This is a genomic window from Streptomyces sp. NPDC017936, from assembly GCF_044328485.1.
Lineage (GTDB): Bacteria > Actinomycetota > Actinomycetes > Streptomycetales > Streptomycetaceae > Streptomyces.
In genome coordinates this window covers 1-226,942 of the sequence record NZ_JBIRHK010000003.1, presented here as the reverse complement: position 1 = coordinate 226,942, position 226,942 = coordinate 1, and the positions used below count along the sequence as shown (strand labels likewise).

Below are 226,942 nucleotides of genomic sequence, written 5' to 3'. Positions count from 1 at the left end.
CTGGTCGTAGGAGTCCATTCCGACGATGTCGACCGTGCCGTCGCCCGGGTAGCACCGCGTCCAGGGAACGGCGTCCCGGCCGCGGCTCGGCGTGAAGTCGAACCGGAACGCCTGGCCCGGCACCGACCGCATCGTGGTGACGATGCGGTTCCAGTACGCCGTCCAGGCCCGCGGGTCGGGCCCGCAGCGATGGGTGTACGTGGTGCCGTTCATCTCCCAGCCGAGCACGATCACCGTGTCCGGCACCCGCAGCCCGACCAGCCGTTCGGCCAGCGCGCGGAAGTGGTGGTCGAACCGCCCGTCCGCGCCCTGCCGCAGCAGCTCGCGCACCTCGGCGTCGGGCACGCCCTCCTCGTTGCGCTCCAGCATCGGGACGTTGAGGACGAGCATCCGGTCGTCCTTCCCGGCCCGCCAGTCGGCCCACGCGTCGAGGAACCCGGAGCGGCCCTCGATGTTGCTCCACCGGTCGCCCGGCAGGTAGGTGTGCCCGACCCGCAGGTCGGCGCCGCCCAGCCACTCGCTGAGCAGGGCGATCCGGGCCACGCCCCGGGCACCGTAGTCGAGGTAGGCGCCGAAGGCGGGAGCGGTCGGCGCGGGAGCGGGAGGTCCGGGAGCGGGAGGTCCGGCGAGCCGCGCCGGTCCGGTGCCCGCGGCGATGTCGGGACCGGCCGCGAGCGCCGCCGACACCGCGAGCGCCGCCGCGACGGCGGCCAGCCGCCGTGGTCCGACGCGCCGTTGCTGTGGGACCATTCCTGCCCCTTTCCCCACTCTCGCGCTGCGCCGCCGGCGCACGGGGACACGGCCGTGCACGGGGCCGTGAACACGTCCACGCACATGACCCGGGACACGGATGTCCCGGCACACCCGGCTGACGCTCAGTCATACGAACGTCACACGCGAAGGGGGATCACGCCACCGCCGCTACGGCTTTCGCGTGCCCTGATCACCCGCACCGGTGAACCGACCGAAGGAAAATGCCGTGTCGCTGCTCGACACCCGCGTCCCCGCCGTACTGCTGCGGATCGACCGGAATCCCTTTCACCACGGAACGCTGGGCGCGGTGCGCTCGCTCGGCAGGGCCGGGGTCGACGTGCACGTGGTCGCCGATGTGACGGGCAGTCCGGTGCGCGCGTCCCGTTTCGTGGGCCGGCTGCACCCCCCGCCGCCGCAGGGCGCCGGCCCCGCCGACATCGTCGCCACGCTGCTGCGGGTGGCCGCCCGCCTCGAGCGGCCCGCCGTGCTGATCCCGATGGACGACGCGGGCGCGGTCGCGGTGAGCCGGCTGCGCGACGAGCTGGCGCCCGGCTACCTGCTGCCGGAGCAGCCCGGCACGCTGCCCGAGCGGGTCGCCGACAAGGCGGAGCTGGCCGCCCTGTGCGCGGCGGCGGACGTCCCGCACCCCGCCACGGTGGTCCCGGACAGCGCCGCGGAGGCCGCCTCCGCCGCCTGGCGGCTCGGCCTGCCGGTGGTGGCGAAGTGGAGCCGGCCCTGGCTGCTGCCGGCGGGCTCGGGCCTGCGCAGCACGGTCGTGCTGCGCTCGGGACGGGAGGCCCGCGACCTGTACCTGCGCTCCGAGGAGGCGGGCAGCCGGCTGCTGCTCCAGGAGTTCCTGCCCCCGGGCCCCGCCCGTGACTGGTTCTTCCACGGGTACGCCGACCGTTCGGGGGCGCTGCGCGGCGGCGGCCCCGGCCGCAAGCTGTCCTCCTGGCCGCGCGGCGCGGGCCTGACGGCGGTCGGCCGGTGGTCCCCGAACCCCGAGGTGCGGGCGCTGGCCGAGCGGCTCACCGCCGGGCTGGGCTACCGGGGCATCCTCGACCTCGACTTCCGGCGCTGCGGCGCCACCGGCCGCTACCACCTGCTCGACTTCAACCCGCGCCCCGGCGCCCAGTTCCGCCTCTTCACCGACAGCGCCGGACTGGACGTCGTACGGGCCCAGCACCTGGACCTGACGCGGCGGGCCCTGCCCGAGGGCGCGGCACGGCCCGGGCGGGCGTTCGTGGTGGAGAACTACGCGCCGCTGGCCGCCCTGCGCCCGGCACGGCACGGCCGCGAACTCGCCTGGCACGCCGGGGACGACACCGCTCCCGGCCGGGCGATGTGGAGGCTGTGGAGCGCCCACGTCGCCCGCCGGCTGGTGGGCCGCCTGCGCCGGCTGCGCCCCGCGGCCCGCTGTGCCGCGTCGGCGCGGATCGTGCGTCAGGCCGCGCCGCAGGAGCCACCGCCGGCTCCGCCACCGGCCCCGCCACCGGCCCCGCCACCGGCCGGGGTGCCGGCGGCGGCCGATCCCGCCGACGAGGGCCGGGCGGGCCGGTGCTGACGGGACGGGGTGCCGGACGCCGGGCGTCCGGCACCCGTGCGGTCACCGCCGGGAGGCCGCCCGGCCGCGCCGGTACAGCACGGCGCCCGCGGTGATCAGCACGGCGCTGGCCCCCGAGGCGGCCATCAGCGCCTCGCTGCCGGTGTGCGACAGCTCGGGCGGCCTGCTCCCGTGGCCGGACGGAGCCGCGTGGTCGCCGTCCTCGTCCGGCGGCGTCGCGTGATCGTCGTCGTCGCCGTCGTCGGGGCCCGAGTGGCCGCCTTCGTGCGGGGGCGGGGTGGTGTGGCCCCCGCCGTGGGACGGCGGGGTGCTGGGGTCCCCGTCGTGCGGGGGCGCGGTGGTGTGACCGCCGCTCGGAGACGGAGTGGACCCGTATCCCGAGTCGTCGTCGCCGTAACCCGAGTCGCCGTACCCGGAGTCGTCGTCGCCGGAGTCGCCGTACCCCGATTCGCCCTCGTCGGAGCCGTCGTGGCCCGAGTCCCCGGATCCCGAGTCCCCGGATCCCGAGTCGCCGTGACCCGAGTCCTCATGGCCCGAGTCGCCGTGGCCCGCGCCCTTGTCGCCCGAGTCCTTGTCACCCGAGTCCTCGTGACCCGGGTCGCCGTAGCCGGAGTCACCGTCGTCGGAGTCACCGTCGTCGGAATCACCGTGCCCCGAGTCGTCACCGCTCTCGGGGGGCGACCCGTACCGGCCGGAGGCCTGGTGCGCGTCCGAGAAGTCGGCGCAGGCGTCGGCGAAGGAGGGGTGGAGCGCGGCGATCAGGTCGATCTTGCCGGCGCAGGGGTTCACCGGGAAGGTCACCGGAGTCCGGCCCCCGTCACCCGAGGTTGCGCCGGGCGAGTCCTTCGTGGATCCGTACGGATGCGTGTCGGCGAGTGCGAAACCGCCGCACAGGGTCAGGATGCTCGTCGCGGCTGCCGCCGCGATCACTCCCTTGCTCAGGGTCTGTCGCAACTTCGTGGTCTTCCTGCTTGAAGAAGTGGGAAAAGCCGGCCCCGGGACGTCGAGCGGTTCTCCGGGGCCGGCCCGGACCGAGCACAGGCGGAACCGCTCGCACCGTGACCCGCGGGCTGCACACGAGAGATTGACGGCGGGAGAAAGGCGCGAACGCGCGCCACCGGGCAATTCACCCGAAAGCCCTCACGGAATCGGCACAACGGGCCTGTCGGTGAAGGACCGCCGACCGCGGGCGCGGGCGGTGCGCCGGGCCGTTCGGGGCACGGACCGCAACCGGCGGCCGGCTCCGGGCATGAGGAATCACGCGCCCCGTCCCCGGAGTTCCGCGCTCGCCGGCTCCCGCTCCTCCGAAGGGAAGACCATGAAGAAGCGGTGGGCGACCGGGGCTGTCGCCGTGTCCACCCTGGCCGGTTTCGCGTTCGCGTCCACGCCGCAGGCCCTGGCCGTCGGCGACCGCACCACCTCCGCCGGCGGCGACGGTGACGGTTCGAAGCTCGGCGACCCGGCCGCGTCCGGCGACCGCGGCCCGCGGCTCTCGCTGGTCCGGAAGGCCCTGGGCAAGCCCTGCGTCGGTCCGCCGGCGAGGATGAGCGCCGGTTCACTCGTCGGTGTGGTCCCGGTTCCGGCCCCGGAGGCCGGCGTCCTGCCCGCCCCGCGGGACCGGCGGTGCGCCGGGGACTCCCCCCGGGCCGGGGGTGTGGAGTCGCTGTCGCCCGTCCTGGACGACGTCCCGCTCCCGCCGAGCGCGTCCGCGGACGGCTGAGCCCCCGCCCCCGCCACGGCGGGCCACCCTCCTCGGGCGGCCCGCCGTTCCGCGCGTCACCGGCGGTACAGGTCCTCCACCTCCTGTGCGTACCTGGCCGTGACGGCGTGCCGCTTGACCTTCAGGGAGGGGGTGAGCAGACCGTTGTCCTCGGTGAACTCGCCCTCGACCAGCGTGAAGGCGCGGATCGACTCGGCCCGGGAGACCGCCTCGTTGGCGTAGTCGACGGCCCGCTGGACGTCGTCGCGCAGACGGGGGTCGCGGGCGAGGTCGGCGAACGGGGTGTCGGCGGGCAGCCTGCGCACGGCCAGCCAGTGGGCGACCGCGTCGGGGTCGAGGGTGATCAGGGCGGCGACGAAGGGGCGGTTGTCGCCGACGACCAGGCACTGGCCCACCGGGGTGCGGCTGCGCAGGCGGTCCTCGAGGACGGACGGGGAGACGTTCTTGCCGCCGGAGGTGACCAGGAGGTCCTTCTTGCGGCCGGTGATGGTGAGGTAGCCGTCCTCGTCGAGGGAGCCGAGGTCGCCGGTGGCGAACCAGCCGTCGGTGAGGACCGCGTCCGTGGCCGCCCGGTCGTTCCAGTAGGCGCCGAAGACGACTCCACCCTTGACGAGGACCTCGCCGTCGTCGGCGATGCGGACGGCGGTGCCGGGGACCGGCCGGCCGACCGTGCCGGGGCGGGGCCTCAGCGGCGGGACGAGGGTGGCGGCGGCGGTGGTCTCGGTGAGGCCGTAGCCCTCGTAGACCATGACGCCGGCCGCGTAGAAGAAGAGGTTCAGGGTGCGGTCCAGGGGGGAGCCGCCGCTGATGGCGTAGCGCAGGCGGCCGCCGAGTTCCTGGCGGATGCGGCGGTAGACCAGCAGGTCGTACAGGGCCCAGGCGGCGTAGAGGCCGGGGGTGGGGCCCTTGCCGGTGCCGAGGAACCGGCTCAGGTACGCCTCCGCGAAGCGGACGGCGACGCGTTCGGCGCGGTCGAAGGAGGCGGCGCGGCCCATCTTCTCGGCGGTGGCGCGGCCGGTGTCGTGGATGCGCTCGAAGAGGTAGGGGACGCCGACGACGAAGGTGGGGCGGAACCGCTTGAGGGCGGGGCGCAGTTCGTCGGGCCGGACGCTCGGGAAGTGGCCGGTCTCGATGCGGGCCATCAGGCAGGCGATCTGGAGGGTGCGGCCCATGATGTGGGCGAGGGGCAGGAAGAGGAGCGTGGACGCGGTCTGGCCGGTGACCTCCTTGAAGACCGGGTGGAGGAGTTCGAGGACATTGGCGGCCTCGGCGTGCAGGTTGCCGTGGGTGAGGACGCAGCCCTTGGGCCGGCCGGTGGTGCCGGACGTGTAGCACACGGTCGCGGGGGTGCCGGGGGTGAGCGAGGTGCGGCGCTCGGTGACCTCCTCGTCGGGGAGGTCGCGGCCGAGGTCGGTGAGCTCGGTGATCGCCTGTGCGTCCAGTTCCCAGACGCGGGGGCGGTCCCGGTGACCGGCCGTGCCCGCGGTGACCGTGGCGGTGTTCCCGGGGGTCTCGGTGATGACGAAGCGGGCGCCGGAGTCGCGGACGATCCACTCCACCTGGTCGGCGGAGGAGGTGGCGTAGACGGGGACGGTCTGGCCGCCGGCCGCCCAGATCGCGAAGTCCAGGACCGTCCACTCGTAGCGGGTGCGGGACATCACCGCGACGCGGCCGCCCGGTTCGAGGCCGGCGGCGATCAACCCGCGGGCGACGGCGGTGACTTCGTCGGCGAAGGCGGCCGCCGTGACGGGTTTCCAGGTGCCGTCCGGGGCCTGGCGGCGCAGGACGACGGCGTCGGGGGCCTCGGCCGCGTTGGTGTGGGGCAGGTCGGCGATGCTGCCGGCGGTCAGGGGCGGGGCGAGGGGCGCGGTGCGGGCCTCCCGTACGGTGCCGGAGGCGTCCCTGACGACCTCCACCGTGGTGCGGGCGGCGAGGTCGGTGCGGCGTCCGGCGCGTTTCAGGTCCTTGCGCATGCCCATGACGGCTCCCGGCGACGAGTGAGACTGGCGTGCGGTGAACGCAACTTACTCACGCGTAAGGAAGTGCGCCAGGCCTCGGGACGGCTTGCCCGCCCGGGGCTCTCCGTCATGGCGCCGAGGACTTCCCGGGCGAGGCCGGGCCCCCTGTCCTCCGTCGGTGTCCGTGACCGTGACGGGACAGGGGGCCGGAACGTGCGGCACGGGGAGTCGCGGGCCCGTCCCGGACGGGCGCGGAGGGCGGCCGCCGGGACCGGTGGTGGACTCCCGTCGGCCTACGACACCACGTCCTTGCGGGCGAAACCGCGGAAGGCCAGCGCGAACAGCACCAGCGCGTACGTCACGGAGACGGCGGTGCCCTGGATCATGCCGGACCACTCCGGGGTGGGCTGGACGGCGTCGGCCCAGGCGAACTGCCAGTGCGCGGGCAGGAAGTCGCGCCAGTCGCCGAGCGCGGTGACGGCGTCGAGGACGTTGCCCACGATGGTCAGGCCGACCGCGCCGCCGACCGCGCCGAGCGGGGCGTCCGTCTTCGTCGACAGCCAGAACGCGAGGCCCGCGGTGACCAGTTGGGAGACGAAGAGGTACGCCACGACCACGACGAGCCGCTGGGCGGCCGTGCCCGGGTCGAGCGCGCCGCCCGTGGGCAGTTCGAGCGGGCCCCAGCCGTAGGCGGCGGTGCCGACGGCGAGGGCGACGACGGGCAGCAGCACCATCGCGGCCAGGCTGAGGCCGAGCCCGACGACGAGCTTGGACCACAGCAGGCGGGCCCGGGGCACGGGCGCGGCGAGGAGGTAGCGCAGCGAGGACCAGCCGGCCTCCGAGGCCACCGTGTCCCCGCAGAACAGGGCGACCGGGATCACCAGCAGGAAGCCGGCGGAGACGAACAGGTTGACCGCGGCGAAGTTGGCGCCCGAGGCGGTCGCGGTGTCCATCAGCGTCAGCCGGTCGCTGCGGCCGCCCGGTTCGCCGCCGATCGCGAACGCGACGAGCAGGACGAACGGCAGCGCGGCGAGGATGCCGCCCATGACCAGCGTGCGGCGGCGCTTGAGCTGGCGGACCAGTTCGACGCGCGGGGGCAGGGTGCGGGAGGCCCGGTAGCCGGAGGCGGTCGCGAGGGGCTCGCCCGCCCCGGGGCGCTCGGGTCGCTCGGTGAGCGTGCTCATGCGGAGCCTCCGATCAGGGTGAGGAAGGCGTCTTCCAGGCGGCGGTGCGGGCCCACCGACCGCACGGGCACGTCGAGCCGGACGAGGTCGGCGACCAGGCGCTCGGCGGTGCCGTCCGCGTCGAGCCGGACCAGCAGGCCCGGTCCGTCGTCGAGGCGGGCGACCGAGGCGACGCCGGGCAGCGCGGTCACCTTCTCGACGACCGGCCCCTCCACGGGCACGGTGGTGCCGACGAGGAGGCTGTCGCCGGAGCCGACGATCTCCCCGACCGGGCCCGCCTGCACCAGCCGGCCGCGGTCCATGACGACGAGGTGGGTGCAGGACTGCTCGACCTCCGCCAGCAGGTGGCTGGAGACGATCACCGTGCGCCCGGCGGCCGCGTACCGGATCATCACCTCGCGCATCTCGCGGATCTGCGGCGGGTCGAGGCCGTTGGTGGGCTCGTCCAGGATGAGCAGGTCGGGCAGGCCGAGCATGGCCTGGGCGATGGCCAGGCGCTGGCGCATGCCCTGGGAGTAGGTGCGCACCGCGCGGGCGAGGGCGTCGCCGAGGCCGGCGATCTCCAGCGCCTCGTCGAGGTGGGCGTCCTCGGCGGGGCGGCCGGTGGCCCGCCAGTACAGTTCCAGGTTCTCCCGGCCGGAGAGGTGCGGCAGGAAGCCCGCGCCCTCGACGAAGGCGCCGACCCGGGAGAGGACGGGCGCGCCGGGACGGACGGCCCGGCCGAAGACGCGGATCTCGCCGCCGTCCGGGGTGATCAGGCCCATCAGCATGCGCAGCGTGGTCGTCTTGCCCGCGCCGTTGGGGCCGAGGAGGCCCAGCACCTGGCCCCTCTCCACCCGGAAGGACAGCTCGCGCACCGCGTACCGGTCGGCCGACTTCGCGTACCGCTTGCTCAGGCCGGTGATCTGGAGGGGCACGTCGGCCAGCTCCGGGTCGGGGGCCGGGGTGGCGGTGCGGCGGCGGCCCGCGACCAGCAGGGCCAGCGCGATCAGCGCGCCCGCGAGGGGCAGCCACCACACCCAGGACGGCAGCGGGGCGGCCGCGGTGCTCACGCCGGGGGCGGTGGGCACCTTCAGGTCGCCCTTCAGGGAGACGGTGTACGTCGCCGGGGCGGCCGGGGAGGCGTAGCCGAGGTCGGTGGAGGCGAGGACCAGCCGCAGCCGGTGGCCCCGGTCGACCTCGTGGTCGATCGCCGGGAGGGTGATCGTGACGTCCTTGCCGGCCTCGGCTCCCTCGACCCGGACCGGGGCGACGAGCTGGGAGGGCAGCACCTGCCGGGTGCCGTCCGGGCCGACGTCGTAGACCTTGCCGAAGAGGACGGCGTCCCCGCCGGTCGACTTCACGTGGACGGTGACCGTCGGGGAGCCGGTGATCCGCAGGTCGTCCGGGACCGGCGCCGACCGGAAGGCGGCGAACTGGCCGGGGAAGTCGAGGGAGACGCCGACGCCGAGGGAGGAGAGCTGGGCGAGGCCGCCGGAGCCGCCGAGGCCGGGCAGGGCGGAGACGGCGGGCGGGGTGGCGCCGGGCGGGTTGGTGACGGTCTGTTCGCGGCCGGTCAGGGCGATCGAGCGGTCGCCGCTGCTCAGCCCCGGGTAGGTGTCGTCGCTCGCGCCGCGCAGCAGGGCGGCGCCGTCGGTGGAGTCGACTCCTCCGGTGCGGGTGACCCGGAAGGCCGGGCCGGTGCCGGCGGACTCGTCGCCCTTGAGGTAGCGGTCGAACCAGGAGGTCACCCGGGCCCGCACCCGGCTGTTCTCCATGTCGCCGCCGTCGTGGCCGCCCGCGATCCAGTCGACGGCGACGGGGGCGCCGCCCGCCCGGATCGCCTTCTCGGCCGCGTCGGACTGGGCGAGCGTGAAGAGGGAGTCGGTCTGCCCCTGGATCAGGAGGGTGGGGACCTTGATGCGGTCGCCGACGGCGGACGGCGAGCGCTGCTCCAGCAGGGCGCGGGCGGCGGTGTCGGGGGTGCCGGACTCGGCGACCCGCTCGTACATCGCGCACAGCGCGGGCTCGAACTTCGCGCAGCCGCCGCCGGTGTTGAAGAAGATGCCGGTCCACAGCTTCTTGAAGACGCCGTCGGGGAAGAGGGCGTCCGCGAGGTTCCAGTACGTGACGGCCGGGGCGATGGCGTCGACCCGGTCGTCGTGGCCCGCGCCGAGCAGGGAGACCGCGCCGCCGTAGGAGGCTCCGGCCATGCCCACGCGCGGGTCGCCCGCCTCGTCGAGCCGGACCTCGGGCTGCTTCGCCAGCCAGTCGATCAGCTTCGAGACGTCGGCGACCTCGCCCTTCGGGTCGTTCAGCCCGATCCGGCCGGTGGAGCGGCCGAAGCCGCGCGCCGACCAGGTCAGGACCGCGTACCCGTCGCGGGCCAGGTCCTCGGCCTGCTCCCGGACGTCGTCCTTGGAGCCGCCGAAGCCGTGCGCGAGGAGGACGGCGGGCCGGCGGCCGGCCGGGCCGGAGGTGAAGTACGAGGTGTCCAGGCGCACCCCGTCCACGGCCATGACGCGGTCGGCGCGGTGCACCGGGGGCGGGTCGTCGGAGGCGACGGCCGTCCAGGTACCGGCGCCGGCGAGCACGACGACGGCGGCCGCGGCGGCCAGGAGCCGTCGCGGCCGCCGCAGTCCTGGCAGCCGGGGCAGTCGAAGATCCATGCGTCAACGGTACGGGCTCCACCTGTCGGGAGGATGTCGACCGGAGAGCGAACCGGCACCACTCCCGGGGGCGTACGCGCGTGCCCCCGCGTACCGCGGACGCGGTACGTCAGGCCCGTGCGTCCTCCGGGATCGACACCAGCCAGCGGGTGTCGCGGCGGGGGCGGAGGTAGAGGAGCCAGTAGAGGGTGGCGGCGGCGGTGATGCCGCCGGTCCACAGGAGGTAGGCGGTCTCCTGCTGGGTGAGGATGTAGGCGAGGACGACGATCAGCAGGACCGGCACGGCGGGCCAGAGCGGCATGCGCCAGGCGGGGGTGTGCCGGTGGTGGCCGCGCCGGGCGAGCAGGGCGGCCACCGCGACCAGCAGGTACATGCCGGTCACGGAGACTCCGGTGACGCCGTACAGGGTGTCGAGGTTGACGAAGCAGAGGGCCGCGCCGGGGACGCCGACGACGAGGGTGGCGACCCAGGGGGAGCCGAAGCGGCCGAGCCGGGAGAAGACCTCGTTGACCGGCGCGGGCCACGCCTTGTCGCGGGCGGAGGCGAACAGGACGCGGGAGTTCTGGATGACCATCACGATGCCGGCGTTGATGATCGCCAGGGCCACGCAGAGGCTGACGAAGGTGCCGACGGCCGAGTCGGACCAGGCGGTGACCATGGAGCCGATGTCGCCGCCGGTGAGTTCGGCGAGGTCGGAGGCGCCGAAGGTGATGGCGACGACCGGGACCAGGATGATCACGGAGGAGATGGCGAGGGTGGCGAGGACCGTGCGGGCGACGTTGCGGCGCGGGTGCTCCAGCTCCTCGGAGAGGTAGACGGCGGTCGAGAAGCCCTGGGTGACGAAGAGGGCGATGGCGAGGCCGGAGACGACCAGCGCGGCGGTGACCGTGTCGGCGTGGCCGTCGCCGCCCGCGACCTGCATCGAGACCAGGCTGCCGGGGCCGCGGTGGCCGTGGGCGAAGCCGAGGACGGCCACGACGGCGGCCGCGATGACCTCCAGGACCAGGAAGACGCCCGTGATCCAGGCGTTGGCGCGCAGGTCCAGCAGACCGGCGAGGGTGGCCAGCAGCATGACGCCGGCGCCCGCCACGGAGGGGTCGAGGTGGACGATCGGGGCGAGGTAGTCCGCCGTGCCCATCGCGATCACCGGCGGGACGATCACCACGACCAGCAGGGAGAGGACGAAGACCAGCCAGCCCGCGAGGCGTCCGGCCATCGTCGAGACCATGGCGTACTCGCCGCCCGCGCTGGGGATGAGGGTGCCCAGCTCCGAGTAGCAGAACGCCACGGCGATACAGAGCAGCGAGCCGATCGCGATCGTGAGGGCGGTCGCGGTGCCGAGCGAGCCGAACAGGTCGGGGACGACCACGAAGAGGGTGGAGGCGGGGGTGACGCACGAGAGGGTGAGGAGGGTGCCGCCGACGACACCGATGGAGCGCTTCAGCTTCTGGGGGCTGTCGGGCGCCTGAGGGAGGGCGGTCTCGACGGGGCGGAGCGTGTCGGTCATGCGGCGGTTTCCGATCGACTCAACGGCAAAGGGGTGGGTCGGGAGCGCTATCGCCTCCGGCGCATCGCGTTCTGGGTCTCTTCGTCCGCTCCCGGCGCTGCATGGAAACCCGACGAAAAGCGGTGCGTCAATAGGTGTTCATCTACGGAATCCGTAGCCCGATGGGGCTTCCGATTGCGTTTACAGCAGGATCTGCCCTGCCGTTCCGCCGTGTCGGGGCGTACGGGAACCGCAGGGCGGGGCCCGGAAAAACACGGGGGCGTTCGCCATCCGGACGCGTCGGCGGGTGTCGCCGGGGTCGTGGGGCACGGACGGCTCACCGCACGACGGCAAGGGGCGGGGACGGGGGAGGACGAGGGGGAGCGGCGCGACCGGGCGATCGGCCGGTGACGCGACGGTGCCCTGCCACCCCCGGAGAGGGGTGGCAGGGCACCGTACGGGCCGTGGTTCAGTGGTTGCGCGGGAAGCCCAGGTCCACGCCCGCCGGGGCCTCGGACGGATCCGGCCAGCGGGTGGTGACGACCTTGCCGCGGGTGTAGAAGTGCGTGCCGTCGTTGCCGTAGACGTGGTGGTCGCCGAAGAGCGAGTCCTTCCAGCCGCCGAAGCTGTGGTAGCCGACGGGGACCGGGATCGGGACGTTCACGCCGACCATGCCGGCCTCGACCTCCAGCTGGAAGCGGCGGGCCGCGCCGCCGTCCCGGGTGAAGATCGCGGTGCCGTTGCCGAAGGGGGAGGCGTTGATCAGCGCCAGGCCCTCCTCGTACGTGTCCGCGCGCAGCACGCACAGGACCGGGCCGAAGATCTCGTCCTGGTAGGCCTTCGCCGAGGTCGGGACCTTGTCGAGGAGCGAGATGCCGATCCAGTGGCCGTCCTCGAAGCCGGCGCCGTCATAGGTGTACGCCGTACCGTCGAGGACCACCTCGGCGCCCTCGGCCGCCGCGCCCTCGACGTAGGAGGCCACCTTGTCGCGGTGGGCCCTGGTGATCAGCGGGCCCATCTCGGAGGCCGGGTCGTCGCCGGGGCCGATCTTGATCTTCTCGGCGCGCTCGCGGATCTTGTCGACCAGCTCGTCGCCGATGGAGCCGACGGCGACGACCGCCGAGATCGCCATGCAGCGCTCGCCCGCCGAGCCGTAGGCCGCCGAGACCGCCGCGTCCGCGGCCGCGTCCAGGTCGGCGTCCGGCAGGACCAGCATGTGGTTCTTGGCGCCGCCCAGGGCCTGGACGCGCTTGCCGTGGGCGGAGGCGGTGGTGTGGATGTGGCGGGCGATCGGCGTCGAGCCGACGAAGGAGACGGCCTTGACGTCCGGGTGCTCCAGGAGGCGGTCGACGGCCGCCTTGTCGCCGTGGACGACGTTGAAGACGCCGTCCGGCAGACCGGCCTCGGCCAGCAGCTCGGCGAGCTTGACGGACGCCGACGGGTCCTTCTCGGACGGCTTCAGCACGAAGGTGTTGCCGCACGCGATCGCGATCGGGAACATCCACATCGGGACCATGGCCGGGAAGTTGAACGGCGTGATGCCCGCGACGACGCCGAGCGGCTGACGGATCGAGGAGACGTCCACCCGGCTGGCGACCTGCGTGGACAGCTCGCCCTTCAGCTGCACGGTGATGCCGCAGGCGAGGTCCACGATCTCCAGGCCGCGGGCCACCTCGCCCAGGGCGTCGGAGTGCACCTTGCCGTGCTCGGCGGTGATCAGCTCGGCGAGGGCGTCCCGGTTGGCGTCCAGCAGCGCGCGGAACCTGAAGAGGATGGACGTGCGCTGGGCGAGCGAGGACTGGCTCCACGTCGTGAAGGCCTCCTTCGCCGCCGCCACCGCCGCGTCGACCTCGTCGGCCGTCGCGAACGCGACCCGCGTGGTGACCGCGCCGGTCGCCGGGTCCGTGACCGGCCCGAACGCACCCGACGCCCCTTCGGCGGTCCTGCCGCCGATCCAGTGGTTGACGATCTTCGTCATGCCCAGGTTCTCCTTCACAGATGGCGGCGTCGGGTCGAGACGTGCCGTTCGTACAGCTCACGGGCCTTCACCGCGGACGGTCGGGTCGCGGTCTCGGCCACGGGTACATCCCACCAGGCCTGCGCCGCGGGCGCGCCCGACACTGTGTCTGCCGTTCGGGTCTCGACGTAGACACATGTGGGAGTGTCGGCGGCGCGGGCCTCGGCGAGGGCCTCGCGCAGCTCGCGGACGGTCCTCGCGCGCAGGACGCGCATGCCGAGGCTGGCCGCGTTGGCGGCCAGGTCCACGGGGAGCGGGTCGCCCGTGAACGTGCCGTCCGCGGACCGGTGGCGGTAGGCCGTGCCGTACCGCTCGCCGCCGGTCTCCTCCGACAGTCCGCCGATGGACGCGTACCCGTGGTTCTGCACGAGCAGGAGCTTGATCGCGACGCCCTCCTGCACGGCCGTGACGATCTCCGTCGGCATCATCAGGTACGTGCCGTCGCCGACCAGCGCCCACACGGGGCGGTCGGGCGCGGCCAGCTTCACGCCGAGCGCGGCCGGGATCTCGTAGCCCATGCAGGAGTAGCCGTACTCCAGGTGGTACTGGTCGCGGGAGCGGGTTCGCCACAGCTTGTGCAGGTCGCCGGGGAGCGAGCCGGCCGCGTTGACGATCACGTCCGTCTCGTCGACGATCGCGTCCAGCGCGCCCAGCACCTGCGGCTGGGTGGGGCGTGCGTCGGGCTCGTCGGCCTCGTAGCAGGCGTCGACCCGCTGCTCCCAGCGCTCCTTGTCGTCGGTGTACTCGGTGACGTACGCGTCCGCGACCCGGTGGCCGTGCAGGACCAGGGCCTCGGTCAGCTCCGTCAGGCCGCTGCGGGCGTCCGCGACGAGCGGGAGGCCGGCGAGCTTGTGGCCGTCGTGGGCGGCGATGTTGAGGTTGAGGAACCGGACGCCGTCGCCCGCGAACAGGGTGTGGGAGGCGGTGGTGAAGTCGGTGTACCGCGTGCCCACGCCGATCACCAGGTCGGCGGTGCGGGCGAGTTCGTCGGCCGTCGCCGTGCCGGTGTGGCCGACGCCGCCGACGTCCTGGGGGTGGTCGTGGCGCAGGGAGCCCTTGCCGGCCTGGGTGGAGGCGACCGGGATGCCGGTGGCGCCGGCGAACTCGGCGAGGGCGTCCTCGGCGCGGCTGTGGTGGACGCCGCCGCCCGCGACGACCAGCGGCCGCCCGGCCGACCGGATCGCGCGGACCGCCTCGGCGAGCTCGGCCGGGTCGGCGCCGGGGCGGCGCACGGCCCAGGTGCGCTCGGCGAAGAACGCGTCCGGCCAGTCGTGGGCCTCGGCCTGCACGTCCTGCGGGAGGGCCAGCGTCACCGCGCCCGTCTCCACCGGGTCCGTCAGCACGCGCATCGCCTGCAGCGCGGCCGGGACGAGGGCCTCCGGGCGGGTGATGCGGTCGAAGTACTTCGAGACCGGGCGCAGGGTGTCGTTGACCGACACGTCGCCCGCGTGGGGCACTTCGAGCTGCTGGAGGACCGGGTCCGCCGGGCGGGTCGCGAAGACGTCGCCGGGCAGGAGCAGGACCGGGAGGTGGTTGACGGTGGCGAGGGCGGCGCCGGTGACCAGGTTCGTCGCGCCGGGGCCGATCGACGTCGTCACCGCGTGGGTGGACAGGCGGTTCGACTGGCGGGCGTAGCCGACGGCCGCGTGCACCATCGACTGCTCGTTGCGGCCCTGGTGGAAGGGCATCACGTCGGCGTGTTCGACGAGCGCCTGGCCGAGGCCGGCGACGTTGCCGTGGCCGAAGATGCCCCAGGTCGCGCCGATCAGCCGCTGCCGTACGCCGTCGCGTTCGGTGTACTGGGCGGCGAGGAAGCGGACCAGTGCCTGTGCGACCGTCAGCCTCGTCGTCGAGGTCATCGGTACCCCTCCGTGTGCTCTGGGTGGAAGCGGATCCGCCATTCCCGCGTCTCGCCGGGGCCGGCCATGACGTTCAGGTAGTACATGGCGTGGCCGGGCTGGGCGATCGACGGGCCGTGCCATCCGTCGGGGACCAGGACGGCGTCGCCGGAGCGGACCTCGGCGAGGACGTCGGACCCGCCCTCGCGCGACGGGGACACGCGCTGGTACCCGAACCCGTCCGGTCCGTCGATCTCGAAGTAGTAGATCTCCTCGAGCTCCGACTCCTCGCCGGGCCGGTGCTCGTCGTGCTTGTGCGGCGGGTACGAGGACCAGTGGCCGCCGGGGGTGACCACCTCCACGGCGATCAGCTTGTCGCAGTCGAAGGCGTCGGCGGAGGCGAAGTTGCGCACCAGGCGGGCGCAGGCGCCGCTGCCGCGTTCCTCGACGGGGACCTCCGGCGCGGGGCCGTAGCGGGCGGGGAGTCGTCGCTCGCACTTCGCTCCTGCCAGGGCGAAGCGGCCTCCCGCGCCGGAGGCGATCTGGACCCGGGCGTCACGGGGAACGTAGGCGAAGTCGCTGACCGACGCGAAAACGCTGTCCCTGCCCAGGAGTTGGAACTTCTCATCCGCTGTTCGCACGGTACATCCGCCTTCCAGCGGAAGCACGATCCATTCACTGTCCCCGGTGGTGAAGGTGTGCGTGCCGCCGGGCGCCAGGTCGACGACGCGCAGACTGCTGTGGGTCCAGCCGGCCCGCTCGGGGCCGATGGCGAGGACGTGGGTCCCGTCGGCGGTCGTCCCCCTGGGGACGTACAGGTCGCGGTGTGCCGCGGTGTGCGGCTCGGTGTGCGTCACGCGGTCCCTCACAGCAGTCCTACGGCGGTGTCGACGGCGGCGGCCACGTCCCCGTCCGCCGGGTACAGCAGCGAGCGGCCGACCACCAGGCCGCGCACGGTGGGCAGGCGCAGCGCGCCGCGCCACTTCTCGTACGCGCCGGCCTGCTCCTCGACGGAGCCCCCCACCTCGCCGCCCAGCAGGACCGCGGGGAGCGTCGAGGTCTCCATCACCCGCTCCATGTCGTCGGGGTCGTCGGTGACCGGCACCTTCAGCCAGGTGTAGGCCGAACTGCCGCCGAGGCCCGAGGCGATGGCGATGGACCTGGTGACGGCCTCGGCGGACAGGTCGTTCCTGAGCCGTCCGTCCCCGGTGCGGCGGGAGATGAACGGCTCGACGAACACCGGGAGCCGGCGGGCGGCCATGTCGTCGATCGCGCGGGCCGTGGACTCCAGGGTGTTGAGGGAGCCGGGGTCGTCGTAGTCGATGCGCAGGAGCAGCTTGCCGGCGTCGAAGCCGAGGCGCTGGATGTCCTCGGCGCGGTGGCCGGTGAAGCGGTCGTCGAGTTCGAAGGCGGCGCCCTGGAGGCCGCCGCGGTTCATCGAGCCCATGACGACCTTGCCGTCGAGGGCGCCGAGGAGGAGCAGGTCGTCGAGGATGTCGGCGGTCGCGAGGACGCCGTCGACGCCCGGCCGGGACAGCGCCAGGCAGAGGCGGGCGAGCAGGTCGCCGCGGTTGGCCATGGCCAGCCTGCGGTCGCCGACGCCGAGCGCGCCGCGGGCCGGGTGGTCGGCGGCGACGATCATCAGCCGGCCGCTCGCGCCCAGCAGGGGGCGGCGGACGCGGCGGGCGGCGGCCTCGGCGACCGCCTCGGGGTGGTGGGTGCGGGTGTGCACGAGTCCCGCGACGTCGACGGTCACCGGACGGCTCCCGCCGTGAGCGCCGCCTCGATCTCGGCCGCGGTCGGCATGGCCGAGGAGCATTCCAGACGGGAGGCGACGATGGCGCCGGCGGCGTTGGCGTGACGCATGGTCCTCTCCAGGTCCCAGCCCGCGAGCAGGCCGTGGCAGAGGGAGCCCCCGAAGGCGTCCCCGGCGCCCAGACCGTTGAGCACGTCCACCGGGAGGGGCGGCACCTCGGCGGAGTCACCGCCCGCGTGCACGGCCAGGACGCCCTTCGGTCCCTGCTTGACGACGGCGAGCTCGACCCCGGCGTCGAGGAGGGCGCGGGCGGCGGCGTGCGGCTCGCGCACCCCGGTGGCGACCTCCACCTCGTCGAGGTTGCCGACGGCGACGGTGGTGTGCTTGAGGGCCTCGGCGTAGAAGGGGCGGGCCGCGTCCGGGTCGGACCAGAACATGGGGCGCCAGTCGAGGTCGAAGACGGTGGGGCCGGCCTTGGCCCGGTGGGCGAGGGCCGCCAGCGTCGCCGTGCGGCTCGGTTCCTCGCTCAGGCCGGTGCCGGTGACCCAGAAGACGCGGGCCTCGCGGAGGGCGTCGAGGTCGAGTTCGTGGGCGTCGATCTCCAGGTCGGGCGCCTTGGGCTGCCGGTAGAAGTACAGCGGGAAGTCGTCCGGCGGGAAGATCTCGCAGAAGGTGACCGGGGTGGGCAGGCCGGGGACCGGGGTGACCCAGCGGTCGTCGACGCCGAAGCCGCGCAGGGCCTCGTGCAGGTAGGCGCCGAAGGGGTCGTCACCGGTACGGGTGATCACCGCGGTGTTGCGGCCGAGGCGGGCCGCGGCGACGGCGACGTTGCTCGCGGACCCGCCCAGGAACTTCCCGAAGGACGTCACCTGCGGGAGCGGCACGCCCGTCTGCAGCGGATAGAGGTCCACTCCGATCCGCCCCATGGTGATCAGGTCGTACGCCATCGAGTTCCCTTCGTGTCGGCCTGCCCGCGTCCCGGCGTGCCGCCGTATCGGCTCTCCAGGGCTTTGTAGTCCCGCACGGCGGGCCCTGTCAACATTTTGTCCGGACATTCGGACCAGCCCTTGACACCTCTCCGGGGAGACCGCACGCTGACGCCCATGACGTCGTTGTCACCTCAGCCTTCCCCGTCCTCCCCGTCCTCCTCCTCCCGGCCCGCGCTGTCCCGGATCCGGATCGGCTCGGCCCCGGACAGCTGGGGTGTGTGGTTCCCGGACGACCCGCGGCAGGTGCCGTGGCAGCGCTTCCTCGACGAGGTCGCGCTCTGCGGATACGAGTGGATCGAGCTGGGCCCCTACGGGTACCTGCCGACCGACCCGGCCGTCCTCACCGAGGAAACGGCGCGGCGCGGCCTGAAGGTGTCGGCGGGCACGGTCTTCACCGGGCTGCACCACGGCGAGGCCGTCTGGGAGAGGACCTGGGCCCACGTCGCCGACAACGCGGCCCTCGCCCAGGCGATGGGCGCCCGGCACCTCGTCGTCATCCCCTCCTTCTGGCGGGACGACAAGACCGGCGAGGTGCTGGAGCCGGACACGCTCACGCCCGGGCAGTGGCGCGACCTCACCTCGCTGACCGAGCGGCTCGGGCGTCAGGTGCGGGAGCGGTACGGCCTGCGGATCGTCGTCCACCCGCACGCCGACACCCACATCGACAGCGAGGAGAACGTCGTCCGCTTCCTCGACGGCACGGACTCCGACCTGGTGTCGCTGTGCCTGGACACCGGGCACTACGCCTACTGCGGCGGCGACAGCGTCAAGCTGATCGAGACCTACGGCGAGCGCATCGGGTACCTGCACCTCAAGCAGGTGGACCCGGAGGTCCTGGCGGACGTGCGGGCGAACGGGACACCGTTCGGGCCGGCCGTGGCCCGGGGCGTGATGTGCGAGCCGCCGTCCGGCGTGCCGGCGCTGGGGCCCGTCCTGGAGGCCGCGCAGAAGCTGGACGTCGACCTGTTCGCGATCGTGGAGCAGGACATGTACCCCTGCGAGCCGGACGAGCCGCTGCCCATCGCCCGGCGGACGCGGGCGTTCCTGCGGTCCTGCGGGGCGTAGCCCTCCGGGGCGGGCGGGGCGCGGCCCTCCGGGGGCGGACCGGTCCGCCCGAGCGGGCGCCGTGACGCCGCGGGGCGGGTGTCGTGGCGGTCCTGAGGCGGGCGCCGTGACGCCGCGGGGCGGGTGTCGTGGCGGTCCCGGGGCGGGCGCCGTGACGCCGCGGGGCGGGTGTCGTGGCGGTCCCGGGGCGGGCGCCGTGACGCCCCGGGGCGGGTGTCGTGGCGGTCCCGGGGCGGGCGCCGTGACGCCGCGGGGCCCGTTGTCAACGCGCCCCGCGCATCCGGTCCCTGCCCGCGTGTGTGTCACCTGTGTCACGAACAACACCGTTCTGTCACGCGTGTCGCGTGTACGCGGTCCCCGTGTCACACGCGGTCGACAGCCGCGTCCGCACGGTCACCGCGGGTCGTTGACCGGGCAATGAGGTGGTGATCACCGGCGCGGCGCCGGGCTCCCCACGGCGGCCTCCCGGCCGCCGCCCGCGCGCGCAGGGAGGTGGACTCGTGACCGACCGAAGGCTCTGGTCCTACAAGGAGATCGCGGCACACATCAAGGTGCAGCCGGACACCGTGCGGTCCTACCGCAAGCACGGGCATCTGCCCCCGCCCGACCGCGTCGAGGGCGGCAAGCCCTACTGGTACGCCGAGACCGTCCGCGCCTGGGTCGCCTCCCGGCCGGGCAACCGCGGCCGCAGACCGGACTGACCCGGACCGGCCCGGACGGCGGGGGCGGGGCGAGGGCGGACGGCGGGGCGGGCCGGCGTCACCGCCACGGGTCGATGACCGTCACCCCCGCCCCGGGGGCCGTCCCCATCGCCGCCAGCGCGTCCGGTACGGCGTCCAGGGTGATCGTCGACGTCACGAGCCGGTCCGGCCGCAGCGCGCCCGCGCGGACCAGTTCCAGCATCTCCGGGTAGGTGTGGGCGGCCATGCCGTGGCTGCCGAGGAGTTCGAGTTCCAGGGCGATGGCGCGGGCCAGCGGGACGGGGGTGGTGCCGTCCGCCGAGGGCAGCAGGCCGACCTGGACGTGCCGGCCGCGGCGGCGCAGGCCGTCGACCGAGGCGGCGCAGGTGGCGGGCGAGCCGAGGGCGTCCAGGGAGAGGTGGGCGCCGCCCCCGGTCAGGTCGCGGACCGCCGCCGCCGTGTCGGGCGTGTTGCGGGCGTCGACGCACTGCGCCGCGCCGAAGGCCCGCGCCAGCTCCAGGGCGCGCGGCGACACGTCGACGGCGACGACGCGCGCTCCCGAAGCGGCCGCGATCATCACCGCCGACAGGCCCACCCCGCCGCAGCCGTGCACCGCCACCCACTCCCCCGCCGCGACCCGGCCCTGCTGCACGACCGCGCGGAACGCCGTGGCGAACCGGCAGCCGAGGGAGGCGGCGGTGGCGCCGGAGAGGTCGTCGGGGACCGCGACCAGGTTCACGTCGGCGTGGTCCAGCGCCACGTACTGGGCGAAGGAGCCCCAGTGGGTGAAGCCGGGCTGGGTCTGCCGCTCGCACACCTGGTGGTCGCCCGCCGCGCAGGACGGGCAGCTTCCGCAGCCGCACACGAACGGCACGGTCACCCGGTCGCCCGGCTTCCACCGGGTGACCCCGGCGCCCGCCTCCTCGATCACTCCGGCGAGTTCGTGGCCGGGAACGTGCGGCAGGGCGACGTCCGGGTCGTGGCCCATCCAGCCGTGCCAGTCGCTGCGGCACAGGCCGGTGGCCTCGACGCGCACCACCACTCCGTGCTCCGCGGGCCGCGGATCGGCCACCTCCCGCACCTCGGCCGGCTCGCCGTACCGCTCGAACACCACAGCCCGCATGCGTCTTCGCCCTCGCCTTCGTCCACCGGGGACCGCCCGTGGCCGGTGGGCCGGCCGCGCGGGGCGACGCCGGGAGACCACGGAGATCACCGCGAACGCTAGCCGCGCGCCCCGACCTTGTCGCGCTCGGGTTCGGACTCGGCGGCCGGGGCCGGCTCTCCCTCCCGCAGCCCGAAGCGGGCGTGGAACCCGCGCAGGGGCGCCGGCGCCCACCAGGTGGCCCGTCCGGTGAGCCGCATGATCGCCGGGACCAGGAGGCTGCGGACGACCATCGCGTCCATCAGGACCGCGAGCGCGATGCCGAGGCCGAGCATCTTGGTGTTGGTCACCCGGGAGGTGCCTATCGCGACCATCACCACGGCCAGGATGACGGCCGCCGCGGTGATCAGACCGCCCGTGCGCTGCAGGCCCAGCCGGACCGCCCGCTCGTGGTCCCCGGTCCGGTCGTACTCCTCCTTGATGCGGGAGAGCAGGAACACGCCGTAGTCCATGGAGAGGCCGAAGGCCACGCAGAACATCAGGACCGGCAGGGTCGTCTCGATGGAGCCGGTGCTGGTGAAGCCGAGCAGGCCGGAGAGGTGGCCGTCCTGGAAGACCCAGACGACCGCGCCGAACATCGCCGTCAGGCTGAGTGCGTTGAGCAGGACCGCCTGGAGGGGGATGAGCACGCTGCCGGTGAGCAGGAAGACCAGCAGCAGGGTCACCACCGCGATGAAGGCGGCCGCCTTCGGCAGCTGTCCGGCGATCGCGTCCTTGGAGTCGACGAGGACGGCCGCCGTGCCGGTCACCTTGGTGTCGAACGGCGCCTCGGTGGCGCGCAGATCGCCGACCAGGCGCTGGGCGGCCTCGTCGACGGCCTCGCCCTTCGGCAGCACGGTGAAGTACGCCGAGTCGCCCTTGACCAGCGGGCCGTCCACCCGGTCCACCTCGGGCAGGGCCGCGACGCGTTCCTTGTAGGCCGCGTACTGCGCCGGGGTGGCCCTGCCCTCGGCGAGGACCTCCAGGCCACCGCCGGGGCTGCCGGGGAAGCCGTCCCTGAGGTGCTGCTGCACGACGTGGGACTCGGCCGAGGAGGGCAGCTGGCGGTCGTCGGCGGTACCGAACCGCACGCCCAGGAAGGGCAGTCCGAGGAGGACCAGGACGGCCGTCGTCGCGAGGGCGAAGAAGGGGGCGCGGCGCATGACCAGGGTCGCGGTGCGCGCCCAGGCCGTGCCCGCCTCCTCGCCAAAGGCCCGGTCCGCGGAGACCGTCTCCCCGGCCTCCTCGGCCGGCCGGCCGCGGCGGAACAGGCGGCGCACGTCGAGGGCGTCGACCCGGTGGCCGAGCAGGACGAGGGCCGCCGGGAGGAGGATCAGCGCGGCCGCGGCGGCCAGCAGCACCACCGCCATGCCGGCGTAGGCGAAGGACCGCAGGAAGTACTGGGGGAAGACCAGCATCGCCGCCAGGGAGACCGCCACCGTGAGCGCGGAGAACAGCACCGTGCGGCCCGCCGTGCGCAGGGTGGTGGCGATGGCGGCCGGCGGCGCGGCGCCGCCGGCCAGTTCCTCGCGGAAGCGGCGGACGATGAACAGGGCGTAGTCGATGGCGAGGCCGAGGCCCAGGGCCGTGGTGAGGTTCATCGCGAAGATCGAGACGTCGGTGAACTCCGCGAGGCCGCTGAGGACCGCGTTCGTGCCGAGGATCGCGACGATGCCGATGCCGAGCGGCAGCAGGGCGGCGACCGCGCTGCCGAAGACCGTCACCAGCAGCACCAGGGTGATCGGCAGCGCGATGATCTCGGCGCGGGTGAGGTCCTCCTGGATGATCGTCTGCATCTCGTGGCGCACGGCGACCATGCCGCCGATCTCGACCTCCACCGGGCCGTGGGAGCCCCGGTAGGAGGGGGCGATGCGGTCCAGGGTCTCGCCCGCCGTCTTCTCGTCGCCGGTGATCCGGGCGGCGATCAGCGCCTCGTGGCCGTCCCGTGCGCGCAGGGCGGTGGCCGCCGAGGGGTCCGCCTGCCAGTAGGACCCGACGCCGGCGACGCCCTTCTCCGCGGCCAGCCGTGCGACGAGCCGGGAGGCCTCGGCGGCGACCTCCGGGTCGTCGACGGAGCGGCGGCCGGAGTCGACGAGCAGCAGCAGGTTGGGCTGGGAGTCGGGGAACTCGCGCTCCAGGGCCTTCGTCGCGTACGTGGACTGCGCGTCCGGATCCTCCCAGCCCCCACTGCCGAGCCGGTCGGCGACGCCGCTGCCGGCCAGCACCGCCAGCACGGTGAGCACCAGGGCGGCGAGCAGTGTCGACCGCGGGCGGGCGGTCACGAACCTGGTCCAGCCCCCGACACGCGGCGGGCCGTCGACTTCGGTCATCGTGCGGTGTCCCCTTCACCATGATTCACCGTGACCCGTGCCGACGTCACAGGCAGCATGGGTCTGCCATTGCCATAGACTGGCAAACACGAGAGATCGCTCGCGTTTCACAAGAATGCGAGCGCGCACTCGCGTTTGTCAATCGCGTTCGGAGAACTGGGGATAACGCGTGCCCGACACCGTCCAGAACCAGGAGAAGGACCCGGAGAAGGGCCCGGAGAAGGACCAGCCGCGCCGCCGCCAGGCCCGCGGCGAGCGCCGCATCGCCCAGCTCCTCGAAGCCGCCGCGTCGGTGTTCTGCACCACCGGCTACACCGCCGCCAGCACCAACGCCATCGCCCGCGCGGCCGGCGTGTCCCCGGGCACGCTCTACCAGTTCTTCCCGAACAAGGAGGCGATCGCGATCGAGCTGGGCGGCCGCCTCATGCACGAGATGCGCGAGACCTACGGCGAGGCGCTCGCGCCGGTCGGCCCCGCGACGTCGGTGGAGGAGGCGGTGGGCTCCGCCGTCGACCGGTTCATCGCCTTCAACTGCGAGCACCCGGTGTTCTTCGCCCTGATGCACGGACCCGACATCCCCGGCCGCATCGCCGAGGAGCACGACGCGCTGCACGCCACGCTGCTCACCCGGATCGAGGGCCTGCTGTCCTCGTTCCTGCCCGGGGCGCCGCCCGCCGACCTGACCCGCACGGCGCACATGTGCCTCGGCATGTACAAGGCGGGCCTGGAACTGGTCCTGGCCCACGAGGGCGCCGAGCGCGACGCGTACGTCCAGGAGCTGAAGAACGCCCTCGTCCGCTACCTGGAGCCCCTCGTGGACGACCGCCCCGGCCAGGGCGCGGCTTCTTGGAGAAATACCCCCTAGGGGTATAATCTGAGGTCAGTGGAGGCCCCTCCTGGACCCCCTCAGCCCCACCCGCCTCGACGAGGAGCAACGAGATGACCGTCCACACCGAAACCTCCGGTTCCGTCACCACCGTCTACAAGGTGAGCGGCATGAGCTGCGGCCACTGCGAGGGCGCCGTCTCCGGTGAGCTCTCCGAACTGCCCGGCGTCAGCTCGGTGAAGGCCGTCGCGTCCACCGGCGAGGTCACCGTCGTCTCCGCCGCCGCCCTCGACGAGGAGGCCGTGCGCGCCGCCGTCGACGAGGCCGGCTTCGAACTGGTCGGCCGCGCCTGACCCGAGCCGCCGCCCCCTTTCGGCCGCGGGCCGCACCGACCGGTCGCCCCGGGCCGGATGCGGCCCGTCCCGCTCCCTGGAGTACGGACATGCCCAGCCCCACCACCACGGCGCCCATGACCGCCGAGGCCTCCCGCACCTCCGAGGTCGAGCTGCTCATCGGCGGGATGACCTGCGCCTCCTGCGCGGCCCGCGTGGAGAAGAAGCTCAACCGCATGGACGGCGTCTCCGCGACCGTCAACTACGCGACGGAGAGGGCGCGCGTCACCTACCCCGCCGGGACCGAGGTCGCGGACCTGATCGCGACCGTCGTGAAGACCGGCTACACGGCCGCGGAACCCGCGCCCGAGGTGCGGCCGGAGGAGACCGCGTCCGACGCCGACGCCGACCCCGAACTGTCGGCGCTCCGGCACCGGCTGGTCGTCTCCGCCCTGCTCGCGGCGCCGGTCGTGCTGTTCGCGATGGTCCCGGCCCTGCAGTTCGACAACTGGCAGTGGCTGTCGCTGACCCTCGCCGCGCCCGTGGTGGTCTGGGGCGCCCTGCCCTTCCACCGCTCGGCCTGGACGAACCTGCGGCACGGCGCCTCCACCATGGACACGCTCGTCTCGGTCGGCACGCTCGCCGCGTTCGGCTGGTCGCTGTGGGCGCTCTTCCTCGGCGACGCCGGCATGCCCGGCATGCGCCACCCCTTCGAGCTGACGGTCTCCCGCACGGACGGCGCGTCCACGATCTACCTGGAGGTCGCCGCGGGCGTCACCGCCTTCCTCCTGCTCGGCCGTTACCTGGAGGCCCGTTCCAAGCGGCGCGCGGGGGCCGCGCTGCGGGCGCTGATGGAGCTGGGCGCGAAGGACGTGGCCGTGCTGCGGGACGGCCGTGAGGTGCGGCTCCCGGTGGACCGGCTGGCGGTCGGGGACCGGTTCGTCGTCCGGCCCGGGGAGAAGGTCGCCACCGACGGGACGGTGGTCGAGGGCGTCTCCGCCGTGGACGTCTCGATGCTGACCGGCGAGTCGGTGCCGGTGGACGTCGGCCCGGGCGACCCCGTCACCGGCGCGACGGTGAACGCCGGCGGCCGGCTCGTCGTCGAGGCCGCCCGGATCGGCGCCGACACCCGCCTCGCCCGCATGGCGCGGCTGGTGGAGGACGCGCAGAACGGCAAGGCCGAGGTGCAGCGGCTGGCCGACCGGGTCGCCGGGATCTTCGTGCCCGTGGTGCTGCTGATCGCGTCCGCCGCCTTCGGCGGCTGGCTCGGCCTCACCGGCGACACCGTCGCCGCGTTCACGGCGGCCGTCGCGGTCCTGATCATCGCCTGCCCGTGCGCCCTGGGCCTGGCCACCCCGACCGCCCTGCTGGTCGGCACCGGCCGGGGCGCGCAGCTCGGCATCCTCATCAAGGGCCCCGAGGTGCTGGAGAGCACCCGCCGCGTCGACACCGTCGTCCTCGACAAGACGGGAACCGTCACCACCGGCCGCATGACCCTCCAGGGGGTGTACGCCGTCGAGGGCACCGACGAGAAGCAGCTGCTGCGGCTCGCGGGCGCCCTGGAGCACGCCTCCGAGCACCCGGTCGCCCGCGCGGTGGCCGCCGGCGCCGAGGAGCGGGCCGGGGAGCTGCCGGCCGTGGAGCGGTTCGAGAACGTGCCCGGGCGGGGTGTGCGCGGACGCGTGGAGGGGCGGGAGGTGGCCGTCGGGCGCCTCTTCGACTCGCTTCCCGAGGAGGCGGCCCGCGCCAAGGAGGACGCCGAGCGGGACGGCCGCACGGCGGTCGTCGTGGGCTGGGACGGCGCGGTGCGCGGGGTGCTGGCCGTCGCCGACGCGGTCAAGGAGACCAGCGCCGAGGCGGTGCGCGAACTGCGCGCGCTGGGGCTCACGCCGGTGCTGCTGACCGGGGACAACCGGGTGGTGGCCGAGGCGGTGGCCGCACGGGTCGGCGTCGACGAGGTGATCGCCGAGGTGCTGCCCGAGGACAAGGTCGACGTCGTCAGGCGCCTCCAGGGCGAGGGACGGGTCGTCGCGATGGTCGGCGACGGCGTCAACGACGCGGCCGCGCTCGCCACCGCCGACCTGGGCCTGGCCATGGGCACGGGGACCGACGCGGCGATCGAGGCGGGCGACCTGACCCTGGTGCGCGGGGACCTGCGGGTCGCCGCGGACGCCATCCGGCTCTCCCGGCGGACCCTGGCGACGATCAAGGGCAACCTCGTGTGGGCCTTCGGGTACAACGTGGCCGCGCTGCCGCTGGCCGCCGCCGGGCTGCTGAACCCGATGCTCGCGGGGGCGGCGATGGCCTTCTCGTCGGTCTTCGTGGTGACGAACAGTCTGCGGTTGCGGACGTTCCGCTGACGCAAGGTGAACGCGCGCGAGGTTACCGCCGGTTAGGCGAAGCCGAAACCACAACGCCCCTGGAGTCCGGCGCACGCAGCACATAAGCTCTTCACGAGGCTCGCGCATCATCCTTACGCCGGGGCCTCGATCACCGTGTCCGGGACCTTGCGCATCGAACGGGACATACGCAAGAGACACAGATCACAGTGATGTGAACGTAACCATCGAAGGGGTTCGACGGTCTAAGTTGGCGATGTCGGCAAGCGTCTTGGGGGGCGCGAACCGGCATCTGGGGATGTCTTGGGGGACTTCCTCAGAGATGCGTTGCCGGGGCACGTACACCGGGAAGCTTTGAGCGGCCCTCCCGGCGTGCGTTGTCCCGGCAGACCGCACCCGGCGGGGGTGCGGCGAGTTCCGCTCGCGCCGCTCGATCCCGCCGGCCCGACAACCGCATATGGCACCAGCGATTCAGGAGCTGTGTCCTCACAAACGCCCGGCCGGATCCCGTGGGGGGAATCCGCACCGGGACATGGGAAGGCGCCCTGGTCGTCGGCCCGTGGGGGGACCGGCGCACCAGGGCGCCTTCTGCTGCCTGTGACGCCGTACGCGCTCCCGCACCGCCCCGGCCCCGTCCGACGACGGCCTTCCGTACCGACGGCGGCCGTCCGTACGAGGACCGGCCGGGCGGCGGACCACCCGTCACGGCCGAGGGCCGCCCGGCGGGGACGGCCCTCGGTCTTCAGCCGTCACGGCGCTCCTCGGCCCGCGCGGTGGGGCACCACGGACGCGGCGCCCCCGGCGGCAGGTGTCAGCGCTCCTCGACCGGCACGAAGTCGCGCTCGACGACGCCCGTGTAGATCTGGCGCGGGCGGCCGATGCGGGAGCCCGGCTCCTTGATCATCTCGTGCCACTGGGCGATCCAGCCCGGCAGGCGGCCGAGGGCGAACAGGACCGTGAACATCTCGGTCGGGAAGCCCATGGCCCGGTAGATCAGGCCGGTGTAGAAGTCGACGTTCGGGTAGAGGCTGCGCGAGACGAAGTAGTCGTCGGAGAGCGCGTGCTCCTCCAGCTTGAGCGCGATGTCCAGCAGCTCGTCGGACTTGCCGAGCGCGGAGAGGACGTCGTGCGCGGCGGCCTTGATGATCTTGGCGCGCGGGTCGAAGTTCTTGTAGACCCGGTGGCCGAAGCCCATCAGGCGGACGCCGTCCTCCTTGTTCTTCACCTTGCGGATGAAGGTGTCCACGTCGCCGCCCGCGTCGCGGATGCCCTCGAGCATCTCCAGGACGGACTGGTTGGCGCCGCCGTGCAGCGGGCCCCACAGGGCGTTGATGCCGGCGGAGATCGAGGCGAACATGTTCGCCTGCGAGGAGCCCACCAGGCGGACGGTGGAGGTCGAACAGTTCTGCTCGTGGTCGGCGTGCAGGATGAGCAGCTTGTCCAGGGCGGCGACCACGATCGGGTCGAGCTCGTACTCCTGGGCGGGCACCGAGAAGGTCATGCGCAGGAAGTTCTCGACGTAGCCGAGGTCGTTGCGCGGGTAGACGAACGGGTGGCCGATCGACTTCTTGTAGGCGTACGCCGCGATCGTCGGGAGCTTGGCGAGCAGCCGGATCGTGGAGAGGTTGCGCTGCTTCTCGTCGAACGGGTTGTGGCTGTCCTGGTAGAAGGTGGACAGCGCGGAGACGACCGACGACAGCATGGCCATCGGGTGGGCGTCGCGCGGGAAGCCCTTGTAGAAGTTCTTGACGTCCTCGTGCAGCAGGGTGTGCTGCGTGATCTCGTTCTTGAAGGACGAGAGCTCGTCGACGGTGGGCAGTTCGCCGTTGATGAGCAGGTAGGCGACCTCCAGGAAGGTGGAGCGCTCGGCCAGCTGCTCGATGGGGTAGCCGCGGTACCGCAGGATCCCCGCCTCACCGTCGAGGTAGGTGATGGCGGATTTATAGGCGGCGGTGTTGCCGTATCCGCTGTCCAGGGTCACGAGACCGGTCTGGGCGCGGAGCTTCCCGATGTCGAAGCCCTTGTCGCCGACGGTGCTGTCGATCACCGGGTAGGTGTACTCGCCGTCGCCGTACCGCAGTACTACAGAGTTGTCGCTCACGTCATCCCTCACCGACGTTGTGCCTCTTCTTCGAGGTGCCCTGACTGTCTCTACCATCCCCCATTTGGCGCAGGAGAGTGCACTCGGGGTCGACCATTGGGCTTATCGACGGCACTCAGTGCCGTCAACTTGCTCATACTGCCGCCTCCGTTCCGCTTCCGGAAGTGCTCTGTGACCTTCACGACTCATTTGATCGATCATTTTTTGCGATCACCTCGGGCCGGAGGACCGGACGGGAGGTCAGGAGCCCGCGAGGCGGAAGTCGAGGGCCGTGCAGCGCCGCCCCGCCGACACCGTGCGCACCGCCTGTCCGATCGCCTTGCGCGAGCCGACGAGGACGACCAGCCTCTTCGCCCGGGTGACCGCCGTGTACAGGAGGTTCCGCTGGAGCATCATCCATGCCCCCGTCGTGACGGGGATCACCACGGCGGGATATTCACTTCCCTGTGAGCGGTGGATGGTCACCGCGTACGCGTGGGCCAGTTCGTCCAGTTCGTCGAACTCGTACGGCACCTCCTCGTCCTCGTCCGTCAGCACCGTGAGGCGCTGGTCGACCGGGTCGAGCGAGGTGACCACGCCCACGGTGCCGTTGAAGACACCGTTCTCCCCCTTCTCGTAATTGTTGCGGATCTGGGTGACCTTGTCGCCGACGCGGAAGACGCGGCCGCCGAACCGCTTCTCGGGCAGGTCGGGACGGCCCGGGGTGATGGCCTGCTGGAGCAGTCCGTTGAGGGTGCCGGCGCCGGCGGGGCCGCGGTGCATGGGGGCGAGGACCTGGACGTCCCGGCGCGGGTCGAGACCGAACTTCGCCGGGATCCGGCGGGCGGCCACGTCGACGGTGAGCCGGCCGGCCTGCTCCGTGTCGTCCTCGACGAAGAGGAAGAAGTCCTTCATGCCGTCGGTGACGGGGTGCTGCCCGGCGTTGATCCGGTGCGCGTTGGTCACCACGCCGGACTGCTGGGCCTGGCGGAACACGCGCGTGAGACGGACCGCCGGGACGGGGCCGCCGTCGGCCAGCAGATCGCGCAGGACCTCGCCCGCGCCGACGCTGGGCAGCTGGTCCACGTCCCCGACGAAGAGCAGGTGGGCGCCGGGCGGGACGGCCTTCACCAGCTTGTTGGCGAGCAGCAGGTCCAGCATCGACGCCTCGTCCACGACGACCAGGTCGGCGTCGAGCGGGCGGTCGCGGTCGTAGGCCGCGTCACCGCCCGGCTTGAGCTCCAGCAGGCGGTGCACGGTGGAGGCCTCGGCGCCGGTCAGCTCGGCCAGGCGCTTGGCCGCGCGGCCCGTGGGGGCGGCCAGCACGACCTTGGCCTTCTTGGCGCGGGCCAGCTCCACGATCGAGCGGACCGTGAAGGACTTGCCGCAGCCGGGGCCGCCGGTGAGCACGGCGACCTTCTCGGTGAGCGCCAGCCTGACCGCGGCCTCCTGCTCGGGCGCGAGGTCGGCCCCGGTACGGCCCTTCAGCCACGTCAGCGCCTTGTCCCAGGCCACCGTGCGGAAGCCGGGCATCCGGTCCTCACCGGTGCGCAGGAGGCGCAGCAGCTGGGCCGAGAGGGAGAGTTCGGCGCGGTGGAAGGGGACCAGGTAGACGGCCGTGACCGGGTCGCCGCCGTCCGGACCCGGCACCTTCTCCCGCACGACACCGGGGTCCTCGCCCTCCTCCGGGACCTGCGCCAGCTCGGCGAGGCACTCGATGACGAGGCCGGTGTCGACCTGGAGGAGCTTGACCGCGTCGGCGATCAGCCGCTCCTCGGGGAGGTAGCAGTGGCCCTGGTCGGCGGACTGGGACAGGGCGTACTGGAGGCCCGCCTTCACGCGGTCCGGGCTGTCGTGCGGGATGCCGACCGACTGGGCGATCTTGTCGGCGGTGAGGAAGCCGATGCCCCAGACGTCGGCGGCCAGCCGGTACGGCTGGTTCTTCACGACGGAGATCGAGGCGTCGCCGTACTTCTTGTAGATGCGGACCGCGATGGACGTGGAGACCTCGACGGTCTGGAGGAAGAGCATGACCTCCTTGATCGCCTTCTGCTCCTCCCAGGCCTCGGCGATCTTCTTGGTGCGCTTGGGGCCGAGCCCCGGCACCTCGATCAGGCGCTTCGGCTCCTCCTCGATGATCCTCAGGGTGTCGGTGCCGAAGTGCCGGGTGATGCGGTCGGCGAAGACCGGGCCGATGCCCTTGACCAGGCCGGAGCCGAGGTAGCGGCGGATGCCCTGGACGGTGGCGGGCAGGACGGTGGTGTAGTTCTCCACGAGGAACTGCTTGCCGTACTGCGGGTGCGAGCCCCAGCGGCCCTCCATGCGCAGCGACTCGCCGACCTGGGCGCCGAGCAGCGCGCCGACGACCGTGAGGAGGTCGCCGGCGCCGCGGCCGGTGTCGACGCGCGCGACCGTGTAGCCGTTCTCCTCGTTGGCGTACGTGATGCGTTCGAGCACGCCCTCGAGCGTGGCCGGTCGCCGCTCTCCCGTCGGGGTGGCCCCCGCCTGATCGGACATGCTGCGACGGTACCGCCCGGCACCGACAGGGCGGGCCGCCCGCCGGCGCCGGGCGCCCGGGTCGGTTCCCCGTGATCGTCACACCGGTGCCGGCCACGTGGCCGGTGACCCCCGCCGCGCGTGCCCTTCACCCGGGCTTGCCGACGATGTCGCACTTGTCGTGCGAGGAGCTGCCGCAGCGCATCGTGCGGGACGCCGGCGCGCTCCGGCCCTTGCCGGGCTGGGCGAGGGCCGTGCCGCCGGTGCTGGTCGCGGACCGGACGACCACGGTCTCCGGGGCCTTCGCCGTACCCCCGGTCGCGGCCGCCGGACCGGCGACGACGAACGAGGTCCCGACCAGGGCGGCGGCCCCCACGGTCACGCCGAGCGTCCGAGCCGCCCGCACGGCTGCCTCTCCCCCGGCGATCGGCGCGGGCATGCCGCCCGCGGCGGTCGGAGGCGGCCCGGATCCCCGCCGACGGAGGGCCGGAGGGATTTCCCGCGGGCACCCGCGGCCGTGCTCAGGTGAGCGCACTTCATCACGGTTCGGTTTCGGCCGCGCGAGAGGCTTGATTCCACCCCGTGTAATCGATTCCAATCCTCCGTACACGTCGATGTAATCGATTCCACGAGTTGCTCGAGTTCCACAAGGAGGTGGACCGGCGATGGCGAGCATCAAGGACGTCGCCGCCGAGGCGGGGGTCTCCGTCGCCACGGTGTCGCGCGTCCTGAACGACCACCCGTCGGTGAGCGCCGACGCCCGCACGCGCGTGCGGGCCGCCGTCGAGACGCTGGGCTACCGTCCGAACGCCGTCGCCCGGTCGCTGCGCACCGACCAGACCCGCACCCTCGGCCTGGTCATCAGCGACGTGCTGAACCCGTACTTCACCGAACTGGCCCGCTCCGTCGAGGAGGAGGCCCGCGCGCTCGGCTACAGCGTCATCATCGGCAACGCCGACGAGCGGCCCGACCTCCAGGACCACCACGTCCGCACCCTGCTGGACCGCCGCATCGACGGCCTCCTCGTCTCCCCCGCCGACGGCGGCTCCCCGCTGATGCTGGACGCCGCGCGCGGGGGGACGCCGATGGTGTTCGTCGACCGGTGGATCCCGGGCGTGGACGTGCCGGTGGTCCGGGCGGACGGGCGGGCCGCCGTCCGGGACCTGGTCGCGCACCTGCACGGGCTGGGGCACCGCAGGCTCGCCATCATCGCGGGGCCCGCCGCCACCACCACCGGCAGCGAGCGCGTCGAGGCCTTCCGGGCCGCCATGGCCGAGTACGGACTCCCCCTGCCCGACGCCTACACGGGGCAGGGCGACTTCCAGGCCGAGAGCGGGCGCCGGGTCACCGAGGGCTTCCTCGACCTGCCCGAGCCGCCCGAGGTGCTGTTCGCCGCCGACAACCTGATGGCGCTGGGCGCGCTGGACGCGATACGCGCGCGTGGGCTGCGCGTCCCCGACGACATCGCGCTGGCCGCGTTCGACGACATCCGCTGGTTCGTGCACACCGACCCGCCGGTCACCGCGATCGCCCAGCCGACGGGCGAGCTGGGACGCGCCGCCGTGCGCGCGCTCGTCGACCGCATCGAGGGACGGCCCCCGCAGTCCGTCACCCTCCCCGCCCGTCTCGTCGTACGCCGCTCGTGCGGCGAGCCGGCCCTCCCAGAGCCGTCCCTCCCAGAGCCGTCCCCCGCAAGGAACAGGAGCCAGTCGTGAGCGACCCGGACGAGTTGCTGCGCATCGAAGGCATACGCAAGACCTTCCCCGGTGTGGTCGCCCTCGACGGCGTCGACTTCGACCTGCGCCGGGGCGAGGTGCACGTCCTGCTCGGCGAGAACGGCGCCGGCAAGAGCACCCTCATCAAGATGCTCTCCGGCGCCTACCGCCCCGATGCCGGGCGCATCCTGGCCGGCGGCGAGGAGGTGCGCATCCACGGTGCGCAGGACTCCGAGCGCCTCGGGATCGCCACCATCTACCAGGAGTTCAACCTCGTACCCGACCTGACGGTCGCCGAGAACATCTTCCTGGGGCGGCAGCCGCGCCGCTTCGGGATGATCGACCGCAAGCGGATGGAGGCCGAGGCCGCCGTCCTGCTGGAGCGGGTCGGCGTGTCCGTCTCGCCCCGCGCGCGCGTGCGGGAACTCGGCATCGCGCGCCTGCAGATGGTCGAGATCGCGAAGGCGCTGAGCCTGGACGCGCGCGTGCTGATCATGGACGAGCCGACCGCCGTGCTCACCTCGGAGGAGGTCGAGAAGCTCTTCGCGATCGTGCGCAGGCTGCGCGCGGACGGCGTCGGGATCGTCTTCATCACGCACCACCTGGAGGAGATCGCCGCCCTCGGCGACCGCGTCACCGTCATCCGCGACGGGAAGAGCGTCGGCCAGGTGCCCGCCGGCACGCCCGAGGACGAGCTCGTCCGGCTCATGGTGGGCCGCTCGATCGAGCAGCAGTACCCGCGCGAGCGCGCCGACCGGGGCCCCGCCCTGCTGTCCGTCGAGGGGCTCACCCGGGACGGCGTCTTCCACGACGTCGGCTTCCAGGTGCACGCCGGTGAGGTCGTCGGCATCGCGGGACTGGTCGGCGCGGGCCGTACCGAGGTCGTCCGGGCGGTCTTCGGGGCGGACCCGTACGACCGCGGAGCCGTGCGGGTCGAGGGCGCGCGGCTGCCCCGGCACGACGTGAACGCGGCCATGGCGGCCGGGATCGGGCTGGTCCCGGAGGACCGCAAGGGCCAGGGCCTGGTGCTCGACGCCTCCGTCGAGGAGAACCTCGGGCTGGTGACCATGCGGTCGGCGACCCGGGCCGGGCTGGTCGACCTCAAGGGGCAGCACGAGGCCGCCGACCGGATCGCGAAGCAGCTGGGGGTGCGGATGGCGGGCCTCGGCCAGCACGTGCGCACGCTCTCCGGCGGCAACCAGCAGAAGGTCGTCATCGGCAAGTGGCTGCTCGCGAACACCAAGGTGCTGATCCTCGACGAGCCGACGCGCGGCATCGACGTCGGCGCCAAGGTCGAGATCTACCAGCTGATCAACGAGCTGACGGCCGCCGGCGCCGCCGTCCTGATGATCTCCAGCGACCTGCCCGAGGTGCTCGGCATGAGCGACCGGGTGCTGGTGATGGCCCAGGGCCGGGTCGCCGGCGAACTGCCCGCCGACGAGGCGACGCAGGACGCGGTGATGGCCCTCGCCGTCAGCACGCCCACCGCCCCCACGGCGCCCGCGACCCCCATGACCCCTACGACACCCACCCCTACCACTGACGACTTGGAGGCCGGCCGTGGCCGCTGACACGCTCAAGAGCACGACGGGCGCCGGTGGCGCCGCGGCGGTGCGCCGACTGCTGCTCGACAACGGGGCGCTCACCGCGCTCATCGTCCTCGTCATCGCCATGTCGGCGCTGTCGGGCGACTTCCTGACCACCGACAACCTGCTCAACGTGGGCGTGCAGGCCGCCGTGACGGCCGTCCTCGCCTTCGGCGTCACGTTCGTCATCGTCTCGGCGGGCATCGACCTGTCGGTCGGCTCGGTGGCGGCCCTGTCGGCCACCGTGCTGGCCTGGAGCGCCACCCAGCAGGGCGTGCCCGTCGCGATCGCGGTCGTCCTGGCGCTCGCCACCGGCATCGCGTGCGGCCTGGTGAACGGTTTCCTCATCGCGTACGGCAAGCTGCCGCCGTTCATCGCGACGCTCGCCATGCTGTCGGTGGGCCGCGGTCTGTCGCTGGTGATCTCCGAGGGCTCCCCGATCGCCTTCCCCGACTCCGTCTCGCACCTCGGCGACACGCTCGGCGGCTGGCTGCCCGTCCCCGTGCTGGTCATGATCGTCATGGGGCTGATCGCGGCGTTCGTGCTCGGCCGGACGTACATCGGCCGCTCGATGTACGCCATCGGCGGCAACGAGGAGGCCGCGCGCCTGTCCGGCCTGCGGGTGAAGAAGCAGAAGCTCGCCATCTACGCCCTGTCCGGTGTGTTCGCGGCCGCCGCGGGCGTCGTGCTCGCCGCCCGGCTGTCCTCCGCGCAGCCGCAGGCCGCCGACGGCTACGAGCTCGACGCGATCGCCGCGGTCGTGATCGGCGGCGCCTCGCTCGCCGGCGGCACCGGCAAGGCGTCCGGCACGCTGATCGGCGCGCTGATCCTGGCGGTGCTGCGCAACGGCCTCAACCTCCTGTCGGTGTCCGCGTTCTGGCAGCAGGTCGTCATCGGCGTGGTCATCGCGCTGGCGGTGCTGCTGGACACCGTGCGCCGCAAGGCCGGGGCGACCCCGGTCGCGGCCGGCACCGGCGGCGACAAGGGCCGGCAGGCGGCGACGTACGCGCTCGCGGCCGTGGTCACCGTGGCGATCGTCGGCGCGACCTCCTTCCTGCACGGCGGTTCCCCCGCGGCCTCGAAGCCGAAGGTCGGGCTGGCGCTGTCCACCCTCAACAACCCGTTCTTCGTGCAGATCCAGTCCGGCGCGAAGGCCGAGGCGAAGAAGCTGGGCGTGGACCTGACCGTCACCGACGCGCAGAACGACGCCTCCCAGCAGGCCAACCAGCTGCAGAACTTCACCAGTTCCGGGCTCGACGCGATCGTCGTCAACCCGGTGGACTCCGACGCGGCCGGTCCGGCCGTGCGCGCCGCCGGCAAGGCGGAGATCCCCGTCATCGCGGTCGACCGCGGCGTCAACAAGGCGACCGCTCAGGCGCTCGTGGCCTCCGACAACGTCGCCGGCGGCGAGCTGGCCGCGAAGACGGTCGCCGAGAAGCTCGGCGGCACCGGCAAGATCGTGATCCTCCAGGGCCAGGCGGGCACGTCCGCCGCCCGGGAGCGCGCCGAGGGCTTCGCCAAGGGGCTGAAGGCCTACCCGGGCATCCAGGTCCTGGCCCAGCAGCCGGCCGACTTCGACCGCACCAAGGGCCTCGACGTGATGTCGAACCTGCTCCAGGCCCACCCGGACGTCCAGGGCGTCATCGCCGCCAACGACGAGATGGCGCTCGGCGCGATCAAGGCGCTGGGCGCCAAGGCGGGCACGTCCGTCCAGGTCGTCGGCTTCGACGGCACCCCGGACGGCCTGACCGCGGTCGAGGGCGGCACGCTGTACGCCTCCGTCGCGCAGCAGCCGTCGGAGCTGGGCAGGATCGCCGTGGACAACGCGCTGAAGGCGATCGAGGGCGAGAAGGTCGAGCAGACGGTGAAGGTGCCGGTGAAGGTGGTCACGAAGGAGAACGTGGCCGGCTTCAGCGGCTGACATCGGCAACGCCGGCAGGCTCGGGCGGGCGGTCACGGCGACCGCCCGCCCGGCCCGCGTGAATGGGGAGTCAACTCATGTACGACTACGACCTGCTGGTCGTGGGGTCGGCCAACGCCGACCTGGTGATCGACGTCGAGCGGCGGCCGGGGGCCGGGGAGACGGTCCTCGGTTCCGACCTGGCCGTCCACCCCGGCGGCAAGGGCGCCAACCAGGCCGTCGCGGCGGCCCGTCTCGGGGCCCGCACGGCCCTGCTGGCCAGGGTCGGCGACGACCCGTACGGCCGGCTGCTCCTCGACTCGCAGCGGACGGCGGGGGTCGACACGACGGGCGTGCTGGTGGGCGGGGCGCCGACCGGGGTCGCGCTGATCACGGTGGACCCGTCGGGCGACAACAGCATCGTCGTGTCCCCGGGCGCGAACGGGCGTCTGACGCCGCAGGACGTCCTGGCCGCCGCCCCCCTCTTCCGGACCTCCCGGGTGGTCTCCGCGCAGCTGGAGATCCCGATGGAGACGGTGGTGGCGGTCGCGGCGAGCCTGGCGCCCGGCAGCCGCTTCGTCCTGAACCCCTCCCCGCCGCGTCCGCTGCCCGCGGTGGTGCTCGCCGCCTGCGACCCGCTGATCGTCAACGAGCACGAGGCGAAGGTCATCCTGGGCGGATCGGCGACGGGCGGGGAGCCCGAGGACTGGGCGCGGGCCCTGCTCGCGAAGGGCCCGAAGTCGGTGGTCGTGACGCTGGGCGCGGAGGGTGCGCTGGTGGCGTCGGCCGAGGGGGTCACGCGGGTGGCGTCGGTCCGGGTCGACGCCGTGGACACGACGGGCGCGGGCGACTCCTTCACGGCGGCGCTGGCCTGGAGGCTGGGCACGGGTTCGTCCCTGGCCGAGGCGGCGGCGTACGCGGCGCGGGTCGGGGCGGTCGCCGTGACCCGGCGGGGCGCGCAGGAGTCGTTCCCGACGGCGGAGGAGGTCGACGCCCTGTGCTGTGCTCATCCGGGGGACGCCCCCCGGACCCCCGGCCGGGAAACCGGCGGCACGCCCGGAAACGAGCAGCGGGGTGAGCTCCTGTGAAGAAGGCCGGGATCCTCAATCGTCATCTCGCGGGTGCCCTGGCCGAGCTGGGGCACGGCGACGGGGTGCTGGTGTGCGACGTCGGCATGCCGATACCGGACGGGCCGCGGGTCGTGGACCTCGCGTTCCGGGCCGGGGTGCCGTCCTTCGCCGAGGTCCTGGAGGGCCTGCTCGCGGAGCTGGTCGTGGAGGGCGCGACGGCGGCGACGGAGGTGCGGGAGGCGAATCCGGAGGCCGCCGCGCTGCTGGACGAGCACTTCGCGGAGCCGGCCTGGGTCCCGCACGAGAGGCTGAAGGAGCTGTCGGCGGGCGCGCGGCTGATCGTACGGACCGGGGAGGCGCGGCCGTACGCGAACGTGCTGCTGCGGTGCGGGGTGTTCTTCTAGGCCACCTTCCCCGGCCTGCCCGAACACCACGAGGGGCCCGGTCCGTCGACCGGGCCCCTCGGCTCGCCCCCTCCGATCAGAACCCCCCGCGATCCCCCCGGATCCCCCTCCAAGAAGTCCTGACGCGATGTACGACAGCCGTCACCGGGGAAGGGTTGCACGGTCCCCGGATGATTTTTTTCGCCGGGCGCCGACCAGGCGGAGGAACGCGTCGGCGTCATGACGGCGGGCGGGCGGCGGTGACGTGACGGAGCCGTCGGCCGCCCTGGGCGGGCCGGTGTGCCGGGGGTCCGGTGGCGGGGCGGTGCGGCGCCGCACCGCCGCACCTCGCGGAGCCGGGCCGCACCGCCGGCTCCGTCTCCCGCCGCCGGGCCCCCGGGGTCTTCTCCCGCGGCGTGCCGGCCCTCGGCCCGGCACACCGCGGGTCGGTCAGTCCGCCGCGTGCGTGACGAAGCGTTCCGCGGTCTCGGCGAGCACCTCCCGCCCGTCGCGGGCCCACAGCTCCTCGTTGAAGAGTTCGACCTCGATGGGCCCGGTGTAGCCGGCCGCCTCGACGTAGCCCTTCCACTCCCGCATGTCGATCGCGCCGTCGCCGATCTGGCCGCGGCCGTTGAGGACGCCCTCGGGGAGGGGGGTGGTCCAGTCGGCCAGCTGGAAGGTGTGGATGCGGCCGCCCGCGCCCGCCCGGGCGATCTGCGCCGGGGCGTCGTCGTCCCACCAGATGTGGTACGTGTCGACGGTGACGCCGACCTGGTGGGCCGGGAAGCGCTCCGCGAGGTCCAGGGCCTGGGCGAGGGTGGAGACCACGCAGCGGTCGGAGGCGAACATCGGGTGGAGGGGCTCGATGGCCAGCTTCACGCCGTGCTCCTCGGCGTACGGGCCGAGTTCGGCCAGCGCGTCGGCGATGCGTTCGCGGGCGGCGCGCAGGTCCTTGGACCCGGCGGGCAGGCCGCCGGAGACCAGGACCAGGGTGTCCGTGCCGAGGGTGGCGGCCTCGTCGACCGCGCGGCGGTTGTCGGCCAGGGCCGCCGCCCGCTCGTCCGGGTCGGTCGCCGTGAGGAAGCCGCCCCGGCACAGGGTGGTGACCGTCAGGCCGGCGTCGCGCACCAGCTTCGCGGCGTCCTCCACCCCGTACGCCTGGACGGGCTCGCGCCACAGGCCGACGTTGCCGACGCCCAGGTCGCGGCAGGCGTCGACGAGTTCGGGCAGCGACAGCTGCTTCACCGTCATCTGGTTGACGGAGAAGCGGGACAGGTCCGGGTTGCTCACTGGGTCACTCCGTACAGGGCGAGCAGGTTCCTCATCCGCTCCTCGGCCAGCTTCGGGTCGGGGAACAGGCCCAGGCCGTCGGCGAGTTCGTAGGCGCGGGCGAAGTGCGGCAGGGAACGGGCCGACTGCAGGCCGCCGACCATCGTGAAGTGCTCCTGGTGGCCCGCCAGCCAGGCCAGGAAGACCACGCCCGTCTTGTAGAAGCGGGTGGGCGCCTGGAAGAGGTGGCGGGACAGCTCGACGGTGGGGTCGAGGAGGGCGCGGAAACCGGCCGTGTCCCCCGTGTCCAGGACGCGGACGGCCTCGGCCGCCAGCGGGCCCAGCGGGTCGAAGATGCCGAGCAGCGCGTGGCTGAAGCCCCTCTCGTCGCCCGCGATCAGCTCGGGGTAGTTGAAGTCGTCGCCGGTGTAGCAGCGGACGCCCTGCGGCAGCCTCCGCCTCAGGTCGATCTCGCGCTGGGCGTCCAGGAGGGAGACCTTGATGCCGTCGACCTTGTCGGGGTGCGCGGCGATGACCTCCAGGAAGGTGTCCGTGGCCGCGTCCAGGTCGGACGAACCCCAGTAGCCCTCCAGCGCCGGGTCGAACATCGGGCCCAGCCAGTGCAGGACCACCGGCTCGGCGGCCTGGCGCAGGAGGTGGCCGTAGACCTCCAGGTAGTCCTCGGGGCCCTTCGCCGCCGCGGCCAGCGCGCGGGAGGCCATGAGGATCGCCTGGGCGCCCGCCTCCTCCACGACCGCGAGCTGCTCCTCGTAGGCCGCGCGGACCTCGTCGAGGGTGCCGGCGGTGAGCTGGTCGGTGCCCACGCCGCAGGCGATGCGGCCGCCGACCGCCTTCGCCTCGGCGGCGGAGCGGCGGATCAGTTCGGCCGCGCCCGCCCAGTCGAGGCCCATGCCGCGCTGGGCGGTGTCCATCGCCTCGGCGACGCCGAGGCCGTGCGACCACAGGTGGCGGCGGAAGGCGAGGGTGGCGTCCCAGTCGACGGCGGCGGGCGAGTCGGGGGACACGTCCGCGTACGGGTCGGCGACGACGTGCGCGGCCGAGAAGACCGTGCGGGAGGTGAGGGGGGCGCCCGGGGTGGGGGCGAGGGGTTCGGTGCGGGGCTCGTACGTCCGCAGGGACCCGGTGCTGTCGGGGAGGCGGATGCTCACGGGGCGATCTCCGGGACGTCGAGGCGGCGGCCCTCGGCCGAGGACTTCAGGCCGAGTTCGGCGAGCTGGACGCCGCGGGCGCCGGCCAGCAGGTCCCAGTGGTAGGGGGCGCCGGCGTAGACGTGCTTGAGGAACAGCTCCCACTGGGCCTTGAAGCCGTTGTCGAACTCGCCGTTGTCGGGGACCTCCTGCCACTGGTCGCGGAAGACCTCGGTGGCGGGGATGTCCGGGTTCCAGACCGGCTTGGGGGTGGCGGAGCGGTGCTGGACGCGGCAGTTGCGCAGGCCGGCCACGGCCGAGCCCTCGGTGCCGTCGACCTGGAACTCGACGAGTTCGTCGCGGTTGACGCGGACGGCCCAGGAGGAGTTGATCTGGGCGATGGCGCCGCCCTCGAGCTCGAAGATGCCGTAGGCGGCGTCGTCGGCGGTGGCGTCGTAGGGCTTGCCGTTCTCGTCCCAGCGTTGCGGGACGTGGGTGGTGGCGATGGCCTGCACGGACTTCACGCGGCCGAACAGCTCGTGGAGCACGTACTCCCAGTGCGGGAACATGTCGACGACGATGCCGCCGCCGTCCTCGGCGCGGTAGTTCCAGGAGGGGCGCTGCGCGTCCTGCCAGTCGCCCTCGAAGACCCAGTAGCCGAACTCGCCGCGGACGGACAGGATCCGGCCGAAGAAGCCGCCGTCGATGAGGCGCTTCAGCTTGAGCAGGCCGGGGAGGAAGAGCTTGTCCTGGACGACGCCGTGCTTGACGCCGGCCGCGTCGGCCAGCCGGGCGAGCTCGAGGGCGCCCTCCAGGCCGGTGGCCGTCGGCTTCTCGGTGTAGATGTGCTTGCCGGCCGCGATCGCCTTCTTGATCGCCTCCTCGCGGGCGGAGGTCACCTGGGCGTCGAAGTAGAGGTCGACGGCCGGGTCGGCGAGGACGGCGTCCACGTCGGTCGAGATGTTCTCCGGGTCCAGCCCGTGCTTCTCGGCGAGCGCCCGCAGCGCGTGCTCGCGGCGGCCGACCAGGACCGGTTCCGGCCACAGCACGGTGCCGTCGCCGAGGTCGAGCCCGCCCTGTTCGCGGATGGCCAGGATGGAGCGGACCAGGTGCTGGCGGTAGCCCATGCGCCCGGTCACGCCGTTCATGGCGATACGCACCGTCTTGCGTGTCACGTCGGTCCCTTCGTAGGCGTCGTACGCAGCGTTCGCGCGCGTCTCGTACGCGGGTGTGTGCGCCGCGTACGCCTCGTCCTGATCAGCGTCACAGCAAGCGCTTTCTATCTACGGAGAAGCTAGCCTCTGACCAGCGGTCCGGACAAGACCGTGTCCGTCCCGAGTTGTTCGAGGGGGCGAACAACCGGACTCCTTGGCCGTAAGGTCTGCTCGCACGCCCGGAACCGTGCCCCTGGCACGGCTGTCTACATGGGCGTACGACGACGCACGACAAGAGGCGCGACCGGAGGACGACGAGATGACGGTGACCCTGGCGGACGTGGCGGCCCGCGCGCAGGTCTCCCCCGCGACGGTGTCGCGCGTACTGAACGGGAACTACCCCGTGGCCGCGTCCACCCGGGAGCGGGTGCTGCGGGCGGTGGACGAGCTGGACTACGTGCTGAACGGCCCCGCGAGCGCGCTGGCGGCGTCGACCTCCGACCTCGTGGGCATCCTGGTCAACGACATCGCCGACCCCTTCTTCGGGATCATGGCGAGCGCGATCCAGTCGGAGATCGGCGGGCCGGGCGGAAGAGCCGGCGGCGAGCGGCTCGCGGTGGTGTGCAACACCGGGGGTTCCCCGGAGCGCGAGCTGACGTACCTGACGCTGCTGCAGCGGCAGCGGGCCGCGGCCGTGGTGCTGACCGGCGGCGCCGTGGAGGACGAGCCGCACGCGGCGGCGGTCGCCTCGAAGCTGCGCAAGCTGGGCGCGGCCGGGACGCGGGTGGTGCTGTGCGGGCGGCCGCCCGCGCCGGACACCGGGGCGATCGCGCTCACCTTCGACAACCGCGGCGGCGGCCGGGAGCTGACCGAGCACCTCATCGGCTTGGGGCACCGGCGTCTCGGGTACATCGCGGGCCCGGAGGAGCGCACGACCACCCGGCACCGCCTGGAGGGCCACCGGGAGGCGCTGGCGGCGGCCGGCATCGAGGAGGACCCGCGCTGGACGGTCCACGGACGGTACGACCGGCGGGCCGGCTACGAGGCGACGCTGGAGCTGTTGCGCCGGGACCCGTCCCTGACGGCCGTGGTCGCCGCCAACGACTCGGTGGCCCTGGGCGCGTGCGCGGCACTGCGGGACTCGGGGCTGCGCATCCCGGAGGACGTGTCGGTGGCCGGCTTCGACGACCTGCCGTTCAGCGTCGACGCGGTGCCCGCGCTGACGACGGTGCGGCTGCCGCTGGCGGAGGCCGGCGCGCGGGCCGGACGGATCGCGATGGGCCGGGAGGAACCGCCGCCCGGCGGGATCGCCACGGCGCGGGGGGAGCTGATGGTGCGGGGGTCGTCCGGGGTGCCCCGGGGGTAGGGCTCGGCCGGACCGCCGGGACGGGAGCGGGGCGGGCGTACGCCTGGGGCGGCTGGCCGGCGTGCGGACGGGCGGCCGGCCGGCCGGGGCAGGCGTGCGGGCGGGCCGGGGCGGGCGTGCGGACGGGCGGCCGGGGCAGGCGTGCGGGCGGGCCGGGGCAGGCGTGCGGCCGGCGTGCGGGCGGGGTGGGGGAAGCGGCGGCGCCGGGTGGGCGACGGGTGGACTTCGAGGCCGCCCCGGAGTGCGCTCCGGGGCGGCGGGTAGGGGGCGGATATGAAGCTTGCCTTCTCCACCCTCGGTGTCCCCGGTCTGCCGCTCGCCGACGTGCTGCGGCTCGCCACCACGCACGGCTACCACGGCGTCGAACTGCGCGCCCATCCGGAGGAGCCGGTGCACCCCGGCCTGGACGCGGCCCGACGGGCCGAGGTCGCGGCGCAGTTCAAGGCGGCGGGCGTCGACGTGCTCGGACTCGCGGGGTACACGCGCGTGGCCGCGCCGGGCGAGGACGAGCCCGTCATCGAGGAGATCCGCGGGCTCCTCGGCCTCGCCCGTGACCTCGGCGCGCCCTTCGTCCGCGTCTTCCCCGGCGGTTCCGGCGGGCAGTCCGCCGAGGAGGCGGACGCCGTCGCGGCCCGCCGGCTCGGGACCGCCGCCGAGCACGCCGCCGACCTCGGCGTCCGCATCCTGCTGGAGACCCACGACTCCCACCCCACCGGCGCCGACGCGACCCGTGTCATCGGACTCGTCGGGCACCGGCAGGTGGGCGCGCTGTGGGACGTGATGCACACCTGGCTGGGCGGCGAGCAGCCCCTCGACACCTACGCCGCGCTCTCGCCGTACCTCGGATACGTCCAGGTCAAGGACATCGCCTCGGCCGAGGACACCACCCCGCTGGCGCTCGGCGCGGGCGCCCTGCCGCTCGCCGAGTGCGTGGAGGTCCTCGCACGGCACGGGTGGGACGGCTGGCTGTGCTGGGAGTACGAGAAGCGGTGGTACGAGACGGCCGAGCCGCTGGAGGGGCTGCTGGCGGCGGGGCGTGAGCATCTCGTGCGGCTGCTGAACGAGTCGGCCTGAGCGGCGGGATGGGGCGCGGGGCGCCGACGTCGGCGCGGCCGTCGGCTTCGGTCGGGGGCACGGGCGCGTAGGGCGGCCGGGGTGGGGCGCGGGCGTCGTAGGGCGGCTGCGGTGAGGACACGACCAGGGCGGGTGCGGGCGTGGCGGGTGCGGCTGTGGCGGGGTGCGGCCGCCCGACGCCGCAGACCGGTCCGACGGAGCAGGCCGGCCCGACGGCGCGAGCCGGTCCGACGGCGCGGGTAATCGACTGGCGGGCCGGCGCGGCCGCGGGTTAGCCTCCGCGCCGTGCATCAGCCCCCCGCGCGTCCCGCGCCGCCCGTCGCGCCTCCGGCGTCATGAGGCTCCGCCACGGTCTCCTCGACGTCCGTCCCCTCCGTACCTCCCCCGTCTTCCGGCGGCTGCTGATCGGGCGCACGGTGTCCACGCTCGGCGGCTTCATGACCATGGTCACCGTCATGTACCAGGTGTGGGACACGACCCACAGCGCGGTCTGGAGCGGGGCGGTCGGCCTGGCGCAGGCGCTGCCGATGATCGGCTTCGGGCTGGTCGCGGGCGCCTGGGTGGACCGGGCGGACCGGCGTCGCGTCTACCTCCTCGCCACGGTCGGGCAGGCGGCCTGCTCACTGCTGCTGGCCGCCCAGGGCTTCACCGGGCACGTCCCGGTGGCCGTCGTGCTGGCGCTGGTGGCGGTGCAGGCCTCGTTCGGCGCGCTCGGCGCTCCGGCGGCGGGGGTGTTCGTGCCGCGGCTGCTGCCCAAGGACCAGGTGGCCGCGGGCCTCGCCCTGAACCAGGTCACCGGGCAGGCGATGATGCTGCTCGGCCCGGCCGTCGCGGGCGTGGTGCTCGGCTGGTGGGGCATCGGCGTCTGCTACCTGCTGGACGCGGTCAGCTTCGGCCTGTCCTTCTACGGCGCCTTCGGGCTGCCCGCGCTGCCGCCCGAGGGCGGGAAGTCCCGTCCCGGTGTGCACGGCGTCCTGGACGGCCTGCGCTTCCTGACCGGGCACCGGGTGGTGCGCGGTGCGCTGCTGACGGACCTGGCCGCGACCGTGCTGGCGATGCCGACCAGCCTCTTCCCGCTGGTCAACGCCGAACGCTTCGGCGGTGACCCGCACACGCTGGGCCTGTTCCTGTCGGCGCTGGCGGTGGGCGGGGTGGCCGCGTCCGCGTTCTCCGGGCCGGTGACCCGGCTGGCCCGGCCGGGGCCGGTGATGCTGTGCGCCTCCGGCACCTGGGGTGTGGGGCTCGCGCTGTTCGGCGTGACGACCAACGCGTGGGCGGGACTCGGCATGCTGGTGCTGGCCGGCGCGGCGGACGCGGTGGCCGTCCTGTCCCGGACGACGATCGTCCAGACCCGTACCCCGGACGCCCTGCTGGGCCGGGTCACGGCGGCCGAGACCATCGTCGGCCAGGCCGGCCCGCACCTCGGCAACCTCCGCGCCGGCATGGTGGCCGGCTGGTCCTCGGGCGCCGCCGCGCTCGTCACGGGCGGCCTGCTGTGCCTGCTCGCGGTGACGGGGGTGGCGGCCACGACACCGGAGCTCCGCGGCCGGGCGGGTACGGAGGATCCGGCGCCGGCGACCGGGGAGGGGGACCCGGGGGAGCCGTCCCCGGCGACCGGAGCGGCGGGGCCGGAGGAGGCGCCGGCGGCCTAGGGCCCGTCCCGAGCCGCGGTCCCGCAGGGGGAGGCTCCGGAACCGGACGACCGCGCCGCCCAGCCGGGGAGCGGCGAGGCGGCTCTCCCGCGTCCTGCCACGGTCCGCGGCGGACATCGCCGCAGGCCGGACCGCTCCGCCGGGAGGTGGGCCACGTGGTGACCGTATGCGCGGAAACGGTCCCGCCCTCAGCCGCGGGCGTAGGTGAGGAACGCCGCCCCGCTCTCCAGGACGACGTGGTCCGTCAGGTTCCAGACGCGCGGATCGAACGCGGCCGTGCGGCCGAAGAGGGGGATTCCGGCGCCGATGGTCAACGGGCCCAGTTTGACGATCAGCCGGTCGATCTCGGAGTACAGGACGCCCGCCAGTTCGCCCCCGCCGATCAGCCAGAGGTCCTTGCCGTCCTCCTGCTTCAGCTCCTGCACCTTCGCCACCGGGTCGCTCGCGACCAGTTCCACGGCCGGGTCGGGGCTCTCGGTCAAGGTGGTGGAGAACACCAGGTGCCTCAGGTGCGGGTAGGCGTCGGCGATACCGGCTTCGAGGCCGATCTCGTACGTCCTGCGCCCCTCGAGGACGGTGTCGAAGTGCGTGCCTTCCGCGGTGACGGACAGGGCCTTCCTGGCCGGGGCGGGCAGGGTCTCGGGGTACTGCGCGGCCAGGTACTGCACATAGTCGCCGGGGACCGGCCAGAAGCCGTCGGGGCCGGTGGGATCGGCGCCGTCGGGGCCGGCGATGAAGCCGTCGAGGGTGGCGGCGACGTAGTACACGAGCTTGCGCACGGAAGTTTCCTTGTCGGTCGGTCGGTCGGCGGGCAGCGGGTGGCGGACGGGGCGGATCGAGCGGCGGGCCCGGGATCCTCCGCGCCGGGACGGGGTCAGCCGTTCCCGGGAGCGGCCCACTCGACGAACTGGACGATCACTCCGTTGGGATCGGTGACCTGGAACAGGCGCTCGCCCCAGGGTTCCTGACGCAACGGCATGGTGATCCGGACTCCGGCCTCGCGCAGCCGCTCTTCCTGCTCCCGCAGGCCGGAGGCGACGGTGAAGGCCAGGATCAGACCGCCGACGCGCTGCTCACGCTGCTCGGGCGGCAGCACCTCGATACCGCGGGCGAGCAGGACGACGTCGACCGCGTCGTCGTGCGACAGGGACACGAAGCCGTCGGCGGCCTGCCGGACGGCGTAGCCCAGGTGGGCGGTGAAGAACTCCTGCGAACGGGTGACGTCGTCGACGGTCAGCGAGACGGCGGAGGCGGTGAACTGCACGGGGCTCCCTGGATGCGGCGGGGACGGGCTCGGCGGCTACGGCGGCGGGGGCGCGCACGGCCGCGCTCCTCCGTCGCGTGGGTCAACATAAACTTACAACGGTCGTAAACTTACTCCGGTCAGAATCTAGTGTCAACATAAAAATGCTACGAGGGTAAGATTCCGTCATGGCTACTCAGATGCCGGCCCTCGGGGCCGGGCTTCGCGAGACGAAGAAGCAGGAGACCCGGCAGCTCATCTCCGACCACGCGACACGGCTCTTCATCGGCCAGGGCTTCGAGCGGACGACCATCGCCGAGATCGCCGCCGCCGCCCGCGTCGCCAAGAAGACCGTCACCAACTACTTCCCCCACAAGGAAGACCTGGCGCTGGACCACCAGGAGCAGTTCGCCACCTCGCTGGCCCGGGCCGTGGACGCTCGGCGCCCCGGGGAATCGGCGCTGGCCGCGCTGCGCCGCGCCTTCGCCGACTCCGTCGCCTCCCAGGACCCGGTCGCCGGGTTCTCCGGCCAGGAGTTCGCCCGCATGATCGCCGACAGTCCCACCTTGAGCACCTGTGTGCGCGGCCTCCACGACCGGCGCGCGCACCACCTCGCCCAGGCGCTCGCCGAGGCCACCGGCGCTCGACCCGACGACATCACCGTCCGGACCGTCGCCGAACTGCTGGGCACCGTTCACCGCGTGCTGTTCCACCGCATCCAGGAGCTCACCCTCGCCGGACACCCCGACGACCGGATCGCCCGGACCGTCACCGCCGAAGCCGCTCGGGCCTTCGACCTGCTGGAACCCGCCCTGTCCGACTACGCCACCGCCTAGGTGCGCTGTCCCGGACGGGACCTCGCCCGCCGCGCGCCCCGGCCGCCCCGGGCGACGAGGAGGAGCAGGGCGGCGCCGCGGCTCACCGGCGCCGCGGTTCACCGGCCGCCGGGCATCGGCCGAACGGTGGACTCTCCCACGGTGGGAGAGTCCACCATGAGGACGTGCAAGACGAACTGCTCACCATCGGGCGCTTCGCCCGCCTGTGCCGGCTCAGCGTCAAGCAGCTGCGGCACTACGACGAGACGGGGCTGCTGGCGCCGGCCCGCGTGGACGCCGACTCCGGTTACCGCTACTACGCGCCCGGACAGGCACGCGAGGCCCTGACGATCGCCCTGCTGCGCGAGATGGACCTTCCGCTGGCCGTGATCGCCCGGGTGCTGTCCGCCGAGCCCGGGTCCATGGCACGCGTCCTGCGCGCCGAGCGGGACCGGCTGGCCGAGCGCATCAGCCGGGACCGGGCACGGCTGGAGATGCTGGAGCGGCTGGTGGAGGACGGTCTGCCCGGCTACGAGGTGACGACGGGCACCGAGCCGGAGCGACGTCTGTCAGTGGTGCGAGCGGTCTGCGCCCCCGCGGGGATCGGGAAGCGGGTCGAGGAGTGCGCGGGCCGGCTGCTGCCCGCGCTCGGCAGGGCGGGAATCGCGTGGGAGCCGCCGCTGTGGGCGCTGTACCCGCTGGACCTGGAGGAGGAGATGGAGATCGCCGTCGGAGTGCGGGCCGCGCAGGAGCGGGAGGTACCCGGCCTGGAGCGTGCGGCGCTGTCCGGCGGTCCTGTCGTCGAGACCGTGCACATCGGGCCCTACGCCCAGCTGCCCCTGGCCTACAACGCCCTCTTCGCCGCCGTCCACGAGCGGGGACTGCGCCCGCGAGCGCCCGTGCGCGAAGCCTATCTCGTCGGACCGGCGCAGGCGCCGCAGGAGGAACTGACGACCCGGCTGACCGTCCCCGTCCACGAGGGCCCGGCATGACCACGGTGGCGGGCGTCGACACCCGCGGTTCACAGCACTGCGAGACGTCGACGCTGGGAGTGCTGCTGCGGCACCAGGGGCTCCGCCTGTCCGAGCCCATGCTCTTCGGCCTCGGATCCGGGCTGTCCTTCCTCTACTGGGACGCCAGGAACCTCGACTTCCCCTTCCTCGGAGGACGGGTCAGGCCCTTCCGGCTCACCAGGAACCTGGCCGCCGGACTCGGACTGGACCTCCTGGTCCAGGAGACCGCCTCCCCCCGCAGGGCGTGGGAGAACGTGACGGCCGCCGTCGACGCCGGCCACCCCGTCGGACTGCAGCTCGACGGCTACCACCTGGACTACTTCACGCCGAAGGTGCACTTCGGCGGTCATGTCGTCGCCCTGTACGGCTACGACGACCACGACGCCCACCTGGTGGACACCGAACAGCAGGGCGGAGCGGTGTCCACCGGCCTGGCCGGCCTCGCCCGGGCCAGGGCCGCGCGCGGCCCGATGACCGCCAGGCACCGGTCCTTCACCCTCACCGTCCCGGGGGACCCGCCCTCCCCACGGGACCGGATCGTCCCCGCGATCACCGCCTGCGCCGACGCCTTCCTCCACCCGCCCATCGCCAACCTCGGTCACCGGGGCATCGAGAAGGCCGCCGAGCTGGTGCCCACCTGGCTCCGGCGCACCGACGACCCGCGGCGGGACCTGCCGCGGGCCGCCCTCCTGATGGAGGAGGCCGGCACCGGCGGCGCCCTGTTCCGCAACCTCTACCGCGACTTCCTCGCCGAATGCGCCCGACTGATCGACAGCGGCCGCCTGCGCACCGGCCACAGGCTGTACGCCGAGGCAGCCGCCCTGTGGACGGAAGTCGCGGCGCTGATCGCCGGGGCCGGCGCATCGGCCGACGCACGGTGCCTCGCCCGGGCGGGCGCCGTCCTGCGCGACCTCTCGCGCATGGAGCGCGAGGCCATGCGGGCGCTGAGCCGCCTGGCGGACGACGTCCCCGCCCGGCCGGGCCCGGGACGGTCGCGCCGAACCGCCGGTCGCACGGCGGGCGCCGCCGCCCGGGTCCCGCCGGGCCGGCACGGTGGCCCGGCGGTCACGTCGTACGGGCCCGGAACCGCGCCACCCGCTCCTCCAGCCGCACGCGGCACTCCGGCCACTCCCGATCGGTGATCGAGAAGACCGCGGAGTCGCGGAGCCGGCCCTCCTCGCCCGGCGCCCAGGAACGGGACCAGTTGCGCAGGACGCCCTCGAAGCGGGCGCCGACGCTCTCGATGGCCGCGCGGGAGCGGCTGTTGCGGGCGTCCGTCTTCAGGTCCACCCGGGACACGCCCCACTGCTCGAAGGCGTGCCGGAAGAGGAGGTACTTGGCCTCGGCGTTCACGCCCGTGCCCTGGGCCGACCCGGCCAGCCAGGTGAAGCCGACCTCCACGGCGTCCAGCCGGTCCTCGTTCCACCAGGAACGCGGATCCAAGTACGCCGTGGCGCCGACCGCACGGCCGGAGACGAGGGACACCTGCGCGTAGGGCGCGACCCGGCCCGTGGCCGCGCGGGCGAGCTGGGCGTCGACGTAATCGCCGGCCTCGTGGGCCCGCGGCACCCAGGTGTACGCGTACGTCCCCCGGTGCTCCTCCGCCGCGACCGCCAGTTCGGCCGCGTGCCGGTGCTCCAGCGGCTCCAGACGCACCAGTCTGCCCTCGAGAACGGGCCCCTCCAGCTCGAAGCTCACCCGACGACGTCCTTCCGCAGCCGCCCGAACGCCTCGTGGAAACCGGGGAAGGTCTTGCGGACGCATCCGGGGTCGTCGAACGACATGCCGGGTGCGCGCAGGCCGGTGACGGCGAAGGACATGACGATGCGGTGGTCGCCGTAGGACGTGATGCGGGTGTCGGGCGCGACCGGGCCGGGCTGGATCTCGATCCAGTCGGGGCCCGTGGCCGCGTCCACGCCCAGCCGCCGGAGGTTCTCCGCGCAGGCCTCCAGCCGGTCGCACTCCTTCACCCGCGTGTTCGCCACGTCCTCGATGCGCACCGGCCCCGAGGCGAACGGGGCGACGGCGGCGAGGGTCGGCATGGTGTCGGAGATGTCGCGCATGGCGACGGTGACGCCCCGCAGTTCGCCGGTGCCCCGCACCGTCGTGCGGTCGGCGCCGACCGTGACCTGCGCGCCCATCCGGCGCAGGACGTCCACGAAGCCCAGGTCGCCCTGGAGCGCTCCCTCGCCCAGACCGGGCACGGTGACCTCGCCGCCCGGGGTCACGGCGGCCGCGGCGAAGAAGTAGCTCGCCGTCGAGGCGTCGGGCTCGATCGCGTACGTCGTCGCCCGGTAACCGCCCGGCGGGACGACGAAGACGTCGCCGTCCCGGACCACCTCCACGCCGAACGCCCGCATCATCGCGATCGTGATCTCGACGTACGGCGCCGAGACCAGGTCGGTGACCGTGATGCGCAGGCCGGTGCGGGTCAGCGGGCCGAGCAGGAGCAGGGCGGTCAGGTACTGGGAGGACTGGCCGGCGTCCAGCACCACGTCCCCGCCCTCGACGCCGGCCGCCCTGACGGTCAGCGGGTGGTGGCCCTCGGCCTCCTCGTGCCGCAGGTCGACGCCCAGGTCGCGCAGGGCGCGGGTCAGGGGCAGCAGGGGCCTGCGGCGCATCTGGGCGGAGGCGTCGAAGCGGTAGGTGCCGTGGCCGGCGGCGGCGAGGGCGGGCAGGAAGCGGGCGGTGGTGGCGCCGTCCCGGCAGTAGACGTCGGCCTCGGCGACCGCCGGCCCCTCGGGGCGGCCGTCGACCTGCCACGCGTCCGGGGTCCGTCCGACGCGGTAGCCGAGCCGGGTCAGTCCCTCGGCGAAGCCCTCGGTGTCGTCGGAGCGCAGGGGCCGCTGGAGGGTGGTGACGCCGTCGGCGGCGGCCGCGAGGAAGAGGGCGCGGGCGGTGATGGACTTGGAACCGGGGATGTCGACGAGGGCCATGCCGCTCATGATTCCGCGCCGCCCTGCGCTGACGTGGACGCGTCCACGGGGTGGACGGCCGGTCTCACGCCCGCGGCGGGGGCCGACCGGGGGCCGGGGGCCGACCGGGGGCCGGGGGCCGACCGGGGGCCGAGGGCCGGGGGCCGACCCAGGCGCCGGCCGGGGATCGCGCGCCACCCGGGCCACCGGCCGGTCGGTGCCGCCTCGCCCGCGCAGACGGGCCGTCCTGGCCCGGCGCCGAGTGGCGAGCCCTCGGCCGGCGTCCCGCCGGCATCACCGCCGGGGTGCCCTCGTCGTCGCGTCCCCGCCGTCGCCTCCGCGGACGGCCCCCTCCGGCCCGCCCCCGGGCGGCGAGCCCGCCCGCTCAGCGCCCCGTCGCCTCCGCCGCGGGAGCCCCCGCCTCCGTGGCCGCTGTCGACACCGCCGGAGCCGTCTCCGCGTTCGCCCCCGGCACCGCCGCCGCCCGTCCTCCCGACGCCACCGGGACCGGGTGGGGCGTGGCGCCTCCCGGCGCGGCCGGGTGAGACGTGATCCCTCCCGGCGGGGCCGGACGGGGCACGGCCCCTGTCGGCTCGGTCGGGGCAGCCGTGCTCCGTCCCGCCGTGGCCGGGGCAGTCGTGGCCCGTCCCGCCGTGGCCGGGGCAGTCGTGGCGCCTCCCGCCGTGGCCGGGGCAGTCGTGGCGCCTCCCACCGCGGCCGGGGCAGCCGTGGCGCCTCCCGCCGCGGCCGGGGCAGTCGTGGCGCCTCCCGCCGTGGCCGGGGCAGTCGTGGCGCCTCCCGGCGCGGCCGCCGGGGCAGCCGTGGGCCGTGCCGCCGGGGACAGGGACGTCAGCGCCACTCCGCCCACCAGCAGCGCGGCCGCGCACCAGCGCGGTCCGCTCACCGACTCGCCCAGGAACAGGGCGGCCGAGGACATGCCGAAGACGGGCACGAGGAGGGAGAACGGGGCCACCGTGGAGGCCGGGTGGCGGCGCAGCAGCCAGCCCCAGGCGCCGAACCCGAAGACGGTGGTGACCCAGGCGACGTACACGACCGTGCCGGCCCCCTGCCAGTCCAGCGCGCGCAGCGCGGCCAGGTCCCTCGACGGACCCTCCGTCAGGAGGGACAGGATCAGCAGCGGCAGGACCGGGACCGTGCTGACCCAGACCATGAAGTTCAGGGCGTCCGGCGGGGACGCCTTGCGGGTGAGGACGTTCGACGCGCCCCAGCAGGCCGCCGCCGCGACGCACAGGGCGAAGGCGCCGAGCGGACCGGACGCGCCCTCGTCGACGGCCGCGACCCCGATGCCGGCCAGGGCGACGATCATGCCCAGGACCCTGACCCGGGACGGCCGTTCACCGAGCACGACGCCGGCGACGACCGCCGTGAACACCGCCTGGATCTGCAGGACGAGCGACGACAGGCCCGCCGGCATGCCGGTGTCCATCGCGATGAAGAGCAGCCCGAACTTCGCCACGCCCAGTACCAGCCCCACCGCCACGATCCACTTCCACGCCACCTTCGGGCGGCCCACCAGGAACACCGCGGGCAGGGCGGCCGCCAGGAAGCGCAGGGCCGAGAAGAGCAGGGGCGGGAAGTGGCCGAGGCCGATCTCGATGACGGTGAAGTTGACGCCCCAGACGGCGGCGACGAGGACGGCGAGGACGAGGTGGGCGGGTCGCATGCGTCGAGGATCACCCGCGCCGACCGTGAAGCACCAGCGATGATTGCTGCACGGTGGGATGTAGCAGAACTGTGCGATGAAGTGCGCGACGGAGGTTCCCGTGCTCGACCTGCAACGCCTGCGCGCCCTGCACGCGGTCTCCGTCCACGGCACCGTCGGCGCGGCCGCCGCCGCGCTCGGCTACACGCCCTCCGCCGTCTCGCAGCAGATCGCCAAGCTGGAGCGGGAGACCAGGACCGTCCTGCTGGAGCGGGAGGGGCGGGGCGTGCGGCTCACCGCGGAGGCACTGCGGCTCGTCGAGACCGCGCAGGAGCTGCTCGCGATCGTGGAGCGGGCGGAGACCGAGCTGGAGGAGCGGCGCGGGACGCCGGCGGGGCGGCTGACGGTGGGTGCGTTCCCGTCGGCGGCGCGCGGTCTGATGCCCGCCGTGCTGGCCGGTCTCGCCCGGCGGCACCCGGCGCTGGACACCCGGCTCTCCGAGGTGGATCCGCACCTGTCCGTCGGCCTGGTCGCCAAGGGCGCGCTCGACATGGCCGTGGTGCACGACTGGGACATCGCCCCGCTGCCCGTGCCGCCCGGGGTCGAGCAGGCCGTCATCGGGGACGACCCGTGCACGCTGCTCGTCCCGCGGGGGCACGCCTTCGACGGGCGGACGTCGGTACGGCGCGAGGACCTCGGCGGCGAGCGGTGGGTGAGCCAGCCCCCGGGGCGGGTCTGCCACGAGTGGCTCGTACGGACCCTGCGCACGGCCGGGCACGAGCCGGAGATCGTCCACCACGCCGACGAGAACCCGACCCTGATCGCCCTGGTCGCCGCCGGACTCGGCATCTGCCTCGTCCCGCGCCTGGGCCGCGGCCCGCTGCCCCCGGACGTGGTCGAGGTGGCCCTCGACCCGACGCCCGTACGACGGCTGTACGCTCTGTGGCGCGCCGGCGCGGCCCGCCGCCCGGCGATCGCGGAGACGGTACGAGCACTCCAGGAACAGTGGACGAGGACGTCGGCCCACCGGTGGTGACGAACGGTCGGCTCGCGGCCGCGAGGGGCAGGCCGGGCCACCGGCAGTGGCGGAGAGCCGGCCTCGGCCGTGAGGGGGAGTCGACCAGGGCGGGGCGACGCGCCTGACGGTCCCACGCGCCGCGCGGCGACCGTCCCACGCGCCGCGCGGCGACCGTCCCACGCGCCGCGCGGCGACCGGCCCGGCGACCGGCCCGGGGATCACCCCGCCACCCCCTCCCGCCCCTCCCGCACCGACTTCGGCGAATCCCCCTCCGGGCGGGAACCCGGCCCGCCCGTCGCTCGTCCCACTCCCGAGCTGTCGGAGAGTCACCTCGGTGCGGTGTCGGCCCTCGCTGCCGGCTGCGATCGCTGACCACCCTCTCCGCCGTACCGCGGCCGGCAGCATGCCGCCATCGGCGCGCCCCCCTCCAATGCGCCGATGGCGGCCCCCCGGGAGGTACCGTGCGCATCCCCCTGACCGAAGGAGCGCACATGCCCTCCAGACGGAGCGTCCTCGCCGCGACCGCCGGCCTGACCACCGGTCTCGGCCTCACCGGGACGGCCCACGCGGACGACCGCCGCCTGCGTGCACTGATCGCCCGCATGACCCTGGAGGAGAAGGTCGGCCAGGTCTTCGTCAGCCGGGTGTACGGCCACTCGGCGACCGACCCCGACCAGGCCGACGTCGACGCCAACCTCGAGGAGCTGGGCGTGCGGACGGCCGCCGAGCTGATCGCCCGTTACCGCGTCGGCGGGATCGTCTACTTCACCTGGGCCCACAACACGCGCGACCCCCGCCAGATCGCCGACCTCTCCAACGGCCTCCAGCGGGCCGCGCTGCGGCAGCCGCGCGGGCTGCCGGTGCTGATCTCCACCGACCAGGAGCACGGGATCGTGTGCCGGGTCGGCAGGCCCGCCACGCTGTTCCCCGGCGCCATGGCCGTCGGGGCGGGCGGTTCGCGGACCGACGCCCACACCCTCGGCCGCATCGCGGGCCGCGAGCTGCGCGCGATGGGCATCCGGCAGGACTACTCCCCCGTCGCCGACGTGAACGTCGACCCGGCCAACCCGGTCATCGGCGTCCGCTCCTTCGGCGCCGACCCGGAGGCGGTGGCCGCCCTGGCCGCGGCGGAGATCCACGGCTACCGGGCGGCCGGGGTCGCGGCGACCGCCAAGCACTTCCCCGGGCACGGCGACACCGCCGTCGACAGCCACCACGGCTTCCCCGTCATCACCCACACCCGCGAGGTGTGGGAGGAGCTGGACGCGGTGCCGTTCCGGGCGGCGATCGCGGCCGGCGTCGACGCGATCATGACCGCGCACATCCTGGTCCCGTCCCTCGACGTCCCCTCCTCCCGGCTCCGTTCGAGCGGGGGGACCCCCACCGGTGATCCCGCCACCCTCTCCCACCCCGTCGTCACCGGCCTGCTGCGCGAACACCTCGGCTACGACGGGGTCGTGGTCACCGACGCCCTCGACATGGCGGGCGTCCGCACCCGGTACGGCGACGACCGGGTGCCGGTGCTCGCGCTCAAGGCGGGCGTCGACCAGCTCCTCAACCCGCCGAGGCTGGACGTGGCCTGGAACGCGGTCCTCGCCGCCGTCCGCGACGGCGAGCTGACCGAGGAGCGCCTGGAGGAGTCGGTCCTGCGGATCCTGCGCCTCAAGGCCAGGCTCGGCCTGCTCACCGACCCGTACACCGACCGGGCCGGCGTGGGACGCGCGGTCGGCACCCGCGACCACCTGGCGACGGCCGACCGGATCGCCGAGCGGACGACGACCCTGCTGGCCAACGAGGGCCGCCTGCTGCCCCTCGCCCCGCGCGCCCACCACCGGATCCTGGTCGCCGGCGCCGACCCGGCCTCGCCCTCGGGCACCACGGGCCCGCCCACCGCCGTCCTCGCCGCCGCCCTCACCGAGCTGGGCTTCACCGCGACCGCCCTGCCCACGGGCACGGCCCCGTCCGACGCGGAGGTCGCCCGGGCCGTGACGGCGGCGGGCGAGGCCGACGCCGTCGTGGTGGCCACGTACGACGTCACCGCCACGAGCCCGCAGCGGACCCTGGTGGCACGCCTGCTGGCCACGGGACGGCCCGTGGTCGCGGTGGCGATCCGCAACCCGTACGACGCGGCCCACCTCCCCGACGTACGCGCCCACCTGGCGACGTACTCGTGGACCGACGTCGAACTGCGCGCCGCCGCCCGGGTGATCGCGGGAACGGTGCGGCCGCGCGGGACGCTGCCCGTACCGGTGCGGCGGGCGGACGATCCGACGCGGGTGCTGTATTCGATCGGCCACGGCCTGACGTACTAGCCCTGCGCGGCCCGGCGGGGCCCGCTCCGCCCGGAAGCGCAACGCTCCTCGTGCGGCCGGCGTGCGCGGCCTCCGGCCGCCCCACCCCGGCGACCCGGGCGCCGCGGTACGAGGTGGTGAAGGCGGCCCGGACCCGCGCGGCCTGCCCGCCGTCGACCGCCCTGTACGTCCGGCTCGGCGGCCCCGTCCCGGTGGGCCGCGCCCGCCGCCTGTGACCGCGGGGGCGTCCCGCCCTCTCATGCGGACGGCTCACCCCGGGATGCGGCACGTACCCGGCTCCGGGAATGCTGACGGAGTCCCTGGAGAGCGTGCGTGAGCTGCGGAGGAGACGTCGTGGCACCTCTGACCCGGATTCCGTTGGAGGGCGGCGGCAGCGTTCTGGTCGAGCAGCCGGCGGCCCTGGGGGACGGGCCGGTGAAGGCCGGACGCATCGGCGACGCCATCCACGACGTGCCGGTGACGTTGCAGGAGGCCCTGGAGCCGGTCACGGCGGCGGCCCGGGCCGCGCTCGACCAGCTCCGCAAGGCGCGGCCCGACGACATCACGGTCGAGTTCGGGGTGGACCTCGCGTTCGAGGCCGGAGCCGTCATCACCAGGAGCCAGGCCGGCTGCCACCTGCGGGTGACCGTGTCGTGGAAGAACGACGGTTCCGCGCACACGGGCGAGAGCACGGGCCGGTCGTGATGACCGGCGCGGGCGGAGAGCAGGGGGACGACGGCACCGCCGCGGACCTGCCTCCCGCCGTGGCCCGGATCCTCGGCCCGGACGGGGCCGTGGCCGGGGCGGGGTTCCTGGTGGCCGAGGGAATCCTGGTCACCTGTGCGCACGTCGTCGAAGCGGCCGGAGGCGGCCCCGGAAGGACGGTCCTGCTGTCCTTCTCCCACGCGGGCGGGGCGGACCGGACGGAGGGACGGGTCCCGGCCGAGCTGTGGCGTGCGGTCGAGGACGAGGACGTGGCCTTCGTCCGGGTGGACGGCGGCACGCCGGTGGGCGCGGGTGTCCTGCCGTTGGGGTCGGCGGAGGGCTGCCGGGGCCACCAGGTGCGCTCGTACGGATTCCCCGCCCAGGCCCGGCCCGAGGGACATTACGGCTACGGCCGGGCCGGCAACGTGCTGCCGAGCGCGGACCGCACCCGTACGCACCTCCAGCTGACCGGCGCCAACGACCTCACCACCGGCTTCAGCGGCGGGCCCGTCCAGGACGAGGTGACCGGCCTGGTCATCGGCATGCTCACCGAGATCACCGCGCCCGACGCGTACGAACGGGGGCAGGGGATCGCGTACGTCACCCCGACGCGGACGCTGCGGGAGATCCTGCCGGAGCTGGCCGAGCGGGAGGTGTGTCCCTACCCGGGCCTCGAGCCCTTCACCGCGGAGCACGCCCGCTGGTTCCAGGGACGGCAGGAGGCCGTCGGGCAGGTGCTGGCCAACCTGGCCCAGCAGCGCAGGCTGACGCTGCTGCTCGGCCCGTCGGGGTCGGGCAAGTCGTCGTTGATCCAGGCGGGGGTGCTGCGGGCGCTGGCGGAGGGAGAACTGCCGGGCAGCGACCAGTGGCTGACCGTCCTCGCCCGGCCGAGGCAGGACATGCTCGCCGAGATCGAGCGGGCCGGGCTGCCGGGGGCGAGCGAGGACGGGATCGTCGCGGCGGTCAACCGGAGGCTCGCGGCCGATCCCGGCTGCCGGCGGGTCCTGCTGGTCATCGACCAGTTCGAGGAGCTCCTGGTCCAGTCGGCCGACGGCCGTCTGCGGGACCTGCTGGCCGTCGTCGACGAGGTCACGACGGCGGCGGACGCGTACACCAAGATCACCGTCATCCTGATCATGCGGGACGACTTCTATCCCCAGCTGGCCGCCCTGGCGCCCAAGCTGCTGGAAGCCGCGACGCCGGGACTGCTGAACGTGCCGGGCACGCTGAGCCAGCGGGACCTGCACGACATCATCGTCCTGCCGGCCGAGGACGTGGGACTCCGCTTCCAGCCGGGCCTGCCCGAGCGGATCATCGGCGACGTCATGGAGATCACCCCCGAGGCGGTCATCACCCGCCTGGCGCCGGTCACCGTGCTGCCGTTGCTGTCGATGACGCTCAACCAGCTGTGGCACCGGCGGCAGGACGGCCACCTCACCCATGAGGCGTACCGGCGCATCGGGAAGGTCAGCGGAAGCGTGACCACCTGGTGCGAGGGCACCCTCGACGAGCTGTCCGAGGAACAGCGGATCATCGCCCGGCGGGCGCTGACCTCCCTGGTGCACCCCTCCGACCCCAGCCACCACGTCACGGCCGTCCGCAGCCAGGTCCCGCTCCACGAACTGCGCGACCTCGCGGCCGACCCGAGCGACAGGCCCGACGACGAGAAAGCCGCCGTCGACGCGGTCATCGCCACCCTCACCCGCCGCCGCATCATCACCACCCAGGCGATGCAGGACCCGCGGCACCCCGGCGCGGCACCGGGCGAGCCGGTGGCCGAGCTGATCCACGAGGCGCTGATCCGGGACTGGGGGGCGCTGCGGGAGTGGGTGGACCAGGATCACCGCTTCCAGGAATGGCTGGTGCGCACACGGGAACGGCGTGACCGCTGGGCCGAGGACAAGGACCCGGGGGACCTCCTGGGCGGGACGGCCCTCGGGGAGGCGTCGGAGTGGTCACGGCGCCGGCATCTGCCGGCGGACATCGCGGAATTCCTCCACGCCAGCAAGCAGCGCCAGCGGGCCGCCGCCCGGCGGAGCCGACGCGTCATCGCGGTCCTCGCCGGCCTGCTGGCGCTCGCGATCGTCGCCTGGGCGGGCGCGGTGTGGCAGTGGCGCTCGACGATCGCGGAGCGGCAGGAGGCGTTGTCGCGGCAGCTCGCCGCCCACTCCTACACGCTCCTCAGACTGAATCCGGAACTCGCCTCTCTGCTGGCGGTCCATGCGTACCGGACCAGCCCCACCCCCGAATCCCTGGCGATCCTGCGAGCGGCAGCGGCCCTCCCTGCCCATCGGCGCCTGACCGGGCATGACCAGCCACTGCAATCGGTGGCGTTCAGCCCTGACGGCCGTACCCTCGCCACCGCCAGCGACGACCACTCCGTACGACTGTGGAACGTGGCCACCGGCAAGCCCGGCCGCACCTTGAGCGGACACACCGCCCCAGTCTATTCAGTGGCTTTCAGCCCCGACGGACGCACCCTCGCCACCGGAAGCTGGGACCACACCGCACGCCTGTGGAACGTCGCCACGGGCGAGGTGCAGGCAACTCTCAAAAAGCACACCAACAAGGTGCATTCGGTGGCTTTCAGCCCCGACGGACGCACCCTCGCCACCGGAAGCTGGGACCACACCGCACGCCTGTGGGACGTCGCCGGCGGCAAGGCCCTCGCCACACTGAAGGAGCACACCGGCCAGGTGAGGTCCGTGGCCTTCAGCCGCGACGGCCGCAGCCTGGCTACGGGCAGTGCCGACACCACCGCGCGCATCTGGGACGTCCCCACCGGCAAGAGCCGGATCACTCTCGAAGGGCACAGCACCTGGGTCAATTCGGTGAACTTCAGCCCCGACGGCAAGACCCTCGCAACTGCCAGTGCCGACGGCACCGCGCTGTTGTGGGACACCACCACCGGTGAGACTCGCGCAACGCTGATCGGACACATCGGCACAGTGGAGTCAGTGGCGTTCAGTCCCGACGGCCGCACCCTGGCCACCGCCAGCACCGACAAGACCGCCGTGCTGTGGGACACCACCACCGGTACAACGCTCAGGACGCTGCTCGGGCACGCGGACTGGGTGATGTCGGTGGCGTTCAGCCCCGACGGCCGCACCCTCGCCACCGCCAGCACGGACCACACCGCGCGCCTGTGGGACGTCACCTCCACCGGCCGGCGACGCACCACCCTGACCGGACACACCGACTGGGTATGGTCGGTGGCTTTCAGCCCCGACGGCCGTACGCTCGCCAGCGCCAGCGGGGACCACACCGCGCGCCTGTGGGACGCCACCACCGGCGAACTCCGCACGGTCCTGGAAGGACATGAGGACGAGGTGTACTCGGTGGCGTTCAGCCCCGACGGCCGTACCCTCGCAACCGGCGGCGCCGACCACTCCGTACGACTGTGGGACGTCGCCACCGGCAAGAGCCGCACTCCCTTGAAACACGAGGACGAGGTGTACTCGGTGGCGTTCAGCCCCGACGGCCGTACCCTCGCCACCGGCGGCGCCGACCACTCCGTACGACTGTGGGACGTCGCCACCGGCAAGCGCCGCGCCTCGCTGGCCGGACACTACGGCCCGGTGAACGCGGTGGCGTTCAGCCCGGACGGCCGCACCTTCGCCACCGGCAGCGACGACGGGACCGTGGGACTGTGGGACGTCGCCACCAGTTCACTGCGCACCCTTCTGACGGGGCACACCGACGAGGTGATGTCAGTGGACTTCAGCCGTGACGGAAAATCTCTCGCCAGCGGCAGTCGGGACTACACCGCCCGGCTGTGGGACGTCGCCACCGGTAAGACGCGCACCGTGGTGGTCGGGCAAAGCGAGTCGGTCGATGAGGTGGCGTTCACTCGCGACGGCCACACCCTTGCCACTGTGGGCGCCGACTCGACCGTACGCCTCTGGGATTCCGCCACCGGGGCACCACGGGCGACCATGGTGGGGCACACCTTCTGGGTGGCATCGGTGGCCATCAGCCCCGACGGGAACACCTTTGCCACTGGTAGCGGCGACCTGACCGTCCGGTTGTGGACTGCCCGCCTGCCGCAACCAGGCGAGGCGATCCAGCAGGTATGCCGTCGCGTCGGCCACGATCTCACCCCGGACGAACGAACCGCCTACCTCCCGGGCCGCCCGGTGGACAGGGTGTGCCCGTCGAACTGACGGCGGGCCGTCCCCCGACCCGCCGTCAGTCGTCCCTCGAGGAAACTCAACGAACCTCGACGCGCCTCACGGCCGCAGCGCGGGCTCCCGCTCCACGTCCCGCACGTCCAGCTTCGCGTCGAACTTCGCCAGCGGCTTCGCCGCGGACGCGTCCGCCCGGACCGCGGCCGGGGCGACGCCCGCCCACTCCAGGATCCGGGCCGTCGCCAGGGCCTTCTCGTCGGCGACCAGGCCGGCCACGTTCGCCCCGTGGTTCATGCCGGGCGCGGTGAAGACGTAGGAGTCCTTCGCGCCCTTGCCGAGGTGGAACGGCTCCGCGCCCCACGGGTCGTTCTGGCCGTAGACGAAGAGCATGTGCCGGGCGTTGTGCCTGACCCAGGTGTCGACGTCGCGCATGGCCCACGGCTGGAACCTCATGGGGATGTCGCGCGGGACGAAGTTCCGCGGGGGCTGGTAGCCGTAGCGGATGTACTTCTTCTCGATGTGGGGGAAGTGGATCGTCGGCGCGCCCAGCTGCGTGCCCGCCTGGTAGTAGTACGGGGTGTAGGTGGACAGGCCCTGGTCGGTGTAGGCGGAGAAGCCGGAGATCGTGTCGATCGAGGTCCAGATCTCGTCGTCGGTGGCGGTCGCCGCGTTCGCCGGGATCTCGTCGCAGTCCGACAGCAGGCTGTACTGCCAGAAGCCCCAGACGTAGTCGAGGACGACGGCCTCGTAGGCGCGGTCGAGGCTGCCGATGGTGGTGAAGGTGAGGCCCTCGGCCGCCGCGTACGCCGCGTACTTCTCCTCCAGCGGCGCGCGGCGCACGAGCGCCTCGCGCTGGACGGCGTTCAGGCGGTCGCGGCACTCCTTGGTGCCGACGCCGGCGAAGAAGCGGTCGTAGGCCGAGTCCTCGTGGTTGACGACGTCGTTGGGGGCCACGTAGGCCACCACGCCGTCCATGTCCTTCGGGTAGAAGCGCTCGTAGTAGGTGGCGGTCATACCGCCCTTCGAGCCGCCCGTGGAGATCCAGTTCTTCGGGTAGATCTCCTTCAGCGCCGTGAAGATGCGGTGCTGGTCGCTCGCGGCCTGCCAGATGTCCAGCTTGGACCAGTCGGCGGGGGCGGGGCGGGACGGGGTGAAGAAGCGGTACTCCATGGAGACCTGGTTGCCGTCCACGATCTGGGTGGGCTCGCGGCGGCCGGGGTTGGTGGAGACGTTGTAGCCGCCGGTGTAGAAGACCGTCGGGCGGCTGACGTCCTTGTGCAGCACGGTGATCCGCTGCTGGAACGTGCCCTTGGACGGGTGCCGGTGGTCGACCGGCTGGGTGTAGTTCAGGACGAAGTAGCGGTAGCCGGGGTACGGCTTCTCCTCGGTCAGGCTCATGCCGGGGATCGCGAGAAGCCGGTCCTTGATGTCCGTGGCCTCCGGCTCCGCGGCGGTCGCCGCCCCGGCCGTGCTCAGCGTGCCTATGAGCACGGTGAACGCCAGCAGCCATCTGAGCGCCTTGCGCATGCGCGTGCACCCTCCCTGTGAGACAGATGTGCGCCGGAAGCTATCGGAGCAACATCCTTCACACCAGAGGGTGCTGACGGAACGGCAGGTCGGCCGGTCAGGTCCGGAACCAGCCCGAGCTGCCCGAGCCGCGGCCGACCGATCCCTTGACCAGCACCCATCGGTGGCCGGCGTACACGTCGATCGGTCCGATGCGGCGGGTGCGGCTGCCCGTGAGTTCCCTGGCCCGGTGGCCGCGCGCCTGCACGCTGACGGACATCCGCTTGCGGGTGCCGGGGTTCCGCTGGAGGGTGTAGGCGCAGATCGTGCCGTTGTTCTTGTAGACGTGCACCGCGCCGGTGGAGAACACCACCGTGCGCACCTTGCGGCCCGGGCAGGGCGGGGACGCGGCCTCGGCGCTGCCCGGCGCCGTGAGGGGGAGCAGGGCGGACGCGATCAGCACGGCCAGGACGGCCGCCGGCCGCCGGCGTGTCGCACCACTGTGCACAGTCGGTCCCCTCCCACTGCCGTTCGCCGTACTGGTGTACGGACGCACGGCGTGGGGCGAACGGTTGCGCGAACGCCGGCCGGCGGGGTCCCCCGCGCGTCAGATCGAGGTGCCGACCGGCTCCCCCACGAAGGTGCTCCACAGCTCGGCGTACCGCCCGCCGCGGGCCAGCAGTTCCTCGTGCGTGCCGTCCTCGGCGACCCGGCCGTGGTCCATCACCACGACCCGGTCGGCACGGGCCGCGGTCGTCAGGCGGTGGGCGACGACGAGCGTCGTCCGGCGGCCCGCGAGCCGGTCGGTGGCCTGGTTGACCTGGGCCTCGGTGGCCAGGTCGAGGGCGGCCGTGGCCTCGTCGAGGAGCAGGACGTCCGGGTCCACCAGTTCCGCGCGGGCCAGCGCGATCAGCTGGCGCTGCCCGGCGGAGAGGTTGCGGCCCCGCTCGGCGACCTCGTGGAGGTAACCGCCCTCCAGCGTGGCGATCATCTCGTGGGCGCCGACCGCGCGGGCGGCCGCCTCCACCTCGGCGTCGGTGGCGTCGGGGCGGCCGTAGGCGATGGCGTCGCGGACGGTGCCGGGGAAGAGGTACGCCTCCTGCGGGACGACGCCCAGGCGGTGCCGGTACGAGGTGAGGTCGAGGGAGCGCAGGTCCGTGCCGTCGACCAGGACCCGGCCGGACGTCGGGTCGTAGAACCGGGCCACCAGCTTCACCAGGGTCGACTTGCCCGCGCCGGTCTCGCCGACGAACGCGACGGTCTGGCCGGCGGGGATGCGCAGGTCGATCCCGGTCAGGGCCTCCTCGGGCTCGTCGGCGGAGCCGTACCGGAAGCCCACGTCCTCGAAGGCGATCTCGCCGCGCAGGGAGAGGACCTCCCGCGGCGCCTCGGCGGACTTCGTGGACGCCGGCTCGCGCAGCAGTTCCTGGATGCGGCCCAGGGAGACCGTGGCCTGCTGGTAGCCGTCGAAGACCTGGGAGAGCTGCTGGACGGGCGCGAAGAACAGGTCGATGTACAGCAGGTACGCCACCAGCGCGCCGGTCGTCAGGGTCGCGTCGTCGACCCGGCCGGCGCCCGCGATCAGGACGGCCGCGGCGGCCACCGACGACAGGAACTGCACGAACGGGAAGTAGACCGAGATCAGCCGCTGGCCCCGGACGCGGGCCGTGCGGTAGCCGTCGCTGCGCTCGGCGAACCGGCGCCGGCCGTCCCGCTCGCGGCGGAAGGCCTGCACGATCCGCAGGCCGGCCACCGACTCCTGGAGGTCGGCGTTGACCGCCGACACCCGCTCGCGGGCGAGTTCGTACGCCTTCACGCTGGCCCGGCGGAAGAAGAAGGTGGCGACGATCAGCGGGGGCAGGGTCGCGAAGACGACGAGGGCGAGCCGGAGGTCGATCACCAGCAGCGCGACCATGATCCCGAAGAAGGTGACGACCGAGACGAACGCGGTCACCAGGCCCGTCTGGAGGAAGGTCGACAGGGCGTCGACGTCCGTGGTCATCCGCGTCATGATCCGCCCGGTCAGCTCCCGCTCGTAGTAGTCGAGTCCGAGCCGCTGGAGCTGGGCGAAGATCTTCAGACGGAGCGTGTACAGGACGCGTTCGCCGGTGCGGCCGGTCATCCGGGTCTCACCGGTCTGCGCGGCCCACTGCACCAGGACGGCGAGCAGGGCGAGCAGGGAGGCCGTCCAGACGGCGCCGAGCGCCGTGCGGGTGACGCCGTCGTCGATGCCGTGCCGGATCATCACGGGCAGCAGCAGGCCCATGCCCGCGTCGACGGCGACGAGGCCCAGGCTGACCAGGAGGGGCAGGCCGAAGCCGTGCAGGAGGCGGCGCAGGCCGTAGGACTCCTCGGGCAGGACCGCGCGGGACTCGTCGACGTCCGGGGTGTCGGTGGCGGGCGGCAGCGCCTCGACCTGGGCGAGCAGCTCCGGGGTGGCCGGCGTCCCGGACAGGGCGGTGTCCTTGGGTTCGCGGTCGCCGGTCCACAGGCGCGGGGTCACCCCGCGCTCGGCGTCGAACTCGGCGTCCAGCTCGTCGCGGACGGTCGTGTCCTCGCGGGGCGCGGCGGGCGCGGCGTGGCCGGGCGAGACGCCGCCCAGTTCGTCGGGGTCGGTGAGGAGGCGGCGGTAGAGCGCCGACCGCTCCTGGAGCTCCTCGTGGGTGCCGAGGTCGGCGAGGCGTCCGCCGTCGAGGACGGCGATGCGGTCGGCGAGGTTGAGGGTGGACCGGCGGTGGGCGATCAGGAGGGTCGTACGGCCCTCCATCACGTGCCTGAGGGCCTCGTGGATCTCGTGCTCCACCCGGGCGTCCACCGCGGAGGTCGCGTCGTCGAGGACGAGCAGGCGCGGGTCGGTGAGGAGCGCGCGGGCGAGCGCGATGCGCTGGCGCTGGCCGCCGGAGAGGGTCAGTCCCTGCTCGCCGACCTTGGTGGCGTAGCCCTCGGGCAGCTCGGCGATGAAACGGTCCGCCTGGGCGGCGCGGGCGGCCGCCTCGATCTCCTCGTCGCCGGCGTCGGGACGGCCGTACGCGATGTTGGCGCGGACCGTGTCCGAGAAGAGGAACGAGTCCTCGGGGACGAGGCCGATCGCGGCCCGCAGGGAGTCCAGGGTGAGCTCGCGGACGTCGTGGCCGCCGATGAGGACGGCGCCGCGGGTCACGTCGTAGAAGCGGGGCAGCAGCAGGGAGACCGTCGACTTGCCGGAGCCGGAGGAGCCGACGACGGCGAGGGTCTCGCCGGGGCGGATCTCGAAGGACAGTCCCCGGAGCACGGGGCGGTCGTCGGCGTAGCCGAAGGAGACGTCGTCGAACTCGACCGTGGCGGGGGCGTCGGCCGGGAGCTCCTTGGCGCCGTCCTTCAGGGCCGGCTCGGTGTCGATCAGCTCCAGGACGCGCTCGGTGCCCGCGCGGGCCTGCTGGCCGACGGTGAGGACCATGGCGAGCATGCGGACCGGGCCGACGAGCTGCGCGAGGTAGGTGGAGAACGCGACGAACGTGCCGAGCGTGATGTGCCCGCGCACGGCGAGCCAGCCGCCGAGCGCGAGCATCGCCACCTGGCCGAGCGCGGGGACGGCCTGGAGGGCGGGGGTGTACCGGGAGTTCAGCCGGATCGTGCGCAGCCGGCCCGCGAAGAGCCGGCGGCCGACCTCCCGCAGCTTCCCGGTCTCCTGCTCCTCCTGTCCGAAGCCCTTCACCACGCGGACCCCGCTGACGGCGCCGTCGACCACGCCGGCCACGGCGGCGGCCTGGGCCTGGGCGTACCAGGTGGCGGGGTGCAGCCTCGTGCGGCTGCGCCGGGCGATCCACCACAGGGCGGGGGCGACGGCGAGTGCGACCAGGGTGAGCGGCGGAGACAGCCACGCCATGATCACCAGGGAGATCAGGAAGAGCAGGACGTTCCCGATGGTCATCGGGAGCATGAAGAGCAGGCCCTGGATGAGCTGGAGGTCGCTGGTGGCGCGGCCGACGACCTGGCCGGTGGACAGCTCGTCCTGGCGGCGGCCGTCGAGCCGGGTGATCGTGCCGTACATCTCGGTCCGCAGGTCGTGCTGGACGTCGAGGGCGAGCCGGCCGCCGTAGTAGCGGCGGATGTAGGTGAGCACGTAGACGAGCAGGGCCGCGCCGATCAGGGCGCCGGCCCAGGGGGCCATGGCGCGGCTGTGGCCGCCGATCACGTCGTCGATGATCACCTTGGTGATCAGCGGGACCGCCGCCATCACGGCCATGCCCGCCAGGGAGGATCCCAGTGCCAGGACGACGTCCCCGGGATGGCGCCAGGCGTATCCGGCGAGTCTGCGCGCCCAGCCCCGCCCCGCCCCCGTCCCGCCCTTCTCCCCCTGCTGCGCTGCCACGCGGTGCCCTCCGATCGTCCTGATCTACCGGAAGGCACCAACGCGGACAGAAGCGGATTTCATCCCTCCGCAACAATCGGTGAACGGCCGGACGCGGACGCGGGGTGTCAGACGCGGACCCGCAGGAAGTACAGGCGCGTCGTCTGGGCGGCGTTCTGGTTGTCGTCGCTGACCAGGAGGACCTTCAGACCGCCCCGGTCACGGCCCGTGACCGCCATGCCCTCGATGTTGTCGAGCAGCGGGTTCGGCTGCGGCTGCTTCGCCGTCGCGCCCAGGGACGGGCAGTTCACGAGGTCCGCCAGGAGGGTCTTGCGGACCAGGCGTACGCCGTCCTGGCCCGTGAGGTTCTCGACGCCGCCGGTGTCGGTCGCCCGGCGCGGGTCGGCCAGGTACAGGCGGACCGTGTTGCCGACGCCCGCGGTGAAGCCGCGCTCCAGGACGAGGAGGCGGCCGTCGGGGATCGCCTGGACCTCGGGGACGCCGAGGCCGGCGTCGGCGCGGTAGGCGTACTGGGCGGCGAGCCGGAAGCGGCCGTGCCGGCGCTCCCAGGTCTGGAGGCGGACGATGCCCGCGCTGTCACCGGCGAGCGCGTACTCCATGGAGGCCAGCAGGGTACGGCCGCCGGGCAGCAGCGTCAGGCCCTCGAAGGTGCCGTTGGGGACGGCACGGCCGGCCGGGGCGACCCGGAGGGAGTCCGGCACGGGCAGCCGGTCGAGGAGCGCGCCGGAGCGGCCGTACCGGCGGACGGACGGCTCGGTCTCCGAGGTGACCAGACGGGTGCCGTCGCGGTCGACGACGAGTCCCTCCGCGTCGAGGGCGGCGCCGCTCTCGTCGGCGAGCGGGACGGCCGACGTGGGCGCGAGCGTCCCGGCGTCGAGGCCGAGGAGCGCGGAGCGGTCGGAGAGGGCGGCCGGTGAGCCGTCCCCGTCCACCGCGAGCGCGGAGAGGTTGCCGACGAAGGTGCCCTGGTGGGTCGTCTTGTCGAGGGCGTCGGAGAAACGGTCGAGGGAGACGGCGGGCGAGCAGGCGTGGGGCGTGGCCGTGGCGTGCGGGCCCGTGGGGCGGGCGTGCGCGGGCCCGGCGGCGGAGAGGCAGGTGGCCGCCGCCAGGCCGGCGGTGAGGGTCGCGAGGACGGTTCGCAGGCGCATGGCGGTCACCGTAGGGCGGGCGGGTGACGGCCGGTGGGACGTCTGGTGAAAGGTCCTCGCGGGGCCGGAGGGCGCGGGCGCGCGGGGAGACGGAGGGGCGGGGACCGGGAACGGCGAGGAAGCCGGCCCCAGGAGGGCGCAGGCGCGGGGAGACGGAGGGGCGGGGGCCGGGGGAAGGCGTGGACGCCGGGGACTCAGGAGGCCGCGAGGTCGCGGTGGACGACCCGGGCGACGCCCTGGACGGTGGCGATGCCGTAGTCCATGGTGGCGTTGCCGTGGGTGAGCACGGTGAGGTGGTAGTCGTGGCCGCCGCCCTTGAACGTGCCGACGCTGTGCACCCGCCAGGCGTTCGTGGCCCGCGGCAGCCAGCCGTTCTTGACGTGCCAGGAGACGCCCGCGGGCCTGCCGTACGGGGTGCCCCAGCGCTGGGCGGCGACGACCCGGCCCATCAGCGTGAGGACGTAGGAGCGGGAGCCGTCGGCGAGGACCGCGTTCCTGGCCGTGAGCAGCCGGAGGAGCTTCTGCTCGTCGGTGACGGTGATCCGGGTCAGGCCCCAGTGGCCGTTCGCGCCCGGCTCGGTCCGCGTCATCGCGGCGGCGGCGAGGAAGCCCTTGATCCTCGTCGGGCCGAGCTGCTTCCACAGGGTGGAGGTGGAGGCGTTGTCCGACTTGGTGATCATGGCCGTGGCGAGGCTCTTCTCACGGCTCGTCAGGACCCGGCCGTGCTTCTGCGCGTCCCACAGGAGCGCGGCGAGCACGGTGACCTTGACCACGCTGGCCGAGTCGTAGGCCGTGGTCGGGCGCAGCGTGCAGGTGGTGCCGGTGGCGCGGTCGTGGAGGCCGACGGCGACGGTGCCCTTGCGGTTCGCGAGCGCGGCCGTGATGTCCTTCTTCAGCTCGGCGGCGAGCCCGGCCCTGGCCGAGGTGCAGCTGACGGCGGGCGCGACGGCCGCGGCGGGGGCGGCCGCGGCCACCCCGAGGAGGACGCCGGCGCCGAGGACCGCGACGACGGCCCTCCTCGCGCGTCCGGGGGTGCGGTGGGTCATGCCCGAGTCGACCCGCGGGCCCGGGTGAAAGGTTGTACGGCTCGCCGGAATCGCCGGGGAACGCCCTGACGAGGCGTCACCGGGGCCTGGGCGACTTCACAGGCGGCGGCCAGCTTCGGCACAGCGGCCTGACACACCGGACGACCAGCATGCGCAGGGTGACATCAGCCACCGATCCCCTCCCCCACCCGACCGCGCCGACCGGGTCCGCCGCGCCGCCGGCCCCCGCCGCGTCCGACGACCGGCCGCCGCCGGCCCCCGCCGCGTCCACGCCGGGCCGGGCCCCGCGCTGGTCGCTGCCCGCGCTGCTCGCGATCCTGGTCCTGGCGGCGGTGCTCTACTCCTGGAACCTCTCCGGCTCCGGCCTCAACAGCTTCTACAGCGCCGCCGTCCTGAGCGGCACGCAGAGCTGGAAGGCCTGGTTCTTCGGCTCGCTGGACGCGGGCAACTTCCTGACCGTCGACAAGCCGCCCCTCGCCCTGATGGTGATGGGCCTGTCCTGCCGCGTGTTCGGCTTCGGGACCTGGCAGATGATGCTGCCGATGGTCCTGGTCGCCCTCGCGACGATCTGGATCCTGCACGCGTCCGTGAAGCGGGTGTGGGGCCACGGCGCGGCGGCGGTCGCCGCGCTGGTGCTCGCGCTGACCCCGATCACGGTGGCCATCAACCGGGACAACAACCCCGACACGCTGCTGGTGTTCCTCATGGTGGCGGGCGCGGCGCTCGCGCTGCGGGCGGTGCGGGACGGCAGGCTGCTGCCGCTGCTGGGCTCGGCGGCCTGCTTCGGCCTCGCCTTCAACACCAAGATGCTCCAGGGCTACATCCCGCTGCCGGCCGTCTTCGTGGTCTACCTGTACGCGGCCCGGCCGGCCTGGGTGAAGCGGATCGTCGACCTGCTGCTCGCGGGCGTGGTGCTGGCGGTCAGCAGCTTCTGGTGGGCGGCGGCGGTCTCGCTCGTGCCGGCCTCCGAGCGGCCCTACATCGGCGGCTCGACCGACGGCACCGCCTGGAACCTGATCATGGGCTACAACGGCCTCGGCCGGGTCTTCGGCGGCGAGGGCAACGGTGGGGGCGGCGGAGGCGGGGGCGGCGGCTTCTCCGGGACCGCCGGCATCGGCCGGATGTTCAACGACGTCCTCGGCGGCCAGATCTCCTGGCTGCTGCCCTTCGCGGGCATCGCCCTGGTGGCCGGCCTGGTCCTGCGCGGCCGCCGGGCCCCGCGCACCGACCCCGCCCGCGCCGCGCTGGTGCTGTGGGGCGGCTGGACGGTGCTGCACTACCTGACCTTCAGCATGGCCGAGGGCACCATGCACCCCTACTACACGACCGCGCTCGCGCCGGGCATCGCGGCCCTGTGCGCGGGCGGCGGCCTGATGCTGCTGCGCGCGTTCCGCGCCGACCGGCGGTGGGCGTGGGTGCTGCCGCTCGCCCTCGGCGTCACCGCCCTCTGGGCGATCGTGCTGCTGCGCCGGGCGTCGGGCTGGAACACCTGGCTGTGGCCGGCGATCGGCGCGGTGATGGCGCTCGCCGTCGTGGGCCTGTTCGTCTTTCGCTCCGGCGACAAGGCCCGGCTGCTGGCCGCCTCGGTGGCGGCGGCGATCGTCGCGGCGGTGGCGGGTCCGGCGGCCTACGCCTGGTCGGTGCCGTCCGGCTCCGGCGGCGGCATGGGCGGGACGAACCCGACGGCCGGGCCCACGACGGGCAGCGGCGGCTTCGGGGGCGGTCCCGGCGGCGCCGGCGGCCGGGGCGGGTTCCCGGGCGGCGACAGCGACGGCCCCGGCGGCAGCACGCAGGACGGCGGGAACGGCCAGGCCGGTGGCCAGGCCGGGGGCGGCTTCCCCGGCGGCAGCGCGCAGGACGGCGGCCGGATGCCGCCGGGCGGTGGCACCGGCGAGCTGCCGGACGGGCAGGCGCCGGACGGCACGGGCCAGGCGGGCGGTACGCCGCCCGGCGAGAACGGCGGTACCGGTGAGAGCGGCGGTACGGCCGCGCAGGACGGCGGCACCGCGCCCGGCGGCGCCGGCGGTGGCGGCACGGGCGGGGGCACGGGCGGCGCGAGCAGCGAGCTCATCGCCTACCTGAAGAAGCACCAGGACGGCGCCACGTGGCTGCTGGCGGTGTCCAGTTCGCAGAGCGCCGCACAGCTCATCCTCAGCAGCGGCGAGCCGGTCATCTCCATGTGGGGCTGGTCCGGCAGCGACAACGCCATGACCCTGGCCCGGCTCAAGGAGCTGGTGAGGAAGGGCGAGCTGCACTACCTCCAGATCGGTGGCGGCGGCATGGGCGGCGGGTCCGGCGTCAGCTCCGAGGTGACGGAGTGGGTGCAGGAGAACGGGACGGCGGTGCGGGAGAGCGACTACAGCTCGACGTCGGCCTCTTCGACGGACACGTCGGCGGACGCCTCGGCGGACCCGTCGTCCGAGGCGTCCTCCTCCGACGCGGACGCCTCGTCGCGGAGCGGGCAGTCGACGTCGACGGTCTACCGGCTGGACCCGTCGGACGTCAGCTGACGCGGGCGCGTCCGTACGGCCCGGAACGGCCCCCGACCCTGCGGTCGGGGGCCGTTCCGGCCTTCCGGTCCGTCAACTCGCGTGGACAAGGAGTGATTTGCCGTTTGCCGTCATCCGATGGACACGCGCCATCCATTTACAAGGCCTCATGTCCATGTCACTCTCACCGGTGCCGCCTCCAATCAACCCGCGTAGATCGGAACCCCACATGTTGGCGACACGCATACGCCGATGGAAGTCGGTGGCGCTCACCACCGCCGCCGTCCTGGTCGGCCTCACCGCCCCCGCCCTCACCGCGACCCCCGCCGCGGCGACCACGACGGCCTACGACTCGACGTACTACAAGAACGCGGTCGGCAAGACGGGCGCGAGCCTGAAGTCCTCCCTGCACACGATCATCAGCAGCCAGTCGAAGATCTCGTACTCCGCGGTCTGGGAGGCCCTGAAGGTCACCGACCAGGACCCGAACAACAGCAGCAACGTGCTCCTGCTGTACAGCGGCGTCTCGCGCAGCAAGTCCCTCAACGGCGGTGACGTCGGCGACTGGAACCGGGAGCACACCTGGGCCAAGTCCCACGGCGACTTCGGCGAGGTGACCGGCCCCGGCACGGACCTGCACCACCTGCGCGCCTGCGACGTCCAGGTCAACAGCACCCGCGGCAACCTGGACTTCGACAACGGCGGCAGCGCGGTCACCAACGGCGGCGGCAGCACCGTCGACTCCGACTCCTTCGCGCCGCGCGCCGCGGACCGGGGCGACGTGGCCCGCATGATCCTCTACATGGCCGTGCGCTACGACGGCGGCGACGGCTTCGCCGACCTGGAGCCCAACGAGAAGGTCAACAACGGCAGCAACCCGTACATCGGCAAGCTGTCCATCCTCAAGGCGTGGAACGAGGCGGACCCGCCGAGCGCCTTCGAGGAGCGCCGCAACCAGGTCATCTACGACACCTACCAGCACAACCGCAACCCGTTCATCGACCACCCGGAGTGGGTCGAGGCGATCTGGTAGGCGTTACTGCGGCTGGACTCCCCCTTTCGCAGAGGGAGTCCAGCCCAGCCTACCGGACATCGCCCATCCAGAGCCGCCGCCCCAGCTCGTCGAGGTCCGCCCGCCGCTCCTCGTACTCGGGCAGCGCGGTCCGCAGCAGCCGCCAGAAGTCCTCCCGGTGCCCGGACACCTTCACGTGGGCCAGTTCGTGGGCGATGACGTAGTCGATCAGGTGCATGGGCAGCTGGAAGAGCGGCCACCCCAGACTCATCAGACCCTTGGCGCCCGCCCCGGCCTGCGGTGGCCGGTACGAACCCCATCGGTCCCCCAGGTCCCGCACGTCGAGTTCAGGCTCGGTCACGCCCAGGCGGGCGGCCCAGGGTTGAAGCCGGTGTCCCGTCCAGTTCCGGCCGGCCCGGCAGTACCAGTCGACCAGCGCCGCCCGGCCCGCCTGCGGCTCCGCCGCCAGATCCGGGCCCATGACGAGGCGCCCCGCGATCAGCCGGACTTCTCCGCCCGCCCCCTCCTCACCGGACACGGCCAGCCGGTACGTCCTCCCCAGGTAGCGGAAGACCTCTCCGTCGGCGAGCCGCTTGACGGGGCTGAGCGGGCGTGTGCGCTCCCGCTCTCGCCGCTTGGTCAGCAGCCAGTCCCGGTGCGCGCGGACGAACTGCTCCGCCTCGGCCGTCGAGCGCCCGGCCGGGGTGTGCAGGGTGAGGGTCGCGTCGGTCTCGACGGTCAGTGCGAACCGTTTCCTGCGGGCACTGGCACGCACCCGCAGGGACAGCCCGTCCACGGTGAGGAGTTCTTCGGGGGCGGGGTACGTCGAGGGATCGGCCGGCGCGGTCACCCGCCTATTCTCCCCTCGCCCTGCTCCGGAACTGTCCCAGGTTGTTCTGCGCGAAGGTCGCCAGGCGCTGGGCCGCGTTCTCCAACGACTCCCAGTCCCCCTTCACGGGCCGGACGTGACCACTGAGCAGGACGTCCTGAAGGTCTCCGGCCAGCGCGTTGATGTCCTGGTGCTGCCCCTGGTACGACGCCCGGGCCATGACGCTGGTGGCCACGTCACACACCTTGCCCGTGAGCCGCCTGATGTCGCCGCCGTCGGCGAGGCTGATCCCGGGTGTGTCCTCCAGGATCTGTTCCACGAGTCGGTACGCCCGCTGTTCGAGCGGCGTGAGACCGGCGAGTTCCGGCGACTCCTCCTGCTCCTGCCTGGCCTCCTCGATCAGCGGGCCGAACTCCTCGATCTGCTCCTCGAAGCGACCCGGCATCGTGCGCAGGATCTCCTCCAGGCGCTTGGAGAGCCGCTCGTACTTCGCGGGGTCCTCCCGCTTCGTCCGCTCCTCCAGGTGGAAGCGGAGCGCGTGGCCCATCTCCGCCGCCGCCTCCTGCGGCGGCAGCCGCCGCACGGCGTCGTCGAAGGTGAGGGCGGTGAGCGAGACCGGCGGGATGACCTGGTCGATCTCCGGCCCTTCGAGGTGGTCGGCGATCATCGCCCGGACCTTGCGCCCGTACCGGCGCAGCGTGAAGGTGCCGCCCTCGGCGTCCCGGCACAGCCGCCGCACTCGCTTCTGGAGCAGGCTCCAGCGCCGGGCGTCCGCCACATAGTCGAGGGCGTCCTCGTGCGGGAGGACGCGTTCGAGGGTGGCGAGGAACGCGTGCAGCACCTCGTCGAAGCCGAACCGCAGGTCTTCGGGTTGCAGGGCGAGGGCCGCGGGCCCCAGCTTGGCGAGCTGGTCGAGCTGCGCGTCGTCGATGCCGTTGCGCCGCAGGAAGTCACGGACCTCCTGGGCGGCGGGCCCGAGCTTGCCCACCTCGTAGGACAGATCGCGCATGGTGTCGGTGACATCGGCGTTCCGGTACCCGGCGAGTGCACTGGAGAGGTGCTCGAAGACGCCGTAGTAGTCGACGACGTAACCGACTTCCTTGCCGGGCGAGGTGCGGTTGACCCGCGCGACGGCCTGGAGCAGCTCGGCGTCCCGGATCGGCCGGTCCAGGTAGAGCACCTGTTCACGCGGGGCGTCGAATCCCGTGAGCAGCATGGACTTCACGATCAGGAACGCGATGGGGCTGTCGGGGTGCACGGGGTCGGGCACCGAGGTGGGGAGCGGCGGCGGCCCGCTGTTCGCGGCCTCGGACCACGGGGTGTTCATACCGCCGGAGGGATCGGTGGGAGGGGGCGGAGTCTGCGGTGGGTTGAAGGGGGTCACCGCGACCCACTCCGGATCGGGCGCCAGCTCGGGGAAGGCCTTCTGGAAGCGCTCGGTGTACGCCTCCTGGCGGCCGGCGTCGGTCCACTCCCGCCATTCCCCGCGCTTGTGGCCGGCACCCGGGGAGATGACGGGCACGAAGTCGATCCGCCGCAGCAGCGCCCGGAACCGGTAGGCCTGGTGGAGGTAACGCTGTCTGGCGGACAGCTTCTCCAGCGGTGTCCCCGTCACCGACTCAGGGGCGAACTCGGCCAGTTCCGCCAGCAGTTCGTCACGGGCTTTGCGCAGGGCGTGGTGGTACTGCACGGCCGCCTTCCGGCTGACGGCCGCGACCTGTGCCTTGAAGCCGCCGGGCAGCACGGTGGTCACCCAGTGCTCCAGCATGTCCTCGGCCTTCGCCTCGATCATGGGAACGGACTCGGCGACGTCCCGTTCGGTGGGCCACCGCTTGAGCAGCGCGGCCCGCTCCTCGGGGGTGCGGTCCCGGACGAGGTCGTCGAACCCCCTGTCGAGGACCTCCCCGTCACGGACCTCGCCCTCCCCGGTCCGTCCCTCGTAGCGGATGCGGACGACGACGCCGTCACGCTCGGCGTCCTCCATCCGGTACTCGTCGAGGAAGCCCCGCGGGGAGTCTCCCCGCCCGAAGATCCGGCGTGTGTCCTCCTCGCGCCCGGTGATGATCGGCGTGCCCGTGAACCCGATCTTGGCGGCGTTCGGGATCGCCTTGCGCAGGGCGGCGTGCAGGACGCTGGTGTGGGAGCGGTGTGCCTCGTCGACGAGGACGAGGATGTCCGGTGAGGTGTTGCACTCGGGGAAGTCCGGGACCGGGCCGGGGCTTTCTTCCTCACTCCGGCCCGCTCCCTCTCCCGTCAGATCCCGGTCGTCCCCGCTGCCTTCCGCGTCCCCGGCGAAGGTGAAGCCCGTCCCGTACTTCTGGATCATGCCGAAGACGACGCGCCGCCCGCCGTCACGCAGCAGCCCCTCCATCTGCGTCCGGGTCTTCGCCGTCTCGACGTCGGACTCGCTGAGCTTCAGCGTCCGCGACAGCTGGGTCTGCAACTGGGTGCGGTCGGTGACCACCACCACCATGAACTCACTGAGCCGAGGGTGCAGGTGCACGCGCCGCACCAGGAACGTCATGGTCAGAGATTTGCCGGAACCCTGCGTGTGCCAGATGACACCGCCGCGCTCGTCCTCGGTGTCCCGCCCGGCACGGGCCCGTCCGGTCAGCAGTCTGCGTACGGCCTTCTCGGCGGCCCGGTACTGCTGGTGCCGGGCGACGGCCTTCACGGTCCGCACGGCCCCGCCGTCCGCCCCCGACTCGACGGCCATCGGGATCACGTAGTGCCGTACGACGTTGAGCAGGGCGGCCGGCCGCAGAACCACACCGACGAGCTTCTGCTGCTCGCCGAGCGGCGCGGGCGCGGCCGGGTCGGCGCCGTCCGCGAGCAGCCCGGCGGTGCGCAGCTCCCGCCGCAGCGTGCTCTCTTCCTCCGGTTCGACGCTGCGCCACGGGTGGAAGTGCTCGGGCTCGGAGGTGACGGTACCCAGGTGGGCGGCCTCTCCGGTCGCGGCCACGAGGAGCTGCACGGTCCGGAACAGCTCCGGCACACCGGCGGGGACCGGAGCACCGGTGGCGTCGAGGTCCAGAACGGGATTCCCGGCGTAGTGCCGGAGATCGAGCACGGCACTGCGGACGGGCTCGGCGAGATCGGGGCTCTTGCACTCGACGGCGACGAGCGGGATGCCGTTCACGAAGAGGACGAGGTCGAGTATCGACAGCTCGCCGGAGCGGCTGCGCACGCGGAGCTGGTCGACGACGGTGAAGGTGTTGCGCGTGACGAGGTCCGGATGCCACTCGACGTACTGGACGGTGGCGGACGGACCGCCGTGCGCGACGGAGGGCGAGGGCAGCGTCCAGCCGTGGAGCAGCATGTCGGTGGCGGCGAGGTTCGCCTCCACGACGCCCTTGCCGAGCGAGAGGGAGGCGAGCTCGCCGACCGCCCGCCGGATGTCGTCCTCGCCCATCCAGGGCCGACCGTCACCGCCCCGGAGGTTGATCCGTCGCAGCGCGGGCCCGAGCTGGTCGACGAGTAACGGGACCGTCGCGTCCAGCGTGTCCAACTCCACGCCCGGGATGTGCGTCCACCCCATGGCCTCCAACTGCGCGACGAACGGCCGCTCCACCTCGTCCCGCTCGACGTGCACCACCACGGCCCGCGCCTCCCCATGCGTCCCTCTGTGCCCTGGAGATCCATTCTGCGCCCAGGGGGTGGGGTGAGGGGAAGACAGCCGGACGGAGGACATGGCTGAACATGCGGACGTACGAAACTCTGTGGCCGGTAAGTCCGCACGCTCGGCGGGGCGCGGATCAGGTGCCGGGGTCCTCCCCGCGAACCTCGTAGTCATCGGGGACGGAGAGGCGGTCGCCCCTGCTGCGCGCGATGCGGTGCACGTCGCGCAGCGATTCGGTCAATCGGGCGGCGAGGAATCGGAGCTGAGGCGCGGTGGCCTTGTCGTCACCGAGGAGATCGGCGGCGTGGTCGAGGAGGTCGTCGGCCATGTCGAGCTGGACGGTTTCGACGTTGTCGGCGATGCGGGAGAGATGACCGGTGCCGGTGGCGCCGGTGATGAGGTAGCAGGGGTTGCCTTCGAGGTTGGACCAGGGGAGGAGGCGCGGTCGGCTGACCGTGGCGGCGGCGTCGTGGCTCTCGTAGATCACGCGGCGGCCACCTCGGTGCCGCGAGGCCGGCGCGAGCCCACGTCGACGCCGTGGATGCGCCGTGGTCCTACGTCGACGCCGTGCACGGCGAGCCAGAGAGTCCGCCGACGAGCGCGCTGCTGCCTGGCCTGCGCGCGTTGTTCGTGGGCGAGGAGGTAGGGGCGGACGAGTCGGGAGTCCTCGCCGCGGAGGAGGGCCGCGTGCGGGGAGGGGCGGCGACCGGGTGTGACGAGGGCGGCCGACACGGGGGTGAGCCGTGCCCCTTCCCCGGCGCGGTGCCGGTTCCGGTTCCGGTGCCGGTGCCGTCCGGAGGCGGGCCACAGGAGCCGCAGCAGCGGCTCAAGGAGGCAGGCGATACGGTTCAACACGTCTTCAACTCCGATGCGGTTGAGGGCCATGCCCCCGGGCCGTCGGTAGCGGTCGCGGGGGTCTTCCGTGCCCGAGGGCAGGTCGACGTGCATGGACGTCGCTGTGTAGCGATCCACTCACAGAGTGAGACCGGCAGGGCTAGGCTCGCCAGAGGGTCGGATGTGACAACGCATCTGTCACACGGGAGCTGACGATGAGCAACATCTATGGGGAGTGGTTGAAGGCGCAGCGCGAGGCGGCCGGGCTGACGCAACAGGAGCTGGCGACGGCCGCCGTCATGACGCGTTCGCACATCGCGCACATCGAGGCGGGCCGGCGCACCCCGTCCAAGGAGGACGCGAGGCGCCTCGACAGGGCGCTGAACACGGGCGATGTGCTGAGCAGCTTCCTGCCGGACGAGGACACCGCTGTCGCGGGGTACTTCGAGGCTGCCCTTCAGCTCGAACAGCAGGCGACGATGATCCGGGAGTTCGCCCTGTCGTTCATCCCCGGCATCCTCCAGACGGAGAGGTACGCACGTGCGGTTCTGAGCACGTCGTTCCCTCCGGTGGGTGAAACGGAATGTGACAGGCTCGTTGTCACACGCCTTGAGCGGGCGAAGATCCTGGAGGACCCGGTGACGCCCGTAGTGTGGGCTCTGCTGGATGAGGCGGTGCTGCGGCGGGTAGTGGGCGGGCCGGAGGTCATGGCGGAACAGGTCATGCACATGGTTCAGCTGACTGACGCTCGGAGGATCCGCCTGCACGTGTTGCCGTTCGGCCTGGGCTTCCATCCCCTGATGGACGGCATGCTGTCTCTGCTCTGGTTCGAGGACCAACCCCCTGTGGCGTATGGCGAAGGTCTGCGGATGGGACGGATTTACGACTCCCCGTCCATGGTCCAGGAACTTCAGGGTCTATACGATCTCGCACTGAGCGACGCACTGCCGCTGAAGGAGTCGCTGGCTCTACTGAGAGCAATCACAAAGGACTACGGACACCATGACTAACCACAATATCCCGGACTCCGCACAGTTTGCAGGCTGGCGCAAGTCCTCATACAGCAACAGCGAAGGTGGCAGTTGCGTAGAGGTACTGGACAGCTACCCGTCGGGGGTCCCCATACGGGACTCCAAGAATGCGCACGGTCCCGCGTTGGTCTTTCCGACGAGTGGCTGGGCATCGTTCGTCGCAGCGGTCAAGAACGGAAGCCTCTCCGCCTGACCGCGCCCCACTACGATTCGTCTGGCCCGCACCACGTGGCGCGGGCCAGACGTCGTTCACTCAGGCCGCCACGGCAGGCACCGCGACCCGCCCCGACAACAGGTCATCGACAAGCCCCCGTTTGAGCTCGCGGAGCTTTGCCAACTCTGCGCGATCAGCCTGCACCTTGCCATCAAATGCCTCAAGCGAGATAACAAGTTCCCGCTGCTCTTCCACCGACGGCAGAGGGATTTCTATAGCCCCCACCAAAGCGCCATTCAAATTTGACCTATTCGACCCTTGGCCGATATTGCGGATCTCCGTGTACTGCGTTTCAAGAAAGTAGTACAGGTAGCGGTGATCGACCTGAAGGGGATCGCAAACAATCGCTGCTGCCGCCTGATTGATTGTAGCTTCGACACCAAGAGAGCCAACGCGCCCGCGAGTCGCGCCATCTCCGTACATCGCCAGCAACACGGTTCCCTGTGGATAGACACGCAGACCGGCCTCGCGGACCGCCTTCCGCGTAACGTGCTCGCCGGTTTCAGTGATCACATTGAAGTCGATCTCCCCCGTCCTTACCCACGGCACGTCACCCCCCTCCCAAAAATCCCGTCGCGCTCGGGAAGGAGTGTTACCGGAGGAGACCGTGCCCACGTCCTTGATTTTCCGAAGGGGCCGGTTACCTCCTAGCAGAACGCGGCGGGCAACCTCCTTACGGACCAGGCGAGTCTTGGCGATCGACGTCTCGATTCCGCGCTCTAGCTCAGCGACGCTGTAGATCACGTCAACAATCCGTCGCTGCTCTTCAATCGGCGGCACCGGCAATCTCAGTCGCTCGATCGCCTTCTGCCCGATATTCTGCATGCTGCGACTACTGCCGGAAGCAGCGTTGACGATCTGGCGCCGCACCCCAGGACTCGCCAAGCAGGCATTTACATACTCAGCTAGGGCGCGAGCCGGATTAACTTTCAAGCGCAGCGTCTTGTCCGACAGCAGCAGCCTAGCCGACAACTCAGGAACGATACATGCCAAGCCAACCAGTTCAGGAGTATTAGCACGCGAGATGAGCAGATCGCCAGAGTTGACCTGGTAGCGCGGATCGACGATACTGGGGGTTTCGACTCGCTTATTCTCTTCAGCCCGAAATCCTGAATGATGGACAGCGCTAACCTTGAGAACTCCCCATTCCCCAAAACCTGCGGGCGAATCAGGCAAGTCAGGACTCTTACCTGCCTCAATCCCATCCAGCAGGTAGCTCAGCGACTCGATCGGCCACCCATCACCTGTCATAGCCGAGCCCTCTCAAAAAACCATCAAGCCTTTTGGCCACCGATTCCCGCCCCGCCCGAATCTCCGCCAACGAAACGGCGTACTTCTGCTCCCACGTCTCGTAAGACGCCACCAGCTCCCGCTGCCACCGCACCACATGCCCATCCAACTTCGCCGCCAAGTCGTCCCGCAGCAGGTCCAACACCACCCGGCGCTCCCCCTCCGCGTCCAACTCCTCACGCGCCCTGAACAACCGCGGCGGCTCCTCCCCCAGCGTCGGCGGGTCGCTCGGGTACGGATACCGGTGGAAGTCAGCCTCAAGGCGTTTGATGTCCGCGCCCGCCTTCGTGCGGGCCTTCTTCACCCGCGCCAGCTCAGCCGTGAGCTCGGCCAACTCCTCCACACTCAGAGCGGCTTCCTCCGAATCGGCCTCACCGTCGACCGGCTCACCGTCAGCCTCCGGCTCCTCCCCGCCCCCGGAAAGCCGCGCGTTCAGCTCCTTGAACCGCGCGTCCGCCTCCGCCTTGCGCGCGTCCGCCTCCGCCAGTTCCTCCAGGAACCCGGGAGCAATCGCGGCGACCACCTTGTGGTCGTACGCCTGTCGCCGCTCCGCCGCCGACCGCGTCCGCAGCTTCTTCGTCCGTGCGTCCTGTTCAGGCGAGAGCATCGTGTCGACGTTCTCGACCCACCCGTCGACGACACCCCCGAACCCGTTCTCCGACAGCGCAAGCAGGTCGTACTTCGCCTCGTACCACCAACCTGCGACCGCCCCTGTCAGCGCATACCGGTCCAGCAACCCGACCCGGCCAAGCCGCTCCCCGAACGACTTCATCAGCTGCCCCCGCACCGCCATCAACGCGGCCTTGCGCTCGGAGGACGTGGACGAAGCGAGAGCTTCGGGCGTGGCCGCCACCGCCTCCAGTCGACGGGCGGCCTCCTCCTCCCACCACTTGCCGAACTCCGCCCGCAGCGCCTCCTCCCGGGGCCGGGCCAGCTCGCCCAGCTCGGGACGGCCGCCCGCCGCCTCGTCCCGGAAGTCGACGTACGCCGGGTCCGCAGGCTCCCGCTCCACGAACAGGTCGGTCACCCCGATCCCGTACGAGTCGAGCAGCGGCTGCTTCGCCTCGATCTCCGTACGCGGCACCCCGCCCACCAGGTGTGCCCGCACGTCCTGCGGCTCGGGCGGCGGTGTGTTGTCGACGTACCGGCGGATGTTGAGGTTGTCGTCGTTGGCGGCGAGTTCCTCGCGGGTCACGATCCGCGAGAAGCCGGGCACCTCCTCGTACGCGTGGAACGTCGAGACGATCTTCTCGGCGTGCTCGGGGAGCAGAATGTTCTGCGCCCGCTCCGCGTGGAACTCGCGGTCGGCGTTGATGAACAGCACCTTGCCCTCCCGCGCCCGGTCCTTCCGGCCCGGCGGGCGGAGCACCAGGATGCAGGCGGGGATGCCGGTCCCGTAGAAGAGGTTCGGGGCGAGGCCGATGACCGCCTCGACGGCGTCCTTCTCCAGCAGCTCCGTACGGATCGTCTTCTCACCGCCGCCGCGGAACAGCACCCCGTGCGGCATGACCGTGATCACCATGCCGCCGCGGGAGCCCTCCCGCTTGGCCTCCCACAGCATGTGCTGGAGGAACATCAGGTCGGCCTTGCCGCGCTCGCTCGTCGCCCCGTACTTGGCGCGCTCCGCCGGGTGCGCCAGGTCCGCGAGGCTGTAGTCCAGGGAGAACGGGGGATTGCTGAGCACCCCGTCGAACCGGTCCTCGTCCGAGCGCGGCACGTGCGCCGGCTGCGAGAGCGTGTCCCCGGTGGCCAGGTCGAAGCGGCGCACCCCGTGCAGGACCATGTTCATCGTCGACATGATCCAGGAGCCGGAGTTGGCGTCCTGGCCGGCGAAGAACATCGACGACGTGTCGCCGCCGTGCTCCTCCACGTACTCCGCCGCGTGGATGAGCATGCCGCCCGAGCCGACGCACGGGTCGTAGATCCTCATGTTCTCGGTGGGGGCGAGGAGCTCGACCATCATGCGGACCACGGCGCGCGGGGTGTAGAACTCGCCGCCCTTGCGTCCGGCCGAGTCCGCGAACTCCTTGATCAGGTACTCGTAGGCGGCGCCGATCAGGTCGGGGAACTCGAAGTCCTCCGTGCGCAGCCGGATCCGCCCGAAGTGCGCGATGAGGAGCTTCAGGCGCTGGTCGGCGAGCTTGGCCGCACCCGACGCGGCACCCGATCCGCCGATGCGGTTGAAGTCGAGGTGGTCGAAGAGGCCCTTGAGCTTGCTGTTCTGCCCCTCGAGCGCTTGCAGCGCGGGACGCAGGGTCATCTCGTTGATGTTGTGGGTGGCGGCGGAGACCTTGGTCCAACGAGCCTCCTCCGGCACGTACAGCACATCGCGCTTGCGGTAGGGGCCCGGCTGCTCCAGGTAACCGGGAACGTCCTCCTCGGCGAGCTTCAGTTCCTCGACGGCGTACCGCCTGATGCGTTCCCTGGCCGCCTCGAACTCGTCGTTGGCCCGCTTCAGGAAGAGCAGCCCGAAGATGTAGTCCTTGTACTCGGAGGCGTCCATCGTGCCGCGCAGGATGTCCGCGGCGGCCCACAGATGCCGTTCCAGCTGGGCGAGCGTGAGCTTGGCCACGTACGACTCCCTATGACCCGACCTGAGATGACGGAGAGACCCTATGACCCCGCTCGGGTCCTGCCGAAATCGGCGCATGTGACCATGGCCGAGAGGGGTCAGTAGCTGTCGATGTGCAGCGCCTTCTCCACGAACTCGTGCACGTCCGTGTAAGGGTCCCTGTCCCACTTGTCCACATGCGCCGCGTGCTGGCCGTTCATCCGCTCGGCGTTCTTCCGCGCCGTCTTGTAGCGGCCCAGGATCTGGTGCGGCAGGACGACCTTGGGAGTCGCGGCGTCCTGGGAGCCCCGCTGGAACGGGAGCCGCTCGGCCGCCCCGTCGCACACCCCGGCGAACGAGCCGCTGACCGGCTTGTAGTGCGCGAGACGCCACACCTCGAAGCACGGATGCGAGAAGGCGACGCCGATGCCCGCCTTCTCCGCCTGCTTCAGCGCGTCACGGACGTACTTGTAGTTGTCGTGGTCGAAGAGACACCAGACCTGAGGCAGGTACTTTGACTCCAGCTTGGCCCGCTTCGCCTTGCGGTCCTCTTCGCGCTTCAGTCTGATCGCCTGCTCGACTAAGTCGAGCGGCTTGCGCCCGCTGTCGGCCCTGCGGTTGGCGATGTGCATCTCCACCGGGACCTCGTCGGCCAGCGGGACGCCCTGGTCCTTGAGGATGTCGAGGTACGAGGGCTCGGTCACCTTGCCCTCGGTGAAGACGAAGACTTGGCGCTTGCGCTGTCCGCCCTGCCGGACCGGACGCTCCCACGAGTCCTTGCCCTTCTGCGCCCGCCCCATCAGTCGCGCTCCACCCGGTCTGCTCGCTCGCCTGTCCCGTCGTACGTGCCCGCCTCACGCGCCACGAGCAGCCGCCGCGCGATCTGCCCCTCCAGAAGGGCCGGAACCCCGCCGAAGGCCCCCGCGAGATAGGACTGCGTGAGATCCTCGTCCTCGCCCGGCTCCGCGTCGGTGAGCGGATACAGCTCGGTCGCCCCGTCCTTGTCCTTCTCCGTCAGCCACACCTGCGCCGGATCGAGGAGCCGCTCGCCGCTCGGGGTGGTGAGCACCGTCGCGTCGTGCGACGTGAAGACCAGCTGGGCACCCTTGGGATTCGCGTACGGGTCGTGGAAGAGCCGGACGACTTCGGCCGCGAAGCGGGAGTGCAGGCTGGCGTCGAGTTCGTCGACGAGGAGGACCGCACCTTCGTCGAGGGCGAGGAGCAGTGGGCCCAGGAGGGCGAACCAGGACCGGGTGCCGTAGGACTCTTCCTGCCAGTCGAAGGACACGTCCCCGGCAGCCGAGTGGTGCGTCAGCTTCACCGTGTCCTGGCCCGGGCCGTCCTGGACGACCGTCGCTCCGGTGATACCGAGGTCGGCGACCCTCAACAGCTCCTGGATCCTGGTGGCTCTCGGGCCGGACAGTTCCTTCGTGGTGTACCGCGCGCGCTCGTCCCGCTCGACCTCCGGGCTGATCATCCAGAAGTTGCGGCGGAACCAGTGGAAGAGGGGAGAGAGCTGCGGGTGGTTGTCCGTGCCGGCCGTGGAGAGCAGCAGTGCGTTCGGCCGCGTGCGCCGTACGAGCTGGGCCCGGTCCTTGACGCGTCCGCCGGGCCACTTGAAGACGTCCGGCCGGGAGGCGTCGCGGTCGAGCCATTCCTGACGGCGACCGCGCGGGTAGCTGTGCAGCCACTCGGACTCGACGCGCTTGGCGCCGAGCTCGAAGCCGTACGTCCAGCGGACCCCGTCGATGACGACGTCGACCTCGAAGAAGGAGGGTTCGCTCTCGCTCTTGGGGTCCAGGGAGAAGACCTGGCGCGGGATGCCGTCGTAGGAGGCCCAGTGCGCATAGGAGTTGAGGACCGCGTTGCGCATGTCCGTCATCGCGGTCAGCACGTTTGACTTACCGGAGGCGTTGGCCCCGAAAATGCCGATCAGCGGGAAGACGGAGACGGATCCGCCGCCCGCGAGATCCACCGGGTTCGCCGACCCGCCCTGCTCGTCGCCGGGCGCGACGAAGGACAGCTCCTGCTCGTCTCGCAGGGACCGTACGTTCGCGACGCGGAACCTCAGCAGCACGCTGTCCTCCTCTCCGGCTCAGGGTAGTGGCCGCATCTGACACCGGCCCGGCCGTGACGCCTGCGACCTCACGGAACATATCCCGTGGAGGTCGCCGCGAACAGTCGATCGGGTGATCAGTCCGAGCCCAGGTGGGTCGGGGCGAACATCCGCAACCTCGCCGGGAGGACCACCACCGAGGGGCCGGGGGACGCCAGCGCCTTCGCCAGGTCGGCCTCCAGGGTCTCCGTGGACGTCCGCACGCCCGGGACGCCGAAGGACTCGGCCAGGGCCACGAAATCCGGGCCGGCCAGTTCCGTGCCCGTCGCCCGGCCGAAGGCGTCCGTCATGTACTCGCGCAGGATGCCGTAGCCGCCGTCGTCGACGATGAGCCAGGTGACGTTCAGGTCGTACTGGCGGGCCGTGGCCAGTTCGGCGATCGAGTAGAGGGCGCCGCCGTCGCCGGAGACCGCCAGGACCGGGCGGGTGGGGTCCGCGGCCGCCGCGCCCAGCGCCGCCGGGAAGGCGTAGCCGAGGCCGCCGGCGCCCTGCGCGGAGTGCATGGTGTTCGGCGCCTTCGCGTCGAAGGCGGACCAGGCCCAGTAGGCCAGGATCGTCATGTCCCAGAAGGAGGGGGAGCCCGCCGGGAGCGCCCTGCGGACCGACGCCAGCAGGTCCTGTTCCAGGGTCAGGTCCTGGGCGGCGATGCGCGCGCGGACGCGGTCGAGGAGGTCGCGGACGCGGTCCGGCGCCGTCTCGTCCTGCCGCGGTTCCACGGTCTCCAGCAGCGCCTGGAGGGCGAGGCGGGCGTCCGCGTGGATGCCCAGGGCCGGGTGGTTCGACTCCAGCTTGCCGAGGTCCGCCTCGATCTGCACGACCCGGCCCCGCGGCGTGAACGTGTGGTAGTTCGAGGAGAGTTCGCCCAGCCCGGAGCCGACGACCAGCAGGACGTCGGCGTCCTCCAGGAAGTCCGTCGTGTGGCGGTCCTCCAGCCAGGACTGGAGCGAGAGCGGGTGGTTCCACGGGAACGCGCCCTTGCCGCCGAAGGTCGTCACGACGGGGGCCCGGAGCAGCTCCGCCAGCCGGCGGAGCTTCTTCGACGCGTCGGCGCGGACCACTCCCCCGCCCGCGATGATCGCCGGCCGGGCCGCCCGGGACAGCAGGTCCGCGGCCACCGCCGTCAGTTCGGGGCGCGGGGGCAGTTCCTCCGGGGTGGCGTCCGGCGCCGTCACCACCGGGATCGCCGTCGGCGCGAGCAGCACGTCCTGCGGGATCTCCACCCAGACCGGCCCGGGCGGGGCCGTCAGCGCCGACTTCCAGGCCTCGGCGAGCGCGGAGGGGATCTGGGACTGGGTGCGGACCGTGTGGACGGACTTGACGACGCCCCGGAAGGAGGCCGCCTGGTCGGGGAGTTCGTGCAGGTAGCCGTGGCGTCCGCCGCCCAGCCCGGCCGTCGGGACCTGGCTGCCGATCGCCAGGACCGGCGCGCTGGCCGCGGCCGCCTCCTGCAGGGCGGCGAGCGACGTCAGCGCTCCCGGGCCCGTGGACAGCAGCAGCGGCGCCGCCTCGCCCGTGACACGGCCGTAGGCGTCGGCCGCGAAGCCCGCGTTGTTCTCCACCCGCAGGCCGATGTAGCGCAGGTCCGAGCGGCGCAGCGCGTCGAACACGCCGAGGGCGTGCTGGCCGGGCAGGCCGAAGACGGTCGTCGCGCCGAGCCCGGCCAGGGTCTCCACGACCAGGTCCCCGCCGGTGCGGCCGGGAGGAGGGTTCAGGGCGGCCTCCGTCTGCGCGGCGGTGGGGCGGAGCACCAGGTCGTGGTCGTGGGTCACTTGCCCTCGTTCTCCTCCCGCGCCGCGGCGATCCGCCGGGACATGATCGTGGTCAGTTCGTACGCCGTGTGCGAGGCCGCCACCGACGTGATCTCCGCGTGATCGTACGCGGGGGCCACCTCGACGACGTCGGCCGAGACCAGGTTGCAGGAGGCGAGGCCGCGCAGGATCTCCAGCAGCTCGCGGGAGGTCATGCCGCCGGCCTCGGGGGTGCCGGTGCCGGGGGCGTGCGCCGGGTCCAGGCAGTCGATGTCGATGGAGATGTAGAGCGGGCGGTCGCCGATGCGCTGGCGCAGCTGGTCGGCGACCTCGTCGGCGCCGCGGCGGTAGACGTCCGCGGAGGTGACGATGCCGAAGCCCATCTTCTCGTCGTCGGTGAGGTCCTGCTTGCCGTAGAGCGGGCCGCGGGTGCCGACGTGCGAGAGCGCCTCCGTGTCGAGGATGCCCTCCTCCACCGCCCGGCGGAACGGCGTGCCGTGCGTGTACTCGGCGCCGAAGTAGGTGTCCCAGGTGTCGAGGTGGGCGTCGAAGTGGAGCAGGGCCACCGGGCCGTGCTTCTTCGCGACCGAGCGCAGCAGCGGGAGGGCGATGGTGTGGTCGCCGCCCAGGGTCATCAGGCGGGCGCCCGTGCCGAGCAGGTCGTCGGCGGCCGCCTCGATCGTCTCGACCGCCTCGTTGATGTCGAAGGGGTTCACGGCGATGTCGCCGCCGTCCGCGACCTGGGCGAGGGCGAAGGGGGAGGCGTCCTGCGCGGGGTTGTACGGGCGCAGCAGCCGGGACGCCTCGCGGATCGCGTTGCCGCCGAAGCGGGCGCCCGGCCGGTACGAGACGCCCGAGTCGAACGGCACGCCCACCACGGCGACGTCGGCGCGCGGGACCTCGTCCAGGCGGGGCAGCCGGGCGAAGGTCGCCGGGCCGGCGTAGCGCGGGATCCGCGAGGAGTCGACCGGGCCGCGGGGCGTCTCGTTGCTGCTCATGAACTGCCTTCTTTCCTACGCGTCGTCGCGTATGTACTGCTCTGTACCGCCGGAACGACTCTACTGGGGAGCCGGGGCGGGGTCGGACACGAGTTCGGGGCCCTGCGGGTCCCGCCCGGCGAGGCGCTCGCGCCGGGCGGCGATCACGGTGCGGTCGGCGGCCGTGCGGAGCCTCCTTCGCGTGCTTCCCGGTGGCGCGCCGTGCGGACACCGGGATGCCTCGGGGCCGGGAGGCCGGCGGCTCGCGGGGACGTCCGCCCTCCCCATGCCCGGACGCGCTCCCGCGGGTCCCCGCGCGGCTGCCGGTCCGCACCGACCCTAGGTGGCCGGAGAGCGACTGCGAAGTGTACGTTTCCTCCACTGGAGCCGTACGGAACGGAAGGAACGCACACCGTGCCGGATCCCGCCGTTCCGCCCACGCCGGCGGTGCCGCTCGCCGCGCTGCTGGCCCGCGAGGACCTGGCCCTGCGCCGGCTCGCCGGGCCGTCCGACCCCGGTCGGGTCGTCCACGGGGCGCTCGCCTCGGAGATGGCCGACCCGTACCCGTACCTGCTGGGCGGCGAGCTGCTGCTGACCGCGGGGGTGCACATCCCCGGGACGGCGGGGCCGCAGGAGGGTGCCTCCGGTCGGGAGGAGCCGGGACCGGGGGGCTACTTCGACGCCTACGTGTCCCGGATCGTCGCCGCGGGCGGCGCCGCGCTCGGGTTCGGGGTGGCGCCGGTGCACGACACCGTGCCGCCGGCGCTGGTCGCGGCCTGCGAGGCCCACGGGCTGCCCCTGCTGGAGGTGCCGCCGCGGACCACCTTCGCGGCCGTGGCCCGCGCGGTCTGGCAGCTCATGGCGCAGGCCCGGCACGCGGAGCTGCGCCGGGTGACGGAGGCCCAGCAGAGCCTCGCCTCCGCCGCCTCCCGCCCGGACCCGGTGCCCTCGGTCCTGCGCCGGCTGGCCCGGCACCTCGACGGACGGGCCGTGCTGTACGGGCCGGAGGGCGCGGCGATCGCGGAGGCGGGCCGGCAGCCCGGCGAGCCGGTGGACGGACCGCTGTCGGCGCTGGCCCGGCTCCTCGGCGCCCGCGGCTCCGCCACCGCCAGCGACACCACCCCCGCGGGCGTCCACCTCGCCGCCTACGCCCTGGGCGCCGGGCACGGGTTCGTGCTCGGCGTGGCCGCCCCGCGGCGGGACCCGGGGGACCACACCATCGCCTCCGTCGCCGCCGTCCTGCTCTCCCTCCTCACCGGCGAGCACCACGGCGGCACGGAGGCGGCCCGCTCGTCCGCCCTCGTCCGGCTGCTGCTGGGCGCCGCTCCGGAGGCGGTGGCCCCGCTGCTGGGCGGGGAGCGGTGGCGGGTGGTGCACGGGCGGCCGGAGCCGCAGGGGACACCGGACGCGATGGCCGCCTCCGCGCTGGGCGCCGCCCTCGGGTCACCGCTGGTCGACCTCGCCGAGGGGGTCGTCCGGGTCCTCGTCCCGGCCGACCGGGAGCCGGCCGCGCAGGCCGGGTGGACGCTGGGGGTCAGCGCCGCCGCGGGGCCCGCCGACTGGCCGGCCGCCGACACCCGGGCGGCCCGCGCCCTGGCCCGCGCCCGCGCGACCCGCGTGCCCCTGGTCCGCGACGGCGACCGCCCGGCGCTCGCCGACCTCCTGCCGTCCGACGAGGCCGAGGCCCACGCCCGTGCGCTGCTCGCCCCCCTCGGGGGGAACCAGGCCCTCGCCGACACCCTGCGCACCTGGCTCTCGCTGCACGGCAGCTGGGACCGGACGGCGGTGGCGCTGGGCGTGCACCGCAACACCGTGCGCCAGCGGATCACGCGCTGCGCCGCGCTGCTGGGAGCCGAACTGGACGATCCGGACGTGCGGATGGAGCTGTGGTTCGCCCTGCGACGACGGTGAGTTCGGCGCGCCGGCCGGCCGGGTGACCCCCGTCCCAGCGACCGGGACACCGGGGACGGCCACAGGCGGCTGCCCCACAATGGACACCATGCCGATACCCGGGACACCCAGCCGCGCCGAGCTCGTCGACCACCTCGTCAGGACCCGCATCGCGGGTGACGTCGCCACCCCGCGCGAGAACAACCTCTCCCACTACCGCCAGCTGGCGAACGGTGTCCGCAACTTCTGGCTCGGCCTGGAACTCGGCGACCGCTGGACCGACGAGCAGGACGTGCTCGCGGTGATGGCGGAGCGCGTCGGCGTCAGCGACGACCCCGGGCACCGCTACGGTCAGGACACCATCGACCCCGAGCTGACCGTCGACGCGCTGGACCGCCTCGCGGGACGGCTGCGCAAGGCGGCCGAGGACCGGCAGCGGGTGCTGTTCGCCACCGGCCACCCGGGCGGCCTGCTCGACGTCCACCGCGCCACCGCCGCCGCCCTGCGCGCGGCCGGCTGCGAGATCGTCGTCATCCCGGACGGGCTCCAGACCGACGAGGGGTACGTCATGCAGTTCGCGGACGTGGCGGTGCTGGAGCACGGCGCCAGCCTCTGGCACACCCACTCGGGCGAACCGATGAAGGCGATCCTGACCGCCCTGGAGCGCGCGGGCCGGCCGCTGCCCGACCTGGTCGTCGCCGACCACGGCTGGGCGGGCTACGCCGGTCAGCACGGCGTCGACTCCGTCGGGTACGCCGACTGCAACGACCCGGCGCTGTTCCTCGCCGAGGCGGAGGGCACCGTGCAGGTGACGGTCCCCCTCGACGACCACGTGGTCAGCCCGCGCCACTACGACCCGATGACGGCGTACCTGCTGGCGGGGGCGGGGCTGGCGTAGGACGGTCCCCCCGGCCCGGTGGGCCGGGGGGACGCGGGGTGGGGGGGGGCCCCCCCCGCCCCCCCCCCCCCGCGGGGGGCGCCCGGCCCCCGCCCCGCCGCAGCGGGGGCCCCCCCCCCCCCGCCCCCCCCCCCCCCCCCCGAGGCCGGGGTCCCGGGGGGGGGGGGGGGGGGGGGGGTCGGCGGGCCCCCCCGGCGGGGGGGGGGGGGGGGCGGGGGGGGGGGCCCCCCCCCGGGGGCCCCCACACCGCGTACGGGTCGCAGTCGCATCAGTCCCTGTCTCAGTGGCCGCCACCGCCGTGGCCGCCACCGCCGCCACCGTGGTCACCGCCGCCACCGCCGTGGTCACCGCCGCCGCCACCGTGGTCGCCGTAACCGCCGTTGTCGTGGTCGCCGTAGCCGCCGTTGTCGTGGTCGCCGTAGCCACCGTTGTCGTGGTCGCCGTAGCCACCGTTGTCGTGGTCGCCGTAGCCACCGTTGTCGTGGTCGCCGTAGTCGTCGTCGTGGTCCCCGTAGTCGCCACGGCCGTGGTCGCCGTAGTCGTTGCAGTCGCCCCACCAGGAGTCGTCGTCACAGTAATAACTGTGGCTGTAGTCCCGGTCGTGGGTGTTCGCCGAGGCGGTGCCCGCGGTGCCGGCCGCGATGCCACCGGCCATCATGAGCCCGGCGGCGGACACGGCGGCGAGACGCTTGGCGCGTTGTGCTCGCATGGGAAATACCTCTCACTCCATCGTCTCCCGCGCTGTCCGTGAGGAGGCGCGGGAATGGATGGCCGCAGCCGCAAGCGGAGATTGCGACAGGGTCTTCGAGTGTCACCGCATGTTCATCTGGGAAGCACGGCCTCGACCGCCGGCGCCTCCAGGCCGCCCGCCGCGATGTGCGGGCGATCGCCGGGGCCGTGGTCCACTCGGTGCGGGAGCCGGCCGGCCGGGCATGCCGTGCGTGCGGCATTCAGTGAACGAGCCTAGTCGCGCGAGAGCACATCGGCATCCCGGGGAACGCCCGGCTCACCCGCACCCGCACGGCGCACCCGGCGCGGGCCCGTCACCGGGGGACGCGCACCACGCCCTCCTGGATCACCGAGACCGCGAGCCGCCCGTCCCGGGTGTAGATGCGCCCCTGGCCGAGGCCCCGGCCGCCGGACGACGACGGCGACTCCTGGTCGTACAGCAGCCACTCGTCGGCGCGGAACGGGCGGTGGAACCACATGGCGTGGTCCAGGGACGCGCCGACGACGTCCCCGACCGCCCAGCCGCCGCGGCCGTGCGCGAGGAGGACCGAGTCCAGGAGCGTCATGTCGGAGACGTACGTGGCGAGGACGACGTGCAGATGGGGGTCCGCCGGGACGGAGTCCGGGGAGGCGTCGTCCGCGAGCTTGCCGTTGGTGCGGAACCACACCTGCGAGCGCGGCTCCCGCGGCTCGCCGAACCTCCCGTACGGCGGCTCGTCGACGTGGCGCAGGTCGATCGCCTGACGGGCCTCCAGGAACCGCTCGACGACGGCCGGGTCCAGGTGGCCGTAGCCGCGCAGACGGTCCTCGGAGGTGGGCAGGGTCGCCGGATCCGGCGCCGGCGGCATGACGACCTGGTGGTCGAGCCCCTCCTCGAACGCCTGGAAGGACGCCGACAGCGAGAAGATCGGCCTGCCGTGCTGCACCGCGACCACCCGGCGGGTGGTGAACGAGCGGCCGTCGCGGATGCGCTCGACGTTGTAGACGATGGGCGCGCCCGGATCGCCGGTGCGCAGGAAGTACGCGTGCAGGGAGTGGGCGGGCCGGTCCGGGGGGACGGTCCGCCCGGCGGCGACCAGCGCCTGCGCCGCGACCTGGCCGCCGAACACGCGCGGGACGACGGCGGAGCGGGACCGGCCGCGGAAGATGTTCTCCTCGATCTGCTCGAGGTCGAGCAGATCGAGGAGATCGTGGAGTGCCTGGCTCATGGGACTGTTGTACCGGCCAGTTATTGCCGTGGTCCTACAGGCCCATGTCCTTCGCGATGATCGACTTCATGATCTCGCTGGTGCCGCCGTAGATGCGGTTGACGCGGTTGTCCGCGTACAGGCGGGCGATCGGGTACTCGTTCATGTAGCCGTAGCCGCCGTGCAGCTGGAGGCAGCGGTCGATGACGCGGTGGGCGACCTCGGTGCAGAACAGCTTGGCGGAGGCGGCCTCGGCGGGGGTCAGCTCACCGGCGTCGAGGGCCTCGGTCGCGCGGTCGGCGACGGCCTCGGCCGCGTCCACCTCGGCCTGGCAGGCGGCCAGCTCGAACTTGGTGTTCTGGAAGTGGGCGACGGGCTTGCCGAAGACCGTGCGCTCCTGCACGTACTGCTTGGCGAACCGGACGGCGGCCTTGGCCTGCGCGTAGGCGCCGAAGGCGATGCCCCAGCGCTCGGAGGCCAGGTTGTGGCCGAGGTAGTAGAAGCCCTTGTTCTCCTCGCCGAGCAGGTCCTCGACGGGCACCTTGACGTCGACGAAGGCCAGCTCGGCGGTGTCGGAGGTCTTCAGGCCCAGCTTGTCCAGCTTGCGGCCGACGGAGTAGCCCTCGGACTTGGTGTCGACGGCGAACAGGGAGATGCCGTGGCGGCGGTCCTCGGCGGTCGGCGCGGCGGTGCGGGCGCACACGATCACGCGGTCGGCGTGGACGCCGCCGGTGATGAAGGTCTTGGCGCCGTTGAGGACGTAGTGCGTGCCGTCCTCGGAGAGCTTGGCGGTGGACTTCATGCCCGCGAGGTCGGAACCGGTGCCCGGCTCCGTCATCGCGATGGCCCACATCTCCTCGCCGGTGACGAACTTCGGCAGGTAGCGCTTCTTCTGCTCGTCGGTGGCGAGCATCTTGATGTACGGCAGGGCGAGCAGCACGTGCACGCCGGAGCCGCCGAACTGCACGCCGGCGCGGGCGGTCTCCTCGTAGAGGACGGCCTCGAACTTGTGGCTGTCCAGGCCGGCGCCACCGAACTCCTCGGGCACGTTGATGCCGAAGATGCCCAGCTCGCCGAGCTTGTAGTAGAACTCGCGGGGGGCCTGGCCGGCGGCGAACCACTCGTCGTACACCGGCACGACCTCGGCCTCGATGAAGGCGCGGAGGGTCTCCCGGAACGCCTCGTGATCCTCGTTGAACACCGTACGGCGCACGCCGCCACCTCCACGACCTCGACCTGTCTAAGCGCTTGCTCACAGCACCGTACCGGTGAGTACGAAGTGCGTCCAGGGTGGTTCCGTGGTAACGCTCGTCACGTGCGGGGGCTCCGCCGGGCGGGGGCCCGGCGCGCGCCGGACGGGGCGGGCCTACGCCGCGCCGGCCGAGCCGAAGGCGCCGCGCGCCATGCGGTGCAGGAGTGCCGCCGTGGCGGCCCGGCCGGGCAGGGAGCCCGCCCTGCCGAGATGCGGGGTGGAGTTGAGCAGGCCGAACACGGAGTGGACCGCCGAGCGGGCGGTCGGTTCCGTCAGGCCGGGGTACACCCGCCGGACCACCTCGACCCACAGCTCGACGTACTGCCGCTGGAGCTGGCGGACCAGCTTGCGGTCGCTGTCGCGGAGGCGGTCCAGCTCGCGGTCGTGCAGGGTGATGAGGGGACGGTCGTCGAGCGCGAAGTCGATGTGGCCCTCGATGAGGGAGTCGAGGACCGCCTCGGGGACGGCCCCGCCGGCCTCCTGGACGCGGCGCTCGGCGCCGGTCAGGAGCTGGCCGCTGATGCCGACCAGGAGCTCCGCCAGCATCGCGTCCTTGCCGGGGAAGTGCCGGTAGAGACCGGGGCCGCTGATGCCGACGGCGGCGCCTATCTCGTCCACCCCGACGCCGTGGAACCCGCGCTCGGCGAAGAGCCGCGCGGCCTCCTTGAGGATCTGCTCGCGGCGGGTGGGGGCGTCGGTTCTCGTGGCCATGAAAACAATTCTAGACATCGAGGTTAGCGGTCGTTAACCTGAAGGAAATGGTTAACGCTCATTAACAGGCGATCACTGGGTGAGGGGAACCGCAGGATGGAGCAGGCACCGGAGCTGACGAGCGCGGCGGATCCCGCGTCGGAGGCCTGGCGGGCCAATGAACAAGCCCACCTCGCACTCGTGGAGGAGCTGCGCGGCAAGCTCGCCGCCGCCCGGCTCGGAGGCGGGGAGAAGGCGCGGGCGCGGCACACCGCGCGCGGGAAGCTGCTGCCGCGGGACCGGGTCGACGCCCTCCTCGACCCCGGGTCCCCGTTCCTCGAACTGGCGCCGCTCGCCGCCGACGGGATGTACGAGGGGCAGGCCCCGGCCGCCGGCGTGATCGCCGGGATCGGGCGGGTCAGCGGGCGGGAGTGCGTCGTCGTCGCCAACGACGCCACCGTCAAGGGCGGGACGTACTACCCGATGACGGTGAAGAAGCACCTGCGGGCGCAGGAGGTCGCGCTCGAGAACCGCCTGCCCTGCCTGTACCTGGTGGACTCCGGCGGCGCCTTCCTCCCCCTGCAGGACGAGGTGTTCCCGGACCGGGAGCACTTCGGGCGGATCTTCTACAACCAGGCGCGGATGTCGGGCGCCGGGATCCCGCAGATCGCGGCCGTGCTCGGCTCCTGCACCGCGGGCGGGGCGTACGTCCCGGCGATGAGCGACGAGGCCGTCATCGTCCGCGGCCAGGGGACGATCTTCCTCGGCGGGCCCCCGCTGGTGAAGGCGGCCACGGGCGAGGTCGTCACCGCCGAGGAGCTCGGCGGCGGCGAGGTGCACGCGCGCGTGTCGGGCGTCACCGACCACCTCGCCGAGGACGACGCGCACGCGCTGCGCATCGTGCGGACCATCGTCTCCACCCTCCCCGCGCGCGGGGAGCTGCCCTGGCACGTGCGGCCCGCCGTGGAGCCGAAGGTCGATCCCCACGGGCTGTACGGCGCCGTCCCGGTCGACTCCCGCACCCCCTACGACGTGCGGGAGATCATCGCCCGCGTCGCCGACGGCTCCCGGTTCGCGGAGTTCAAGGCGGAGTTCGGGCAGACCCTCGTCACCGGCTTCGCCCGGATCCACGGCCACCCGGTGGGCATCGTCGCCAACAACGGCATCCTGTTCTCCGAGTCCGCCCAGAAGGGCGCCCACTTCATCGAGCTGTGCGACCAGCGCGGCATCCCGCTGGTGTTCCTGCAGAACATCTCGGGCTTCATGGTCGGCCGGGACTACGAGGCCGGCGGCATCGCCAAGCACGGCGCCAAGATGGTGACCGCCGTGGCGTGCACGCGCGTGCCGAAGCTGACCGTCGTGGTCGGCGGGTCGTACGGCGCCGGGAACTACTCCATGTGCGGCCGGGCCTACTCCCCCCGCTTCCTGTGGATGTGGCCGAACGCCAAGATCTCCGTCATGGGCGGCGAGCAGGCCGCCTCCGTCCTCGCCACCGTCAAGCGGGACCAGCTCGAGGCGCACGGCCAGGAGTGGTCCGTGGACGAGGAGGAGGCCTTCAAGGACCCGATCCGGGCGCAGTACGAGCGCCAGGGCAACGCCTACTACGCCACGGCCCGGCTCTGGGACGACGGCGTGATCGACCCGCTGGAGACCCGCCAGGTGCTGGGTCTCGCGCTGACCGCCTGTGCCAACGCGCCTCTGGGCCAAGAAGATCAGACGCAGCCCCAGTTCGGCGTCTTCCGGATGTGAGGAGGGGACCCTTGTTCGACACCGTGCTCGTGGCCAACCGGGGCGAGATCGCCGTACGCGTCATCCGCACCCTGCGGTCGCTGGGCGTGCGCTCGGTGGCCGTCTTCTCCGACGCGGACGCCGACGCCCGGCACGTCCGCGAGGCCGACACGGCCGTGCGGATCGGCCCGGCGCCCGCCGCCGAGAGCTACCTGTCCGTCGAGCGGCTGCTGGAGGCGGCCGCCCGCACCGGCGCCCGGGCCGTCCACCCGGGCTACGGCTTCCTCGCGGAGAACGCGCGCTTCGCGCGGGCGTGCGCCGACGCCGGGCTCGTCTTCATCGGGCCGCCGGCGGAGGCGATCTCCCTGATGGGCGACAAGATCCGCGCCAAGGAGACCGTGCAGGCGGCGGGCGTGCCGGTGGTGCCCGGCTCGAGCGGCAGCGGGCTCGGCGACGCCGAGCTCGTGGACGCGGCCCGGGAGATCGGCGTGCCGGTGCTCCTCAAGCCGAGCGCCGGCGGCGGCGGGAAGGGCATGCGGCTGGTCCGCGACCCGGCGGCGCTGCACGACGAGATCGCGGCCGCCCGCCGCGAGGCCCGCGCCTCCTTCGGCGACGACACGCTCCTCGTCGAGCGGTGGATCGACCGGCCCCGGCACATCGAGATCCAGGTCCTGGCCGACGGCCACGGCCACGTCGTCCACCTCGGCGAGCGCGAGTGCTCCCTCCAGCGCCGCCACCAGAAGATCATCGAGGAGGCGCCCAGCGTGCTCCTCGACGAGGCCACCCGGGCCGCGATGGGCGAGGCCGCGGTGCAGGCGGCCCGCTCCTGCGGGTACCGGGGCGCGGGCACGGTGGAGTTCATCGTCCCCGGCGACGATCCGACGTCGTACTACTTCATGGAGATGAACACCCGGCTCCAGGTGGAGCACCCGGTCACCGAGCTGGTCACGGGACTGGACCTGGTGGAGTGGCAGCTGCGGGTGGCGGCCGGCGAGCGCCTGCCGTACGCGCAGGACGACATCGTCCTCACCGGGCACGCCGTGGAGGCCCGCGTCTGCGCCGAGGACCCCGCGCGGGGCTTCCTGCCCTCCGGGGGCACGGTGCTCAGGCTGCGCGAGCCCCAGGGCGACGGCGTGCGCACCGACTCGGGCCTGACCGAGGGCGACGAGGTCGGCAGCCTGTACGACCCGATGCTGTCGAAGGTGATCGCGTACGGCCCGGACCGCGCGACGGCGCTCAGGAAGCTGCGGGCCGCCCTGGCGGAGACGGTCACGCTGGGGGTGCAGACCAACGCCGGGTTCCTGCGCCGGCTGCTGGCCCACCCGGCGGTCGTGGCGGGCGAGCTGGACACCGGGCTGGTCGAGCGGGTGGTGGACGAGCTGGTCCCGGCCGAGGTGCCGGAGGAGGTCTACGAGGCCGCGGCGGCCGTCCGGCTGGACGCGCTGACGCCCCGCGGGCAGGGGTGGACGGATCCGTTCTCCGTGCCGAGCGGGTGGCGGCTGGGCGGCACGCACCGGCCGGTCGCCTTCCCGCTGCGGGTCACCGAACCCGTCGAGCACACCCCGCGCGGCACCCACACCGTCACCGACGACCGGGTCGACGTCACCCTCGACGGCGTCCGCCACACCTTCCACCGGGCCGGCGACTGGCTGGGCCGCGAGGGCGACGCCTGGCAGGTGCGCGACCACGACCCGGTCGCCGCGTCCCTGACCGGGGCCGGGCACGCCGGCGCCGACTCGCTGACCGCGCCCATGCCGGGCACGGTGACGGTGGTGAAGGTCGCCGTCGGCGACGAGGTGGCCGCGGGCCAGAGCCTGCTGGTGGTGGAGGCGATGAAGATGGAGCACGTCGTCTCCGCCCCGCACGCCGGCACGGTCGCCGAGCTGGACGTCGCCCCGGGCACGGCGGTCGCCATGGACCAGGTGCTCGCGGTGATCGCACCCCACGAGGAGGAGGAGTGACCGTGCAGGCACTGCCCATGGTCGTACCGGACCGGGGTCTTCCCGCGCGGGTGCGGATCCACGAGGTGGGCGCGCGCGACGGCCTGCAGAACGAGAAGTCGACCGTGCCGACCGAGGTCAAGGCGGAGTTCGTCCGCCGGCTGGCCGACGCGGGCCTGACGACGATCGAGGCCACCAGTTTCGTCCGCCCCGAGTGGGTGCCCCAGCTCGCCGACGCCGAGCGGCTGTACCCGCTGGTGCGGGACCTGGAGGGGGTCCACCTGCCCGTCCTCGTCCCCAACGGCCGGGGGCTCGACCGGGCGCTGGCCCTGGGGGCCACCCGGGTCGCCGTCTTCGCCAGCGCCACCGAGTCGTTCGCGAAGGCCAACCTGAACCGGACGCTGGACGATTCCCTGGCCGTGTTCGAGCCGGTGGTGGCCCGGGCGAAGGCCGAGCGTCTCCACGTCCGCGGCTACGTCTCCATGTGCTTCGGCGATCCCTGGGAGGGCGCCGTCCCGATCCGCCAGGTCGTCCGCGTCTGCGGGGCGCTGCGCGACATGGGCTGCGACGAGCTGAGCCTCGGCGACACCATCGGCGTCGCGACCCCGGCCCACGTGCGCGCCCTCCTGTCCGCGCTGGGCGAGGAGGGCGTGCCGGCCGACGTCATCGGTGTCCACTTCCACGACACCTACGGCCAGGCGCTGGCCAACACCTATGCCGCCCTCCAGCACGGCGTCACCACCGTCGACGCCTCGGCGGGCGGTCTCGGCGGCTGCCCGTACGCCAAGTCCGCCACCGGCAACCTCGCCACGGAAGACCTCCTGTGGATGCTTCAGGGTCTCGGCATCGACACCGGAGTCGACCTCGGCCGTCTCGTCGCCACCAGCGCGTGGATGGCCTCCCGACTGGGCCGACCCAGCCCGTCCCGCACCGTCCGAGCCCTGTCCCACGAGGAGCAGTGATCACGATGGACCACCGACTCTCCCCCGAGCTGGAAGAACTGCGCCGCACGGTCGAGGAGTTCGCGCACGACGTGGTGGCGCCGAAGATCGGCGACTTCTACGAGCGGCACGAGTTCCCGTACGAGATCGTCCGCGAGATGGGCCGCATGGGCCTGTTCGGGCTGCCGTTCCCGGAGGAGTACGGCGGCATGGGCGGCGACTACCTCGCCCTCGGCATCGCGCTGGAGGAGCTGGCGCGGGTCGACTCGTCCGTGGCGATCACCCTGGAGGCGGGCGTCTCCTTGGGCGCCATGCCCTTCCACCTGTTCGGCACGGAGGAGCAGAAGCGCACCTGGCTGCCCCGGCTCTGCTCGGGCGAGGTCCTGGGCGCCTTCGGGCTCACCGAACCGGACGGCGGTTCGGACGCGGGCGCGACGCGCACCACGGCCCGGCTGGACGAGACGACGGACGAGTGGGTGATCAACGGCACCAAGTGCTTCATCACCAACTCGGGCACCGACATCACCGGTCCGGTCACGGTCACCGCGGTGACCGGCCGCAAGCCGGACGGCAAGCCGCTGATCTCGGCGATCGTCGTCCCGTCCGGCACCCCCGGCTTCACCGTCGCGGCCCCCTACTCCAAGGTCGGCTGGAACGCCTCCGACACCCGTGAGCTGTCCTTCGCGGACGTCCGGGTCCCGGCGGCCAACCTGCTGGGCGAGGAGGGCCGCGGGTACGCCCAGTTCCTGCGCATCCTCGACGAGGGCCGCATCGCCATCGCCGCGCTCGCCACCGGGCTCGCCCAGGGCTGCGTGGACGAGTCGGTGAAGTACGCCCGCGAACGCCACGCCTTCGGCCGCCCGATCGGCGCCAACCAGGCCATCCAGTTCAAGATCGCCGACATGGAGATGAAGGCCCACACCGCCCGCCTGGCCTGGCGGGACGCGGCCTCCCGGCTGGTGGCCGGGGAGCCCTTCAAGAAGGAGGCGGCGCTGGCGAAGCTGTACTCGTCGACGGTCGCCGTCGACAACGCCCGCGACGCCACCCAGATCCACGGCGGCTACGGCTTCATGAACGAGTACCCGGTGGCCCGCATGTGGCGCGACTCCAAGATCCTGGAGATCGGCGAGGGCACGAGCGAGGTGCAGCGCATGCTGATCGCCCGGGAGTTGGGCCTGGTGAGCTGAGGGCCGGGGCGGGTCGCCTCCCGCCCGGCAGCGCATCGGCGACGCGTACCGCGGGCGCCCGGTCGGCGGCCTCGCCCCCGACCGGGCGCCCGTCGCGTCCCGGGGCGGCCGACTCTCCCGTGACACCGCGGAACTGACGGTCAGGAACCCGGCACAGGCGCTCCGCGGGAGGGGATTCACCGCCCCCGCCCCTCGACAAAGGCTGAGGTTAGGCTAACCTATCTTCGAATTGTCCGGCGGTGATCCGCACGTTCGAAAGCAGCCACTCCCATGCCCAACGCCAGAGCCAACCACCTCACCCGCCGCGGCATCCTCGCCGCCGGTGGCGCCCTCGGCCTCGGTGCCGTGCTCGCGGCCTGCGGGGACGACGACGCGAAGAGCAGTGGTTCGGATTCGACGTCGAGCGCCTCCGCCAAGTCCGGTCCCTGGACCTTCAAGGACGACCGCGGCACCACGGTGAAGCTCGACAAGACCCCCGCGAACATCGTCGCGTTCACCGGTGCCGCCGCCGCCCTCCACGACTACGGCATCCAGGTCAAGGGCGTGTTCGGCCCGACGAAGACCGCCGACGGCAAGGCCGACGTCCAGGCCGGCGACATGGACATCACCAAGGTCGAGATCATCGGCAACGTCTGGGACGAGTTCAACGTCGAGAAGTACGCGGCGCTCGCCCCCGACGTCCTCGTCTCCACGATGTTCGACGGCGCCGGCACCCTCTGGTACGTCCCCGAGGCGTCCAAGGACAAGATCGCCAAGCTCGCCCCGAGCGTCGGCATCTCCGTCTACGACCGCCAGCTCACCGCGTCGCTGGAGCGCATGTGGGAGCTCGCCGAGTCGCTGGGCGCCGACCTGACAGCGGCCGCGGTCACCGACGCCAAGAAGCGCTTCGAGACGGCCGCCACCCGGCTGCGCGCGGCCGCCAAGGCCAAGCCCGACATCAAGGTGCTGGCCGGTTCCGCGAGCGACCAGCTCTTCTACGTCTCCGGCACCAACCTCTCCATCGACCTGGAGTACTTCAAGGCCCTCGGCGTGAACTTCGTCGAGCCGCCGGAGAGCGCGAAGAAGGTGGGCGGCGGCTGGTACGAGTCGCTGAGCTGGGAGAACGTCGACAAGTACCAGGCCGACATCATCATGATGGACGACCGCTCCTCGACCATCCAGCCGGCCGACATCACCAAGGCCACCTGGAAGCAGCTGCCCGCCGTCAAGGCCGGCCAGGTCATCCCGCGTTCGCCCGAGCCGATCCTGTCGTACGACAAGTGCGTGCCGCTGCTCGAGAACCTCGCGGAGGCCCTCGAGAACGCGAAGAAGGTCGCCTGACCCCCAGGGTGGTCGAGGGGTGCGGACGGCCGCGGGCCGCCGTGGCCGGCCGCGCCCACGCGGCGCGGCCGCCGCGCACCGGCACCGCACCGCACCCCTGAAGGCCGGTCGCCCTCCCCCCTGACCCAGGAGCACCCATGACCACGGCCGTCGCCGCCCCCTTCCGGTTCTTCTCCCTCCAGGTCGCACGGACCCGGCGGCTCGGGCCGTCCCTGGTGCGGGTGAGTTTCGCCGGGGAGGACCTGCGGCACTTCTTCTCCGACGGGTACGACCAGTCCCTGTCGCTCTTCCTGCCGCACCCGGGGCAGAGCGAGCCGCGGGTCTGCCACGAGCTCGGCGACGGCTGGTGGCAGGCGTGGCGCGAACTGCCGGACGACGTCCGGGCGGTGATGCGGTCGTACACGCTCCGGTCGGTGCGCCGGGACGCCCTCGGCCGCACCACCGGGATCGACGTCGACTTCGTGCTGCACGGTGTCGGGCCGGGCGCCTGCGCCCCGGCCGGGCCCGCCTCCCGCTGGGCGTCCCGGGCGACGCCCGGGGACCGGGTGGTGCTGCTGGGGCCGGCGATCGCCGACAACCGGGCGATCCGGTTCCGCGCGCCTCAGGACACCGACCTGGTACTGCTCTGGGGCGACGAGACGGCCCTGCCGGCGATCTCGTCGATCCTGGAGTCGCTGCCGGCCGGCCTGCCGGTGCGCGCCTGGCTGGAGGTGCACGACGCCGGGACCGTCCAGGACCTGGCGACCCCGGCGGACGCCGAGATCACCTGGCTCGTGCGCGGCGAGCGCGCCGCGGACGGCGCGGACGGCGCCGAGTGCTCCCCCATGGCCCTCGGCGCCCTGCGCGACGCCCGGCTCCCGCTCGCGCGGCGGCCGTACGTCTGGATCGCGGGCGAGTCGGGGTGCGTGAAGCACCTGCGCCGGCACTTCGTCGGCGAGCGGGGGATCGACCGGCGCCGGGTCACCTTCGTCGGCTACTGGCGCCAGGGCCTGACCGAGGAGCAGTTGCGCGAGCGCGCGTAATAACTCCCTTGCGCATTGGGTAGGTTGCCCGCGAGCAGCGACGTGAGGACCGTCACGACGGGGGGTTGAACCCGGGTAGGGAACTTAGGTTAGGCTAACCTAAGTTGAACCTGAGGTTCTGCCCCTGCGTCCGTTCCGCAGCGGACCGCCCCCATCGGAGGACCCCCACCATGCGCTCGCACCTGCTCAATGACACGACCGCGGAGCAGTACCGCCGCTCCGTGACCGAAGGAGTCGAGCGGGTGGCCGCAAAACTAGCCACCACCGACCGTCCGTTCACCGGCGTCACGGTCGACGCCCTGGCTCCCCGCATCGACTCCATCGACCTGGACCGGCCGCTGCACGACACCACGGCGGTCCTGGACGAACTGGAGGACATCTACCTCCGCGACGCCGTCTACTTCCACCACCCCCGCTACCTCGCCCACCTCAACTGCCCGGTCGTCATCCCCGCCGTGCTGGGCGAGGCGGTCCTCTCCGCCGTCAACTCCTCCCTCGACACCTGGGACCAGTCGGCCGGCGGCACCCTCATCGAGCGCAAACTGATCGACTGGACGGCCGCCCGCATCGGGCTCGGCCCCGCCGCCGACGGCGTGTTCACCTCGGGCGGCTCGCAGTCCAACCTCCAGGCGCTGCTGCTGGCCCGCGAGGAGGCCAAGAGCGACTCCCTCGCCAAACTGCGCATCTTCGCCTCCGAGGTCAGTCACTTCAGCGTGCAGAAGTCGGCGAAACTACTGGGCCTCGGCCCGGACGCGGTGATCTGCCTCCCCGTCGACCACGACAAGCGCCTGCAGACCGTCGCGCTCGCCCGTGAGCTGGAGCGCTGCACCGGCAACGGCCTGATCCCCATGGCCGTGGTCGCCACCGCCGGCACCACCGACTTCGGCTCCATCGACCCGCTGCCCGAGATCGCCGGGCTGTGCGAGCAGTACGGCGTGTGGATGCACGTCGACGCGGCCTACGGCTGCGGCCTGCTCGCCTCCGTGAAGTACCGCGACCGCATCGCCGGCATCGAGCGCGCCGACTCCGTCACCGTCGACTACCACAAGTCCTTCTTCCAGCCGGTGAGTTCGTCCGCCGTGCTGGTCAGGGACGCGGCCACGCTGCGCCACGCCACCTACCACGCCGAGTACCTGAACCCGCGCCGGATGGTGCGGGAACGCATCCCCAACCAGGTGGACAAGTCCCTGCAGACCACCCGCCGCTTCGACGCGCTCAAACTGTGGATGACCCTGCGGGTGATGGGCGCCGACGGCATCGGGCAGCTCTTCGACGAGGTCTGCGACCTCGCCGTCGAGGGCTGGCGGCTGCTGGCCGCCGACCCCCGCTTCGACGTGGTCGTCGAGCCGTCCCTCTCCACCCTCGTCTTCCGCTACGTCCCCTCCGCCGTCACCGACCCGGCCGAGATCGACCGCGCCAACCTCCACGCCCGCAAGGCCCTGTTCGCCTCCGGCGACGCGGTGGTCGCCGGCACCAAGGTGGGCGGCCGCCAGTACCTGAAGTTCACCCTGCTCAACCCCGAGACCACGACGGCCGACATGGCGGCCGTCCTCGACCTGATCGCCGGCCACGCCGAGCAGTACCTGGGAGAGTCCCTTGACCGCGCTTCCTGACACCACGGACAAGACCCACGACTTCGTGGGCATCGGGCTCGGCCCGTTCAACCTGGGGCTGGCCTGCCTGACCGAACCCATCGACGAGCTCGACGGCGTCTTCCTGGAGTCCAAGCCCGGCTTCGAGTGGCACGCCGGGATGTTCCTCGACGGCGCCCACCTCCAGACGCCGTTCATGTCGGACCTGGTCACCCTGGCCGACCCGACCTCGCCGTACTCCTTCCTCAACTACCTGAAGGAGAAGGGCCGGCTGTACTCGTTCTACATCCGCGAGAACTTCTACCCCCTGCGGGTCGAGTACGACGACTACTGCCGCTGGGCCGCGAACCGGCTGAGCAGCGTCCGCTTCGGCACGACGGTCACCGAGGTGACGTACGACGAGGCGGCCGGGCTGTACGCCGTGCGCACCGGGGCCGGCGAGGTCTTCCGCGCCCGCCACCTGGTCCTCGGCACCGGCACCCAGCCGCACCACCCGGAGGCCGTCAGGGGCCTGGGCGGCGACTTCTTCCACAACTCCCGCTACGTGCAGAACAAGGCGGAGCTCCAGAAGAAGCGGTCGATCACGATCGTCGGCTCCGGCCAGTCCGCCGCCGAGATCTACCACGACCTGCTCGCCGAGATCGACGTCCACGGCTACCAGCTGAACTGGGTGACCCGCTCCCCGCGCTTCTTCCCGCTGGAGTACACCAAGCTCACGCTGGAGATGACCTCCCCGGAGTACATCGACTACTTCCGCGAGCTGCCCGAGGCCACCCGCTACCGCCTCACCGAACAGCAGAAGGGCCTGTTCAAGGGCATCGACGGCGAACTGATCAACGCGATCTTCGACCTGCTCTACCAGAAGAACCTCGGCGGTCCCGTCCCCACCCGGCTGCTCACCAACTCCTCGCTGCGGGGCGCGACGTACGAGGACGGCGCGTACACCCTCTCCTTCCGCCAGGAGGAGCAGGAGAAGGACTTCGAGCTGACCTCCGAGGGCCTGGTCCTGGCCACCGGCTACCGGTACACCGAGCCGGAGTTCCTCGCGCCCGTCCGGGACAGACTGCGCTACGACGCGCAGGGCAACTTCGACGTCGCCCGCAACTACGCCATCGACACCACGGGCCGGGGCGTCTTCCTCCAGAACGCCGGCGTGCACACCCACAGCATCACCAGCCCGGACCTCGGCATGGGCGCGTACCGGAACGCGTACATCATCCGCGAGTTGCTCGGCCGCGAGTACTACCCGGTCGAGAAGACCATCGCCTTCCAGGAGTTCGCCGTATGACACCCGCCACGGCCATAGGCCCCCTCACCCTGCGCCCCCTCGACCCGCTGGAGGACGGCGAACTGCTGCACCGCTGGGTGACCCATCCCAAGGCCGCCTTCTGGATGATGCAGGACGCGAGGCCCGAGGACGTCGAGCGCGCCTACATGGAGATCGCCGCCGACGAGCACCACCACGCCCTGCTCGGTCTGCACGACGGCGAGCCGGCCTTCCTGATGGAGTACTACGACCCGCGCCACCGCGAGCTGGTCGGCCTGTACGAGCCGCGCCCCGGCGACGTCGGCATGCACTTCCTGGTCGCCCCCACCGACCGTCCCGTGCACGGCTTCACCCGCGCCGTCATCACCGCCGTGATGGCGCACCTCTTCGCCGACCCGGCCACCGCCCGCGTGGTCGTCGAGCCGGACGTCTCCAACAAGGCCGTGCACGCCCTGAACGAGGCCGTCGGCTTCGTGCCCGAGCGGGAGATCCAGAAGCCGGAGAAGAAGGCGCTGCTGAGCTTCTGCACGCGCGAGCAGTTCGCCGCCGCGACGGGGGTGGCGGTATGAGCCTCGCCGACGCCGTGGCCCACCTCTCCCCCGAGCGCTGGGAGGAGGCCAACCGCCTGCTGGTCCGCAAGGCCCTCGCCGAGTTCGCGCACGAGCGGCTGATCACGCCCGAGGCCGGCGAGGACGGCCGGTACGTCGTCCGCAGCGACGACGGTCTGACGTCCTACCGCTTCACCGCGGTCCGCCGCGCCCTCGACCACTGGCAGGTGGACGCCGGCTCGATCACCCGCACCCGGGACGGCGCCGAACTCCCGATCGCCGCGCTGGACTTCTTCATCGAGCTCAGGCAGGCCCTCGGGCTGAGCGACGAGATCCTGCCGGTCTACCTGGAGGAGATCTCCTCCACCCTCTCCGGCACCTGCTACAAGCTCGCCAAACCGCGGATCACCTCGGCGGAGCTGGCCGGCGCCGGGTTCCAGGCGATCGAGACCGGGATGACCGAGGGCCATCCCTGCTTCGTCGCCAACAACGGGCGGCTCGGCTTCGGCGTCCACGAGTACCTGTCGTACGCGCCGGAGACCGCGAGCCCGGTCCGCCTGGTGTGGCTGGCCGCGCACAGGTCGCGGGCCGCGTTCACGGCCGGCGTCGGCGTCGAGTACGAGTCCTTCGTGCGGCAGGAGCTGGGCGAGGAGACCGTGGAGCGCTTCCACGGCGTCCTGCGCGGCCAGGGCCTGGACCCCGCCGACTACCTCCTCGTCCCCGTCCACCCCTGGCAGTGGTGGAACAAGCTCGCCGTCACCTTCGCCGCCGAGGTCGCCCGCAGGAACCTGGTGTGCCTGGGCGAGGGCGACGACGAGTACCTCGCCCAGCAGTCCATCCGGACCTTCTTCAACACCTCGCACCCCGAGAAGCACTACGTGAAGACGGCCCTGTCCGTCCTCAACATGGGCTTCATGCGCGGCCTGTCGGCGGCGTACATGGAGGCGACCCCGGCCATCAACGACTGGCTGGCCCAGCTGATCGACAACGACCCGGTGCTGAAGTCGACCGGCCTGTCGATCATCCGGGAGCGGGCGGCCGTGGGCTACCGGCACCTGGAGTACGAGGCGGCCACGGACCGCCACTCGCCGTACCGCAAGATGCTGGCCGCGCTGTGGCGGGAGAGCCCGGTGTCCTCCCTCGAGGACGGCGAGTCGCTCGCCACGATGGCCTCCCTGGTCCACGTGGACCACGAGGGCAGGTCGGTGGCGGGCGCCCTGATCGAACGGTCCGCCCTCGCCCCCGCGGACTGGCTGCGCGCCTACCTGCGGGCGTACTACACGCCCCTGCTGCACAGCTTCTACGCCTACGACCTGGTCTTCATGCCGCACGGCGAGAACACGATCCTGGTGCTGAGGGACGGGGTCGTGCAGCGCGCGGTCTACAAGGACATCGCCGAGGAGATCGCGGTCATGGACCCGGACGCGGTGCTCCCGCCCGAGGTCCGGCGCATCCGGGTCGAGGTGCCCGAGGACCAGAAGCTGCTGTCGGTCTTCACGGACGTCTTCGACTGCTTCTTCCGCTTCCTCGCGGCGAACCTGGCCACCGAGGGGGTCATGGAGGAGGACGACTTCTGGCGCACGGTCGCCGAGGTCACCCGCGAGTACCAGGAGGCGAACCCCGCACTCGCCGACAGGTTCCGGCAGTACGACGTGTTCGCCCCCGAGTTCGCGCTGTCCTGCCTCAACCGGCTCCAGCTGCGCAACAACCGGCAGATGGTGGACCTGGCGGACCCGTCGGGCGCCCTCCAGCTGGTCGGCACCCTGAAGAACCCCCTCGCCGGGTTCTGACCGGGACGGACGGGCGCCCCCGAGTACGGTCCTCGGGGGCGCCCGTCGCCGTGTTCGGTGATGGAACAATCGCCCCATGGCGGAAATCATCCAGAGGGACGGCACCTGGATCTTCGACGGGGACGCCCTGCGGCTGACACCGGGCCGGGACAAGAACGTCGGCCTGCTGCGCAAGACGCTCGGCGAACTCGTCGTCCCGCTGGCCGCGTTGGCGGGGATCTCGTTCGAGCAGGGCAGGAAGGCGGGGCGGCTCAGGCTGCGGCTGCGGGACGGCGCCGACCCGCTGCTGCACGCGACCGGGGGCCGGCTGACCGAACCCCACGACCCCTACCAACTGCTGGTCGACGCCGACCGCTACGGCGTCGCCGAGTACGTCACCGACGAGGTGCGCAACGCGCTGCTGCTGGACCGGGTCCCCTCCGGACCGGTGGACGCCTACCTGCTGCCCGGCCCGTCCGTGCCCCTGTCGGTGTCCGCGGGCGACGGCACCGCGAGCTTCGACGGCGAGCACGTCCGCCTGGAGTGGAACTGGAAGACGGAGGACGCCAAGGCCGCCGCCGGCGCCCGCAGCATCCCCCTGAGCGAGATCACGGCCGTGGAGTGGCAGCCGTCCGCCGGACTGGAGAACGGCCACCTGCGCTTCACCGTGCGCGGCGCGCCGACCAAGGCCCCGCCGAAGTACGACCCCAACGCCGTGGAGCTGTGGGGCTTCAAGAAGGACCCGCTGATGGCGCTGGTGGCGGCCGCCGTCCAGGCCCGGCTCCCGCACCCGGCCGCGCTCCCCCGGGACGCCGGACGGCCACCGGAGGACGCCCCCGGCCCGCCCGCCGCCGCACCCGCCGGGGACGACCACGACGCGCTCCTGCGGCGGCTGCGCGAACTGGGCGAGCTGCACCGGGACGGGGTGCTCACGACGGAGGAGTTCACGCTGGCCAAGCAGGCGATCCTGAAGCGCATGTGAGGGCCGCCCGCCGGGGACGGCACAGGACCGGCACTCATGCGTCCTTCCTTGCACATCCAAAGATCCTTGACAGGCCGTTGCCCGAAATCGGGCAGGAATCTTGCGAAAGCCGCTCCGGTACCTCAGGATCTACCGGGTGCACGAGGAACTTGTCGATCATCTGACGCGCTCCACGCCCCTGAACAGGGGCGAGGCGCTGCGGGTGATCCAGGACGTGCTCGCCTTCTTCGACGAGACGACCGAGGAATACGTCCGTCGCCGCCACCGCGAGCTCCAGGCACAGGGCCTGGTCAACGCGGAGATCTTCGAACGGATCGAGGCGGACCTGAAATACCGTGCGGTCGCCCCGCCGGAGCTCACGCTCCGGCAACTGCGGCGGATCGTCTACGGCTGAGCCGAAGCTTGAGGTTACCTGTATATGTGCGGAATTGTCGGATACATCGGGAAGCGTGACGTCGCCCCGCTGCTCCTGGAGGGCCTGCAGCGCCTGGAGTACCGCGGCTACGACTCCGCGGGCATCGTCGTCACCTCCCCGAAGACCGCCGGCCTGAAGATGGTCAAGGCCAAGGGCCGCGTCCGCGACCTGGAGGCCAAGGTCCCGGCCCGCTTCAAGGGCACCACCGGTATCGCCCACACCCGCTGGGCCACCCACGGCGCCCCCTCCGACGTGAACGCCCACCCGCACATGTCGGCCGACCAGAAGGTCGCCGTCGTCCACAACGGCATCATCGACAACGCCGCCGACCTGCGCCGCAAGCTCGAGGCGGACGGGGTCGAGTTCCTCTCCGAGACCGACACCGAGGTCCTCGTCCACCTCATCGCCCGCTCCGAGGCCGAGAAGCTCGAGGACAAGGTCCGCGAGGCGCTGCGCGTCGTCGAGGGCACCTACGGCATCGCCGTGATGCACGCCGACTTCTCCGACCGCATCGTCGTCGCCCGCAACGGCTCCCCGGTCGTCCTCGGCATCGGCGAGAAGGAGATGTTCGTCGCCTCGGACATCGCCGCCCTGGTCGCCCACACCCGCCAGATCGTCACGCTGGACGACGGCGAGATGGCGACCCTCAAGGCCGACGACTTCCGCACCTACACCACCGAGGGCACCCGCACCACCGCCGAGCCCACCACCGTGGAGTGGGAGGCCGCCTCCTACGACATGGGCGGCCACGACACCTACATGCACAAGGAGATCCACGAGCAGGCCGACGCCGTGGACCGCGTGCTGCGCGGCCGCATCGACGACCGCTTCTCCACCGTGCACCTCGGCGGCCTCAACCTGGACGCCCGCGAGGCGCGCCAGATCCGCCGCGTGAAGATCCTCGGCTGCGGCACCTCGTACCACGCGGGCATGATCGGCGCCCAGATGATCGAGGAGCTGGCCCGCATCCCCGCCGACGCCGAGCCCGCCTCCGAGTTCCGCTACCGCAACGCGGTCGTCGACCCCGACACCCTCTACATCGCCGTCTCCCAGTCCGGTGAGACCTACGACGTGCTGGCAGCCGTCCAGGAGCTGAAGCGCAAGGGCGCCCGGGTCCTGGGCGTGGTCAACGTGGTCGGCTCGGCGATCGCCCGCGAGGCCGACGGCGGCATCTACGTGCACGCCGGCCCCGAGGTCTGCGTCGTCTCGACGAAGTGCTTCACCAACACCACGGTCGCCTTCGCGCTGCTCGCGCTGCACCTGGGCCGCACCCGCGACCTCTCGGTGCGCGACGGCAAGCGGATCATCGAGGGCCTGCGCAGGCTGCCCGCCCAGATCGCCGAGATCCTGAAGGGCGAGGAGGACATCAAGAAGCTGGCCGAGCAGTTCGCCGAGGCCCGCTCGATGCTCTTCATCGGCCGCGTCCGGGGCTACCCGGTGGCCCGTGAGGCCTCCCTGAAGCTCAAGGAGGTCTCCTACATCCACGCCGAGGCCTACCCGGCCTCCGAGCTCAAGCACGGCCCGCTGGCCCTGATCGAGCCGGCCCTGCCGACGGTCGCGATCGTGCCCGACGACGACCTGCTGGAGAAGAACCGCGCCGCCCTGGAGGAGATCAAGGCCCGCAGCGGCCAGATCCTCGCGGTCGCCCACCAGGAGCAGGAGAAGGCCGACCGGACGATCGTCGTCCCGAAGAACGAGGACGAGCTGGACCCGATCCTCATGGGCATCCCGCTCCAGCTGCTCGCCTACTACACGGCGAAGGCCCTCGGCCGGGACATCGACAAGCCGAGGAACCTCGCCAAGTCGGTGACGGTGGAGTAGTCCCCCGTCTCCCCCGCCCGTCGGGCGTGAACGACCCCCTGTGCGCCACCGGCACAGGGGGTCGTTCCCCCAGGGGCCGGGGCCGCCCGATCACCCCGGCCCGCCGCTGCGTCAGCCGGTGGCCGTCACCCCCCGGCCGGCAGCGCGTCGGGGAAGGGCCGTGGGCCAGTGGGCGAGGGCCGCGGTCGCCGCGTACCAGGCCACCGCGCCCGCGGCGACGGCGAACCAGCCGCCCGCCTTCGCGAGCGCGCCGCTGTCGGCGAGGCGGCCGACGGCGAGCAGGACGAGCCCGACGGTGAACAGCCCGTGGGCGCCCTGGTCGAGCCGGTCGCCCCCGGCGAGCGTCAGGGAGAGCGCCACGAGGGCGAACAGGAGCAGGAAGAGCCCGGCGGCGTTGTCGGAGACCTGGGACCCGGCGGAGACCGCCCAGGTGAACCAGAGGGCGCCGAGGGCCGTGTGGGCGGTTCCGGTGACCGTGTCGCGGTCCCGGAGGGCGAGGAGGCCGGCGACGAACAGCGCGACGCCGCCGACGTAGTGGGCGATGGACACGGCATCCGCCGCCGTCACGCCGTCGATCAGGTCGGTGTACCCGAGTCCGAACGCCAACAGGGTGACACCCAGGGCGAGTCGGCCGACGATCGTGGTGGTGCTTCCCGCAGAGACGTCGTTGTCCACGGCGGGCTCCCTTCGTGCACGGTGCAGGTGTGCGGTGAGCCTTATATGCCCTTCACAAGGGCACAAACACCTCTACGCACGGGTAGCTTCAACCGGCGCACGCAAGGGGGAGAGGGGTTCCCGGAACTCATCTCACCGGGGAGAAGGGCGAGTCAGGGAATGACGACGACGGGCCGCTTCGCCCGCTTGGCGAGCCGCCCGGCGACCGACCCGAAGATCCGGCCGACGAGGCCGTGCGTCGAGCCGACGACGATCGCGTCGGCCTCGTACTCCCGCCCCACCTCTTCGAGTTCGTGGCAGATGTCACCGCCGCGCTCGACCAGGATCCAGGGCACCTCGGCGAGGTAGTCCGCGCAGGCCAGCTCCAGACCGAGCACCTCGGTGCGGTGGTCCGGCACGTCGACGAAGACCGGCGGCTCGCAGCCCGCCCACACCGTGGTGGGCAGCCGGTTGGCCACGTGCACGATGATCAGACCCGCACGGGAGCGGTGGGCCATGCCGATGGCGTACGCGAGGGCGCGCTCACTGGAGGTGGAGCCGTCGAAGCCGACGACGACGCCGTGCTTGAAGGCGGGATCGCAGCCGCGGCGTGCGTCTTCCTCCGCCAGGGGGTCGGCCGCCGTGGGGTCGGCGACCGGCCGCTTGCGGTCCGCTGGTTCGAAGAATTCGTGACCGGCCATGGCTGTCTCGGCGTATCGATCCTTATACGGGTGGGACGAGCTGGAGCGGCGGAGCTGTGTCCGGGAATCGTCTTCCCGACCCCATACCCCCAAGGGTACGGCGGCACGCCCCGTCCGCCCAGATCCCGCGCGTGGTCCGTGGGGGTTCCAGGGAGCATGCACGAGGGTGCGCCCGTAACGCAATGGTTGCTGCCCCGTACAGGCGGTTTGCGCAGGGTTCGTTCGTTCCCGGCCCTCCGGGCGGGTGACCGACCCGCCGGACGGGCGTTGATCCCCGTGAACCCCGCCCAGGAGGAGCCCGCCCCATGTCCTCGCCCCGCCCGACCCCCGAGGCGCACGCCGGTGACGACGGGACCGCGCACCTGATCCGCTGGGCGGCCTTCAGCTGCGTCCTGGTCCCGGTGGTCCTCCTCTGGTACGGCGCCTCCCTGGCCGGCGCCGCCGGCACCGCCCTCGGCCTCGCCGCCGTCACGGCCGTCTGCCGGCTGCTGCTGCGCCGGTCCGAGCGGTGCGCGGCGCGGCAGTCCGCCGAGGACCGGGGGGCGGGGCCGGGCGCCCCGCGCGTCCCGCACGCCCCGCGTCCGGGGCACCGTCAGCGCCCCGGGACCGGGTCGCACCGTGGCGGTCGTCACAGCGGCGGAAGCGCACCGGTCGGTTGACCGGTTTTCACGCACGTAACCGCATGTTTTCAGCCAACTTCCGGATCCTGCGCGTCCCTTGCCGTAACCACCCCCCACCCCCCGTTCGACCTGCACGGAAAGGGCCCCGGGGGCCCCGGGCACCCTATGGAGATTGGCCACTGCCACAAGGCGCACTTCCCTGCACGACCCACGAGTGCAACGCTTCGTGATCGAATGCTTCACGCCAAGTTGCCATGTCGACAATCTGCCGGGTGGTGAACTGGCCACTCCGGCATCACACGACACAGTAGATTCGATCTTGACTGTCTACGGCGGGGGACTCGTGCAGGACCGAGGGGAAACGTGCAGGAGCGACACAACCGAGGAGCCGCGACCACCGAGGGGGGCTTAGCAGGATGAGCCACGACTCCACTGCCGCGCCGGAAACCGCGGCCCGGAAGCTGTCCGGGCGACGCCGCAAGGAGATCGTCGCGGTGCTGCTGTTCAGCGGCGGCCCCATTTTCGAGAGTTCCATTCCGCTGTCGGTGTTCGGGATTGACCGCCAGGACGCCGGCGTGCCGCGCTACCGCCTTCTGGTGTGCGCCGGCGAGGACGGCCCGCTGCGGACCACAGGGGGCCTGGAACTCACCGCACCACACGGCCTGGAGGCGATCTCCCGGGCGGGCACGGTCGTCGTGCCGGCCTGGCGTTCGATCACCTCCCCGCCGCCGGCGGAGGCGCTCGACGCGCTGCGCCGGGCGCACGAGGAGGGCGCCCGCATCGTGGGCCTGTGCACCGGCGCGTTCGTGCTGGCCGCGGCGGGTCTGCTGGACGGCCGTCCGGCCACCACGCACTGGATGTACGCACCGACGCTGGCCAAGCGCTACCCGTCGGTGCACGTCGATCCACGGGAGCTGTTCGTCGACGACGGCGACGTGCTGACGTCGGCGGGCACGGCGGCCGGGATCGACCTGTGTCTGCACATCGTGCGGACGGACCACGGCAACGAGGCGGCCGGCGCGCTGGCCCGGCGTCTCGTGGTCCCGCCACGCCGGTCGGGAGGGCAGGAGCGCTACCTCGACCGGTCTTTACCGGAGGAGATCGGCGCCGACCCGCTCGCCGAGGTCGTCGCCTGGGCGCTGGAGCACCTCCACGAGCAGTTCGACGTGGAGACGCTGGCGGCCCGCGCGTACATGAGCCGGCGGACGTTCGACCGCCGTTTCCGCTCGCTCACCGGCAGTGCGCCGCTGCAGTGGCTGATCACGCAGCGGGTGCTGCAGGCGCAGCGTCTGCTGGAGACGTCGGACTACTCCGTCGACGAGGTCGCCGGGCGCTGCGGGTTCCGTTCGCCGGTGGCGCTGCGCGGGCACTTCCGGCGTCAGCTGGGCTCGTCGCCGGCCGCCTACCGGGCGGCGTACCGGGCCCGCCGGCCGCAGGGCGAGCGCCCGCCGGCCGACAGCGAGCCGGTGGCGCCGGTCGCCGCGCCGGCCGCGGGGGCGCAGGTGGGTTCCGCGCTGCACCCGGAGACCGGGGTGCCGCCGCAGGTGCGGCGGACGGCCGGGGCCGGAGCGGTGGGTTCGGCCGCGTCCGCCGCGCCGGCGGCGGCCGCCCTTGCGGCGGAGCACGCGCGGGACGCGTACGCCGCTTCCTCCCGGGCGGGGCTGCCGGGACCGCGCAGCGGGATGTGAGGCCGGGGCGGCGGAGGCGGGGTTCTCCTCGCCTCCGCCGCCCCGGCCCGTTCCCTCCCCCAGGGGCTCCGCCCCTTCGGCCCCGCCGGCGCCCCCGGCCACGGCGGGCGGCCCGGGCCCGGGACCCAGGGGCGGGGCCCCGGGAGTCCCGGCTGTCGGGGGGCATCCCCTCGGGGGACGTCAGCCTTAGGGTGGTCGCATGAACGATCGCATGGTGTGGATCGACTGCGAGATGACCGGCCTCTCGCTGTCCGACGACGCGCTCATCGAGGTTGCCGCCCTCGTCACCGACTCCGAGCTGAACGTACTCGGCGAGGGTGTGGACATCGTCATCCGGCCGCCGGACCGGGCGCTGGAGACGATGCCGGAGGTGGTGCGTCAGATGCACACCGCGTCCGGCCTGCTGGACGAGCTCGCCGGCGGCACGACGCTGGCCGACGCCGAGGAGCAGGTGCTGGCGTACGTGCGGGAGCACGTGAAGGAGCCCGGCAAGGCCCCGCTGTGCGGGAACTCCGTCGGCACCGACCGCGGATTCCTGCTGCGGGACATGCCGACCCTGGAGGACTACCTGCACTACCGGATCGTCGACGTGTCCAGCGTCAAGGAGCTGGCCCGGCGCTGGTACCCCAGGGCCTACTTCAACAGTCCCGAGAAGAACGGCAACCACCGCGCCCTCGCCGACATCCGCGAGTCCATCGCCGAGCTGCGCTACTACCGCGAGGCCGTCTTCGTGCCGCAGCCCGGACCGGACTCCGAGACCGCGAAGGCGATCGCCGCGAAGCACGTCCTGCCCGCCCGGTGAACGGCTCCCGGTAAAGGCGGGCGCGAGCACCCCTTCGGACCCTGTACACTTTTTCTCGGCCGGTCGGTGAACCACCCAGTGAACCGCCGGTCATGGTGGGTGTAGCTCAGCTGGTAGAGCACCTGGTTGTGGTCCAGGATGCCGCGGGTTCGAGTCCCGTCACTCACCCTGAGTCATCAGCCGGTGGCCTTCGGAGAAGGCCACCGGCTGATGCGTTGTCAGGGAGGCCGCCGTCCCCGCACCGCTGCGCGCCGCGCCGATCCGCACCCCCCGCCCGGACCTGCTCCCCCTCCGCGTCGACCACGCCGAGGAGACGGCCGCCGTCCTGTCCGACCCGGTCCCGCACACGTACACCGGCGGCTCCCCCCCTCGCCCCGCGGCCCTGCGCGACCGCTACGGACGGCTCGTCGCCGTCTCCCCCGACCCCGCCGTCTCCCCCGACCCCGCCGTCTCCTGGTGCAACCGGGTGCTCCGGCTGCGCGCGGCCCCCGGCCCGCTCACCGGCACCGTGCGGGCCACGGTCGCGGACCGGGGCGCCACCGCCGAGATCGCCTGGGTCGTCGGCACCCCGTGGCAGGGACGGGGACTCGCCTCCGAGGCGGCCCGGGGGCTCGCCTCCCGGCTGCGCGAGCGGGGCGTCCGCACGCTCGTCGCCCACGTCCACCCCGCCCACCGGGCCTCCGCCGGGGTCGCCGCGGCGGCCGGGCTGAGCCCGACCGGCGAGGTGCGGGACGGCGAGGTGCGGTGGGAGGTCAGGCCGACGCCCGCGCCACCAGCTCCGTCGCCAGCACGACCTGCCGGCGCTCCAGGCCCCGCGACACCGCCGGACGGCGATCCGCGATCTCGGTGAGGAGGAGGTCCAGCATCCTGCGGCCCATCTCCTCGATGGGCTGGCGGACGCTGGTCAGGGGCGGGTCCATGTGACGGGCGATGGCGGAGTCGTCGTAGCCGATCAGCGCCACGTCCTGCGGGATGCGGCGGCCCGCCTCGCGCAGGGCCTGCCGGGCGCCGGCCGCCATGACGTCGGAGCCGGCGAAGACCGCGTCCAGGGACGGCGTACGGGCGAGCAGGTCGGTCATCGCGCGGCGACCGCCCTCCTCGGTGAAGTCGCCCGGCTCGATGAGGCCCTCGTCCACCTCGTACCCGGCGTCGCGCAGGGCGTCCCGGTAGCCGTCGACGCGGCGCTGGGCGCCGTAGACGTCGAGGCGGCCGGTGATGTGGGCGATGCGGTGGCGGCCCCCGGCCAGCAGGTGCTCCACGGCGGAGCGGGCGCCGCCGTAGTTGTCGGAGTCGACCGAGGGCAGCGTCTCCGCCGCCGAGCGGGGGCCGCTGATCACGGCCGGGATCTCCAACTGGGCGATGAGGTCGGGCAGCGGGTCGTCCGCGTGCACGGAGACCAGCAGGACGCCGTCCACCCGGTGCGCCGCCAGGTACTGGGCCAGCCGCCGCCGCTCGCGGTCGCTGCCCGCGAAGATCAGGAGCAGCTGCATCTCCGTGTCCGCGAGTTCCGCGCCCACGCCGCGCAGTATGTCGGAGAAGTACGGCTCGGCGAAGAAGCGGGTCTCCGGCTCGGGGACGACGAGGGCGATCGCGTCCGTGCGGTTGGCGGCGAGGGCGCGGGCGGCGGTGTTGGGGACGTAACCGAGTTCGGCCACCGCGGCCTCGACGGCGGCGCGGGTGGCGTCACTGACCCGGGGAGAGCCGTTGATCACCCGGGAGACCGTGCCCCGGCCCACACCGGCGCGTGCGGCCACCTCCTCGAGGGTCGGCCGGCCACCGCTCCGGCCCCGCGCTCCGTGGCTTGCCATGGGCTCCGCCTTCCACCGATCGTCATCACCCTGACCTGGAATCTAACAGTCCCGTCCCTTTACATGGCTGTGCACCGGAGGTCACCGCCCCCGGCCGAAATCGATCGCCCCCAGGAGTTAGTTAACAGCCGGATAACTGAACGCATCTCTCCGCGCTCCCGCCCTTGACACCCCCGCCCGAACCGACGACTCTTCAACACATCACTTGTGGGAGCGCTCCCACGGTACCTGGCACATACACAACCCGCACGTTCCCCGCCCGAGCCGCAGCGAGAAACTAACGGGCCCAACAATGCAGTTGGCCGGGGGGTCGGCACGTCAGGGCAACAGGAGGACGCAATGCGAGCACGTACCCGAACCGCCCGCAGGGCGGCGGTCCTGGCCACCGTCGCAACGCTGGGCGCCGGGCTGCTGGCCGGCTGTGCCGACGACGGCGGCGACAAGGACTCCGACGGTTCGTCGTCCGGCGGTGGCAAGGGCAAGACCACGATCACCCTGGGACTTTTCGGCACGATGGGCTTCAAGGAAGCCGGTCTCTACGCCGAGTACGAGAAGCTCAACCCGAACATCAAGATCGCCGAGAACGTCATCGAGCGGAACGAGAACTACTACCCGGCGCTCGTCAACCACCTCACCACCAACAGCGGCCTGCAGGACGTCCAGGCCGTCGAGGTCGCCAACATCGCCGAGGTCACGGCCACCCAGAACGCCAAGCTCCAGGACCTGTCCAAGGTTTCGGGCGTGAACAAGAGCAACTGGCTGGACTGGAAGTGGGCGCAGGCCACGACGAAGGACGGCAAGACGATCGGTCTCGGCACCGACGTGGGCCCGATGGCCCTCTGCTACCGCACCGACCTCTTCCAGCAGGCCGGTCTGCCCACCGACCCGACGGAGGTCGGCAAGCTGTGGGCGGGCGACTGGAACAAGTTCGTCTCGGTCGGCGAGCAGTTCAAGAAGAAGGCCCCCGAGGGCACCTACTTCATGGACTCCCCCGGCGGTCTGCTGAACGCGATCCTCGGCAGTGAGGAGGAGAAGTTCTACGACTCCTCCGGCGAGGTCATCTACAAGAAGAACCGCGCCGTCAAGGCCGCCTTCGACCTGACCGCGAAGGCCGCCGAGGAGGGCCTGGTCCAGGCGCAGACACAGTTCCAGGCGACCTGGGACCAGACGATCGCCAACAACAAGTTCGCCACCATCGCCTGCCCGCCGTGGATGCTCGGCACCCTGAAGGGCAAGTCGAAGCCCGAGGCGTTCGGCAAGTGGGCCGTCGCGGTGGCGCCGAAGTCCGCCAACTGGGGCGGTTCCTTCCTCACCGTGCCCTCCAGCGGCAAGAACGTGAAGGAGGCCGAGAAGCTGGTCGCCTGGCTGACCGCGCCCGAGCAGCAGGTGAAGCTGTTCAAGGTGCAGGGCTCCTTCCCGAGCGCGCCGAGCACGTACACGTCGCCGGACGTCACCGGCGCGAAGAACGAGATGACCGGCGACCAGAACATCGGCGCGATCTTCGCGGAGGCCGCGAAGTCCGCCCCCGTCCAGGTGATCGGTCCGAAGGACCAGATCATCCAGCAGGGTCTGACCGACAACGGCGTCATCCTCGTGACGAAGGGCAAGTCGGCCAAGGAAGCCTGGGAGTCGGCGACCAAGACCATCGACAACAACCTGGACAAGTGACCCGTATGGCCACCCGCCACGACACCGCCGCGCCCCCCGTCGAGGGGGGCGCGGCCCCGGGCCGCCCGGCCACCGTGCCCACGGAGGCGGAGCGCAGGCACCGGGCCCGGCTGTCCCGCCGCTGGCAGCGGGACATCCGCTGGAGCCCGTACGCCTTCGTCTCGCCGTTCTTCCTGCTGTTCCTCGCCTTCGGCCTGTTCCCGCTGCTCTACACGGGCTGGGCGTCGCTGCACCAGGTCGAGATGACCGCGCCCACCGACATGACCTGGGTCGGCCTGCGCAACTACACCCGGATCTTCGACGACGACTTCTTCTGGAACGCGGCGAAGAACACGCTCACGATCGGGATCATCTCGACCGTGCCGCAGCTGCTGATGGCGATGGGGCTCGCCCACATCCTCAACTACAAGCTGCGGGCCTCGACCTTCTACCGGGTCGCGATGCTCGCGCCGTACGCGACCTCGATCGCGGCCGCCTCGCTCGTCTTCGTGCTGCTCTTCGGGCGCGACTACGGCATGATCAACTGGATTCTGGACTCGGTCGGGATCGACCCGGTCGACTGGCAGAACGACAAGTGGCCGTCGCAGATCGCGGTGTCCTCGATCATCATCTGGCGGTGGACCGGCTACAACGCGCTGATCTACCTGGCGGCGATGCAGGCGATCCCGCAGGACCTGTACGAGTCGGCGGCGCTGGACGGCGCCAGCCGCTGGCAGCAGTTCTTCCACGTGACGCTGCCGTCGCTGCGGCCGACGATCCTGTTCACGGTCGTCGTCTCGACGATCGGCGCGAGCCAGGTGTTCGGCGAGCCGCTGCTGTTCGACGCGAACAAGGGCGCCTCCGGCGGTGCGGAGCACCAGTTCCAGACGCTGGGCCTGTACCTGTACGAGCAGGGCTGGGTGAACCAGCACCTGGGCCGGGCCTCCGCGATCGCCTGGACGATGTTCCTCATCCTGATCGTGATCGGCATCGTCAACTCCGTCATCTCGCGCCGGCTGCGCGCCAGCAGTTAAGGAGGAGCAGCCGTGACGACGACGACTGTGACCAAGCTCGAGCCCCAGGACGCGGTGCCGACGGCCCGCCGGGCACGCCGCCCGAAGTCCGCGCGGGCGGGCGGCCAGATGCACGCCGGACCGATCTCGTACGTGATCCTGGCGCTGTTCACCTTCGGCTCGCTGTTCCCGCTGGTGTGGACGGCGATCGCCGCCTCGCGCGACAACAACCGGCTGGCGCAGACGCCCCCGCCGTTCTGGTTCGGCTCGAACCTCTTCGACAACCTGGACATCGCCTGGAACGACGCCAATCTGGGCAAGGCGTTCGTCAACACGACGATCGTGGCCGGGACGTCGGCCGCGACGGTCGTGTTCCTGTCCACCATCGCCGGGTTCGCCTTCGCCAAGCTGCGGTTCAAGGGCCGGGGCGCGATGATGCTGATCGTCATCGGCACGATGATGGTGCCGCCGCAGCTCAGCGTGATCCCGCTGTACATGATGGTCGCCAAGCTGGAGTGGACCGACCAGCTCCAGGCGGTGATCCTGCCGTCGCTGGTGAGCGCCTTCGGCGTGTTCTTCATGCGGCAGTACCTGATCCAGGCGCTGCCGGACGAGATCATCGAGGCGGCCCGGGTGGACGGCGCGAGCAGCTGGCGCGTGGTGTGGCACGTGGTGTTCCCCGCCGCCCGCCCCGCCATGGCGGTGCTCGGCATGCTGATGTTCGTCCAGACGTGGAACGACTTCCTGTGGCCGTTCCTGGTGCTGAGCCAGACCGGCAACCCGACCGTGCAGGTGGCGGTCGCGGGACTCGGCCGCGGGTACACGCCCGACCAGTCCCTGATCATGGCGGGCGCGCTGCTGGGCACGCTGCCGCTGCTGCTGGTCTTCGCCGTCTTCGGCAAGCAGATCGTGGGCGGCATCATGCAGGGCGCGGTGAAGGGCTGATGCCCGCGCCCCGCGGGGCCGCCGGCGCCCCGCACCGCCCGGGGCGCCCGCCCCGCCGCGCGGGGCGCTGACGGCCCCGCGTTCAGCGGCCCCGACTTCCGGGGCCGGGTCACCGCCGCCCCGGCCCCTTCTCATCCCCGCACCTCATCCCCCCGTCCTTCGTCGGTCCCGACGACCTCGACGACCATCCATGGGAGCGCTTCCATGTCCGAGTCCGCACAGCCGGTGAATCCGGTGACCTTTCCTCCCGCCTTCCTCTGGGGCGCCGCGACGTCCGCGTACCAGATCGAGGGGGCGGTGCGGGAGGACGGCCGCACCCCGTCGATCTGGGACACCTTCAGCCACACCCCGGGCAAGACCGCCGGTGGCGAGACCGGTGACATCGCTGTCGACCACTACCACCGCTACCGCGAGGACGTGGCGCTGATGGCGGATCTGGGCCTGTCGGCGTACCGCTTCTCCGTCTCCTGGTCGCGGGTCCAGCCGACCGGCCGCGGTCCGGCGGTCCAGGTGGGCCTGGACTTCTACCGCCGTCTCGTCGACGAACTGCTGGCCAAGGGCATCAAGCCGGCCGTCACCCTCTACCACTGGGACCTCCCGCAGGAGCTGGAGGACGCGGGCGGCTGGCCGGAGCGCGACACGGCGTACCGGTTCGCCGAGTACGCGCAGATCGTCGGGGAGGCGCTCGGCGACCGCGTGGAGCACTGGATCACGCTCAACGAGCCGTGGTGCAGCGCGTTCCTGGGGTACGCGTCCGGCGTCCACGCGCCGGGGCGCACGGACCCGGTGGCGTCCCTGCGCGCGGCGCACCACCTGAACCTGGCGCACGGTCTGGGCGCTCAGGCGCTCCGCTCGGTGATGCCGGCCCGCAACTCGGTGGCGCTCAGCCTCAACTCCTCCGTCGTGCGGCCGCTGTCCCGGACGGCGGCGGACCTGGCGGCCGCCCAGAAGATCGACGACCTGGCCAACGGCGTCTTCCACGGCCCGATCCTGCGCGGCGCGTACCCCGAGACACTGCTCGCCTCGACCGCCCCGCTGACGGACTGGTCGTACGTCCTCGACGGCGATCTGAGCGCGATCAACCAGCCGTTGGACGCGCTGGGCCTCAACTACTACACGCCCACCCTGGTGTCGGCGGCGGACGCCGACCCGAAGGGACCGCGGGCCGACGGCCACGGCTCCAGCGCCCACTCCCCGTGGCCGGGCGCGGACGACGTCGCCTTCCACCAGACGCCGGGCGACCGCACGGAGATGGGCTGGACGATCGACCCGACGGGTCTGCACGAGCTGATCATGCGCTACACGAAGGAGGCGCCGGGCCTTCCGCTGTACATCACGGAGAACGGCGCGGCCTACGACGACAAGCCCGACTCCGACGGCCGGGTCCACGACCCGGAGCGGATCTCCTACCTCCACGGCCACCTCCGGGCCGTCCGCCGCGCCATCGCCGAGGGCGCGGACGTACGCGGCTACTTCCTGTGGTCCCTGCTCGACAACTTCGAGTGGGCGTACGGCTACGAGAAGCGGTTCGGCGCGGTGTACGTGGACTACGCGACGCTCACGCGCACGCCGAAGTCGAGCGCGCTGTGGTACGGCAAGGCGGCCCGGACGGGCACCCTGCCGGCACTCGAGACCGCCTGACCCTCCCGGGGGGAGCGGGGGAAGGGGCGCGGGCCCCCCGGGGGGGGGGCCCCCCCCCCGGGGCCCCCCGGCGGGGCCCGGGGGGGGGGCCGCCCCCCCCCCCCCCGGGGGGGGGGGGGGGGGGGGGGGGGGCCGCCCGCGGGGGGGGGGGCCCCCGCCCCTCTGCTCCGCTCGGCGGCCCGTGGGGTGCGCCGCACCCCACGGGCCGCACGGAGGCCGGCCGCGCGCCGGTCCGGTCACCCGAGGGCGGCGAACGCCTTCGAGAACGCGTGCGCGTCCTGCACGACCGAGCTGCACGTGGGGTCCGCGGCGGGCTTGGCGCCGCCCGGGCACTGCTTGTCGCGGGTCGCGGACCACATCGACAGCCAGCCGAGCCCCTTGGCCTTCGCGAACGCCACGAGCTGGCCGGCGTCCTCCACCGTGAAGATCTCCGAGGCGACGTCGTTCACCCCGATCATCGGCGTGACCGCGACGGTCTTCCAGGCGGCGGAGTCGCTCAGGCCGAGCACGCTCTTGACCTGGGCCTGGGTGGCGGTCGCCGCCTGCTCGGCGTAGGTGCCCATGTCGCCGCTGTACGCCGGGCCGTAGTCCATCGCCATGATGTTGACCGCGGTGAGCTTCACGCCGTTGGCCTTGGCGTCGGCCAGCAGGTTCACGCCGTCCTGGGTCAGGCCCTCCGGCATCACCGGCAGCGTGAACGAGACGTCCAGGCCCGGGTGCTGCTGCTGGAGCTTCGCGACGGCCTGCGCGCGCCGGGTGTTCGCGGCCGTGTTCGGCAGGGCGCCGCCCTCGACGTCGAAGTCGACCTTGGTGAGCCGGTACGCGTCCACCACCTTGCCGTACGCCGCCGCCAGCGCGTCCGCCGAGGAGCAGGTCGTGGCCAGCTCGGAGCCGGCCGCGCCGCCGAAGGAGACCCGGACGTCGCCGCCCCGGGCGCGCAGGGCGCCGATCTGGGACGCCACGCCGTCGGTGGCGAGGTCGGTGGCCCCGCCCCACTTGGGCGTGCAGCCGCCGCCGTCGGTGACGAAGGCGAGGTTGTAGTTCTTCACCCCGGTCGCGGACGCGCTCGCGAGGAGGTCGAAGGCGGGGTAGAGGGAGGTGTCGACGTAGGGGGCGAAGGCCGCGGAGGCGGTCGTGCCGGTGCCGGTGCTCGCCGAGGGCGAGGCGGTGGCCGACGGGGCGGACGTGCCCGACGGGGTGGGGGACGCGGTCGGGGTGGCCGACGGGGACGGTGTCCGCGTCGGGCGGCCGCTCGGCTCGGGCGTCGCGCCGCCGTCCGCCGAGCACCGGGCGCCGTCGACCCGGCAGCCGGACGGATCGCCGGCGCCGTTGACCACGAAGCCGACGGTGACCGACTCCCCGGCGGCGAGGCCGTCGGTGTCCCACTTCGGGGGCGTCACGGTGACGTGCTGTCCGCTGACGCTCGACTCGGCGTTCCAGAGGGAGCTGAGCCGGGCCCCGGCGGGCAGGTCGAACTCCAGCGTCCAGTCCGCCTTCTTCTGCCCGCTGTCGTTCGTGACGACGTACTGGGCGGTGTACCCGGTCGACCAGTCGCTGGTCCGGGTGTACGCGGCGCCCACGCCGGCCGCCTGCGCGGTACCGGTGAGCAGGACGGCTCCGCCGCCGACCACGGCCGCGGCGACCACACCGCCGATCGCCTTGTTCCTGCCGCTGACCTTGCGCCGGTGTGTGCTCATGGCGTGCCTGCCTTCGTGGTTCATGGGGGTGCACGGAAGGTCCCTCGACCTGGGACGCGGCAGCACGCTAGCGATCCCGAACCGGGCAAATCGCCTGATCGGGACGGGGGTCGGCGATCTTAGGGCGCGCTTAAGGAAGGGATCGGGACCGGTTAAAGGTCACCGCCCGCCGGCCCTGCCGGCGTCTGCGCACCGACCCGCGGTGCCCCCTGCGCCCGGGCTCCCGCCCCGCGCGCCCGGCCTGCCGGTCGACCTGTATCCATATCCGCACCTCGGTCCCGCCCAGCACCGACGACCCGATCCGCACGTCCCCGCCGGTCGACTCCGCGAGCCGGCGCACGATGTCCAGTCCGAGCCCGGTCGATCCGGTGTTCCCGGACCCCTGGCCGCGCGCCATCGCGGCCTCGGGGTCGGGTATGCCGGGACCCGCGTCCGACACCAGGACGATCACCGCGTCCTCGCCGTTGTGGACGTCGACCGCGAAGGCCGTGCCCTCGGGGGTGTGCCGGAAGACGTTGCCCAGCAGGGCGTCCAGCGCGGCCGCCAGGTCGGCGCGGGCCACGGGGATGCGCACCGGCCGGTCGGCTCCGGCCACCCGCACCTTGCGGCCCTCGTCCTCCGCGAGCGCCGACCAGAACGCCATCCGCTCCCGGACGACCTCGGCCGCGTCGCATCCGGCGCCCGGACCGGCCGCCGCGGTCTGCGGCTTGGCCTCCCGGGCCGTGCGGATGATGGTGTCGACCTCGCGCTCGAGCTGGGCGACGGCGGCCCGGGTCTGCTCGGCGGCCGGGGAGTCGCCGAGGGAGGCCGCGTTGAGCCGCAGCACGGTCAGCGGGGTGCGCAGCCGGTGCGAGAGGTCGGCGGCCAGTTCCCGTTCGTTCGCCAGGAGTTGGACGACCTGGTCGGCCATGGAGTTGAACGCGACCGCCGCCAGCCGCAGTTCGTTCGGCCCCTCCTCCGGGACGCGGGCGCCCAGCCGGCCCTCCCCCAGTTCGTGCGCGCCCTCGGCCAGCCGCTGGGCCGGCCGCACCATCCGTACGCCCAGCCGGTCGGCGACGGCGACCGACCCGACGACCAGCGCGGCGCCGACCGCCGCGAGCACCGCCCAGGCCGTGCCCACGCCGTTGCTCACCTCGGACTCGGGGACGTACACCTCGATCACCGCCGTCCCGAAGCTGAGCGCGACGGGCTGGAGCAGGGCGGATCCGCCGGGCACCTCGGCGGTCGAGACGCGGCCCAGCTCGCGCACGGCGGCGATGTCGGCGTCCGCGGCGCGCCGCGGACCGAGGTCGACGGCGGCCCGGCCGTCGCTCGCCGGAAGGTGCACCGCCATCCCGTCGTCGGAGCCGGCGGAGGCGACGACCCGCTCCAGCTGGTCGCGGTCGGTGGTGATGGACAGCGCGGGGACCACGACGGCGGCCTCCCGCTCGGCGTTGGAGAAGGCGCGGTCGCGGGCCATCTCCTTGATGACCAGTCCGAGCGGGACCGCGAAGGCGACCACGACCATCGTGGTGACCGCGAGGCAGACCTTGACCAGTGCCCATCTCATCGCGGCGGCTCCTGGGGGGACTCCGTGACGGGCGGCTCCAGCTTCACGCCGACGCCCCGCAGGGTGTGCAGGTAGCGCGGGCGGGCCGCCGTCTCGCCCAGCTTGCGGCGCAGCCAGGACAGGTGGACGTCGATGGTCTGGTCGTCGCCGTAGGACTGCTGCCAGACCTCGGCGAGCAGCTCCCGGCGCGGCACGACGACCCCCGGCCGGCCGGCGAGGAAGGCGAGCAGGTCGAACTCGCGCCGGGTGAGGTCGAGTCGGGCGCCGTCCAGCTCCGCCTGACGGCGCAACGGGTCGACGGTGAGGCCGCCGACGCGCAGGACGCTGGACGGCGGGGCCTCCCCCGCGCCGGCCCGGGAGCGGCGCAGGACGGCGGCCATGCGCGCCGACAGGTGCTCCACCGAGAAGGGCTTGGTGAGGTAGTCGTCCGCGCCCGCGTTCAACAGCCGGACGATCTCCGTCTCGTCGTCGCGGGCGGTGGCGATGATGACGGGCACGTCCGTGATGCCGCGCAGCATCTTCAGGGCCTCCGAGCCGTCCAGGTCCGGCAGTCCGAGGTCCAGGACGACCACGTCGAAGCGGAAATGGGCGACCTCGCGCAGCGCCTCCAGCGCCGTCCCGACGCTGCGCACGGTGTGCGAGGCGTCGGTCAGGTGCCGGATGAGCGCCGAACGCACGAACTGGTCGTCCTCGACCACGAGCACACTTGCCATGCGCCGCACCGTACGCCATGCCGGCGAGGGGCATTCGGCCCTGTGGACAACTCGCCCCCTGTGGACGGCCGGTGCACCGTCCGTGCGACACCCGTGGGGCGCGTGGGGCAAGATGGCCGCGATGCGCAGAGGACTCGTACACGTACTGGCCTGGTCGCTCGCCACGGGCGCGGCGGTCACGCTGTCGTGGTGGGGCGTGCACACGGTCATGGCGGGCACCGCGTACGACCCGCCGCGCGCCCTGCCGCTGACGGCGGGCGACGTGACCGCACGGGAGTCGGAGCCGCCGGCCTCCGCGTCCGCGTCCGCCCGGCCCGTCCCGTCCGCGAGCCCCTCGAACTCCCCCTCCTCGAAGCCGAGTCGGACGCCCCGCTCCCCCTCTCCCTCCCCCTCGGCCCCCGCACCGGTGACCTCCGCTCCGCCGAGCCCCTCCGGGCAGGTCAAGAGCTACGACACCGACGGCGGGCGGGTGGTGTTCGACCTCGGGAAGACGTCCGCGACGCTCGTCTCGGCCACGCCGGGCACGGGCTGGTCGATGCAGGTGTGGACGACGCAGACGTGGATCCGGGTGGAGTTCACCTCGGGCGCGGACCGGGTGTCGGTGTTCTGCACCTGGCACGACGGCCCGCCGCGGGTGGAGGTCGGCACCTACTGAGGCCGCGGGCTCAGTGGAACACCGACGGCGGCGGGGCCGGTGACGCCACCGCCGACGCGTCCACCACCGGCGCGGCCCCGCCGGTGAAGTCGGTGAGCGTCCTGCCGTGCTCGACCCGGCCGGGGTGCGGGTCGGAGGCGGCCCGGCGGGTCAGCTCGGCGACCGGCAGGGGCAGGTCGCAGGCGACGAGCACGGCGTTGCCGAACCGCTTGCCGCGCAGCACGGCCGGGTCGGCGACGAGGGCGAGTTCCGCGAACCGGGCGGCGGCGGTGGCGATCTGGCCGCGCAGGTGGGCCAGCGGCGGACCGTCGGCGAGGTTGGCGGCGTAGAGCCCGCCGGGCCTGAGCGCCCTGCGGACCTCGTCGAGGAACTCGGTCGAGGTCAGGTGCGCGGGCGTCCGGGCCCCGCCGAACACGTCGGCGACGACCAGGTCGGCCCACCCGTCGGGCACCTTGGCGAGCCCTTCGCGGGCGTCGGCGGACCTGACCCGGATCCGCGCCCCCGGGTCCAGCGGCAGCTCACGGCGGACCAGGCCGACGAGGCTCGCGTCGCGCTCGACGACCTGCTGGGTCGAGCGGGGCCGGGTGGCGGCGACGTACCGGGCGAGGGTGAAGGCGCCGCCGCCGAGGTGCACGGCGCGCAGGGGCCTGCCGGGCGGCGCGGCGAGGTCGACGACGTGCCCGAGGCGCCGCTGGTACTCGAAGGAGAGGAACGCCGGGTCGTCGAGGTCCACGTGCGACTGCGGCGCGCCGTCGACGAGCAGGGTCCAGGCGCGCGCCCGGTCCGGGTCGGGTATCAGCTGCGCCAGCCCGCCGTCGACGCGCTCGACGACGGTGGTCTCGGCGTCCCGCTCACGGCGGTTGCGCCGGGTGCTCCTCGACTTCCCCATGCGGACATTTTCGCAGCAGGGCACGGCGGCGCCGACGGCCGGCTACCGGCAGCCGTCGGCCGCCTCGATCGTCCGCGCCGCCTCCCCCAGCGCCCGCCGCAGCACCGCCGGGTCCGTCGCGAGGTCCGCCTCGCCGGGCGGGACCAGCCAGTCCGAGCCCGCCACCGGGGGCTCGGGGTCGAGTCTCAGCCCCCGTCCGTCGGTCTCCGTGCAGGTGCTCCCGGGGACGTCCCAGGCGGCCGCGGTTCCCGGCGGCACGAGGAAGGCGAGGGTGCCGCCCCCGTCGTCGTGCAGCACGGGTCCCACCGCGTCCCCGGCCCCCCTGCGGAGGATGTCGACCACCTCCAGCCCGTGCCGGGTCGGCACCGTCACGAGGTCGCAGGCCGTCACCGACGGCGCACAAGGATCGTTGCTCTGGCTGGTCTCCATGCCGGCCTCCACCACACAGCCTTCTTGCAGTCCACAGAGCACAACGCGGCACGCCGTCAACGGCTACGGCGGAAGTCCGCCGCAAAGGATGGCAGTTCATGGCAGATCACGGAGGAGATATCCGGTTTGTGGCCAAACGCAGCGTGGCGGACCTGTCACAACGGGTACGTTCTTGCCCGCTGGAGACCGGGGCGGGCGCCCCGAACGACACGGTCACCCCCTCGGACTCCGGCATGGTTCGACGGTTCGCACGAGAGGACCCGGCCATGGCGTCGTCAACGGTGACCCCACCCCGGCCCAACCGGCCATCACGGCCCAACCTCGCCTTCCGGCACCTGCGCGGACAGCGCTCGCCGGCCGAGTTCGCGGCCCTGGTGCGGCGGGCCGCACGCGAGATCGGCGAGCGGGTGAGCTGCGACGCGCGCTACATCGGCCGGGTCGAGGCAGGGGAGATCCGCTGCCCCAACTACGCGTACGAGCGGGTGTTCCTGCACATGTTCCCCGGCCGCACGCTCACGGATCTGGGGTTCGCGCCCCGCTCGTCCGTACGCGGGCGCGGGTCGCGCGCCGCCGAGGACGCCCCGGACGTGGATGAGACGCCCGGGGCGCACGAGCCGTATGACACGCAGGACCCGTACGACACGCACCACGACCACGAGGAGAGCGACGTGCTGCGTCGCGCATTCATGACCGGCGGAGGCGCCACGGTGGCCGCCGCCTCGCTGGGCCCCCTCGGGCTCCGCCTGGACGCACCGGCGGCGGCGGAACGCCCCGCGCGCCGCGTCGGGTCGGGCCACGCGAGCGCCCTCGAAGAAGCGGTCCGCAGGATCCGGCTGCTGGACGACCGGCACGGCGCCGACGGGCTCTACCGGCGCGCGGCGACCCCGCTGCGCGCCGCGTACGCGCTGCTGGACGCCGGTGCGACCCGGCAGGCGACCGCCGACCGGCTCCACTCGGGCGCGGGTGAGCTCGCCATCTCGGTGGGCTGGCTGGCGCACGACTCGGGCCGCTTCGACGACGCGCGCTCGCACTACGCGGAGGCCCTCGCGACCGCCCGGACGGCCGGGGACCCGGCCCTCGAGGCGCACGCCTTCTGCAACACGGCGTTCCTCGCCCGCGACGCGGGCCGGCCGCGCGAGGCCGTGCGCGCGGCCCAGGCCGCCCAGCGCGTCGCACGCCCCCTCGGCTCGCCCCGGCTGATGTCGCTGCTCGCGCTGCGCGAGGCGGGCGGCTGGGCCGGCCTCGCCGACCGCACCGGCTGCGAGCAGGCGCTCGCGCGGGCCCAGGCCCTCTACGAGCGGGGCGCCTCGGACGCCGACCCCGAGTGGATGAGCTTCTACGGCGAGGCCGAGCTGGAGGGGCTGGAGGCGCAGTGCTGGTCCACCCTGGGCGACTGGCCGCGCGCGGCCCGGCACGCGAGGCGGGCGGCACAGCTCCAGGACCCGCACTTCACCCGGAACATCGCGCTGTACACCGCGGAGCTGGCGGACGACCTCGCGCGCGGCGGCCGGCCCGACGAGGCCGCCGCGGCGGGCATGCGGGTGCTGGACCTGCTGGGCCAGGTGCAGTCGTCGCGGATCCAGACGATGCTGGCCGGGACGGCGCGGGTGCTGCTGCCGCACCGGCGGGCCTCGGGGGTGTCGGAGTTCCTGGAGCGGCACGCCTCGGCGCCCCGGGCGGTGTGACGGGCCCGCACGGCAGCCGTCCGCGCCGCCGGGCGGCTCTCCCGCGCCGGGCGGTCCGCGGGCGCGCGAGGGGCGGAACCGCCTCCGGGCGGCGGCCGCCCCCGGTCCGCTACCCCGCCAGGTGGCCCAGGTCGTTCCAGCTCTCGATCGCCGGCTCGCCGTAGGCCCAGCCCAGGACCGACAGGGACGTCGGGTTCAGGCGTATCCGGGCCGCGAAGTCCAGCGGCAGGCCCAGCCACCGCGCGCCGATCGACCGGAGGATGTGCCCGTGGGCGAAGACCAGCACGTCCCGGTCCTCGGCCCGGGCCCACGCGACCACCTCGTCCGCGCGCGCGGTGACCTCGGCGAGGCTCTCGCCGCCGGGCACGCCGTCGCGCCAGATGAACCACCCGGGACGGACGGCCCGGATGTCGTCGGGGGTCATGCCCTCGTAGGCGCCGTAGTCCCACTCCATGAGCGTGTCCCAGGGGGTGGCCCGCTCGCCGAAGCCGGCGAGTTCGCACGTCTCACGCGCGCGGGCCAGCGGGCTGGTGCGGACCTCGACGCCGGGGAGGCCGTCGAACGGCCCCCGGTGCAGCCGCTCGCCGAGCAGTTCGGCGCCGCGGCGGCCCTCCTCCAGCAGCGGCATGTCGGTCCTGCCGGTGTGCTTGCCGGACAGCGACCACTCCGTCTGTCCGTGCCGGGCCAGCAGGATGCGCGGTGCCATGGGGGACCTTTCCGGGGAAACCCTGGGAGGGCCCAGGGACAAATCAGAGGCGGAACCCCTCCATCATCGCTCACCCTGAAAAGGGGCAACCCGAGGGGCGATCCCCGCGTCTTTGAGGGCCGGGGGCGTCCGGAGCGGGCGCGCGCACACGCCGTAAAGTGGCACCTCCGTGCCACAGGCGCGGCAGCGACGAGAAGGGGGAGGCGATCGGATGCCGCACACCGAGACACCGGGCACCGAGGCGGCCCCGGCGAGCCGGCTGCGCTGGTGGACCGAACTGCCCCTGATCCTGCTGGTGTACGCCTGCTACTCGGCGGGCCGGCTGCTCGCCCGGGGCGACGTCGGCACCGCCGTCGACCACGGCCTGGCGATCCTGCGGATCGAGAAGTTCCTCCACCTCAACGCCGAACACCCGCTGAACCGCCTCTTCCGCACCGAGGCGTGGATCGGCGTCCCGGCGGACTTCTGGTACGCGTCGCTGCACTACCTGGTGACACCGGTGGTCCTCGTCTGGCTGTTCCGCTCGCGTGCCGTGCACTACCGGGCGGCCCGCACCTGGCTGATGACGTCGACCTTCATCGGCCTGATCGGCTTCACCCTGCTGCCCACCTGCCCGCCCCGCCTGCTGTCGGCGGAACACGGCTTCGTGGACACGATGGCCCAGTACAGCTCGTACGGCTGGTGGGGCGGCGAGGCGAGCGCCCCGCGCGGACTGGGCGGCATGACCAACCAGTACGCGGCCATGCCGAGCCTGCACGTCGGCTGGGCGCTGTGGTGCGGGGTGATGCTGTGGCGCCACGGCGGCACGCGCCTGGCGAAGGCGGCGGGCGTCGTCTACCCGCTGGTGACCACGCTCGTGGTGATGGGCACCGCGAACCACTACTTCCTCGACGCGGCCGCGGGCGCGGCGGTGATGGGAGCCGGTCTGCTGCTGGCGCCGCTGGTGATGCGCCGGGCGGACCGCGTCCGGCCCTGGCTCGCGGCCCGCGCCCCGCTGTTCGCGACGCGCGTCCCGTCCGTCCCGGTGGCCTCCGCGGGCGCGGAGACCTCAATTGTCGGTGGCGGATGCCACACTTCCCCGGGTGAGCGAATTCCACGGCAGCGCGAGTCACGGTTCGGGTCCGGAGCCGAGCCGGGTGCCTCCCCCTCGGACGCGGGGGACGGCGCTCCGGCAGCGGCTCGCTGACCTGCGCGGCCCCGACGTACCCGCCAAGGCGCTGGACGCCCGGGCGCTCGCGGCACTCGCCGCGAACCCGGGGTGCAGCCGGCGCGCCATCCTGGACGGCGCCGGGGTGAACAAGGCGACGCTGGCGAGCGCGTTGGGCTCGCCGTCGGCCTTCGGGCAGTCCCAGTTCGCCCTCACCCGGGGGAACGCGTTCGAGGCGAAGGTGAAGGCGGACGGCGGCGCGGAACTGCTGCGCCTGGTCCACGAGAAGCTCGACCCGCGCGCCGCACCGCCCGCCGGGGCGAGCGTCCCCGACCTGTCGGCCGTCGGCCCCGAGGGCCGCACCGCGCGGACGGCGCTCGCGCTGCGCGAGGCCACCGAGGCCCCGGGCACCTGGACGCTGCTCGACCACCCGATGCTGGCGCTGGACGTCGCCGGCTCCCCCGCCTTCCTGGAGCCGGACGCCGTCGTGGTGCACCCGGACGGCAGTTGGACGGTCGTGGAGATCAAGTCGTTCCCGATGCTGGACGGGTCGGCGGACCCGGCGAAGGTCGGCGCGGCCGCCCGCCAGGCCGCGGTGTACGTGCTGGCGCTGGAGGACGTGGCCGCGCGCCTCGCCGCCCCGCCGGCCGTCCGCCACCGCGTCCTGCTCGTCTGCCCGAAGGACTTCTCCAACCTGCCCACCGCGTCCGCCGTGGACGTCCGCAAGCAGCGCGCGGTCACCCGCCGGCAACTCGCCCGGCTCACCCGCGTCCAGGACATCGCCGACGCCCTCCCGGAGGGCACGTGCTTCTCCCCCGAACTGCCCGCCGAGCAGCTGACGGCGGCCGTCGAGTCGGTCCCGGCGGCCTACGCGCCCGAGTGCCTGGCCGCGTGCGAGCTGGCGTTCCACTGCCGGGACCGCTCCCGGACGGCCGGCGCGGTGACCGCCCTGGGCCGCCCGGTCCGCGCCGAGCTGGGCGGACTGACGACGGTCGGGGACGTGCTGGCGGCCGCGCGCGGCGAGGCCGGCGATCCGGACGACCCGGCGGTGGCGGCCCTGCGCAGGGCGGCGCGGCTGCGGAGCGAGGCACTGGAGGCGACGTGTCGCTGATCACCACCCTCGCCCGCCTCGAGGCCGTCGCCACCGGCCGGGCCCAGGCCGCCGCCACCGTCCGGCACCGTCACCTGTCCGAGCGGCCGCTGGTGTTCGTGCCGCTGACCACCGCCGGTGAGGCCGGCGCCCCGCTGGGCGCGCTGGTCGGCACCGACCGGGACGCGCCCCGGCTGCTGGCCGTCCCGCAGCCGCGCGACCGCGACCTGAGGTTCGCGTTCCTCGCCGAACTGGCCGACGTCGTCCTGCCGTACATCGATTCCTGTGCCGACGTCGTCGAGGCCGCCGAGCGCAACGAGACGGACCCGCAGACCGGCAAGCGCGTCAAGGTCGAGGTCGAGCTGTGCGCCGACGCGCCCCAGCTGATCGTGCCGAGCCGCGCGGGCGTCGACCTGGTCCGCCTGCTGGGCCGCTCCATGCGCTTTCGCCGCACGGCGGAGCAGGACCCCGAGACGCCGTACCCGGCGCCGCCGCGCGTGCCGCTGCTCGGGCGGTGGCTGACGCACTACGGGGAGCGGGCCCGGGTGCCCGGTTCCTCGCTGCTGCTCGCGCTGACGGAGGTGCTGGGCCGGCACTGGGCGACCGGGCAGTCCAGCCTGGAGGACCAGCACCTGGGGGCGCTGCTCGCCTGGATCGACCCGCCCGAGGGCGAGACGGGCGCCGAGGCCGCGCTGCGGGCCGAGCTGGCCCGGGACGCCGAGGGCCAACTGCTGTGCCCGCCCGCCGGTCCGGCCACCGACCCGGCGTTCGACAACAAGCTGCTCGCCCCGGCCATCGAGCGCTACGACCGCGCGCGCGGCGCGCTGGCCGCCGCCGAGGACGGCCTGGAGGCCGACGACCGGCTCGGTGAGCTGACCGCCGCCGAGCGGGTGATCCGCGACCTGGTGCGCAGCCGGACGCTGCCCACCTGGCACGCGGTGTGGCGCGGGCTGGACCTGCTGCGCGCGCTGCCCGAGGGGGCGCACGTCGAGGAGCGGTGGACGCGCGACCGCTGGTCGTTCACCGGTCACCGCGACCGGGTGGTGGCGGGCGAGCCCCCGCAGCCGCGCCGCGACGACGCGGTCACCGCCGCGAACAAGCTGGCCACGCGCGAGCGCGAACAGGCCCGTCTGGAGGCGCAGGAGGCCCTCGACGACCCGCTGGTGATGGCGGGGCGGCGGCTGGCCGGAGAGGCGTTCGCGGGCGAGGTCGTCGACGTCGTCATGGCGTACGGCGAGGGCAAGCGGCCCAGTCCCCGTCCGCTGGTCACCGTCCGCACGGACGACCGGCCGTACCTCGGGGAGCGGGCGAAGGTGTACCGGTCGCTGGGCGGGAAGCCGCAGGCGGCGCAGTTCGTGGGCCAGGAGGACGAGGGCGTCCTGGTGCTGCGGATCGTCGACAGGATGGGCCGCGGCAAGGAGCCGGAGGAGGGGTCGGTGCCGGAGAAGGGCGACCTGGTGTGCTTCACGCTCTTCGAGCACGAGCAGCGCGGCGGCGCGAAGCTGCCCGACCCGGAGGAGACGCCGTGGACGCACGGCGGCCCGCCCGGGGAGCAGGTGCCCGAGGCCGCCGATCCCGTCACCGAGGAGGACGTCCTGTGACCACCAGGGCCGCTTTCGACCCCGGTACCGCCGCCGCCCGCGCCACCGACGCGATCCTCCACGACACCCTGCACGGCACGGCGCGCGGTGTGGTCGTGGACTCCCCGCCCGGCGCCGGCAAGTCCACGCTGGTCGTCCGCGCGGCGCTGGAGCTCGCCGACGCGGGCCGCCCGCTGATGGTGGTCGCGCAGACCAACGCCCAGGTCGACGACCTGGTCCTGCGGCTCGCCGAGAAGAACCCCGAGCTGCCGGTGGGCCGCCTGCACAGCAGTGACGCCGACGCGTACGACAAGGCGCTGGACGGCCTGCCGAACGTACGGAAGTCGGCGAAGGCGGGCGACCTCACCGGGCTGCCCGTCGTCATCTCCACGGCGGCGAAGTGGGCGCACGTGAAGACCGACGAACCGTGGCGGCACGCGATCGTGGACGAGGCGTACCAGATGCGCTCGGACGGTCTGCTGGCCGTGGCCGGGCTGTTCGAGCGGGCGCTGTTCGTGGGCGACCCGGGGCAGCTGGACCCGTTCGCGATCGTGGGCAGCGAGCAGTGGGCGGGGCTGTCGTACGACCCGTCGGCCTCGGCGGTGACGACGCTGCTGGCCCACAACCCGGGCCTGCCGCAGCACCGGCTGCCGGTGTCGTGGCGGCTGCCGGCGTCGGCGGCGCCCCTGGTGTCGGACGCGTTCTACCCGTACACGCCGTTCCGCAGCGGCACGGACCACGGCGACCGGCGGCTGTCCTTCGCGGTCCCCTCGGACGGTTCCGGTCCCGACCGGGTGATCGACGAGGCGGCGGAGTCGGGCTGGGGCCTGCTGGAGCTGCCCGCCCGGCACACGCCGCGCACGGACCCGGAGGCGGTACGGGCGGTCGCGGCGGTCGTCCGCCGCCTGCTGGACCGCGGCGGCGCGGCCACCTCGGAGCGGTCCTCCGACCCCGCGCCCCTGACCGCCGACCGGGTCGCCGTGGGCACGGCGCACCGCGACCAGGCGGCCGCGGTCCGGGCGGCCCTCGCCGAGCTGGGCGTCGCGGACGTCACCGTGGACACGGCGAACCGGCTCCAGGGCCGGGAGTTCGACGTCACCGTCGTCCTCCACCCCCTGTCCGGCCGTCCCGACGCCACCGCCTTCCACCTCGAGACGGGCCGCCTCTGCGTCCTCGCCTCCCGCCACCGCCACGCCTGCGTCGTGGTCTGCCGCGCGGGCGTGGGCGACCTGCTCGACGACTACCCGTCGACGGAGCCGGTCCAGCTGGGAACGCTCGTGAAGTTCCCGGACGGCTGGGAGGCGAACCACGCGGTCCTGGCGCACCTGGCGGAACACCGGGTGACGTGGCGACCGTGAGGGCCGGGGTCACGGCCGGCCCGGGCCCTCGGCCGTTCCCGCGAGCGGGTCTCCCCCGTCCCCGGGAACACCGGGGCGTTCCGGAGCCTTGAGCAGGGGGGCCCGGGAAAACCGGCCCAAGGCCCTCTTGCGCCCCGGGGGGACAATGGAAGGTGGTCCGCTCACCAGTGGCGCCATCCCGACCGTACGAGAAGGAGAAGACATGGCGGAGCCCACGCCGCGTCGGAACGAACCGCGGCTACGCCCCGCGCCCCTGCTCTTCGAGCCGGCGGAGGCGGCCGGCGACCCTGAGCACTTCTTCGACCTGGAGTCGATAGACGACCCCGGTGCGCTGCTGACGCGGGCGACGGAGCTGGCGCTCGCCTTCCGCGCGGCGGCCGACCGGGCGGTGGAGTTCCAGGCGGTGGCGGCCGCCCAGCTCGCCGACCCGCGCCGGTTCGACCGGCTGACGCCCGCCGACATCGCCGAGCGGGCCGAGTGGACCGAGGACTACGCGAAGCGGATGGTCGAGTTCGGCCAGGACCTGCTGCGGGGCGGCGGCGAGGGACCGGCGTTCGCGGACCCCGTGTAGGGGGCGCGCATCACCCGCGCGGCCCACACCGCCCGAGCGGAGGACGCACCCGCCCGACCGCCTTCCGGCCCGGACACGGGTCCCGCTCGGACACCCCCGGCACCACCCGGGCGGAGCATCGGGCTCGTCCCGGCGGCCCGGGCCGCGTCCCGTCACCCGGCGTCGCCTCCGGCATATGCCGACCGGGCAAGATACCCCCTCCCGCCCCTCCCCGTCCCGGTTTTCCGCGACTCGGTGAGATCGCCTGTTCACGCCCGGTAGACCTGGACGCATGAGCAGCGCATGGGACGCCCCCCTCACCGAACGCTCCGGCGCCGTCGGAGTCACCGCGGACGGCGCCGCCTGGCTGGCCTCCGCCGGCCCCTACCCGCGCAGCACGCTCGCCCTGTGGGAGGAGCGGCCGCACGCCCCGGTGGTCCTGCCCTGCGGCACCGTCTTCGACGTGGTGAGCGCGCCCGCGATGTTCGGACGGCTGATGCTCGACCGGCTGTGGGGCGAGGGGCCGGGCTCCGGCCCGGTGGCCGCGTTCCGCGGGCGGACGCTGCTGTTCGCCGCGCCGGGGGCGGCCCAGCGGCTGCCCTCGCTGCTGGAGTGGGAGGAGTGGGGCTCCGACGGCCGCCCGGACGGCCGTACGAGCACGGTCCCGCCGCTGCTCTGCCACGGCACCGGCGACGCGGTGACCGTGCCGCCGCCGCTCACCTCCCCGCAGGACGCGGCCACCCGCTGGATGGTCGCCCCCGACACCCGGCATCCCTGGCTGCCGGGCCCCGAGATCCTGCTCTGGGCGGCCGTCCGGGCCGCCCGGGCCGCCGTGCGGATATCGATTTCTCACCCCGCCGACCAGGGTGCTAAGGTCTACGACGTCAGCAGGCGCCGCTAGCTCAGTTGGTTAGAGCAGCTGACTCTTAATCAGCGGGTCCGGGGTTCGAGTCCCTGGCGGCGCACGATGACGATGGCGGCTCGTGTTCGCGTAAAGCGACCACGAGCCGCCATCGTCGTGTTCGCGCGCCCTCACCGCGTGCCGCGAGGGCTCCGCGCCCCGTACCCCGACCGGTCCGCCGCCGCCGTCGTCCCCGCGCCGGGAGGTCACCCGGCGGTGATCCTCACCGTCCACGTGCCCGTCGTGCTCCTCCCCTCCACCTCCAGCCGCACGTCCTCCCCCGGCACCGTGAAGCTCTCGCCGGCGTCGACCGGCGCGTCCGCGAGGGGCGGGTAGACGGAGTTCTCCCAGCAGGCCTCGCTGCCGGGGTGGGCGTCGATCACCTCGACCGGGCCCCGGCCGGACTCCGCGCCGCTGTGGACGCGGTAGACGAGGACGCCGGAGCGGCAGGCGGAGCGGTCGTTGCCGACCGGGCCGCGCGCCTCGAAGGCGAGGGCGCTGCCGGTGCCGGTCCGGACGACCGCGAGTTTCGCGCCGCGGCCGAGCCCGAACACCGGCGAGCCGACGGCCCCCGCGACCGGCACGCCCGGTCCGGCGCCCAGCGGCTCCAGCGTCAGCCGCGCCGTCGTCCCGGCGGCCACGCACACCACCTGGCGCCGGTCCAGCCAGCCCAGCTTCCACTTGTGCCAGGCGAAGAGGTCCGGTGCCAGGCCGAACTGGCTGCCCATCAGGTCCCAGTCGCCGACGTGCGTGTCCCAGTCGCCCTTGCCGTCCGTCGGGCGGTGGTAGAGGTCCGGCAGGTCGAAGACGTGGCCTGTCTCGTGCGCGAGGACGAGCCGGTCCGGCGGATGCCGCTCGAAGACCGTGACGACCCGGCGGATGTCCGTGCCGTCGGCCCGCAGCGGCCGGTCCATGTTGACGACCTTGGTGGCGTCGGAGTCCACGCCGGGCGCGTCCGGGTCGGCGACGAAGTAGACGACGTCGTAGCGGGAGAAGTCGACCTGGGCGTCGGCGGCGGCGAGCGCGTCGCGCAGGTAGGCGGCGCGGTGCGCGGCGTTCCAGTCGCGCTGTATGGCGTACGCGGTGGACGGCTTCGGCATGCGGATCCACCGCTGCAGCGGGTGGGCGCGCAGGGTGAACCTGCCGTAGGAGGCCTGCCGGAAGTACTCGCCGGTGGCCGGGAAGTGGTCCGCGGCCAGGTCGGCGGGGGAGGTCATCGGCGTCCAGTCCGGGAAGGACAGGAAGACCATCACCGCGTCGAGGGCCCGCGCCGGCTGCGGATAGGCGGCGTTCCAGGTGTCCAGGCCCTCCGAGTGGTGGGCGTCGGTGCGCTTGAGGGCGCAGGGGAGGACCGAGAAGGGGTGGGCGGCCGAGGGCGCGGCGACGAGGGAGGTCGCGGCGAGCGCCGAGAGGGTGGTGAACACGGCCGCGGTGCTGCGCAGTCGGGGACGCGGGCGCTGTCGCGGCACGGAAGACCTCCGGGAACGGTTCACGGACACCGCACCCAGCATGTGTAGGTTTGTCGTATTACGCCTCTTTTGTCTACGCCGGATGAGTGAGAAGGCGCAAAACGGGCATCACTGCCGACATCCCCGGAATACTCACGGAACGTCACAAGGGGTCGCGCGTCCACGGAACCGGCCCGCCCGGGGCAGAAACGATCTGTCAGAAAGGCGGGATGTTCCGGGACACTGGGCAGTGGCTGCGCGAGTCCGGGCCAGCCTCTATGATCGGCACACTTTGCTGCGCGGACAGAGATCGAGTGCACTGCGGGAGCTAGCGGTGAGCGGAACGTCCGAAGGGTCGACGCCCGCGGCAGACCTCGACCGGTCCGCCGTCACAGAGAGTGACACCGGTGCATCGTCCGGTGGGAACGAACCCGACCGGCCGCCCGGCCCGACGGACGCGACGGTCACCCCGGGCACGCGGGACGCGCCGCTCCCGGAACGCGCCGACGACGACTCGCCCGCCTACCGCCGCGTCTTCGCCGCGGCCCCCCTCGCCATGGCGGTCGTCGACCGGGAAGGCCTGGTCACCGACGCCAACGAGGCGTTCGGCGCCCTGCTCGGCGGCGGGTCCGCGGGCCTGGTCGGGCGGGTGGCCGCCGACCTGCTGGACCTGGCCTCGGACGCCCGCGCCTGGCACGACTACCGCGAGGTGCTCCGCGGCCGTCAGGCCCGGCTGCGCTGCACCCGGCGGCTGAAGCAGCCCGACGGACGATCGCTCTGGGCCCAGGTCACCGTGGCCCCGTTGGACGGCGAGCCCTGCGGGATCCTGCTCTCCGTCACCGACGTCAGCGCCCACCGCGAGCTCCAGGCCCGGCTGCGCCACCTCCAGATGCACGACCCGGTGACCCGGCTGCCCAACCGCACCCTGTTCTTCGAACGGGTGTCGGCCGCGCTGGAGGCGGAGGCGTACGAGGAGAGCGGAACCGGCCGGATCGGGCTGTGCTACCTGGACATCGACGGGTTCAAGGCGGTCAACGACACCCTCGGGCACCGGGTCGGCGACCGGCTGCTCGCCGCCGTGGCCGAACGGCTGTCGGAGTGCGCGCAGGAGGCCGGGCGCAACCGGCCGGGCGTGCCGCTGGTGGCACGGCTCGGCGGTGACGAGTTCGCGCTGCTGGTGGAGGACTCCACCGGCACCGAACAGCTCGCGGACCTCGCCGAGTCGGTGCTCAAGGCGCTCCAGGCGCCGTTCGACCTGGCCGGTCAGCGGCTGAACGTCTCCGCGTCGATCGGGGTCGTCGAACGGCACGCGGCCGGCACCACCGCCACCGGACTGATGCAGGCCGCCGACACCACGCTGTACTGGGCGAAGGTGGACGGCAAGGACCGCTGGACGCTGTTCGACCCGGAGCGCAACGCCCACCTGATGACCCGCCAGGCCCTGGCCTCCACGCTGCGGCCCGCCATCGACCGGGGCGAGTTCCGGCTGGAGTACCAGCCGCTGGTGGGCATGGCCGACGGGCGGCTGCGCGGGGTGGAGGCGCTGGTGCGCTGGAACCACCCGCGCTTCGGGCTGCTGCCGCCGAATCGGTTCGTCGCACTGGCGGAGGAGGACGGCTCGATCGTGCCCCTCGGCCGCTGGGTGCTGGCCACCGCCTGCCGGCAGGCGCGCACCTGGCAGCGGGAGCACCCGGACGACCCGCCGCTGTTCGTGAGCGTCAACGTGGCGGTCCGTCAGGTGTGGGACTCCGACCTGGTGGCGGACGTGGCGCGGATCCTCGCCGAGACCGGGCTCCCCCCGCACCTGCTCCAGCTGGAGCTGACGGAGTCCGCGGTGATGGGCTCGGCCGGGCGGCCGTTGCAGGTGTTGCAGGCGCTCAGCGACATGGGCGTGAACATCGCCATCGACGACTTCGGCACCGGCTACTCCAACCTCGCCTACCTCAGCCGGCTCCCGGTGTCGGTGCTGAAGCTGGACGGGTCGTTCGTACGGGGCTTCCAGTACGAGGGGGCCGGGGCGCCGCCCAACCCGGCCGACCAGGTCGTCGTCGAGGCGATGATCGACCTCGCGCACCGGCTCGGGCTGACCGTCACCGCCGAGTGCGTGGAGACGTCCGCGCAGGCCAGCCGGTTGCGCAGCATCGGCTGCGACACCGGGCAGGGCTGGCTCTACTCCCGCCCGGTGACACCGGACCGCATCTCCGAGCTGCTGGGCTCGGCGTCCTACGCGGTGGGCAACCCGTAGGCGTCCGCGACGAGTTCGTAGGAGCGCAGGCGCAGTTCGCCGCTGTGGGCGTGGCTGGTGAGCATCAGCTCGTCGGCCCCGGTGCGCTTGTGGAGGTCGTCGAGGCCGGAGCGGACCTCGTCCGCCGTGCCGTGGACGATGTTCGCGGCCCAGGAGTCGACGAACTCCCGCTCCAGCGGGCTGAACTCGTGGGCCTCCGTCTCCTCGGGGGAGGGGAACAGGCCGGGCCGGCCGGAGCGCAGGCGGATCATGTTGAGGCCGGTGGCCAGGACCTGGCGGCGGGCCTCGCGCTCGTCGTCGGCGGCGAGCACGGAGACGCCGATGAGCGCGTACGGCTCGGCGAGGACCGCGGACGGCCGGAAGTGCTCCCGGTACAGGTCGAGCGCCGGGATCGTGTTCTGCGCGGAGAAGTGGTGCGCGAAGGCGAAGGGCAGGCCGAGCAGGGCCGCCAGCCGCGCGCTGAAGCCGGAGGAGCCCAGCAGCCAGATCGGCGGGCGGTGGCGGGACTGGACGCCGCCGGGCGACGTGGCCTGGACGGGACCGGGGACGGCGTGGATGCGGCGGTAGGGGTGGCCGTCGGGGAAGTCGTCGTCCAGGAAGCGGGTCAGCTCGGCGAGCTGCTCGGGGAAGTCGTCGGCGCCCTCGTTCAGCCGGTCGGTGCGGCGCAGGGCGGCGGCGGTGGCGCCGTCGGTGCCGGGGGCGCGGCCGAGACCGAGGTCGACGCGGCCGGGGGCGAGGGCCTCCAGGGTGCCGAACTGCTCGGCGATCACCAGCGGGGCGTGGTTGGGCAGCATGACTCCGCCGGAGCCGAGCCGGATGCGCTCGGTGTGGGCGGCGAGGTGGGCGAGGATCACCGCGGGCGAGGAGGAGGCGACGCCGGGCATGGAGTGGTGCTCGGCGACCCAGTACCGGTGGAAGCCGCGGGCCTCGGCGAACCGGGCGAGGTCCACGCTCGTGCGCAGGGCGTCGCCGGCGGTGCGGCCGGACCCGACGGTGACCAGGTCCAGCACGGAGAGGGGGACGGGGGCGGTGCCGTGCGCCGCGCCGCGGATCCCGTCCGCGTCCCTGTCGTCCACGCCCTTGTCGTCCGTCGCCTTCTCGACTCCGGCCACGGGGATCCTCCTGTCTTCGGCCGTGCGCTTCCTCGCACGGCCAACAGGAGACTGTCTCCGCTTATTCCCCGCCTCTCCCGCGCCGGCGGCCGCCGCCGGGCCGGTCACACCTGCACGATCGGCTCCCGGGTGAACAGCGTCCCCAGCCCGGGCGCGTTCACCCGGCGGTCCGTCAGCCGCAGCGCCTCCCAGACCGTGACCTGGTTGGCGGTGAGGACCGGCTTGCCCAGCTCCTTCTCCAGGAGCGGGAGGTGGGCGACCGTGTGCAGGGCGGTGTCGGGCAGCAGGACGGCGTCCGCGCCGGGGTCGTCGGCGGCGCGGGCCAGCGCGAGGACCTCCGCCTCGCCCCAGGCGCCGGCCCCGGCGGCCGTGACGGTCGCGGAGCTGTGGACACCGGTCACCTCCAGGCCGCCGGCCCGCAGGAACTCCGCGAAGAGCCCCGCCACGTCCTGCGGGTAGGGGGCGCCGACGGCGACCCGGGCCGCGCCGACCTCCTGCGCGGCGTGCACGAAGGCGAAGGAGGTCGAGGAGGCCGGCATCCCCGCGGTGCGGGCCAGGGTGCGCACCTGCTCCTGGGCGCCCTCCCAGCCGTGCACGAAGCCGCCGCTGGTGCAGGCCCACACGATCGCCTCCGCGCCGGAGAGCCGCAGCTGCTCGATGCCCGCCGCGAGCCGCTCGGGCGCGCCCATCTGCCGCAGCGCGTCGACGCGGTGCGCGTCCTCGCCGATGTCCGTGTGGACCAGGTCCACCCGGATGTCACTGCCCAGGAGCTGCTCGATGCGGGGGTAGTCGTCCTCGGCCGAGTGGCCCGGGTAGAGGAATCCGAGTGCGGTCATGTCCAGCCTTCCTGCTCTTCTCCGTGCGGTACGGGGCCGCTGCCGCGCCCCCTCGTCCGGCGGGGCCCGGTACGGCCCCACGGTGCGGGTACCCATCCGGCGCAGTGCCGCCCACATCGTCCACCTGGTTGGCCGAGACGGCCGGTATGAGCGTTTTCCTCCCCCCTCCGGGCGACGGCCTCCGGGCGGGACGGCGGCCAGGTGCGGACGGTGGCCGGGTACGGACGGTGGCCGGGTACGGACGGCGGTGCCGGGAAGGGCGACACCGGGAAAGGCGACGCCGGTGGCGGGCGCCCGCCCTCCCCGGCAGGCGGGCGCGGCAACGCGCCGTGGCGACGGCCGTGTTGACGACGGTGGTCCCGGGTGCGAACGTGGACGATCCGCGCACGTCAGGCCCTTGGTCATCACCGGCCGGGTCTTGGTCACCGCAGGCCGCGCCCGAGGAAGGGCTTTTTGGATGTCCGCCGTCCCCACGCTCCTCGTCCTGGACGCCGACCCCCCGCCCCGCCTCGGCCGGCTCACCGGGCGGGTCCGGGTCGTGCACACCGACGAGGCCGGTCTCGCCGCACGGCTGCCGGAGGCGGACGTCCTGCTGGTGTGGGACTTCGCCTCGCACGCGGTGCGGTCCGCCTGGCCGGGCGAGGGGCCGCGGCCGCGCTGGGTGCACACCGCGAGCGCGGGCGTGGACCACGTGATGAGCCCGGAGCTGACCGCGTCGGACACGGTGGTGACGAACGCCCGCGGGATCTTCGACGAGCCGATCGCCGAGTACGTCGCCGCGCTGGTCCTGGCGATGGCGAAGGACCTGCCGCGCACCTGGGAGCTCCAGCGGCGGCACGAGTGGCGGCACCGCGAGGGCCGGCGGGTCGCGGGCACGCACGCCGTGGTCGTCGGCTCGGGGCCGATCGGCCGGGCGGTGGCCCGCACGCTGAAGGCGCTCGGCGTGACCACGGCGGTCGTCGGCCGCGTCCCGCGCACCGGCATCCACGGCCCCCAGGACCTGGACCGCCTCCTCGCCCGCGCCGACTGGGTGGTCGCGGCGGCCCCGCTGACCGAGCGGACGAGGGGCATGTTCGACCTCCGGCGGTTCGGCGTGATGCAGCCCTCGGCCCGGTTCGTGAACGTCGGCCGGGGGCAGCTCGTCGTCGAGGACGCGCTGGTCCACGCGCTGGAACGGCGGTGGATCGCGGGGGCCGCACTGGACGTGTTCGCGACCGAACCCCTCCCCGCCGACAGCCCGTTGTGGCAGGTGCCGGGGCTGCTGGTGTCCCCGCACATGAGCGGCGACACGGTCGGCTGGCGGGACGAACTCGGGGCGCAGTTCGTGGAGTTGTTCGAGCGCTGGGCGGCGGGCCGGCCGCTGCGGAACGTGGTCGACAAGCAGCGCGGGTACGTGCCCGGACACTGACGTCCCCCGTGGGTGCGGGACGGGCCCCACCGCCGTGACCGCGCCCGGGCTCCTCGACGGCTGCCGCACGGGCGGGTTCGGCCCGGCGGAAGCGGTCCGGGCGGTCTAGGACCTGTCCAGCTCGGCCCGCCACACCGGGCTCTCGACATAGTGGTTGTCGTACAGCTCGGAGCTGTCGCGGATCTCCCGCACGCTCGCCTCGCCGCGGTGGACGCGCTCCAGCAGGCGGTAGTAGTCGAAGCGGCGCAGGCCCGGGGTGAAGAGCACGAGCAGTTCGGCGGTGCTGTCGGCCGCCGGCGCGAAGGCGTGCGGGACGGTCGGGGGGACGGTGAGGAAGTCGCCCCGGCTCAGGTGGTGGATCTCGTCGCCGACCAGGACGCGCACCCGGCCGTCGAGGACGAGGAAGACCTCGGTGGCCTTGGTGTGGAAGTGGGCGGGCGCGCCGGGCGACCCCTTGGACAGGGTCGCCCTGTTGGCGGTGAGGGCCCCGCCGGTGGCGCCCGCGTCGGCGAGCAGGGTGATGAGGCTGAGGGCGCCGTCCTGGAGGGTCTCGGCCTCGTCGGCGCGGACGAGGACGGGGGCGGCGGGGCGGGGGTCGGTGCTCATGACGGACTCCCGAGGGGTGGTGGCGTCGGCGCCGGCGGATCGGTGCGTCCGCCGGTGACAATGAATCTAGGAGCTCGAAAGACCCACTGAAGGGTTCACTTCGGCGTCGTTCCCGTGGGTCAATCGCACGGGTCGCGCCCGAGCGGGCGCCGCCCCGCGCCGGAGCCGCGGCGTCCTCCCGACGCTCCCGTCCGTCACGGGCCGTCGCGGGCCCGCGCCCTCTCCTCGCGGTCGTGGCCGTGGGCACGGGTGCCCGACTCGCTTCCGGCGAAGGCGAACCAGCGGGGACGTCCGGCGACTCGGGGTGGCCGTCGGGTTTTCCCTCGGCGGTTCCGATTCCGCGAACGTCGGGAAAAGGACGCCTTTTTCGTCACGGACACATGCCGCGTGACAAAGGTCACCGACCCCGCGTCACCACGTTCCGGACGGCGGCGCGGACGACCGACGGAGCCCCGCTTCGCGGCGGTTTCGCCGGGCGGCGGATCTCCCGCCCGGCCGGTGACGCTCCGGCGGAGCGGTCGGCCGGGTGTCTCCCGGCGCATGGCACATGGGGTCTTGGGTAGCCGCGCCGCCATGGCTCCACCGAACAGGCACGTCAGACAGGACACACGCACGGCGAGGCCCACACGCCGGTCGCTGCTCGCGGGGGTGGCGGCGCTCGGCGCGCTGGGCGCGGCGGGCTGCTCCCGCGTGGCGGCGGCCTCCTCCGCACCGGGCGGCGACCTGCTCGACCGGCTGCGCGCACAGGGTGTCGTACGGCTCGGAATAGCGGGGGAGATCCCCTTCGGGTACATCGACGGGGACGGCCGGCTCACCGGTGAGGCGCCGGAGTTGGCGAAGGCGGTGTTCCAGCGGCTCGGGGTCGACCGGGTGCAGCCCGTGCCCACCGAGTTCGGATCGCTCGTTCCCGGGCTGAACTCCCAGCAGTTCGACGTCGTGGCCGCCGGGATGTACGTCAACGCCGAACGCTGCGAGCAGGTGATATTCGCCGATTGAGACCAGCAAGACCCCCGTCGGCACCACGCCCGGGACCACCGAGCTGATACGCCTGGATCAGGTCACCAAGCGGTTCGGGGACCACACCGTCCTCGATCACCTGGACTTCCGCGTGGAGCCGGGCAAGCACGTCACCCTGATCGGCCCGTCGGGCTCCGGCAAGACCACGATCCTGCGGCTGCTGATGACGCTGACCAAGCCCGACGAGGGCACGATCACCGTCGACGGGCAGCGGCTCTTCCCGGCGCCCGAGAGGCAGGTCCGCGAGGTCCGCAAGAAGATCGGGATGGTGTTCCAGCAGTTCAACCTGTTCCCGAACATGAGCGTGCTGAGGAACGTCACCGAGGCCCCGGTCAGCGTGCTGGGGCTGTCCCGGGACGAGGCGGAGGAGCGGGCGCGCGAGCTGCTGGACCTGGTGGGCCTCGCCGACAAGTGCGACGCCCGGCCGTCCCGGCTCTCCGGCGGGCAGCAGCAGCGGGTGGCGATCGCGCGGGCGCTGGCGATGCGGCCGCAGGTGCTGCTGCTCGACGAGGTGACCTCGGCGCTCGACCCCGAGCTGGTCGCGGGCGTCCTCGACGTCCTCGGGGACATCGCCCGCACCACCGACATCACCATGCTCTGCGTGACCCACGAGATGAACTTCGCCCGGGACATCTCCGACCAGGTGCTGATGTTCGACCACGGCCGCGTGATCGAGTCGGGGCCGCCGGAGCAGATCTTCGGCGCCCCCGAGGAACGGCGGACGCGGGAGTTCCTCAGCGCCGTGCTCTGACCACTCCGGGTGATCGCGGGATCACCGCAGGTCTCCGTGCCGGGACTTGCCTTGGGCATATGCCAGAGGGTCGGTGCCGCAGTTGGGAGGAGCCCGGGGGTCCCGGCACAATCTCGTCAACACCCCCTCCCCCGGGCCTACTGGCCGGTTATCGTGGAAGTGATTCGCCGACCGGATCACGGCCAGGAAAGCGACCGGGGGGAAACCGTGGCGCTGAAGCACGAGCCGACCACTCCGCACCACACCACCCAGGACGCCCTGCGCGTCCTGGAGACGGTGGCCCGGCACACCACCGGCGTCACCGACGTCGAACTCGCCCGCCAGACCGGCTTCGGCACGGAGCGACTGACCCCGCTCCTGCGGATGCTGCGCCGCGAGGGGTACGTCGAGCAGATCACCGACGGGGCGTACGTCACCGGCGTCGCCCTGACCCGCCTGGGCTCCGCGCACCAGCACGAGCAGGCCCTGCGCGACAAGCTCCAGCACACCCTGGACCGGCTGCGCGACTCCGTCGGCGCCGCCGTCTACATCAGCCGGTACGTCGACGGGGAGGTGACCATCACCCAGTACGCCGACGGCCCTGCCACGCCCGCGGTCAACGAGTGGGTGGACTTCCGCTCCTGCGCGCACGCCACCGCGCTCGGCAAGAGCCTTCTCGGCCAGCTCGACCACAACGGCCGGCGCGACCACCTGTCCCGGCACAAGATGGCCCGCCTCACCTCGCGCACCATCACCAGCGACAAGCTGCTGCTCTCCCGCCTGGAGTCCCAGCCGCCCACCGCGCCCCACCTCGACCTCCAGGAGTACGCCGTCGGCACGGTCTGCGCGGCCGTCCCGATCACCGCCGGCTCCACCGCGGGCTGCCTGGCGCTCTCCCTGCCCGTCCAGCACGCCCACCGGCTCCGCCGGGCGGCCGACACCCTGAACAGGAACGCGGCGCCGGTGCTGCTGTCCCTGGCGATCTGAGGCCCGCCGACGGCCGGACGCCCGGACCGGCGGCCAGGGGTCCGGGCCGGCGGCCGGCGCCGCGGCCGGTGGTCGGAGGCACCCCCGCGGACCAGGTAGTATTTTCTCTGTCGCCGGCCGCCGAAGGCGGAGGGCGAGAGTCATGCGCCGCTAGCTCAGTTGGTTAGAGCAGCTGACTCTTAATCAGCGGGTCCGGGGTTCGAGTCCCTGGCGGCGCACCGATGAAGGGCCCCTCGTGGAAACGAGGGGCCCTTCGGCGTTCCCGCGCGTCGCCCTCCGGCCCGTGGCTCAGAACGAGACGTCCGAGCAGGCGTAGAACGCGTTACCGGTGTCCGCGACCGTCCACACCGCGAGGATCACGTGGTGACCGCTCAGGCCCGACGGCAGCCGTCCGCTGTGCGAGAGCGTGGACGGCGGGCGCTGGCCGTTGTACGGGACCGTGAGGAACGGGGTGAGGTTGAGGTCCGAGCGGGCGAGGGCGTGGTTCTGGTTCCAGCCCGCCTTGGTGACGTAGTACCGGAAGTCGGTGGTGGCGTGCATGGCCGTGAACTGCCAGCGGAACGTGTAGTTCTGGCCGCCCGTCACCTTGGTGGTGGGCCACGCGCCGCCGCCCGGCTTCGTGGGCGAGTCGAGCTGGTTGAACCGGCTGTTGCCGGCGGAGCAGAGCCGCCCGTCGGCCGGTCCGGCCGCCGGGAAGCCCTTGGGGCCCTCGACGCTCTGCGGCTCCCACTGGATGTCGCCGCAGCCCGTCACGGAGCCGTTCTGGCAGAGCTTCTGCCGGCTGATGGGGAGGTCGGTGTAGCCGTGGCCGCTCGCGCCGCCGGCGGAGAGCACGAGGGCTCCTGCCGTGGTGAGCCCGAGCGCGGCGGCGTACCACCTGGTCTTTTTGCGCATGCTGCCGCTCCTGGAGAACGTGGGGAGTTCAGTGAGCTGTGCGTGCAGGTCTAGACCAAGTCTGAGGTTATGGGCGTTCGTTGAACATGTCCATACCAATCGCGGGGTCTGTTCGGCCGGCCGTCAGGGCGTCTGCTCGCCGCGTCCCGCGCAGAAAGCCACCGTCAGGTCCTTCACCAGCGCCTTGCGCTCGTAGTCGTCCAGCTCCACGAGTCCGCGCATGGTCAGCCGGGTCACCGTGTCCTCCACCGAGTCCACGACCGAGGTGAGCACGGACGCCCGGTGCTGGGCGTCGAGCACGGCGATCCGGCGGCGGTTCATCGCGGCGGCGACCTCGGGGGCGTACTCGACGCGCACCGGCTGCACCGAGAACACCTCCAGGCCGACCGCCCCCGCGTCCCGCGCCACCCGCCGGGTCAGCGCCTCCCCGGTCGCCTCGACCGAGCCGCGCCCCGAGCCGGGCGTCTCCACCGGGATCCGGGCCAGCGCCGCCTCGACGCACTCCCGCAGGTACGTCTCGTGGTCCTCCACCCCGAGCGTGGCCCGCGCGGTGTCCCGCACCCGCCACACCACCAGCGCCACCACCCGCAGCGCCACCCCGTTGCCGTCGGCCGCGGGCATCGGCTCGCTGCGCCAGTGCCGCAGCCGCACGTCGACCCGGCGGCGCAGCAGCAGCGGGTTGACCCACAGCAGACCGGTGCGCCGGACCGTGCCCCGGTAGCGGCCGAACAGGTCGAGCACCCAGGCGCCCCCGGTCTGGCTCCGGGACAGCCCGCCGAAGCCGAACAGCGAGAGGGCGCCCGCCCCCGCGTACGCCGCCCACTGCGCCGGGCCGAGACCGACCCCGGCGTACGCGGGCAGCCGCAGCGCCTCCCCCACCAGCGGCGGCAGCATCCCGGCCCACCACGAGGCGGCCAGGCAGCCGGCCGCCCCGCAGACCCCGGCGGCCAGGCCCGCCGCGCCGGGCAGCACCCGGGCGGGCCGCTCCACGAGCGCCGGGTCGACCTCCGCCATCGGCCGCGGCTTGGCCGGCCCGGGCCGCCGCAGGCGCGGCTGTTCGCCGGTGCCCTGCCGGCTTCCCACCACGGCGGGCCCGAGCGGCACCGGCCGCGGCTCCGGCTCGTCCCGGAAGAGCAGGTGGACGGGGATCTCGGTGGTCGACTCGTTGTGGATCAGCCGGACGGGCGGCCGCGACGGCCCCTCCGGCTCGGGCGTCTGTGAAGTGGTCGTGCTCATTGCGTGCCTCCAGCCTCCGCGCCAGATACGCCATGACAGGGGAAGGAACCGGGACCGCCGAGGCGCCCGGAGGCCGGACCGCGCGCGCAGCCGGGCCCTGCGAGAGAACGGGGGCGGCCGCGCCCTACGAGAACAGTCGCCGCCAGGTCTCCGGCCCCGGGTAGCCGTCGGCCGCGCCGCCGCGCCAGCCCTGGGCGCGCTGGAAGGCCTCGACGCCCCGCCGGTCCGCCTCGCCCCAGCGCGGCCCCGGTCCTGTCGCGTAGTACATGCCGAATCCTTTCTTCACCAGCTGCCTCCCCAACTGGGTGACGTGGGCGTTGTCGGCGCCGGGCCGGAACATCGCCCGGCCCGGGTAGGGCGGGACGCGCGCGGGCGACGCGGGGGCGGGCGGCACGGGCGCGGGCGAGCCCGCCGGGCCGGGCGCGGCGGCCGCGATGCCCTTGCCCCCGCCGGTGGTCAGCAGCGCCCAGGTCCGCGGACCGGGGATCCCGTCGGCGTCCGCGCCGCGCCAGCCCTGGGCCAGCTGGAACGCCCGGGTGGCCTGCCGGTCGGCCTCCGACCAGCGCGGACCGGGCCCCGAGGCGTAGAAGCGCCCGCCACCGCGCTGGACGAGCAGCCGGCCGAGCTGGGTGACGTACTGGTTGTGGGCGCCCGGCCCGAAGTACCCACGCCCGGGGTACGGCACCGCCGGAGCACCGGCGGGGACGCCTGTGCCGGTGGTGCCTGCGGTACCTGCGGTGTTGGCGGTGCCGGCGGTGTTGGCGGTGCCGGCGGTGCCGGCGGTGCCGGGCGCAGCCCCGGCACCCGTGCCCACACCGGCACCCGTACCGGCACCGGCACCCGTACCGGCAGCCGTACCGGGAGCGCCGACCACGGCCTCCGTGCCCGTCCCGGTCCCGGCGCCCGGATCGTCCGTGGCGCCTCCTCCGACGTCCGGCGGGGCGCCGTCCCCGCCGTCCGCCCCACCCGTCCCCTCCTTCCCCTCCTTCCCCTCCGCCGTCTCGGCCGTGAGGCCGTTGTAGCGGTAGGGGACATAGCGCGAGGAGTTGGACCAGTAGGCGTAGGGGGTGGCCAGACGGCGGGTGGCCGGGCGGGTCTGTTCGTAGGCGACGTAGTAGGTGTGCGTGTGGTCCGTCCAGCCGCCGAAGAGGACGACGTGCGAGCCGTTCTGCGGATCGGCCGGGTTGTGGAACAGCAGGATGTCGCCCGGCTGGAGTTCCTCCTTGGTGATGCGGGTCGCGAACTGGTGCAGGCTGCCCGTCCACTCGTTCGCCGGCAGCTTCCAGGCCATGGAGACGTAGCCGGAGCAGTCCTGGCGGTACCCGTCGGTCCAGAAGGAGGTCATGCTGTACGGCACCTTCGCCGTGATCCAGGCCTCGGCCCGCAGGACGATCTCCGCGCGGGTGGTCGCGGGCGTCGTGACCGGCCCCGCCGGTGTCGCCGGCCGGCCGCCCGGCCCGTGCAGCGGCGCCTTGCGGCCCTGCGGGGTCGCGGGCTCGTCACCTGCGGGAACGCCCGGCCGGTCGGGGACCTGCGGGGCCGCCAGGGCGGACACGGCGGGCACGGCGCCGAGCGCCGCGGCGGTCGCGGTCGCGACCACGACGGTGCGGCGGGCGGCCGGGTGGCCGCCCAGCCCGGCGGGCAGGGAACGCGGACTCACCCGCCGCCAGTGGACGCATCCGGGACAGTCGCAGTCGCTCGCGGGATCGAATTCCTCGAATACCGGAGTCTCCATGCGACTGCCCTCACCCTCCAGATGGAAATGTCCGCGATGGTGCACGTTCGCCAGTCTTTCCCAACTGTCCGGTGACTGCGCCTGCTGACGGTCCGAACGATGTACGCGGCCCCCGGCCGGGGGACCGGAGGAGCGGGCCGCGCGCCCGGACGGCGACCGGCAGCCCCCTGGACAGCGGTCGGAAGCACCCCTGGACGTCATGTAGAGTTAACGACGTCAGCAGGCGCCGCTAGCTCAGTTGGTTAGAGCAGCTGACTCTTAATCAGCGGGTCCGGGGTTCGAGTCCCTGGCGGCGCACCGACGGGAGAGCCCCTCGCGCGAGCGAGGGGCTTTCTGCTGTCTCCGCTCCTCCCGGTGTCCACGCACCACCTGGTCAGGGGTGGTCCCGGTCAGAGGCCGGCCCCCGTCAGGTACGCCGACACGATCACGTTCGCCGTGTAGCTGCCGCTCGCCCGGTCGAAGGTGCCGCCGCAGGTGATCAGCCGCAGCTCGGCGCGGCCCGAGGCGCGGGCGCCGTAGGCCTGGCGGGCGTCGAAGCGGTCGCGCTGGACCACCTCGACGTCGTCGACGGTGAACTCGGCGACCTTGCCGTCGGCCCGGAAGACCCTGATCGTCTCGCCGGCCTCGAGCGTGCTCAGCTTGTAGAAGACGGCCGGGCGGGTCTCGGTGTCGACGTGCCCCACCATCAGGGCGGTGCCGGCCGCGCCGGGCTTCGCGCCGGCCGCGTACCAGCCGACGACGCCCGCCTGGTCGTAGGGCGGCGGGTCGATCCCGCCCTCCGCGTCCAGCCCGCGGGCCACGACCGGCGCCTGCACGCCCAGCTCGGGGATGTCGACGCGCTGCGGCAGCGCGGCGGGCAGCGGATCGGCGGCGGGCGGCAGCTCGACGCCGGCGGGCCGGCCCACGGCGGCCACGTCACCCGTGGTCGGCGCGGAGGCGCCGGGCGGCACCTCGGTCACCTCGCGCCCCCACAGCCACAGCCCGAGCAGCAGCAGCGCCCAGGCCACACCGGTCAGAAGGCGCCCGGAGGAGCGCTCGCGTTCGGACACGGTCAGCCCGTCCCGCCGCTCCGGCGCACCGTCCGGAGCACCACGACGACGGCGGCGACGCCCGCCAGCACGAGACCGGTGACGGCGTGGGCGGTGCCGGGACTGTCCACCCGCGCCTCGCCGGCGGAGGCGAGCGGGGCGGTGCCACCGCCGCCGGCACGGACCGGCGCGACCGGGGAGGCGTGCGCGAGGGCGGGCGCGGAGGCGTGCGAGGACGGCTTCACCGGCGCCATCGCCACCTTGAACCTGCTGCTGACCCGGTAGTCGGCGCAGGTGACCGTGACGCCGTAGGAACCGAGGGTGAGCGAGGAGCGGACGCGGGTCTCGCCGACCAGGGCGCCGTTCGCGGCGACGAGCCGGGCCTCCGAGACGAACGCCGTCGACACGGCGGTGGCGGTCTTCCCGGCACAGCCCCTGACCCTCAGCGAGACCTCGGTGCCCGGGGAGGGGCTCGACGGGTTCACCGAGACCTCGCCCGGCCCGCTCGAGACGTCGCCCGACGCGCTTCCGCCGTCCGCCGCGTACGCCGTCGGACCGATCGCCGTCGGACCGATCGCCGTCGCGGCGAGCGCCGCCCCGGCACAGAGAGTTGCCTTGAGTGAGCTCATCGTGAACCTCCAGCTACCTGGAGACTCCTCCCGGCGGCACCCGCCCGCATCTCCGGAACGGTCACCGCTGCTCCGAACGGGTGACTTCGCGTCCGGGGCGGGTTTCAGACGCGGTCGACGAGGTCCGCGATCGAGTCGACGATCTGCGACGGCCGGTACGGGAAGTCCTCGACCTGCTCGGGCCGGGTCAGGCCGGTGAGCACCAGGAACGTCTGCATCCCGGCCTCCATGCCGGCCAGCACGTCGGTGTCCATGCGGTCGCCGATCATCGCGCTGGTCTCGGAGTGGGCGCCGATCGCGTTCAGCCCGGTGCGCATCATCAGGGGGTTCGGCTTGCCCGCGAAGTACGGGTTCTTGCCGGTCGCCTTGGTGATCAGGGCGGCCACCGCGCCGGTCGCCGGCAGCGGGCCCTCGGTGGAGGGACCGGTCTCGTCCGGGTTGGTGCAGATGAAACGGGCGCCGTTCTGGATGAGCCGTACGGCCTTGGTCATGGCCGTGAAGGAGTACGTGCGGGTCTCCCCCAGCACGACGTAGTCGGGCTCGTGGTCGGTCAGGATGTAGCCGATGTCGTGCAGGGCGGTCGTCAGGCCGGCCTCGCCGATGACGTACGCCGAGCCGTTGGGCCGCTGGTCGTCGAGGAACTTGGCGGTGGCCAGCGCGGAGGTCCAGATGCTCTCCACCGGGACGTCCAGCCCCATCCGCAGCAGCCGGGCGTGCAGGTCGCGCGGGGTGTAGATCGAGTTGTTGGTGAGGACCAGGAACGGCTTCCCGGACTCCCGCAGCTTCTTCAGGAAGGCGTCGGCGCCGGGGATCGGGACGCCCTCGTGGATGAGGACACCGTCCATGTCGGTGAGCCACGACTCGATGGGCCTGCGGTCTGCCATGTGCGGGATCTCCTGCCGGACGCGACGTGGTGCTGCGTGCGCCCCAGCCTAGACAAAGGTTCGATCATGAGGGAATGGCCGCCGCCCGTCGGTCCGGCCCTCCGGGCCGACGAGCGGCGCGCGGGGGTCTGCCGACGGCACGCACGGGGGTCTGCCGATGGCACGCACGGGGGCTGCCGCCGGTTCGGCGTCCGGGCCGGACGCCGAGCCGGCCGACGTGACGCCCGGGCCGGTCGGCGTGCCGCCCGGGGCCGGCCGGTCCGGTACCGAGGTCGGCCGGCGCGGTGCCTCCGGGGCGGACGGCGTGCCGCCCGGGGCCGGCCGGTCCGGTGTGGACCGGCCGGCACGTCCCCTCCGGGGCGGCCGGTCCGGAGCCGCCCGGTCAGCGACGGCGTTTGCCCCCGAGCAGGGCGGCACCCGTGGCGAGGAGACAGACGGTGGCGGCGAGGATGCCCGCCGGGGAGGCCAGACCGGTGCGGGCGAGTTCCTTGGCCTCCTCGGCGAGGTACGGCAGACCGGTGGCCGGAGCGGAGGCGGAGGCGGAGGGGTCGGACTCGGGGGCCGAGACGGACGCGGAGGCGGCCGCGGAGCCGGGGACGGACGCGGGAGCGGCGGCGGTGGCAGTGGTGTCGGCGGTGGCGGTGGCGGTGGCGGTGGCGGCGACAGTGGCGGGGCCGGACGCGGATGCGGATGTGCGCTCGGGCTTCGGGACGGCGGGGCGGGATCCGGACTTGACGCTGAAGCGGTAGTCGTTCGACTGCCCGACCCACTCGCCGTCGTCTCCCTGCCGCTGGACGACCGCCGCGTTCGCGGTGATCTCGTTGGACACGGCGTCCGAGGTGAGCGCGAGGCGCAGCTTCACGGTGAGGGTCCTGCCCGGCGGGACGGTGAAGCCGGGGAAGGGGGTGGGCGAGGGCGTCGAGGCGACGTCGGAGACCTCGGGTTCTCCCCGGTCCTCGGCGGGGTGGTCGGTGAGCGCGCCGACGAGTTCGTCCTCGTCGGTCGTCTCGAAGCGGACCGGGTGGGGCCGGCCGTCGGCGTAGAACTCCAGGTGCGGCTGGGACGGCTGCAGCGCGCGCCGGGCGTCGACGAGGACGACGACCGGGTGCACACCGGCGCAGGTGCGGCCGGTGGTGTTGGTGAGGTCGAGGTACCAGGTGCCGAATCCGCCGCCGGCCCGGTAGGAGTGGGGGCCGCCGTGGATCCGGGTCGTCAGCGGGAAGTCACCGGTGCCCGGTTCGGCGCAGCTCGGATCGGCTGCCGCGTACGAGGGCGCGGGCGCCGGCAGGAGGACGGCGGCTGCGGCTAGGCAGAGGGAGAGAGGCGTGCACAGTCGCATGAACACGTGAGCCTGCCGGAAGCCCCGGCGTCGAAGACGCCGACGCTCCGCACGGCCGTACGAATCCATTCGTTCGGCGCAGGGTGCGGGGCGGCCGGGAAAGACGCGACACGGCCGAACGGCGATGCGCCGGCCGGCCGTAGCCACCCAGGGGCGCGGGCTGTTTCGACATGCGGCTCCGCCGCGCGGGCGCGACCGGCCACAACGCACCCGCCGTCTCACAAGCGCCTCGCCCCCGGCGGGTGCATAGGGGCGCGGGGCTGTTTCGACATGCGGCTCCGCCGCGCGGACGCGACCGGCCACAACGCACCCGCACCGGTATGCCCAGGTCCGCCGCAGGCACCCCTCAGCCGTTGCCCCGGCCGAAGACCGGGCCCAGCAGCAGCTGCGCCGCGCCCTCCGCGACCGCGCGGGCGCCGCCCGGGGCGAGGCGGACCGGTACCGCGCCCTCCGGGGCGCCCTCGCGGTCGGCGCGGGCCGCCAGGACGGCGGTGACCCCGTCGACGAACGGGCCCGGCGCGCCCGCGATCGTCCGGCCGCCCAGCAGGAGCAGGTCGATGTCCAGGAGACCCGCCAGGTTGGCCGCGGCCGTGCCGAGGACGCGGGCCGCCTCGGCCACGTCGCCCCGGGCGATGGCGGCGAGGCACAGCGCCTCGACGCAGCCGCGGTCGCCGCAGGGGCAGGGCGGCCCGTCGAGCTGGAGGACCTGGTGGCCGAACTCCCCCGCGCCGGTACGGGCCCCCCGGTGCACGCTCCCGCCGATCACCAGGCCGGCGCCGAGACCGGTCCCGAGGTGCAGGTAGGCGAAGGAGCCGCGCTCGCCGCCGACGGCGAGGCCGAGGGCGGCGGCGTTGGTGTCCTTGTCGACGACGACCGGCACCCCGAGCCGCCGCGCGAGCGCGTCCCGCAAGGGGAAGCCGTCCCACTCGGGGAAGCCGGTGACCCGGTGCAGGACGCCGTGGGTGTGGTCGAGGGGACCGGGCAGGGCGACACCGGCCCCGAGGAGCGTGCGGGACGCCCGCGGCACACCGTCGCCGGCTCCCCCCACCATCCCGCCGCAGGCCGCGTCCACCGCTCCGCCGCCGGCCACGGCCTCCGCCTCCCGCACCACCGCCCCCACCACGGCCTCCGCCCCCGCCCCCAGGTCCAGCGGGACGCACCGCTCCCCCACCACGCGCCCGTCCAGCTCGGCGAGGACGACGCGCAGCTCGTCGCGGTCGAGGTGGACGCCGAGGGCGTGCCCGGCGCCGGGGACGAGCCGCAGGACCGTGCGGGGCTTGCCGCCGGTGGAGGCGCGGCGGCCGGCCTCCGCCGCGAGGCCGGCCGCCCGCAGCCGGGCGGTGATCTTGCTGACCGCCTGCGGGGTGAGTCCGGTGCGCTCGGCGAGTTCGAGCCGGCTGATGCCGTCCGGGCCGGCCGTCCGCAGCAGGTCGAGCACGAGCGCGGCGTTGTGACTGCGCACCGCGAGGACGTTCGCGCCCACGGCGCCGCCGCCCACCGCCCCGCTCACCGTGCCGCTCGTCACACCACTCACCGCCCCGCCCGCCCGGCCACCGGCCGGACCGCGCCCCTGGCCGGGGCCGCGCCCCTCGCCGGGGGCCCCGTTCATCCCGTTCACCCGCCCATTCTCCCCCGCGCTTGCACTTTGGCAACAGCGTTGCGAAAGTGGGTCGCATGACTGGTACACCCCTCCGCGTCGGCCTGATCGGCTACGGCCTCGCGGGCTCCGTCTTCCACGCCCCGCTGATCGCCGCCACCGAGGGCCTCGCCCTGGACACCGTGGTCACCTCGAACCCCGAGCGGCAGGAGCAGGCCCGCGCCGAGTTCCCGGACGTCCGCGTCAGCGCGACCTCCGACGAGCTGTTCGCCCGGGCCGGCGACCTGGACCTGATCGTCGTGGCGTCCCCGAACAAGACCCACGTGTCGCTCGCGACGGCCGCCCTGGAGGCCGGTCTCCCGGTCGTCGTCGACAAGCCGGTCGCCGGCACGGCGGCCGAGGCGCGGCAGCTGGCCGCGCTCGCCGAGGAGCGCGGACTCCTCCTGTCCGTCTTCCAGAACCGCCGCTGGGACAACGACTTCCTGACCCTGCGCAAGCTGCTCGAGGAGGGTGCGCTGGGCGACGCGTACCGCTTCGAGTCCCGCTTCGAGCGCTGGCGACCGCAGCTGAAGGGCGGCTGGCGGGAGTCCGGCGACCCGGCAGAGATCGGAGGTCTGCTGTACGACCTCGGCAGCCACGTCGTCGACCAGGCCCTGGTCCTCTTCGGTCCCGTCACCCACGTCTACGCCGAGTCGGACGTCCGCCGCCCCGGCGCGGAGGCGGACGACGACACCTTCATCGCGCTCACGCACGCGAACGGCGTCCGCTCCCACCTGTACGTCTCCGCGACGACCGCCCAGCTCGGCCCGCGCTTCCGGGTGCTGGGCTCGCGGGCCGGGTACGTGAAGTACGGCCTGGACCCGCAGGAGGCCGCGCTGCGGGAGGGGCTGCGTCCGGGTCCCGGCTGGGGCGCGGAACCGGAGGCCCTCCACGGCCGTCTCGGCGCCGGGGAGTCCCCGCTGACCGGCGGCGGCGAACCGGTGCGGACCCTGCCCGGCGACTACCCCGCCTACTACGCCGCGGTGACCGGGGCACTGACCGACGGCGGTCCCAACCCGGTGACCGCCCTGGAGGCGGCCGCCGCCCTCGACGTGCTCGAGGCGGCACGCCGTTCGGCACGAGACGGAGTGGCGGTGACGCTGTGACCCACGAGATCACCCCGAAGTTCACCCCGGAGATCACCCCGACGCTGGAGGAGCTCCAGGCCCAGGAACGGCGCCTGGTGTTCCGCCGGTTCGACCTCGACGACGCCTGGGCGCTCGGCTCGCTCCTGGTGGAGCTGGCCCGCGAGCGCCAGGCGCCGGTCGCCGTCGACATCCACCGCGCCGGCCAGCAGCTCTTCCACGCCGCCCTGCCCGGCTCCACCCCCGACAACGACGCCTGGATCGCCCGCAAGCGCCGTGTCGTGGAGCGCTACGGCGCCTCCTCCTACCTGGTGGGCTCCCGCTTCCGCGCCAAGGGCACGACCTTCGAGGAGTCCTCGCGCCTCGACCCGGACGCGTACGCGGCGCACGGCGGGTCCTTCCCGATCACCGTCGAGGGGGTCGGCGTGATCGGCGCGGTGACGGTGTCGGGCCTGCCCCAGCTGGAGGACCACAGGTTCGTGGTGGAGGCACTGGAACAGTTCCTGGCCAAGCACCTGGACTGAGGCAGCCCTGCATGGGGCGCGGGGCTGTTTCGACCTGCGGCTCCGCCGCGTGGGCGCGACCAGCCACAGACGGCCCGCAGCAAACGAACAAGCGCAATTTCCCGCGCCCCCAGCGGAGCGCCTACGCGTCCTTCAGCTCCTGCCGCTGCCGCCCCAGCCCCTCGATCTCCAGCTCCACCACGTCGCCCGCCCGCAGGTACGGCTTCGGGTCGGGCTGTCCGAAGGCCACCCCGGCCGGCGTCCCCGTGTTGATGACGTCGCCGGGGTACAGGGTCATGAACTGGCTGACGTAGCGGACGACCTCGCCGACCGGGAAGATCTGCTCGGCGGTCGTCCCGTCCTGCTTCAGCTCGCCGTTGACCCACAGCTTCAGGCCGAGCGCCTGCGGGTCGGGCACCTCGTCCGCCGTCACGAGCCACGGCCCGAGCGGGTTGAACGTCTCGCAGTTCTTGCCCTTGTCCCAGGTCCCGCCGCGGTCCATCTGGAACTCCCGCTCGGAGACGTCGTGCGCGACGGCGTACCCGCCGACGTGCGCGAGGCCCTCCTCGGCCGACTCCAGGTAGCGGGCGGTACGGCCGACGACGACCGCCAGCTCCACCTCCCAGTCGGTCCGCGTGGACCCACGGGGCACGAGCACGGTGTCGTACGGGCCGACGACGGTGTCCGCCGCCTTGAAGAAGACGACGGGCTCGGTGGGCGGCTCGGACCCCGTCTCCCGGGCGTGGTCGTGGTAGTTGAGCCCGATGCACACCACCTTGCCGATCCGGCCGACCGGCGGCCCGGTCCGCAGCCCGGCCGGGTCCAGCGCGGGCAGCGCGCCGGACGCGGCGGCGGCCCGGACCCGTCCGAGCGCCTCGTCGTCGGCGAGCAGCGCGCCGTCGATGTCGTCCACGACGCCGGACAGGTCCCGCAGGGTCCCCTCGGCGTCGAGCAGCGCGGGACGCTCCGCGCCCGCCGTACCGACTCGCAGCAGCTTCATGATCACAGTCTCCCTCGGTCGCGGGCGCCCGCCGACGGGCGCAGCCATCGGAGGACTGGTCGATCCTCCGAGCTGAGTGTCCACTCCGCAAGACCCGGTTCACGTACTGGACTGCCGCCCCGGGCCGTTCACCGGTACAGGACCGCCCGCTCGACGGCGCTCCAGGCGGTGCTGGTGACGACGTACAGCGCGGCGGCCAGCGGTACGACGGCCACCGTGACGAGGGTGAGGAAGGACAGGAACGGCATGACCTTGGTGACGGCGCCGAGCCCGGGCACCTCGTCGCCGCCGGACGTCCCAGCCGCCCCGGCCATCGCCGCGTTCGCCGCCGTCATCTGCCGGGACAGGCGGTAGCTGAAGGTCGCGACCGCCGTGACGAGGGCGAACAGGGCGACGTACACCAGGCCCGCCCCGCCGAACACCCCGCCGGCGGTGAGGGCGTCGGTCCAGCGGTCGCCGAGGGGGGCGTCGAGGAGCCGGTGCGTGAGCAGGTCGTTCGTCTCGCCGCCGAACGAGGAGTGCGAGAAGGCGTAGTAGAGGAGCAGGAACGCGGGCGCCTGGAGCAGGCTCGGCAGGCAGCCGGACAGCGGGGACACCTGCTCCTCCGCGTGCAGTTCCAGGACCGCCTGCTGGAGCCGCTGCGGGTCCCGCGCGTGCTTCTTGCGCAGCTCGGCGATCCTCGGCTGGAGCGCGGCCCGGGCCTTCTGCCCGCGCGCGGCGGCCCGGGACAGGGGGTGGACGAGCAGCCGTACGAGCGCGGTGAACAGGACGATCGCGGCGGCGGCCGCGGAGGCGTGGAAGACGGGTTCGAGCAGTCCGGCGAACCGTTCCACGAGGTGGACGAAGGCGGACATGAGGACGGACATGGGTGAGGAGCCCTCCGGGGGTCTCGTCGTGCCGGGGAAGAACGAGCGTCTGACGGCATGACGACCCGCGCGGGGTCACCCACGGACGAGCCACCGGGCTGAGTGCCGGGGCGTGCGCTGAGCGAGCGCCGAGGGATGCCCTACGCGACGGCCGTCGGGAGGGCGTGCCCGGGCGCTCTGGGCCGCGGCCGGCCGGAGGCGTCGGGATCACGCTGCGGCAGGAACGCCGTACGGCGGTCCCGGTCCCGTATCGCCGTCCGCACCCGCGTCGGCGGCACGGCGGGCACGCAGCGCGCGGCGACCAGACGGCACACGGCGAACGCGGCACCGGCCGCGGCCGTCGCGGCGAGGGCGACGGTGGCCGTGAGACCGCCGGCGTCGAAGAGGGCGACGTCGAGGAGGAGGAAGAGCAGGAGGACTGCGGGGCGCAGGCGGATCGACCGGTCGCGGATCATCCGTGTCCCCCTCCCCTGCGCCTCACTGTCCCCTGGCGGACCGGCCTTCCCGGACCCGCCACCATGAGGACGTACGGGGCGGCCCGAAAGTTCCACGGGCGGGACCTTCGCCGGACATCCCCCGCGTTCCCCCGCCCTCCCCGCGCCCGGGCTCGCGGACCCGGTACCGCCGTTCGTCCCCTCGGCCCTTCCTCCACAGGTTGGAGAAAGGGTTGTCGGAACCCTCGACAACAGCACGCGCCACCCCCGATGCTTCGTGACGCGCTGCAGCACTCACCTCCCCCCGCACGAGTGCGGGCCGGTCGGGACGGCCGGGCCCGTGCTCCGTCGAGTGAAGCGGAGAAGTCATGATCCGACGCAGAACCCTGCTGGCGGCCACGGGCGGCGCGCTCCTCGGGAGCGCCGTGGCGGCGGGCACGGCCCACGCCGACGCGACGATCGCCGTGAACCCGTCGACGTCGTACGGCACCTGGGAGGGCTGGGGCACCTCCCTCGCCTGGTGGGCCAACGTCTTCGGCTCCCGCAACGACTTCGCCGACCTCTTCTTCACCACCGATCCGGTCACGTACAACGGCACCGCGCTGCCCGGCCTGGGCCTCACCATCGCCCGCTACAACCTCGGCGCGTGCAGTTGGAACACGGTCGGCGGGGAGGCGATGGCCCAGTCGCCGAACATCCCCGGCTTCAAGCAGATCGAGGGCTTCTGGCAGGACTGGAACAACGAGGACCCCACGTCCTCGGCCTGGGACTGGACGGCGGACGCCGACCAGCGCGCGATGCTGCGGAAAGCGGTGCAGCGCGGCGCGACGACGGAGCTGTTCGCCAACTCCCCCATGTGGTGGATGTGCCTGAACCACAACCCCTCGGGCGCGGCCGACGGCGGCAACAACCTCCAGTCCTGGAACTACCGCCGGCACGCCTCCCACCTGGCGGCGACGGCCCTGTACGCCAGGAACAACTGGGGCGTGACCTTCGCGACGGTCGACCCCTTCAACGAGCCGGCGTCGTCCTGGTGGACGGCCACCGGCACCCAGGAGGGCTGCCACATGGACCCGGCCGTGCAGGCGGCCGTCCTCCCCCACCTGCGCAGCGAGCTGGACAAGCGGGGCCTGACCGGCGTCCGCATCGCGGCCTCCGACGAGACGAACTACGACACGGCCCGCTCGACCTGGTCGTCGTTCAGCGCCTCGACGAAGGCCCTGGTGGGCCAGGTGAACGTGCACGGCTACCAGGGCTCGGGCGGCCGCCGCGACCTGCTGTACACGGACGTGGTGACGACGTCCGGCAAGAAGCTGTGGAACTCGGAGACGGGCGACAGCGACGGCACCGGCTACACCCTGGCCTTCAACCTGCTCTACGACTTCCGCTGGCTGCACCCCACGGCCTGGTGCTACTGGCAGGTCATGGACCCGTCGGCGGGCTGGGCGATGATCGCGTACGACCCGGACACGCTCCAGCCGACGACCGTCCAGACCAAGCACTACGTGATGGCCCAGTTCAGCCGCCACATCCGCCCCGGCATGCGGATCCTCGACACCGGCGTGAGCCACGCGGCGGCCGCGTACGACGCGGCGGCCCGCCGCCTGGTGATCGTCGCGCTGAACACCTCCGCGTCCGCCCAGACCCTGACCTTCGACCTGTCCCGCTTCACCACCGTGACCGGCGGCTCGGGCGGCCTGGTGCCCCGCTGGAACACGGTCACGACGGGCGGGGACCAGTACCGCTCGTACGCGAACACGTACCTGAGCGGGAAGTCGGTGGCGGTGCCGTTCGCGGCGAAGGCGGTGCAGACGCTGCAGGTGGACGGGGTGACGCTCTAGGCGGTCAGGCGGCCCGGCACCGGGTGTGCGCACCACCCACTCGATTGTCGTTCTCGACATACGGTCGCCGGGCTGCTTCACTGCCCGTATGGCATCGATCCGCCTCACCCGTCCGACACTCGAAGTGATCAAGGTGCTGCTGGCGTCGACTCCCGACAGCCCCGCCTGGGGCCTGAAGATCTGCGAGGAGGCGGACCTCGGGTCCGGCACCGTCTACCCCATCCTGGAGCGCCTGGTCGAGGCCGGCTGGGTCACGCGGTCCGCGGAGACGGGCGAGCACCCCGGCCGCCCCCAGCGGTTCTACTACGAGCTCACCGCCGTCGGCCGCCAGGCGGCCCGCCGGGCACAGGAGCGCAAGCCGCGGTTCTTCGGGCTGGCGGCGGGCGCGGAGGGGGGCCGGGCGTGAGCGGGGACGAACGTGACGACGAACGTGACGATGAGCTCCCCACGGACGACACCCCCTGGGCCGGGGCACTGGCCGTCACCGCCGTCCTGGCACCCGTGCTGGCCGGCGCGTCGGCAGCGATCTTCCTGCTGGTGGGCTACGTCCTGAGGCTGCTCGACGCCGGCCGCGTCCTGGCCGGGACACTGCTCGCGACCGGCTGGGTGTTCGGCGCGATGACGGCGGCCGCGATCCTGGTAGCCGGCGTGGGCCTCCTGATCACGGCCCTGCGCTCCCCCGCCCCGGAGGCGGAGGCGGAGCCCGAGGCACCCCGCCGTCCGGCCCGCCCGTCCGGCCGGGCCGCGCACCGCACGCTGGGCGTCGCCTCCTTCGTCGCCGGGCACCGCAGGGCGCACCTGCGCGAGGAGTGGGCCGCGATCCTGGCCGGCGACCCGGACAACGGCATCGTCCTGTCGCCGCGCCGCAGGACGGTGTACGCCCTCGGCTTCCTGTGGGCGGCCCTGCGCCTGCGCCTGCGCGACCTCGCCGCGCCCCTGTGGCTGCCGGTCGACTGGCTGCTGTCGGCGGACTCCCGGACGAACGGACTGACCGCCGCGGCCGTCGGCGCCCAGGTCCTCTACATCCGGCACGAGGACGGTCTCCACGCGCTCCTCACCGAGGGCTGGGGCTGGTGCGCGGGGTGCGGCATCGCGCTGCGGCTGCTCTTCGGCTGGCTGCGCAGGGTGCGCGGCATCGAGCTCGCGTCGACGCCCGACCGCACGGCGGACTCCTGACCACCGGGTCCCCGGCCCCTGGCCGACGGCCTCCCTCTCCTTTGTCACCGGCGGGCAGTACGGTGTCGTGCATGCGCCCCGACACGCCTGCCGAGAACGTCGACCACACCACCGAAGCGGCACGCCTGGAGCGGACCGCCGGCCTGTATCCCGAGGACGCCGAGGCCCTGCTGCTGCAGGCCGCGGCCCACCTGGAACTGTCCGGCGACCGCCCCGCCGCGACCGCGCTCTACGACCGCCTGCTGTCCTCCTCCCCGGACGGCCTGGAGAACCCCCACCTGGTCCGGGCCCTGAAGGCCTCCAACCTCTGGGAGTACGGTCACGAGGCGGAGGCGCGAGCGATCATCGACGGCATCCGGGCCGCCGCCCCCCGCGACCCGGCCCCCTGGGTGATCGTCGCGGAGGCCCTGGAGTCCCACGACGAGCTGGAAGCGGCGCAGGAGACGTTCACGCAGGCCGCGCGGCTGCTCCTGACGGACGTGGCGGAGCCCCCGTACTCCACCCACGCGCTCCTCTTCGGCCGCCACCGGGTACGGCGGATGCTGGGCGCCGGCCACGACGAGTGGGACGCCCTGGCGGACGCCCTCCACTCGTCCCCGGTCTCCCTGGACGAGCTGCACGACCCGAAGCGGGTGTGGTCGCTCGGCTCCGACAACCCGCTGGAGCTGGAGGCGGAGATCTTCCGCCTCCGTGCCGAGCTGGGGACGTACCGGGAGGCCCTGTCCCGCCCCTTCCCGGTGGCGGTCCTGCACTGGCCGGCGGGCGAGCTGGCGGAGCTGCTGGCCGCCTACCCGTCGCTCGCGGCGGAGTACCCCTCGCACGAGGAGCACCTGGCGGCGATAGAGGGCTCCCTGCGCGAACTGTCCGCGTCCGGCACGCCGAACCTGGGCATCGTCACCGGCACCGTCCCGTCGTACGAGGCCTTCGCGGCCTCGGAGGGGGCGTCCCCGCAGGACGCGACCCTGCTGCCCCAGTACGCGACGACGCTGGCGGCCCGCGGCCGAGCGGTGACCTGGCCCCCGCAGAGGGGCACCGACTGCTGGTGCGGGTCGGGACGGGCCTACGAGGGGTGCCACGGGAACACGGACCTGTAAGGCGGACCGCACCGCTCCGGTCAGCCTGCGGTGACCCGGCCGTGGCTGACCTTCGCCGTGGTCTTTGCCGCAGGGTGGCCGGCCTACGACCTCCGCGTCCCCCTGAACGCCGACCGGCACCTGCTGCGGGTCAAGGACGAGGTGGTGGTGCGGTACACCCCCACGGCTCCACGCCGCATGGTCGTAGTGCGAACCCGGGCGTCATTCAGTCCGTACAGCTACCTGGTGTGGGGGTGTTGCTGTGCTTGTTCGGGGGCTGAGGGTGGGGAACCTGGCGTGAGGGCGGCGTCCTGGCCGAGTCCAGAGGGGCTTACCGGTGACGGGGCGAGTTAGCCGAGGCCACTGCCCTCCCCCCACAACTCCCTGTGGTAGCGGACATACTCCTCATGCACCTTGTGCTTCCGATGCATCTTGAGCTTCGCCCGCAATCCGTCGCCGAACATTCCCGCACGCGGGACGATGGACCAATCGTCTGCAATGACCACGGCACCAATGTCCAATCGCACGTGACAATTAGGGCAAAGGCAGAGGATGTTGCGCTCAACATCAGGGCCTTTGTGGGGCGACCCCAGAGGCTTGATGTGCGCACCCTCGCTGTATGGCTTCTCGTCCGGGCCGACCAAGCGCAACCCGCACATCTGGCACTCGTGGTCGTAAAGCGCCTTGATACGCCGCACTGTGGCGGTGTCCCGCACGATGCGCTGGACACGGATGGCGCGCGTCGGCGGGAACGTCTCCGCTTCGTCGAGCTCCGGCGAGTCGTCATCGTCGTGGTCGCTGTCCGCGGTGTCCGCCTCCGGATCCAGGAGCACTTCCTGTTGCCCCAGCGCCTCGGCGATCCTGCGCTCAGCAGCGGTTAGCTCCTGCTCTGGAGCGGGGAGGCGCTCCAGATCAAACTGACAGATCTCGATGGGCGAACCGTCTGGGGCTGGCACTTTGGATATCGCAGTGCGGATGGCCGTGATCTCATACAGGCCGTCGTACCTGTACCCCTTACCCGGAGAGTACCGCTCGTCACCCTTATGTCCCCGGACAATCCGGATGTGGTGGCCGCGCTCATAGCTGAGCTTAAGCGCCGCGTTGTCCCGGTAGTCCCAAGATTGGCTCTGCAGCAGCGACTTACCGTCTTTAGCCTTCTCCTTATCAGGCGACGCGCCTGTGTACCGAATCCACGTCCAGCCATCCTCGTCGTCCACGTACCCGCCGTTGAGCACGATGGCGTCGGCGACGTAGACGCCGTCCTCGTCCTTCAGTCGCGAGATGCCCCGCATGTTGTCGCTGTGCAGCTTGGCGTCCCTGACTGCGACTCGGTCAGGGAAGAACTCACCAGGTACGACGCCACCTATGTGACCGATCACTCGTTCGCCCATCGGGCCATACTGATCGAAGGCGATCACTTGTGTCACGTCAGATTCGCACGGCGACCGGCCAGCGCCCACAGCCGAGCACCGCCCTCTCTCTCGCCGACGGCTGCTGCTAGAACTCGTGGCTCGAGAGTTGATCGAGGAGGCGAGGGTGGTTCAGCCAGGAGATCTGTCACAGCCGGTAGCGGGTGTGTACGAAGAGCTCATCACCGAAGGCATGCAGGTACAGATTGATCAGCTGAACGCGGCCGGTTGGAAACCCCTCCACGCGGAGGTCAGCGCAGGGTCTTCGGCGCATGTCTTGGCCCGCTACATCGGTGAAGCGGTAGGTCGGCGGTTGGACCAGCTGCCCCATGACAAGCAGGTCGCCGCAGCCAACCAGATCATGCGGTCGCTGATCACCAACGTGCCAAATTCTGACGAGGACGAGGCTGTGACACCGATCGCCGACGGCCCTCGGCAGCTCTTGGCCCTAGCGGAGCAAGAAGCACCGGGCGTCTACGCCATCAGACCCCTTACCCCCCTCTCTGAGACAGCGTTGATCACCAATGCTCCGGACGATCCCAGCTTGGGCACCGAGTTGAGGGCGGAACTGGCTACGTCAGACCGCATCGACTTGCTGTGCGCATTCGTCAAGTGGCACGGCATACGTGTACTTGAGGACGCCCTACGGGCTGCAAGGGAACGCCGTGTTCCGCTCCGGGTGATCACGACCACCTACATCGGAGCCACCGATCGCCGCGCCTTGGACCGGCTGGTGCGCAAGTTCGGCGCTGAGGTGAAGGTCAACTACGAGATCAGGTCCACCCGCCTGCACGCCAAAGCCTGGCTCTTCCGGCGCAACACCGGCTTCGACACGGCGTACGTGGGCAGTTCCAACCTGTCGAAGGCCGCGCTGCTCGACGGTCTGGAGTGGAACGTACGACTGTCTTCGGTCGCCACGCCCAGGCTGCTCGACAAGTTCGAGGCGACGTTCGATGCCTACTGGGCTGACCCGGCGTTCGAGACGTACGACCCTGACACGGATGGCAAACGCCTGGACGACGCGCTGGCTCAGGCGGGTGGCAGTGGACCGGCCGGCGACCTCAGGATCAGTTTGTCTGGTCTCGAAGTGCATCCGCTCCCCCACCAGAAGGACATGCTGGAGCGCCTACACGTTGAACGGGAGGTCCGCAACCGCCACCGCAATCTCCTGGTCGCGGCGACAGGAACGGGTAAGACCGTCATGGCCGCGCTGGACTACCGCACCATGCGCGACTCACTCGGCGGATCGCTCCCGCGGCTCCTTTTCGTGGCCCACCGTAAAGAAATCTTGCGGCAGTCCCTGCGGACTTACCAGGAAGTTCTGGACAATGCCTCCTTCGGTGAACTGCTGCACAGTGGTGAGAAACCGCAGAACTGGACGCACGTCTTCGCCAGCGTCCCATCCCTCAACCTCCAGCGGCTTGAGCAGCTCGATCCAGAGCACTTCGACGTCATCGTCATCGACGAGTTCCACCACGCCACCGCCGACACCTACCGTCGGGTCATCAACCACTTCAAGCCGAAGGAGTTGCTCGGCCTGACGGCAACGCCGGAGCGGATGGACGGGCGCAATGTGCAGGATGAGTTCTTCGACGGCCGCATCGCCGCGGAGCTACGGCTTTGGGAAGCCTTGGAGAACGACCTCCTCTGCCCTTTCCACTACTTCGGCCTCCCAGACGGTACGAATCTGACCCGTCTCAACTGGCGAGCGGGTACCTACGATCGGGACCAGCTCGGCAGTCTCTTCACGGGTGACGAGGCTCGGGCACGCATCGTCATCAAGCAGGTCGAGGACAAGGTCTCCAACCCGGCCGCGATGCGGGCGCTCGGTTTCTGTGTGACCAAGGCACACGCACACTTCATGGCGGAGTGCTTCCGCCGCGCCGGGTTCCAGACAGCAGCCCTCGACAGTGACTCCACACCCGACGTGCGTGAGCGAACCCTTGAGGACCTCAAGGCTGGCCGTATCCAGGTGATCTTCTCCGTCGACCTGTTCAACGAAGGCCTGGACATCCCGGACGTCGACACGCTGCTGCTCCTCCGGCCCACGAACAGTGCCACCGTTTTCCTCCAACAGCTCGGGCGTGGGCTGCGCCGCACGCCGAACAAGCCGGTACTGACGGTGCTCGACTTCATCGGCCAGCACCGGGCGGAGTTCCGCTTCGAGGAGCAGTTCCGGGCCCTGACCAACCTCTCCCGCAACCGCCTCATCGACAGCATCGAGCGCGATTTCCCCCAGTTGCCGTCCGGCTGCCAGATCATCCTGGAGGGCAAGTCCAAGGACCTCGTCCTCGACAACATCCGCACCCAGCTCAAAGCCACCATCACCACTCTGGCCAAGGAAGCCAAGGCCTACGACACTCCGCGGCTGGCCGACTACTTGCGGGAGAGCCGACGAGACATCCAGGAGCTCTACAAAAGCGACAACTCCTGGACCAAGGTGCTACGCAAAGGAGGATTCCTCCCGGAACAGGCTCCGTCTGGCGAAGCAGAGCTCCTCAAGCGGGTTCATGCCTTCCTCCACGTCGACGACCTCGAACGGGTCCAGGCGTATCTGAACCTACTGGCGGACGACGCCCCCGACTACGGCTCCCTCACCCCGGAGGAGCAGGCTTACGCCCGCATGCTCTTCTTCAACCTGTGGGACAACGCCGGTGGTTACTCGAGCTACCAACAGGGCCTTGAGTCGTTGCGTGCTCAGCCAGCGCTTCGCGACGAGCTTCGGCAGGTCCTGTCGTACGCCCTCGACGCAGCTGACCACTTCCCTCTCCCCCTGGAAGGTCCACTCGCTCGTGTTCCTCTGAAAATCCACAGCGCCTACAACCGTTCCGAAATCCTCTCCGCCCTCGGAGTGGCCCGACTGGGCGGCCAGATGCCCAGAGACTTCGGTCAGGGGGTGCGCTGGGTGGATGACCTCAAGACCGACGCACTCCTCATCACCCTGGAGAAAGACGAGCGCGACTTCTCCCCCACGGTCCGCTACAAGGACTATGCGATCAGTTCGACCCGCTTCCACTGGGAGTCTCAGAGCACGACTCCGGAGAACTCGGCAACGGGTTTGCGCTACCAGCACCATGTGCAGCAGGGGAGCCACGTCCTCCTGTTCCTGCGCCGCTACAAGCGCAACAGCATCGGCAAGGCTGAGCCGTGGATGCTTCTGGGACCAGCCACATACGCCGGTCACACCGGCAGCAAGCCCATGGCGATCACCTGGGACCTCCACCACGAACTTCCCGCCGACGTGACCTCGTACGCCTCGATCACAAGCGGCTGAGGGTCAGGGCTTCAGGCAGCGCTCGATTCGGCTTCGTAGTGCATCTGTGCGCGGTCGAGGATGTCGTCCGGGTCATGGCCTCGGGCAGTGGTCCAGTGGAGCAGATCCGCGATCAGCTCGATGGCGGACTCCTCCAGGCCGATCGCCCGTTCTCCGCCTCCGAGAACGGGTGATCGGTTGGCCGCCCGGTACATCTCAAGCGCTTCGGCTGCTCGCTCGATGCGCCGGCACCCCTGCTCATCGCCGAGGGCGAGCTCACACCACACCGCCTTGCCGGCCGCGGTGAGCACGGTGCCCCAGTCCACGGACAGCGAGGCGAGCAGATGCAGGCCCCGGCCGCACTCGTCGTCACAGTCAGCTGTCCTGAGCGAGGGTCCGACGGGGCTCTTGTCGTGGACTTCGAGCCGTAGTCGCTCGCCTCGCCATTCAAGGATCAGGGTCGCCGACGCGCCCTCACCGACATGTTTGACGACGTTCGTGGCCAGCTCAGTGACCAGTAGTTCCGCCTCGTCGACGGCGACTGGTGTCCCCCAGCGGCTGAGCTGCTTCACCGCTGCTCTCCGCAGGAGGCGCACTTCCGCTGGCACCGCCTCGAACGGCAGGACGCAGCGGAGCCGCGGTCCGGTCACCTCATAGCCAGGCATGCCATTCCTCCCTCCCGTGCCACACAGGCGCTGCACCTGCCGTGTCCGTACGGCTGCTCTGCGTAGCGATCCGAGAGGGAGCATGGCATAGAGAAGTCTCACTGTGTAACTTCTCATGAGAATCCATCGGGTGAATCACATGGTGGCGCTACCCGTCGGCTGCCTAGCCTGTTCAGGATCTCCGGGCCGCCGCCCGCCCCCTTGGTGAAGGAGCCGCATGTCCGAACGCACCACCACACGGCGTCGCCAACTGGGCGCGATGATGCGCAAGTTGCGCGCCCGTAAGGCGTTGACCCTGGAGGAGGCGGGGCGGCGCGTCGGAGTCTCCAAGGCCACGATCAGCCGGTACGAGACGCAGTCGGGACCGGTCAAGTGGATCGTCATCGATGCGCTGTGCCGTGAGTACGGGGCAACCGATGCCGAACGGCAGGCCGTTGTGCGCCTGGCGAAGGAGGCAAAGCAGCAGGGATGGTGGAGCTCCTTCGCCGACTCCATCCCGGAGAGCATGAATCTGCTGCTCACACTGGAGGACGAAGCGGTACGCGAAAGCCACTTCTCCTGTGTGTACGTCCCCGGCCTGCTGCAGACGCGCGCGTACAGCACGGCCCTTCAGAAGGCCAACGAGGTTCCCCTGGATCCCGCGGAGATCGAGCGGCTGGTCGACATCCGTATGAAACGGCAGGAGATCCTCAGCCGCCCGAACCCACCGCACCTGTGGGCGATCCTCGACGAGTCGGTGATCCGCCGGGTCGTCGGGTCACCGGGGACGATGAGGGAACAACTGGACCGGCTCCTCGAAGCGACCGAGTCCAGCCACATCACACTGCAGATACTGCCCTTCGCCCAAGGCGCCCACGCCGCCGCACTGGGCAGCTTCGTCATCCTCGGCGGGACGGAACCCAGCCTCGACGTGGTGTACGTCGACTTCCACACGGGCTCCCTCTTCCTGGAGAAGGACGAGGAACTCTCGCGGTACAGACTTGCGTTCGAGTACCTCCGCGCACAAGCGTTGGACATGGAGGCCTCCTCCGCAATGATCCACCGCGCCCGCAAGGAGCTGTGAATGTCCGTCGGCCCTCAGCCCATATCCGAGCCTGCCTGGTTCAAGTCTTCGTACAGCGGCGGCAATGCCACCGAGTGCGTGGAGGCCGCATTCGTGCCCGAAGGCGTGCTGGTGCGGGATTCGAAAGTGCTGGGCGGACCTCGGGTATCGCTGTCGGCTGAGGCTTGGGTGAAGTTCCTTCAGTTCCACGTGCAGTAGCGGGGGTGACCTGTGCGGGTCTGTGTCCGCCACTCGCGAATGGTTTGAAGAGGAAGTCCGCGTGAGCCTCGGCATCGGGTGATCCCGAGGCCGCCCGTCTGCGCTGGGGGCGGCGGTGCCGGCGTAGGGCTGGGGGAGGGTCACCGGTCCCGGGGGTGGCCCTCGTGGTGCGTGTGCTCGGGGGACGCCGGGGCGTCGTCGGTGAGGCTCGTTCGCAGGAAGGACGTCACCGTTTCGTACAGCGCCCGTGGCTGGTCCAGGTGTACGTCGTGGCCCGCGTCCCTCACGGTGACGACCTGGGTGTGGGTCGGGCGGTGGGCCAGCATCCGTGCGGCCTCGTCCTCCGGTGTCGTCCCGTTCTCGCCGCGGACGAGGAGGGTCGGGCAGCGCAGGGCCGTCCACTGCGGCCAGTAGTCCTGCGTGGCGAGCTCGCTCACCGCCGCGACCATGGTGTCGCGGTCCACGCGGGCGTGGCCGCCGTCCTCGCGCCAGTCCAGGCCGTCGGCCCAGGCCTCGTGGCCGAGGAAGGCCGTCGCCTCCGGGCGGGAGGGGAAGGGGGTCGGCCAGCTGTCCATCCAGGCGGCGATCTGTGCGGGGAGTTCCGCGTTGCGGCAGGCCGGGCCCGCTTCGACCAGGACGAGGGACGTGACGAGGGACGGGTGGGCCGCCGCCGTCAGCAGGGCGGTGAGGCCGCCCAGGGACTGGCCGAGCAGGAGCGCCGGGGGCAGGGACAGGTGGGTCAGGAGCGCTACGGCGTCCCGTACGGCCGCCGCCCTGGTCATGTCGGCCGGGGTGCGGGTGCTCGCGCCGTGGCCGCGGGCGTCGTGGCGCACCACGCGGTGGCCGTCGGCCAGGAGGCGGGCGGTGAGGTCGTCCCATTCGCCCAGGTGGCCGGCGAGTCCGTGGAGGAGGAGGACGGGGGGCGCCGTCGGGTGCGGGTGTGCCGGGGTGTCGTCGCGGTAGGCGAGACGGACGCCGTCGGGGGTGGTGAGGTACGCGGTCGGTTCGGTCAACTCGGCTGCCTGGCCTGGTCACTCGGGGGCGGGAGCCCGGACAGCCTCTCCGCTCCCCCACCGGCGGCGCCAGCGAATTGTCGCCCGGCTCGTCGAGCGAGCGGTCGTGCGTACGGCGTCGGCGGCCGGTGGGGGCGGTGGGAGTCAGGGGCGTCGACGTGAGGTGGCCGGGGTCAGTTCCGCGCGGCCGAACAAGAGGGCGTAGCCGGGCGGCAGGTGGGCGATGACGCGGTCGATCAGGTCCTCGCCGGTCAGCCGGGGCAGGACGGCGAGGACCGAGCCGGCGTCCCAGCGGGCCGTGGCGGGGGTGGCGCCCTCGGTGCGGGCGGCGATCTCGTCGACGAACCCGGCCGCCGGCTGCGGGCGGGCGAGGGGGATCCGGGACGCGATCTCCCCGGCCGCCTCCTTCGGGAGCGCGCGGGCCAGGTCCACGCGCTCGTCGCCGGTGACCTGGCCTCCGAGGGCGGACAGGACGACACGGGTGACGCGTTCGGCCTCGGCGGCGGTCGGGTACCGGCCCTCTTCCCGCACCGCTTCGATCAGGTCGGTCCAGCCGTCGTCGTGTCCGGCGTCGCGTACGGCGTCGCGCACGGCCGGGTCGTGCGGGGCGTGCGGGGGACGGTCGTGCTGCGGGCCGGGGATCACCGTCCTCGTCGGCTGCGGAGTCCTCGTCGGCTGCGGGATCGTCGTCTGCGGGGCCGTCGCCGCCCGTGGGGTCGTCGTCTGACGGGTCGTCGTCGCGGTCATCGCAGGGCTTTTCCTCCTCTGGGGGACGGGGGAACGGGGGCCTCCGGGGAACGGGGGCCTCCGGGGAACGGGGGCCTCCGGGGAACGGGGGCCTCCGGGGAACGCGGGGCCTTCCGGGTCGGGGCCTCGCCGACGGACGGGGCCCGCCGGGGTGGGCGGGGGCCGCGCGTCCCACGCTCCTGGGGGGGGGCCGGGGCGCGGGACGCGCGGCGGGAGGGGGAGGGGGACTCCGGTCGGTCAGTCGGTCAGCTGCTTGCGCCCGCTGTCGCCGCCCGAGATCTGGATGCGGCGCGGCTTGGCCTGTTCGGCCACGGGGATGCGCAGGGTCAGGACGCCCGCCTCGTACGAGGCGTCGATGCGCTCCGTGTCGAGGGTGTCGCCGAGGAACAGCTGGCGGGTGAAGGTGCCCGTCAGGCGCTCGGCGACCAGGACCTCCGCGCCCTCGGGGGCGGGGGAACGGCGCTCGGCCCGGACGTTGAGGACGTTGCGCTCGACGTCCAGTTCGATCGTCTCGGGGTCGATGCCGGGGAGGTCGAAGTGGACGAGGAAGTCGTCCCCGGACCGGTAGGCGTCCATCGCCATCGCGGTGGGACGGTCGGTGGTGGCGCCGAAGACCTGCTGCGCGAGGCGGTCGAATTCGCGGAACGGGTCGGTTCGCATGAGCATCACAGTCCACTCCTCTCGAAGACACTGTCGGTGCGATGCCTCACAGGTACTTATATAGCTCGGGGGAGGAAACTTGACAAGCCCTGACTCAGGTTCGGTGAAGTCCCAGGTCCGGGCATAGCCTCGGAAGGACTTCGGGGTGACTTCGAGGAGGCAGGAATGGCCAGGGTTCCCAGTTCGGTGATCGCCGCGGGCGGGCTCGTCGGCGGGTACGGCGTGGCGCGGTGGACGAAGAAGCGGCAGCTCGGCGGGGTCGTGCTGGCCGCCGCGGGGGCCGCCGCCGCGCAGCAGTGGCGACAGCGGGCCGGCGGGAAGGCCGCGGGGGCGCTGAGCGCGGCGTACGTCGCCGCCTTCGCGGGGTCGCACCCGCTGGCCAAGAAGGTGGGCGCCTGGCCGTCGGTGTTCGGGGTCGCCGGGGCCGTCGCGCTGGCCTCGTGGGCGGTGGCCGACCGCCGGGGCTGAGCTCCTGGGACCGAGCTCCTGGGGAGGGGGCCCACCGGGGTCCCACCGGGGTCCCACCGGGGCTCCCTCCGCCCCGCCCTACCCCGTCCGGAACGACCGCCGGTACCCCTGCGGGCTCGTGCCCACCACTCGGCGGAACCGTTCCCGGAAGGCGGTCGGGGAGCCGAAGCCCGTCTGGGCGGCGATCCGTTCCACCGGGTACGCCGTCGTCTCCAGCAGGTACTGCGCGCGCCGCACCCGTGCCCGGTGCAGCCACTGCAGGGGGGTCGTCCCGGCCTGTTCGCGGAAGCGGCGGTTGAGGGTGCGGGTGCTCATGCCCGCCTGGGCGGCGATCTCGTCGAGGGTGAGATCGCGGCCGCAGTGCTCCTCCAGCCAGCGCAGCACGGGTTCGAGGGTGGTGCCGGCGGGGGCCGGCGGCAGGTCGTGCACGATGAACTGGGCCTGCCCGCCCTCCCGTTCGAGCGGCATGACGGACATGCGGGCGGCCTGCGCGGCGACGGCCGAGCCGTGGTCCCCGCGGATCATGTGCAGGCACATGTCCAGGGCCGCGGCGGCCCCGGCCGAGGTGAGGAACTGGCCGTTGTCGACGTACAGCACGTTCGGGTCGACCGTCACCTTCGGATAGCGCTCGGCGAGGTCGCGCGCCGCGATCCAGTGGGTCGTCGCGCGCAGCCCGTCGAGCAGCCCGGTGGCGGCGAAGAGGAAGGCGCCGACGCAGATCGAGGCGATGCGCGTGCCGTTCGCCGCCGCCTCGCGCAGGGCCTCCGTGACGCCGTCGGGCAGCGGGTCGGGCGGTTCCTCGACGCCCGGCAGGACGATCGTGTCCGCCTCCGCGAGGGCCTGAAGCCCGTACGGCGCCCGCACCGTGAACGCGCCCGCGCTCACCTCGCCCGACGGGGACGGGGAGCAGACCCGCACCCGGTACGCCTCGCGGCCGTCGGGCAGCCGCGCCCGGCCGAAGGCGTCGATGGGGGCGGACAGGTCGAAGGGCACGACCCGGTCGAGGGCCAGCACGGCGACGGTGTGCATGGCGAGAGGGTAGGGGTACGACGGCTCACGGCCAAGCCCGCCCACCAGGGCCCCACCAGCGCCTCCCCGGCGTCCCCCGCCCGTGACCTGGCATCCCGCGCCCTGGCGGGAATCCGTCGGTCCGTGGCACTCCCGCCACTTCTCCGTGATCGGCGGCCCGCCTACCGTCGCCCCGTGACCAAGTTCCTCCTCGCCGTCCACGTCCTCGCCGCGATCGTCGCCGTCGGTCCCGTGACCGTCGCGGCCAGCATGTTCCCGCCCGCGGCCCGCCGCGCCCTCGCCGCCCCCGACGACCCGCGCGCGGCAGGGACCGTCGGCCTGCTGCACCGCATCTGCCGGGTGTACGCGGGCGTCGGCATCGCCGTCCCCGTGTTCGGGTTCCTCACGGCGGGCGCGATGGGGGTGATGGGGGACGCCTGGCTGACCGTGTCGATCGTGCTGACCGTCCTGGCCGCGATCGTCCTCGTGGTGCTCGTGCTGCCCCGTCAGGAGACCTTCCTGGAGGGCGCCGGGACGCGCGAGGCGACCGTGCGGCTCGCCATGTTCACCGGGGTGTTCAACCTGCTGTGGGCGGTGGTGACGGTGCTGATGATCGTGCGGCCGGGGTCGACGACGGGGGCGTGAGGACAGCCCCGTTCACCGGGCCGAGTCCGCGCGGCTTCGGCGAGCCGGCGCGTCGGCCGCCCCGTGGCCGCCGGCACGGGCCGCCCGTCAGCGGGGCGGCCCGTGCCGGTCCGAGGTCACTTCGTCCGTCGGCGGGCCTGCTTCACCTCGCGGTCGACGGCCCAGGCGTCGGCGACCGGCCCGAGGTGGCCGAGCTTGTCGGGATTGACCACCGAGCGAATGGTCCGGATCCGCCCGTCGAGCACCTCGAGGGCCAGGACGGTGAGCACGTTGCCGTCCCGGTCGTGGAAGACCGCACCGGGCTGCCCGTTGATCTCGTGCGGCTCGACCGTCACGTCGACCCGGGCCATCAGGGGGAAAACGGAGGCGAGCAGCCGGGCCACGTTCTCGGCGCCGCTGACGGCCTTGGCGAACTGCGGGGCCTTGCCGCCGCCGTCCCCGACCAACTGGACGTCGGCGGCCAGCAGGTTCCGCAGCCCGCCCACGTCACCGTCCTTCAGCGCGTCGAGGAACCGCGTCGCCAGCTCCTGCCGCTCCTGACGGTCCGCTGCGAACCGTGGCCGCCCGGCCCGCATGTGCCGCCGTGCCCGTACCAGCAGCTGCCGGCACGCCGCCTGCGACCGTCCCACCGCCGCGGCGACCTCGTCGAACCCGAAGCCGAACACCTCCCGCAGGACGAACACCGACCGCTCCAGTGGGCTGAGCCGCTCCAGCAGCAACAGCGCCGCCATCGACACCGAGTCGGCCAGCTCCGCCGAACGCGCCGGATCCTGGTACGGATCGCTGAGCAGCGGTTCGGGGAACCAGGGGCCCACGTACTCCTCCCGCCTCACCCGCGCGGAGCGCAGCACGTCGATCGAGATCCGCGTCACCGTGGCCGACAGGAACGCCTTGGCCGACGCGACCCGGGCCGCCGAGCCGTCGAAGCGCAGCCACGTCTCCTGCACCGCGTCCTCGGCGTCACCCACGCTGCCCAGGATCCGGTAGGCGATCGAGAACAGCAGCGGCCGCAGCTCCTCGAACTCCTCGGCCTTGTCCATGAGGGTCCCTTCCCCGTGCACTTTCCACCCGCCGCGCCCGCCGGCGCGGACGTCCTCCGTGATCATCCGGATCACCGGTGGGTCACGCCGACGCCTCCGGGCCCGGGCCCGGAGTCCGCGCCGGGCCCCGAGCCCGGTCGCCGGCGCCGTTCAGTGGAACTGTCCGGGCTCGTAGCCGCCGGCCGGCTGCTGGGTGATGATGTTCAGCCGGTTCACCGCGTTCATGAAGGAGACCATGATCACCAGGGCGGTGAGCTGTTCCTCGTCGTAGTGCTCGGCGGCGCGCGCCCACACCTCGTCGCTGACGCCCCTGGCCGCGTCCGCGACCCGGGTCCCTTCCTCCGCCAGCTCCAGCGCGGCACGCTCGGCCTCGGTGAAGACCGTGGCCTCCCGCCACGCCACGACCAGGTTCAGCCGCACCGAGCTCTCGCCGGCCGCCGCGGCGTCCTTGGTGTGCATGTCGATGCAGGCGGCGCAGCCGTTGATCTGGCTCACGCGCAGCGCCACCAGCTCCTGCGTCGCGGCCGGCAGCGGCGAGTCCTTGAGCGTCCTGCCCGCCGACATGAAGTACTTCAGGGCCTTGCCGGCGGTCGGGCTGGCGAAGTAGTCCAGTCGCGCGTCCATGGCGTGCTCCTTTGCGGTCGTCCGTGGCTACACCCCTGGGACGAGGCAGCCCGACGTCCTGTGACACGGACGGATGTGACCTGCGTCTCCCCGCCGTCGACGCCCGTCATCGGCGGGTGAGGCCCCTACGGCAGGCCGGGGCGCCCCCGAAGAGTGGGGGCGCCCCGGTGGGTGGGCGAGCGGTGGACGTCCGCGCCTGGCAGCCGCGGTCGTCCTGACGTGGTGCGCCGGTCGCGCCACGCCGCTGACGGCTGCGGCGACGGCGCCCCGGTCACGCCGTGGCGCGGCCCTCGGCTTCCCGTCCGCCGCCGGCCGTCACCTTCGACCGCTCCGTCGTCGCCGCCGTCAGCGGCGTGGCGATGTCCTCCAGCGAGCGCCGCTCCGCACGGACCGCGAGGAACGCCGCCACCAGGCCCGCCGCGCACATCAGCGCGGCGCCGATCTGGAAGGCGAGGACCGTGTCGCCGACCTTGCCCGTGCCGGTGAGGTCGGCGAACAGCAGGGGGCCGCTGATGCCGCCGGCGGCGGTGCCGAGGGCGTAGAAGAAGGCGATGGACATCGCGCGGGTCTCCATCGGGAAGATCTCGGAGACCGTGAGGTAGGCGCTGGAGGCGCCCGCCGACGCGAAGAACAGCACCGCGCACCAGCAGGCGGTCAGGGTGGCCGCGCTCAGCGAACCGCGGTCGAACAGCCAGGCCGTGCCGAACAGCAGCAGGCCGGAGAGCAGGTACGTCGAGGAGATCATCACCCGGCGGCCGACCGTGTCGAACAGCTTGCCCAGCAACAGCGGGCCGAAGAAGTTGCCGAGGGCGATGACGGCGAAGTAGTAGCCGGTGTTGCCGCTCGGCACGTCGAAGAACTGGGTGAGGATCGCGCCGAAGCCGAAGGTGATGGCGTTGTAGAGGAACGCCTGGCCGATGAAGAGCGAGAAGCCGAGGACGGCGCGCTTGCGGTAGTCGGCGAAGACCGTGCGGCCGATCTCCAGGAACGTGACGTTGCGGCGCTGGTGGATGGTGATCTCGCCCTCCGCGGGCGGCAGCGGCTCGCCCTTCTCCGCCTCCACCTCCCGCTCGATCGACGAGACGATCCGTTCCGCCTCCTCGTCCCGGCCGTGGATCATCAGCCAGCGCGGGCTCTCGGGGACGTGCCGCCGCACGAGGAGGATCACCAGGGCGAGGACGGCGCCCAGGGCGAACGTCAGCCGCCAGCCGACGTCGGCCGCGAAGATGTCCGTGTCCAGCGCGAGGATCGACAGCAGCGAACCGCCGACCGCGCCCAGCCAGAAGCTGCCGTTGATGATCAGGTCGACGCGGCCGCGGTACTGCGCCGGGATCAGCTCGTCGATCGCGGAGTTGATCGCCGCGTACTCGCCGCCGATGCCGAAGCCGGTGAGGAAGCGGAAGAGCAGGAACCACCAGGTGTCGAAGGAGAACGCGGTGAGGGCGGTGGCCGCGAGGTACACCGCGAGGGTGATCATGAAGAGCTTCTTGCGGCCCCAGATGTCCGTCAGCCGGCCCCAGAAGAGGGCGCCGACGCAGGCGCCCGCCACGTACAGCGCGGCCGCGATGCCGGTGACCTGGCCGGAGGAGATCGGCAGGCCGCTGCCGGGCTCCGAGAGGCGGCTCGCGATGTTGCCGACGACCGTGACCTCGAGGCCGTCGAGGATCCACACGGTGCCGAGACCGATCACGATCGTCCAGTGCCAGCGGGACCACGGGAGACGGTCCAGCCGGGCCGGTATGTCGGTGGTGACGGTTCTGCCGGTCGCACCCTGCGCGGCGGTTGTCATGGGCTCCCTCCTCCGTGAGCGGAACGTCTTCGCGGGTGCCCGGGCGCTGCCGCTTTACGCCGTCGACCGGTTGACGTGCCCTTCGTCGAGGGGTGCCCGGTGCTCGTGCGGGCCTTGCGCCCGGTGCTCGTGCGGGCCTTGCGCCCGGTGCTCGTGCGGGCCTTGCCGGGGGCTGCCGACCCCGGGCCCCCGCTTCGGCCCTGGACGGGCCTCGTCCTCACACGCCGGACGGGCTGGTTCTTCCGGACCGGCGCTTCCGAGGCGGCCGGACGGGCTGGATTTCCCGGGCCGGTGCCACCGGAGCCACCGGACGGGCCGGATTCCCCCGACCGGCGTCCCCGAAGCGACCGCACCGGCCGGATTCCCCCAGCCGACGCCCCGAAGCGACCGGACCGGCCGGATTCCCCCGACCGGCGTCCCCGAAGCGACCGCACCGGCCGGATTCCCCCAGCCGACGCCCCGAAGCGACCGGACCGGCCGGGTTCCCCCGGTGGGGTGACCCGCGCCGGGGCCCCGCGGTCCGCCCGCGCCGGCCGCTACGCCCCCAGCGCCCGCGCCACCGTGTAGATCAGCAGGCCCGCCAGGGAACCGACCACCGTGCCGTTGATGCGGATGAACTGCAGGTCACGGCCGATGTGAGCCTCGATCTTGCGGGTGGTGTGCTCGGCGTCCCAGCCGGCCACCGTGTCGGTGATGAGGGAGGTGATCTCCGTGCGGTACGTCGTGACGACGTGGACCGCCGCCCCCTCGACCCAGCTGTCGACCTTCTCCTGGACCTTCTGCTCGGTGGCCATGCGGCTGCCCAGGGAGAGCAGGGCGGCCCGCACCCGCAGCCGCAGCTCGCTGCGCTCGTCCTCCGCCGCCGCGACGATCATGGAGCGGACGGCGGTCCACACGGAGGCGATGAGGTCCTGGACCTCGCCCCGGCCCAGCACCTCGCCCTTGAGCCGCTCGACCCGCGCGCGCGTGTCGGAGTCGGACTGGAGGTCGGAGGCGAAGTCGGTGAGGAAGCGGTCGAGGGCGGCGCGGGCCGGGTGGGACGGCATGTCCCGCATCTCCGCGCAGAACCGCAGCAGCTCCTTGTAGACGCGCTCGCCCACCTTGCGGTCGACGAACCTCGGCGTCCAGCCGGGCGCGCCGCCCTGCACCGCGCCCATCACGGAGTCGGCGTGCAGCACCAGCCAGTCGTGCGCCCGGGTCACCACCAGGTCGACGGCCCTGCGGTGGCCGCCGTCCGCGACGATCCTCTCCAGCATCTTGCCCATGCCGGGCGCGACCTCCTGCGCCCCGGCCCGCCGGTTGATGGCCTCGCCGACCACCGCCTGGACGTCGGAGTCGCGCAGGACCGTCAGCGCGCCCCGCAGGGCCGTCGCCAGCTCCGCCGTCACCCGGTCGGCGTTCGCCGGCTCCGCCAGCCAGGCGCCCAGCCGGCTGCCGATGCCGACCGCGCGCAGCCGCTGCCGCACGACGTCCCTGGAGAGGAAGTTCTCCCCGACGAACTCGCCCAGGGAGACGCCCAGCTGGTCCTTCTTCGTGGGGATGATCGCGGTGTGCGGGATGGGCAGGCCCAGCGGGTGCCGGAAGAGGGCGGTGACGGCGAACCAGTCGGCCAGCGCGCCGACCATGCCGGCCTCCGCGGCCGCCGCCACGTACCCGGCCCAGGCGCCGGCACCCCGGTGGGAGGCCCACTCGGCGAGGGCGTACACCACGGCCACGAACAGCAGCAGCCCGGTCGCGGTGAGCTTCATGCGCCGCACGCCCTGCCGGCGCTCCTCGTCGGCGGCGCTGAAGACGGTCATGGCGCGGGCCGCCGGCCCCGCGCCGCCGGCCGCTCCGCCCGAGGCCCTGCCGGCAGGACCCTCGGTGGCGGTTTCTTCCGTTTCCGTGCGATCCATCCACTCCACCCGTTCCGGATCCCCCGCGTCCCCGACGCAAACATTGTCCCTGCCTGACCGACTCCCGGAACGGAACAGGAGTTCCCGGCGTCTGTCAGACGGGGGAGTTCAACGGTGACCTCCCGGCCTGATCGACGGAGCCCCGCCGCTCCCTCGCCGGAGGAGAATCACACCCGCATGACCGAGCGTCACGACGGGAGCCCGGGGGTGCCACCCACCCGGCACCGCGCCCTGCTGGCCGCGATCCTCGCCCTGGTCGTGAGCCTGTCCGCGGCCATCTACACCGTGGCCGACGCCGCGAACGACGGCGACGACCCCCGCGCCGCGCCCCGCCCGGCCCGCTTCCCCGCCGCCCCCGTCTCGACGGGCGTCTGGGTGGGCACCTGGGCCGCCGCCCCCGTCGGCGGCGAGCCGGACACCGGGACGGGCGGCCTGGCCGGGCGCACGGTGCGCAACGTCGTCCACACCAGCGTCGGCGGGACCGGCGCCCGCATCACCCTGTCCAACCTGTACGGCACCCGGCCGCTGACCGTCACCGCAGCCACCCTCGCCGTCGCCGCCGGCGACGGCCCGGCCGCGGTCCCCGGCACCCTGCGCCGGCTCACCTTCGGCGGCGCGGGAACGCTCGTCGTCCCGCCGGGCGGGCAGGCCGTCAGCGACGCCGTCGCCCTCGCCGTGCCGGCGGACTCCGACGTCCTGGTCAGCACCTACACGCCCGAGTCCGCCGGCCCGGTCACCCACCACCGCCACGCCCGCCGGACGAGCTACGTCGCCGACGGCGAACACACCGAGGACCCGACCGGGACCGCCTACACCGGGCGGAGCACCTCCTGGCGCCACCTCACCGCGCTGGACGTCCTCAGCGACGAGGCCGACGGCACCGTCGTGGCCTTCGGCGACTCCCTCACCGACGGCGTCACCTCCACCCCGGACGCCGACCGCCGCTGGCCCGACGTGCTCTCCGACCGGCTGCGCGCCGTCGTCGCCGCCGGCGGCGACGCGCCCCGCCTCGGCGTCGTCAACGCGGGCATCAGCGGCAACCAGGTCCTCGCCGCCGGGCCGGGCGAGCCCGCGGAGAACCCCAGCGGGCTCGACCGCTTCGCGCGGGACGTCCTCGGCCGGCCGAACGTCCGGGTCGTCGTCGTCGACCTGGGCGTCAACGACATCCTGCGCAACCGCGACCTCGCCGACCCCGACGCCGTCATCGACGGCCTGCGCACCCTGGTCCGCCGCGCCCACGCCCACGGCGTCAAGGTCGTCGGCGCCACCCTCATGCCCTTCCGCGGCCACCGCGGCTACACCGACGCCCGGGAGGACGTACGCCGCCGGATCAACGCGGAGATCCGCTCCGGCACGGTCTTCGACGACGTCGCCGACGTCGACGAGGCCCTGCGGGACCCGTACGACCCGAGGCGGCTGCGCTCCGACTACGACTCGGGGGACCACCTGCACCCCAGCGACAAGGGGTACCGCAGGATGGCGGAGACCATCGCGCCGGAGCAGTTGACGGGGTCGGCGCCGGCCCGGCTGTGAGGGAGCCCGCCGCCGGCGCGGCGGCGCCGGTTCAGTGCTCCAGGTGCCCCCGCCGCTCCTCCCGCCGCCCGTGCGGGCCGGCGTGCGGGTCGCCGCCGTGCAGTTCCCGTCGTTCCCGCCGCTCCTCCTCGCGGGCCCGCCGCAGCTCCCGCCGTTCCCGCCGTTCCTCCTCGCGGGCCTCGCGCCGCTCCAGCTTCGCCCGCCGCCGCTCCTCACGGGTCGGCTTGCGCTCGACGCCGACCCCGCCCCAGAAGGCGAACCCGGTCACCACCACCCGCGGAGCGCCCGGGTCGCCGGCGCCGCCCGCCTCCCCGGCGTCGAAGCCGCCCATGACGCCGATGCCCCGCACGTCGACCCCGACGCCCGGCGGCACGATGATGTTCACCCCGCCCATGACCGCCCAGCAGTTGATCACGACCTCGCCGGCGGCGAAGTTCGCCTCGCGCAGGTCCAGCTCCCCGCCGCCCAGGAGGGCGAGGCACGTGAAGCGGCGGGGCAGGGTCCAGCTCCCCCTGCGCTGGAAGCCGGACAGCACGGCCACGGCCCACGTGGACGACCCCTCGCCGCCCACGATCCGCGCGGCCCGACTCCCGTCCGCCGCGGCCTCCTTGCGCAGGGAGATCACCGGCGGCACCACGCCGCCGGCCGGCAGGTCCCGGGTGATCGGCGTCAGCTCACCGTAGGTCCGCGCCCGGTAGGTCGCCTCCAGCCGCTCCTCGAACTCCGCCATGTCGAGCCGGCCCTCGGCGAGGGCGTCCCGCAGGACGTCGGCGACCCGCTCCCGGTCGGCGTCGGAGGCACGGAGATCGGGGACTGCCGGGACTGCGTCGTCGGTCATGCACAGCAGCCTACGAGTTCCTCCCGCGCGAAGGCCACGGAAGGGCCCGGCCGTTCAGGAAGCCGCCGAACCGGCCTCCTCCGCCCGGCCCGTCCCCCGCTCCGCCTCGCGGTCCGTCTCCCGCCCGGCGTACATCTCGGCGATCACCGCCTCGATGTCCGGCTCCCGCACCGACAGGTCCACCAGCGGGTACTCCGCCGCGATCCGCGCCACCAGCGGCGCCGCCGACTCCGACGCCGGGAACGCCAGCCACTGCCGCGGCCCCTCCACCTGGACCACCCGGGCGGCCGGTCCGGCCTCGATCGGCGGCACCTCCCGCTCCAGGTCGACGACGAGCGTCCGTTCGCTCCCGCCCGCCTCGTGCAGACCGGCCAGCGGACCGTCGTACATCATCCGCCCGTGGTCGATGACCATCACGCGGGAGCACAACTGCTCGATGTCCTGCAGGTCGTGGGTGGTCAGCAGGACCGTCGTGCCGCGCTCCGCGTTCAGCTCGCGCAGGAACTCCCGCACCCGCGCCTTGGAGACGACGTCCAGGCCGATCGTCGGCTCGTCGAGGTAGAGCACCTCCGGGTCGTGCAGCAGGGCCGCCGCGATGTCACCGCGCATCCGCTGCCCCAGCGACAACTGCCGCACCGGCACGTCCAGCAGGCCCGACAGGTCCAGGAGGGCGACCAGACGGTCCAGGTTCCCGCGGTAACGGGCGGCGGGGATGCGGTACATGCGGTGCATCAGCCGGTAGGAGTCGATCAGCGGGAGGTCCCACCACAGCGTCGTCCGCTGCCCGAACACCACCCCTATCCGGTGCGCCAGCCGCGTCCGCTCCCGCGCCGGGTCGATGCCCGCCACCCGCAGCCGGCCGCCGCTCGGGGTGAGGATCCCCGTCAGCATCTTGATCGTCGTCGACTTCCCGGCGCCGTTCGGCCCGATGTAGCCCACCATCTCGCCGCGCGCCACGGTGAAGGAGAGCGAGTCGACGGCCCGGACCCGCCGCGCCTCCCGCTTCAGGAAGCCGGTCCTCCTGCGCACGTCGAAGACCTTCTCGACGCGGTCCACCTCGATGAACGCCGAATCCATGACCACCCTCAGCTTCCCGTGCTCCGATACGACCGCAGCCCCGCCCGCCACGCCAGCCCGGCCAGCGCGCAGCACGCCACCGCCACCAGCGGCGGCGCGAACGCCGTCCACTGCGGCAGACCCAGCGGATACGGCCGCCCCAACACGTAGGCCGCGGGCACCCAGTTGACGAACGCCAGCGGGAAGACGAAGGTCACCCCGCGCACCAGCTCCCTGCCGAACACGGTCGGCGGGTACTGCAGCAGCGTCTGGCCGCCGAACGTGAACGCGTTCTGCACCTCCGCCGCGTCCTGCGTCACGAACTGGAAGGCCGCCCCCGCCACGAACACCGCGCAGAAGATCACCCCGCCGCAGACCAGCATCACCGGCACCAGCAGCACCCTCACCGGCGTCCAGTCCACGTCCAGCGCCACCAGCGCGTACCCCAGCACCAGCGCCCCCTGCACGATCCGGCCGACCCGGCGCAGCGCGAACCGGTCCGCGGCGACCTGGGCCAGCACCGGCGCGGGACGCACCAGCAGGGTGTCGAGCGTGCCGTCACGCACGCGCGTGCCCAGCCGGCCCGCCGAACCGATCGCGAGGTCCGCGAACCCGAACGACGTCGCCGACAGCCCGTACAGGAAGGCGACCTCCGGCAGCGCGTACCCGCCCAGCGCGTCGATCTGCGAGAACATCAGCAAGATCGCGACAAAGTCCAGCCCCGTCACCAGCAGGCCGCCCAGCACCGTCATCGCGAAGGACACCCGGTAGGCCAGCGTGGACCGGATCCACATCGCCGAGATCAGCCCGTAGGCGCGCACCCCCTCCAGCAGACGACCGCGCTCACCCACCCTGGACCACCACCCGCCGCGTCGCCGCCGACTGCACCACCCGCCCCGCCGCCAGCAACAGCACCGCCCACACCGCCTGGAACGCGAAGACGGACCACGCGTCGGCCTCCCCCATCAGCAGGTCGGCGGGCATCTGCAGCTGCGCCGCCCACGGCAGGGCCCGCACGAACTCCCCCAGCGGCCCCGGGAAGGCGTTCAACGGCAGCGTCATCCCCGAGCAGAAGATGCCCGTCACCATCATCACCTGCACCGCGCCCGTCCCGTCCAGCAGCCAGAAACCGCTCAGCGCCACCAGGAAACGGATCCCGAAACTGACCACCAGCGCCAGCACCAGCGCCACCGAGAAGGCCAGCCAGGTCGCCGGATCGTCCGGCAGCGCCGTCGGGAAGACCAGCGCCCCGAAGGCGAACGGCAGCACCCCGCGCCCCAGCAGCTGGAACAGCGCCCGCCCCACGTCGTGCGCCAGCCACCACGCCTGCAGGTCGACCGGCCGGTACAGGTCGACCGCCACGTCACCCGTGCGAATGCGCTCCATCAGCTCGATCTCGAAACCGCCGCCCTGGATCGCCAGCGTCGCGTACAGCGCCTGCCCCAGCCACACGAACGTGACCGCCTGCGCCTGGTCGTAGCCCCCCAGGTGCGGCCGCTCGTCCCACAACGCCAGGTATGTGTAGACGAGGATCAGGCCGAAAACGGTGTTGGTGAACACCCCCGCCGCCGTCGCCACCCGATAGGTCGCGTACCGTCGAAAACCCCCCGCCGCCACGGCCGCGTACAACCGCGCCGAACCCACGGCAACCGACCTCCCGGACTCGCGGACACCGAAGCGCAGGAGCCTAGTGCGCCGCGGCGACCGCGTGCCACGCCATTTCCGGGCACACGACGACGTGACACAACACGCGCCGATTGCCGGGAACGGAACGCCCGGTGCGAGAGTCTTCACCAAGGGGCGCAACAGGCGTACGAGGCGTACGGGAACGTACGACGCGACACAGGAGTCCAAGCAGCACATGAGCGACGAGCCGCAGCCGAAGCAGCCGGGCGAGGGCCGGGCGGCACCCACGAACGCCGAGGCGGCCGCACCCGCGGACGCGGAGACGGCCTCTCCCACGGACGCGGAGACGGCCTCTCCCACGGACGCGAAGGCGGCCGCACCCACGGACGCGAAGGCGGCCGCACCCGCGGACGCGGAGACGGCCTCTCCCGCGGACGGCACCGCGCCCGAGCGCACCAAACGCCCCAAACGCACCGGCTGGCGCCGGATCCTGCCCACCTGGCGGACCGTGCTCGCCACCTTCGCCCTCGGAGCGCTGCTCCTCGTCGGCCTCCTCTACCTCGGCTACTCCATGGTCGAGATCCCCTCGGCCAACGCGCTCGCCACCAAGCAGAGCAACGTCTACCTCTACGCCGACGGCACCGAGATCGCCCGCGACGGCCAGGTCAACCGGGAGAACGTCGACCTCGCCCAGATCTCCGAGGCCGCCCAGCACGCCGTACTGGCCGCCGAGGACCGCGACTTCTACACCGAGTCCGCCATCGACCCCAAGGCGATGCTCCGCGCCGGATGGAACACCGCCACCGGCAAGGGCAGGCAGTCCGGCTCGACCATCACCCAGCAGTACGTCAAGAACTACTACCTCGCCCAGGAACAGACCGTCACCCGCAAGGTGAAGGAGTTCTTCATCGCGATCAAGCTGGACCGCGAGACGTCCAAGGACGACATCCTCGAGGGCTACCTCAACACCAGCTACTTCGGCCGCAACGCGTACGGCATCCAGGCCGCCGCCAAGGCCTACTACGGCGTCGACGCCGCCGAACTCACCCCCGCCCAGGGCGCCTACCTCGCCGCGCTGGTCAACGCGCCCAGCGAGTACGACGTGATCGCCCACCCCGAGAACGCGAAGGCCGCCGAGGCCCGCTGGAACTACGTCCTCGACGGCATGGTCACCAAGGACTGGCTCAGCGAGTCCGAACGGTCCGGCCTGAAGTTCCCCACCCCCAGGGAGACCACCGGCACCGACATCAGCATGTCGGGCCAGCGCGGCTACATCGTCCGCGCCATCAGGGACTACCTGACCCACAACAAGATCCTCGACGAGAGCCAGCTCGACGCCGGCGGCTACCGCATCACCACCACCCTCGAGAAGAAGAAGCAGGACGCCTTCGTCGACGCCGTCGACGACCAGCTGATGGACAAGCTCGACAAGGACCGCAAGGTCGACAGCTACGTCCGCGCGGGCGGCGCCGCCGTCGACCCCAAGACCGGCAAGGTCCTCGCCATGTACGGCGGCATCGACTACGTCAAGCAGTACACGAACAACGCCACCCGCCGGGACTTCCAGGTCGGCTCCACCTTCAAGCCGTTCGTCTTCACCGCGGCCGTCGAGAACGGCTCCGAGACCCAGGACGGCCGCAGGATCACCCCCAACACGATCTACGACGGCACCAACAAGCGCCCGGTGCGGGGCTGGAGCAGCGCCTACGACCCGGCCAACGAGGACGACGTCTCCTACGGCGACATCACCGTGCGCGAGGCCACCGACAAGTCGGTGAACTCCGTGTTCGCGCAGATGGCCGTCGACGTCGGCCCCGCCAAGGTCAAGCAGACCGCGATCGACCTCGGCCTGCCCACCGGCACCCCCGAACTCCAGCCGTACCCCTCGATCGCGCTCGGCGTCGCCACCGCCAGCGTCCTGGACATGGCCGAGGCGTACGCGACCCTCGCCAACCACGGCAAGCACGGCACCTACACCATGATCGACAAGATCACCAAGGACGGCTCGGACGTCGTCGAACTGCCCGAGAGGAAGTCCTCGCAGGTCGTCAGCCGCGAAGCCGCCGACACCACCACGAAGGTCCTGCAGAGCGTCGTCCAGAACGGCACCGCCACCGAGGCCCTGTCCATCGGCCGCCCCGCCGCCGGCAAGACCGGCACCGCCGAGGAGGACACCGCCGCCTGGTTCGCCGGCTACACCCCCGACCTCGCCACGGTCGTCGCCGTGATGGGCCAGGACCCCGTCACCGCCCACCACAAGTCGCTGTACGGCGTGATGGGCCTGGACCGCATCAACGGCGGCGGAGCACCCACCAAGATCTGGGCGCAGTTCACCAAGGCGGCCCTGAAGGGCACCCCGGCCAGCGACTTCAACCTCCAGCTCCAGGAAGGCTCCGAGGAGACCGCCTACCCGTCCGCCGAGCCCTCGCAGAAGCAGCCCACCGAGGACGCCGACGAGGACAAGGCCACCCCCGGCGGCCCGGACACCCGCACCCCGAGCGGGACGCAGGGCCAGACCGGCGGCGGCTCGACCACCGGCGGCACCACCACCGGCGGCGGCAACGACGGCGGCACCACGGGAACCCCGACGGACGGCGGCACCGCCACCGACGGCGGCGCCGACGGCGGCGGGACGACGGGCGAGACCACCGACGGCGGCACGACCACGGACGGCGGCACCGGCGACGGCGGCGGCATCGGAACACCGGGCGGCACGTTCCCGCAGCTCGCGGCCCGCCGCCCCCTGGATCAGTGACCCGAGGTCGCCTTCAGCCCCACCACGGCCACCAGCAGCAGACACACGAAGAAGATCCGGGCGGCGGTCGCCGGCTCCCCCAGCACCACCATGCCGAACACCGCCGCCCCGGCCGCCCCGATCCCCACCCACACGCCGTAGGCGGTACCGATCGGCAGCGTGCGGGCGGCGTACGACAACAGCACCATGCTCGCGACGATGCCCGCACCGGTGAGCACGCTCGGCACGAGACGGGTGAACCCGTCCGTGTACTTCATCCCGACCGACCAGCCGACCTCCAGCAGACCGGCGACGACGAGCAGAACCCACGCCATGACGAGCACCTCCGGGAAAACGGACTTCCTCACTGGGGTGCGTCGTCTTTGCCTGCTCATCCCGGTACGGCGCGTCTCGTCGGGCTCACCCCCACGCTAGCAAAGAAGCGCGAAAGGGGCCGGTGACCATGGTCACCGGCCCCTCCGGCCGCCCGCGGACCGCGGGTCCACCGGTACGCCTACAGGTACAGCCCGGTCGAATCCTCCGACCCCTCGAACCGGTCCGCGGCCACCGCGTGCAGGTCGCGCTCACGCATCAGCACGTACGCGATGCCCTGCACCTCCACCTCGGCCCGGTCCTCCGGATCGAACAGGACCCGGTCGCCCGGCTCCACGGTCCGTACGTTCTGCCCCACCGCGACGACCTCGGCCCACGCCAGCCGGCGGCCCACGGCCGCCGTGGCGGGGATCAGGATCCCGCCCCCGGAACGCCGCTCGCCCTCACTCGCGTCCTGCCGCACGAGAACACGGTCGTGCAGCATCCGGATGGGCAGCTTGTCGTGCTGACTGCTGCGCTCGTCTCTCTTACCGCTCACGCTTCGAACCTACCTGCCTCGGCCGGACGGGGCCTCCCCCGGGTCAGCCCCTACGACGCCGGGTGCCCAGGGCGAGCAGCCCCACCACCCCCACGACGACGAGGGCGACCGGCACGACCCGTTCCAGCCGCGGCGCGCCCTCCTCGTCCACGAACCGCGCCCGCACATCGGTCACGACCCGGTTGACCTGCACATAGGCCCTCCCGAGCGTGTGGTCGACGTTGGCGACGACCTTGGCCTTGGCGTCCCCGACGATCGTCTTGGGGTGCACCCGCATCCCGATCTCGTCGAGCGTCTCGGCCAGCACTTCACGGCGGCGCCTGATGTCCGCCTCGATCTGCGCCGGGGTTCTGGTGTCCGACGTGTCCGCCACGGTGGGGCCTCCGAAGTGAGCCGACGTTTCCTACTTGTTCTGGACAGTCTGTCAGCTCCCCCCGCACCCGCACGGCCAGGACCCCCGTATCCCGGTACCCCCGGTTACGCTGGTCCGATGAGCGAGCGACTCCAGCCCGGTGACGTGGCCCCCGACTTCACCCTCCCCGACGCCGACGGCAACGAGGTCTCCCTGTCGGACCACCAGGGCCGCAAGGTCATCGTCTACTTCTACCCGGCCGCCCTGACCCCCGGCTGCACGAAGCAGGCCTGCGACTTCACCGACAACCTCGAACTGCTGGCCGGCGCCGGGTACGACGTCATCGGCATCTCCCCCGACAGCCCCGAGAAACTGGGCACGTTCCGCGACAAGGAGTCCCTGAAGGTCACCCTGCTGGCCGACCCCGACAAGAAGGTCCTCGACGCCTACGGCGCCTTCGGCGAGAAGAAGAACTACGGCAAGACCTACCTCGGCGTCATCCGCTCCACGATCGTCGTCGACGAGCAGGGCAAGGTCGAACGAGCCCTCTACAACGTCCGCGCGACCGGCCACGTGGCGAAGATCATCAAGGACCTGGGCATCTGAGGACCCGCTTCTGCTGTCGCCGAGCGGCCCGCGCGGGACGACCCCGACGCGGGCCGCTTCCCCTTCCGGGCGTGACCGTCCGATAAACGGTTCGTTACTCCGTACGAGACGACGAACGGGTGGTCGGAGATGGAGGGGACGGGGGCATGCAGAGCGGATCGAAACGACCGGACGCATACAGCAGGGACCGGCTCGCGCCGGAGGTCGCCGAGGCGCGCAACTGGGCCGATCTGATGCGGCGGCTCGGCCTGAAGCCGAGTGGCGGCCAACGGCGGGTGCTACAGGAGCACGTCACCCGCCACGGGCTTGACACGCGTCACTTCGCCCGGCGCAGCCCGTGGCACAAGTACCCCGATGCCGCCATCTCGGAAGCTGCCGCCTCATCGTCCTCGCTGCGGGAAGTGGCCCTGAAGCTGGACGCCGTTCCAGCCACGGGGACTCTCTCGCACATCCGACGCCGCATCCAGGCGGCCGGCATCGACATCAGTCATTTCCCCGGCATTGATCGCCCCGAGCTGTTCCTGCCCCTCACCCCGGAAGAACTCCGCGCGGCCGCAGTCGCAGCCACGAGTGTGCGCGGGGTGGCACGCGCGCTGGGCGTTCCCGATGACGGCCGGTCCCGGGCGACGCTGAGCCGCATGCTGGCGGCCCACCACATCGACATCAGCCACTTCTCTCACCGACGGGCGACGATTCCCGAGGACGAGTTGAGGAGCCTGGTACGGACTTCCTCCAGTTATGCCGACGTCATGCGCGGTCTCGGCATGGAGGTCAACGACACCAATCACCGACGCGTACGACGCGCCGCATCCCGCCTCAGCCTCGACACCAGCCACTTCAAGCGCCGGTCCTGGGGGCGGCCGGAGCGCCCTGCGCCTGCACCCACCGCGCATCGAGTGCTGGTGGTCCTGCCCGAGCGAGCCGGACGGACCAACAGGAGCCGGCTTCACCAGGCTCTCACCGAGATCGGGGTGCAGTACGCGTGTGCGGAGTGCGGCAATGCCGGTGAGTGGCGAGGGCGCCCCATCACCTTGCAGATCGACCATGTCAACGGGAACTGGCGGGACAACCGCCGGGAGAACCTGCGATATCTGTGCCCCAACTGCCATGCGTTGACAGAGACGTGGTGCCGCCGGAAAAGCAGAGTCCCCCTCGCCGGGTGAGCCGACAGCCCCGTACACTGAGTGCCGCCGGTCGAGCATGATGACCGTTTTTGAGCGGCCGTGGTGGAACTGGCAGTCACGCTGGGTTTAGGTCCCAGTGGGGTAACTCCCGTGAGGGTTCGAGTCCCTCCGGCCGCACTCCGAACGGTCTGCGAATCGAAGGTTCGACTCGCAGACCGTTTTCCGGCAGACCTAGGCCAGCAGCTCCCGCACCACCGGTACCAGTTCCCGGAACGCCTTGCCGCGGTGGCTGATCGCGTTCTTCTCGGCCGGGGTGAGCTCCGCGCAGGTGCGGGTTTCTCCGTCGGGCTCGAGGATCGGGTCGTAGCCGAAGCCGTTGGTGCCGGCGGGGGTGTGGCGCAGGACGCCGGTGAGGCGGCCCTCGACGACGCGTTCCGTGCCGTCGGGGAGGGCGAGGGCGGCCGCGCAGGCGAAGTAGGCCCCCCGGTGCTCCTCGGAGATGTCGGAGAGCTGGGCCAGCAGCAGGTCCAGGTTGGCCTTGTCGTCGCCGTGGCGGCCGGACCAGCGGGCGGAGAAGATGCCGGGGGCGCCGCCGAGGACGTCGACGCAGAGGCCGGAGTCGTCGGCGACGGCGGGCAGACCGGTGGCCTGAGCGAGGGCGTGGGCCTTGAGCAGGGCGTTCTCGGCGAAGGTGACGCCGGTTTCCTTGACGTCGGGGACGTCGGGGTAGGCGTCCGCGCCGACGAGGTCGTGGGGCAGGCCTGCGTCGGCGAGGATCGACCTGAGTTCGGTGATCTTTCCGGTGTTGCGGGTGGCGAGGATCAGGCGGGTCATGGGCCCAGTATCGCGGGGCCGGCGCCCGTCGTCCGTCAGGGGGTGCAGACCTTCGTGAGTTCGCCGGCCGCGTCGGTGACGGGGCTGAGGTCGGGGGTCTCGTCGCCGTTCTTCACGGCGGTGCGGATGGTGCCGACGGCGGCGGCGAGGTCGTCGACGGCCTTCTCGACATCGGCGTTGTCGGTCTTGTCGCCGATCTTGTCGAGGTTCTTGTCGATGGAGTCGAGGGATTCCTCGAGCTGGGCCGGGTCGTCGGAGGCGCTCTCCACGGCCTGCTGGAGTTCGGTGACGCTGTCGGCGATGGCGTCGGCGGTCTGGACGCAGTCCAGCGCCTTGTCGACGGCGTCGCAGCCGGTGGTGAGTCCGGCGGTCAGGCCGAAGGCCGCGAGCGCTGCGGCGGTGGCGGCGATGCGGTGTCGACGGCGTCGGCTCTCGGCCATGGTGATGGTCCTCCCCTTGTTCAGCCCCGAGGGCCCCCGTGTCGCCCCCGTGTACCGGCGTACCCGTAGGGACGCGGGGGCGGGCGGCCCGGTTGCCCCTCCCGGCCGCCCGTCTTGGCATGTCCTTTACTTTTCGAGGACGGTATCAAGGGCCGTGCGCTGCAGGACAGCGAGTTCCGCGCAGCCGGAGACGGCGAGGTCGAGGAGGGCGTCGAGTTCCGCGCGGGCGAAGGGCTGGGCCTCGGCGGTGCCCTGGACCTCGACGAAGCGGCCGTCGCCGGTGCAGACGACGTTCATGTCGGTCTCGGCGCGGACGTCCTCCTCGTAGCAGAGGTCGAGGAGGGGGGTTCCGCCGACGATGCCGACGGAGACGGCGGAGACGGTGCCGGTCAGGGGCTGGCGGCCGGCCTTGATCAGCTTCTTGCGCTGGGCCCAGGCGACGGCATCGGCGAGGGCGACGTAGGCGCCGGTGATGGCGGCGGTGCGGGTGCCGCCGTCGGCCTGGAGGACGTCGCAGTCGAGGACGATGGTGTTCTCGCCGAGTGCCTTGTAGTCGATGACGGCGCGCAGGGAGCGGCCGATGAGGCGGGAGATCTCGTGGGTGCGGCCGCCGATCCTGCCCTTGACGGACTCGCGGTCGCCGCGGGTGTTGGTGGCGCGGGGCAGCATGGAGTACTCCGCGGTGACCCAGCCTTCGCCGCTGCCCTTGCGCCAGCGGGGGACGCCTTCGGTGACGGAGGCGGTGCAGAAGACCTTGGTGTCGCCGAAGGAGACGAGGACGGAGCCTTCGGCGTGCTTGCTCCAGCCGCGTTCGAGGGTGACCGGGCGGAGCTGTTCGGGGGTGCGGCCGTCGATTCGAGACATGGCGTCGAGCCTAGTGGCCCGCGGGAAGGGGCTGCTTCCGCGGGGGGAAGGAGCCCCTTCGGGTGAGTGCGGGGTGGGCTCAGGCGCTCACATCATGTCCTCGATCTCGGCGGCGATGGGGTCGGCGTCGGTGCCGATGACGACCTGGATGGCGGTGCCCATCTTGACGACGCCGTGGGCGCCGGCGGCCTTGAGGGCTGCCTCGTCGACCAGCGCGGGGTCGGAGACCTCGGTGCGCAGGCGGGTGATGCAGCCTTCGATCTCTTCGATGTTGTCGATGCCGCCGAGTCCGGCGACGATCTTCTCGGCCTTGCCGGAAAGTTTGCTGGCCATGTTCCGTCTCCCTGCGTTCCGTGATGCGAACCGCCGTGCCGTGGTGATCCACAGTCGGCCCATCTGTGCGAGCGATCGCGCCGGATGTGCCGAAGGATGACCTCACAGCGCCGAAATCGTCCGTAGCTGGTCTACACCACCTGACAGGCGGTCGCCAAACCATGAGTGCCGGAAGTGCCGACGCCGCGGTCGGTCCCGCGCGTGCCCGCTGGAACGCGTTGTTCCAGGGGCTGCAGAAGATGGGCCGCAGTCTGCAGTTGCCGATCGCCGTGCTGCCGGCCGCCGGGATCCTCAACCGCCTCGGCCAGCCGGACGTGTTCGGGGAGGACGGTCTGGGCTGGACGGACGTCTCGCGGGTGATGGCGGGCGCGGGCGGCGCCCTGCTGGACGGTTCGCTGGGGCTGCCCCTGTTGTTCTGCGTGGGTGTGGCCATCGGCACGGCGAAGAAGGCGGACGGTTCGACGGCGCTGGCGGCGGTGGCGGGGTTCCTCGTCTACTACAACGTGCTGCGCCAGTTCCCGGAGGACTGTCCCGAGGGGTCGAAGACCGTCCCGAACGTCGGCTGTCTGGTGACGGAGGAGCAGACGGTCATGTCGTTCACGTTCCAGAATCCGGGGGTGTTCGGCGGGATCGTGATGGGGTTGCTGGCGGCGTACTTCTGGCAGCGCTTCCACCGCACGCGGCTGGTCGACTGGCTGGGCTTCTTCAACGGGCGGCGGCTGGTGCCGATCATCATGGCGTTCGTGGCCATCGTCTTCGCGGCGCTGTGCCTGTGGGTGTGGCCGCCGATCGGCGGGGCGCTGGAGAGTTTCAGCGACTGGCTGAGCGACGCGGGCGCCTGGGGGTCGGGGGTCTTCGGGGTCGCCAACCGCGCGCTGCTGGTGGTCGGGCTGCACCAGTTCCTGAACGTGCCCATCTGGTTCCAGTTCGGGAGTTTCACCAAGCCGGACGGTCAGGTGGTGCACGGCGACATCAACATGTTCCTGGCGGGTGATCCGGACGCGGGCCAGTTCACCTCGGGTTTCTTCCCGATCATGATGTTCGCGCTGCCGGCGGCGGCCCTGGCCATGACGCACTGCGCGCGGCCCGCCCGCCGCAAGGAGGTCGGCGGCCTGATGCTGTCGGTGGCGCTGACGTCGTTCGTCACCGGCATCACGGAGCCCCTCGAGTACTCGTTCCTGTTCGTGGCGCCGTTGCTGTACGTGGTGCACGCGTTGTTGACGGGGGTGTCGATGGCGGTGACCTGGGGGCTGGGGGTGCACGACGGTTTCAGTTTCTCCGCCGGTCTGATCGACTACGTCATCAACTGGAACCTGGCGACCAGGCCGTGGGCGATCGTTCCGATCGGATCGTGTTTCGCCCTCGTCTATTACGCGGTCTTCCGTTTCGCGATCACCCGGTTCGATCTGAAGACGCCGGGGCGGGAGCCGGAGGAGCAGCACGAGGACGTCACCAAGGCCTGAGGAGGGGCTTCGGGCGGGGCGTCGGAAGATCGGAAAAAGGTGCTGAGCGTAGTGCTCCGGTTGCAGTTCTGACGGGTTCCTTATATCGCCTTCATCGTGCTAGAACATGGTCTACACCACTGGGTGGTGTAGACCACCACGACGGAGGAAGTCTATGAGCACCGCCACCGCGCCAACGGCGGCCCCCACGAAGAAGTGGGGATCCGGCCTGTTCCAGGGCCTGCAGAAGGTCGGTCGCAGCCTGCAGCTGCCCATCGCCGTGCTGCCGGCGGCGGGCATCCTGCTGCGTCTCGGGCAGCCCGACGTGTTCGGCAAGGACGGACTGGGCTGGGGCAAGGTCGCCGACGTGTTCGCCACGGCCGGCGACGCGGTCTTCGCGAACCTGCCGCTGCTGTTCTGCGTCGGTATCGCCATCGGCTTCGCCAAGAAGGCCGACGGTTCGACCGCGCTGGCCGCGCTGGTGGGCTTCCTCGTCTACAAGAACGTCCTGACCGCCTTCCCGATCACGGAGGCGAAGGTCACCAAGGGCGCGGACGTCGCCGCCACGTACAACGACCCCAAGGTCTTCGGCGGCATCATCATGGGCCTGATAGCCGCGGTCACCTGGCAGCGCTTCCACCGCACCAAGCTCCCCGACTGGCTGGGCTTCTTCAACGGCCGCCGGCTGGTCCCGATCCTGATGGCCTTCATCGGCACCGCCGTCGGCGTCTTCTTCGGCCTGGTCTGGGAGCCGATCGGTGACGTCATCACCCATTTCGGCGAGTGGATGACCGGCCTCGGCGCGGTCGGCGCGGGCATCTTCGGCGCGATCAACCGCGCGCTGCTCCCGGTGGGCATGCACCAGTTCGTCAACACGGTGGCCTGGCAGGAGATCGGCTCCTTCAAGGACGCGTCCGGTGCCGTCTGGCACGGCGACCTGCCGCGCTTCTTCCACGGCGACCCGACCGCCGGGCAGTTCATGACGGGCTTCTTCCCCATCATGATGTTCGCCCTGCCGGCCGCCGCCCTCGCCATCACGCACACCGCACGCCCGGAGCGCCGCAAGGCCGTCGGCGGCATGATGGTCTCGCTCGCCCTGACCTCGTTCGTCACCGGCATCACCGAGCCGATCGAGTTCGCGTTCATGTTCATCGCGCCGGTGCTCTACGTCATCCACGCGGTGCTGACCGCCGTGTCCATGGCCGTCACCTGGGCCCTGGGCGTCCACCACGGCTTCAGCTTCTCGGCCGGCGCGATCGACTACTTCCTCAACTGGAACCTGGCCACCAAGCCCTGGATGATCATTCCGGTCGGCCTGGTCTTCGCGGCGATCTACTACTTCACGTTCCGCTTCGCCATCATCAGGTTCGACATCGCCACCCCGGGCCGCGAGCCCGAGGAGGAGGTCGAGGACCTCACCAAGGCGTAGGCCGCCCGTGCGGCACGCTCGAGGCCCCCGGAGCCTGGACCGCTCCGGGGGCCTTCGACGTGACGGGACGTCAGATCAGGTAGGACACCCTCGGGATCGCCAGTTCCACCGGCCCGTCGAACACCGCCTGCGCGTCCGCGAGGTTGACCTGCGGGTCGGTCCACGGGGGGATGTGGGTGAGGACCAGCCGGCGGGCGTTCGCCCGGGCCGCCGTCTCGCCCGCCTCGCGGCCGTTGAGGTGCAGGTCGGGGATGCTCTCCTTGCCGTGCGTGAAGGCGGCCTCGCACAGGAACAGGTCGGTGTCGCGGGCGAGTTCGTCGAGGGCCGCGCTGACACCCGTGTCCCCGGAGTAGGCCAGCGACCTCCCGCCGTGCTCGACGCGGATGCCGTACGCCTCCACCGGGTGGGCCACGCGTTCCGTGTGGACGGTGAAGGGGCCGATGTCGAAGGTGGAGGGCTTGACCGTGTGGAAGTCGAAGACCTCGCTCATGGAGGAGGCGGAGGGGGTGTCCGCGTAGGCCGTGGTGAGGCGGTGCTCGGTGCCCTCCGGTCCGTAGACCGGGATGGGGTCGCAGCGTCCGCCCTCGTGCCGGTAGTAGCGCGCCACGAAGTACGCGCACATGTCGATGCAGTGGTCGGCGTGCAGGTGGCTCAGGAAGATCGCGTCGAGGTCGTAGAGACCGCAGTGGCGCTGCAGCTCGCCCAGGGCGCCGTTGCCCATGTCGAGGAGCAGCCGGAAGCCGTCGGCCTCGACGAGGTAGCTCGAGCAGGCCGATTCCGCGGACGGGAACGACCCCGAGCAGCCGACGACGGTGAGCTTCATAAAGCAGAAACCTCCGTGGGCGGGAAGCCGAGAAGTACCGGGAAGGGTCGGGAGACGAACGGTCGTGACAGGGGGGCGACGGGGGTCGTGCGGTTCGTCGAGCGTAAGGCGCGAAACGTCGGGTCGCTCCTCCGCCAGGGGCCGTTGTGGGCGAACTCACCTGTGCTGTCACCGGTTCGGCTGGAGGCGGGGCGTGTGAGAAGCGTGAGAGGGCGCGCACTGTCCGGCGCGCGCCGGTAACGTCGTCCCCATGGACACGTCCTGGTGGCTGGCGCTCGCGGCGGTGGTGCTGCTCGCGCTCGTCGCCACGCTCGTGGACGGCTGGGGACGCGGCCGGCGTCCGCCCCGGCGGACGTCACGGCCACAGGGGCGGACGTCACGGCCGCCGGGGCGGCCGGTGCGCGGCCGGGTGCGGGCGGGGCGGCCGCAGCCGGCGGAGATCTGGTGGGCGACCGTGCCCTACGAGGACGGTCCCGGCGCCAAGGACCGGCCGTGTCTGGTGCTGGTGGTGCGCGGCGACCGGGTGACGGTCGCGAAGATCACCAGCAAGTACCGCGACGAGCGGTCCGGGGTGATCCCGCTGCCGCCGGGCGCCGTCGGGGACGCGCGGGGACGTCCGAGCTTCCTGGAGACGGACGAGCTGCGCCAGGTCCGGGTGGGCGACTTCCGGCGCCGGGTGGGTGTGGTGGACCCGGTCCTGTGGGACCAGGTCCGTCACCTGGCGACGTGAGGCCCGACGCGGCTCAGGCCCAGAGCTGGCCCTGGAGCGTCTCGATGGCCTCCTCGGTGGTGGCCGCGGTGTAGACGCCGGTGGAGAGGTACTTCCAGCCGCCGTCGGCCACGACGAACACGATGTCGGCGCTCTCGCCCGCCTTCACGGCCTTGTTGCCGACGCCGATCGCGGCGTGCAGCGCGGCGCCCGTGGAGACGCCGGCGAAGATGCCCTCCTGCTGGAGCAGCTCGCGGGTGCGGGTGACCGCGTCCGCCGAGCCGACCGAGAAGCGGGTGGTGAGGACGGAGGCGTCGTACAGCTCGGGGACGAAGCCCTCGTCGAGGTTGCGCAGGCCGTACACGAGGTCGTCGTAGCGCGGCTCGGCGGCGACGATCCTGACGTCCGGCTTGTGTTCGCGCAGGTAGCGGCCGACGCCCATGAGGGTGCCGGTGGTGCCGAGGCCCGCGACGAAGTGCGTGACGGAGGGGAGGTCGGCGAGGATCTCCGGGCCCGTCGTCGCGTAGTGGGCGCCGGCGTTGTCCGGGTTGCCGTACTGGTACAGCATCACCCAGTCGGGGTGCTCGGCGGCCAGCTCCTTGGCGACGCGCACCGCGGTGTTGGAGCCGCCCGCGGCCGGGGAGGAGATGATCTCCGCGCCCCACATGCCGAGCAGGTCCCGGCGCTCCTGCGAGGTGTTCTCGGGCATCACGCAGACCATGCGGTAGCCCTTGAGCTTCGCCGCCATGGCCAGGGAGATGCCCGTGTTGCCGCTGGTGGGCTCCAGGATGGTGCAGCCGGGGGTCAGGCGGCCGTCCTTCTCCGCCTGCTCGATCATGTGCAGGGCGGGGCGGTCCTTGACCGATCCGGTGGGGTTGCGGTCCTCCAGCTTGGCCCAGATGCGGACGTCGGCGGACGGCGACAGCCGCGGCAGGCGCACCAGGGGGGTGTTGCCCACCGCGGCCAGCGGGGAGTCGTAGCGCATCGGGATCGGCTCAGGCCATGCCGCCGGCCACGGCCGGCAGGATCGTCACGGTGTCGCCGTCGGTCAGCTTGGTGTTGATGCCGTCGACGAAGCGGACGTCCTCGTCGTTCAGGTAGACGTTGACGAAGCGGCGCAGCTGGCCGTCGTCCACGATGCGGGCCTGGATGCCCGCGTGCCGGGTCTCGAGGTCGGCGAACAGGTCGGCGAGGGTGTCGCCGCTGCCCTCCACCGCCTTCTGACCGTCGGTGTACTGGCGGAGGATGGTCGGGATGCGGACCTCGATGGCCATGACTCAGGGCTCCTGTCGGGAGTGGTCGGGTCGGTAAGCGCGCGGCAGCGCCGGTGGTGCGGGGTCGTGGGTCGCGCCGCGGCTCACGTGCCGTGCGGCGGCAGGGGCAGCGTCAACAGATGGCGCTGGCGAGCCTGCACAGGTCGACGTGCAGGCGCGCGACGAGCAGGGTGCCCGGCGTCCTGCCGCTCACGTCGTTCACAACCATGGGCTCATCGTATCGATTCCCCGTCGGGCATCCGGAATGTGATCCCACATGACGGACGGATTCGGGCCGGGGAGTGAGACCGCGCCCGTCCCCCGCCTCCTTCAGGCGGACGCCCGCCGCACCAGCCGGGTCGGCACGACCACGGAGGACGTCCGCGGGGCGGGCCGGAACAGCAGCCGGGCCATGAGGCGGCCCATCTCCTCGACGTCCTGGTGGACGGTGGTCAGCGGCGGGTCGGTCGTCTCGGCGATGGACGCCAGGTCGTCGAAGCCGACGACGGCCACGTCCTCGGGCACCCGGCGCCCGCGCTCGCGCAGGGTCTGCAGGGCGCCGGAGGCCATGAAGTCGGAGGCGACGAAGACGGCGTCCAGGTCGGGGCAGCGGTCCAGCAGCGCGGCCATGGCGTCGGCGCCGCCCTGCCGGCTGTAGTCGGCCCGCTCGACGAGGAGGGGCGAGCCGTCCGGGAGGACGTCCCGGTAGCCGGCGAGGCGGTCGGCGGCGGAGGTCTCCTGGTCGTGGGGTCCGGCGACGGTGGCGATGCGGCGGCGGCCGAGGGAGACGAGGTGCCGGACGGCCTGGCGGGCCCCGCCGCGGTTGTCGCCGTCGACGTAGGTGTGGCCGTGGACGGTGTCGCCGGCGGGCAGCAGGGGGCGGCCGCCGAAGACGGCGGGGAGGTCGAGCCGGTCGATCATCTCGTGCAGCAGGTGGCCGGGGCGCAGGGAGAACAGCACGGCGCCGTCGACGTGGCCGCCGCCGAGGTAGTCCGCCACGCGCGCGTGGTCGTCCGGTTCCTCCAGGAACAGCAGGACGGCCTGGGCGCCGTGCGCGGCGAGCTCCCGGCGCACGCCCCGCAGCAGGAGGTCGAAGAACGGGTCGAGGAAGAGGCGGCCCTCCGGCGGGGTCGCCACGACCGCGACGGCGTGGGTGCGGTGGGTGACGAGCTGCCGGGCGGCCTGGTTGGGCACGTACCCCAGCTCGGCGATCACCTCGCGGACCGTGCGGACGACCTCCGCGCTCACCCGCGCCTCGCCGTTGACCACCCGCGAGACCGTGGACCTCGACACGCCCGCCTGCCGGGCGACGTCCTCGAGGGTGGGGCGCCGTGCGCCGGTCCGTTGCGTCAACACCGTCTCCGTGGGGGTGAGTCGTGCGTGCACCTCGGGGAAACGGTAGCCGCCTCGGGATCAGTACGCCTCGACGATGTCGACCTCCTCCTCGGTGACCTCGCCCTCGACGATCCGGAAGGAGCGGAACTGGAACTCGCCGGCGCCGTCGGTGTCGGCCGTCGACACGAGGACGTAGTGGGCGCCGGGCTCGTTGGCGTAGGAGATGTCGGTGCGGGAGGGGTAGGCCTCGGTCGCGGTGTGGGAGTGGTAGATGACCACCGGCTCCTCGTCGCGGTCGTCCATCTCGCGGTAGAGCTTGAGCAGGTCGCCCGAGTCGAACTCGTAGAAGGTGGGCGACATGGCGGCGTTCAGCATCGGGATGAAGCGTTCGGGGCGGTCCGTACCGGCCGGGCCCGCGACGACGCCACACGCCTCGTCGGGGTGGTCCTTGCGCGCGTGCGCGACGATCTTGTCGACGAGGTCCTGGGTGATGGTCAGCATGCCCGTCAGGATAAGCAGAGGGGCCCTTCCGTACCGAAGGGCGGTACGGAAGGGCCCACATCGCGGACGTCCTGAGCGGCGGCCGCAGGGAGCGCCACGAGTGCTCCCTGCGGCCGGACGTCCTCGGCGGTGGTCAGCCGGCCTTCTCCAGCTCCGGCTCGCGGCGCTGGGTGACCTCGGGGTTGCGGGACTTCAGCACGGCCCAGCCGATGCCGAGGGCGACCGCCCAGCCGGCCATCACGTAGAGGCAGACGCGGGAGTCGGCGTCGTAGGCGATGAGACCGGTGACGAAGACCAGGAACGCGATGGCGACGTAGGAGCACACCGCGCCGCCCGGCGCCGGGAAGGACGAGGCGGGCAGCCGGCCCGCGTCGACCGCGCGGCGGTACAGCACGTGACTGATCAGGATCATCAGCCAGGTCCAGATGCCGGCCGCGGTGGCGACGGAGGTGACGTAGCCGAAGGCCTTCTCCGGGACGATGTAGTTGAGGACCACGCCGATGCCCATGAAGAGGACCGAGACGGTGATGCCGAAGGCCGGGGTCCTGGTCGCGGACAGCCGGGTGAAGGCCTTGGGGGCCTCGCCGCTCTCGGCCAGGTTCCGCAGCATGCGGCCGGTGGAGTACATGCCGGAGTTGCAGGAGGACAGGGCGGCGGTCAGCACGACGAAGTTGACGATGCCGGCGCCGGCCGGGATGCCGATCTTGGCGAAGGCGGCGACGAAGGGCGAGACGCCGGGGGCGAACTCGGTCCACTTCACGACGCAGAGGATGACGGTCAGGGCGCCGACGTAGAACAGCGCGATGCGCCAGGGCAGGGTGTTGATCGCCTTGGGGAGGGTCTTCTCCGGGTCCTCGGACTCGCCGGCCGTGACGCCGACCAGTTCGACGGCGAGGTAGGCGAACATGACGCCCTGCAGGGTCATCAGGGACGAGCCGATGCCCTTGGGGAAGAAGCCGTCGAAGGCCCACAGGTTGGAGACGGCCGCGGTGTCGCCGGCGGAGCTGAAGCCGAAGGTGAGCACGCCGAGACCGATGACGATCATGCCGATGAGCGCGGTGACCTTGACCATCGAGAACCAGAACTCCAGCTCGCCGAAGAGCTTGACGGAGATCAGGTTGACCCCGAAGAGGATCACCAGGAAGACCAGGGCCGTCACCCACTGGGGGATGGCCGGGAACCAGTAGTTGACGTAGATCGCGGCGGCCGTCAGCTCGGCCATGCCGGTGACGACCCACATCAGCCAGTACGTCCAGCCGGTGAAGTAGCCGAAGAACGGGCCGAGGAACTCACGGGAGTACTCGGCGAAGGAGCCCGAGACGGGGCGGTAGAGCAGGAGCTCGCCGAGCGCCCGCATGATGAAGAAGATGATCACGCCGGCGAGGGCGTACATGAGGATGAGGCTGGGGCCCGCCTTGGCGATGTTCGCCCCGGCTCCCAGGAACAGGCCGACGCCGATGGCGCCGCCGATGGCGATCATCTGGACCTGGCGGCTGCCGAGGCCTCGCTCGTATCCCTCTTCCGACTCTTTCGGGGCCTTGTCCGTGTCGACCTGAGCGGAGGTCATGTGGTGGTGCGCCTTTCTCCATGCCGACCCGGGCCGTCGTCGGCCTCGGATCGGGTCTCGATCCCCCCGGATTGCTGGAGCTGAACGGGCCTCGCGGGCCCGCCCGTGCCTGGCCGGCGATCCGCCGGCTCGGTGGCGCACCCGGACGAACATTCGGGTGGTGTTCGCCGGGCGGTCGTGAAGATTTATCACGGCCGCAACACTGATCAGTTGTGCGACATGTGGCGCACAACACAGGAAGAAGTGGACAAAAGGCACACAGAAGGGTCAAAGGGGGCCGTCACGGTGACGCGATCGTTATCCGGATTTGAGCGTCCTCTGAGCGAACACGGAATCGCCACAAGTCAGGACGGAATCACCGTGCGGTGTGACGGAACCGTCACACCGCCCTCCCCGCCCGCCGCCCGGCACGGCCGGAACCCCCGCGCGGCACGGCGGGACGCGGCCGCCACCGCGCGGCGCGGCGGGAACCCCGCGCGGCGCGGTCGCCGGGTGTCAGGGCAGGAGGGTGGTGACGAGCGTCTCCTGGAGGCCGCCCAGCCACAGGTAGGCCATCACCATCGGCTTGCGCGGGTCCTCGTCCGGCAGCCGGTAGAGGAGGTCGGTGTCCTCCTCGTCGGCGATCTCCAGCCGGGAGCCGATCGCCAGGCGCAGGTCGTTGAGCGCGCCGAGCCACTGCCGGGAGCCCTCGGGCGAGAGCTTCAGCACCGCCGCGCCCTCCTCCTCGACCGAGAGGGCGTCCAGGGAGCGCACCACCGCCAGCGCGTTCTCGCGCTTGCCGGCCCGCAGGTCGTTCTCCGTGTAGCGGCGGAACTCGGCGGAGTGCGCCCGCTGTTCCTCCGCCGCCCGGGGGTCCGGGGTGGCCTCGGGATCGGTGTAGGCGTCGGGGAACAGCCGTCGGAGGACCGGGTCGGCGGGCGGTTCGCTCGGGCCCTCGGCGAACAGTTCGGCGAGCGGGTCGTCGGGGGCGTCCTCGGCGGGGCCGGGGCCGATCAGCTCCAGGAGCTGCACGGCCAGTGACCGGATGATGGAGATCTCGACGTCGTCGAGGGCGACGGCCGCGCCGCCGCCGGGGAGCGGTTCGAAGTGTCCTGGCATCAGTGAGGTGACTACTTCCGGTCCTGCTGGAGGGTGGCCCACAGACCGTAGCCGTGCATCGCCTGCACGTCGCGTTCCATCTCCTCGCGACTGCCGCTGGAGACGACCGCCCGGCCCTTGTGGTGGACATCGAGCATGAGCTTGGTGGCCTTGTCCTTGGGGTAGCCGAAGTACGTCTGGAAGACGTACGTCACGTAGCTCATGAGGTTGACCGGGTCGTTGTGGACGATCGTGACCCAGGGGACGTCCGGCTCGGGTACGGCGAAGACCTCCTCCGCCGACTCGGTGCGTTCGATCTCAAGGGGAGCGGGTGACGTCACACGAACCATGCTGCCACGCCGCGCAGAAATCGTCACACCGACGAAAAGGGAGTACCATCCTTGCCATGAGCACTGCGGACCTTGGGTTGCCGGTGGACGTCCCTTCGACGGCGTTGTTCACGGACCAGTACGAGTTGACGATGCTGCAGGCCGCCCTGAAGGCGGGGACCGCCGGGCGGCGCAGCGTGTTCGAGGTCTTCACCCGGCGGCTGCCGGAGGGCCGGCGCTACGGCGTGGTGGCGGGCACCGGACGGGTCCTGGACGCCGTCGAGAACTTCCGTTTCGACGCCGGCGTCCTGGGCTTCCTGCGCGAGCGGGGGATCGTCGACGAGGAGACGCTCGACTGGCTCGGCACGTACCGCTTCTCGGGTGACATCTGGGGCTATCCGGAGGGCGAGGTGTACTTCCCCGGCTCGCCGATCATGCGGGTGGAGGGCTCCTTCGCCGAGTGCGTGCTCCTGGAGACGGTGATCCTGTCGATCCTCAACCACGACTCCGCGATCGCCGCGGCCGCCTCCCGCATGTCCTCGGCGGCCGGGGACCGTCCGCTGATCGAGATGGGCGCCCGCCGCACCCACGAGCTGGCCGCGGTCGCCGCCTCCCGCGCCGCCTACATCGGCGGCTTCGCCACCACCTCCGACCTGGCGGCCGGCTTCCGCTACGGCATCCCGACGGTCGGCACGGCCGCGCACGCCTTCACCCTGCTGCACGACTCCGAGCGCGACGCCTTCCGGGCCCAGGTGGACTCGCTGGGCCGCGGCACGACCCTGCTGGTGGACACGTACGACGTCGCGACGGCCGTCCGGACCGCCGTGGAGGTCGCCGGGCCCGAGCTGGGCGCGGTGCGCATCGACTCCGGCGACCTGCTGCTGGTCGCCCACCGGGTGCGCCAGCAGCTGGACGAGCTGGGCGCGACCGACACGAAGATCATGGTGACCTCCGACCTCGACGAGTACGCCATCGCCTCGCTGGCCGCCGCGCCCGTGGACGCGTACGGGGTCGGCACCCAGCTGGTGACCGGCTCCGGGCACCCGACGTCCTCGATGGTCTACAAGCTGGTCGCCCGCGCGGAGACCGCCGGGCCGACGGCGCCGCTGGTGCCGGTGGCGAAGAAGTCGACCGGCGGCAAGACCTCCATCGGCGGCCGCAAGTGGGCCGCGCGGCGCCGGGACGAGCACGGAGTGGCCCAGGCCGAGGTCGTCGGCACCGGGGAGGTGCCCGCCGAGCTGGCCGACCGGCAGCTCCTCGTCCAGCTGGTCAAGGGCGGCGAGACGGTCGCCCGGGAACCCCTGGACGCGGTCCGCGACCGCCACATCGCCGTCCGGGCGGGGCTGCCGCTGTCCGCCACCCAGCTCTCGCGCGGAGAACCCGTCCTCCCGACGGAGTACGTCCACGTGGGCTCGGGTAACTAGGGGCTGTCGACAGCTTCGGGGGAGGGCGGCGCGGGACCCCCTCCCCCGTCCCACCCCCTTCCCGCACCGCCGCCGAAGTCTCTAGGCTCGTAACTTCACCCTCGCCCGGGCTCGGAAGAGCCGGGGACCCCCATCGAAGGACACCCACCATGCGCCGCGCCTTGATCGTCGTAGACGTGCAGAACGACTTCTGCGAGGGGGGCAGCCTCGCGGTGGCCGGGGGTGCCGACGTGGCCGCCGCGATCACCGAGCTGATCGGGCAGGCCCCCGCCGGTTACCGGCACGTCGTGGCCACCCGCGACCACCACATCGCGCCCGGCGGCCACTTCGCCGACAACCCCGACTACGTCCACTCCTGGCCCGCGCACTGCGTGGCGGGCACCGAGGGCGTGGGCTTCCACCCGAACTTCGCCCCGGCGGTCGCCTCGGGCGCCATCGACGCCGTCTTCGACAAGGGCGCCTACGCGGCCGCGTACAGCGGCTTCGAGGGGGCCGACGAGAACGGCGTGAAGCTGGGCGACTGGCTGCGGACGCGGCAGATCGACGAGGTGGACGTCGTCGGCATCGCCACCGACCACTGCGTCCGGGCGACCGCGCTGGACGCGGCGCGGGAGGGCTTCCGCACGCAGGTGCTGCTCGACCTGACCGCCGGGGTGGCCCAGCAGACCACCGAGCGGGCGATCGAGGAGCTGCGGGAGGCGGGCGTCGAGCTGACCGGCAAGCCGGTGGTGCAGTAGCCGCCGGCCGGCCGTCCGCCCCGCACGGACCGCCGGCCGCTCGGCCGGCCGGTCGCCGGGGGACGGAACGTCCGCGTGTCGGCTCGCCGCCGTGCGCGAGCGGTGGGCCGGCCGCCGCCGCACGGACCGCCGGCCGACCGCCGCCGCACGGGCCGCCGACCGGCCGTGGGCGGATGGACCGTCGACCGGCGGCCGGCGGACGCTCCGGCCGTCAGCGGACGTCTTGGCCGTCGGCGGACCGGCGCACGCGCGCCCCGGCCGTCGGCGGACCGGCGCACGCGCGCCCCGGCCGTCGGCGGACCGGCGCGCGGACGGCGCGTCCGCCGGCCGCCGCGCGCTACGGCTGTGCCACCGGCTTCCTCAGCAGGGACCGGATCGGGCGCCACAGCTCCGGGACCGCGGGGGCGGTGGGGCCCGGGGCCGTCCGCCATATCAGGCCGTCGGGGTGGTGCAGGACCGCCGTGATCTCGTCCGGCGTCGGCGGCGCGGCGTTCCCCCGCAGGTAGACGGCGCGCAGGCCCAGGTTGCGGAGCCTGGTCAGGGCCCGGGCGCGGTTCTGGGCGAGGACGAGGACGCGCACTCCCGTGGCGGCGTCCACGACGGGGCTGGGCAGGTTCAGCGCCACCACCACCGTGCCGTTCGGCAGCTTGCAGAAGCCTCCTGCGGCCATGCGGTCACACCCCCGTGCGGGTCGGAGTCGATGCGTGCGTCAATAAGGGCAACACAGGAGGCACCTAAACACGATCGGCGGCGACCCGCCAGGGGGTCGCCGCCGATACGCCTCTGACCTGCGAGGACGTCGACTACTTCGCCGAAGGTCCGACCTTCACCGTGATCGTCGAGCCGCTGAGGGGCTCGTTGACGATCTTGATGGAGGTGTTGGTGTCAGTGACCTTGACGCCGGCCGTCGGGTTCGACGCGTCGTAGTAGCTCGACTTGCCGTCGTCGAAGACCGGGACGCCCGGACGCGACTTGATCTTGGTGGCGACGTCCGCCTTGTGCAGCGTGATCGCGTCGGTCGGGTACCAGCTGAAGGTGGAGTCGAAGGCCTGGATGCGGTTGCGCATCAGGGTGCCGTCGGTCCACTTCAGCGCGGTCGGGTGGGAGTCGATCGGCAGGATCAGGCCCTCACCCGGGTGCGTGCTGGTGTTGTCGTCCGCCTGGGAGGTGTCCCACTTCCAGATCAGCAGGCCGTTCTGGTACGGGTAGTGCTCCACCCAGTCCGGACGGGTCGTGGAGAAGCCATAGTTGTACGGGCCGACCTTGAGGGTCGTGTCGTACGAGACGTACTGGCGGTTCTCGGCGATGTAGTACTGCGCGTAGTCGTCCGTGATGGCCGCGCCGATGCGGGTGAAGCCGCCGGTCTTCCAGGCCGCGTCGGCGGTCTCCGCGTTGTCGGAGAAGAGGGTGGCGCCGTCGGCGGTCACCGTGATCCCGTCGGCCGCGAAGCCCTTCTGGGCCACGCCGCCGTCGGTGGCGTAGCGGAAGCGCAGGTCGATCTTCTTGCCCGCGTAGGCGTCCAGCGGGAACGTCAGCTTCTGGTAGGCGTCGACCGTGCCGGTGAGGGCGGGCTTGCCGCTGCCGTCACGCGGGACGGCGGAGCCGTCGGCCAGCGTGCCGTCGACCGGCGTGAAGCTCGCGCCGCCGTCGGTGGACACCTCGGTGTAGAGGTAGTCGTAGTCGGTCTCGATGTCCCACCAGCCGTCGAGGGTGAGCGCCGCCGACGACTTGCCGGTCAGGTCGACCGAGCGGGTCAGGGTGTTGCGCAGGTCGTCACCGCTGCCGCTCCACCACTGGGTCGCGCCCTGCGCGGGGGCGACGACGTCGGTGGTGACCGTCTTCTCCGGCAGTTCGACGATGAGGGCCTGGGCGTCCTTGGTGTTGTACTCCGCCACGCCCAGCTTGTGGGTGGACTTCACGCCCGCCTTGGCGACGTCGTAGTCGAGCCAGCCGAGCTGGAGCTTGTCCCAGGCGTTCAGGTCGCCGGGCAGGTCGCCGATGGCGTCCTTGCCGGTGCCCAGCCAGGAGCCGGACGACATCAGGGTCCAGAAACCGGTGGAGTTGTCGCCGCCCTCGGTGTCGTACTCGTCGGGCAGGCCGAGGTCGTGGCCGTACTCGTGGGCGAAGACGCCGAGTCCGCCGTTCTCCGGCTGGATGGTGTAGTCGCCGACCCAGATGCCGGTGTCGCCGATCTGGGTGCCGCCCAGCTTGTTGCTGTCGGGACCGGTGGAGCCGGCGTCGGTGCCGAAGGCGTACCAGCGGTGGGCCCAGATCGCGTCCTCGCCCTGGGCGCCGCCGCCCGCGGACTCGTCCTCGCCGGCGTGCACGATCTGGAAGTGGTCGATGTAGCCGTCGGACTCGTTGAAGTCGCCGTCGCCGTCGAAGTCGTAACGGTCCCACTGGTCGTACTCGGCGAGCTCCGCCTTGATCTCGGCGGCGGTGTCGCCGGCTGCCTCGCGCTGGGCGACCCAGGCGTTGACGCCGTCCTGCACCGCGTACCAGGCGCCGGTGGCGGCGTCGTTCGAGCCGTAACGGGCCTCGTTGTAGGGGACCTTGACCCAGTCGGTCACTTCGCCCTCGACCGAGTAGCGGCCCGAGGACTGCTTCTCGTAGTACTTCTTCAGCGACTCGGTGTTCTTGCCGGTGCCGAAGTAGAGGTCCTGGAAGTGCTTCTGGTCGTAGTCGGCCTGCCAGGCCGTGCTGTTGTCCTTGGTGCGGTCCGGCTGCGCGATCTGGTTGTGCAGCGGGCCGGGGGTGCCGCCGTAGCGGGGGTCGACCTGGTCGCCGAACTCGACGAGGATCGTGAAGATCTTGTCGGTCTTCTCGCGGCCGAGCTCGACGTACTTGCTCGTGCCCTTGCGGCTGTCGAGCCGGACGACCTTGGAGCCGTCCTTCTTGCTGACCGTGGCCTCGCCGGATATGACCTGCTTGAGGGCCTCTTCGCGCTGGGCCTCCTGCGTCTTGCTGAGCGGCCCGTCGAAGTCGTGTCCGCGGGCGCCGACCGGCTGCGGGTCGTTCCGGTCCGCCGCCGGGGCCTTCGCCGGCGCGCCCTCGGCCGCCTGCGCCACGGCGAACGTCGAGAACGTCGCCGAGGCCGCCGCGAGGGCGACGACCGTGGCGGCCGTCCTGAACGTCCAGGATCTACTGCTCACTTGATGCCTCCCCTAACGCGTGCCGGACGCGCGGAAGGGGGATCCATGTCAAGGGAAGTCCGCGCGCGGTTATACGCGTGTAGTCAAGTGCCGTCATTTGACTACTGGTTCCGCGGAAAAGACAGACCTTGACTTGGACAGGTCAATTGCATTATCAGGAGACGGCGTTCGCATTGCGGACGCATGACCGTAACGTGACGGGCGCGCGGACCGTCCACCGAGTGGACGTCATGACTCCGTGCGCCCCCTGTGCTCCGGCACCGTGGGTTAGGTCACGCTTACCGTTCGTTCCCCTCGGGCATGGAGGCGAATAGAGTCGAGACCGCCCCCGCTTCCGAGGACACGATTGCCATGCCTCGTCCGACTGTCGCACAGCTCACGTACGGTTCCTGCACCGTGATCTTCTCGGCGCTCGCCATGCTGGCGCTGTCCGGGACGAGTTCGGGCTCACTCGTCGCGGTCATCTCCGTCACCGCGGTCGCCCTCGGCGTGCTCGTCGCCATGACGGTCCCGGTCCCCCGGCGGACCCCCGTCGTCGTGGCCCGCTCCCCCATGGACGAGCGGCCCGTGCCCGCCTCGGTCGCCGCCGCCGCGCCCGAGCCCGTCCGGGAACCGTCGGCGCCCTGAACGTGACGGCGACGGGGCCCGCGCCTGCCGGGCGCGGGAACCGTCGCCGTGCTGTCGCCGCGTCAGCCGGCGGCGACCACCACCGTCTTGGCGGCCTTGTCGTGCAGGCCCTGCTTGTAGGGCTTGTCGAAGAAGCTCCAGCCGCCGCAGATCGCCGTCCACAGACAGGCGCAGCAGAACGCGAACGGCAGCCACAGCACCAGGGCCCGCACCAGTGAGGTCTGCGTGGAGGGCGTCGCGCCGTTGTCCAGGTTGGCCACGCGCATGCCCAGCCACCGCTTGCCCAGCGTCTGCCCGGTGCGGGCGATCAGGACGGTGTCGTAGGCGACGTAGAGGACGGCCGCCACCACGGACTGCCCCAGCGACTTGCCGACCTCGACCCGGTCGCCGTCCATCGCGTACTCGTTGACCCGGAACGCCCACGTCAGCAGCCAGACGACGATCCCCACCAGGACCATGTCGATGATCCGCGCCAGGGTCCGCTTGCCGCTGTCGGCGAGCGGCGGCATCCCGGCGAGCGGATCGGCCGGATAACCGCCGTACGGGTCACCGCCGTGGGGACCGCCCCCGTAGGGGGGCGGCTGCTGACCGCCGGGGGGCGGCTGCCCGCCCTGACCGCCGTACGGGCCGTCGTACGGCGAGCCCTGCGGACCCTGCCCCGGACCGGTCGGGGGCTGCTGCTTCCTGAACGGATCGTCCTCCGGCGGCTCGCCGCCGGAACCGGGGGGCGGTTCGGTCGTCATGGCCCGAGTCGACCGCGAACCCCGCGCCCGCGCATCCGGCGAGCGGCCGTCCGGGCTACGGCGTCCCCCGGACCGTCGGCGGTACGGGCCGGCGGCCGGTCAGCCCGCCACGAACGTGTGCGCCGCCTTGTCGTGCCAGCACTGGCGCCACGGCTTGTCGAACAGGCCCCACAGCACGCCCACGACACCGACGGCGAGCAGGCCGGGCACGCTGTAGACGAGCCAGCGGCGCAGGGCCGCGCCGAAGGACGGCGGCTCGTGGCCCTCGATGTCCCGCACCTGAAGGCCGAACAGCTTCTTGCCCAGCGTGCGGCCCCACTTGGCGGTCGGCAGCGCCTCGTACAGGATCCCGGCGACCATCAGCACGGCGAGCACGATGCCGAGGTACACCGACGTCGTGCCGTCCAGCAGCCAGACGGTGACGGTCTGTCCGGTGAGCTCGGCCGCCTCGATCTTGTCGTCGACGTGCTCGAAGGCCTTCGTGCCCAGCGGGACGGCGGCGGCGGAGGTGACGGCCGCGAGCACGAGCGTGTCGACGGCGCGGGCGGCCAGCCGCTTGCCGAGGCCCGCCGGGCGGGCCGCCGCCTGGCGCCGGGCGGCGGCCTGGAAGACGTCGTCGACCGGCGGCTTCCAGGGGGCGACCGGCTGGTCGTCCGCGGAGCCCGCGAGCCGGTGCACCTGCTGCGCCCAGGACGGCTGGCCGCCGCCCGGACCGGCGCTCATCGGCGTGACGGGCTGCGCCGCCGCCGGCTGGGGGCCGGCGGCCTGCTGGGGGACGCCCGGGGCGGCCTGCGGGGGGCCGGGGAAGGAAGGGGCGGGCATCTGGGCCGCGGGCGGGGCGGCCTGGACGCCCGCGGCGCCCTGCGGGGCCGGGGCCGGAGCCGGGACGGCGGGTGCCTGGGCGCCCTGCGGCGCCTGCGCCTGGGCGGCCTGGGCCGCCGCGGCGCGCTCGGCCGCGGCCTTGCCCGCGCCGAAGCCGGGCTTCGCGGCGGGCGCCGGAGCGGCGGCCGGAGCGCCGAAACCCGCCCCGGAGGCCGCGGCGGCCCCGGCGCCGGGTGCGCCGACGGGCCCCTGCGCACCGAAGCCGGCGGCGGGAGCGGCGCCCTGCGCACCGGCCGCGCCCACCGGCCCCTGAGGTCCGAGACCGGCCGCCGCCGGAGCGCCCGGTGTCCCGGGCGTTCCCCGGCCCGGCCCCGCCGGCGCGCCCGCGGCACCGGGGTGCGCCCCCGGCGCCCCGCCCTGGTGGGGTGCGCGCGGGTCCCGGGCGCGGAACGTCATGGTGCCGTCGTCCGCGACGGGGCCGGAGGCGGCGGAGGGGGCCGCCGCGGAGGCGGGACCGGCCGTCGGGCGGCGGAAGACGAAGGTGCCCCCGTCGGCTCCGCGGTCCGGCTCCGGCCCGGCGGCGGGGACGCCCGCCGCACCGTCGGCGCCGGCCGGCCGCGCGTCCGGCGGGACCGCGCCCGTGCGCGGGTCCGGGCCCGGCGGGTTCCCCCAGGACAGCCCGCGGTCCTGCTCGCCGCCGAAGCCGGACTGCCGGGAGCCGTCGGCGCCCCACGCGTCCGCCGGTTCCGGGCGGCTGCCGTACTGCTCGGCCGGGGCCGGGTCCTCGTCGAAGAAGTGCGGGCCGGTCTCCTCGACCGAGGCGAGGGGGACGGCGGGAGCCGCCGGCCGCGCGCCGGACGGGGGCGCGAGCGGCTCGCCGTCGGACGGCGCCGGGCGGCTGGTGCCGGGCACCCAGGCGGAACCGTTCCAGTACCGGACGTATCCGGGGATGGACGGGTCCGGGTAATACCCCTCGCGGGGCCTGTCGTCACCGGGGGCCGGGGTTGGGGCGCTCATGTCCGTCGTCCCGTATCTGCTCGGGGGTGGGATGGGGGCCTCCACATCTATCAGACGAGCGCGAGCCCCACCGCCAGTCCCGCCGTACCCACTTCTTTCCGGGCAACCGCGTGCACGTCTTCGCACGTTCGGACCGCACGGCGAACAAAGTCCGCGGAACCCGCGTGACGATCCGGACCCCGCGCTCCCTCCCCTCCGCACGGGCTCGTGCCGGACGGCCTCGGGAGGAGGACGGGCCCGCGGCCCGTCCCGGGGTCAGAACAGCTTGCCCGGGTTGAGGATGCCCAGCGGGTCGAAGGCCTGTTTGACGGCCCGCTGCATCTCCAGGCCCACCGGGCCGAGTTCGCGCGCCAGCCACTCCTTCTTCAGCACGCCCACGCCGTGTTCGCCGGTGATCGTGCCGCCGAGTTCCAGGCCGAGGGCCATGATCTCGTCGAAGGACTCGCGGGCGCGCCGGCACTCGTCGGGGTCCCGCGCGTCGAAGCAGACGGTGGGGTGGGTGTTGCCGTCACCCGCGTGGGCGACGAGCCCGATGGTGAGCCGGTGCTTCTCGGCGATGCGCTCGACGCCCTCCAGCATGTCCCCGAGCCGCGACCGGGGCACGCACACGTCGTCGATCATCGTCGTGCCCTTGACGGCCTCCAGGGCGACGAGCGACGACCGCCGCGCCTGGAGGAGCAGTTCGGACTCGGCCGCGTCCGCCGCCGGGACGACCTGGGTGGCGCCGGCGGCCTCGCACAGCGCGCCCACGGCGGCGAGGTCGGCGGCCGGGTCGGTGGTGTCGAAGGCGGCGAGCAGCAGGGCCTCGGTGGTCTCGGGCAGGCCCATGCGCGTGAGGTCGTTGACGGCCTTCACCGTCGTCCGGTCCATGAGTTCGAGGAGGGACGGCACATGGCCTCCGGCCATGATCCGGCAGACCGCGTCGCAGGCGGCGGCGCCCGAGGCGAACTCGGCGGCCAGGACGAGCTGCGCGGGCGGCCGCGGCCTCAGCGCCAGGACGGCCCGGACGACGATGCCGAGCGAGCCCTCGGAGCCGACGAAGAGGCGGGTCAGGTCGTACCCGGCGACGCCCTTGGCGGTGCGCCGGCCGGTGGACATCAGCCGGCCGTCGGCGAGGACGACGTCGAGGCCGAGGACGTACTCGGCCGTCACCCCGTACTTCACGCAGCACAGCCCGCCGGAGGCGGTGCCGATGTTGCCGCCGATCGTGCACGTCTCCCAGCTGGAGGGGTCCGGGGGGTAGTACAGGCCGTGCTCGCCCACCGCGCGGGAGAGCACCGCGTTGACGACGCCCGGCTCGACGACGGCGATGCGGTCGACCGGGCTGATCTCCAGGATCCGGTCCATCCTCGTCAGGGACAGCACGACGCAGCCGTCGGAGGCGTTGGCGGCGCCCGACAGGCCGGTGCGGGCGCCCTGCGGGACGACCGGGACGCGCAGCGCGGTGGCGGTGCGCATGACGTGCTGGACCTGCTCGACCGTGCGCGGCAGCACCACCGCGGCCGGGGCGCCGGCCGGGCAGAAGCTCGCCATGTCGTTGGCGTACGAGGCCGTGACGTCGGGGTCGGTGAGGACCGCCTCGGCGGGCAGGCCGTCGAGCAGACGGCCGAGGAGGCCGCCGGTCGCTTCGTCGCGGGGAGCTTCGACACTGCTCATGATCACAGCGTCGCACCCGGGGCCATCGGTGTGAACCCCGTCTGCGGCACCCGGCGGATGCCGGGACCTGATCGTCGTACTGACGCACAGTGAGCGCCATGGACAGCGCCATGAAGACCGAAGCCACCGGCCGACCGCCGCAGACCCCCGCCCCCCGGGAGGGGGCCCGCTCCCGGCTGCTGCGCCGCATCCTCCTCGGCTCGCTGGCCGGAAGCCTGCTGCTGGGCGGGGTCCTCGTGCTCCTGCCCGGCGAGACGCGGCCTCCGGCGCCCGGACCGCTGCCGGGGGCGCAGGCGCACTCGGCGGTGCGCACCGGGGTGGCGGCCGCGCTGCCCGACCTGGCCGTGCTGATCGAGGAACGCGAGACGCGGCTGCGCGAGCACCCGCGGGACTTCCGCAGCTGGGCGGTCCTCGGCGCGGCCTACGTCGAGCAGGGCCGGCGCACCGCCGACGCCTCCGTCTTCTACCCCAAGGCCGAGCGGGCCCTGCGCACCTCGCTGCGCGTGCGGCCCAAGGACAACGCCGAGGCCCTCGTCGGCCTGGCCACCCTCGCCAACGCCCGCCGCGACTTCCGGGCGGCCAGGACCTGGGGCGAGGCCGCCCGGACGCTGGCGCCGAAGCGGTGGACCGCGTATCCGCAGCTCATCGACGCCTACACCGGGCTCGGCGACCACAAGAAGGCGCAGGCCGCCCTGGACCGGCTGACCCGGCTGCGCTCCGGGCCGGAGGTGCGGGCGCGGGCGGCGGTCGTCTACTGGGACCGGGGCTGGCGCGAGGACGCGGCGGCCGCGCTGTCCGACGCGGCGGCCGGGGCGTCCTCGCCCGCCGAGGAGGCGCAGTGGCGGGAGCGGGCCGGGCAGCTCGCCTGGGAGCGCGGCGACCGGGAGGTGGCCCTGCGCCTCTTCCGGGAGGCGGTGCGCCTCGACCCGGACCAGCGGGCCGCGCAGATCGGGCAGGGGCGGGTGCTGGCGGCGCTCGGACGCACGGCGAAGGCGCTGAGCGCGTACCAGGTGGCCCTCGACCGGCAGCCGTCGCCGCAGTACGCGCTGGAGCTGGGCGAGCTGTACGAGTCGCTGGGCATGGTCCGGGAGGCCCGGGTGCAGTACGACCTGCTGCGGCAGCGGGTGCGGCAGGAGGCGGCGGGCGGGGTCGACGGGCAGCTGGTGCTCGGCCGGTTCGAGGCCGACCACGGTGATCCGGCGGCCGCGGTGCGGCGGCTGCGCGCCGAGTGGCGGCGGCAGCCGGGGATCGCCGTCGCGGACGCGCTGGGCTGGGCGCTGCACCGGGCCGGCCAGGACAAGGAGGCGCTGAAGTACGCCGTGATCGCCACCGACAAGGCGCACGGGGGCGCGGTGCGCAGTGCGCCGTACGCCTACCACCGGGGCATGATCGAGCGGGGGCTGAAGCGGTACGGGCCGGCCCGGCGGCACCTCCAGGAGGCGCTGCGGATCAACCCGTACTTCTCCCCGCTGCACGCGCGCACGGCCCGGGAGGCCCTGGCGGAGCTGGGCGAGCCGGCGGTGACGGACCCGCCGGAGCTCTGACCCCGCCCCGCCCGGTGCGCGGGTGCCCCCTACAGGTTGCCGCGCTTGGCCTGCTCCCGTTCGATCGCCTCGAACAGGGCCTTGAAGTTGCCCTTGCCGAAGCCCATCGAGCCGTGCCGTTCGATGAGTTCGAAGAACACCGTCGGGCGGTCCTGGACCGGCTTGGTGAAGATCTGGAGCAGGTAGCCGTCCTCGTCGCGGTCGGCGAGGATCTTCAGCTCGCGCAGGGTCTCCACGGGGACGCGGGTGTCGCCGACCCACTCGCCGAGGGTGTCGTAGTAGGAGTCGGGCGTGTCGAGGAACTGGACGCCGGCCGCGCGCATGGTCCGGACCGTCTGCACGATGTCGTTGGTGTTCAGCGCGATGTGCTGGACGCCGGCGCCGCCGTAGAACTCCAGGTACTCGTCGATCTGGGACTTCTTCTTGGCGACGGCGGGCTCGTTGATCGGGAACTTGACCTTCAGGGTCCCGTCCGCGACCACCTTCGACATCAGCGCGCTGTACTCGGTGGCGATGTCGTCGCCCACGAACTCCTTCATGTTCGTGAAGCCCATGACCTTGTTGTAGAAGCCGACCCACTCGTTCATCCGGCCGAGTTCGACGTTGCCGACGCAGTGGTCGACCGCCTGGAAGGTGCGCTGGGCGGGCGGCTCGACGATCGGGCTCGCGGCCACGAAGCCGGGCAGGTACGGGCCCTCGTAGCCGGTCCGCTCGACCAGCGTGTGGCGGGTCTCGCCGTACGTGGCGATCGCGGCCAGCACCACCGTGCCGTGCTCGTCCTTCAGCTCGTACGGCTCGGCGACCGAGCGGGCGCCGTGCTCGAGGGCGTAGGCGTACGCGGCGCGCGCGTCCGGGACCTCGATGGCGAGGTCGACCACGCCGTCGCCGTGCTCGGCCACGTGCCGGTCGAGGAAGCGGCCCCACTCGGTGGCGGGCTTGATCACCGAGGTGAACACGAAACGGGCGGAGCCGTTCTCGAGGACGTAGGCGGCGGTCTCGCGGCTGCCGTTCTCCGGTCCGGAGTAGGCGACCAGTTGCATGCCGAAGGCGGTGGAGTAGTAGTGCGCCGCCTGCTTGGCGTTGCCCACGGCGAAGACGACCGCGTCCATTCCCTTGACCGGGAAGGGATCGGCCTGCCGGGCGGTGTCGGGAGTGTGGTGTGTGGTCTGCGTCATGGCCGAAGCCTCGCCCCGCCCGGCAAGGTGCGCAACACTTCGCTCGTCGGCTGGGCAATCTGCCCAGCGGCACGGCGGCCGTGGCGGACTTTCTGTACAGGGTGACCACGGCGCGCATGGTCCGCGGGGTGCGCCGGGGCGTCCCGGAGGGGAACGAGCCGGAGAGAGGGGTGGGCGGGGCATGGGGATCGACCGTCTGGACGGGCGGATCATCGTGCTGCTGGCGCGGGAGCCGCGCATCGGGGTGCTGGAGATGTCGCGGCGGCTGGGTGTCGCGCGGGGCACCGTGCAGGCGCGGCTCGACCGGCTTCAGTCGAACGGAGTCATCCGCGGGTTCGGGCCCGAAGTGGACCCGGCGGCCCTCGGCTACCCGGTCACGGCGTTCGCGACGCTCCAGATCCGCCAGGGCCAAGGCGCCCACGTGCGGGCGCACTTGGCGACCGTGCCGGAGGTGCTGGAGCTGCACACCACGACCGGCAGCGGGGACATGCTGTGCCGGCTGGTGGCCCGCTCCAACGCCGATCTCCAGCGGGTGATCGACCTGGTCGTCGGTTTCGATGGGATCGTCCGGGCCTCCACCGCGATCGTGATGGAGAACGCCGTTCCGCTGCGGATCATCCCGCTGGTGGAGCAGGCGGCCCGGGACCGGGAAGGACCGGGCCGACCTGCGGGGTGAGCGTGTGAGCTTCTGGGAGTACCTGGGAAACCGGCACCAGCAGCTGCTCGCGGACGCCTGCCGGCACGCGGGCGTGGTCTTCCCGTGCGTGCTGGCGGCGACCGTGCTCGGGGTGCTGATCGGGGTCCTCACCTACCGCAGCGGCCGGGGCGGCGGCCTCGCCGCCACCGCCGCGTCCACGGTCCTGACGGTCCCCTCCCTCGCCCTGATCGGCCTGCTGGTCCCGGTGGTGGGGCCGGGCGCGCCGGCGACGGTGGCCGCGCTGACGCTGTACGGGCTGCTGCCGGTGGTGCGGAACTCGATCGTGGGCCTGCGGGGCGTCGACCCGTCCCTGGTGGACGCGGGCAGGGGCATCGGGATGTCCCGGCTGACGCGGCTGGCCCGGATCGAGCTGCCGCTGGCCTGGCCGCCGATCCTCACGGGCGTCCGGGGCTCCACGCGGATGCTGATGGGCGTCGCCGCCGTCGCCGCGTACGCCTCCGGGCCCGGCCTCGGCAACGAGATCTTCCGCGGGATCGCCTCCCGGGGCGGCGAGAACGCGCTCAACCAGGTCCTCGGGGGCACGCTCGGCATCGTCGTCCTGGCCCTGCTCTTCGACGCCGTGTACGTCCTCGTCGGCCGGCTGACGATTCCGAGGGGGATCCGTGGCTGAGGGCGGCGCGCACGGAGCGGCGAGCGCGCGGCAGGCGCGGCACGAACCGGAGGAGGGGACGCGGGCCCCGCGGACGCGCGCGGAACAGGAGGGGCACGGCGGGGAGGTGGAGGCGTGACGGCTCCCGGGCCGGCCGAGGAGGCGCGGGAGGAGGAAGAGGGCCCGTCGCCGCCTCCGCGCCGGGCGCGCCGTGTCACCTGGCGGCAGCTGACCGTCCTGCCGTGCTTCCTGGTGGTGCTCCTGCTCGGCACCTTGTGGTGGTTCCGGCAGGCCGACCTGGATCCCGTCTCCCTCGCCGCGCTGTCCGACGGGCGGGTGTCGAAGGCCCTGTGGCAGCACGTCGGGCTGACCGTGATCTCCACCCTCTTCGTGCTGGTCCTCGCGATCCCGCTGGGCGTCCTGCTGGCCCGCGGCCCCCTGCGCGGGGCCGCCCCGTTCGCGACGGCCGTCGCCGGCGCGGGCCGGACGGCACCGGCGATCGGTCTGCTCGCCCTGCTGGTGATCTGGCGGGGCACGGGCGTGACGACGGCCCTGATCGGCATCGTCGTCTGCGCCGTGCTGCCCGTGCTCTCCCGCACCGTCGTGGCCCTGGAGGCGGACGACCCGACGCCGCCGGAGGCGGCGCGCGGCATCGGCACGTCCCCGGCGGGCGCGCCGCCGCGGGCCGCGCCGCCGCCGGCGGTCCCGCTCGTCCTGGCCGGCGTCCGTACGGCGCTGGTGCTGAACGTCGGTACGGCGACCCTGGCGGCCTTCGGCGGGGGCGGCGGGCTCGGCGTCCTCATCACCACCGGCATCGCCGACCGGCGGACGCCGGTGCTGGTGCTCGGCTCGGTCCTCACCGTGGCCCTGGCGCTGCTCGTCGACTGGCTGGCCTCGGTCGCCGAGGCGCTGCTGCGGCCGCGCGGGCCGGCGGCGGGGACGTGAGGCCGGCGGGGTCAGCAGGAGGGCACGGAGCCCTTGCCCTTCTCCAGGGCGACCAGGGAGGAGACCGCGCCCTTGAGGGTGGTCACCGGGATCAGCCGCAGCCCCTCGGGCAGCTCGGCCTTCGCCTCGGAGCACTCGTCCTTCGGCACGAGGAAGACGGTGGCGCCGTCCCGGCGGGCGGCCTGCGTCTTCAGGCCGACCCCGCCGACCGCGCCGACCGTGCCGTCGGCGTCGATGGTCCCCGTGCCGGCGACGGTGCGGCCGCCCGTGAGGTCGCCGCCGCTGCCGTCGCCGTCCAGCTTGTCGACGATGCCCAGGGAGAACAGCAGACCGGCGCTGGGGCCGCCGACGTCGGCGAGCCTCAGCGTGACGTCGATGTCGTCGTCGGCGCGGTCCAGGTACGTCAGCGCCGCCTCGGTCGCGGCGTCCTGCGACTGCTTCATCTGCTCGGTGTTGTGCCGCTCGATCTCCTTGGTGCTCTCCCCGCTGGGGTACACGGAGTCGCGCGGCATGACCGCGAGGTCGGTGCGGAACCAGCTGTCGATCACGTCCCCCAGCGAGATGCGCGCGTCCGGGCCGGTCGCCTCGATGGTCGTCATCCGCAGCTGCCCGCTGGTCTTCCGCGTGGGCGCCCCGGAGATCGTGATCACCGGGGTGCCCTTGTTCTCCCCCAGCACGTTCGCCGTCATCCCCGGCTGCGCCACCGAGAACGGCAGCGGCACGAACCCCGCGGTGGCGAGCAGGGCCGCGAAGGGGACCGCGCAGACGGCGAGAGCTTGGGGGCGCGTGAGGCGTGAGAGCACGAGGTCAATCTAACCTGCGCGGCGGCCGCTCCTCCCGGACGGCCGCGGGTGGCGGGCGGCCGGCCGCGCGGTCCGCCGAGCGCCGGTGTCGGACCCTCCGTCTACTGTCTCCGCATGGACATGGACAACCCGCAGGACGTGGGCGCGGCGTTCGGGGCGCAGATGCTCGGTTTCACGATCAGCGAGGAGCCGCCCCCGCCGGACTCCCCCCTCGGCCGGGTGCGCGCGTTCACCGCTCAGTACGGCGAGGACGCGCTGAGACCCGAGCACTTCGCCGACGCGCGGGCCGGCAGGCCCCTCCTTCCGTGAGCGGACACGGCGAAGCCCCGGCCCCCCGAGGCTGAGGAGCCGGGCGACGTCCGGTCCCCCGCCTCGGAGCCGGGCCGCCTCACGACCGTGTCGGCGACGGCACGGGAGAGGCGGCGGACAGCCGGCCCCGGCCCGGCGCGGCCCGCCCCGGCGGTCCGGCCCCGCGCGGGCGGTCCCTGGCTAGCGCAGCGCCTCCGCGACCTCCCGGGCCGCGTCCACCACCCGCTGCCCCACCCGCTCCGGCACCGCGTCGGCCAGCATCACCACGCCGACGCTGCCCTCGACGCCGGTCACCCCCAGCAGCGGAGCGGCGGCGCCGCTCGCCCCCGCCTCCAGCTCGCCGTGCGTCAGCGTGTAGCCGGGGTCGTCCGCCGGCCTCTGCCGCGCCGCGAGGATCGCCTTGCCCGCCGCCCCGCGGTCCAGCGGGTGCCGGAACCCGGCCCGGTACGCCACGTGGTAGTCCGTCCACGTCGGCTCCACCACGGCGACGGCCAGCGCATCCGCTCCGTCGACCAGCGTCAGGTGCGCGGTCGCCCCTATGTCCTCGGCCAGCGAGCGCAGTGCGGGCAACGCCGCCTCCCGCACCAGCGGATGCACCTGGCGGCCCAGCCTCAGCACCCCCAGCCCGACCCGGGCTCGCCCGCCGAGGTCGCGTCGTACGAGTGCGTGCTGCTCCAGTGTGGCGAGCAACCGGTACACGACGGTCCGGTTGACGCCCAGTTTGTTGGATAGCTCGGTGACGGTCAGCCCGTGGTCCGTATCGGCCAGCAGTTTGAGGACCTTCAGTCCTCGGTCGAGCGTCTGGGAGGTCTCCGCGGTCACGACGCCCACTCCTTAGTGGTGAGGTCGGCGGCCCCCTCGCGGCGGATGCGTCACCGAGTCCCGTCAGTGACGCGCTTCAGAGGCCGCCGATCGGCAGGTGGGCCCGGCGTGTCCGGGCCCGGTCGCTTCACGGCTGCGCTCCGCGGCGGCGCTGCCACGGGGCGTGTGCGTAGCGGGACAGTAGCGAAGCGGGTTCGCTGAGCGGAAGGCTCCGTCCAGAATCCGGTCAGTGGCCGGTAGGGACTGCCTCCGGTTTGCCCCGGTACGTACGCCGCGTGCGGCGCCCCCTCACCGGACGGCTCGCCCCGGGCCGCGGGGCGGCGCTCCGTCGCGGGACGCCGCTCGACCGCGGGGCGTCACTTCATCCGGGTGGCCCACTCCTGCACCTTGGCGATCCGCTGCCGCAGCTGCCCCGCCGTCGCCTCCGCGCTCGGCGGCCCGCCGCACACGCGGCGCAGCTCGGTGTGGATGACGCCGTGCGGCTTGCCGCTCTGGTGGACGTACGCGCCGACCATCGTGTTGAGCTGCCGGCGCAGCTCCATCAGCTCCTTGTGGGAGACGACCGGCCGCCGCTCGGCGGGCAGCTCCAGCAGGTCGGCCTCGGTGTCCGGCTTCTTCTTGCTGTGCGCGATCTGCTTGGCCTGCCGCTTCTGCAGCAGCAGCTGCACCTGCTCGGGCTCCAGCAGCCCCGGGATGCCGAGGTAGTCCTGCTCCTCCTCGCTGCCGGGGTGGGCCTGCATGCCGAACTCGGCGCCGTTGTACATGACGCGGTCGAAGACGGCGTCGGACTCCAGCGCCTCGAAGGGCAGCATGTCCTGCTCGCCGGTGTCCTCGTCCTGCTCCCGGTTCGCCTCGTCCATCTCCTTCTCGGACTCGGCGTACGGGTCCTCCTCGTCCCCGCCCTTCTTGGGCTTGTCAAGGACGTGGTCGCGCTCGCGCTCCATCTCGTTGGCGAAGCCGAGCAGGTCGGGCACGGTGGGCAGGAACACGGAGGCGGTCTCGCCGCGCCGCCGGGACCGCACGAAACGCCCGACGGCCTGCGCGAAGAACAGCGGCGTGGAGATCGTCGTCGCGTACACCCCGACCGCGAGCCGCGGCACGTCGACGCCCTCGGACACCATCCGCACGGCGACCATCCAGCGGTCGGTGCTGCTGCTGAACTCGTCGATCCGGCTGGACGCGCCCGCGTCGTCGGAGAGCACCAGCGTCGCCTTGGTGCCGGTGATCTCGCGGATCAGCTTGGCGTAGGCGCGCGCCGATTCCTGGTCGGAGGCGATGACCAGCGCTCCCGCGTCCGGGATGGCCTTCCTGACCTCGGTGAGCCGCTGGTCCGCGGCGCGCAGCACGCTGGGCATCCACTCGCCGCGCGGATCCAGCGCCGTGCGCCAGGCCTGGCTGATCGCGTCCTTGGTCATCGGCTCGCCGAGCCGTGCGGCGATCTCGTCGCCCGCCTTCGTCCGCCAGCGCATGTTGCCGCTGTAGGAGAGGAAGATGACGGGCCGGACGACGTGGTCGGCCAGGGCGTTGCCGTACCCGTAGGTGTAGTCGGCGGCGGACCGCCGGATCCCGTCGTTGCCCTCCTCGTACGTCACGAAGGGGATGGGGTTGGTGTCCGAGCGGAACGGCGTGCCGGTCAGCGCGAGCCGCCGGGTGGCCGGCTCGAACGCCTCCAGGCAGGCCTCACCCCACGACTTGGAGTCGCCGGCGTGGTGGATCTCGTCGAGGATGACGAGGGTCTTGCGCTGCTCGCTGCGGTTGCGGTGCAGCATGGGCCGGACGCCGACGCCCGCGTACGTCACCGCGACGCCGTGGTAGTCCTTGCTGAGCGGGCCGGCGCTGTACTCCGGGTCCAGCCGGATGCCTATCCGCGCCGCCGCCTCCGCCCACTGCTTCTTCAGGTGCTCGGTCGGCGCGACCACGGTCACCTGCTGCACGACGTGGTGGTGCAGCAGCCAGGAGGCGAGGGTCAGCGCGAAGGTCGTCTTGCCGGCGCCGGGCGTGGCGACGGCGAGGAAGTCGCGCGGCTGCTCCTGGATGTACTTCTCCATCGCCCCCTGCTGCCAGGCACGGAGCTTGCCGGCGGTGCCCCAGGGGGCACGGCCGGGGAAGGCGGGCGAGAGGTGGTGGGAGGAGGAAACAGACATGGGCGTGGGCCCGGAGGGCCCTCCGTTGAGGGTGGCGGCGGGTGTCGGGCGGGCGGTAGTCACGGTCTCCGGTTCGGGGGTCGGACGGCTCGGGTCTCGGCTACGTAGGACAACCGGGCCACCCTACCGGCGGTCCGGACCCGTCCACGCGCGGACGAGGCCGGGTTTTCCCCGGGTGGGATTCACGTCACAGACGTCCCTGCGCGTCGCGCCGCCCGCTCACCGTTCGCGCAGGCGCGTGGTCACCCAGGCCCCCGCCAGCGCGACCCCCGCCATCGGCAGGAACACGGCGGCGAACGCGGCCGGGTGGGAGCCGGAGGCCTCCGCGGCGGTGTGGGAGACGGTGCCGCCGCCCAGGGCGGCGAAGGCGGCGCCCCCGGCGGCCAGCAGGACCACGTTGGACAACCCGTCCGAGATCTGCAGGGCGGCGGAGTTGGTGCCTGCCTCCTCCGGGGCGGACAGCTGGAGCAGCAGCACGCTGCTCGAGGAGATCACCAGCCCCATCCCGAAGCACCCGAAGGCCCACGCGACGGCGACGGTCCACGCGGGCACGGAGGCGATCAGCACGCTGGGCGCGGCGGCGATCGCGGCCGCCACCAGGACCATCCCGACGGTCATCAGCCGCTCCCGGTACGGCTCGACGCGCGGCCGGGACTGCACCCAGGACCCCAGCGCCCAGGTCACCCCGCCCGCCGCGAGCGAGAACCCGGCGAGGGTCGGGCTGAGGCCCCGCTGGGTGACCAGCATCAACGGCACGAAGGACTCGGCGGCGATGAAGGAGCCCGCGGCGACACCACGCAGCAGCACGACCGACGGCAGCCCGCGCGCCGCGCGGTAGGTGCCGCGCGGCAGGAGCCCGAGGACGGCCGGCACGAGCAGGGCGACGCCCGCCAGGGCGGGCAGCGCGGACAGGGGCCGCAGGTCCTGGGCGGCGTACTGGAGCAGTCCGGCCCCGAGGGAGATGCCGAGGGCGAGCCGGATACGGCGCCGGTCGAAGGAGGCGCCCTCGGCCCCGTCGACCGGACCGGCCGCCCGCCGCCGTATCTGCGGCAGCGCGAGCGCCAGCGGAAGCACCACGAGGACGGGTATGCCGACGAACACCCACCGCCACCCGAGGTGCTCGGTCACCGCCCCCGACGCGAGCGGCCCGACGATGGACGGCACGACCCAGCTCGCCGCGAACGCCGCCATGATCGCCGGCCGCAGCCGCTCCGGGTAGGCCCGCCCCACGACGACGTACAGGGCGACGATCACCAGCCCGCCCCCGAAGCCCTGCACGGCCCGGCCGAGGATGAACAGCCACATGACCCCGGCGGTCCCCGACAGCAGCAGCCCGGCCGCGAAGGCGGCGATCCCGCCGGTCAGCGCCCCGAGCGGGCCGCGCCGGTCGGACCACTGCCCCGCCAGCACCATCCCGAACAGGCTGGTCGTGAAGTAGCCGGAGAACGCGAAGGCGTACAGGGACACCCCGTCCAGCTCCCGCGCCGCCACCGGCATGGCCGTGCCCACCGCGGTCGCCTCGAAGGCGATCAGCAGCACGACGGAGACGATCCCGACGCTCAGGGCCCGGTACGACCGTCCCATCACGGTCTCGTCGGACGGCGGTGGGAACGTGCCGGATGCGTCTGCGACACCGGTGTCGCGGGGTTCGAGGACGGCCATGCCCGCCAGAGTAAGGCCCACAACCGACATTGACCCCTGTCGGGGGTCGGGCCTGCCCTGGTCCGATGGTCGTACGTCCTCCCCCGTCGCCGTCTCCGTTCATGAACGGCGTGTGGCAGTCCCGTTGCGGCCCACCCGTCACCCTTGAGCCCGCCTTCCCCTTCGCCCTACGGTCGTTCCACGCGGTCCGGAAGGGCGAAAGCCCGGCAGGACCGGTGAACGGCCGTGTGCCCGAGTGGTTTAGGGGCTCGCCTGCAAAGCGAGTTACGTGGGTTCGATTCCCGCCACGGCCTCCGCTCGCCCGACCGGGCGTCGAAGGGGGGGGCCCCCCCCGGGGGGGGCCCCCGGGGGGGGGGGGGGGGGCCCCCGCGACGGGGGCAAGGCGGCCCCCCCCCCGCGCCCCCAGACCCCGGGGCCCGGTCGCCGGGCGGCGGCC

192 protein-coding genes, 6 tRNA genes, 3 pseudogenes and 1 riboswitch (1 of these 202 cut by a window edge) are annotated in these 226,942 nt (G+C 72.8%); of the genes and pseudogenes, 94 read left to right on the top strand and 107 right to left on the bottom strand.

The features are described from left to right. A protein-coding gene (locus ACH4F6_RS07660; protein ID WP_397958989.1) for a glycoside hydrolase family 26 protein crosses the window boundary here: on the bottom strand, positions 1-750 show its 5' portion. It extends 489 nt beyond the left edge of the window; the window shows 750 of its 1,239 coding nt (coding positions 1-750); its start codon is at positions 748-750; its stop codon lies beyond the left edge, outside the window. Positions 751-979: 229 nt separating this feature from the next. On the opposite strand from ACH4F6_RS07660, the gene ACH4F6_RS07655 reads away from it, so the two are divergent. Then, complete coding sequence (locus ACH4F6_RS07655) at positions 980-2,317, top strand: ATP-grasp domain-containing protein (protein WP_397958988.1); 1,338 nt, start codon at positions 980-982, stop codon at positions 2,315-2,317. 42 nt (positions 2,318-2,359) lie between these two features. On the opposite strand, the gene ACH4F6_RS07650 is transcribed toward ACH4F6_RS07655, so the two are convergent. Beyond that, positions 2,360-3,271 carry a chaplin gene (locus ACH4F6_RS07650; RefSeq protein WP_397958987.1) on the bottom strand — a complete coding sequence of 304 codons (912 nt, stop codon included), beginning with the start codon at positions 3,269-3,271 and terminating at the stop codon, positions 2,360-2,362. 364 nt (positions 3,272-3,635) lie between these two features. On the opposite strand from ACH4F6_RS07650, the gene ACH4F6_RS07645 reads away from it, so the two are divergent. Beyond that, on the top strand, positions 3,636-4,037 hold the full coding sequence (locus ACH4F6_RS07645) for a rodlin (RefSeq protein WP_397958986.1): 402 nt from the start codon (positions 3,636-3,638) through the stop codon (positions 4,035-4,037). A gap of 56 nt (positions 4,038-4,093) precedes the next feature. Here the strand turns inward: ACH4F6_RS07645 and ACH4F6_RS07640 are convergent, their stop codons facing one another. From ACH4F6_RS07640 to iolC, 9 genes are all read right to left on the bottom strand, one after another. Beyond that, the gene (locus tag ACH4F6_RS07640) at positions 4,094-6,016 is read right to left on the bottom strand and encodes an AMP-dependent synthetase/ligase (RefSeq protein WP_397958985.1); all 1,923 of its coding nucleotides are present in this window, start codon (positions 6,014-6,016) and stop codon (positions 4,094-4,096) included. Between the two features lie 272 nt (positions 6,017-6,288). Next, entirely contained in the window at positions 6,289-7,179 is an 891-nt protein-coding gene (locus ACH4F6_RS07635) for an ABC transporter permease (RefSeq protein ID WP_397958984.1), read from the bottom strand. Then, positions 7,176-9,827 carry a CocE/NonD family hydrolase gene (locus ACH4F6_RS07630; protein WP_397958983.1) on the bottom strand — a complete coding sequence of 884 codons (2,652 nt, stop codon included), beginning with the start codon at positions 9,825-9,827 and terminating at the stop codon, positions 7,176-7,178. The genes ACH4F6_RS07635 and ACH4F6_RS07630 overlap by 4 nt, the downstream gene beginning before the upstream one ends. Positions 9,828-9,936: 109 nt before the next feature. Next, positions 9,937-11,334 carry an APC family permease gene (locus ACH4F6_RS07625; RefSeq protein ID WP_397958982.1) on the bottom strand — a complete coding sequence of 466 codons (1,398 nt, stop codon included), beginning with the start codon at positions 11,332-11,334 and terminating at the stop codon, positions 9,937-9,939. A 448-nt stretch (positions 11,335-11,782) separates the two neighbouring features. Further along, positions 11,783-13,291: a CoA-acylating methylmalonate-semialdehyde dehydrogenase gene (gene mmsA, locus ACH4F6_RS07620; protein ID WP_397958981.1), complete on the bottom strand. Its 1,509-nt coding sequence runs from the start codon at positions 13,289-13,291 to the stop codon at positions 11,783-11,785. A 14-nt stretch (positions 13,292-13,305) separates the two neighbouring features. Then, positions 13,306-15,189, bottom strand: coding sequence for a 3D-(3,5/4)-trihydroxycyclohexane-1,2-dione acylhydrolase (decyclizing) (gene iolD, locus ACH4F6_RS07615; RefSeq protein WP_397958980.1), 1,884 nt, complete (start codon positions 15,187-15,189; stop codon positions 13,306-13,308). Next, on the bottom strand, positions 15,186-16,025 hold the full coding sequence (gene iolB, locus ACH4F6_RS07610) for a 5-deoxy-glucuronate isomerase (RefSeq protein ID WP_397958979.1): 840 nt from the start codon (positions 16,023-16,025) through the stop codon (positions 15,186-15,188). Before iolB ends, iolD begins: the two co-directional genes overlap by 4 nt. 8 nt (positions 16,026-16,033) lie before the next feature. Continuing rightward, a complete protein-coding gene (locus tag ACH4F6_RS07605) occupies positions 16,034-16,924 on the bottom strand; it encodes a deoxyribose-phosphate aldolase (protein WP_397958978.1) in 891 nt (296 codons plus the stop codon). Next, positions 16,921-17,871 (bottom strand): 5-dehydro-2-deoxygluconokinase, encoded by a 951-nt coding sequence (gene iolC / locus ACH4F6_RS07600; RefSeq protein WP_397958977.1) that lies wholly within the window; start codon positions 17,869-17,871, stop codon positions 16,921-16,923. Before iolC ends, ACH4F6_RS07605 begins: the two co-directional genes overlap by 4 nt. 156 nt (positions 17,872-18,027) lie before the next feature. Here iolC and ACH4F6_RS07595 point away from each other — a divergent pair, with 156 nt between their 5' ends. Together ACH4F6_RS07595 and ACH4F6_RS07590 are read left to right on the top strand one after the other, a co-directional pair. Beyond that, a complete protein-coding gene (locus ACH4F6_RS07595; protein ID WP_397958976.1) occupies positions 18,028-18,978 on the top strand; it encodes a sugar phosphate isomerase/epimerase family protein in 951 nt (316 codons plus the stop codon). 500 nt (positions 18,979-19,478) lie between these two features. Further along, positions 19,479-19,679, top strand: a complete 201-nt coding sequence (locus tag ACH4F6_RS07590) for a helix-turn-helix transcriptional regulator (RefSeq protein WP_397958975.1) — start codon at positions 19,479-19,481, stop codon at positions 19,677-19,679. A 58-nt stretch (positions 19,680-19,737) separates the two neighbouring features. Here the strand turns inward: ACH4F6_RS07590 and ACH4F6_RS07585 are convergent, their stop codons facing one another. Both ACH4F6_RS07585 and ACH4F6_RS07580 read right to left on the bottom strand, forming a co-directional pair. Continuing rightward, entirely contained in the window at positions 19,738-20,781 is a 1,044-nt protein-coding gene (locus tag ACH4F6_RS07585) for a zinc-dependent alcohol dehydrogenase family protein (protein ID WP_397958974.1), read from the bottom strand. A 98-nt stretch (positions 20,782-20,879) separates the two neighbouring features. Beyond that, positions 20,880-23,129, bottom strand: coding sequence for an MMPL family transporter (locus ACH4F6_RS07580; RefSeq protein ID WP_397958973.1), 2,250 nt, complete (start codon positions 23,127-23,129; stop codon positions 20,880-20,882). 169 nt (positions 23,130-23,298) lie between these two features. Between ACH4F6_RS07580 and ACH4F6_RS07575 the strand changes: the two genes are divergently transcribed. The 3 genes from ACH4F6_RS07575 to ACH4F6_RS07565 all read left to right on the top strand — a co-directional run bounded on the left by ACH4F6_RS07575 (position 23,299) and on the right by ACH4F6_RS07565 (position 26,647). After that, complete coding sequence (locus tag ACH4F6_RS07575) at positions 23,299-23,994, top strand: TetR family transcriptional regulator (RefSeq protein WP_397958972.1); 696 nt, start codon at positions 23,299-23,301, stop codon at positions 23,992-23,994. Positions 23,995-24,068: 74 nt separating this feature from the next. Then, on the top strand, positions 24,069-24,308 hold the full coding sequence (locus ACH4F6_RS07570; RefSeq protein WP_397958971.1) for a heavy-metal-associated domain-containing protein: 240 nt from the start codon (positions 24,069-24,071) through the stop codon (positions 24,306-24,308). Between the two features lie 89 nt (positions 24,309-24,397). Further along, positions 24,398-26,647, top strand: a complete 2,250-nt coding sequence (locus tag ACH4F6_RS07565) for a heavy metal translocating P-type ATPase (RefSeq protein WP_397958970.1) — start codon at positions 24,398-24,400, stop codon at positions 26,645-26,647. A 790-nt stretch (positions 26,648-27,437) separates the two neighbouring features. Here the strand turns inward: ACH4F6_RS07565 and ACH4F6_RS07560 are convergent. The 3 genes from ACH4F6_RS07560 to ACH4F6_RS07550 form a co-directional block, all read right to left on the bottom strand. Further along, on the bottom strand, positions 27,438-28,727 hold the full coding sequence (locus ACH4F6_RS07560; protein WP_397958969.1) for a citrate synthase: 1,290 nt from the start codon (positions 28,725-28,727) through the stop codon (positions 27,438-27,440). A 240-nt stretch (positions 28,728-28,967) separates the two neighbouring features. Next, positions 28,968-31,223, bottom strand: a complete 2,256-nt coding sequence (locus ACH4F6_RS07555; RefSeq protein ID WP_397958968.1) for an ATP-dependent RecD-like DNA helicase — start codon at positions 31,221-31,223, stop codon at positions 28,968-28,970. A 127-nt stretch (positions 31,224-31,350) separates the two neighbouring features. After that, entirely contained in the window at positions 31,351-31,608 is a 258-nt protein-coding gene (locus ACH4F6_RS07550; RefSeq protein WP_397958967.1) for a hypothetical protein, read from the bottom strand. A 259-nt stretch (positions 31,609-31,867) separates the two neighbouring features. On the opposite strand from ACH4F6_RS07550, the gene ACH4F6_RS07545 reads away from it, so the two are divergent. The 5 genes from ACH4F6_RS07545 (at position 31,868) to rbsD (ending at position 37,877) form a co-directional block, all read left to right on the top strand. Then, complete coding sequence (locus ACH4F6_RS07545) at positions 31,868-32,917, top strand: LacI family DNA-binding transcriptional regulator (RefSeq protein WP_397958966.1); 1,050 nt, start codon at positions 31,868-31,870, stop codon at positions 32,915-32,917. Beyond that, on the top strand, positions 32,914-34,488 hold the full coding sequence (locus ACH4F6_RS07540; RefSeq protein ID WP_397958965.1) for a sugar ABC transporter ATP-binding protein: 1,575 nt from the start codon (positions 32,914-32,916) through the stop codon (positions 34,486-34,488). Before ACH4F6_RS07545 ends, ACH4F6_RS07540 begins: the two co-directional genes overlap by 4 nt. Then, positions 34,478-36,424 carry a substrate-binding domain-containing protein gene (locus tag ACH4F6_RS07535; protein ID WP_397958964.1) on the top strand — a complete coding sequence of 649 codons (1,947 nt, stop codon included), beginning with the start codon at positions 34,478-34,480 and terminating at the stop codon, positions 36,422-36,424. Before ACH4F6_RS07540 ends, ACH4F6_RS07535 begins: the two co-directional genes overlap by 11 nt. Before the next feature lie 77 nt (positions 36,425-36,501). Beyond that, positions 36,502-37,491 (top strand): ribokinase, encoded by a 990-nt coding sequence (locus ACH4F6_RS07530; RefSeq protein WP_397958963.1) that lies wholly within the window; start codon positions 36,502-36,504, stop codon positions 37,489-37,491. After that, complete coding sequence (gene rbsD, locus ACH4F6_RS07525) at positions 37,488-37,877, top strand: D-ribose pyranase (protein WP_397958962.1); 390 nt, start codon at positions 37,488-37,490, stop codon at positions 37,875-37,877. Before ACH4F6_RS07530 ends, rbsD begins: the two co-directional genes overlap by 4 nt. A 429-nt stretch (positions 37,878-38,306) precedes the next feature. On the opposite strand, the gene ACH4F6_RS07520 is transcribed toward rbsD, so the two are convergent. Genes ACH4F6_RS07520 through ACH4F6_RS07510 form a run of 3 tightly spaced genes read right to left on the bottom strand, consistent with a single transcriptional unit; the run spans position 38,307 to position 41,448 of the window. Then, the gene (locus ACH4F6_RS07520) at positions 38,307-39,107 is read right to left on the bottom strand and encodes a sugar phosphate isomerase/epimerase family protein (RefSeq protein ID WP_397959328.1); all 801 of its coding nucleotides are present in this window, start codon (positions 39,105-39,107) and stop codon (positions 38,307-38,309) included. 35 nt (positions 39,108-39,142) lie between these two features. Further along, positions 39,143-40,294, bottom strand: coding sequence for a dihydrodipicolinate synthase family protein (locus ACH4F6_RS07515; RefSeq protein WP_397958961.1), 1,152 nt, complete (start codon positions 40,292-40,294; stop codon positions 39,143-39,145). Continuing rightward, positions 40,291-41,448 carry a Gfo/Idh/MocA family protein gene (locus ACH4F6_RS07510; RefSeq protein ID WP_397958960.1) on the bottom strand — a complete coding sequence of 386 codons (1,158 nt, stop codon included), beginning with the start codon at positions 41,446-41,448 and terminating at the stop codon, positions 40,291-40,293. The genes ACH4F6_RS07515 and ACH4F6_RS07510 overlap by 4 nt, the downstream gene beginning before the upstream one ends. A 298-nt stretch (positions 41,449-41,746) precedes the next feature. Here ACH4F6_RS07510 and ACH4F6_RS07505 point away from each other — a divergent pair, with 298 nt between their 5' ends. The 3 genes from ACH4F6_RS07505 (at position 41,747) to ACH4F6_RS07495 (ending at position 45,519) form a co-directional block, all read left to right on the top strand. After that, complete coding sequence (locus ACH4F6_RS07505; RefSeq protein WP_397958959.1) at positions 41,747-42,793, top strand: LacI family DNA-binding transcriptional regulator; 1,047 nt, start codon at positions 41,747-41,749, stop codon at positions 42,791-42,793. Between the two features lie 273 nt (positions 42,794-43,066). Continuing rightward, complete coding sequence (locus ACH4F6_RS07500; RefSeq protein WP_397958958.1) at positions 43,067-43,867, top strand: sugar phosphate isomerase/epimerase family protein; 801 nt, start codon at positions 43,067-43,069, stop codon at positions 43,865-43,867. A gap of 335 nt (positions 43,868-44,202) precedes the next feature. Continuing rightward, a complete protein-coding gene (locus ACH4F6_RS07495; RefSeq protein WP_397958957.1) occupies positions 44,203-45,519 on the top strand; it encodes an MFS transporter in 1,317 nt (438 codons plus the stop codon). Between the two features lie 188 nt (positions 45,520-45,707). Here the strand turns inward: ACH4F6_RS07495 and ACH4F6_RS07490 are convergent, their stop codons facing one another. Next, positions 45,708-46,298, bottom strand: coding sequence for a dihydrofolate reductase family protein (locus ACH4F6_RS07490; RefSeq protein WP_397958956.1), 591 nt, complete (start codon positions 46,296-46,298; stop codon positions 45,708-45,710). A 95-nt stretch (positions 46,299-46,393) separates the two neighbouring features. Further along, positions 46,394-46,783 carry a VOC family protein gene (locus ACH4F6_RS07485; RefSeq protein WP_397958955.1) on the bottom strand — a complete coding sequence of 130 codons (390 nt, stop codon included), beginning with the start codon at positions 46,781-46,783 and terminating at the stop codon, positions 46,394-46,396. Between the two features lie 167 nt (positions 46,784-46,950). On the opposite strand from ACH4F6_RS07485, the gene ACH4F6_RS07480 reads away from it, so the two are divergent. The 3 genes and pseudogenes from ACH4F6_RS07480 to ACH4F6_RS07470 form a co-directional block, all read left to right on the top strand. Then, the gene (locus ACH4F6_RS07480) at positions 46,951-47,598 is read left to right on the top strand and encodes a TetR/AcrR family transcriptional regulator (protein WP_397958954.1); all 648 of its coding nucleotides are present in this window, start codon (positions 46,951-46,953) and stop codon (positions 47,596-47,598) included. A 164-nt stretch (positions 47,599-47,762) separates the two neighbouring features. Then, positions 47,763-48,569: a MerR family transcriptional regulator gene (locus tag ACH4F6_RS07475; RefSeq protein ID WP_397958953.1), complete on the top strand. Its 807-nt coding sequence runs from the start codon at positions 47,763-47,765 to the stop codon at positions 48,567-48,569. Further along, a pseudogene (locus ACH4F6_RS07470) lies at positions 48,566-49,546 on the top strand (BtrH N-terminal domain-containing protein); the annotation flags it as partial. The gene ACH4F6_RS07475 and the pseudogene ACH4F6_RS07470, both read left to right, overlap by 4 nt. Before the next feature lie 109 nt (positions 49,547-49,655). Here ACH4F6_RS07470 and ACH4F6_RS07465 read toward each other — a convergent pair. The 3 genes and pseudogenes from ACH4F6_RS07465 to ACH4F6_RS07455 all read right to left on the bottom strand — a co-directional run. Continuing rightward, positions 49,656-50,288: a GNAT family N-acetyltransferase gene (locus tag ACH4F6_RS07465; RefSeq protein WP_397958952.1), complete on the bottom strand. Its 633-nt coding sequence runs from the start codon at positions 50,286-50,288 to the stop codon at positions 49,656-49,658. Beyond that, on the bottom strand, positions 50,285-51,526 hold the full coding sequence (aroA, locus tag ACH4F6_RS07460; RefSeq protein WP_397958951.1) for a 3-phosphoshikimate 1-carboxyvinyltransferase: 1,242 nt from the start codon (positions 51,524-51,526) through the stop codon (positions 50,285-50,287). The genes ACH4F6_RS07465 and aroA overlap by 4 nt, the downstream gene beginning before the upstream one ends. A 772-nt stretch (positions 51,527-52,298) precedes the next feature. Beyond that, positions 52,299-53,189 (bottom strand): annotated as a pseudogene (locus ACH4F6_RS07455) (EamA family transporter); the annotation flags it as partial. Between the two features lie 100 nt (positions 53,190-53,289). On the opposite strand from ACH4F6_RS07455, the gene ACH4F6_RS07450 reads away from it, so the two are divergent. The 4 genes from ACH4F6_RS07450 (at position 53,290) to ACH4F6_RS07435 (ending at position 61,345) form a co-directional block, all read left to right on the top strand. After that, complete coding sequence (locus ACH4F6_RS07450; RefSeq protein WP_397958950.1) at positions 53,290-54,204, top strand: LysR family transcriptional regulator; 915 nt, start codon at positions 53,290-53,292, stop codon at positions 54,202-54,204. A gap of 473 nt (positions 54,205-54,677) precedes the next feature. Next, a complete protein-coding gene (locus ACH4F6_RS07445; RefSeq protein WP_397958949.1) occupies positions 54,678-56,498 on the top strand; it encodes a glycoside hydrolase family 3 protein in 1,821 nt (606 codons plus the stop codon). 333 nt (positions 56,499-56,831) lie between these two features. Continuing rightward, positions 56,832-57,182, top strand: coding sequence for a CU044_2847 family protein (locus tag ACH4F6_RS07440; RefSeq protein WP_397958948.1), 351 nt, complete (start codon positions 56,832-56,834; stop codon positions 57,180-57,182). Next, the gene (locus tag ACH4F6_RS07435) at positions 57,182-61,345 is read left to right on the top strand and encodes a trypsin-like peptidase domain-containing protein (RefSeq protein ID WP_397958947.1); all 4,164 of its coding nucleotides are present in this window, start codon (positions 57,182-57,184) and stop codon (positions 61,343-61,345) included. The genes ACH4F6_RS07440 and ACH4F6_RS07435 overlap by 1 nt, the downstream gene beginning before the upstream one ends. A 66-nt stretch (positions 61,346-61,411) precedes the next feature. Here the strand turns inward: ACH4F6_RS07435 and ACH4F6_RS07430 are convergent, their stop codons facing one another. The 5 genes from ACH4F6_RS07430 to ACH4F6_RS07410 form a co-directional block, all read right to left on the bottom strand. Then, positions 61,412-62,836: a S28 family serine protease gene (locus ACH4F6_RS07430; protein WP_397958946.1), complete on the bottom strand. Its 1,425-nt coding sequence runs from the start codon at positions 62,834-62,836 to the stop codon at positions 61,412-61,414. Positions 62,837-62,933: 97 nt separating this feature from the next. Then, on the bottom strand, positions 62,934-63,323 hold the full coding sequence (locus tag ACH4F6_RS07425; RefSeq protein WP_397958945.1) for a hypothetical protein: 390 nt from the start codon (positions 63,321-63,323) through the stop codon (positions 62,934-62,936). A 99-nt stretch (positions 63,324-63,422) separates the two neighbouring features. After that, positions 63,423-67,166: an ABC transporter ATP-binding protein gene (locus ACH4F6_RS07420; protein WP_397958944.1), complete on the bottom strand. Its 3,744-nt coding sequence runs from the start codon at positions 67,164-67,166 to the stop codon at positions 63,423-63,425. Positions 67,167-67,273: 107 nt separating this feature from the next. Then, the gene (locus ACH4F6_RS07415; RefSeq protein ID WP_397958943.1) at positions 67,274-68,314 is read right to left on the bottom strand and encodes an esterase-like activity of phytase family protein; all 1,041 of its coding nucleotides are present in this window, start codon (positions 68,312-68,314) and stop codon (positions 67,274-67,276) included. Between the two features lie 194 nt (positions 68,315-68,508). Further along, positions 68,509-69,360 carry a serine hydrolase gene (locus tag ACH4F6_RS07410; RefSeq protein ID WP_397958942.1) on the bottom strand — a complete coding sequence of 284 codons (852 nt, stop codon included), beginning with the start codon at positions 69,358-69,360 and terminating at the stop codon, positions 68,509-68,511. Positions 69,361-69,518: 158 nt separating this feature from the next. Between ACH4F6_RS07410 and ACH4F6_RS07405 the strand changes: the two genes are divergently transcribed. Then, positions 69,519-71,870: a glycosyltransferase family 39 protein gene (locus tag ACH4F6_RS07405; protein WP_397958941.1), complete on the top strand. Its 2,352-nt coding sequence runs from the start codon at positions 69,519-69,521 to the stop codon at positions 71,868-71,870. Positions 71,871-72,078: 208 nt separating this feature from the next. Continuing rightward, positions 72,079-72,882: an endonuclease I family protein gene (locus ACH4F6_RS07400; RefSeq protein WP_397958940.1), complete on the top strand. Its 804-nt coding sequence runs from the start codon at positions 72,079-72,081 to the stop codon at positions 72,880-72,882. A 49-nt stretch (positions 72,883-72,931) separates the two neighbouring features. Here ACH4F6_RS07400 and ACH4F6_RS07395 read toward each other — a convergent pair whose 3' ends face one another. The 4 genes from ACH4F6_RS07395 to ACH4F6_RS07380 form a co-directional block, all read right to left on the bottom strand. Beyond that, positions 72,932-73,711 carry a M48 family metallopeptidase gene (locus ACH4F6_RS07395; RefSeq protein ID WP_397958939.1) on the bottom strand — a complete coding sequence of 260 codons (780 nt, stop codon included), beginning with the start codon at positions 73,709-73,711 and terminating at the stop codon, positions 72,932-72,934. 4 nt (positions 73,712-73,715) lie between these two features. Further along, entirely contained in the window at positions 73,716-77,288 is a 3,573-nt protein-coding gene (locus ACH4F6_RS07390) for a type I restriction endonuclease subunit R (RefSeq protein ID WP_397958938.1), read from the bottom strand. A 157-nt stretch (positions 77,289-77,445) separates the two neighbouring features. After that, positions 77,446-77,796 carry a hypothetical protein gene (locus ACH4F6_RS07385; protein WP_397958937.1) on the bottom strand — a complete coding sequence of 117 codons (351 nt, stop codon included), beginning with the start codon at positions 77,794-77,796 and terminating at the stop codon, positions 77,446-77,448. Next, a complete protein-coding gene (locus ACH4F6_RS07380) occupies positions 77,793-78,281 on the bottom strand; it encodes a hypothetical protein (protein ID WP_397958936.1) in 489 nt (162 codons plus the stop codon). The genes ACH4F6_RS07385 and ACH4F6_RS07380 overlap by 4 nt, the downstream gene beginning before the upstream one ends. Positions 78,282-78,358: 77 nt before the next feature. Here ACH4F6_RS07380 and ACH4F6_RS07375 point away from each other — a divergent pair, with 77 nt between their 5' ends. Further along, on the top strand, positions 78,359-79,153 hold the full coding sequence (locus ACH4F6_RS07375; RefSeq protein ID WP_397958935.1) for a Scr1 family TA system antitoxin-like transcriptional regulator: 795 nt from the start codon (positions 78,359-78,361) through the stop codon (positions 79,151-79,153). After that, entirely contained in the window at positions 79,146-79,367 is a 222-nt protein-coding gene (locus ACH4F6_RS07370) for a DUF397 domain-containing protein (RefSeq protein WP_397958934.1), read from the top strand. Before ACH4F6_RS07375 ends, ACH4F6_RS07370 begins: the two co-directional genes overlap by 8 nt. Positions 79,368-79,427: 60 nt before the next feature. Here the strand turns inward: ACH4F6_RS07370 and ACH4F6_RS07365 are convergent, their stop codons facing one another. From ACH4F6_RS07365 to speB, 6 genes are all read right to left on the bottom strand, one after another. Then, a complete protein-coding gene (locus tag ACH4F6_RS07365; RefSeq protein WP_397958933.1) occupies positions 79,428-80,639 on the bottom strand; it encodes a restriction endonuclease subunit S in 1,212 nt (403 codons plus the stop codon). Beyond that, positions 80,629-83,250 (bottom strand): N-6 DNA methylase, encoded by a 2,622-nt coding sequence (locus ACH4F6_RS07360; protein ID WP_397958932.1) that lies wholly within the window; start codon positions 83,248-83,250, stop codon positions 80,629-80,631. The genes ACH4F6_RS07365 and ACH4F6_RS07360 overlap by 11 nt, the downstream gene beginning before the upstream one ends. Before the next feature lie 98 nt (positions 83,251-83,348). After that, a complete protein-coding gene (locus tag ACH4F6_RS07355) occupies positions 83,349-84,029 on the bottom strand; it encodes an RloB family protein (RefSeq protein ID WP_397958931.1) in 681 nt (226 codons plus the stop codon). After that, a complete protein-coding gene (locus tag ACH4F6_RS07350) occupies positions 84,029-85,306 on the bottom strand; it encodes an ATP/GTP-binding protein (protein ID WP_397958930.1) in 1,278 nt (425 codons plus the stop codon). The genes ACH4F6_RS07355 and ACH4F6_RS07350 overlap by 1 nt, the downstream gene beginning before the upstream one ends. A gap of 116 nt (positions 85,307-85,422) precedes the next feature. Beyond that, positions 85,423-87,114 (bottom strand): thiamine pyrophosphate-binding protein, encoded by a 1,692-nt coding sequence (locus ACH4F6_RS07345; RefSeq protein ID WP_397958929.1) that lies wholly within the window; start codon positions 87,112-87,114, stop codon positions 85,423-85,425. Continuing rightward, the gene (gene speB, locus ACH4F6_RS07340; RefSeq protein WP_397958928.1) at positions 87,111-88,091 is read right to left on the bottom strand and encodes an agmatinase; all 981 of its coding nucleotides are present in this window, start codon (positions 88,089-88,091) and stop codon (positions 87,111-87,113) included. The genes ACH4F6_RS07345 and speB overlap by 4 nt, the downstream gene beginning before the upstream one ends. 393 nt (positions 88,092-88,484) lie before the next feature. Here speB and ACH4F6_RS07335 point away from each other — a divergent pair, with 393 nt between their 5' ends. Both ACH4F6_RS07335 and ACH4F6_RS07330 read left to right on the top strand, forming a co-directional pair. Beyond that, a complete protein-coding gene (locus tag ACH4F6_RS07335; RefSeq protein ID WP_397958927.1) occupies positions 88,485-89,981 on the top strand; it encodes a helix-turn-helix domain-containing protein in 1,497 nt (498 codons plus the stop codon). An 88-nt stretch (positions 89,982-90,069) separates the two neighbouring features. After that, positions 90,070-90,858, top strand: coding sequence for a phosphatase (locus tag ACH4F6_RS07330; protein WP_397958926.1), 789 nt, complete (start codon positions 90,070-90,072; stop codon positions 90,856-90,858). Positions 90,859-91,138: 280 nt separating this feature from the next. On the opposite strand, the gene ACH4F6_RS07325 is transcribed toward ACH4F6_RS07330, so the two are convergent. The 4 genes from ACH4F6_RS07325 to ACH4F6_RS07310 all read right to left on the bottom strand — a co-directional run bounded on the left by ACH4F6_RS07325 (position 91,139) and on the right by ACH4F6_RS07310 (position 94,737). Continuing rightward, a complete protein-coding gene (locus tag ACH4F6_RS07325) occupies positions 91,139-91,567 on the bottom strand; it encodes a hypothetical protein (RefSeq protein WP_397958925.1) in 429 nt (142 codons plus the stop codon). Between the two features lie 334 nt (positions 91,568-91,901). Beyond that, positions 91,902-92,795: an acyl-CoA thioesterase gene (locus tag ACH4F6_RS07320; protein ID WP_397958924.1), complete on the bottom strand. Its 894-nt coding sequence runs from the start codon at positions 92,793-92,795 to the stop codon at positions 91,902-91,904. Between the two features lie 34 nt (positions 92,796-92,829). Further along, positions 92,830-93,987 (bottom strand): acyl-CoA dehydrogenase family protein, encoded by a 1,158-nt coding sequence (locus tag ACH4F6_RS07315; protein WP_397958923.1) that lies wholly within the window; start codon positions 93,985-93,987, stop codon positions 92,830-92,832. A gap of 153 nt (positions 93,988-94,140) precedes the next feature. Next, positions 94,141-94,737, bottom strand: a complete 597-nt coding sequence (locus tag ACH4F6_RS07310; RefSeq protein WP_397958922.1) for a TetR/AcrR family transcriptional regulator — start codon at positions 94,735-94,737, stop codon at positions 94,141-94,143. Positions 94,738-94,833: 96 nt separating this feature from the next. Between ACH4F6_RS07310 and ACH4F6_RS07305 the strand changes: the two genes are divergently transcribed. The 13 genes from ACH4F6_RS07305 to glmS all read left to right on the top strand — a co-directional run bounded on the left by ACH4F6_RS07305 (position 94,834) and on the right by glmS (position 111,248). After that, complete coding sequence (locus ACH4F6_RS07305; protein ID WP_397958921.1) at positions 94,834-96,465, top strand: carboxyl transferase domain-containing protein; 1,632 nt, start codon at positions 94,834-94,836, stop codon at positions 96,463-96,465. 11 nt (positions 96,466-96,476) lie between these two features. Continuing rightward, entirely contained in the window at positions 96,477-98,405 is a 1,929-nt protein-coding gene (locus ACH4F6_RS07300) for an acetyl/propionyl/methylcrotonyl-CoA carboxylase subunit alpha (protein WP_397958920.1), read from the top strand. 17 nt (positions 98,406-98,422) lie between these two features. Further along, positions 98,423-99,346: a hydroxymethylglutaryl-CoA lyase gene (locus tag ACH4F6_RS07295; protein WP_397959327.1), complete on the top strand. Its 924-nt coding sequence runs from the start codon at positions 98,423-98,425 to the stop codon at positions 99,344-99,346. A 5-nt stretch (positions 99,347-99,351) separates the two neighbouring features. Continuing rightward, positions 99,352-100,512, top strand: a complete 1,161-nt coding sequence (locus tag ACH4F6_RS07290; protein ID WP_397958919.1) for an acyl-CoA dehydrogenase family protein — start codon at positions 99,352-99,354, stop codon at positions 100,510-100,512. Between the two features lie 270 nt (positions 100,513-100,782). Then, the gene (locus tag ACH4F6_RS07285; RefSeq protein WP_397958918.1) at positions 100,783-101,832 is read left to right on the top strand and encodes an ABC transporter substrate-binding protein; all 1,050 of its coding nucleotides are present in this window, start codon (positions 100,783-100,785) and stop codon (positions 101,830-101,832) included. Between the two features lie 137 nt (positions 101,833-101,969). Further along, entirely contained in the window at positions 101,970-102,854 is an 885-nt protein-coding gene (locus ACH4F6_RS07280) for a siderophore-interacting protein (RefSeq protein WP_397958917.1), read from the top strand. A gap of 170 nt (positions 102,855-103,024) precedes the next feature. Next, positions 103,025-104,467: a lysine decarboxylase DesA gene (gene desA, locus ACH4F6_RS07275; RefSeq protein WP_397958916.1), complete on the top strand. Its 1,443-nt coding sequence runs from the start codon at positions 103,025-103,027 to the stop codon at positions 104,465-104,467. Then, the gene (locus ACH4F6_RS07270; RefSeq protein ID WP_397958915.1) at positions 104,451-105,734 is read left to right on the top strand and encodes a lysine N(6)-hydroxylase/L-ornithine N(5)-oxygenase family protein; all 1,284 of its coding nucleotides are present in this window, start codon (positions 104,451-104,453) and stop codon (positions 105,732-105,734) included. The genes desA and ACH4F6_RS07270 overlap by 17 nt, the downstream gene beginning before the upstream one ends. Further along, positions 105,731-106,282 (top strand): GNAT family N-acetyltransferase, encoded by a 552-nt coding sequence (locus tag ACH4F6_RS07265; protein ID WP_397958914.1) that lies wholly within the window; start codon positions 105,731-105,733, stop codon positions 106,280-106,282. Before ACH4F6_RS07270 ends, ACH4F6_RS07265 begins: the two co-directional genes overlap by 4 nt. Continuing rightward, positions 106,279-108,051 carry an IucA/IucC family protein gene (locus ACH4F6_RS07260; RefSeq protein WP_397958913.1) on the top strand — a complete coding sequence of 591 codons (1,773 nt, stop codon included), beginning with the start codon at positions 106,279-106,281 and terminating at the stop codon, positions 108,049-108,051. Before ACH4F6_RS07265 ends, ACH4F6_RS07260 begins: the two co-directional genes overlap by 4 nt. Positions 108,052-108,127: 76 nt before the next feature. After that, positions 108,128-109,012 (top strand): DUF4429 domain-containing protein, encoded by an 885-nt coding sequence (locus ACH4F6_RS07255; RefSeq protein ID WP_397958912.1) that lies wholly within the window; start codon positions 108,128-108,130, stop codon positions 109,010-109,012. Positions 109,013-109,148: 136 nt separating this feature from the next. Next, positions 109,149-109,406: a hypothetical protein gene (locus ACH4F6_RS07250; protein ID WP_397959326.1), complete on the top strand. Its 258-nt coding sequence runs from the start codon at positions 109,149-109,151 to the stop codon at positions 109,404-109,406. A 24-nt stretch (positions 109,407-109,430) separates the two neighbouring features. Beyond that, positions 109,431-111,248 carry a glutamine--fructose-6-phosphate transaminase (isomerizing) gene (gene glmS, locus ACH4F6_RS07245; protein ID WP_397958911.1) on the top strand — a complete coding sequence of 606 codons (1,818 nt, stop codon included), beginning with the start codon at positions 109,431-109,433 and terminating at the stop codon, positions 111,246-111,248. A 111-nt stretch (positions 111,249-111,359) separates the two neighbouring features. On the opposite strand, the gene ACH4F6_RS07240 is transcribed toward glmS, so the two are convergent. Further along, complete coding sequence (locus ACH4F6_RS07240; protein ID WP_397958910.1) at positions 111,360-111,923, bottom strand: GPR1/FUN34/YaaH family transporter; 564 nt, start codon at positions 111,921-111,923, stop codon at positions 111,360-111,362. A 152-nt stretch (positions 111,924-112,075) separates the two neighbouring features. Next, positions 112,076-112,603, bottom strand: a complete 528-nt coding sequence (locus tag ACH4F6_RS07235; protein WP_397958909.1) for a universal stress protein — start codon at positions 112,601-112,603, stop codon at positions 112,076-112,078. 305 nt (positions 112,604-112,908) lie between these two features. Here ACH4F6_RS07235 and ACH4F6_RS07230 point away from each other — a divergent pair, with 305 nt between their 5' ends. The 5 genes from ACH4F6_RS07230 (at position 112,909) to ACH4F6_RS07210 (ending at position 116,563) form a co-directional block, all read left to right on the top strand. After that, complete coding sequence (locus ACH4F6_RS07230; protein ID WP_397958908.1) at positions 112,909-113,262, top strand: hypothetical protein; 354 nt, start codon at positions 112,909-112,911, stop codon at positions 113,260-113,262. A 377-nt stretch (positions 113,263-113,639) separates the two neighbouring features. Continuing rightward, positions 113,640-114,911 (top strand): helix-turn-helix domain-containing protein, encoded by a 1,272-nt coding sequence (locus tag ACH4F6_RS07225; RefSeq protein WP_397958907.1) that lies wholly within the window; start codon positions 113,640-113,642, stop codon positions 114,909-114,911. A 199-nt stretch (positions 114,912-115,110) separates the two neighbouring features. Continuing rightward, a complete protein-coding gene (gene orn / locus ACH4F6_RS07220; protein WP_397958906.1) occupies positions 115,111-115,713 on the top strand; it encodes an oligoribonuclease in 603 nt (200 codons plus the stop codon). A 95-nt stretch (positions 115,714-115,808) separates the two neighbouring features. Beyond that, positions 115,809-115,881: transfer RNA gene (locus tag ACH4F6_RS07215), tRNA-His, on the top strand. Positions 115,882-115,957: 76 nt separating this feature from the next. Then, complete coding sequence (locus ACH4F6_RS07210; protein ID WP_397959325.1) at positions 115,958-116,563, top strand: GNAT family N-acetyltransferase; 606 nt, start codon at positions 115,958-115,960, stop codon at positions 116,561-116,563. Here the strand turns inward: ACH4F6_RS07210 and ACH4F6_RS07205 are convergent. Further along, positions 116,466-117,521: a LacI family DNA-binding transcriptional regulator gene (locus ACH4F6_RS07205; protein WP_397958905.1), complete on the bottom strand. Its 1,056-nt coding sequence runs from the start codon at positions 117,519-117,521 to the stop codon at positions 116,466-116,468. The genes ACH4F6_RS07210 and ACH4F6_RS07205 overlap by 98 nt on opposite strands. Before the next feature lie 339 nt (positions 117,522-117,860). On the opposite strand from ACH4F6_RS07205, the gene ACH4F6_RS07200 reads away from it, so the two are divergent. The 4 genes from ACH4F6_RS07200 to ACH4F6_RS07185 all read left to right on the top strand — a co-directional run bounded on the left by ACH4F6_RS07200 (position 117,861) and on the right by ACH4F6_RS07185 (position 122,767). Then, positions 117,861-119,189 carry an ABC transporter substrate-binding protein gene (locus ACH4F6_RS07200; protein WP_397958904.1) on the top strand — a complete coding sequence of 443 codons (1,329 nt, stop codon included), beginning with the start codon at positions 117,861-117,863 and terminating at the stop codon, positions 119,187-119,189. 5 nt (positions 119,190-119,194) lie between these two features. Next, positions 119,195-120,202 carry a carbohydrate ABC transporter permease gene (locus ACH4F6_RS07195; protein ID WP_397959324.1) on the top strand — a complete coding sequence of 336 codons (1,008 nt, stop codon included), beginning with the start codon at positions 119,195-119,197 and terminating at the stop codon, positions 120,200-120,202. A gap of 12 nt (positions 120,203-120,214) precedes the next feature. Then, positions 120,215-121,126, top strand: a complete 912-nt coding sequence (locus ACH4F6_RS07190; protein ID WP_397958903.1) for a carbohydrate ABC transporter permease — start codon at positions 120,215-120,217, stop codon at positions 121,124-121,126. Between the two features lie 204 nt (positions 121,127-121,330). Beyond that, the gene (locus tag ACH4F6_RS07185; RefSeq protein ID WP_397958902.1) at positions 121,331-122,767 is read left to right on the top strand and encodes a GH1 family beta-glucosidase; all 1,437 of its coding nucleotides are present in this window, start codon (positions 121,331-121,333) and stop codon (positions 122,765-122,767) included. Between the two features lie 236 nt (positions 122,768-123,003). Here the strand turns inward: ACH4F6_RS07185 and ACH4F6_RS07180 are convergent, their stop codons facing one another. From ACH4F6_RS07180 to ACH4F6_RS07170, 3 genes are all read right to left on the bottom strand, one after another. Next, positions 123,004-124,464: a cellulose binding domain-containing protein gene (locus ACH4F6_RS07180; protein ID WP_397958901.1), complete on the bottom strand. Its 1,461-nt coding sequence runs from the start codon at positions 124,462-124,464 to the stop codon at positions 123,004-123,006. A 130-nt stretch (positions 124,465-124,594) separates the two neighbouring features. Further along, positions 124,595-126,013, bottom strand: a complete 1,419-nt coding sequence (locus tag ACH4F6_RS07175) for an ATP-binding protein (RefSeq protein ID WP_397958900.1) — start codon at positions 126,011-126,013, stop codon at positions 124,595-124,597. Next, positions 126,010-126,726 (bottom strand): response regulator transcription factor, encoded by a 717-nt coding sequence (locus tag ACH4F6_RS07170; RefSeq protein WP_397958899.1) that lies wholly within the window; start codon positions 126,724-126,726, stop codon positions 126,010-126,012. Before ACH4F6_RS07170 ends, ACH4F6_RS07175 begins: the two co-directional genes overlap by 4 nt. A 121-nt stretch (positions 126,727-126,847) precedes the next feature. Here ACH4F6_RS07170 and ACH4F6_RS07165 point away from each other — a divergent pair, with 121 nt between their 5' ends. Next, the gene (locus ACH4F6_RS07165; RefSeq protein ID WP_397958898.1) at positions 126,848-127,381 is read left to right on the top strand and encodes a hypothetical protein; all 534 of its coding nucleotides are present in this window, start codon (positions 126,848-126,850) and stop codon (positions 127,379-127,381) included. A gap of 10 nt (positions 127,382-127,391) precedes the next feature. On the opposite strand, the gene ACH4F6_RS07160 is transcribed toward ACH4F6_RS07165, so the two are convergent. Continuing rightward, positions 127,392-128,270 carry a spermidine synthase gene (locus tag ACH4F6_RS07160; protein ID WP_397958897.1) on the bottom strand — a complete coding sequence of 293 codons (879 nt, stop codon included), beginning with the start codon at positions 128,268-128,270 and terminating at the stop codon, positions 127,392-127,394. A gap of 42 nt (positions 128,271-128,312) precedes the next feature. After that, the gene (locus ACH4F6_RS07155) at positions 128,313-128,699 is read right to left on the bottom strand and encodes a hypothetical protein (RefSeq protein ID WP_397958896.1); all 387 of its coding nucleotides are present in this window, start codon (positions 128,697-128,699) and stop codon (positions 128,313-128,315) included. 266 nt (positions 128,700-128,965) lie between these two features. On the opposite strand from ACH4F6_RS07155, the gene ACH4F6_RS07150 reads away from it, so the two are divergent. Next, positions 128,966-130,384 carry a hypothetical protein gene (locus ACH4F6_RS07150; RefSeq protein ID WP_397958895.1) on the top strand — a complete coding sequence of 473 codons (1,419 nt, stop codon included), beginning with the start codon at positions 128,966-128,968 and terminating at the stop codon, positions 130,382-130,384. A 109-nt stretch (positions 130,385-130,493) separates the two neighbouring features. Here ACH4F6_RS07150 and ACH4F6_RS07145 read toward each other — a convergent pair whose 3' ends face one another. Next, positions 130,494-131,090 (bottom strand): histidine phosphatase family protein, encoded by a 597-nt coding sequence (locus ACH4F6_RS07145; RefSeq protein WP_397958894.1) that lies wholly within the window; start codon positions 131,088-131,090, stop codon positions 130,494-130,496. A 211-nt stretch (positions 131,091-131,301) separates the two neighbouring features. On the opposite strand from ACH4F6_RS07145, the gene ACH4F6_RS07140 reads away from it, so the two are divergent. The 7 genes from ACH4F6_RS07140 to ACH4F6_RS07110 all read left to right on the top strand — a co-directional run bounded on the left by ACH4F6_RS07140 (position 131,302) and on the right by ACH4F6_RS07110 (position 137,780). Continuing rightward, positions 131,302-132,276, top strand: a complete 975-nt coding sequence (locus ACH4F6_RS07140) for a phosphatase PAP2 family protein (RefSeq protein ID WP_397958893.1) — start codon at positions 131,302-131,304, stop codon at positions 132,274-132,276. Then, positions 132,227-133,348 (top strand): hypothetical protein, encoded by a 1,122-nt coding sequence (locus ACH4F6_RS07135; RefSeq protein ID WP_397958892.1) that lies wholly within the window; start codon positions 132,227-132,229, stop codon positions 133,346-133,348. The genes ACH4F6_RS07140 and ACH4F6_RS07135 overlap by 50 nt, the downstream gene beginning before the upstream one ends. Further along, positions 133,339-134,928 (top strand): hypothetical protein, encoded by a 1,590-nt coding sequence (locus ACH4F6_RS07130; protein WP_397958891.1) that lies wholly within the window; start codon positions 133,339-133,341, stop codon positions 134,926-134,928. The genes ACH4F6_RS07135 and ACH4F6_RS07130 overlap by 10 nt, the downstream gene beginning before the upstream one ends. Next, the gene (locus ACH4F6_RS07125) at positions 134,925-136,265 is read left to right on the top strand and encodes an AAA domain-containing protein (protein WP_397958890.1); all 1,341 of its coding nucleotides are present in this window, start codon (positions 134,925-134,927) and stop codon (positions 136,263-136,265) included. The genes ACH4F6_RS07130 and ACH4F6_RS07125 overlap by 4 nt, the downstream gene beginning before the upstream one ends. A 202-nt stretch (positions 136,266-136,467) precedes the next feature. Next, positions 136,468-136,836: a hypothetical protein gene (locus tag ACH4F6_RS07120; protein WP_397958889.1), complete on the top strand. Its 369-nt coding sequence runs from the start codon at positions 136,468-136,470 to the stop codon at positions 136,834-136,836. Positions 136,837-137,107: 271 nt separating this feature from the next. After that, on the top strand, positions 137,108-137,716 hold the full coding sequence (locus tag ACH4F6_RS07115; RefSeq protein WP_397958888.1) for a bifunctional DNA primase/polymerase: 609 nt from the start codon (positions 137,108-137,110) through the stop codon (positions 137,714-137,716). Continuing rightward, positions 137,707-137,780: transfer RNA gene (locus ACH4F6_RS07110), tRNA-Lys, on the top strand. The genes ACH4F6_RS07115 and ACH4F6_RS07110 overlap by 10 nt, the downstream gene beginning before the upstream one ends. 142 nt (positions 137,781-137,922) lie before the next feature. On the opposite strand, the gene ACH4F6_RS07105 is transcribed toward ACH4F6_RS07110, so the two are convergent. Further along, positions 137,923-139,185, bottom strand: coding sequence for a M6 family metalloprotease domain-containing protein (locus ACH4F6_RS07105; RefSeq protein ID WP_397958887.1), 1,263 nt, complete (start codon positions 139,183-139,185; stop codon positions 137,923-137,925). Positions 139,186-139,498: 313 nt separating this feature from the next. Between ACH4F6_RS07105 and ACH4F6_RS07100 the strand changes: the two genes are divergently transcribed. Then, entirely contained in the window at positions 139,499-141,409 is a 1,911-nt protein-coding gene (locus tag ACH4F6_RS07100; protein WP_397958886.1) for a putative bifunctional diguanylate cyclase/phosphodiesterase, read from the top strand. Here the strand turns inward: ACH4F6_RS07100 and ACH4F6_RS07095 are convergent. Further along, positions 141,388-142,521: an LLM class flavin-dependent oxidoreductase gene (locus ACH4F6_RS07095; protein WP_397958885.1), complete on the bottom strand. Its 1,134-nt coding sequence runs from the start codon at positions 142,519-142,521 to the stop codon at positions 141,388-141,390. The genes ACH4F6_RS07100 and ACH4F6_RS07095 overlap by 22 nt on opposite strands. A 104-nt stretch (positions 142,522-142,625) precedes the next feature. Then, the gene (locus tag ACH4F6_RS07090) at positions 142,626-143,357 is read right to left on the bottom strand and encodes an aspartate/glutamate racemase family protein (RefSeq protein WP_397958884.1); all 732 of its coding nucleotides are present in this window, start codon (positions 143,355-143,357) and stop codon (positions 142,626-142,628) included. A 457-nt stretch (positions 143,358-143,814) separates the two neighbouring features. On the opposite strand from ACH4F6_RS07090, the gene ACH4F6_RS07085 reads away from it, so the two are divergent. After that, a complete protein-coding gene (locus ACH4F6_RS07085) occupies positions 143,815-144,765 on the top strand; it encodes a D-2-hydroxyacid dehydrogenase (protein WP_397958883.1) in 951 nt (316 codons plus the stop codon). A 105-nt stretch (positions 144,766-144,870) separates the two neighbouring features. On the opposite strand, the gene ACH4F6_RS07080 is transcribed toward ACH4F6_RS07085, so the two are convergent. Further along, entirely contained in the window at positions 144,871-145,371 is a 501-nt protein-coding gene (locus ACH4F6_RS07080; RefSeq protein ID WP_397958882.1) for a cupin domain-containing protein, read from the bottom strand. Between the two features lie 573 nt (positions 145,372-145,944). On the opposite strand from ACH4F6_RS07080, the pseudogene ACH4F6_RS07075 reads away from it, so the two are divergent. From ACH4F6_RS07075 to ACH4F6_RS07060, 4 genes and pseudogenes are all read left to right on the top strand, one after another. Continuing rightward, positions 145,945-146,364 (top strand): annotated as a pseudogene (locus ACH4F6_RS07075) (transporter substrate-binding domain-containing protein); the annotation flags it as partial. Further along, entirely contained in the window at positions 146,363-147,139 is a 777-nt protein-coding gene (ehuA, locus tag ACH4F6_RS07070) for an ectoine/hydroxyectoine ABC transporter ATP-binding protein EhuA (RefSeq protein WP_397959323.1), read from the top strand. The pseudogene ACH4F6_RS07075 and the gene ehuA, both read left to right, overlap by 2 nt. Positions 147,140-147,346: 207 nt before the next feature. Next, positions 147,347-148,105, top strand: coding sequence for an IclR family transcriptional regulator (locus tag ACH4F6_RS07065; protein WP_397958881.1), 759 nt, complete (start codon positions 147,347-147,349; stop codon positions 148,103-148,105). A 144-nt stretch (positions 148,106-148,249) separates the two neighbouring features. Then, positions 148,250-148,323: transfer RNA gene (locus tag ACH4F6_RS07060), tRNA-Lys, on the top strand. Positions 148,324-148,393: 70 nt separating this feature from the next. Here the strand turns inward: ACH4F6_RS07060 and ACH4F6_RS07055 are convergent. The 3 genes from ACH4F6_RS07055 to ACH4F6_RS07045 form a co-directional block, all read right to left on the bottom strand. Then, entirely contained in the window at positions 148,394-148,999 is a 606-nt protein-coding gene (locus tag ACH4F6_RS07055; RefSeq protein ID WP_397958880.1) for a lytic polysaccharide monooxygenase, read from the bottom strand. A 123-nt stretch (positions 149,000-149,122) separates the two neighbouring features. Next, positions 149,123-150,235 carry an SPFH domain-containing protein gene (locus ACH4F6_RS07050; protein ID WP_397958879.1) on the bottom strand — a complete coding sequence of 371 codons (1,113 nt, stop codon included), beginning with the start codon at positions 150,233-150,235 and terminating at the stop codon, positions 149,123-149,125. A gap of 124 nt (positions 150,236-150,359) precedes the next feature. Next, on the bottom strand, positions 150,360-151,970 hold the full coding sequence (locus ACH4F6_RS07045) for a peptidoglycan-binding protein (protein WP_397958878.1): 1,611 nt from the start codon (positions 151,968-151,970) through the stop codon (positions 150,360-150,362). Between the two features lie 223 nt (positions 151,971-152,193). On the opposite strand from ACH4F6_RS07045, the gene ACH4F6_RS07040 reads away from it, so the two are divergent. Next, positions 152,194-152,267: transfer RNA gene (locus ACH4F6_RS07040), tRNA-Lys, on the top strand. 92 nt (positions 152,268-152,359) lie between these two features. Here the strand turns inward: ACH4F6_RS07040 and ACH4F6_RS07035 are convergent. The 5 genes from ACH4F6_RS07035 to ACH4F6_RS07015 all read right to left on the bottom strand — a co-directional run bounded on the left by ACH4F6_RS07035 (position 152,360) and on the right by ACH4F6_RS07015 (position 157,459). Continuing rightward, positions 152,360-153,019, bottom strand: coding sequence for a class F sortase (locus tag ACH4F6_RS07035; protein WP_397958877.1), 660 nt, complete (start codon positions 153,017-153,019; stop codon positions 152,360-152,362). 2 nt (positions 153,020-153,021) lie between these two features. Then, the gene (locus ACH4F6_RS07030; protein WP_397958876.1) at positions 153,022-153,627 is read right to left on the bottom strand and encodes a hypothetical protein; all 606 of its coding nucleotides are present in this window, start codon (positions 153,625-153,627) and stop codon (positions 153,022-153,024) included. Positions 153,628-153,731: 104 nt separating this feature from the next. Next, the gene (locus tag ACH4F6_RS07025; protein ID WP_397958875.1) at positions 153,732-154,511 is read right to left on the bottom strand and encodes an HAD-IIA family hydrolase; all 780 of its coding nucleotides are present in this window, start codon (positions 154,509-154,511) and stop codon (positions 153,732-153,734) included. A 382-nt stretch (positions 154,512-154,893) separates the two neighbouring features. After that, positions 154,894-155,850: a hypothetical protein gene (locus ACH4F6_RS07020; RefSeq protein ID WP_397958874.1), complete on the bottom strand. Its 957-nt coding sequence runs from the start codon at positions 155,848-155,850 to the stop codon at positions 154,894-154,896. A gap of 346 nt (positions 155,851-156,196) precedes the next feature. Next, positions 156,197-157,459 carry an ROK family protein gene (locus ACH4F6_RS07015; RefSeq protein WP_397959322.1) on the bottom strand — a complete coding sequence of 421 codons (1,263 nt, stop codon included), beginning with the start codon at positions 157,457-157,459 and terminating at the stop codon, positions 156,197-156,199. A gap of 65 nt (positions 157,460-157,524) precedes the next feature. Between ACH4F6_RS07015 and ACH4F6_RS07010 the strand changes: the two genes are divergently transcribed. Both ACH4F6_RS07010 and ACH4F6_RS07005 read left to right on the top strand, forming a co-directional pair. Continuing rightward, on the top strand, positions 157,525-158,592 hold the full coding sequence (locus ACH4F6_RS07010; RefSeq protein WP_397958873.1) for a Gfo/Idh/MocA family oxidoreductase: 1,068 nt from the start codon (positions 157,525-157,527) through the stop codon (positions 158,590-158,592). Next, on the top strand, positions 158,589-159,095 hold the full coding sequence (locus ACH4F6_RS07005) for a heme-degrading domain-containing protein (RefSeq protein WP_397958872.1): 507 nt from the start codon (positions 158,589-158,591) through the stop codon (positions 159,093-159,095). Before ACH4F6_RS07010 ends, ACH4F6_RS07005 begins: the two co-directional genes overlap by 4 nt. A 121-nt stretch (positions 159,096-159,216) precedes the next feature. On the opposite strand, the gene ACH4F6_RS07000 is transcribed toward ACH4F6_RS07005, so the two are convergent. From ACH4F6_RS07000 to ACH4F6_RS06990, 3 genes are all read right to left on the bottom strand, one after another. Next, positions 159,217-160,074 (bottom strand): fumarylacetoacetate hydrolase family protein, encoded by an 858-nt coding sequence (locus ACH4F6_RS07000; RefSeq protein WP_397958871.1) that lies wholly within the window; start codon positions 160,072-160,074, stop codon positions 159,217-159,219. A gap of 128 nt (positions 160,075-160,202) precedes the next feature. After that, positions 160,203-160,928 (bottom strand): YidC/Oxa1 family membrane protein insertase, encoded by a 726-nt coding sequence (locus ACH4F6_RS06995; protein WP_397959321.1) that lies wholly within the window; start codon positions 160,926-160,928, stop codon positions 160,203-160,205. A gap of 152 nt (positions 160,929-161,080) precedes the next feature. Continuing rightward, entirely contained in the window at positions 161,081-161,395 is a 315-nt protein-coding gene (locus ACH4F6_RS06990; RefSeq protein WP_397958870.1) for a DUF6412 domain-containing protein, read from the bottom strand. A 347-nt stretch (positions 161,396-161,742) separates the two neighbouring features. Between ACH4F6_RS06990 and ACH4F6_RS06985 the strand changes: the two genes are divergently transcribed. From ACH4F6_RS06985 to ACH4F6_RS06970, 4 genes are all read left to right on the top strand, one after another. Beyond that, positions 161,743-163,215, top strand: a complete 1,473-nt coding sequence (locus ACH4F6_RS06985; RefSeq protein ID WP_397958869.1) for a glycoside hydrolase — start codon at positions 161,743-161,745, stop codon at positions 163,213-163,215. An 88-nt stretch (positions 163,216-163,303) separates the two neighbouring features. Next, on the top strand, positions 163,304-163,621 hold the full coding sequence (locus ACH4F6_RS06980) for a PadR family transcriptional regulator (RefSeq protein WP_397958868.1): 318 nt from the start codon (positions 163,304-163,306) through the stop codon (positions 163,619-163,621). Continuing rightward, a complete protein-coding gene (locus ACH4F6_RS06975; protein WP_397958867.1) occupies positions 163,618-164,391 on the top strand; it encodes a hypothetical protein in 774 nt (257 codons plus the stop codon). The genes ACH4F6_RS06980 and ACH4F6_RS06975 overlap by 4 nt, the downstream gene beginning before the upstream one ends. A 71-nt stretch (positions 164,392-164,462) precedes the next feature. Next, positions 164,463-165,485: a hypothetical protein gene (locus ACH4F6_RS06970; RefSeq protein WP_397958866.1), complete on the top strand. Its 1,023-nt coding sequence runs from the start codon at positions 164,463-164,465 to the stop codon at positions 165,483-165,485. Positions 165,486-165,814: 329 nt separating this feature from the next. Here ACH4F6_RS06970 and ACH4F6_RS06965 read toward each other — a convergent pair whose 3' ends face one another. Continuing rightward, positions 165,815-166,882 carry a YDG/SRA domain-containing protein gene (locus ACH4F6_RS06965; RefSeq protein ID WP_397958865.1) on the bottom strand — a complete coding sequence of 356 codons (1,068 nt, stop codon included), beginning with the start codon at positions 166,880-166,882 and terminating at the stop codon, positions 165,815-165,817. A gap of 184 nt (positions 166,883-167,066) precedes the next feature. Here ACH4F6_RS06965 and ACH4F6_RS06960 point away from each other — a divergent pair, with 184 nt between their 5' ends. Beyond that, positions 167,067-170,147, top strand: coding sequence for a DUF3427 domain-containing protein (locus ACH4F6_RS06960; protein WP_397959320.1), 3,081 nt, complete (start codon positions 167,067-167,069; stop codon positions 170,145-170,147). Positions 170,148-170,158: 11 nt separating this feature from the next. On the opposite strand, the gene ACH4F6_RS06955 is transcribed toward ACH4F6_RS06960, so the two are convergent. Next, a complete protein-coding gene (locus ACH4F6_RS06955; RefSeq protein ID WP_397958864.1) occupies positions 170,159-170,791 on the bottom strand; it encodes an ATP-binding protein in 633 nt (210 codons plus the stop codon). Positions 170,792-171,008: 217 nt separating this feature from the next. Here ACH4F6_RS06955 and ACH4F6_RS06950 point away from each other — a divergent pair, with 217 nt between their 5' ends. After that, complete coding sequence (locus ACH4F6_RS06950; protein WP_397958863.1) at positions 171,009-171,854, top strand: helix-turn-helix domain-containing protein; 846 nt, start codon at positions 171,009-171,011, stop codon at positions 171,852-171,854. Beyond that, entirely contained in the window at positions 171,855-172,052 is a 198-nt protein-coding gene (locus ACH4F6_RS06945) for a DUF397 domain-containing protein (RefSeq protein WP_397958862.1), read from the top strand. Positions 172,053-172,192: 140 nt separating this feature from the next. On the opposite strand, the gene ACH4F6_RS06940 is transcribed toward ACH4F6_RS06945, so the two are convergent. The 3 genes from ACH4F6_RS06940 to ACH4F6_RS06930 all read right to left on the bottom strand — a co-directional run bounded on the left by ACH4F6_RS06940 (position 172,193) and on the right by ACH4F6_RS06930 (position 174,478). Beyond that, entirely contained in the window at positions 172,193-173,065 is an 873-nt protein-coding gene (locus ACH4F6_RS06940; protein WP_397958861.1) for an alpha/beta fold hydrolase, read from the bottom strand. Between the two features lie 144 nt (positions 173,066-173,209). Further along, on the bottom strand, positions 173,210-173,812 hold the full coding sequence (locus ACH4F6_RS06935; protein WP_397958860.1) for a DUF2267 domain-containing protein: 603 nt from the start codon (positions 173,810-173,812) through the stop codon (positions 173,210-173,212). Positions 173,813-174,049: 237 nt separating this feature from the next. Then, positions 174,050-174,478 (bottom strand): Hsp20/alpha crystallin family protein, encoded by a 429-nt coding sequence (locus ACH4F6_RS06930; RefSeq protein WP_397958859.1) that lies wholly within the window; start codon positions 174,476-174,478, stop codon positions 174,050-174,052. A 159-nt stretch (positions 174,479-174,637) separates the two neighbouring features. Here ACH4F6_RS06930 and ACH4F6_RS06925 point away from each other — a divergent pair, with 159 nt between their 5' ends. After that, positions 174,638-174,940 carry a hypothetical protein gene (locus ACH4F6_RS06925; RefSeq protein WP_397958858.1) on the top strand — a complete coding sequence of 101 codons (303 nt, stop codon included), beginning with the start codon at positions 174,638-174,640 and terminating at the stop codon, positions 174,938-174,940. A 78-nt stretch (positions 174,941-175,018) separates the two neighbouring features. On the opposite strand, the gene ACH4F6_RS06920 is transcribed toward ACH4F6_RS06925, so the two are convergent. Next, positions 175,019-175,969: a GlxA family transcriptional regulator gene (locus ACH4F6_RS06920; protein WP_397958857.1), complete on the bottom strand. Its 951-nt coding sequence runs from the start codon at positions 175,967-175,969 to the stop codon at positions 175,019-175,021. 174 nt (positions 175,970-176,143) lie between these two features. On the opposite strand from ACH4F6_RS06920, the gene ACH4F6_RS06915 reads away from it, so the two are divergent. Then, positions 176,144-176,593, top strand: a complete 450-nt coding sequence (locus ACH4F6_RS06915) for a hypothetical protein (protein ID WP_397958856.1) — start codon at positions 176,144-176,146, stop codon at positions 176,591-176,593. 116 nt (positions 176,594-176,709) lie between these two features. Here the strand turns inward: ACH4F6_RS06915 and ACH4F6_RS06910 are convergent, their stop codons facing one another. The 4 genes from ACH4F6_RS06910 to ACH4F6_RS06895 form a co-directional block, all read right to left on the bottom strand. Continuing rightward, the gene (locus ACH4F6_RS06910) at positions 176,710-177,633 is read right to left on the bottom strand and encodes an RNA polymerase sigma-70 factor (protein ID WP_397958855.1); all 924 of its coding nucleotides are present in this window, start codon (positions 177,631-177,633) and stop codon (positions 176,710-176,712) included. A gap of 150 nt (positions 177,634-177,783) precedes the next feature. Beyond that, entirely contained in the window at positions 177,784-178,257 is a 474-nt protein-coding gene (locus ACH4F6_RS06905) for a carboxymuconolactone decarboxylase family protein (RefSeq protein WP_397958854.1), read from the bottom strand. A gap of 271 nt (positions 178,258-178,528) precedes the next feature. Next, positions 178,529-180,046, bottom strand: coding sequence for an MFS transporter (locus ACH4F6_RS06900; protein WP_397958853.1), 1,518 nt, complete (start codon positions 180,044-180,046; stop codon positions 178,529-178,531). A gap of 536 nt (positions 180,047-180,582) precedes the next feature. After that, positions 180,583-181,941, bottom strand: a complete 1,359-nt coding sequence (locus ACH4F6_RS06895) for a DUF445 domain-containing protein (protein ID WP_397958852.1) — start codon at positions 181,939-181,941, stop codon at positions 180,583-180,585. 177 nt (positions 181,942-182,118) lie between these two features. On the opposite strand from ACH4F6_RS06895, the gene ACH4F6_RS06890 reads away from it, so the two are divergent. Further along, entirely contained in the window at positions 182,119-183,474 is a 1,356-nt protein-coding gene (locus ACH4F6_RS06890; RefSeq protein WP_397958851.1) for an SGNH/GDSL hydrolase family protein, read from the top strand. Between the two features lie 31 nt (positions 183,475-183,505). On the opposite strand, the gene ACH4F6_RS06885 is transcribed toward ACH4F6_RS06890, so the two are convergent. From ACH4F6_RS06885 to ACH4F6_RS06870, 4 genes are read right to left on the bottom strand one after another with little or no spacing between them, the layout of a single operon-like run. After that, a complete protein-coding gene (locus ACH4F6_RS06885) occupies positions 183,506-184,312 on the bottom strand; it encodes a DUF1707 domain-containing protein (RefSeq protein WP_397958850.1) in 807 nt (268 codons plus the stop codon). Positions 184,313-184,366: 54 nt separating this feature from the next. Next, on the bottom strand, positions 184,367-185,389 hold the full coding sequence (locus ACH4F6_RS06880) for an ATP-binding cassette domain-containing protein (RefSeq protein WP_397958849.1): 1,023 nt from the start codon (positions 185,387-185,389) through the stop codon (positions 184,367-184,369). Between the two features lie 8 nt (positions 185,390-185,397). Continuing rightward, positions 185,398-186,162, bottom strand: coding sequence for an ABC transporter permease (locus ACH4F6_RS06875; RefSeq protein ID WP_397959319.1), 765 nt, complete (start codon positions 186,160-186,162; stop codon positions 185,398-185,400). Positions 186,163-186,211: 49 nt separating this feature from the next. Then, the gene (locus ACH4F6_RS06870; protein WP_397958848.1) at positions 186,212-187,012 is read right to left on the bottom strand and encodes an ABC transporter permease; all 801 of its coding nucleotides are present in this window, start codon (positions 187,010-187,012) and stop codon (positions 186,212-186,214) included. A 217-nt stretch (positions 187,013-187,229) separates the two neighbouring features. On the opposite strand from ACH4F6_RS06870, the gene ACH4F6_RS06865 reads away from it, so the two are divergent. Beyond that, entirely contained in the window at positions 187,230-189,749 is a 2,520-nt protein-coding gene (locus ACH4F6_RS06865) for a transglycosylase domain-containing protein (RefSeq protein WP_397958847.1), read from the top strand. On the opposite strand, the gene sugE is transcribed toward ACH4F6_RS06865, so the two are convergent. From sugE to ACH4F6_RS06850, 3 genes are all read right to left on the bottom strand, one after another. Continuing rightward, positions 189,743-190,063 carry a quaternary ammonium compound efflux SMR transporter SugE gene (gene sugE / locus ACH4F6_RS06860; protein WP_397958846.1) on the bottom strand — a complete coding sequence of 107 codons (321 nt, stop codon included), beginning with the start codon at positions 190,061-190,063 and terminating at the stop codon, positions 189,743-189,745. The two genes, ACH4F6_RS06865 and sugE, sit on opposite strands and share 7 nt — an antisense overlap. Before the next feature lie 36 nt (positions 190,064-190,099). Beyond that, positions 190,100-190,177, bottom strand: a riboswitch (guanidine-III (ykkC-III) riboswitch). A 65-nt stretch (positions 190,178-190,242) separates the two neighbouring features. Then, positions 190,243-190,599 carry a GroES family chaperonin gene (locus ACH4F6_RS06855; RefSeq protein WP_397958845.1) on the bottom strand — a complete coding sequence of 119 codons (357 nt, stop codon included), beginning with the start codon at positions 190,597-190,599 and terminating at the stop codon, positions 190,243-190,245. A 43-nt stretch (positions 190,600-190,642) separates the two neighbouring features. Beyond that, a complete protein-coding gene (locus tag ACH4F6_RS06850; protein WP_397958844.1) occupies positions 190,643-190,972 on the bottom strand; it encodes a DUF3618 domain-containing protein in 330 nt (109 codons plus the stop codon). 117 nt (positions 190,973-191,089) lie between these two features. Between ACH4F6_RS06850 and bcp the strand changes: the two genes are divergently transcribed. The 3 genes from bcp to ACH4F6_RS06835 all read left to right on the top strand — a co-directional run bounded on the left by bcp (position 191,090) and on the right by ACH4F6_RS06835 (position 192,858). Beyond that, on the top strand, positions 191,090-191,557 hold the full coding sequence (gene bcp, locus ACH4F6_RS06845; RefSeq protein WP_397958843.1) for a thioredoxin-dependent thiol peroxidase: 468 nt from the start codon (positions 191,090-191,092) through the stop codon (positions 191,555-191,557). 146 nt (positions 191,558-191,703) lie between these two features. Further along, complete coding sequence (locus ACH4F6_RS06840; protein ID WP_397958842.1) at positions 191,704-192,720, top strand: HNH endonuclease; 1,017 nt, start codon at positions 191,704-191,706, stop codon at positions 192,718-192,720. 54 nt (positions 192,721-192,774) lie between these two features. Continuing rightward, positions 192,775-192,858 (top strand) — tRNA-Leu (locus ACH4F6_RS06835). Between the two features lie 54 nt (positions 192,859-192,912). Here the strand turns inward: ACH4F6_RS06835 and rdgB are convergent. The 4 genes from rdgB to ACH4F6_RS06815 all read right to left on the bottom strand — a co-directional run bounded on the left by rdgB (position 192,913) and on the right by ACH4F6_RS06815 (position 195,152). Beyond that, positions 192,913-193,515 carry an RdgB/HAM1 family non-canonical purine NTP pyrophosphatase gene (gene rdgB / locus ACH4F6_RS06830; RefSeq protein WP_397958841.1) on the bottom strand — a complete coding sequence of 201 codons (603 nt, stop codon included), beginning with the start codon at positions 193,513-193,515 and terminating at the stop codon, positions 192,913-192,915. A gap of 35 nt (positions 193,516-193,550) precedes the next feature. After that, entirely contained in the window at positions 193,551-193,955 is a 405-nt protein-coding gene (locus tag ACH4F6_RS06825; protein ID WP_397958840.1) for a hypothetical protein, read from the bottom strand. A gap of 126 nt (positions 193,956-194,081) precedes the next feature. Further along, complete coding sequence (gene rph, locus ACH4F6_RS06820) at positions 194,082-194,819, bottom strand: ribonuclease PH (RefSeq protein WP_397958839.1); 738 nt, start codon at positions 194,817-194,819, stop codon at positions 194,082-194,084. Between the two features lie 87 nt (positions 194,820-194,906). Further along, the gene (locus ACH4F6_RS06815; protein WP_397958838.1) at positions 194,907-195,152 is read right to left on the bottom strand and encodes a glucose PTS transporter subunit EIIB; all 246 of its coding nucleotides are present in this window, start codon (positions 195,150-195,152) and stop codon (positions 194,907-194,909) included. A gap of 161 nt (positions 195,153-195,313) precedes the next feature. On the opposite strand from ACH4F6_RS06815, the gene ACH4F6_RS06810 reads away from it, so the two are divergent. Continuing rightward, the gene (locus ACH4F6_RS06810) at positions 195,314-196,615 is read left to right on the top strand and encodes a PTS transporter subunit EIIC (protein ID WP_397958837.1); all 1,302 of its coding nucleotides are present in this window, start codon (positions 195,314-195,316) and stop codon (positions 196,613-196,615) included. 154 nt (positions 196,616-196,769) lie between these two features. Then, complete coding sequence (locus tag ACH4F6_RS06805) at positions 196,770-198,023, top strand: PTS transporter subunit EIIC (RefSeq protein WP_397958836.1); 1,254 nt, start codon at positions 196,770-196,772, stop codon at positions 198,021-198,023. A gap of 70 nt (positions 198,024-198,093) precedes the next feature. Here ACH4F6_RS06805 and ACH4F6_RS06800 read toward each other — a convergent pair whose 3' ends face one another. After that, positions 198,094-198,846 (bottom strand): MBL fold metallo-hydrolase, encoded by a 753-nt coding sequence (locus tag ACH4F6_RS06800; RefSeq protein WP_397958835.1) that lies wholly within the window; start codon positions 198,844-198,846, stop codon positions 198,094-198,096. A 250-nt stretch (positions 198,847-199,096) separates the two neighbouring features. Here ACH4F6_RS06800 and ACH4F6_RS06795 point away from each other — a divergent pair, with 250 nt between their 5' ends. Beyond that, on the top strand, positions 199,097-199,576 hold the full coding sequence (locus ACH4F6_RS06795) for a type II toxin-antitoxin system PemK/MazF family toxin (protein WP_397958834.1): 480 nt from the start codon (positions 199,097-199,099) through the stop codon (positions 199,574-199,576). 13 nt (positions 199,577-199,589) lie between these two features. Here the strand turns inward: ACH4F6_RS06795 and ACH4F6_RS06790 are convergent, their stop codons facing one another. From ACH4F6_RS06790 to clpS, 8 genes are all read right to left on the bottom strand, one after another. Further along, positions 199,590-200,540, bottom strand: coding sequence for a PLP-dependent cysteine synthase family protein (locus ACH4F6_RS06790; protein WP_397958833.1), 951 nt, complete (start codon positions 200,538-200,540; stop codon positions 199,590-199,592). 10 nt (positions 200,541-200,550) lie between these two features. Continuing rightward, positions 200,551-200,829 (bottom strand): MoaD/ThiS family protein, encoded by a 279-nt coding sequence (locus ACH4F6_RS06785; protein ID WP_397958832.1) that lies wholly within the window; start codon positions 200,827-200,829, stop codon positions 200,551-200,553. A 112-nt stretch (positions 200,830-200,941) separates the two neighbouring features. Continuing rightward, entirely contained in the window at positions 200,942-201,037 is a 96-nt protein-coding gene (locus ACH4F6_RS06780; protein WP_397958831.1) for a putative leader peptide, read from the bottom strand. Between the two features lie 101 nt (positions 201,038-201,138). Beyond that, positions 201,139-202,161 carry a LacI family DNA-binding transcriptional regulator gene (locus ACH4F6_RS06775; RefSeq protein ID WP_397958830.1) on the bottom strand — a complete coding sequence of 341 codons (1,023 nt, stop codon included), beginning with the start codon at positions 202,159-202,161 and terminating at the stop codon, positions 201,139-201,141. A gap of 60 nt (positions 202,162-202,221) precedes the next feature. After that, positions 202,222-202,644 (bottom strand): Mov34/MPN/PAD-1 family protein, encoded by a 423-nt coding sequence (locus ACH4F6_RS06770; protein WP_397958829.1) that lies wholly within the window; start codon positions 202,642-202,644, stop codon positions 202,222-202,224. Positions 202,645-202,777: 133 nt separating this feature from the next. Next, positions 202,778-204,211: an amino acid permease gene (locus tag ACH4F6_RS06765; protein WP_397958828.1), complete on the bottom strand. Its 1,434-nt coding sequence runs from the start codon at positions 204,209-204,211 to the stop codon at positions 202,778-202,780. Between the two features lie 495 nt (positions 204,212-204,706). Then, positions 204,707-205,309, bottom strand: a complete 603-nt coding sequence (locus ACH4F6_RS06760; protein WP_397958827.1) for a DUF2017 domain-containing protein — start codon at positions 205,307-205,309, stop codon at positions 204,707-204,709. Between the two features lie 11 nt (positions 205,310-205,320). Beyond that, the gene (gene clpS / locus ACH4F6_RS06755; protein ID WP_397958826.1) at positions 205,321-205,638 is read right to left on the bottom strand and encodes an ATP-dependent Clp protease adapter ClpS; all 318 of its coding nucleotides are present in this window, start codon (positions 205,636-205,638) and stop codon (positions 205,321-205,323) included. Positions 205,639-205,694: 56 nt separating this feature from the next. On the opposite strand from clpS, the gene ACH4F6_RS06750 reads away from it, so the two are divergent. Both ACH4F6_RS06750 and ACH4F6_RS06745 read left to right on the top strand, forming a co-directional pair. Next, positions 205,695-207,041: a nicotinate phosphoribosyltransferase gene (locus ACH4F6_RS06750; protein ID WP_397958825.1), complete on the top strand. Its 1,347-nt coding sequence runs from the start codon at positions 205,695-205,697 to the stop codon at positions 207,039-207,041. A gap of 149 nt (positions 207,042-207,190) precedes the next feature. Next, positions 207,191-207,778, top strand: coding sequence for an isochorismatase family protein (locus ACH4F6_RS06745; protein WP_397958824.1), 588 nt, complete (start codon positions 207,191-207,193; stop codon positions 207,776-207,778). A 337-nt stretch (positions 207,779-208,115) separates the two neighbouring features. On the opposite strand, the gene ACH4F6_RS06740 is transcribed toward ACH4F6_RS06745, so the two are convergent. After that, the gene (locus tag ACH4F6_RS06740; protein WP_397958823.1) at positions 208,116-208,448 is read right to left on the bottom strand and encodes a hypothetical protein; all 333 of its coding nucleotides are present in this window, start codon (positions 208,446-208,448) and stop codon (positions 208,116-208,118) included. Positions 208,449-208,581: 133 nt separating this feature from the next. Next, positions 208,582-210,930, bottom strand: coding sequence for an immune inhibitor A domain-containing protein (locus tag ACH4F6_RS06735; protein ID WP_397958822.1), 2,349 nt, complete (start codon positions 210,928-210,930; stop codon positions 208,582-208,584). A gap of 351 nt (positions 210,931-211,281) precedes the next feature. Here ACH4F6_RS06735 and ACH4F6_RS06730 point away from each other — a divergent pair, with 351 nt between their 5' ends. Continuing rightward, on the top strand, positions 211,282-211,557 hold the full coding sequence (locus ACH4F6_RS06730) for a hypothetical protein (RefSeq protein ID WP_397958821.1): 276 nt from the start codon (positions 211,282-211,284) through the stop codon (positions 211,555-211,557). A 62-nt stretch (positions 211,558-211,619) separates the two neighbouring features. Here the strand turns inward: ACH4F6_RS06730 and ACH4F6_RS06725 are convergent, their stop codons facing one another. The 3 genes from ACH4F6_RS06725 to ACH4F6_RS06715 all read right to left on the bottom strand — a co-directional run bounded on the left by ACH4F6_RS06725 (position 211,620) and on the right by ACH4F6_RS06715 (position 215,801). Then, on the bottom strand, positions 211,620-212,300 hold the full coding sequence (locus ACH4F6_RS06725) for an RDD family protein (protein WP_397958820.1): 681 nt from the start codon (positions 212,298-212,300) through the stop codon (positions 211,620-211,622). A gap of 99 nt (positions 212,301-212,399) precedes the next feature. Continuing rightward, positions 212,400-214,139 (bottom strand): RDD family protein, encoded by a 1,740-nt coding sequence (locus ACH4F6_RS06720; RefSeq protein WP_397958819.1) that lies wholly within the window; start codon positions 214,137-214,139, stop codon positions 212,400-212,402. A 255-nt stretch (positions 214,140-214,394) separates the two neighbouring features. Further along, entirely contained in the window at positions 214,395-215,801 is a 1,407-nt protein-coding gene (locus tag ACH4F6_RS06715) for an FAD-binding oxidoreductase (RefSeq protein WP_397958818.1), read from the bottom strand. 92 nt (positions 215,802-215,893) lie between these two features. Here ACH4F6_RS06715 and ACH4F6_RS06710 point away from each other — a divergent pair, with 92 nt between their 5' ends. Next, the gene (locus ACH4F6_RS06710; protein WP_397958817.1) at positions 215,894-217,339 is read left to right on the top strand and encodes a tetratricopeptide repeat protein; all 1,446 of its coding nucleotides are present in this window, start codon (positions 215,894-215,896) and stop codon (positions 217,337-217,339) included. A gap of 29 nt (positions 217,340-217,368) precedes the next feature. Here ACH4F6_RS06710 and hppD read toward each other — a convergent pair whose 3' ends face one another. After that, positions 217,369-218,514: a 4-hydroxyphenylpyruvate dioxygenase gene (gene hppD, locus ACH4F6_RS06705; protein WP_397958816.1), complete on the bottom strand. Its 1,146-nt coding sequence runs from the start codon at positions 218,512-218,514 to the stop codon at positions 217,369-217,371. 181 nt (positions 218,515-218,695) lie between these two features. Between hppD and ACH4F6_RS06700 the strand changes: the two genes are divergently transcribed. The 3 genes from ACH4F6_RS06700 (at position 218,696) to ACH4F6_RS06690 (ending at position 220,766) form a co-directional block, all read left to right on the top strand. Continuing rightward, positions 218,696-219,190, top strand: a complete 495-nt coding sequence (locus ACH4F6_RS06700) for an Lrp/AsnC family transcriptional regulator (RefSeq protein ID WP_397958815.1) — start codon at positions 218,696-218,698, stop codon at positions 219,188-219,190. Positions 219,191-219,194: 4 nt separating this feature from the next. Beyond that, positions 219,195-219,842 carry an ABC transporter permease gene (locus tag ACH4F6_RS06695; protein WP_397958814.1) on the top strand — a complete coding sequence of 216 codons (648 nt, stop codon included), beginning with the start codon at positions 219,195-219,197 and terminating at the stop codon, positions 219,840-219,842. A 114-nt stretch (positions 219,843-219,956) separates the two neighbouring features. Next, the gene (locus ACH4F6_RS06690) at positions 219,957-220,766 is read left to right on the top strand and encodes an ABC transporter permease (RefSeq protein WP_397958813.1); all 810 of its coding nucleotides are present in this window, start codon (positions 219,957-219,959) and stop codon (positions 220,764-220,766) included. Between the two features lie 11 nt (positions 220,767-220,777). On the opposite strand, the gene ACH4F6_RS06685 is transcribed toward ACH4F6_RS06690, so the two are convergent. Continuing rightward, complete coding sequence (locus ACH4F6_RS06685; protein WP_397958812.1) at positions 220,778-221,569, bottom strand: S16 family serine protease; 792 nt, start codon at positions 221,567-221,569, stop codon at positions 220,778-220,780. Positions 221,570-221,683: 114 nt separating this feature from the next. On the opposite strand from ACH4F6_RS06685, the gene ACH4F6_RS06680 reads away from it, so the two are divergent. Beyond that, on the top strand, positions 221,684-221,878 hold the full coding sequence (locus tag ACH4F6_RS06680) for a hypothetical protein (protein ID WP_397958811.1): 195 nt from the start codon (positions 221,684-221,686) through the stop codon (positions 221,876-221,878). A gap of 180 nt (positions 221,879-222,058) precedes the next feature. Here the strand turns inward: ACH4F6_RS06680 and ACH4F6_RS06675 are convergent, their stop codons facing one another. The 3 genes from ACH4F6_RS06675 to ACH4F6_RS06665 form a co-directional block, all read right to left on the bottom strand. After that, positions 222,059-222,700: an IclR family transcriptional regulator gene (locus ACH4F6_RS06675; RefSeq protein ID WP_397958810.1), complete on the bottom strand. Its 642-nt coding sequence runs from the start codon at positions 222,698-222,700 to the stop codon at positions 222,059-222,061. 356 nt (positions 222,701-223,056) lie between these two features. Then, positions 223,057-224,844, bottom strand: a complete 1,788-nt coding sequence (locus ACH4F6_RS06670) for a DEAD/DEAH box helicase (protein ID WP_397958809.1) — start codon at positions 224,842-224,844, stop codon at positions 223,057-223,059. 219 nt (positions 224,845-225,063) lie between these two features. Further along, positions 225,064-226,506 (bottom strand): MFS transporter, encoded by a 1,443-nt coding sequence (locus ACH4F6_RS06665; RefSeq protein ID WP_397958808.1) that lies wholly within the window; start codon positions 226,504-226,506, stop codon positions 225,064-225,066. 221 nt (positions 226,507-226,727) lie between these two features. Between ACH4F6_RS06665 and ACH4F6_RS06660 the strand changes: the two genes are divergently transcribed. Then, positions 226,728-226,799, top strand: a tRNA-Cys gene (locus tag ACH4F6_RS06660). Positions 226,800-226,942: the final 143 nt, after the last annotated feature.

What these genes read in the sequence shown, in the direction of transcription:
- ACH4F6_RS07085 (WP_397958883.1), top strand. Translation starts at nt 143,815, where the DNA reads ATGTCCGCCGTCCCCACGCTCCTCGTCCTGGACGCCGACCCCCCGCCC.
- ACH4F6_RS07265 (WP_397958914.1), top strand. Translation starts at nt 105,731, where the DNA reads ATGACACCCGCCACGGCCATAGGCCCCCTCACCCTGCGCCCCCTCGAC.
- ACH4F6_RS07050 (WP_397958879.1), bottom strand. Translation starts at nt 150,235, where the DNA reads ATGAGCACGACCACTTCACAGACGCCCGAGCCGGAGGGGCCGTCGCGG.
- glmS (WP_397958911.1), top strand. Translation starts at nt 109,431, where the DNA reads ATGTGCGGAATTGTCGGATACATCGGGAAGCGTGACGTCGCCCCGCTG.
- ACH4F6_RS06865 (WP_397958847.1), top strand. Translation starts at nt 187,230, where the DNA reads ATGAGCGACGAGCCGCAGCCGAAGCAGCCGGGCGAGGGCCGGGCGGCA.
- ACH4F6_RS06900 (WP_397958853.1), bottom strand. Translation starts at nt 180,046, where the DNA reads ATGACAACCGCCGCGCAGGGTGCGACCGGCAGAACCGTCACCACCGAC.
- ACH4F6_RS06670 (WP_397958809.1), bottom strand. Translation starts at nt 224,844, where the DNA reads ATGTCTGTTTCCTCCTCCCACCACCTCTCGCCCGCCTTCCCCGGCCGT.
- ACH4F6_RS07645 (WP_397958986.1), top strand. Translation starts at nt 3,636, where the DNA reads ATGAAGAAGCGGTGGGCGACCGGGGCTGTCGCCGTGTCCACCCTGGCC.
- ACH4F6_RS07415 (WP_397958943.1), bottom strand. Translation starts at nt 68,314, where the DNA reads ATGCGCCTGCGAACCGTCCTCGCGACCCTCACCGCCGGCCTGGCGGCG.
- ACH4F6_RS07120 (WP_397958889.1), top strand. Translation starts at nt 136,468, where the DNA reads ATGGCGGAGCCCACGCCGCGTCGGAACGAACCGCGGCTACGCCCCGCG.
- ACH4F6_RS06985 (WP_397958869.1), top strand. Translation starts at nt 161,743, where the DNA reads ATGATCCGACGCAGAACCCTGCTGGCGGCCACGGGCGGCGCGCTCCTC.
- ACH4F6_RS06665 (WP_397958808.1), bottom strand. Translation starts at nt 226,506, where the DNA reads ATGGCCGTCCTCGAACCCCGCGACACCGGTGTCGCAGACGCATCCGGC.
- ACH4F6_RS06930 (WP_397958859.1), bottom strand. Translation starts at nt 174,478, where the DNA reads ATGCTCATGCGAACCGACCCGTTCCGCGAATTCGACCGCCTCGCGCAG.
- mmsA (WP_397958981.1), bottom strand. Translation starts at nt 13,291, where the DNA reads ATGACGAAGATCGTCAACCACTGGATCGGCGGCAGGACCGCCGAAGGG.
- ACH4F6_RS06745 (WP_397958824.1), top strand. Translation starts at nt 207,191, where the DNA reads ATGCGCCGCGCCTTGATCGTCGTAGACGTGCAGAACGACTTCTGCGAG.
- ACH4F6_RS06840 (WP_397958842.1), top strand. Translation starts at nt 191,704, where the DNA reads ATGCAGAGCGGATCGAAACGACCGGACGCATACAGCAGGGACCGGCTC.
- ACH4F6_RS07205 (WP_397958905.1), bottom strand. Translation starts at nt 117,521, where the DNA reads ATGGCAAGCCACGGAGCGCGGGGCCGGAGCGGTGGCCGGCCGACCCTC.
- ACH4F6_RS07045 (WP_397958878.1), bottom strand. Translation starts at nt 151,970, where the DNA reads ATGGAGACTCCGGTATTCGAGGAATTCGATCCCGCGAGCGACTGCGAC.
- ACH4F6_RS06765 (WP_397958828.1), bottom strand. Translation starts at nt 204,211, where the DNA reads ATGACCTCCGCTCAGGTCGACACGGACAAGGCCCCGAAAGAGTCGGAA.
- ACH4F6_RS06780 (WP_397958831.1), bottom strand. Translation starts at nt 201,037, where the DNA reads ATGGTTGTGAACGACGTGAGCGGCAGGACGCCGGGCACCCTGCTCGTC.
- bcp (WP_397958843.1), top strand. Translation starts at nt 191,090, where the DNA reads ATGAGCGAGCGACTCCAGCCCGGTGACGTGGCCCCCGACTTCACCCTC.
- ACH4F6_RS06800 (WP_397958835.1), bottom strand. Translation starts at nt 198,846, where the DNA reads ATGAAGCTCACCGTCGTCGGCTGCTCGGGGTCGTTCCCGTCCGCGGAA.
- ACH4F6_RS07195 (WP_397959324.1), top strand. Translation starts at nt 119,195, where the DNA reads ATGGCCACCCGCCACGACACCGCCGCGCCCCCCGTCGAGGGGGGCGCG.
- ACH4F6_RS07015 (WP_397959322.1), bottom strand. Translation starts at nt 157,459, where the DNA reads ATGAACGGGGCCCCCGGCGAGGGGCGCGGCCCCGGCCAGGGGCGCGGT.
- aroA (WP_397958951.1), bottom strand. Translation starts at nt 51,526, where the DNA reads ATGGCCCTCGTCGACATCCCCGGTTCCAAGTCCATCACCGCCCGCGCC.
- ACH4F6_RS06730 (WP_397958821.1), top strand. Translation starts at nt 211,282, where the DNA reads ATGCCTCGTCCGACTGTCGCACAGCTCACGTACGGTTCCTGCACCGTG.
- ACH4F6_RS07260 (WP_397958913.1), top strand. Translation starts at nt 106,279, where the DNA reads ATGAGCCTCGCCGACGCCGTGGCCCACCTCTCCCCCGAGCGCTGGGAG.
- ACH4F6_RS07160 (WP_397958897.1), bottom strand. Translation starts at nt 128,270, where the DNA reads ATGGGGAAGTCGAGGAGCACCCGGCGCAACCGCCGTGAGCGGGACGCC.
- ACH4F6_RS06990 (WP_397958870.1), bottom strand. Translation starts at nt 161,395, where the DNA reads ATGATCCGCGACCGGTCGATCCGCCTGCGCCCCGCAGTCCTCCTGCTC.
- ACH4F6_RS07505 (WP_397958959.1), top strand. Translation starts at nt 41,747, where the DNA reads ATGACGGTGACCCTGGCGGACGTGGCGGCCCGCGCGCAGGTCTCCCCC.
- ACH4F6_RS07305 (WP_397958921.1), top strand. Translation starts at nt 94,834, where the DNA reads ATGGAGCAGGCACCGGAGCTGACGAGCGCGGCGGATCCCGCGTCGGAG.
- rdgB (WP_397958841.1), bottom strand. Translation starts at nt 193,515, where the DNA reads ATGACCCGCCTGATCCTCGCCACCCGCAACACCGGAAAGATCACCGAA.
- orn (WP_397958906.1), top strand. Translation starts at nt 115,111, where the DNA reads ATGAACGATCGCATGGTGTGGATCGACTGCGAGATGACCGGCCTCTCG.
- ACH4F6_RS07285 (WP_397958918.1), top strand. Translation starts at nt 100,783, where the DNA reads ATGCCCAACGCCAGAGCCAACCACCTCACCCGCCGCGGCATCCTCGCC.
- ACH4F6_RS07585 (WP_397958974.1), bottom strand. Translation starts at nt 20,781, where the DNA reads ATGCGGGCTGTGGTGTTCGAGCGGTACGGCGAGCCGGCCGAGGTGCGG.
- ACH4F6_RS06910 (WP_397958855.1), bottom strand. Translation starts at nt 177,633, where the DNA reads ATGGACAAGGCCGAGGAGTTCGAGGAGCTGCGGCCGCTGCTGTTCTCG.
- ACH4F6_RS06740 (WP_397958823.1), bottom strand. Translation starts at nt 208,448, where the DNA reads ATGGCCGCAGGAGGCTTCTGCAAGCTGCCGAACGGCACGGTGGTGGTG.
- ACH4F6_RS07410 (WP_397958942.1), bottom strand. Translation starts at nt 69,360, where the DNA reads ATGACCCACCGCACCCCCGGACGCGCGAGGAGGGCCGTCGTCGCGGTC.
- ACH4F6_RS06970 (WP_397958866.1), top strand. Translation starts at nt 164,463, where the DNA reads ATGCGCCCCGACACGCCTGCCGAGAACGTCGACCACACCACCGAAGCG.
- desA (WP_397958916.1), top strand. Translation starts at nt 103,025, where the DNA reads ATGCGCTCGCACCTGCTCAATGACACGACCGCGGAGCAGTACCGCCGC.
- ACH4F6_RS07495 (WP_397958957.1), top strand. Translation starts at nt 44,203, where the DNA reads ATGAGGCTCCGCCACGGTCTCCTCGACGTCCGTCCCCTCCGTACCTCC.
- ACH4F6_RS06880 (WP_397958849.1), bottom strand. Translation starts at nt 185,389, where the DNA reads ATGGATTCGGCGTTCATCGAGGTGGACCGCGTCGAGAAGGTCTTCGAC.
- ACH4F6_RS07235 (WP_397958909.1), bottom strand. Translation starts at nt 112,603, where the DNA reads ATGGCCGGTCACGAATTCTTCGAACCAGCGGACCGCAAGCGGCCGGTC.
- ACH4F6_RS07435 (WP_397958947.1), top strand. Translation starts at nt 57,182, where the DNA reads ATGACCGGCGCGGGCGGAGAGCAGGGGGACGACGGCACCGCCGCGGAC.
- ACH4F6_RS07500 (WP_397958958.1), top strand. Translation starts at nt 43,067, where the DNA reads ATGAAGCTTGCCTTCTCCACCCTCGGTGTCCCCGGTCTGCCGCTCGCC.
- speB (WP_397958928.1), bottom strand. Translation starts at nt 88,091, where the DNA reads ATGAGCAGCAACGAGACGCCCCGCGGCCCGGTCGACTCCTCGCGGATC.
- ACH4F6_RS07020 (WP_397958874.1), bottom strand. Translation starts at nt 155,850, where the DNA reads ATGCGACTGTGCACGCCTCTCTCCCTCTGCCTAGCCGCAGCCGCCGTC.
- clpS (WP_397958826.1), bottom strand. Translation starts at nt 205,638, where the DNA reads ATGGTTCGTGTGACGTCACCCGCTCCCCTTGAGATCGAACGCACCGAG.
- ACH4F6_RS07370 (WP_397958934.1), top strand. Translation starts at nt 79,146, where the DNA reads ATGACTAACCACAATATCCCGGACTCCGCACAGTTTGCAGGCTGGCGC.
- ACH4F6_RS07000 (WP_397958871.1), bottom strand. Translation starts at nt 160,074, where the DNA reads ATGAAGCTGCTGCGAGTCGGTACGGCGGGCGCGGAGCGTCCCGCGCTG.
- ACH4F6_RS07010 (WP_397958873.1), top strand. Translation starts at nt 157,525, where the DNA reads ATGACTGGTACACCCCTCCGCGTCGGCCTGATCGGCTACGGCCTCGCG.
- ACH4F6_RS06890 (WP_397958851.1), top strand. Translation starts at nt 182,119, where the DNA reads ATGACCGAGCGTCACGACGGGAGCCCGGGGGTGCCACCCACCCGGCAC.
- ACH4F6_RS07180 (WP_397958901.1), bottom strand. Translation starts at nt 124,464, where the DNA reads ATGAGCACACACCGGCGCAAGGTCAGCGGCAGGAACAAGGCGATCGGC.
- ACH4F6_RS06995 (WP_397959321.1), bottom strand. Translation starts at nt 160,928, where the DNA reads ATGTCCGCCTTCGTCCACCTCGTGGAACGGTTCGCCGGACTGCTCGAA.
- ACH4F6_RS07445 (WP_397958949.1), top strand. Translation starts at nt 54,678, where the DNA reads ATGCCCTCCAGACGGAGCGTCCTCGCCGCGACCGCCGGCCTGACCACC.
- ACH4F6_RS07595 (WP_397958976.1), top strand. Translation starts at nt 18,028, where the DNA reads ATGACGTCGTTGTCACCTCAGCCTTCCCCGTCCTCCCCGTCCTCCTCC.
- ACH4F6_RS07150 (WP_397958895.1), top strand. Translation starts at nt 128,966, where the DNA reads ATGGCGTCGTCAACGGTGACCCCACCCCGGCCCAACCGGCCATCACGG.
- ACH4F6_RS07630 (WP_397958983.1), bottom strand. Translation starts at nt 9,827, where the DNA reads ATGGATCTTCGACTGCCCCGGCTGCCAGGACTGCGGCGGCCGCGACGG.
- ACH4F6_RS06810 (WP_397958837.1), top strand. Translation starts at nt 195,314, where the DNA reads ATGAGTGCCGGAAGTGCCGACGCCGCGGTCGGTCCCGCGCGTGCCCGC.
- ACH4F6_RS06980 (WP_397958868.1), top strand. Translation starts at nt 163,304, where the DNA reads ATGGCATCGATCCGCCTCACCCGTCCGACACTCGAAGTGATCAAGGTG.
- ACH4F6_RS07055 (WP_397958880.1), bottom strand. Translation starts at nt 148,999, where the DNA reads ATGCGCAAAAAGACCAGGTGGTACGCCGCCGCGCTCGGGCTCACCACG.
- ACH4F6_RS06790 (WP_397958833.1), bottom strand. Translation starts at nt 200,540, where the DNA reads ATGCGCTACGACTCCCCGCTGGCCGCGGTGGGCAACACCCCCCTGGTG.
- ACH4F6_RS07530 (WP_397958963.1), top strand. Translation starts at nt 36,502, where the DNA reads ATGTACGACTACGACCTGCTGGTCGTGGGGTCGGCCAACGCCGACCTG.
- ACH4F6_RS06945 (WP_397958862.1), top strand. Translation starts at nt 171,855, where the DNA reads ATGTCCGTCGGCCCTCAGCCCATATCCGAGCCTGCCTGGTTCAAGTCT.
- ACH4F6_RS07545 (WP_397958966.1), top strand. Translation starts at nt 31,868, where the DNA reads ATGGCGAGCATCAAGGACGTCGCCGCCGAGGCGGGGGTCTCCGTCGCC.
- ACH4F6_RS07375 (WP_397958935.1), top strand. Translation starts at nt 78,359, where the DNA reads ATGAGCAACATCTATGGGGAGTGGTTGAAGGCGCAGCGCGAGGCGGCC.
- ACH4F6_RS07430 (WP_397958946.1), bottom strand. Translation starts at nt 62,836, where the DNA reads ATGCGCAAGGCGCTCAGATGGCTGCTGGCGTTCACCGTGCTCATAGGC.
- ACH4F6_RS07280 (WP_397958917.1), top strand. Translation starts at nt 101,970, where the DNA reads ATGACCACGGCCGTCGCCGCCCCCTTCCGGTTCTTCTCCCTCCAGGTC.
- iolC (WP_397958977.1), bottom strand. Translation starts at nt 17,871, where the DNA reads ATGGCGTACGACCTGATCACCATGGGGCGGATCGGAGTGGACCTCTAT.
- ACH4F6_RS07635 (WP_397958984.1), bottom strand. Translation starts at nt 7,179, where the DNA reads ATGAGCACGCTCACCGAGCGACCCGAGCGCCCCGGGGCGGGCGAGCCC.
- ACH4F6_RS06700 (WP_397958815.1), top strand. Translation starts at nt 218,696, where the DNA reads ATGGGGATCGACCGTCTGGACGGGCGGATCATCGTGCTGCTGGCGCGG.
- ACH4F6_RS07400 (WP_397958940.1), top strand. Translation starts at nt 72,079, where the DNA reads ATGTTGGCGACACGCATACGCCGATGGAAGTCGGTGGCGCTCACCACC.
- ACH4F6_RS07170 (WP_397958899.1), bottom strand. Translation starts at nt 126,726, where the DNA reads ATGGCAAGTGTGCTCGTGGTCGAGGACGACCAGTTCGTGCGTTCGGCG.
- ACH4F6_RS06795 (WP_397958834.1), top strand. Translation starts at nt 199,097, where the DNA reads ATGGACACGTCCTGGTGGCTGGCGCTCGCGGCGGTGGTGCTGCTCGCG.
- ACH4F6_RS07140 (WP_397958893.1), top strand. Translation starts at nt 131,302, where the DNA reads ATGCCGCACACCGAGACACCGGGCACCGAGGCGGCCCCGGCGAGCCGG.
- ACH4F6_RS07030 (WP_397958876.1), bottom strand. Translation starts at nt 153,627, where the DNA reads ATGAGCTCACTCAAGGCAACTCTCTGTGCCGGGGCGGCGCTCGCCGCG.
- ACH4F6_RS07520 (WP_397959328.1), bottom strand. Translation starts at nt 39,107, where the DNA reads ATGACGGTGAAGCAGCTGTCGCTGCCCGAACTCGTCGACGCCTGCCGC.
- ACH4F6_RS07555 (WP_397958968.1), bottom strand. Translation starts at nt 31,223, where the DNA reads ATGTCCGATCAGGCGGGGGCCACCCCGACGGGAGAGCGGCGACCGGCC.
- ACH4F6_RS07365 (WP_397958933.1), bottom strand. Translation starts at nt 80,639, where the DNA reads ATGACAGGTGATGGGTGGCCGATCGAGTCGCTGAGCTACCTGCTGGAT.
- ACH4F6_RS06680 (WP_397958811.1), top strand. Translation starts at nt 221,684, where the DNA reads ATGGACATGGACAACCCGCAGGACGTGGGCGCGGCGTTCGGGGCGCAG.
- ACH4F6_RS07565 (WP_397958970.1), top strand. Translation starts at nt 24,398, where the DNA reads ATGCCCAGCCCCACCACCACGGCGCCCATGACCGCCGAGGCCTCCCGC.
- ACH4F6_RS07225 (WP_397958907.1), top strand. Translation starts at nt 113,640, where the DNA reads ATGAGCCACGACTCCACTGCCGCGCCGGAAACCGCGGCCCGGAAGCTG.
- ACH4F6_RS06960 (WP_397959320.1), top strand. Translation starts at nt 167,067, where the DNA reads ATGCAGGTACAGATTGATCAGCTGAACGCGGCCGGTTGGAAACCCCTC.
- ACH4F6_RS06925 (WP_397958858.1), top strand. Translation starts at nt 174,638, where the DNA reads ATGGCCAGGGTTCCCAGTTCGGTGATCGCCGCGGGCGGGCTCGTCGGC.
- ACH4F6_RS06935 (WP_397958860.1), bottom strand. Translation starts at nt 173,812, where the DNA reads ATGACCGCGACGACGACCCGTCAGACGACGACCCCACGGGCGGCGACG.
- ACH4F6_RS06895 (WP_397958852.1), bottom strand. Translation starts at nt 181,941, where the DNA reads ATGGATCGCACGGAAACGGAAGAAACCGCCACCGAGGGTCCTGCCGGC.
- ACH4F6_RS06720 (WP_397958819.1), bottom strand. Translation starts at nt 214,139, where the DNA reads ATGAGCGCCCCAACCCCGGCCCCCGGTGACGACAGGCCCCGCGAGGGG.
- ACH4F6_RS07570 (WP_397958971.1), top strand. Translation starts at nt 24,069, where the DNA reads ATGACCGTCCACACCGAAACCTCCGGTTCCGTCACCACCGTCTACAAG.
- ACH4F6_RS06760 (WP_397958827.1), bottom strand. Translation starts at nt 205,309, where the DNA reads ATGCCAGGACACTTCGAACCGCTCCCCGGCGGCGGCGCGGCCGTCGCC.
- ACH4F6_RS07325 (WP_397958925.1), bottom strand. Translation starts at nt 91,567, where the DNA reads ATGCGAGCACAACGCGCCAAGCGTCTCGCCGCCGTGTCCGCCGCCGGG.
- ACH4F6_RS07255 (WP_397958912.1), top strand. Translation starts at nt 108,128, where the DNA reads ATGGCGGAAATCATCCAGAGGGACGGCACCTGGATCTTCGACGGGGAC.
- ACH4F6_RS06920 (WP_397958857.1), bottom strand. Translation starts at nt 175,969, where the DNA reads ATGCACACCGTCGCCGTGCTGGCCCTCGACCGGGTCGTGCCCTTCGAC.
- sugE (WP_397958846.1), bottom strand. Translation starts at nt 190,063, where the DNA reads ATGGCGTGGGTTCTGCTCGTCGTCGCCGGTCTGCTGGAGGTCGGCTGG.
- ACH4F6_RS07090 (WP_397958884.1), bottom strand. Translation starts at nt 143,357, where the DNA reads ATGACCGCACTCGGATTCCTCTACCCGGGCCACTCGGCCGAGGACGAC.
- ACH4F6_RS06875 (WP_397959319.1), bottom strand. Translation starts at nt 186,162, where the DNA reads ATGTGGATCCGGTCCACGCTGGCCTACCGGGTGTCCTTCGCGATGACG.
- ACH4F6_RS06725 (WP_397958820.1), bottom strand. Translation starts at nt 212,300, where the DNA reads ATGACGACCGAACCGCCCCCCGGTTCCGGCGGCGAGCCGCCGGAGGAC.
- ACH4F6_RS07080 (WP_397958882.1), bottom strand. Translation starts at nt 145,371, where the DNA reads ATGAGCACCGACCCCCGCCCCGCCGCCCCCGTCCTCGTCCGCGCCGAC.
- ACH4F6_RS07025 (WP_397958875.1), bottom strand. Translation starts at nt 154,511, where the DNA reads ATGGCAGACCGCAGGCCCATCGAGTCGTGGCTCACCGACATGGACGGT.
- ACH4F6_RS07290 (WP_397958919.1), top strand. Translation starts at nt 99,352, where the DNA reads ATGGACCACCGACTCTCCCCCGAGCTGGAAGAACTGCGCCGCACGGTC.
- ACH4F6_RS06955 (WP_397958864.1), bottom strand. Translation starts at nt 170,791, where the DNA reads ATGCCTGGCTATGAGGTGACCGGACCGCGGCTCCGCTGCGTCCTGCCG.
- ACH4F6_RS06805 (WP_397958836.1), top strand. Translation starts at nt 196,770, where the DNA reads ATGAGCACCGCCACCGCGCCAACGGCGGCCCCCACGAAGAAGTGGGGA.
- ACH4F6_RS07230 (WP_397958908.1), top strand. Translation starts at nt 112,909, where the DNA reads ATGTCCTCGCCCCGCCCGACCCCCGAGGCGCACGCCGGTGACGACGGG.
- rph (WP_397958839.1), bottom strand. Translation starts at nt 194,819, where the DNA reads ATGTCTCGAATCGACGGCCGCACCCCCGAACAGCTCCGCCCGGTCACC.
- iolD (WP_397958980.1), bottom strand. Translation starts at nt 15,189, where the DNA reads ATGACCTCGACGACGAGGCTGACGGTCGCACAGGCACTGGTCCGCTTC.
- ACH4F6_RS07625 (WP_397958982.1), bottom strand. Translation starts at nt 11,334, where the DNA reads ATGACCGACACGCTCCGCCCCGTCGAGACCGCCCTCCCTCAGGCGCCC.
- ACH4F6_RS06885 (WP_397958850.1), bottom strand. Translation starts at nt 184,312, where the DNA reads ATGACCGACGACGCAGTCCCGGCAGTCCCCGATCTCCGTGCCTCCGAC.
- ACH4F6_RS07200 (WP_397958904.1), top strand. Translation starts at nt 117,861, where the DNA reads ATGCGAGCACGTACCCGAACCGCCCGCAGGGCGGCGGTCCTGGCCACC.
- ACH4F6_RS07295 (WP_397959327.1), top strand. Translation starts at nt 98,423, where the DNA reads ATGGTCGTACCGGACCGGGGTCTTCCCGCGCGGGTGCGGATCCACGAG.
- ACH4F6_RS07145 (WP_397958894.1), bottom strand. Translation starts at nt 131,090, where the DNA reads ATGGCACCGCGCATCCTGCTGGCCCGGCACGGACAGACGGAGTGGTCG.
- ACH4F6_RS07640 (WP_397958985.1), bottom strand. Translation starts at nt 6,016, where the DNA reads ATGGGCATGCGCAAGGACCTGAAACGCGCCGGACGCCGCACCGACCTC.
- ACH4F6_RS07175 (WP_397958900.1), bottom strand. Translation starts at nt 126,013, where the DNA reads ATGAGATGGGCACTGGTCAAGGTCTGCCTCGCGGTCACCACGATGGTC.
- ACH4F6_RS06785 (WP_397958832.1), bottom strand. Translation starts at nt 200,829, where the DNA reads ATGGCCATCGAGGTCCGCATCCCGACCATCCTCCGCCAGTACACCGAC.
- ACH4F6_RS06750 (WP_397958825.1), top strand. Translation starts at nt 205,695, where the DNA reads ATGAGCACTGCGGACCTTGGGTTGCCGGTGGACGTCCCTTCGACGGCG.
- ACH4F6_RS06905 (WP_397958854.1), bottom strand. Translation starts at nt 178,257, where the DNA reads ATGGACGCGCGACTGGACTACTTCGCCAGCCCGACCGCCGGCAAGGCC.
- ACH4F6_RS07355 (WP_397958931.1), bottom strand. Translation starts at nt 84,029, where the DNA reads ATGGGGCGGGCGCAGAAGGGCAAGGACTCGTGGGAGCGTCCGGTCCGG.
- ACH4F6_RS07330 (WP_397958926.1), top strand. Translation starts at nt 90,070, where the DNA reads ATGCCGATACCCGGGACACCCAGCCGCGCCGAGCTCGTCGACCACCTC.
- ACH4F6_RS07185 (WP_397958902.1), top strand. Translation starts at nt 121,331, where the DNA reads ATGTCCGAGTCCGCACAGCCGGTGAATCCGGTGACCTTTCCTCCCGCC.
- ACH4F6_RS06825 (WP_397958840.1), bottom strand. Translation starts at nt 193,955, where the DNA reads ATGGCCGAGAGCCGACGCCGTCGACACCGCATCGCCGCCACCGCCGCA.
- ACH4F6_RS07155 (WP_397958896.1), bottom strand. Translation starts at nt 128,699, where the DNA reads ATGGAGACCAGCCAGAGCAACGATCCTTGTGCGCCGTCGGTGACGGCC.
- ACH4F6_RS07580 (WP_397958973.1), bottom strand. Translation starts at nt 23,129, where the DNA reads ATGACCGAAGTCGACGGCCCGCCGCGTGTCGGGGGCTGGACCAGGTTC.
- ACH4F6_RS07115 (WP_397958888.1), top strand. Translation starts at nt 137,108, where the DNA reads ATGAGCAGCGCATGGGACGCCCCCCTCACCGAACGCTCCGGCGCCGTC.
- ACH4F6_RS06950 (WP_397958863.1), top strand. Translation starts at nt 171,009, where the DNA reads ATGTCCGAACGCACCACCACACGGCGTCGCCAACTGGGCGCGATGATG.
- ACH4F6_RS07480 (WP_397958954.1), top strand. Translation starts at nt 46,951, where the DNA reads ATGGCTACTCAGATGCCGGCCCTCGGGGCCGGGCTTCGCGAGACGAAG.
- hppD (WP_397958816.1), bottom strand. Translation starts at nt 218,514, where the DNA reads ATGACGCAGACCACACACCACACTCCCGACACCGCCCGGCAGGCCGAT.
- ACH4F6_RS06770 (WP_397958829.1), bottom strand. Translation starts at nt 202,644, where the DNA reads ATGCTGACCATCACCCAGGACCTCGTCGACAAGATCGTCGCGCACGCG.
- ACH4F6_RS06710 (WP_397958817.1), top strand. Translation starts at nt 215,894, where the DNA reads ATGGACAGCGCCATGAAGACCGAAGCCACCGGCCGACCGCCGCAGACC.
- ACH4F6_RS07320 (WP_397958924.1), bottom strand. Translation starts at nt 92,795, where the DNA reads ATGAGCCAGGCACTCCACGATCTCCTCGATCTGCTCGACCTCGAGCAG.
- ACH4F6_RS06815 (WP_397958838.1), bottom strand. Translation starts at nt 195,152, where the DNA reads ATGGCCAGCAAACTTTCCGGCAAGGCCGAGAAGATCGTCGCCGGACTC.
- ACH4F6_RS07165 (WP_397958898.1), top strand. Translation starts at nt 126,848, where the DNA reads ATGCGCAGAGGACTCGTACACGTACTGGCCTGGTCGCTCGCCACGGGC.
- ACH4F6_RS07310 (WP_397958922.1), bottom strand. Translation starts at nt 94,737, where the DNA reads ATGGCCACGAGAACCGACGCCCCCACCCGCCGCGAGCAGATCCTCAAG.